The 230,686-nt window shown below is 51.0% G+C and carries 197 protein-coding genes and 1 tRNA gene (2 of these 198 cut by a window edge); 96 read left to right on the forward strand and 102 right to left on the reverse strand.

Annotated features, from left to right (window positions below):
- The 4 genes from PsAD13_RS01390 to ftsE all read right to left on the reverse strand — a co-directional run.
- A protein-coding gene (locus PsAD13_RS01390; protein WP_208980589.1) for a lysophospholipid acyltransferase family protein crosses the window boundary here: on the reverse strand, positions 1-483 show its 5' portion. The gene continues 225 nt to the left of window position 1, outside the view; only the first 483 of its 708 coding nucleotides appear in the window; it begins with the start codon at positions 481-483; its stop codon lies beyond the left edge, outside the window.
- Between the two features lie 137 nt (positions 484-620).
- Complete coding sequence (locus tag PsAD13_RS01395; protein WP_208986368.1) at positions 621-1,328, reverse strand: ElyC/SanA/YdcF family protein; 708 nt, start codon at positions 1,326-1,328, stop codon at positions 621-623.
- A 102-nt stretch (positions 1,329-1,430) separates the two neighbouring features.
- Positions 1,431-2,477: an ABC transporter permease gene (locus PsAD13_RS01400; RefSeq protein ID WP_063317088.1), complete on the reverse strand. Its 1,047-nt coding sequence runs from the start codon at positions 2,475-2,477 to the stop codon at positions 1,431-1,433.
- 25 nt (positions 2,478-2,502) lie between these two features.
- A complete protein-coding gene (gene ftsE, locus PsAD13_RS01405; RefSeq protein WP_057464653.1) occupies positions 2,503-3,162 on the reverse strand; it encodes a cell division ATP-binding protein FtsE in 660 nt (219 codons plus the stop codon).
- Positions 3,163-3,585: 423 nt separating this feature from the next.
- Here ftsE and PsAD13_RS01410 point away from each other — a divergent pair, with 423 nt between their 5' ends.
- From PsAD13_RS01410 to PsAD13_RS01425, 4 genes are all read left to right on the forward strand, one after another.
- Positions 3,586-4,551 carry a zinc-ribbon domain-containing protein gene (locus PsAD13_RS01410; RefSeq protein WP_063317089.1) on the forward strand — a complete coding sequence of 322 codons (966 nt, stop codon included), beginning with the start codon at positions 3,586-3,588 and terminating at the stop codon, positions 4,549-4,551.
- The gene (hpt, locus tag PsAD13_RS01415; RefSeq protein WP_057464651.1) at positions 4,548-5,093 is read left to right on the forward strand and encodes a hypoxanthine phosphoribosyltransferase; all 546 of its coding nucleotides are present in this window, start codon (positions 4,548-4,550) and stop codon (positions 5,091-5,093) included. The genes PsAD13_RS01410 and hpt overlap by 4 nt, the downstream gene beginning before the upstream one ends.
- A gap of 14 nt (positions 5,094-5,107) precedes the next feature.
- The gene (locus PsAD13_RS01420) at positions 5,108-5,503 is read left to right on the forward strand and encodes a response regulator (protein WP_063286186.1); all 396 of its coding nucleotides are present in this window, start codon (positions 5,108-5,110) and stop codon (positions 5,501-5,503) included.
- A gap of 166 nt (positions 5,504-5,669) precedes the next feature.
- A complete protein-coding gene (locus tag PsAD13_RS01425; RefSeq protein WP_063317090.1) occupies positions 5,670-6,971 on the forward strand; it encodes a S41 family peptidase in 1,302 nt (433 codons plus the stop codon).
- Between the two features lie 56 nt (positions 6,972-7,027).
- Here PsAD13_RS01425 and PsAD13_RS01430 read toward each other — a convergent pair whose 3' ends face one another.
- The 5 genes from PsAD13_RS01430 to argH form a co-directional block, all read right to left on the reverse strand.
- The gene (locus tag PsAD13_RS01430; protein ID WP_057464717.1) at positions 7,028-7,660 is read right to left on the reverse strand and encodes a TetR/AcrR family transcriptional regulator; all 633 of its coding nucleotides are present in this window, start codon (positions 7,658-7,660) and stop codon (positions 7,028-7,030) included.
- Positions 7,661-7,790: 130 nt separating this feature from the next.
- Complete coding sequence (locus tag PsAD13_RS01435) at positions 7,791-10,436, reverse strand: TIGR02302 family protein (RefSeq protein ID WP_063317091.1); 2,646 nt, start codon at positions 10,434-10,436, stop codon at positions 7,791-7,793.
- A 96-nt stretch (positions 10,437-10,532) separates the two neighbouring features.
- On the reverse strand, positions 10,533-11,804 hold the full coding sequence (gene lysA, locus PsAD13_RS01440) for a diaminopimelate decarboxylase (RefSeq protein WP_063305981.1): 1,272 nt from the start codon (positions 11,802-11,804) through the stop codon (positions 10,533-10,535).
- A 48-nt stretch (positions 11,805-11,852) separates the two neighbouring features.
- Positions 11,853-12,122, reverse strand: a complete 270-nt coding sequence (locus tag PsAD13_RS01445) for a lipoprotein (protein ID WP_057464646.1) — start codon at positions 12,120-12,122, stop codon at positions 11,853-11,855.
- Positions 12,123-12,261: 139 nt separating this feature from the next.
- Positions 12,262-13,662 (reverse strand): argininosuccinate lyase, encoded by a 1,401-nt coding sequence (argH, locus tag PsAD13_RS01450; protein ID WP_063286190.1) that lies wholly within the window; start codon positions 13,660-13,662, stop codon positions 12,262-12,264.
- Positions 13,663-13,691: 29 nt separating this feature from the next.
- Between argH and PsAD13_RS01455 the strand changes: the two genes are divergently transcribed.
- Positions 13,692-14,360 carry a TlpA disulfide reductase family protein gene (locus tag PsAD13_RS01455; protein ID WP_063317092.1) on the forward strand — a complete coding sequence of 223 codons (669 nt, stop codon included), beginning with the start codon at positions 13,692-13,694 and terminating at the stop codon, positions 14,358-14,360.
- A 67-nt stretch (positions 14,361-14,427) separates the two neighbouring features.
- Positions 14,428-14,892: a YccF family protein gene (locus tag PsAD13_RS01460; protein WP_057464643.1), complete on the forward strand. Its 465-nt coding sequence runs from the start codon at positions 14,428-14,430 to the stop codon at positions 14,890-14,892.
- Positions 14,893-14,912: 20 nt separating this feature from the next.
- Here PsAD13_RS01460 and PsAD13_RS01465 read toward each other — a convergent pair whose 3' ends face one another.
- On the reverse strand, positions 14,913-15,293 hold the full coding sequence (locus tag PsAD13_RS01465; protein WP_063286193.1) for a VOC family protein: 381 nt from the start codon (positions 15,291-15,293) through the stop codon (positions 14,913-14,915).
- A gap of 88 nt (positions 15,294-15,381) precedes the next feature.
- A complete protein-coding gene (gene tesB, locus PsAD13_RS01470; protein WP_057464641.1) occupies positions 15,382-16,263 on the reverse strand; it encodes an acyl-CoA thioesterase II in 882 nt (293 codons plus the stop codon).
- A gap of 127 nt (positions 16,264-16,390) precedes the next feature.
- On the opposite strand from tesB, the gene PsAD13_RS01475 reads away from it, so the two are divergent.
- From PsAD13_RS01475 to PsAD13_RS01495, 5 genes are all read left to right on the forward strand, one after another.
- A complete protein-coding gene (locus tag PsAD13_RS01475) occupies positions 16,391-17,632 on the forward strand; it encodes a ubiquinone biosynthesis hydroxylase (protein ID WP_063286194.1) in 1,242 nt (413 codons plus the stop codon).
- Between the two features lie 20 nt (positions 17,633-17,652).
- Positions 17,653-18,504, forward strand: a complete 852-nt coding sequence (locus tag PsAD13_RS01480) for an SDR family oxidoreductase (RefSeq protein WP_063317093.1) — start codon at positions 17,653-17,655, stop codon at positions 18,502-18,504.
- Between the two features lie 94 nt (positions 18,505-18,598).
- A complete protein-coding gene (locus PsAD13_RS01485; protein ID WP_063317094.1) occupies positions 18,599-18,910 on the forward strand; it encodes a YrhK family protein in 312 nt (103 codons plus the stop codon).
- Between the two features lie 63 nt (positions 18,911-18,973).
- The gene (gene cls / locus PsAD13_RS01490) at positions 18,974-20,404 is read left to right on the forward strand and encodes a cardiolipin synthase (RefSeq protein ID WP_063317095.1); all 1,431 of its coding nucleotides are present in this window, start codon (positions 18,974-18,976) and stop codon (positions 20,402-20,404) included.
- 149 nt (positions 20,405-20,553) lie between these two features.
- Positions 20,554-23,103, forward strand: a complete 2,550-nt coding sequence (locus PsAD13_RS01495; RefSeq protein ID WP_063317096.1) for a tetratricopeptide repeat protein — start codon at positions 20,554-20,556, stop codon at positions 23,101-23,103.
- Here the strand turns inward: PsAD13_RS01495 and PsAD13_RS01500 are convergent.
- Both PsAD13_RS01500 and PsAD13_RS01505 read right to left on the reverse strand, forming a co-directional pair.
- Positions 23,100-23,585 carry a GNAT family N-acetyltransferase gene (locus PsAD13_RS01500; RefSeq protein ID WP_063305985.1) on the reverse strand — a complete coding sequence of 162 codons (486 nt, stop codon included), beginning with the start codon at positions 23,583-23,585 and terminating at the stop codon, positions 23,100-23,102. The two genes, PsAD13_RS01495 and PsAD13_RS01500, sit on opposite strands and share 4 nt — an antisense overlap.
- Before the next feature lie 8 nt (positions 23,586-23,593).
- The gene (locus PsAD13_RS01505; protein ID WP_063286198.1) at positions 23,594-24,745 is read right to left on the reverse strand and encodes an MFS transporter; all 1,152 of its coding nucleotides are present in this window, start codon (positions 24,743-24,745) and stop codon (positions 23,594-23,596) included.
- A 134-nt stretch (positions 24,746-24,879) separates the two neighbouring features.
- Between PsAD13_RS01505 and PsAD13_RS01510 the strand changes: the two genes are divergently transcribed.
- The 6 genes from PsAD13_RS01510 to PsAD13_RS01535 all read left to right on the forward strand — a co-directional run bounded on the left by PsAD13_RS01510 (position 24,880) and on the right by PsAD13_RS01535 (position 29,313).
- Entirely contained in the window at positions 24,880-25,458 is a 579-nt protein-coding gene (locus PsAD13_RS01510; protein ID WP_208986369.1) for a TspO/MBR family protein, read from the forward strand.
- A 40-nt stretch (positions 25,459-25,498) separates the two neighbouring features.
- The gene (locus PsAD13_RS01515) at positions 25,499-25,693 is read left to right on the forward strand and encodes a twin transmembrane helix small protein (protein WP_063286199.1); all 195 of its coding nucleotides are present in this window, start codon (positions 25,499-25,501) and stop codon (positions 25,691-25,693) included.
- A gap of 23 nt (positions 25,694-25,716) precedes the next feature.
- Positions 25,717-26,292: a cob(I)yrinic acid a,c-diamide adenosyltransferase gene (locus PsAD13_RS01520; protein WP_063317097.1), complete on the forward strand. Its 576-nt coding sequence runs from the start codon at positions 25,717-25,719 to the stop codon at positions 26,290-26,292.
- A gap of 289 nt (positions 26,293-26,581) precedes the next feature.
- Positions 26,582-27,331 carry an electron transfer flavoprotein subunit beta/FixA family protein gene (locus PsAD13_RS01525; RefSeq protein WP_057464633.1) on the forward strand — a complete coding sequence of 250 codons (750 nt, stop codon included), beginning with the start codon at positions 26,582-26,584 and terminating at the stop codon, positions 27,329-27,331.
- Positions 27,332-27,355: 24 nt separating this feature from the next.
- Positions 27,356-28,285: an electron transfer flavoprotein subunit alpha/FixB family protein gene (locus PsAD13_RS01530; protein WP_063317098.1), complete on the forward strand. Its 930-nt coding sequence runs from the start codon at positions 27,356-27,358 to the stop codon at positions 28,283-28,285.
- A 146-nt stretch (positions 28,286-28,431) separates the two neighbouring features.
- A complete protein-coding gene (locus PsAD13_RS01535; RefSeq protein ID WP_057464631.1) occupies positions 28,432-29,313 on the forward strand; it encodes a 3-hydroxybutyryl-CoA dehydrogenase in 882 nt (293 codons plus the stop codon).
- Between the two features lie 66 nt (positions 29,314-29,379).
- Here the strand turns inward: PsAD13_RS01535 and PsAD13_RS01540 are convergent, their stop codons facing one another.
- On the reverse strand, positions 29,380-30,483 hold the full coding sequence (locus PsAD13_RS01540; protein ID WP_084404611.1) for a GTP-binding protein: 1,104 nt from the start codon (positions 30,481-30,483) through the stop codon (positions 29,380-29,382).
- A 70-nt stretch (positions 30,484-30,553) separates the two neighbouring features.
- Positions 30,554-31,891: a D-alanyl-D-alanine carboxypeptidase family protein gene (locus PsAD13_RS01545; protein ID WP_063317100.1), complete on the reverse strand. Its 1,338-nt coding sequence runs from the start codon at positions 31,889-31,891 to the stop codon at positions 30,554-30,556.
- 463 nt (positions 31,892-32,354) lie between these two features.
- Here PsAD13_RS01545 and PsAD13_RS01550 point away from each other — a divergent pair, with 463 nt between their 5' ends.
- The 3 genes from PsAD13_RS01550 (at position 32,355) to acs (ending at position 35,645) form a co-directional block, all read left to right on the forward strand.
- Positions 32,355-32,957 (forward strand): glutathione S-transferase family protein, encoded by a 603-nt coding sequence (locus PsAD13_RS01550; RefSeq protein WP_063317357.1) that lies wholly within the window; start codon positions 32,355-32,357, stop codon positions 32,955-32,957.
- A 163-nt stretch (positions 32,958-33,120) separates the two neighbouring features.
- A complete protein-coding gene (locus tag PsAD13_RS01555) occupies positions 33,121-33,519 on the forward strand; it encodes a DUF1761 domain-containing protein (RefSeq protein WP_084404612.1) in 399 nt (132 codons plus the stop codon).
- A 176-nt stretch (positions 33,520-33,695) separates the two neighbouring features.
- Positions 33,696-35,645 (forward strand): acetate--CoA ligase, encoded by a 1,950-nt coding sequence (gene acs, locus PsAD13_RS01560; protein WP_063317101.1) that lies wholly within the window; start codon positions 33,696-33,698, stop codon positions 35,643-35,645.
- Between the two features lie 71 nt (positions 35,646-35,716).
- Here the strand turns inward: acs and PsAD13_RS01565 are convergent, their stop codons facing one another.
- The 10 genes from PsAD13_RS01565 to ffh form a co-directional block, all read right to left on the reverse strand.
- The gene (locus PsAD13_RS01565; RefSeq protein WP_193777017.1) at positions 35,717-37,156 is read right to left on the reverse strand and encodes a pilus assembly protein TadG-related protein; all 1,440 of its coding nucleotides are present in this window, start codon (positions 37,154-37,156) and stop codon (positions 35,717-35,719) included.
- A 127-nt stretch (positions 37,157-37,283) separates the two neighbouring features.
- The gene (locus tag PsAD13_RS01570) at positions 37,284-37,841 is read right to left on the reverse strand and encodes an HNH endonuclease (RefSeq protein ID WP_063286206.1); all 558 of its coding nucleotides are present in this window, start codon (positions 37,839-37,841) and stop codon (positions 37,284-37,286) included.
- A gap of 274 nt (positions 37,842-38,115) precedes the next feature.
- Positions 38,116-39,522: a 3-isopropylmalate dehydratase large subunit gene (gene leuC, locus PsAD13_RS01575; RefSeq protein ID WP_063317359.1), complete on the reverse strand. Its 1,407-nt coding sequence runs from the start codon at positions 39,520-39,522 to the stop codon at positions 38,116-38,118.
- 305 nt (positions 39,523-39,827) lie between these two features.
- Entirely contained in the window at positions 39,828-40,688 is an 861-nt protein-coding gene (locus PsAD13_RS01580; RefSeq protein WP_063317103.1) for a metallophosphoesterase, read from the reverse strand.
- 1,061 nt (positions 40,689-41,749) lie between these two features.
- Complete coding sequence (gene rplS, locus PsAD13_RS01590; RefSeq protein WP_057463274.1) at positions 41,750-42,211, reverse strand: 50S ribosomal protein L19; 462 nt, start codon at positions 42,209-42,211, stop codon at positions 41,750-41,752.
- 203 nt (positions 42,212-42,414) lie between these two features.
- Complete coding sequence (trmD, locus tag PsAD13_RS01595; protein ID WP_063317105.1) at positions 42,415-43,119, reverse strand: tRNA (guanosine(37)-N1)-methyltransferase TrmD; 705 nt, start codon at positions 43,117-43,119, stop codon at positions 42,415-42,417.
- Positions 43,120-43,229: 110 nt separating this feature from the next.
- Positions 43,230-43,793, reverse strand: a complete 564-nt coding sequence (gene rimM, locus PsAD13_RS01600) for a ribosome maturation factor RimM (RefSeq protein ID WP_063317106.1) — start codon at positions 43,791-43,793, stop codon at positions 43,230-43,232.
- A gap of 36 nt (positions 43,794-43,829) precedes the next feature.
- Complete coding sequence (gene rpsP, locus PsAD13_RS01605) at positions 43,830-44,222, reverse strand: 30S ribosomal protein S16 (protein ID WP_063286212.1); 393 nt, start codon at positions 44,220-44,222, stop codon at positions 43,830-43,832.
- A 21-nt stretch (positions 44,223-44,243) separates the two neighbouring features.
- Positions 44,244-44,561, reverse strand: a complete 318-nt coding sequence (locus PsAD13_RS01610; RefSeq protein WP_063303867.1) for a chorismate mutase — start codon at positions 44,559-44,561, stop codon at positions 44,244-44,246.
- On the reverse strand, positions 44,562-46,118 hold the full coding sequence (gene ffh, locus PsAD13_RS01615; protein WP_063294623.1) for a signal recognition particle protein: 1,557 nt from the start codon (positions 46,116-46,118) through the stop codon (positions 44,562-44,564). It lies immediately after the preceding gene.
- 386 nt (positions 46,119-46,504) lie between these two features.
- On the opposite strand from ffh, the gene PsAD13_RS01620 reads away from it, so the two are divergent.
- The 3 genes from PsAD13_RS01620 (at position 46,505) to PsAD13_RS01630 (ending at position 49,507) form a co-directional block, all read left to right on the forward strand.
- Positions 46,505-47,503 carry an alpha/beta fold hydrolase gene (locus tag PsAD13_RS01620; protein WP_063317107.1) on the forward strand — a complete coding sequence of 333 codons (999 nt, stop codon included), beginning with the start codon at positions 46,505-46,507 and terminating at the stop codon, positions 47,501-47,503.
- A gap of 141 nt (positions 47,504-47,644) precedes the next feature.
- A complete protein-coding gene (locus PsAD13_RS01625; RefSeq protein ID WP_208986370.1) occupies positions 47,645-48,565 on the forward strand; it encodes an alpha/beta fold hydrolase in 921 nt (306 codons plus the stop codon).
- Positions 48,566-48,706: 141 nt separating this feature from the next.
- The gene (locus tag PsAD13_RS01630) at positions 48,707-49,507 is read left to right on the forward strand and encodes a DUF1629 domain-containing protein (protein ID WP_063317109.1); all 801 of its coding nucleotides are present in this window, start codon (positions 48,707-48,709) and stop codon (positions 49,505-49,507) included.
- A 21-nt stretch (positions 49,508-49,528) separates the two neighbouring features.
- Here the strand turns inward: PsAD13_RS01630 and PsAD13_RS01635 are convergent, their stop codons facing one another.
- Complete coding sequence (locus PsAD13_RS01635; protein ID WP_063291227.1) at positions 49,529-50,206, reverse strand: YggS family pyridoxal phosphate-dependent enzyme; 678 nt, start codon at positions 50,204-50,206, stop codon at positions 49,529-49,531.
- 212 nt (positions 50,207-50,418) lie between these two features.
- On the opposite strand from PsAD13_RS01635, the gene leuS reads away from it, so the two are divergent.
- The 4 genes from leuS to PsAD13_RS01655 all read left to right on the forward strand — a co-directional run bounded on the left by leuS (position 50,419) and on the right by PsAD13_RS01655 (position 55,116).
- Complete coding sequence (gene leuS, locus PsAD13_RS01640) at positions 50,419-53,031, forward strand: leucine--tRNA ligase (RefSeq protein ID WP_063317110.1); 2,613 nt, start codon at positions 50,419-50,421, stop codon at positions 53,029-53,031.
- Positions 53,018-53,629 carry an LPS assembly lipoprotein LptE gene (lptE, locus tag PsAD13_RS01645; RefSeq protein WP_063317111.1) on the forward strand — a complete coding sequence of 204 codons (612 nt, stop codon included), beginning with the start codon at positions 53,018-53,020 and terminating at the stop codon, positions 53,627-53,629. Before leuS ends, lptE begins: the two co-directional genes overlap by 14 nt.
- Before the next feature lie 7 nt (positions 53,630-53,636).
- Positions 53,637-54,677: a DNA polymerase III subunit delta gene (gene holA, locus PsAD13_RS01650; RefSeq protein ID WP_063286218.1), complete on the forward strand. Its 1,041-nt coding sequence runs from the start codon at positions 53,637-53,639 to the stop codon at positions 54,675-54,677.
- Positions 54,678-54,753: 76 nt separating this feature from the next.
- A complete protein-coding gene (locus PsAD13_RS01655; protein WP_063286219.1) occupies positions 54,754-55,116 on the forward strand; it encodes a hypothetical protein in 363 nt (120 codons plus the stop codon).
- Between the two features lie 98 nt (positions 55,117-55,214).
- Here PsAD13_RS01655 and PsAD13_RS01660 read toward each other — a convergent pair whose 3' ends face one another.
- The 5 genes from PsAD13_RS01660 to mnmE all read right to left on the reverse strand — a co-directional run bounded on the left by PsAD13_RS01660 (position 55,215) and on the right by mnmE (position 61,247).
- Positions 55,215-56,114 carry a ParB/RepB/Spo0J family partition protein gene (locus tag PsAD13_RS01660; RefSeq protein ID WP_057463221.1) on the reverse strand — a complete coding sequence of 300 codons (900 nt, stop codon included), beginning with the start codon at positions 56,112-56,114 and terminating at the stop codon, positions 55,215-55,217.
- Positions 56,115-56,221: 107 nt separating this feature from the next.
- Positions 56,222-57,049 (reverse strand): ParA family protein, encoded by an 828-nt coding sequence (locus PsAD13_RS01665; protein ID WP_063286220.1) that lies wholly within the window; start codon positions 57,047-57,049, stop codon positions 56,222-56,224.
- Between the two features lie 11 nt (positions 57,050-57,060).
- Positions 57,061-57,681 (reverse strand): 16S rRNA (guanine(527)-N(7))-methyltransferase RsmG, encoded by a 621-nt coding sequence (rsmG, locus tag PsAD13_RS01670; RefSeq protein WP_063317360.1) that lies wholly within the window; start codon positions 57,679-57,681, stop codon positions 57,061-57,063.
- Between the two features lie 46 nt (positions 57,682-57,727).
- Positions 57,728-59,611, reverse strand: a complete 1,884-nt coding sequence (gene mnmG, locus PsAD13_RS01675) for a tRNA uridine-5-carboxymethylaminomethyl(34) synthesis enzyme MnmG (protein WP_063305995.1) — start codon at positions 59,609-59,611, stop codon at positions 57,728-57,730.
- 286 nt (positions 59,612-59,897) lie between these two features.
- Positions 59,898-61,247 (reverse strand): tRNA uridine-5-carboxymethylaminomethyl(34) synthesis GTPase MnmE, encoded by a 1,350-nt coding sequence (gene mnmE, locus PsAD13_RS01680; RefSeq protein ID WP_063317112.1) that lies wholly within the window; start codon positions 61,245-61,247, stop codon positions 59,898-59,900.
- A 95-nt stretch (positions 61,248-61,342) separates the two neighbouring features.
- Between mnmE and PsAD13_RS01685 the strand changes: the two genes are divergently transcribed.
- On the forward strand, positions 61,343-63,349 hold the full coding sequence (locus PsAD13_RS01685) for a thioredoxin domain-containing protein (RefSeq protein WP_063317113.1): 2,007 nt from the start codon (positions 61,343-61,345) through the stop codon (positions 63,347-63,349).
- A 135-nt stretch (positions 63,350-63,484) separates the two neighbouring features.
- Here PsAD13_RS01685 and PsAD13_RS01690 read toward each other — a convergent pair whose 3' ends face one another.
- The 8 genes from PsAD13_RS01690 to hemE form a co-directional block, all read right to left on the reverse strand.
- Positions 63,485-64,075: a GNAT family N-acetyltransferase gene (locus PsAD13_RS01690; protein ID WP_063317114.1), complete on the reverse strand. Its 591-nt coding sequence runs from the start codon at positions 64,073-64,075 to the stop codon at positions 63,485-63,487.
- Entirely contained in the window at positions 64,068-64,661 is a 594-nt protein-coding gene (locus tag PsAD13_RS01695; protein ID WP_063317115.1) for a GNAT family N-acetyltransferase, read from the reverse strand. Before PsAD13_RS01695 ends, PsAD13_RS01690 begins: the two co-directional genes overlap by 8 nt.
- A 13-nt stretch (positions 64,662-64,674) precedes the next feature.
- Positions 64,675-65,238, reverse strand: a complete 564-nt coding sequence (locus PsAD13_RS01700; RefSeq protein ID WP_208986371.1) for a GNAT family N-acetyltransferase — start codon at positions 65,236-65,238, stop codon at positions 64,675-64,677.
- Entirely contained in the window at positions 65,231-65,821 is a 591-nt protein-coding gene (locus PsAD13_RS01705; RefSeq protein ID WP_063317116.1) for a GNAT family N-acetyltransferase, read from the reverse strand. Before PsAD13_RS01705 ends, PsAD13_RS01700 begins: the two co-directional genes overlap by 8 nt.
- Positions 65,799-66,404, reverse strand: a complete 606-nt coding sequence (locus PsAD13_RS01710; RefSeq protein WP_063317362.1) for a GNAT family N-acetyltransferase — start codon at positions 66,402-66,404, stop codon at positions 65,799-65,801. The genes PsAD13_RS01705 and PsAD13_RS01710 overlap by 23 nt, the downstream gene beginning before the upstream one ends.
- A 222-nt stretch (positions 66,405-66,626) precedes the next feature.
- A complete protein-coding gene (rho, locus tag PsAD13_RS01715) occupies positions 66,627-67,892 on the reverse strand; it encodes a transcription termination factor Rho (protein ID WP_057463213.1) in 1,266 nt (421 codons plus the stop codon).
- A gap of 267 nt (positions 67,893-68,159) precedes the next feature.
- Positions 68,160-68,588 (reverse strand): protoporphyrinogen oxidase HemJ, encoded by a 429-nt coding sequence (gene hemJ / locus PsAD13_RS01720; protein WP_057463212.1) that lies wholly within the window; start codon positions 68,586-68,588, stop codon positions 68,160-68,162.
- A 32-nt stretch (positions 68,589-68,620) separates the two neighbouring features.
- Positions 68,621-69,649, reverse strand: coding sequence for a uroporphyrinogen decarboxylase (gene hemE / locus PsAD13_RS01725; protein ID WP_057463211.1), 1,029 nt, complete (start codon positions 69,647-69,649; stop codon positions 68,621-68,623).
- 427 nt (positions 69,650-70,076) lie between these two features.
- On the opposite strand from hemE, the gene PsAD13_RS01730 reads away from it, so the two are divergent.
- From PsAD13_RS01730 to dnaQ, 5 genes are all read left to right on the forward strand, one after another.
- A complete protein-coding gene (locus tag PsAD13_RS01730) occupies positions 70,077-70,925 on the forward strand; it encodes a pyruvate, water dikinase regulatory protein (protein WP_082596851.1) in 849 nt (282 codons plus the stop codon).
- Between the two features lie 61 nt (positions 70,926-70,986).
- Entirely contained in the window at positions 70,987-71,583 is a 597-nt protein-coding gene (locus PsAD13_RS01735) for a Maf family protein (RefSeq protein WP_057463210.1), read from the forward strand.
- Positions 71,580-72,413: a shikimate dehydrogenase gene (locus PsAD13_RS01740; RefSeq protein ID WP_063317117.1), complete on the forward strand. Its 834-nt coding sequence runs from the start codon at positions 71,580-71,582 to the stop codon at positions 72,411-72,413. The genes PsAD13_RS01735 and PsAD13_RS01740 overlap by 4 nt, the downstream gene beginning before the upstream one ends.
- Positions 72,414-73,013: a dephospho-CoA kinase gene (coaE, locus tag PsAD13_RS01745; protein ID WP_063317118.1), complete on the forward strand. Its 600-nt coding sequence runs from the start codon at positions 72,414-72,416 to the stop codon at positions 73,011-73,013.
- Between the two features lie 2 nt (positions 73,014-73,015).
- Positions 73,016-73,723 (forward strand): DNA polymerase III subunit epsilon, encoded by a 708-nt coding sequence (gene dnaQ, locus PsAD13_RS01750; RefSeq protein ID WP_057463207.1) that lies wholly within the window; start codon positions 73,016-73,018, stop codon positions 73,721-73,723.
- A 48-nt stretch (positions 73,724-73,771) separates the two neighbouring features.
- On the opposite strand, the gene PsAD13_RS01755 is transcribed toward dnaQ, so the two are convergent.
- A complete protein-coding gene (locus tag PsAD13_RS01755) occupies positions 73,772-74,758 on the reverse strand; it encodes a D-glycerate dehydrogenase (protein WP_057463206.1) in 987 nt (328 codons plus the stop codon).
- Between the two features lie 249 nt (positions 74,759-75,007).
- On the opposite strand from PsAD13_RS01755, the gene PsAD13_RS01760 reads away from it, so the two are divergent.
- Positions 75,008-75,556, forward strand: coding sequence for an SH3 domain-containing protein (locus PsAD13_RS01760; protein ID WP_063286232.1), 549 nt, complete (start codon positions 75,008-75,010; stop codon positions 75,554-75,556).
- 84 nt (positions 75,557-75,640) lie between these two features.
- On the opposite strand, the gene fabI is transcribed toward PsAD13_RS01760, so the two are convergent.
- From fabI to fabA, 3 genes are all read right to left on the reverse strand, one after another.
- Positions 75,641-76,468 carry an enoyl-ACP reductase FabI gene (gene fabI / locus PsAD13_RS01765; protein ID WP_063291216.1) on the reverse strand — a complete coding sequence of 276 codons (828 nt, stop codon included), beginning with the start codon at positions 76,466-76,468 and terminating at the stop codon, positions 75,641-75,643.
- A gap of 55 nt (positions 76,469-76,523) precedes the next feature.
- A complete protein-coding gene (fabB, locus tag PsAD13_RS01770) occupies positions 76,524-77,741 on the reverse strand; it encodes a beta-ketoacyl-ACP synthase I (protein WP_063286233.1) in 1,218 nt (405 codons plus the stop codon).
- Positions 77,742-77,835: 94 nt separating this feature from the next.
- Positions 77,836-78,351, reverse strand: coding sequence for a 3-hydroxyacyl-[acyl-carrier-protein] dehydratase FabA (gene fabA / locus PsAD13_RS01775; RefSeq protein WP_057463202.1), 516 nt, complete (start codon positions 78,349-78,351; stop codon positions 77,836-77,838).
- Between the two features lie 373 nt (positions 78,352-78,724).
- On the opposite strand from fabA, the gene irrA reads away from it, so the two are divergent.
- On the forward strand, positions 78,725-79,156 hold the full coding sequence (gene irrA / locus PsAD13_RS01780; protein ID WP_057463201.1) for an iron response transcriptional regulator IrrA: 432 nt from the start codon (positions 78,725-78,727) through the stop codon (positions 79,154-79,156).
- Positions 79,157-79,172: 16 nt separating this feature from the next.
- Here irrA and nth read toward each other — a convergent pair whose 3' ends face one another.
- Positions 79,173-79,892, reverse strand: coding sequence for an endonuclease III (gene nth / locus PsAD13_RS01785; RefSeq protein WP_063300548.1), 720 nt, complete (start codon positions 79,890-79,892; stop codon positions 79,173-79,175).
- 100 nt (positions 79,893-79,992) lie between these two features.
- On the opposite strand from nth, the gene PsAD13_RS01790 reads away from it, so the two are divergent.
- Together PsAD13_RS01790 and PsAD13_RS01795 are read left to right on the forward strand one after the other, a co-directional pair.
- Positions 79,993-80,502 (forward strand): DUF2244 domain-containing protein, encoded by a 510-nt coding sequence (locus PsAD13_RS01790; protein ID WP_208985905.1) that lies wholly within the window; start codon positions 79,993-79,995, stop codon positions 80,500-80,502.
- Between the two features lie 107 nt (positions 80,503-80,609).
- A complete protein-coding gene (locus tag PsAD13_RS01795) occupies positions 80,610-81,521 on the forward strand; it encodes a bifunctional helix-turn-helix domain-containing protein/methylated-DNA--[protein]-cysteine S-methyltransferase (protein WP_063312971.1) in 912 nt (303 codons plus the stop codon).
- An 81-nt stretch (positions 81,522-81,602) separates the two neighbouring features.
- On the opposite strand, the gene trpB is transcribed toward PsAD13_RS01795, so the two are convergent.
- Complete coding sequence (gene trpB / locus PsAD13_RS01800) at positions 81,603-82,817, reverse strand: tryptophan synthase subunit beta (protein WP_057463198.1); 1,215 nt, start codon at positions 82,815-82,817, stop codon at positions 81,603-81,605.
- Between the two features lie 15 nt (positions 82,818-82,832).
- Entirely contained in the window at positions 82,833-83,549 is a 717-nt protein-coding gene (locus PsAD13_RS01805; RefSeq protein WP_063317119.1) for a phosphoribosylanthranilate isomerase, read from the reverse strand.
- Between the two features lie 41 nt (positions 83,550-83,590).
- On the opposite strand from PsAD13_RS01805, the gene PsAD13_RS28010 reads away from it, so the two are divergent.
- Positions 83,591-83,938 (forward strand): SH3 domain-containing protein, encoded by a 348-nt coding sequence (locus PsAD13_RS28010; RefSeq protein WP_208986373.1) that lies wholly within the window; start codon positions 83,591-83,593, stop codon positions 83,936-83,938.
- A 35-nt stretch (positions 83,939-83,973) separates the two neighbouring features.
- Here the strand turns inward: PsAD13_RS28010 and PsAD13_RS01815 are convergent, their stop codons facing one another.
- Entirely contained in the window at positions 83,974-87,270 is a 3,297-nt protein-coding gene (locus PsAD13_RS01815) for a hypothetical protein (protein ID WP_063317120.1), read from the reverse strand.
- 251 nt (positions 87,271-87,521) lie between these two features.
- Positions 87,522-89,804 (reverse strand): NADP-dependent malic enzyme, encoded by a 2,283-nt coding sequence (locus PsAD13_RS01820; protein ID WP_063303885.1) that lies wholly within the window; start codon positions 89,802-89,804, stop codon positions 87,522-87,524.
- Positions 89,805-89,944: 140 nt separating this feature from the next.
- On the opposite strand from PsAD13_RS01820, the gene mutS reads away from it, so the two are divergent.
- Entirely contained in the window at positions 89,945-92,683 is a 2,739-nt protein-coding gene (gene mutS, locus PsAD13_RS01825; RefSeq protein WP_063317121.1) for a DNA mismatch repair protein MutS, read from the forward strand.
- A gap of 540 nt (positions 92,684-93,223) precedes the next feature.
- Here mutS and PsAD13_RS01830 read toward each other — a convergent pair.
- Positions 93,224-94,003: a class III extradiol ring-cleavage dioxygenase gene (locus PsAD13_RS01830; RefSeq protein ID WP_063317122.1), complete on the reverse strand. Its 780-nt coding sequence runs from the start codon at positions 94,001-94,003 to the stop codon at positions 93,224-93,226.
- 203 nt (positions 94,004-94,206) lie between these two features.
- Here PsAD13_RS01830 and dut point away from each other — a divergent pair, with 203 nt between their 5' ends.
- From dut to cysK, 3 genes are all read left to right on the forward strand, one after another.
- Complete coding sequence (gene dut, locus PsAD13_RS01835) at positions 94,207-94,665, forward strand: dUTP diphosphatase (protein WP_063317123.1); 459 nt, start codon at positions 94,207-94,209, stop codon at positions 94,663-94,665.
- A gap of 93 nt (positions 94,666-94,758) precedes the next feature.
- Positions 94,759-95,436: an HAD family phosphatase gene (locus tag PsAD13_RS01840; RefSeq protein WP_063317124.1), complete on the forward strand. Its 678-nt coding sequence runs from the start codon at positions 94,759-94,761 to the stop codon at positions 95,434-95,436.
- Positions 95,437-95,692: 256 nt separating this feature from the next.
- Positions 95,693-96,658, forward strand: a complete 966-nt coding sequence (gene cysK / locus PsAD13_RS01845; protein ID WP_063317125.1) for a cysteine synthase A — start codon at positions 95,693-95,695, stop codon at positions 96,656-96,658.
- Between the two features lie 89 nt (positions 96,659-96,747).
- Here the strand turns inward: cysK and PsAD13_RS01850 are convergent, their stop codons facing one another.
- From PsAD13_RS01850 to trpA, 4 genes are all read right to left on the reverse strand, one after another.
- Entirely contained in the window at positions 96,748-97,299 is a 552-nt protein-coding gene (locus PsAD13_RS01850) for a hypothetical protein (protein WP_063317126.1), read from the reverse strand.
- Between the two features lie 107 nt (positions 97,300-97,406).
- Entirely contained in the window at positions 97,407-98,732 is a 1,326-nt protein-coding gene (locus tag PsAD13_RS01855; protein ID WP_063317127.1) for a folylpolyglutamate synthase/dihydrofolate synthase family protein, read from the reverse strand.
- Positions 98,733-98,836: 104 nt separating this feature from the next.
- Positions 98,837-99,757, reverse strand: a complete 921-nt coding sequence (accD, locus tag PsAD13_RS01860) for an acetyl-CoA carboxylase, carboxyltransferase subunit beta (RefSeq protein ID WP_063286245.1) — start codon at positions 99,755-99,757, stop codon at positions 98,837-98,839.
- 72 nt (positions 99,758-99,829) lie between these two features.
- On the reverse strand, positions 99,830-100,660 hold the full coding sequence (gene trpA / locus PsAD13_RS01865) for a tryptophan synthase subunit alpha (protein WP_063292545.1): 831 nt from the start codon (positions 100,658-100,660) through the stop codon (positions 99,830-99,832).
- Positions 100,661-101,201: 541 nt separating this feature from the next.
- On the opposite strand from trpA, the gene PsAD13_RS01870 reads away from it, so the two are divergent.
- The gene (locus PsAD13_RS01870; RefSeq protein WP_153040831.1) at positions 101,202-102,176 is read left to right on the forward strand and encodes a hypothetical protein; all 975 of its coding nucleotides are present in this window, start codon (positions 101,202-101,204) and stop codon (positions 102,174-102,176) included.
- 89 nt (positions 102,177-102,265) lie between these two features.
- Here the strand turns inward: PsAD13_RS01870 and trpS are convergent, their stop codons facing one another.
- From trpS to PsAD13_RS01905, 7 genes are all read right to left on the reverse strand, one after another.
- The gene (gene trpS, locus PsAD13_RS01875) at positions 102,266-103,348 is read right to left on the reverse strand and encodes a tryptophan--tRNA ligase (RefSeq protein WP_063317129.1); all 1,083 of its coding nucleotides are present in this window, start codon (positions 103,346-103,348) and stop codon (positions 102,266-102,268) included.
- A gap of 162 nt (positions 103,349-103,510) precedes the next feature.
- Positions 103,511-105,064, reverse strand: a complete 1,554-nt coding sequence (gene murJ, locus PsAD13_RS01880) for a murein biosynthesis integral membrane protein MurJ (RefSeq protein ID WP_063317130.1) — start codon at positions 105,062-105,064, stop codon at positions 103,511-103,513.
- A 6-nt stretch (positions 105,065-105,070) separates the two neighbouring features.
- The gene (locus tag PsAD13_RS01885; protein WP_063317131.1) at positions 105,071-107,899 is read right to left on the reverse strand and encodes a [protein-PII] uridylyltransferase; all 2,829 of its coding nucleotides are present in this window, start codon (positions 107,897-107,899) and stop codon (positions 105,071-105,073) included.
- A gap of 58 nt (positions 107,900-107,957) precedes the next feature.
- Positions 107,958-108,329, reverse strand: a complete 372-nt coding sequence (locus PsAD13_RS01890; protein WP_057463182.1) for a helix-turn-helix domain-containing protein — start codon at positions 108,327-108,329, stop codon at positions 107,958-107,960.
- Between the two features lie 18 nt (positions 108,330-108,347).
- Complete coding sequence (locus tag PsAD13_RS01895) at positions 108,348-109,019, reverse strand: Smr/MutS family protein (protein ID WP_063286250.1); 672 nt, start codon at positions 109,017-109,019, stop codon at positions 108,348-108,350.
- Positions 109,020-109,045: 26 nt separating this feature from the next.
- Positions 109,046-110,116, reverse strand: a complete 1,071-nt coding sequence (locus PsAD13_RS01900; RefSeq protein ID WP_208986375.1) for an MltA domain-containing protein — start codon at positions 110,114-110,116, stop codon at positions 109,046-109,048.
- Positions 110,117-110,151: 35 nt separating this feature from the next.
- Positions 110,152-110,898 (reverse strand): Tim44/TimA family putative adaptor protein, encoded by a 747-nt coding sequence (locus tag PsAD13_RS01905; protein WP_057463180.1) that lies wholly within the window; start codon positions 110,896-110,898, stop codon positions 110,152-110,154.
- Positions 110,899-111,192: 294 nt separating this feature from the next.
- Between PsAD13_RS01905 and PsAD13_RS01910 the strand changes: the two genes are divergently transcribed.
- Positions 111,193-111,726 (forward strand): FxsA family protein, encoded by a 534-nt coding sequence (locus PsAD13_RS01910; protein WP_063292551.1) that lies wholly within the window; start codon positions 111,193-111,195, stop codon positions 111,724-111,726.
- A gap of 12 nt (positions 111,727-111,738) precedes the next feature.
- Here PsAD13_RS01910 and PsAD13_RS01915 read toward each other — a convergent pair whose 3' ends face one another.
- Positions 111,739-112,932 (reverse strand): serine hydrolase, encoded by a 1,194-nt coding sequence (locus tag PsAD13_RS01915; protein ID WP_208986376.1) that lies wholly within the window; start codon positions 112,930-112,932, stop codon positions 111,739-111,741.
- 237 nt (positions 112,933-113,169) lie between these two features.
- Here PsAD13_RS01915 and PsAD13_RS01920 point away from each other — a divergent pair, with 237 nt between their 5' ends.
- The 3 genes from PsAD13_RS01920 to PsAD13_RS01930 all read left to right on the forward strand — a co-directional run bounded on the left by PsAD13_RS01920 (position 113,170) and on the right by PsAD13_RS01930 (position 115,646).
- The gene (locus PsAD13_RS01920) at positions 113,170-114,216 is read left to right on the forward strand and encodes an acyltransferase family protein (protein WP_063292552.1); all 1,047 of its coding nucleotides are present in this window, start codon (positions 113,170-113,172) and stop codon (positions 114,214-114,216) included.
- Positions 114,217-114,390: 174 nt separating this feature from the next.
- Positions 114,391-115,167 carry a DUF2092 domain-containing protein gene (locus tag PsAD13_RS01925; RefSeq protein ID WP_063317132.1) on the forward strand — a complete coding sequence of 259 codons (777 nt, stop codon included), beginning with the start codon at positions 114,391-114,393 and terminating at the stop codon, positions 115,165-115,167.
- Entirely contained in the window at positions 115,164-115,646 is a 483-nt protein-coding gene (locus PsAD13_RS01930) for a hypothetical protein (RefSeq protein ID WP_063303353.1), read from the forward strand. Before PsAD13_RS01925 ends, PsAD13_RS01930 begins: the two co-directional genes overlap by 4 nt.
- Positions 115,647-115,795: 149 nt before the next feature.
- Here the strand turns inward: PsAD13_RS01930 and PsAD13_RS01935 are convergent, their stop codons facing one another.
- Complete coding sequence (locus PsAD13_RS01935; protein WP_208986377.1) at positions 115,796-116,566, reverse strand: SDR family NAD(P)-dependent oxidoreductase; 771 nt, start codon at positions 116,564-116,566, stop codon at positions 115,796-115,798.
- Between the two features lie 77 nt (positions 116,567-116,643).
- Between PsAD13_RS01935 and PsAD13_RS01940 the strand changes: the two genes are divergently transcribed.
- Both PsAD13_RS01940 and polA read left to right on the forward strand, forming a co-directional pair.
- Positions 116,644-117,252, forward strand: coding sequence for a TetR/AcrR family transcriptional regulator (locus PsAD13_RS01940; protein ID WP_208986378.1), 609 nt, complete (start codon positions 116,644-116,646; stop codon positions 117,250-117,252).
- 130 nt (positions 117,253-117,382) lie between these two features.
- A complete protein-coding gene (polA, locus tag PsAD13_RS01945) occupies positions 117,383-120,325 on the forward strand; it encodes a DNA polymerase I (protein ID WP_084404615.1) in 2,943 nt (980 codons plus the stop codon).
- 62 nt (positions 120,326-120,387) lie between these two features.
- Here the strand turns inward: polA and PsAD13_RS01950 are convergent, their stop codons facing one another.
- Positions 120,388-120,699 carry a hypothetical protein gene (locus tag PsAD13_RS01950; protein WP_063317135.1) on the reverse strand — a complete coding sequence of 104 codons (312 nt, stop codon included), beginning with the start codon at positions 120,697-120,699 and terminating at the stop codon, positions 120,388-120,390.
- Between the two features lie 602 nt (positions 120,700-121,301).
- Here PsAD13_RS01950 and PsAD13_RS01955 point away from each other — a divergent pair.
- Together PsAD13_RS01955 and PsAD13_RS01960 are read left to right on the forward strand one after the other, a co-directional pair.
- Positions 121,302-122,672, forward strand: coding sequence for a hypothetical protein (locus PsAD13_RS01955; RefSeq protein WP_063317136.1), 1,371 nt, complete (start codon positions 121,302-121,304; stop codon positions 122,670-122,672).
- A 340-nt stretch (positions 122,673-123,012) separates the two neighbouring features.
- Entirely contained in the window at positions 123,013-123,285 is a 273-nt protein-coding gene (locus PsAD13_RS01960; RefSeq protein ID WP_063317137.1) for a hypothetical protein, read from the forward strand.
- 320 nt (positions 123,286-123,605) lie between these two features.
- Here the strand turns inward: PsAD13_RS01960 and PsAD13_RS01965 are convergent, their stop codons facing one another.
- The 3 genes from PsAD13_RS01965 to PsAD13_RS01975 form a co-directional block, all read right to left on the reverse strand.
- A complete protein-coding gene (locus PsAD13_RS01965) occupies positions 123,606-125,960 on the reverse strand; it encodes an amidohydrolase family protein (protein ID WP_193777018.1) in 2,355 nt (784 codons plus the stop codon).
- A gap of 237 nt (positions 125,961-126,197) precedes the next feature.
- On the reverse strand, positions 126,198-127,028 hold the full coding sequence (locus tag PsAD13_RS01970) for a DUF3883 domain-containing protein (protein ID WP_063317139.1): 831 nt from the start codon (positions 127,026-127,028) through the stop codon (positions 126,198-126,200).
- Between the two features lie 761 nt (positions 127,029-127,789).
- Complete coding sequence (locus tag PsAD13_RS01975; protein ID WP_206599757.1) at positions 127,790-129,598, reverse strand: M2 family metallopeptidase; 1,809 nt, start codon at positions 129,596-129,598, stop codon at positions 127,790-127,792.
- A 716-nt stretch (positions 129,599-130,314) separates the two neighbouring features.
- Here PsAD13_RS01975 and aqpZ point away from each other — a divergent pair.
- Together aqpZ and PsAD13_RS01985 are read left to right on the forward strand one after the other, a co-directional pair.
- Positions 130,315-131,019, forward strand: a complete 705-nt coding sequence (gene aqpZ, locus PsAD13_RS01980; RefSeq protein ID WP_057463164.1) for an aquaporin Z — start codon at positions 130,315-130,317, stop codon at positions 131,017-131,019.
- 235 nt (positions 131,020-131,254) lie between these two features.
- Complete coding sequence (locus PsAD13_RS01985; protein ID WP_063317141.1) at positions 131,255-133,330, forward strand: TonB-dependent receptor; 2,076 nt, start codon at positions 131,255-131,257, stop codon at positions 133,328-133,330.
- Between the two features lie 152 nt (positions 133,331-133,482).
- On the opposite strand, the gene moeB is transcribed toward PsAD13_RS01985, so the two are convergent.
- On the reverse strand, positions 133,483-134,301 hold the full coding sequence (moeB, locus tag PsAD13_RS01990) for a molybdopterin-synthase adenylyltransferase MoeB (RefSeq protein ID WP_063317142.1): 819 nt from the start codon (positions 134,299-134,301) through the stop codon (positions 133,483-133,485).
- 16 nt (positions 134,302-134,317) lie between these two features.
- Entirely contained in the window at positions 134,318-135,403 is a 1,086-nt protein-coding gene (gene hrcA / locus PsAD13_RS01995; RefSeq protein ID WP_057463266.1) for a heat-inducible transcriptional repressor HrcA, read from the reverse strand.
- A 191-nt stretch (positions 135,404-135,594) separates the two neighbouring features.
- Between hrcA and rph the strand changes: the two genes are divergently transcribed.
- The 6 genes from rph (at position 135,595) to PsAD13_RS02025 (ending at position 141,533) form a co-directional block, all read left to right on the forward strand.
- A complete protein-coding gene (rph, locus tag PsAD13_RS02000) occupies positions 135,595-136,314 on the forward strand; it encodes a ribonuclease PH (protein WP_084404617.1) in 720 nt (239 codons plus the stop codon).
- Positions 136,314-136,955: an RdgB/HAM1 family non-canonical purine NTP pyrophosphatase gene (gene rdgB, locus PsAD13_RS02005; RefSeq protein WP_063317143.1), complete on the forward strand. Its 642-nt coding sequence runs from the start codon at positions 136,314-136,316 to the stop codon at positions 136,953-136,955. Before rph ends, rdgB begins: the two co-directional genes overlap by 1 nt.
- Before the next feature lie 79 nt (positions 136,956-137,034).
- Positions 137,035-138,198 carry a radical SAM family heme chaperone HemW gene (gene hemW / locus PsAD13_RS02010; protein ID WP_063317144.1) on the forward strand — a complete coding sequence of 388 codons (1,164 nt, stop codon included), beginning with the start codon at positions 137,035-137,037 and terminating at the stop codon, positions 138,196-138,198.
- A 333-nt stretch (positions 138,199-138,531) separates the two neighbouring features.
- Positions 138,532-140,091, forward strand: a complete 1,560-nt coding sequence (gene phaZ, locus PsAD13_RS02015; RefSeq protein WP_084404618.1) for a polyhydroxyalkanoate depolymerase — start codon at positions 138,532-138,534, stop codon at positions 140,089-140,091.
- A 108-nt stretch (positions 140,092-140,199) separates the two neighbouring features.
- On the forward strand, positions 140,200-140,613 hold the full coding sequence (locus PsAD13_RS02020) for a DUF2852 domain-containing protein (RefSeq protein ID WP_063317145.1): 414 nt from the start codon (positions 140,200-140,202) through the stop codon (positions 140,611-140,613).
- Between the two features lie 176 nt (positions 140,614-140,789).
- Positions 140,790-141,533: a SprT family zinc-dependent metalloprotease gene (locus PsAD13_RS02025; protein ID WP_063317146.1), complete on the forward strand. Its 744-nt coding sequence runs from the start codon at positions 140,790-140,792 to the stop codon at positions 141,531-141,533.
- Here PsAD13_RS02025 and PsAD13_RS02030 read toward each other — a convergent pair whose 3' ends face one another.
- The 7 genes from PsAD13_RS02030 to rsmI all read right to left on the reverse strand — a co-directional run bounded on the left by PsAD13_RS02030 (position 141,534) and on the right by rsmI (position 151,828).
- Complete coding sequence (locus PsAD13_RS02030; RefSeq protein WP_244275086.1) at positions 141,534-143,936, reverse strand: PBP1A family penicillin-binding protein; 2,403 nt, start codon at positions 143,934-143,936, stop codon at positions 141,534-141,536.
- Between the two features lie 294 nt (positions 143,937-144,230).
- A complete protein-coding gene (locus tag PsAD13_RS02040; protein WP_153040832.1) occupies positions 144,231-145,073 on the reverse strand; it encodes a GNAT family N-acyltransferase in 843 nt (280 codons plus the stop codon).
- Between the two features lie 360 nt (positions 145,074-145,433).
- Entirely contained in the window at positions 145,434-147,671 is a 2,238-nt protein-coding gene (locus PsAD13_RS02045; RefSeq protein WP_208986380.1) for a PAS domain-containing hybrid sensor histidine kinase/response regulator, read from the reverse strand.
- Between the two features lie 64 nt (positions 147,672-147,735).
- Positions 147,736-149,262: a YifB family Mg chelatase-like AAA ATPase gene (locus PsAD13_RS02050; RefSeq protein WP_063317148.1), complete on the reverse strand. Its 1,527-nt coding sequence runs from the start codon at positions 149,260-149,262 to the stop codon at positions 147,736-147,738.
- Positions 149,263-149,441: 179 nt separating this feature from the next.
- A complete protein-coding gene (gene gshB, locus PsAD13_RS02055; protein WP_084404619.1) occupies positions 149,442-150,416 on the reverse strand; it encodes a glutathione synthase in 975 nt (324 codons plus the stop codon).
- 118 nt (positions 150,417-150,534) lie between these two features.
- A complete protein-coding gene (locus PsAD13_RS02060; protein ID WP_153040833.1) occupies positions 150,535-150,942 on the reverse strand; it encodes a YraN family protein in 408 nt (135 codons plus the stop codon).
- Complete coding sequence (gene rsmI, locus PsAD13_RS02065) at positions 150,908-151,828, reverse strand: 16S rRNA (cytidine(1402)-2'-O)-methyltransferase (protein ID WP_063317149.1); 921 nt, start codon at positions 151,826-151,828, stop codon at positions 150,908-150,910. The genes PsAD13_RS02060 and rsmI overlap by 35 nt, the downstream gene beginning before the upstream one ends.
- A 357-nt stretch (positions 151,829-152,185) precedes the next feature.
- Here rsmI and PsAD13_RS02070 point away from each other — a divergent pair, with 357 nt between their 5' ends.
- The 3 genes from PsAD13_RS02070 to coaBC all read left to right on the forward strand — a co-directional run bounded on the left by PsAD13_RS02070 (position 152,186) and on the right by coaBC (position 155,295).
- Entirely contained in the window at positions 152,186-153,418 is a 1,233-nt protein-coding gene (locus PsAD13_RS02070) for a penicillin-binding protein activator (RefSeq protein ID WP_063317150.1), read from the forward strand.
- 159 nt (positions 153,419-153,577) lie between these two features.
- A complete protein-coding gene (locus PsAD13_RS02075; protein ID WP_057463154.1) occupies positions 153,578-153,943 on the forward strand; it encodes a hypothetical protein in 366 nt (121 codons plus the stop codon).
- A 149-nt stretch (positions 153,944-154,092) separates the two neighbouring features.
- Positions 154,093-155,295 carry a bifunctional phosphopantothenoylcysteine decarboxylase/phosphopantothenate--cysteine ligase CoaBC gene (gene coaBC / locus PsAD13_RS02080; protein WP_063317151.1) on the forward strand — a complete coding sequence of 401 codons (1,203 nt, stop codon included), beginning with the start codon at positions 154,093-154,095 and terminating at the stop codon, positions 155,293-155,295.
- 58 nt (positions 155,296-155,353) lie between these two features.
- Here the strand turns inward: coaBC and PsAD13_RS02085 are convergent, their stop codons facing one another.
- From PsAD13_RS02085 to PsAD13_RS02100, 4 genes are all read right to left on the reverse strand, one after another.
- Complete coding sequence (locus PsAD13_RS02085; RefSeq protein WP_063317152.1) at positions 155,354-157,000, reverse strand: GMC family oxidoreductase N-terminal domain-containing protein; 1,647 nt, start codon at positions 156,998-157,000, stop codon at positions 155,354-155,356.
- A gap of 252 nt (positions 157,001-157,252) precedes the next feature.
- On the reverse strand, positions 157,253-157,753 hold the full coding sequence (locus PsAD13_RS02090) for an MmcB family DNA repair protein (protein ID WP_063317153.1): 501 nt from the start codon (positions 157,751-157,753) through the stop codon (positions 157,253-157,255).
- Between the two features lie 75 nt (positions 157,754-157,828).
- A complete protein-coding gene (locus tag PsAD13_RS02095; RefSeq protein WP_208986381.1) occupies positions 157,829-158,854 on the reverse strand; it encodes a hypothetical protein in 1,026 nt (341 codons plus the stop codon).
- A gap of 56 nt (positions 158,855-158,910) precedes the next feature.
- On the reverse strand, positions 158,911-160,281 hold the full coding sequence (locus PsAD13_RS02100; protein WP_063317155.1) for a DEAD/DEAH box helicase: 1,371 nt from the start codon (positions 160,279-160,281) through the stop codon (positions 158,911-158,913).
- A 438-nt stretch (positions 160,282-160,719) separates the two neighbouring features.
- On the opposite strand from PsAD13_RS02100, the gene PsAD13_RS02105 reads away from it, so the two are divergent.
- Complete coding sequence (locus PsAD13_RS02105) at positions 160,720-161,037, forward strand: metalloregulator ArsR/SmtB family transcription factor (RefSeq protein ID WP_057463148.1); 318 nt, start codon at positions 160,720-160,722, stop codon at positions 161,035-161,037.
- An 11-nt stretch (positions 161,038-161,048) separates the two neighbouring features.
- On the opposite strand, the gene PsAD13_RS02110 is transcribed toward PsAD13_RS02105, so the two are convergent.
- Positions 161,049-163,052: a bifunctional DedA family/phosphatase PAP2 family protein gene (locus PsAD13_RS02110; protein WP_063317156.1), complete on the reverse strand. Its 2,004-nt coding sequence runs from the start codon at positions 163,050-163,052 to the stop codon at positions 161,049-161,051.
- Positions 163,053-163,376: 324 nt separating this feature from the next.
- Here PsAD13_RS02110 and pap point away from each other — a divergent pair, with 324 nt between their 5' ends.
- Complete coding sequence (pap, locus tag PsAD13_RS02115; RefSeq protein WP_057463258.1) at positions 163,377-164,870, forward strand: polyphosphate:AMP phosphotransferase; 1,494 nt, start codon at positions 163,377-163,379, stop codon at positions 164,868-164,870.
- Positions 164,871-164,910: 40 nt separating this feature from the next.
- Here pap and PsAD13_RS02120 read toward each other — a convergent pair whose 3' ends face one another.
- Both PsAD13_RS02120 and PsAD13_RS02125 read right to left on the reverse strand, forming a co-directional pair.
- Entirely contained in the window at positions 164,911-165,759 is an 849-nt protein-coding gene (locus tag PsAD13_RS02120) for a hypothetical protein (protein ID WP_063317157.1), read from the reverse strand.
- Positions 165,760-166,409: 650 nt separating this feature from the next.
- Entirely contained in the window at positions 166,410-167,393 is a 984-nt protein-coding gene (locus PsAD13_RS02125; RefSeq protein ID WP_063317158.1) for an aldo/keto reductase, read from the reverse strand.
- A gap of 46 nt (positions 167,394-167,439) precedes the next feature.
- On the opposite strand from PsAD13_RS02125, the gene PsAD13_RS02130 reads away from it, so the two are divergent.
- A complete protein-coding gene (locus PsAD13_RS02130) occupies positions 167,440-168,390 on the forward strand; it encodes a LysR family transcriptional regulator (RefSeq protein WP_063317371.1) in 951 nt (316 codons plus the stop codon).
- 10 nt (positions 168,391-168,400) lie between these two features.
- Here the strand turns inward: PsAD13_RS02130 and PsAD13_RS02135 are convergent, their stop codons facing one another.
- From PsAD13_RS02135 to PsAD13_RS02145, 3 genes are all read right to left on the reverse strand, one after another.
- Entirely contained in the window at positions 168,401-169,585 is a 1,185-nt protein-coding gene (locus tag PsAD13_RS02135) for an FAD-binding oxidoreductase (protein WP_063317159.1), read from the reverse strand.
- Positions 169,586-169,759: 174 nt separating this feature from the next.
- Complete coding sequence (locus tag PsAD13_RS02140) at positions 169,760-170,959, reverse strand: acyl-CoA dehydrogenase (protein ID WP_057463143.1); 1,200 nt, start codon at positions 170,957-170,959, stop codon at positions 169,760-169,762.
- A 12-nt stretch (positions 170,960-170,971) separates the two neighbouring features.
- Positions 170,972-172,510 (reverse strand): aldehyde dehydrogenase family protein, encoded by a 1,539-nt coding sequence (locus PsAD13_RS02145; RefSeq protein WP_063294706.1) that lies wholly within the window; start codon positions 172,508-172,510, stop codon positions 170,972-170,974.
- Positions 172,511-172,820: 310 nt separating this feature from the next.
- On the opposite strand from PsAD13_RS02145, the gene PsAD13_RS02150 reads away from it, so the two are divergent.
- On the forward strand, positions 172,821-173,744 hold the full coding sequence (locus PsAD13_RS02150) for a LysR substrate-binding domain-containing protein (RefSeq protein ID WP_063300370.1): 924 nt from the start codon (positions 172,821-172,823) through the stop codon (positions 173,742-173,744).
- Positions 173,745-173,758: 14 nt separating this feature from the next.
- On the opposite strand, the gene PsAD13_RS02155 is transcribed toward PsAD13_RS02150, so the two are convergent.
- Together PsAD13_RS02155 and PsAD13_RS02160 are read right to left on the reverse strand one after the other, a co-directional pair.
- Positions 173,759-174,334, reverse strand: coding sequence for a hypothetical protein (locus PsAD13_RS02155; protein WP_063317160.1), 576 nt, complete (start codon positions 174,332-174,334; stop codon positions 173,759-173,761).
- A 168-nt stretch (positions 174,335-174,502) separates the two neighbouring features.
- Entirely contained in the window at positions 174,503-175,357 is an 855-nt protein-coding gene (locus PsAD13_RS02160; protein ID WP_063294346.1) for a GNAT family N-acetyltransferase, read from the reverse strand.
- Positions 175,358-175,594: 237 nt separating this feature from the next.
- Here PsAD13_RS02160 and mtnA point away from each other — a divergent pair, with 237 nt between their 5' ends.
- From mtnA to gyrB, 11 genes are all read left to right on the forward strand, one after another.
- Positions 175,595-176,701: an S-methyl-5-thioribose-1-phosphate isomerase gene (gene mtnA, locus PsAD13_RS02165; protein WP_063317161.1), complete on the forward strand. Its 1,107-nt coding sequence runs from the start codon at positions 175,595-175,597 to the stop codon at positions 176,699-176,701.
- 90 nt (positions 176,702-176,791) lie between these two features.
- The gene (locus tag PsAD13_RS02170; protein WP_057463137.1) at positions 176,792-177,565 is read left to right on the forward strand and encodes an enoyl-CoA hydratase; all 774 of its coding nucleotides are present in this window, start codon (positions 176,792-176,794) and stop codon (positions 177,563-177,565) included.
- A 178-nt stretch (positions 177,566-177,743) separates the two neighbouring features.
- Positions 177,744-178,010 (forward strand): 30S ribosomal protein S20, encoded by a 267-nt coding sequence (gene rpsT, locus PsAD13_RS02175; RefSeq protein ID WP_057463136.1) that lies wholly within the window; start codon positions 177,744-177,746, stop codon positions 178,008-178,010.
- Positions 178,011-178,689: 679 nt separating this feature from the next.
- Positions 178,690-179,124: a rhodanese-like domain-containing protein gene (locus PsAD13_RS02180; RefSeq protein ID WP_063317162.1), complete on the forward strand. Its 435-nt coding sequence runs from the start codon at positions 178,690-178,692 to the stop codon at positions 179,122-179,124.
- Positions 179,125-179,300: 176 nt separating this feature from the next.
- Positions 179,301-180,767, forward strand: a complete 1,467-nt coding sequence (dnaA, locus tag PsAD13_RS02185; RefSeq protein ID WP_057463134.1) for a chromosomal replication initiator protein DnaA — start codon at positions 179,301-179,303, stop codon at positions 180,765-180,767.
- 347 nt (positions 180,768-181,114) lie between these two features.
- Entirely contained in the window at positions 181,115-182,233 is a 1,119-nt protein-coding gene (dnaN, locus tag PsAD13_RS02190) for a DNA polymerase III subunit beta (RefSeq protein WP_063286480.1), read from the forward strand.
- 120 nt (positions 182,234-182,353) lie between these two features.
- The gene (gene recF / locus PsAD13_RS02195; protein ID WP_063317163.1) at positions 182,354-183,484 is read left to right on the forward strand and encodes a DNA replication/repair protein RecF; all 1,131 of its coding nucleotides are present in this window, start codon (positions 182,354-182,356) and stop codon (positions 183,482-183,484) included.
- 167 nt (positions 183,485-183,651) lie between these two features.
- The gene (locus PsAD13_RS02200) at positions 183,652-184,284 is read left to right on the forward strand and encodes a LysE family translocator (protein WP_063300364.1); all 633 of its coding nucleotides are present in this window, start codon (positions 183,652-183,654) and stop codon (positions 184,282-184,284) included.
- A gap of 13 nt (positions 184,285-184,297) precedes the next feature.
- Entirely contained in the window at positions 184,298-184,918 is a 621-nt protein-coding gene (locus tag PsAD13_RS02205) for a LysE family translocator (RefSeq protein WP_063317164.1), read from the forward strand.
- Positions 184,919-185,007: 89 nt separating this feature from the next.
- Entirely contained in the window at positions 185,008-185,631 is a 624-nt protein-coding gene (locus tag PsAD13_RS02210; protein ID WP_063317165.1) for a LysE family translocator, read from the forward strand.
- 244 nt (positions 185,632-185,875) lie between these two features.
- Positions 185,876-188,329 (forward strand): DNA topoisomerase (ATP-hydrolyzing) subunit B, encoded by a 2,454-nt coding sequence (gyrB, locus tag PsAD13_RS02215; protein WP_063286294.1) that lies wholly within the window; start codon positions 185,876-185,878, stop codon positions 188,327-188,329.
- Positions 188,330-188,420: 91 nt separating this feature from the next.
- On the opposite strand, the gene PsAD13_RS02220 is transcribed toward gyrB, so the two are convergent.
- The 4 genes from PsAD13_RS02220 to PsAD13_RS02235 form a co-directional block, all read right to left on the reverse strand.
- A complete protein-coding gene (locus PsAD13_RS02220; RefSeq protein ID WP_057463128.1) occupies positions 188,421-189,137 on the reverse strand; it encodes a GntR family transcriptional regulator in 717 nt (238 codons plus the stop codon).
- A 366-nt stretch (positions 189,138-189,503) separates the two neighbouring features.
- The gene (locus tag PsAD13_RS02225) at positions 189,504-189,941 is read right to left on the reverse strand and encodes a PaaI family thioesterase (RefSeq protein ID WP_063317166.1); all 438 of its coding nucleotides are present in this window, start codon (positions 189,939-189,941) and stop codon (positions 189,504-189,506) included.
- Between the two features lie 118 nt (positions 189,942-190,059).
- A complete protein-coding gene (locus PsAD13_RS02230; protein ID WP_063317167.1) occupies positions 190,060-190,464 on the reverse strand; it encodes a MarR family transcriptional regulator in 405 nt (134 codons plus the stop codon).
- Positions 190,465-190,586: 122 nt separating this feature from the next.
- The gene (locus PsAD13_RS02235) at positions 190,587-190,910 is read right to left on the reverse strand and encodes an antibiotic biosynthesis monooxygenase (protein WP_057463125.1); all 324 of its coding nucleotides are present in this window, start codon (positions 190,908-190,910) and stop codon (positions 190,587-190,589) included.
- A gap of 412 nt (positions 190,911-191,322) precedes the next feature.
- On the opposite strand from PsAD13_RS02235, the gene PsAD13_RS02240 reads away from it, so the two are divergent.
- The 3 genes from PsAD13_RS02240 to PsAD13_RS02250 are packed head-to-tail and all read left to right on the forward strand — an operon-like array spanning position 191,323 to position 194,175.
- The gene (locus PsAD13_RS02240; RefSeq protein WP_244275087.1) at positions 191,323-192,237 is read left to right on the forward strand and encodes an ABC transporter substrate-binding protein; all 915 of its coding nucleotides are present in this window, start codon (positions 191,323-191,325) and stop codon (positions 192,235-192,237) included.
- 12 nt (positions 192,238-192,249) lie between these two features.
- Entirely contained in the window at positions 192,250-193,353 is a 1,104-nt protein-coding gene (locus tag PsAD13_RS02245; protein WP_063309064.1) for an iron ABC transporter permease, read from the forward strand.
- A 9-nt stretch (positions 193,354-193,362) separates the two neighbouring features.
- Positions 193,363-194,175: a heme ABC transporter ATP-binding protein gene (locus tag PsAD13_RS02250; RefSeq protein ID WP_063309065.1), complete on the forward strand. Its 813-nt coding sequence runs from the start codon at positions 193,363-193,365 to the stop codon at positions 194,173-194,175.
- Positions 194,176-194,266: 91 nt separating this feature from the next.
- On the opposite strand, the gene PsAD13_RS02255 is transcribed toward PsAD13_RS02250, so the two are convergent.
- The gene (locus PsAD13_RS02255) at positions 194,267-194,482 is read right to left on the reverse strand and encodes a hypothetical protein (RefSeq protein ID WP_063309066.1); all 216 of its coding nucleotides are present in this window, start codon (positions 194,480-194,482) and stop codon (positions 194,267-194,269) included.
- A 626-nt stretch (positions 194,483-195,108) separates the two neighbouring features.
- On the opposite strand from PsAD13_RS02255, the gene PsAD13_RS02260 reads away from it, so the two are divergent.
- The 3 genes from PsAD13_RS02260 (at position 195,109) to PsAD13_RS02270 (ending at position 201,865) form a co-directional block, all read left to right on the forward strand.
- Entirely contained in the window at positions 195,109-198,705 is a 3,597-nt protein-coding gene (locus tag PsAD13_RS02260) for a hypothetical protein (protein ID WP_063317168.1), read from the forward strand.
- A gap of 92 nt (positions 198,706-198,797) precedes the next feature.
- On the forward strand, positions 198,798-200,552 hold the full coding sequence (locus tag PsAD13_RS02265; protein WP_063317169.1) for a type I secretion system permease/ATPase: 1,755 nt from the start codon (positions 198,798-198,800) through the stop codon (positions 200,550-200,552).
- A complete protein-coding gene (locus PsAD13_RS02270) occupies positions 200,552-201,865 on the forward strand; it encodes an HlyD family type I secretion periplasmic adaptor subunit (protein ID WP_063317170.1) in 1,314 nt (437 codons plus the stop codon). The genes PsAD13_RS02265 and PsAD13_RS02270 overlap by 1 nt, the downstream gene beginning before the upstream one ends.
- A gap of 99 nt (positions 201,866-201,964) precedes the next feature.
- Here PsAD13_RS02270 and betB read toward each other — a convergent pair whose 3' ends face one another.
- From betB to betI, 3 genes are read right to left on the reverse strand one after another with little or no spacing between them, the layout of a single operon-like run.
- Positions 201,965-203,428, reverse strand: coding sequence for a betaine-aldehyde dehydrogenase (betB, locus tag PsAD13_RS02275; protein WP_193777023.1), 1,464 nt, complete (start codon positions 203,426-203,428; stop codon positions 201,965-201,967).
- Positions 203,429-203,476: 48 nt separating this feature from the next.
- Positions 203,477-205,126 carry a choline dehydrogenase gene (gene betA / locus PsAD13_RS02280; protein ID WP_063317172.1) on the reverse strand — a complete coding sequence of 550 codons (1,650 nt, stop codon included), beginning with the start codon at positions 205,124-205,126 and terminating at the stop codon, positions 203,477-203,479.
- A gap of 35 nt (positions 205,127-205,161) precedes the next feature.
- A complete protein-coding gene (gene betI, locus PsAD13_RS02285) occupies positions 205,162-205,764 on the reverse strand; it encodes a transcriptional regulator BetI (RefSeq protein WP_063286301.1) in 603 nt (200 codons plus the stop codon).
- A gap of 272 nt (positions 205,765-206,036) precedes the next feature.
- On the opposite strand from betI, the gene PsAD13_RS02290 reads away from it, so the two are divergent.
- From PsAD13_RS02290 to PsAD13_RS02310, 5 genes are all read left to right on the forward strand, one after another.
- The gene (locus tag PsAD13_RS02290; RefSeq protein ID WP_063286302.1) at positions 206,037-206,993 is read left to right on the forward strand and encodes a choline ABC transporter substrate-binding protein; all 957 of its coding nucleotides are present in this window, start codon (positions 206,037-206,039) and stop codon (positions 206,991-206,993) included.
- A 207-nt stretch (positions 206,994-207,200) separates the two neighbouring features.
- Positions 207,201-208,049 carry a choline ABC transporter permease subunit gene (gene choW, locus PsAD13_RS02295; protein ID WP_057463116.1) on the forward strand — a complete coding sequence of 283 codons (849 nt, stop codon included), beginning with the start codon at positions 207,201-207,203 and terminating at the stop codon, positions 208,047-208,049.
- Entirely contained in the window at positions 208,046-209,089 is a 1,044-nt protein-coding gene (choV, locus tag PsAD13_RS02300; RefSeq protein WP_063317173.1) for a choline ABC transporter ATP-binding protein, read from the forward strand. The genes choW and choV overlap by 4 nt, the downstream gene beginning before the upstream one ends.
- A 200-nt stretch (positions 209,090-209,289) precedes the next feature.
- Positions 209,290-210,450: a DUF898 family protein gene (locus tag PsAD13_RS02305; protein WP_063317174.1), complete on the forward strand. Its 1,161-nt coding sequence runs from the start codon at positions 209,290-209,292 to the stop codon at positions 210,448-210,450.
- A gap of 2 nt (positions 210,451-210,452) precedes the next feature.
- Positions 210,453-211,571, forward strand: coding sequence for a M48 family metallopeptidase (locus PsAD13_RS02310; protein WP_063317175.1), 1,119 nt, complete (start codon positions 210,453-210,455; stop codon positions 211,569-211,571).
- Positions 211,572-211,613: 42 nt separating this feature from the next.
- On the opposite strand, the gene PsAD13_RS02315 is transcribed toward PsAD13_RS02310, so the two are convergent.
- Together PsAD13_RS02315 and PsAD13_RS02320 are read right to left on the reverse strand one after the other, a co-directional pair.
- Complete coding sequence (locus PsAD13_RS02315) at positions 211,614-212,576, reverse strand: M14 family metallopeptidase (protein ID WP_063317176.1); 963 nt, start codon at positions 212,574-212,576, stop codon at positions 211,614-211,616.
- Positions 212,577-212,624: 48 nt separating this feature from the next.
- Complete coding sequence (locus tag PsAD13_RS02320; RefSeq protein ID WP_063300348.1) at positions 212,625-213,551, reverse strand: LysR family transcriptional regulator; 927 nt, start codon at positions 213,549-213,551, stop codon at positions 212,625-212,627.
- Between the two features lie 198 nt (positions 213,552-213,749).
- Here PsAD13_RS02320 and PsAD13_RS02325 point away from each other — a divergent pair, with 198 nt between their 5' ends.
- The 7 genes from PsAD13_RS02325 to PsAD13_RS02355 all read left to right on the forward strand — a co-directional run bounded on the left by PsAD13_RS02325 (position 213,750) and on the right by PsAD13_RS02355 (position 220,583).
- Positions 213,750-215,333, forward strand: a complete 1,584-nt coding sequence (locus PsAD13_RS02325) for an ABC transporter substrate-binding protein (RefSeq protein ID WP_063317177.1) — start codon at positions 213,750-213,752, stop codon at positions 215,331-215,333.
- A gap of 115 nt (positions 215,334-215,448) precedes the next feature.
- A complete protein-coding gene (locus tag PsAD13_RS02330; protein ID WP_057463109.1) occupies positions 215,449-216,426 on the forward strand; it encodes an ABC transporter permease in 978 nt (325 codons plus the stop codon).
- A 10-nt stretch (positions 216,427-216,436) separates the two neighbouring features.
- Entirely contained in the window at positions 216,437-217,357 is a 921-nt protein-coding gene (locus PsAD13_RS02335) for an ABC transporter permease (protein ID WP_063317178.1), read from the forward strand.
- A gap of 7 nt (positions 217,358-217,364) precedes the next feature.
- Positions 217,365-218,351, forward strand: a complete 987-nt coding sequence (locus PsAD13_RS02340) for an ABC transporter ATP-binding protein (RefSeq protein ID WP_063303306.1) — start codon at positions 217,365-217,367, stop codon at positions 218,349-218,351.
- The gene (locus tag PsAD13_RS02345; protein WP_063300343.1) at positions 218,348-219,352 is read left to right on the forward strand and encodes an oligopeptide/dipeptide ABC transporter ATP-binding protein; all 1,005 of its coding nucleotides are present in this window, start codon (positions 218,348-218,350) and stop codon (positions 219,350-219,352) included. Before PsAD13_RS02340 ends, PsAD13_RS02345 begins: the two co-directional genes overlap by 4 nt.
- 29 nt (positions 219,353-219,381) lie before the next feature.
- Positions 219,382-220,251 carry an N-formylglutamate amidohydrolase gene (locus PsAD13_RS02350; protein WP_208986383.1) on the forward strand — a complete coding sequence of 290 codons (870 nt, stop codon included), beginning with the start codon at positions 219,382-219,384 and terminating at the stop codon, positions 220,249-220,251.
- Positions 220,252-220,286: 35 nt separating this feature from the next.
- Entirely contained in the window at positions 220,287-220,583 is a 297-nt protein-coding gene (locus PsAD13_RS02355) for a hypothetical protein (RefSeq protein WP_343228951.1), read from the forward strand.
- A gap of 170 nt (positions 220,584-220,753) precedes the next feature.
- Here PsAD13_RS02355 and PsAD13_RS02360 read toward each other — a convergent pair whose 3' ends face one another.
- Complete coding sequence (locus tag PsAD13_RS02360; RefSeq protein ID WP_063317180.1) at positions 220,754-226,693, reverse strand: DUF3320 domain-containing protein; 5,940 nt, start codon at positions 226,691-226,693, stop codon at positions 220,754-220,756.
- A gap of 288 nt (positions 226,694-226,981) precedes the next feature.
- Here PsAD13_RS02360 and PsAD13_RS27920 point away from each other — a divergent pair, with 288 nt between their 5' ends.
- The gene (locus PsAD13_RS27920; RefSeq protein ID WP_206599758.1) at positions 226,982-227,185 is read left to right on the forward strand and encodes a hypothetical protein; all 204 of its coding nucleotides are present in this window, start codon (positions 226,982-226,984) and stop codon (positions 227,183-227,185) included.
- Positions 227,186-227,422: 237 nt separating this feature from the next.
- Here PsAD13_RS27920 and PsAD13_RS02375 read toward each other — a convergent pair.
- From PsAD13_RS02375 to PsAD13_RS02390, 4 genes are all read right to left on the reverse strand, one after another.
- Positions 227,423-227,499: transfer RNA gene (locus PsAD13_RS02375), tRNA-Arg, on the reverse strand.
- Positions 227,500-227,612: 113 nt separating this feature from the next.
- Positions 227,613-228,776: a DUF1513 domain-containing protein gene (locus PsAD13_RS02380; RefSeq protein ID WP_063317374.1), complete on the reverse strand. Its 1,164-nt coding sequence runs from the start codon at positions 228,774-228,776 to the stop codon at positions 227,613-227,615.
- On the reverse strand, positions 228,766-229,863 hold the full coding sequence (locus PsAD13_RS02385; protein WP_063317183.1) for an imelysin family protein: 1,098 nt from the start codon (positions 229,861-229,863) through the stop codon (positions 228,766-228,768). The genes PsAD13_RS02380 and PsAD13_RS02385 overlap by 11 nt, the downstream gene beginning before the upstream one ends.
- On the reverse strand, positions 229,863-230,686 hold the 3' portion of the coding sequence (locus tag PsAD13_RS02390) for a di-heme oxidoredictase family protein (protein WP_343228949.1). Its footprint extends 337 nt past the window's final position; the window shows 824 of its 1,161 coding nt (coding positions 338-1,161); its start codon lies beyond the right edge, outside the window; it ends in the stop codon at positions 229,863-229,865. The genes PsAD13_RS02385 and PsAD13_RS02390 overlap by 1 nt, the downstream gene beginning before the upstream one ends.

Raw genomic sequence — 230,686 nt, forward strand, 5'->3', positions numbered from 1 at the left:
ACCTGAGTTAAGAGCAATCGGAACAATCGGACAATTCAGCGTCTTATAAAGGTGCACTATACCATATTTGTATTGTGGCTCAGCACCAGCAGGACGGCGTGTTCCTTCAGGGTAGATGATGATATTGCGATTTTCCGCAATTGCCTCAGCGGCCCGTCTACCCATGGCAGCAAGGGCCTTACCCTTTTTACCACGATCAACAGGGATCTGGCGGAACTTCATCAGATACCATCCGAAGAACGGCACCCAGCGCAGCTCACGCTTCAAAATAAACGTTGGCTGGCGATAATACTCAGCAAGCGCAAATGTTTCCCATGCAGACTGGTGCTTGGAAACAATGACACAGCCGGTATCTGGCAGGTTTTCGATGCCTGTGATCTCAGACTTTACACCACCAACCCAACGCAACAGAAACTTCTCTACACGGCCCCAGAATGGCAGCAGCCACCAGCAATACCGGACAGGAAGCACAAACAAAAACATACATGCGATCATAATGATCAGGGTGCTGATGTAAAAAAGCACGTTAAAAAGAACGGAACGCAGGACGAGCATAGGACCTTCACAACCATTTCCACCCGACACTATGCCAAGGTGAATTCAGATTTCATCTTACGAAATTAAGAGGAGTGTTTTACAGGGAATACAGCGTCCAGCTCAACTCGCAGCCGAACGAGGATATACTTCACATATTCGCGTAGGAGAAGCTTTGTTATCGAAGAACTTTCATACCAATGCTCTAAATCCAGCTCTTTATGGTAGACAGGACTTGGGTAAAGCTCAGCATCCGGCAGGCGAACTTGCAATTCGGCCAATGCTCTAGGCATGTGATAGGCACTGGTAACGACCAACAGTGAGCTGAACTGATTTTTTCGCACCCAGTTGGCAGTTTCCTCGGCATTCCCGATGGTATTGAGCGCTTTTCGGTCCAGATCAACGCAGCAATCAAACAACCACATGCGTTTGGAATTGAGCCGCGCAATCTGCTTTGCACTGGTTGATGGGTGAACGCCAGAGATCAAAAGACGCTTCGCGCTTCCCACTTCCAGAAGATCCAGACTTTGCGAAATCCGGTCTCGACCACCCGTCAAAACAACAATGCCATCAGCATGTTTGGGTACAACCGCCTGCACAGAGGGCTGCAAAACTTCCACAAACCACAAGAAGCCAGCTGCAAAAACGACAGAGCAAATCAGAAACAACAAAAAGAAAAAACGGACACTGCGCCGGACAAACGACTTCCGGCCAGGGCGTTTATCAACGCTGGCTGGTACCGACTCTTGCTCACCGGTTGCTTTAAATTTAGCCGCTGTGTCGCGCGTATTCAAAGAATGCTCCATGATGTCGCTACAATGCTTATAGCCACAAACCTGAACGAATATTTTCCTGACTACATATCAGAACTGGCGAAAATGGAAAGAAAACGACACTTAATCCATATTTGCCAAATGTCTGTGGACAGCCAGACGAGACGTCAGGGCGGTCAATACCGCAACAAGCACCACAACAGCAATAATTCCAACATACCCAATAGCACTCACCTGCACCGCCCCAAACAAGGCCTGCACCTGATTTCCACTGACGGAAGTGATGTCCGAGCTCCCAAAGAAGCCCATAACCAGAAAGCTCAGTGCGGCAATCGTACCGCCAATGAACCCGCCTTTAAGCCCTAACACCAGGAAGTGACGCTGAAACTCGGAGGCAATAAAACTAACTTCCGCGCCAACAAAGTGCAGCACCTCAACCACATCCTTGTTACCGGACATAGCAGCCTGCGTCGCAAAAATGACGGAGAGCACCATGGAAAACAGAACGAGCACCAAAATACCAAAACCCACAAGCACAGCTGTGTTCGCCATCGCTGAAAGCTGACGGTTCCAGACACGGTGATCATCCACCGATGCTGCACGAATATCCTGCTCAATCTGAGCCTTCATATCTGCCAGATTAAGCAGCTCAGGATCATCTATCTCCACCAGAACAAGACGCGGAACCGGAAGCTCTTCCAGTTCAAGCCCCTCCCCAAGCCAGGGCTGAAGCAATCCCTTGGTTTCTTCATCAGAAAGAGCGCGCGCGTCTCCAACACCGGGAAACTCGCGAACAAGAGCCAGCGTGCGATCAATCTCCTGCAGCATGTTCACGCCATCCGCAGGACGGATCTGCACAGTGACCTCGCGCACCAGATCATTGGTCCAGTCATTCGCCGCATCATTGACGATGGCCACAAATCCAACGGTCAGGCAGGCCAGAAAGCTCATGATCGCCACAACAAGCATCAGGGCCTGACCGGAGATCGCCTGCGGTGGAACAATCGGGGCAGGTCTTTCTTTGAGCTTAAACCGTAACCCGGAAGGTTTCGCACCCGCCGCTTTTTTGACCGGACGACCACCCTTGCCTTTTGGCGGTCCTTTCCGCGGCTTGCCAGGCCTTTTTTGTCCAGCTGGCACACGTTTTGGCCCGGACTTTGGGCCAGACATTGGCGGTTCTCTTCTTTGCTGAGTATCAGTCATGAACAGCCAACCGCCCGTCGTTGAGGATAAGATGCCGAGCTTCCACCTGCTCCAGCAAATGGAAATCGTGGGTTGCTATCACCACGGAAGTGCCAAGCCGGTTCAATTCAATGAACAAACGCAGCAAACGGCGGGCAAGCGGCGGGTCCACGTTACCTGTCGGCTCATCCGCGAGCAAAACTTCAGGCCGCGTGATCAACGCCCGTGCAATAGCAGCACGCTGCTTTTCACCACCGGAAAGAACAGGCGGCAGCACATGCATACGGTCACCAAGTCCCACCCACTTCAGCAAATCGATCACATCAGGACGGTACTCTGCCTCGGATTTCCCCGCAACACGGTGCGGCAGAGCCACATTCTCGTAGGTGGTCAGGTGATCCAGCAACCGGAAATCCTGAAACACCACACCAATCCGGCGGCGCATAGATGGCAGCTCAGCCTTTGCGATCTTGGTGGTGTCTTTGCCGAAAACAGAAATCAACCCGCGAGTGGGGCGCATAGAAAGGAATAACAGGCGCAGCAAACTGGTTTTGCCCGCACCTGAAGGACCAGTGAGAAACTGAAAAGATTGCGGCTCAATGGAAAAGGTCAAATCCCGAAGTACTTCAGTGCCCATGCCATACCGAAGTCCCACATTCTCAAAGCGTATCACCGAAAATTCCCCTAGCAGACGTAAGGTTTCGCCTTATCAGAAAAATGAGGCCAAACTCGTGCAAATCACTCTAAAAAATAATTTTCTCGCGTTCAATTTTTGACTGAACTTACCCCTGCAAATTTATGCGAGCCTGTTCCTTTGGATATCCCTCGAATAAATTAACACTTCATTAAGGATATAGAGGTCCTCATACTTCAGATAGTATAAATTCTAGTCACTCAACCTGACGTGAAGCACCAGTATTTAGGCTAGTCAAAGCCTACGCAGTTGAGTACTTGTGAGTATATTGCATATTTGGTGGCTCTGAGACGTGTTCCCGACAGCCTCCTTCGGCTCTCGAAGACGAATACGCTAGAAAATGAAGGATTTAAGCGGCTTGTCCATTCCTTTTAAAGGCCGACCGCTTTTGGACCACGCTCGATGAAAATTATCTGCCCTCAATGTAATACTGCCTACGAGATCCCAACGGACAAAATTGGAGAGACTGGCCGCAAAGTAAAATGCGCCAGCTGCAATCATATCTGGCAGGTTACACCAGAGGTAGAGGACGATTGGGCTGCTGCACTCGATGCTGAGCCCGAAGTACACAACAATTCAACACCCGATGACGACCGCAAAGAGCCCTCGTTCTCCGAAAGCTTGGATGAAAGCGATTGGGCTGGTCTCGGCGATAAAGCAGATCGTCACGAAGCATTTTCAGAAGAAGACCTTGTAGGAAAACCCAAGGAAGAACCTTCAGATTCAAGCGGTTCTATGGGCAAGGACACCGGCACTCAGTCCAGTGACAAGGCCGGCAACTCTTATGAGGCATCAGAAGAACCAATGGGTTCTGAAGAGGATAAACCCGACGATAAAAAGAAATCTGAAGGCACCTCTCAAAAGTCCAACCGAAGATCTAGAAAAAAAACCAAGTCATCCCGCAAATCAGGTGTTATAAGCGCGAAAGGCCTGCTGGGCGCAAGTCTTCTTGCTGCTTCACTCGCACTCTGTTTTTCAGCTGTGCACTACCGTGAATCAATAGTAAGAACCTTCCCCGATTTGGCTGGTCTTTACCAGTTGGCTGGTATGACCGTAAATCTGCGTGGTCTTGTATTTAAGGATCTGAGAACATTCCGTGAGGTGGACGACGGTTCCGTCGTGCTTGTTGTGGAAGGCTCTGTAGAAAATGTTACAAGAAGCGAGACGTATATTCCGGCGATTAAGCTGGCGTTGCGCTCACTGGACACGCAAGAGATACACTCCTGGATTGTTGAGCCAAGAGAAGACTGGCTTGCACCAGGTGATAAAACCCGGTTCAGAGCTCGGCTAAACAATCCGCCAGAGCGAGCCGCCGACATTCAATTGCGCTTTGTTGAGCGCCAAAAGAAAAGAGCGAGCATTAGATGACCGGTAACCCGGAAATCCGCGTGCTGTTTGATGAAGAAGCAATCGCGGCACGCGTAAAAGCCGTCGCAGAAGCTATCTCACAGGACAAGCCTCACAATCTCCTCGTAGTAGCGGTCTTGAAAGGAAGCTTCATTTTTGCAGCTGACCTTGCCCGTGCTTTGCACAGGGCAGGTTCCGTTCCGGAAATGGAATTTTTACACCTTTCAAGTTATGGAAGTGGAACGGTGTCGTCAGGAGAGGTAAAAGTCCTCCGCGATATCGAAAGCGACGTGACCGGAAGAGACGTCATCTTGGTTGATGATATTCTTGAATCCGGCCGCACTCTGAAGTTTGCACGCGACATGATCGCCGAACGTGGAGCCAAGTCTGTCCGGATTGCTGCACTCCTGGACAAACCGAACCACAGAAAAGCCGATGTTAAATCGGATTATACGGGCTTTGATTGTCCGGATAAATTCGTCGTCGGCTACGGCATGGACATGGGGCATGCATGGAGACAGTTACCATTCATCGGCTATGTGCCGCAGGAAGGTGACGACTAACTAGGGGGGCTATAATGGCTCACATACTTCTGACGGAAGACGATGATGCGGTCCGCGCCTTTGTAAAACGTGCATTGGAGCTGGACGGGCACAAAGTGACCGCCGTAGAAGATGGCGCCGAAGCCGCTCTTGTACTGCTGCAACAGCAGGGCAGGTTTGACCTTCTGCTCTCCGACATCAGAATGCCGGAGATGGACGGTATCGAACTTGCTATGCAAAGTAGCGCTCGCTATCCGGGCCTGCCAATCCTTTTGATGACCGGTTACGCAGACCAGCGTGAACGCTCTGAAGAAGTCGGTAAATGCGTGAAGGACGTACTGACAAAACCATTTTCACTGGTGGAAGTCAGAAAAGCCGTCACCACTGCCTTGGCAGAAGAAGAAGGCTCTCAGCAAACCGCGTTTGCTTAAAGCCCTTCCCCAATAAAGTTTCAAGAAACGCGATCCCTCTTCCGAGCGGTCGCGTTTTGTTTTTTCAGTCTCAAGCTCCAAACCTAAACCCAACACGCTGTACAAAATCAGGGTTTCCTGATCTTCTATGTGCATATTTCATTGTTGGTTTTGAGTGAGCTTTCCCATGGAACAAGAGACTTCTGCCCTTCAACAAGCAATGATGCGCTTGGAAGACCCGGCAGCGCCCCTTCCTCCTGTAGCAAAATACTATGCAGCCAGCCGAATATATTCAGCGGTAGAAAGCTGTTTCGCGCATTGGGAAAACATCCCGGAAACCAGCAACGCAGATCTCTACTTTCGCTATCTAGGTGCATTGGAAGACGTCGAAGATCGCCGTGGCTTCCTGCTCGCAACACAGAGCTATCTGGCTCGCCTTAAGAACGCACATACCCACTTCATTGATTTCACGCTCTTGCAAAACTCAGGCTTCGGGTTCTGGGCACGCCCGCTACCCGTATCAGCCTCAAAGCACGCATGGACTGTTTGTGGCTCAACCCGCACAGACATCAAAACCGGAGACATCATAGAGCAGGTCAACAACCTTCCTGCTGATGTGTTCTTTGCAGGGTACACAAAGCTTGTCAGCGCCTCAAAGCCAGAAGCGGCAGAACGCAACCTGCTGCTATTCAATAGCTTTCTTTTGCCAAACCAACTCAACATCACACTTTACGACGGGCAAAGCCTGCAGATCACCCGCGCAGGACACAAGCATCCGCTTTCATATCTCAAAGCATTTGAACTCGACACGTCGGGAAAGCATCCACGCCTGATCATCCGCAGCTTCTCAAAACCAGAGTACGAGGAACAAGCTCTCGCCTTCCTAAGCCAGATCGACAATCAGTCCCCACTCATCCTTGACTTACGTGGCAATGGCGGCGGCAACACACCCATGAAGCTCATGAAAAAACTCTGCCTGGAGCCAATCTCAATCTGGATGGAACGAACACCTCAGTTCACTGGACTGGAGAAGGCTGAACAAGGCGTGGCTGCATGGCAAAACGGAGAACTCTCCGCACATCACACCCAGCCCAACGCTGAAACAACGCCCATGCATCTCCTCACAAACGGCGAGACCTTCCCGGCCAGTGCCACACCGTTTCGAGGAAAGCTGATTATTCTGATTGATATTGGCAGCGGCTCAGCAACCGAAGATCTCTTGATACCTCTAAAACATTCCGGACGCGCAACAATCGTTGGAGAAGCGTCCGCGGGCTCAACTGGACAACCCTATTTTGAGGCACCTCTGCCAAAAACACAGCTCACAATCTCGGCAAAGCGTACTGATTTTCCAGATGGGACAAGGTTCGAAGGAGTTGGGATACATCCGGATTATCCGGTTATGCCAACACCAGAAGACATCCGCCAAGGCAACGACCCCGCCCTCACACTTGCACAGCAACTGCTCAGACAAGCCGTGACCAGCTAAGCCAATCTCTAACGCCCTCATCCAGCTTCAGTTTCGCAGCCGGTGCCTGCGGACCTTTAATCAGCTGCCTTATCAGACGGGCGCTTTTCATAAAATTCCAGCGTGTGCAGGCTCATATCAGCATATTCAAAAAGCATGTTACGGGAGAACCCACGCCGGATCAGAACATAAAGCCCCTCAAGGATCATCACATAGAAGATCAGAAGCTTCTCAATGTCATCAGGGTCTTTAAGCTCACTCTTCAGATCCATGAACTTCAGGCGAAAATGCTTCACACCCTCCTGATAATACATCGCAAACTTCGCCAGCAGCTCCTCATCAAACAACGCCATATTGTCGAGCACACAAAACTTATCGCCGTGCTTGCTTTCACGATGACCGACACAGATATCGATGAACTCATATAGCACCGCTTCGATAGCCGAATGCAGATTGGAGTGCAGTGAAATGGTGCTTTTCAGCTCTGCAAAAATGCTGTTGAGCCACCACAGCAAAACCGCAGCGCAGAAGTCTTGCTTAGTCGTGAAATGCTCTTCCACATACGCCCGATGTGGTCCACAGGCCTCATAGAAGTCCTCCATGGAACAGGCTTGCAGCCCTTTAAGCACAAACACCCTGATGCAGTCATCCATCACCTCTTCGATGATGTGTGACAGAACTTCAGGTTTGTTTGGGTCTGTCTGGCTCATGGCGAAAGTATAGGAGCTAAAGCAGGCACGACAATGAAGGAGCCGCCAAATGGCAAAGAAAACTGGAAGGACCGACATCGCGATCAATCTAGTTTTCTAACTCTTCATTAAAGCATCCTGAAACCGCTGATCAGTAGCGCTTCATCAACCGTTCCAGATACTCCAGCTCAAGCTGCGGGCGGTCAGGATCGGAAAGCCGGCGGCGCAGCTCTTCCAGAATACGCCGCGCCCGCTGAACCTCAATCTCATCAGGCACTTTCACCTGACTGCCAAACTCCGGCCCCTCAACACGGCGCATACGGCCAAGCGGGTCCTCGTTCAGCGGAGAGTTGGTTGCTTGCCCTTGCCCACCAGCTTGACCAGCCAGTTGCTCTGCAAGCTGCTGAGCGCCTTTGCGCAAGGATTCCAGGGCCTGGCTCTGCTCAGACACAGCCTCATCCGCCTGCTGCGCACCAAGCGCATCACCAGCATCCTCCATGGAGTTACCAGCACTATCCAGATCCTTGCTCGGCTTGGCGCCGTTGTTTGCCATGCTGTCGAGCAGCTTCTGCAGGTCGTCAGAGAGATTGCGCTGCTGCTTCTGTAACTCGCGGAAGGCCTGCTGCGCCTCCTCATTGCTCATCTCACCACCCGGACCACGCTTATTCTGCTGGTCATTGCGCTGGCCGGGACGGCGCTGCTGGCTGTCCGGATCAAACTGGTGCGTTTCATCCATCAGGTTGCGCTGCTTCTGGATCATCTCGCCAAGGTCTTCCAGAGCCTGCAACATCTCTTGCTGTTGCTGGCTTGGCGCTTGCTGTTGTTGCTGCGCGTTCTGCATGTTCTCCAGCATCTGCTGCATCTGCGCCAACAGCTCACGCGCCGCCTCTAAAGAACCGGTTTTCGCCAGCTCTTCCATGCGACGCAGCATGTCATCCAGATCCCGAGGGGTAATCTGCTGAGAATTCTCATCCATCGGCATCTGACCAAGCTGCTGAGGGTTCTCGCGCATCTGCTGGGCCATGGATTTCAGGTAATCATCCAGTGCCTTACGCAGATCGCTCATCAGCTCAGCAATCTCTTGCTCTGATGCGCCCTGCTCCAACGCTCGCCGCAAAGCCTCCTGTGCCTCACGTAAAGCTCGCTCAGCGGCAGATAAGCCACCATCCTCAATCGTCAGCGCCACGTTCCACAACACGTCCAACATGTCTGTCAGCTGCTCATCCGTATTGGCTGCAACCAACTCGGCATAAGCAAAGCGCAACGGCAGGTAGGACCCGGCATCATCGATGAACCGCTCCGGCGCAATCATCAGCATATCCAGCGCATCCACCACCTGCGGATAGCTCTCAACGTTCATTGCCAGATTACGACGTTGCTCAACAACAGCCCGCGCCAACGGCTTATTAAAGCGGCGCTCTGGAAGCTTGATATAAACGGGCTGCGAGCGCCCCTCTTGCTCAGCCTCATCACGAGCCACAAGCACAAGAGCCACCTCAGAACCTGCCCATGGATGAGCCGTCAAATCCTGAAAGGTCTGCCCGACAGCCATCTTGGAATCTTTGGGCGGCAAGCTCAGGTTAAACCGTGGCGCCTCTACCAGAGATCGGCCTTGCTTCTCCTCATCTCCGCGCTGAACCTGCTCCATAATAGCCTCAGCAGAAACCACGCGGTAATCATCCTGCACCAGATAAGTCAGCTTGAGACTGCCGGAAAGCTGCTCTTCGGGATCATCAAACAAACGAATACGCGGCGGCAAGTCAGGGCGAATAGCAATCTTCCAGGAATATTTCGGAGAGTCATTTTGAAGGATCTGCAAGCGTCCGCTTGAGTTCAACGGAAACCGCCATTCGGTGGTTTTCAGCTCTGCAGAGCTTTCACCAGCTCCCGGCTGAACACGTTCCGGTTCCAAAACTTCTTGTCCACGGCGCGAAAAATAAACAACGGAGAATTCACCAGTGCCCTGTGCCCGCACCAGCACCTCACTGCCACTGGCAATCGAGAGCGCATCTCGAGAATCCCGCAGTTGATTGGCATCCCCGCTGAGGAAAACAGGAGCCTCACCCGTGTAAGCTGGCGGAGTAACCCACGCATCAATGCGAGCAGGTAAAACACTTCCCACACCCTGAGACTGGAACGGTGCCAAAAGGCTGGACCACCGGTTCGCATCCGAAACGGAATACCCCACCACAAGCAACATAACGGCGAAAACACGCAGGGCATAAGGATCTTTGGCAAACCCGCGCGGATTAACGCCCCCAACACGCAGGTTTTTAAGCCGCTCTCGCAACCGCTTTTGATGCGCAGACCAAAGCGCAAGCGCCTCTTCATCATCCATCCCGGTCGCCTGCTCATCCTTGTAGGAGAGCAAAGGTCGGTGCGGCAGATCACTGGCAAGCTCAACCTTGCGCAGCCCCTCCGCTTCATCGGGAAGCTTCAGACGTAAAAGCGGGTAGCAACTCCAAATGAAAACAGCGAGAAACAGGATTGATCCCACCGCAGAGCCATAAAACCCAAGCAGCTGCCACAGCCCTAAAAAGCTAACGGCAACATACAGGCACGCCACAATAAGCGGCACCTGAATGGCGGGCCAAAATCGCTCCCAAAACAAATAAAGCTGCGCTTTAAAAGCCAGCCTTTTCAATCGGTAGGATAATCTTTGAGAAAACAGGGACTGCCACAGGCCAAATAGCCCGGACCCTTCGCCATAACGCGTCTTATGCTCTCGCAATTCACTTGCAGAAGCTATGGCATTCTTTAGGTTTTTATTGCCGCCATTCTCATTCTGATGGGTCACAAAGGCCTCGCTAATCGCCGCCTGCTTTTTCTTTTGAGCATACGGCGATTAACGTAGATCAGCAATCTGGCAAACCTAAGGGGCTTTCAAACAGAGTTAAGCCTTTTCAACCCAGTTCGGCACAACGTCTTGATTTAGTAACTCATCGTAACTTGGACGCTGACGGATGATCGCAAACTTGTCGCCATCAACCAAAACTTCAGGCACCAGAAGACGCGTGTTGTAGGTGCCGGACTGGGTCGCGCCATAAGCACCAGCAGAGTAAACGGCCAGCAGGTCGCCTTCCTCAAACTTCGGCATTTCGCGGTCACGAGCCAGATAATCACCGGTCTCACAAACAGGGCCAACAATGTCTGCCATCATCTGCTCACCGTTCTGACGCTCTTCGCTCACCGCACCAATGTCATGGTGTGCCTCATAAAGAGTTGGGCGGATCAGATCATTCATCGCAGCATCCACGATGACGAAGTTCTTCGCTTCACCTTCTTTACGATAAATCGTTTCGGTAACGAGAATACCTGCATTTCCGGCAATCAAGCGGCCCGGTTCGGTAATCAGCGTCACGCCAAGGCGCTCAATGTGTTTACGAACAACCTTCGCATACTCAGTCGGCAGCGGTGCTTCAATTCCGCTTCCGTAAGGAATGCCAAGACCGCCACCCACATCAAGGTGGTCAATCTCAATACCGTCTTCCTTCAGCATGCCAATCAGCACACCAAGGCGTTCCAAAGCATCATCAAAAGGCCCAAGCTCAGTGATCTGAGAGCCGATATGCATGTCCATACCGGTCACTTTCAGGCCCGGCAGCTGCGCAGCTTCGTTGTAAACAGCGCGCGCCCGGTCCCAGGCAATGCCAAACTTGTTCGCAGCCAGACCAGTAGAGATCTTAGCGTGGGTCTTCGCATCCACATCTGGGTTGATGCGCAGAGAAATCGGCGCAGTCTTACCCATCTCGGAAGCAACGGCAGAAAGCCGCTTCAGCTCAGGCTCGGATTCCACATTGAAGCACAGGATGCCAGCATCCAGCGCAAAACGCATTTCCTGACGGGTCTTGCCAACACCAGAAAACACAATCTTGTTTGCAGGAATGCCCGCTTTCAGTGCACGGCGCAGTTCCCCTTCAGAAACAACATCCGCACCAGCGCCAAGTTTCGCCAACACCGTCAAAATAGCGATGTTGGAGTTCGCCTTCATTGCATAACAGGTCAGATGATCTATTCCATCAAAAGCCCCGTCAAAAACCTTGAAGTGACGTTCAAATGTCGCGCGGGAATAGCAGTAAAATGGTGTTCCAACTTCCGCTGCAATTTCGCTCAGCGCAACATCTTCAGCGTGAAGCACGCCATCCTTAAACTCAAAGTAATGCAATGTAGGTCCTCTACGCTGGCTCTACCCCGGCGGGCTTAGCGAACCAGTCTAAAAATTGAAGTCGGGATCATCCTCATCCGCACCAATCAACGGATCCAGAAACAGACTTTCGTCCTTATCTCCAGGGATCTCTGGTACAGGAGCATCGTTCAGGGGTGGCGGTGCACCATCTGCAGTCGCCCGAGCTTGGCTTGGCGTTTCCAAACTGCCTTTACGCCCACAAGCGGAAACACTCAGTCCGAGTGCAACAATTGTGAGGCCAATCAAAAGCTTGGAACTACGGCTTTTTGTAATGTCTTTCATGCCTTGCGAGCTCATGTTTTCTCTGCTCCAATCTGGATGATCTTACCAAACCAGAAATTCGACCTAAGGACTGACTCGGGCGAACCCGAGCCTACTCTCAGTTTTATTTCTGCACCGTAACAACGATGACTGCAAGATCATCCGAAGAACAGACTTACTTTTCCGTCTTCTGCTCACGCTCAAGCTGCTTAAGCCAACGGCGGGATTGCTTACGCACATTCACCGGGCTTGTGCCACCATAAGAGACACGGCTGCGAACAGATTTATCAACGGAAAGAACGCTGTAGACATCATCCGTGATCTTCGGTTCAACGCTCTGCATCTCTTCCAATGTCAGGCGATGCAGGTCTACACCTTTATCGACAGCCATCTTAACAAGTGCACCAGTCACATGGTGAGCATCACGGAATGGCATGCCAACCACACGCACACACCAGTCAGCCAGATCAGTCGCGGTAGAATAGCCGGAACCGGCAGCTTTCTTCAACGTTTTCACATTCGGCTCAAGGTCACGCATCATTCCAGTCATGGCTGCCAGAGCCAGAGACAGGTTCGGCAGAGCGTCAAACGCCTGCTCTTTGTCTTCCTGCATGTCCTTGGAATAGGTCAGCGGCAAACCCTTCATCATCACGAGAAGAGAGTTCAGCGCGCCATAAATACGGCCAGTCTTCGCACGGATCAGCTCAGCTGCATCTGGGTTCTTCTTCTGCGGCATGATGGAAGAACCGGTCGAAAACTTGTCAGAAAGCTTGATGAAACCAAACTGAGCAGAACACCAGATCACAATCTCTTCTGCCAGACGAGACAAGTGCATCGCACAAATAGACGCATCCGCCAGCGCTTCAATGGCAAAGTCACGGTCAGAAACACCATCCAAAGAGTTCGCTGTCGGACGGTCAAACCCAAGCGAAGCCGCAGTCATCTCACGGTCAATCGGGAAAGATGTCCCAGCAAGCGCAGCACAGCCAAGAGGGCTCTCATTCATACGCGCACGCGCATCTTGCAGACGGGAGCGGTCACGAGAGAACATCTCGACATAAGCCATCAGGTGGTGGCCGAAAGTCACTGGTTGAGCGGACTGCAAGTGTGTAAAGCCCGGCATCACAACCGCTGCATGCTCTTCTGCTTTTTCAGCAAGCGCCTGCATCAGGTCTGTCACCTGTGCCTCAAGATCGTCCAAAGAGTCGCGTACCCAAAGACGGAAATCTGTGGCAACCTGATCGTTACGTGAACGAGCTGTGTGAAGACGGCCAGCGGTCGGGCCAATCAATTCAGCCAGACGCGCTTCGATATTCATGTGAATGTCTTCAAGCGCACGAGAGAAGGTAAAGGTGCCCTCTTCGATCTCTGACAGAATTGTGTCTAGACCCTGAGCTATCTTTTCGGCATCTTCTGCGCTAACGATGCCCTGTGCAGCCAACATGCTAACATGAGCCTTGGACCCGGCTATGTCTTGTCGGTAGAGCTTGCGATCAAAATCAATGGAAGCATTGATCTCTTCCATGATTGCATCTGGCCCTTCCGCAAAACGGCCCCCCCACATGCGGTTGCTCATGTCTAGCCTCATTATGATTTGGGTTTAATATGAAGAAACTGACAGTTACCGGAAAGTTCGGCCTCGGAAAAGGGCTTATTGCAGCATTAGCTGGATTTGTCGTCGTAGGCGGAGCTGTATGGGCGCTTAATCAGCAAAAAAGTGAGGATCCACAAGCCCTCGCCTGCTCTTCTTCAATGAATACCGCAAAAAATCTCAAGGGTTTGACCACAGGCGAAGTGGCCGCTTTCCTGCCTGCCGAGAAGCCTTTGAATCTCTCACAGCTGAAATTCAACGATGCTGACGGCAACTTCATCACCATGGCAGACCTGAAAGGCACCAAACTACTCAACCTTTGGGCCACATGGTGCGCCCCATGCCGCAAAGAAATGCCGCATCTGGACAAACTGCAGCGTGAAGCAGGCAGCGAAGACTTCAACGTCATCGCCGTTAACATGGACCGTGGTGAAAACAATCCAAAGCCGCTGAAGTTCCTGAGCGATATCGGCGTGAAGGATCTGGCGTACTTCTCAGACCACACCATGGACACCTTCAACAACCTGCGCACCAAAGGCAAAGCCCCCGGCCTGCCAAGCACAATCATGATTGGTGAAGACGGCTGCGAAATCGGCACCATGTTCGGCCCCGCCGACTGGGCAGCCCCGGAAGCCTTCGCACTGGTCAACGCCGCGCTGGCTGGACAGAAAAAGGTTCAGTGAATTGAAATTCACGTAGCGGCTACTTAGATACATCTCAAAATCCATTTATCAATTTGAGATATTTATTATGCGCTACGCTGGAAATGTAATCTGGTTTGTCCTTGGAGGCTGGTACCTGGCCCTGATGTGGCTTGTGTACGGCCTCCTGTTCGCACTCACAATCATTGGCCTCCCTTACACACGAGCAGCCTGGGAAATGGCCAAATTATCGGCATGGCCCTTTGGCAAGGATATTGTGCATATAAGAGATCTGGATAACAAAGGTGCAACGCCAACCACTGTCTTAACGGGGGTCCTGGGTTTCATCTTCAACATCCTATGGCTGCCGTTTGGCCTCTCGCTGTTCCTCGGCTATGTGATATCCGGCATTCTCACCTGCCTGACAATCATAGGCATTCCCTTTGGCCTTCAGTCCTTCAAACTCGCAGCAATTTCCTTCTGGCCCGTCGGACGCCGTGTTGTAACGACCCAAACAGCGGACTTGGCACGCCAATACAAAGCCAGAGAAACCCTAAACAGCTACAGATATTAGAGAAACCGGCACAGCGTGCTCTAACTCACATTGGTCGTATCAGTCGCGCACACCCGCAACCGATGCCCGTCAGGATCGGTCGCAACAAACGTGTAGCCAAAGTCCAGATCAGTGGGCTCCAGAACGATCGAAATGCCCTTCTCTTTCCAGAGACTGTAAACCTGATCAACCTCTTCCCGGCTCACATCACTCAGTGACAGCTCAAAGCCGCCAAAGGATGGTTGCGGTTTCGGGTCGATCCCCTGCGCAGACTGCAAGCCAAGTGTGACGTCGTCTCCCAAAGAAAACAGCGAAAATTCCTGAAAACGCTCAATCGGGCTGCTTTGCAGAACATCAGTATAAAACTTGGTGCTTTTCTCCACGTCTTCGACATAGAGAATAACGCTATTGGGCTTAAACATGCTCACACCCCGTCATCTTAAAAATCAAAGAAACAAACAGATTGCTACAGACAAAGTATAGCTCTTGCACCAAGCAATATCTTTGATCTTACCCCTTACCCGGTACAGGACGCTCCCTCATCCGCATCAGGCCTTCCTGAACAGCGGAAGCCACCAACACACCATCCCGCGTGTAAAGGCTGCCACGACTGAAACCACGGCCACCCGCTGAACGCGGGCTGTCCTGCGTGTAAAGCAACCACTCATCAAAGCGGAAATCGCTGTGGAACCACATGGCGTGGTCCAGACTTGCCACCTGCAGATTTGGCACAAACACGTTGATGCCATGCGGGAATAGCGCCGTATCCAAAAGCGTCATGTCAGAGGCATAAGCCAGCACGCACTGGTGAATACGCGGATCATCTGGCAGCCTTGAAGCCGCCCGCACCCACACATGCTGCACCGGCTCTTGCTTCTTGCGAGAGAAATATTGCCCCAAATCCAATGGACGCAACTCAATCGGACGCTCCCGCTTCCAGTACTTCTGCACGGGCTCCGGTGCCTTTGAGATCAGTTCATCGGAGATTTCAGAGATCGGCATCAAATCTTCCGGCATCGGCACATCCGGCATCTCAATCTGATGCTCCATACCACTTTCAACACGTTGGTAAGAGGCGGACATAGAGAAGATTGCATGACCATGCTGGATCGCCACAACACGCCGTGTTGTAAAGCTGCCACCATCACGAATACGGTCAACCTCATAGATGATTGGCACCTTCGGATCGCCCGGACGCAGAAAATACCCATGCAGCGAATTGACCTGACGTTCTGCGCCAACCGTTCGGGAGGCAGCAACAAGGGCCTGACCAATCACCTGCCCACCAAAAACACGCTGCCACCCGCTTTGTGGGCTTGTGCCACGAAACAGATTTTCCTCTAATTTCTCCAGATCCAAAAGGTCCAGCAGATTTTCAACAGCCTTCGTCATTACAGACAAACCTATTTTTGTAGTGATTTCGATTGCATGTGAGTAGTGTGGCGCTATATCGATAGTGTCAACGATCAATTGGGCTAACCTAATGGTTATAGGGCAAACGATTACAGGAAAGAGTTCTATGAGCAAGAAACAGACCGCCACCGAAGACCTTTATGACGTCACCATTGGCGGCGGCGGGTATGTTGGCCTATCGCTCGCGCTTGCTTTGAAGCAGTCAGAACCTTCCATGAAAATCGCGCTTGTAGACCTGCGCCCACGCTCAGCCATCGAGAACGATCCGCGTTCCTCGGCCATCGCGGCAGGCGCCGTGCGCATGCTCGATCAACTCGGCATCTGGTACAAGCTTGAAGATGAATCCCAGCCTATCACCGAAATGATTGTCACAGACAGCAAGCTGCACGACAGCGTGCGCCCAATCTTCCTGACATTTGCAGGCGATGTTGATGACGGCGAACCATTTGCCCACATGGTTCAGAACAATCATATGGTCGGCGCATTGCATGATGCAGCCACAGATGCAGGCGTTCACATCTTCGCGCCCGACAGTGTCAAAGACTTTGCAGTAGAGCCAGCCCACGTCAACATCACACTCGGCAGCGGCAAAACCATCCAGTCACGCTTGATCGTGGCAGCTGATGGCGTGCGCTCCAAACTCCGCGATCTCGCAGGCATCCAATGCAATCGCTGGAGCTACAATCAAAGCGGCATTGTCACCACAATCGCACATGAACGCCCACACAATGGCCGCGCAGAAGAGCACTTCCTGCCCTCCGGTCCGTTCGCGATACTGCCACTGAAAGGCAACCGCTCCTCCATCGTCTGGACTGAAAAGACGGCAGAAGCCAACCGCTTGGTCAATGGCGATGAGTTCACCTTTGAAATCGAACTGGAACGCCGCTTCGGTCATCATCTGGGCGAGCTCAAACTGGACGGACCCCGCGCTGCGTTTCCTCTAAACCTCGTGCTGGCGCGCTCTTTCGTCTCCAACCGCTTTGCACTGGCAGGCGATGCTGCACACGGCATCCACCCAATTGCTGGCCAGGGCCTCAACTTCGGCTTCAAGGATGTTGCAGCCCTTTCAGAGGTGCTTGTAGACGCCCACCGTCTCGGCCTCGATATCGGTGCAGCACACATTCTGGAGCGCTACCAGAGCTGGCGCCGTTTCGACACATGGCAGATGGGCATGACCACCGATGTGCTGAACCGCCTGTTCTCCAACAACATCGACCCAGTCCGTGCTGTCCGCGATCTCGGCCTCGGTCTTGTTGAGCGCATGCCATTCCTGAAAAAACACTTCATCGGCGAAGCAGCAGGCCTGGCCGGCCCTTCCCCAAAACTCCTCCTCGGCAATCCGCTTTAACTCAGATTTAGGCCGCATACGTGAAAGACAAACGCTCCATCCTCATCACCGGATGTTCCACCGGCATTGGTTACTCTGCTGCACACATTTTGAGAGAAAGAGGATGGCAGGTCTTTCCCACCTGTCGCAAGCCAGAGGATGCAGAACGTCTGCGCTCAGAAGGCTTTCACGCCTTTCATTTAGATTATTGCGAAACCGAATCTATTCAGTCCGCCGTTGAGTCAGTTCTGGCAATCACAGGCGGACGTCTTGATGCGCTCTTCAACAACGGCGCCTATGGCCTTCCTGGCGCCATAGAAGATCTTCCCACGGATGCCTTGCGCCGTCAGTTCGAAACCAACTTCTTCGGCTGGCACGAACTCACCCGCCTTGTCATTCCGGTGATGCGCGAGCAAGGTCATGGCCGTATCGTGCAATGCTCCTCAATCCTTGGCCTCGTCGCCATGGATTATCGCGGCGCCTACAACGCCACCAAGTTTGCATTAGAAGGCTACACCGACACCCTGCGGCTGGAATTGCATGGCTCAGGCATACAGGTGAGCTTAATCGAACCGGGTCCGATTCAATCCGAGTTCTCCAAAACAGCTGTCCAAATGTTCTATGAGGAAATCGGCGAGGAGACCAAGAACGCCTCCCACTTCCGCGAAAGCTACAACCGCCGTCTCTCCATGCTCGCCAAAGGTGGCACCACAAAATTCAAACTCCCACCCGACGCAGTCGTCCAAAAACTCACCCACGCCATTGAAGCCCCCAAGGCCAAGGCACGTTATTACGTAACCGTTCCAACCCACATCATGGGCACCCTACGGCGCATCCTGCCAACCTCAATGATCGATATGATCCTGAGAAAGTCTGCAAAGTCGGAAGAGTAAGAGAACGAGACGCCTCGGTTTTCTTCAAAGCAAACTCCCAGTGCCCCGTATTGCGCGCACTCAGGATTTATACCCCCAATAAAAGAGATTCCCCATGGCACTATTTCATCCTGACAATTGCACAATGAGTGAGCGACATAAGCAAATTTATGCGTATTGCGAGCTCGCTTACACTGCTGTTGATTTCTCTGCAGCAGCCTTGTTCGTCGTTGGCAGCATTCTCTTTTTTAAAGAGGCAACCACCTATTTAGGAACATGGCTATTTCTGGTTGGATCAATTTTATTCGGACTCCGCCCAACAATTAAGCTCTTTCGGGAAATTGCATATATCCGCCTTGGGAAATATGAGGATCTGCCTGAAGGCACTGAGAATAATACGGGTTGGCTAAACCCCAATATGAAGTGAACCTAACCAACACGTTTGCCAACGACCAACCACGGGACTAAATTTCAACGCAGCCGAGTTCAAATGACCTTCATACTAGTTTTCCATGTTCTATTAGTTTTGACGTTTACAATCCGAATTCTGCTGCGAGATGATTTGTCACCACCGGTTCGCCTCGCCTGGTTCATCGTTTTGAACGTGCTGCCCTATGTCGGCATCGCCATTTATTTCCTCTTTGGAGAAACGGATCTTGGCCATCGCGCAGACAAACGCCACAAAGAGATTTTTGATGAGATCCATGAAAACGCTAAGCAATTCATGGGCACGCCAGCTGATGTCGATCAGCTGATCAACCCGGAATACCGCAACAGCTTCCATTATGCTGGTTCAATAAACGGCTTTTATCCAGTTGCTGGAAACAACGCCACACTCATGGAAGATGCCACAGCGACCCGCGACAGCTTGATAGCAGACATCGATGCCGCGCAGGATTATGTGCATGTTCTCTATTACATCTGGCTAAATGACCACACGGGCACAGCACTCGCCAACGCTTTGATCAGAGCAACGCAGCGAGGGGTCGTATGCCGCGCGATGGCAGATGGTCTCGGCTCACACCAGCTCATAAAATCACAGCTGTGGGAGAAGATGAAGGAGGCAGGCGTTCAACTGGCAGTCGCCCTGCCGCTGGACAAACCAGTGCGAACGCTCCTGACCAGCAGATTGGACCTGCGCAACCACCGTAAAATCACGATTATCGACGGAAAAGTCACTTACTGCGGCAGTAGAAACTCAGCTGATCCGGAATTTCTGGTCAAAGCAAAATACGCTCCCTGGGTCGACATCATGCTACGCCTGACCGGGCCCATTGTGACGCAAAACCAGCTTCTGTTCATAAGCGATTGGATGCAAGCAACAGGCGAAAAGCTAAATGACTTTGAATTGAAGTCAGAACCGGCACAAGAAGGGTTCCCGGCACAGGTGATGGGCGATGGCCCAACGGAACGCAAAGGAGCAACACCTCAGCTCTTTGCCTGCCTGATTGCAACCGCCCGCTTCGAACTCACACTATCGACCCCCTACTTTGTCCCCGATGAAACTGTTCTGGAAGCCTTGCGCGCAGCGGCTTATCGAGGCGTAAAGGTCACCTTGATTTTCCCGAAGGTCAACGACAGCTGGATCGTGGCCGCTGCAAGTCGCAGCCACTATTTCAAACTTCTGGAGGCTGGTTGTGATCTCTTTGAATTCAAAGGCGGTCTGTTGCACGCCAAGACACTCACAATGGATAACAAGATCACTTTGATCGGCTCTTCCAACCTTGATCTGCGAAGCTTTGACCTAAACTACGAAAACAACATTCTGTTGCAAGACAAGGCAATAACGAACGCTGTTCTGGAACGGCAACAGCAATACCTCGACAGTTCAGATCAGGTCTTTTTTGAAACTGTTTCCAGTTGGTCATACCTCAAACGAATAAAAAACAACATCATCGCAACAGTCAGCCCGATCTTGTAGTCCTGCAGCTAATCTGTAGAAAGCTAAATGCAATCGCGATTTGGACTCTCACCTTTTCAATAAGGTTGTTTGAGACGGAACTACGACTGTCCAATCCTAAAATTGTAATCTCTGCTATTGTTTGAAGCGTTGCAGATTCGGGGGAAAATATGCAGTTGCGGCATTTGAAGTTAGCTCTGGCAGCTCTGGTCATTTCACTGTCCAGCCAAGCAATCCTTCCAGTGTACGCCGAGGATTTCAAAACCATCTCGGCATCCGCTGAGCAAGGTGACTTTCATTCTCAATACAAACTTGGAATTCTCTACGAAGAGGCACAAGGTGTCCCTCAGAACTATACCAAGGCTGCAAAATGGTTTCGCTTAGCCGCTGAGCAAGGTCACGTCGCCGCTCAATACCGCCTTGCCAACTTGTATCACAAAGGACGAGGCGTCCCGCAAAGCTTCAAAGAGGCCGAAAAATGGTATCTGCTCGCAGCTGACAAAGGGCATCCGGAAGCAGAACGCGAACTTAATTACTTTTACGCCCAAGGGCTTGCGGGGCCGAAACGTTATAGTAACGCAGCGATGAAGGTTTGGCGTAAGGCTAAGCAAGGTGATGCAAAGGCACAGTTTAGCCTGGCAATTGATCTCGAAGATGGCACTGGCGTCCCACAAGACTACGTTGAAGCAGCAAAATGGTATCGTCTTGCCGCTGATCAGGGCCATGCAGGCGCTCAACATAACCTAGGGCTATTATACCATTATGGTAACGGCGTGCGGAAGGATTATGAAGAAGCCGTAAAATGGTACCGCCTCGCCACAGAGAAAGATCATGCCGGTGCTCAACTTGAACTTGGCTATATGTACTCCAGAGGAATGGGAGTGCGGAAAGATAACAGGGAAGCGCTCAAATGGTACCGACTTTCTGCCGACCAAGGCAATGCAATAGCTCAATCCAATGTCGGCTATTTTTACAAAGAAGGGCGAGGTGTTCCTAGGGACTACAAAGAAGCCATCAAATGGTACCACCTCTCAATAAAGCAAGGGTATTCAGGCGCCAGACTTAAGCTAGGGTACATGTACGAGAAGGGGTTAGGCGTACCAAGAGACTACAAGGAAGCAGCAAAATGGTACCGGCTTGCTGCTCGGCAAGGAAATGACCAAGCTCAATACAACCTTGCTGTGCTTTATGAGGATGGGCTTGGCGTACCTCAAGACAATCAACAAGCCGAAAAGTGGTTCCGCCTTGCTGCTGAGCAAAACCATGACCGAGCACAGATTGCAATAAAAGGCCTTCAGGCCCGGCTTCAGGATTACGACAAAGCTGCAAAATCACTTATGCAAGCCGCAAAACAAGGCGATGCGACAGCACAACGAGAACTTGGCCAAATGTACGCCAATGGCCAAGGCAGACCACGAGACTACAGTGAGGCTGCAAAGTGGTACGAAGTTGCTACCGATCAAGGTGACAAAGCAGCACAATACTATCTCGCACTCTTTTATCAAAATGGGCAGGGCGTTCAGCAGGACTATGCTGAAGCTGCAAAGCTTTACCGTCTCGCAGCAGAGCAAAACCACGCGAAAGCACAGCTTGAACTCGGGTATCTTTACACCGTCGGCCTAGGTGTAAAACTGGACTACGCCGAAGCAGAAAAGTTTTATCGCCTTGCAGCCGATAACGGGAATGCGATCGCAAAAAACCGTCTCACAGACATGCGTTACATTGGCGAAGACTTAAAGCAGCACTATGCCGGTATTGCAAAGGAATATCATCAGGCTGCCGAGCAACATCTTGCCGGGTTCCATTATAATCTCGGTCGTGCCTTCACCAACGGAAAAGGCGCACCACAGGACTACCCCAAAGCTGCAGAAAAGTTCCGTCTGGCTGCAGAACAAGGGCATGCCAACGCTCAGTTTAATCTTGGACGTATCTACGAAATCGGTCTGGGTGTAGATCAGGACTACAGTAAAGCTCTGAAGTGGTACATCCGCGCTGCTGAACAAGGTGTTGCTGATGCGCAGTACAACCTCGCTGTTATGTACGCCAATGGTACAGGCCTACCGCAAGACCTGATAGAAGCCTCGGCTTGGTACCATTTCGCTGCTAAACAAGGCCACCCGGATGCTCAGTATAACCTTGGGTTTCTTTATGCCACAGGACAAGGGGTAGAGCAGGACGAAACCACAGCTGCAAGATGGGTTCGCCTCGCTGCTGAGAAGGGTCATGCCGAAGCGCAGTACCGTATCGGAAGAGCCTACGAAGACGGAGTGGGTGTAGAACAAAACAACACTGAAGCAGCAAACTGGTACTACCTCGCTGCAACGCAAAATCATGCTGAGGCACAATTCAATTTTGGACGTATGAATGCCACAGGCCAAGGCATTGCAAAGAATGAATCTGATGCTGCAAAATGGGTTCTCCGCGCCGCAAAGCAAAGCCATGTAGAAGCCCAATATCGCATCGGTCTTGCCTTTTACAAAGGCAGCGGAGTTCAGCAGGACATAGAAAGCGCTTATGTCTGGTTTTACATCGCAGCAGAGAACGGCAGCAAACCTGCGCTAAAAGCACAAGAAGACATAGCAGATCACCTGAATACCAAAGAGTTGGATCAAGCCGTCGGCAAAGCCAAAACCCTCATGAAGAAGCTCAAAACCAACAGGCAATCAGACCCAACCAAAGCACCGATAAGGTTCAAGTTCCTACCCGTAGTCCCCACTTAATGAGTGACCAGAGGTCCAGCATCTAAGAACTCGTCAATCACCAGCTGTTGCTGTGAAAGCTGAGCAAGCTCAACTCGTGCGCGCAGGTAGGAAACGCCAAATTTTTGGAAGGCATCCCCTTCAAACTTGAAACCCAAACGCTGATAGAATGAAACAGCATCTGCTCTTGCATCGCACCAGATGTTGTCTACCTTTTGTAGGTCAGGCTGGTTTGCAGCAAAACGGATGAGGCTACTTCCGATGCCGCGCCCTTGCTTCTCTGGCAACACCGCCAGTTTTCGCAATCTCACAGAGGGCAGATCGAAGAAGAAAGATCCAACACCAATCAGGTTTTCTTCTTCAAAGGCTCCAATATGAAGGGCTTGGTGATCTTCTGGAACCATGACCCGTTCTATCGGCGAGTCTGGCCAGAGCACTTGCTGGCGAAGCTTATAGGTCAGCGTTGCAGGAATGCTCCGAAAACTAATCTCTAGTTCTCTCATACTTCCCCTCACCGCTTGATCAGAGACCGGCTCATCAGCAAGCTCAGCACAAGTGCCGGTAACATCAGCATAAAGCCGCCCTGGATGCCGAGGTGATCAGCGGCATAGCCGATGACGAGAGGACCCACGAGGAAACCGCCGAGAGCAATCTGCGTCATCAAGCCCACATTGACCGCAGCAGAGCGGCCCGGTTTTTCAGCAGCAGCCGTAACAGCCAGCGGAAAGCCCCCGGAAACGCCCAGCCCAACCAGCCCGAAACCAAGCAATGACACCGCATAGTTCGGCGAAATCACCAGAATTCCGACGCCAATGAGAGCAAGGATAACAATCCCGGCAGCTGCGATCTGAACGTCAACACGAGATCGCAACCAGTCTCCGGTTAAGCGCCCGAATGTCACCATCAGAGCAAAAGCACTATAAGCGATACCCGCGTAACCAGCTGATAGATCAAACAGATCAGTCACATAAATCGCAGACCAGTCCGCAATCGCCCCTTCTGTCATGGTGATGCCAAACGCAAAGAAGCACACCGCAATCAGCGCGCCGCTCGGCATTTGAAAACCACTTTCAGACTTCTCAGCGACATCCGGCTCCCGGCCTTCTGTCAAGCTGTAGGAGGTAAACAGCGCTGGCAATAACGCCATACCACTTGCCATGAGAATGCTTTCAGATGGCCCATAGCCAACCCAGGAAAAGCCGGAGCTGATCAGACTTCCCACCAGCACACCAAGGCTCCACAGGCCATGACAGCCCGACATAATGAGCTGCCCGCTCTTCCGCTCGGTTTTATCCGCAATCACGTTCATGCACAGTTCCACAAACGCCAATGCGCTGCCAACAACTGCCAAATAAACAAACAGCTGCAGAATGGATTCGGCATACGTCGGCAATGGCATCAGACAAATAAACGCAAACAGACCCGCGATCAAAAGCTGGCGCGCACCAAATTTCTCCGTCAGCCGCCCGGCAAACATCAGCATGAACAGCAGCCCAACCGGCATTCCGACAAGAGCAAGGGCAAACTCCCCTTCACTCACCTGAAGTCTTTGCTGAATTTCTGCGATGCGTGGAAACCAGGCGCCAAGCGCGATGGGTTGAAGAAAGAAGACGCCGCGAATAAGATTCACATCGCGCGCGCCAAGGACTGCTTGTTGTGTCATGGAAAAAGCTTTGAAGAGAGAAAAACGACCTATTAAATATCTAGCGTGATATTTTAGAAAAATGCAAGCTGTGTAGAGCACCTAATACAGCACAACCTCGTTTGCTGACGTAACAACGCAAACCAACGCGGAATATGCGCAAAAAACGCAATTCTGCACAAAACCTTTCAAAAGGAATTTCCGTGCCCCTTAGCGACACCACAAAAGCCAAATTAAAGAACAGAGTTGTCTGGAGTCGTCTCGTTGGATGGGGACTTTTGTGTTATGCAACAGCAGCTTACGGCGGCATCGTTACTGCGCCGGCCATCCCCGAATGGTACGTCTCTCTCAACAAACCATCCTTCAATCCCCCTGATTGGATTTTCGCACCGGTTTGGTCTGTTCTTTACGCACTTCTTGGCATCAGCATCTGGCTGGCCACTGAATTTCAACAGACTGGCACCAACGAGGCAGCCAAGCCACCTTCGAAAACCAGCATTCAGCTAACTTTCGTTATAGTGTTGTTTTTAAATGGCATTTGGTCCTGGGCATTCTTCGGACAGCAAAACCCTGCACTTGGCCTTATTGTCCTTATCATCTTGCTCGCGCTAAGTTTTTTCACTTTCCGCCTATTTTATAGAGCGCAAATCTTTGCAGCATGGCTATATCTGCCCTATCTCCTTTGGGTTAGCTTTGCAGCCGTCCTGAATGCCTCTATTGTGGTTCTGAATTAATCCAACACCTCAATCGAGACTTTTATTATTGGAGATTTTGATGAGCGGTATTGTTGCCACTCTAGTTCCTATTGCTCTATTCGCCGTCGCTCTGGTCCTCGCCCTCGGCCTTTGGAACATGATGCGCGGTGGAGATCCAAACCGTTCGCAAAAGCTTATGAGATATCGTGTTCTGTTGCAGTTCGCAGCTATCATATTGATTATGCTTTCCGTTTACTTTGCAAGCACATCCTGATTTTGGTTTGAAACTGGTAGAAAATGGTCACTCTCAATAAGATCTATACAAAAACTGGCGACGACGGCACCACGGCACTTGGCAGCGGAGAGCGCAGGCAAAAGGATGATCTGCGCATTGAGGCCTACGGAACCGTTGATGAAACCAACTCAGTCGTTGGCATAGTTCGCCTGCACGCATCCAAAGAAATGCCAGTATTGGATGAACTGCTTGCCCGTATTCAGAATGACTTGTTTGATCTCGGCGCCGATCTGGCAACACCAGACACCGGCGAAGACCTCGGATATGAACCTCTGCGCATCACAGATAATCAGGTCAGCGCTCTGGAAGACGCAATCGACCAGATGAACGTTGAGCTTACGCCGTTGAAATCATTTGTATTACCGGGCGGCACACCGCTGGCAACACACTTGCATCAAGCCAGAACCGTCTCTCGCCGCGCTGAGCGTCTCGTTGCTGCGCTCTCTCAAAAAGAGAAAGTTAACAAGCAAGCTCTGCAGTACCTCAACCGCCTCTCCGACCTCTTCTTTGTTGCATCCCGCTATGCAAATCTGAAAGGCGAAGGCGACGTTTTGTGGGTAGCGGGCAAAAACAGATAGCAATTTTTGATGAAGAAATCGACCAAAGGTGCTTGACGAATAGGTAAACTATCAACACTTATGGACAACTATCTTCACCATAAGGCCACTTGGCCTTATACATTGGTTGAAACCCAATACCTATTTACCCTAGGCGATCGTTGACAGCCCCAAAATTGCTCAGTACGGTCGCCGCAAATGTAATGCAATTTGCATTCCCTTTTGGCTCTGGTAGCCCGGCGGAAGCTGTGTCTTATCAACTTGGTGGCGACGCATACTCCCCTGCATTTCTAGTGGAGGTTCTAGGAACATGAAAATTCTCGTGCCCGTAAAACGGGTCGTTGACTATAACGTAAAAGTTCGCGTGAAAGCGGATGGCTCCGGCGTTGAACTCGCAAACGTCAAAATGTCCATGAACCCTTTCGACGAAATCGCCGTTGAAGAGGCTCTTCGCCTGAAAGAAGCTGGTAAAGCAACAGAAATCATTGTTGTTTCCATCGGCCCTAAGCAGGCGACTGAAACGATCCGCACCGGCCTCGCAATGGGCGCTGACCGCGGTATCCTCGTTCAGACCGACGACATTGCTGAGCCTCTCGCAGTAGCTAAGGTTCTCAAAGGCATCGTTGACGAAGAAGAGCCAGGTCTCGTTATCCTCGGCAAACAGGCGATCGATGACGACTGCAACCAGACTGGTCAGATGCTTGCTGCACTTCTGGGCTGGGCACAGGGCACATTCGCTTCTAAGGTTGACCTTGGCGATAACACAGTAGACGTCACCCGCGAAATCGATGGTGGTCTGCAGACTGTTAAGCTGAACATGCCAGCGATTGTCACCACTGACCTGCGTTTGAACGAGCCTCGCTACGCTTCTCTGCCAAACATCATGAAGGCAAAGAAAAAGCCGATTGCTGAGAAAACACTGGCGGACTATGGCGTAGACGCTACACCTCGCCTCAAGGTTCTCAACACTGCTGAGCCTGATGCACGCAAGGCAGGCGTTAAGGTCGCTTCCGTTGATGAGCTGGTAGACAAGCTCAAAAACGAAGCTGGCGTTCTTTAAGATAGGTCAAGAGGAGTTAGCATTATGACCACGCTTCTTGTGGCTGAACATTCCAATTCTGCTTTGAACGAAGCAACGGCTAAGGCACTGACAGCAGCTGTAGAAATGGGCGGCGACGTTCATATTCTCGTTGCTGGTAAAGACTGTGGCGCAGCAGCTGAAGCTGCTTCCAAACTGTCTGGCGTTGCTAAAGTTCTTGTTGCTGACGACGCAGCATATGAGCACCAGCTTGCTGAACCAGTTGGCGATCTGATTGTTGCACTTGCTGCTGATTATGATGCTGTTGTTGCTGCTGCGACAACCAATGGCAAAAACACTCTGCCACGCGTTGCTGCTAAGCTCGACGTGATGCAGATCTCTGAAATCATTGCCGTTGAATCTGCAGACACGTTCAAGCGTCCAATCTACGCAGGTAACGCAATCCAAACTGTACAGTCTGCTGATGCAAAGAAGGTTCTGACTGTTCGTACAGCATCCTTCGCTGCAACTGCTGAAGGTGGCTCTGCTCCGGTTGAAGCTGCTGAAGCTTCTGCTGATCCGGCAATTTCCTCCTTCGTGGGTGAAGAAATCGCAGCTTCTGATCGTCCAGAACTCGCAGGCGCTAAGATCATCATCTCCGGTGGTCGTGCTCTCGGTTCCGAAGAGAAGTTCAACGAAGTCATCACCCCTGTTGCTGATAAGCTCGGCGCAGCAATCGGTGCATCCCGTGCAGCTGTTGATGCAGGTTACGCACCAAATGATTGGCAGGTTGGCCAGACCGGTAAGGTTGTTGCACCTGATCTTTACATCGCTTGCGGCATTTCCGGTGCAATTCAGCACCTTGCAGGCATGAAAGATTCCAAGATCATCGTCGCAATTAACAAAGACGAAGAAGCACCAATCTTCCAGGTTGCTGATTACGGACTTGTCGCAGACCTGTTCGAGGCTCTTCCTGAACTGGAAAAAGCCCTCTAATCATATTTGATTAGCTTTTCAGGAACCCCGGGATGTTAATATTTCATTCTGGGGTTCTTGCTGTTTGAGGCAAGACTTGCGATGTATGTTGTTACGAGAACGTCAAAGCACGTTTAACCGATGCTTGTAAGAATTTGGATCTGACAATGGTGGTCGAAGTAAAGAAAGTCGGTGTTATTGGCGCCGGTCAAATGGGCAATGGCATCGCACACGTAAGTGCTTTGGCAGGATACGATGTCGTGCTTCACGATATCGATCAGGATCGTATCGACAGAGGCCTGGCCAGCATCAATGGCAATATGGCACGTCAGATCTCAAAGGGCACGATCACTGAAGAAGATCGCGACCTGGCTCTTACCCGTATCAAAACATCTGACGATGTTAAATCCCTAAGCGATGCAGACCTCGTTGTTGAAGCTGTGAGTGAAAACGAGCAGGTCAAACGCAAGGTTTATCAAAGTGTTTGTCCGATTTTGAAGCCTGATGCCATCCTTGGCACAAACACTTCGTCTATTTCCATCACGCGTCTGGCATCCGCTACAGACCGTCCGGAAAAATTCATCGGCATCCACTTCATGAATCCGGTTCCGCTTATGGAACTCGTTGAGCTTGTTCGTGGCATTGCAACCAGCGATGAAACCTTTGAACTTTCCAAGGGCTACACCCTCGGTTTGCATAAAACGATTGCAGTTTCAGAAGACTTCCCAGCCTTTATGGTGAACCGTATTCTGCTGCCAATGATCAACGAAGCAATCTACACTCTTTATGAAGGTGTTGGCTCCGTTGAAGCAATCGACACAGCAATGCGCCTGGGTGCAAATCACCCGATGGGCCCGCTGCAACTGGCTGACTTTATCGGTCTGGATATTTGCCTGTCCATCATGCAGGTGCTCTATGAAGGCCTTGCAGACAGCAAATACCGCCCATGCCCACTACTCGTGAAGTACGTTGAGGCTGGCTGGCTTGGACGCAAAACTCAGCGTGGTTTCTATGACTACCGCGGTGAGGTTCCAGTCCCTACGCGCTAAAGCGTTTATAAGACACACAAAAGCCCGCCACTTGAGCGGGCTTTTTTATTGCTGCGGTTCAGCTGGTTACTTAAACGTACCGCTGAATCCACCAATGGAAAGTGGATTATCCATCATCGCAGTGCGGTCAGGCGTGTCAGCAGCGACACCGCCGGTGAATGCATCAAACATCTTCTTCACAAAGCCCTCAGAAAGGCCTTTGGTAATGAAGACGAGCCGCGTTCTCTGATCCGCATCAGGCCATTCTACAAGCCGTGCAGGTGGATGGAAGACATGCTGCACCCCATGGATCACCAAAGGCTGATCCGGGTGTTCTACGGTCTTTATAATCCCCTTAACGCGCAAAAGCTTAGGGCCATGTGCAGAGCGCAGTAGATCTAGGAACATCTCCAGTGCAGCATTGGGGATCGCGCTGTCGGTCTCAAGCGTAAAGGCGCGAACATCTTTACCATGCCGGTTTGGGTCGTGATGATGATCACCATGATGATGGTGTCCGTGGTGATCATGCGAAGCGTGCCCGTCTTTGTACGCCTCTTCTCTCAGCCATTTCTGAACATCTGGGATTTTGCTCTCAGGATTGTACAGTCCGCAGTTGATGAGTGCAGCAGCCGTTGCAGAGCCATCTTGAGCATTAAGCACAGTTGCGCCAGGGTTCAGATGCTTCAGCTCAGCCAGCAAATCATCAGAAGGCTCCTGCAAATCCGTCTTCGTCATCACGATACGATCAGCAACAGCAACTTGTTTGACTGCTTCCTCATGAGAATGGATCGTATCCAAACCGTTGACGGAATCGACCAATGTCACCACGCCATCAAGTCGATATCGCATGACTAAGTACGGATGCAGCATCACAGTGTGCAACACTGGAGCTGGATCAGCCAAACCAGTTGTTTCAATAATCACACGGTCGATCTTCTTCATGCGGCCATTGTCGATACGGCGCAGAATATCTTCGAGCGTGTTGATGAGATCACCACGAATAGTGCAGCACAAACAACCAGATGAGAGCTCTATAATTCCATCATCAATGGTATCTACGAGCAAATGATCCAGACCGATCTTACCAAATTCATTGATGATGACCGCTGTATTTTCCAACACTGGTTCTTTGAGAATTCGATTAAGAAGCGTTGTTTTACCCGCCCCCAGAAAGCCAGTAATGACGCTCATTGGAATCGGTGTTGGCGGACTCCGCCTCTCTTGGGTACTAGCCATAATTCTGCACTGCCTGTAGCTACGGTTACTGCGTTTTACCGAAGGCAGACGTATTAGCATAGAGCCCACCCGGGCTGCCAAACAAATCTCGTTTAGGAGTTGATTTCAGCGGCTGTAAAGAAGCCCCCTTGCCCACTGGTACGTTAAGCTGCTGAATGCCTCCAATAGGCGCGGGCTCCAAGCCCTTTTGCGACCCAGGCTTAGGAGTTGGCAAAGGCACTGCATTTCCAAGCTTTTTTAGCGCGACAACAGGGTGCTCATTGCCAATACGCACAGTCACTGGTGCATATGACTTCAACTGTGGGCCCAGAATTTCTTCATAGACCAAACCCCAGTTCACTTTCTTCTTGGAAAGACGAATAGATTTACCGCGTGGGCTCGGACTGGCCGCATCAGCATAAGCCATCATGCTGGCAGAGCCACGTTTTGTCCCAAAGCGATCAACGAGCTGTTGAGCCGTTGGCTTAGCATTGCGCTTACAGTAGTGGTCTTTTGGTGGGTTGATATTCCCACTTCCGCGGAACGCAGTAATCTTCGTTCCTGCTGTCTTCTTGAAACCGTTATCAATGAGTTTCTTTGCAAACGCTGAACGCTCCAGGCTGGAAGCAGCCCCCAGAACAACAGCGATAACTGTTCTTCCATTGCGTGTTGCAGAAGTCGCTACATTGAAACCGGAATTACAAATATATCCAGTTTTCAATCCATTAGCGCCAGCAGTACGCAGAAGAAAGTCTCTGTTTCCAGACCGAAATGTCCTTCGGCCAAATCGAATTCCCGGGTGACTCATATAAGAACGATACTGCGGAAACTGTTTCCACAGAGCACTTGCAAGCAGCGCCATATCACGTGCGGATGAAACCTGACGATTATCTGGTAGCCCGTGAGGATTGACAAAATTAGTATGCGTCATCCCCAGCCGACGCGCAGTCGCATTCATCTGACTGATAAAGCTTTCTTCAGTGCCACCTACCCGTTCAGCAACAGCTACTGCAATATCATTGGCTGACTTTACGAGGATCATTTTCAAGGCATTGTCGAGCGTGATTGTTGTCCCGACTTTGAAGCCCATCTTACTAGGTGGTTGATTGAGTGCGTTTTGAGAGACCATCACCATATCGCTCATGGCCATCTCACCCTGAGAGATACTCTTAAAGGCGATATAGGCGGTCATCATCTTTGTTAGGGAAGCTGGGTACCAACGGTCGAAAGCGCCGTTCTGCTCCAAAACGCGACCATTGTCGGCATCCATCAACAGCCATGCAGCAACATCTGCACGAGCATTTGTCAGCACGGAGGCCAAAGCTATTGCAAAAACAGCAAAAAATCGAAGCTTCTGGGCAATCCAATTAACCGAAAAATTCACGATCTTACCGCTCCACGCCTACCAGTTTATGCAGCAAACAACCATTGCATAGCTGTCTTCGATAGCTCAGTTGCCAGTTTAGTTTCATGAACAGCCCAAGCTACCCTTAGGAAATACAGTAGGGGGAAACAATAAAAACTATGTCACCAGACACCGGGAATAAATATTGATGTCTCTCCTGAAATATTGGGGTCACAATATCAGTAAAAGCCCGCCATTTCCAAACATTTCAGGACATTCTCTTCCAATGGTTATTTTGTGAAATCAAACTAACAAAGAGACACTGTCGCAATCACCCCTTCAGTTGTAAGGGGCTCTTCTTTTTACTCACCTCAGCGTCGATCAACTTTGCCTATTTAAAGCTGCGCACCTTGTAATCTGAAAGCTTATCCTCAAGTCGCAGTCATTCTTGCTTTTCTTTTTCACCATCAACGCAGATGATCAGATCCAAAAGGAGGATCTTATGTACAAAGTTATTGGCCACCCGCAATCAAGAACCATGCGGGTACTCTGGTTACTGGAAGAACTGAATTTGCCTTACAAGGTTGTGCCCAGCAAACCTCATCAGGAAGATGTTTATGCCGTAAATCCATCAGGCAAGATCCCTGCCCTGATCGTTGATGGAGAAACCATCTACGATTCAACGGCAATCTGTACTTATTTAGCAGACAAACATTTCAGCCTGTCATTCCCATCAGGAACTTTAGATCGTGCCCGGCAGGATAGTTTTACCAACTTTGCGCTCGATGAAATGGACTCCATTCTCTGGATGGCTGCAAAACACTCATTTATTCACCCGGAAGACCAACGCGTACCAGACATCAAACCTGCCTGCCGATTTGAGTGGAACAGATCGATGCAGCACCTTGAAAAACGCCTTGGCGAAAACACTTGGGCAATGGGCGACACCTTCACAATTGCTGATGTCATCATCGGGCATTGTGCAATCTGGGCCAAAGTCTCCAAGTTCGAATGGCCAGAAGGACCCGTTAGCGATTATTTTTCAAGAATTTTAAGTCGCCCAGCTCTTGCAAAGGCCAATGAAAAAGCTGCGGCAATGCAATAACCTACTTGAATTTTGAGGGTGGCCTTGTCCACCCTCTCTTATTGTTTCGACTACCAGCCACAAATCCGATGGCACTTGAAGCTACCAAATATTTTCAATACATTTTTCGAATAATAAATACTCAAGTCATGTGCGCACCATATCTTTTACAAGGTGTATTGATATGATTGAAGGAATTTACTTACCGGGTGTGCTTGCTGCGGGAATCGCTTCATATATTTTCGGGTCTATTTGGTACTATGTGCTTTCATATTCTTGGATGAAAGCTGTCGGCATCTCAGAAGAAGACGTTCAAATGTCTCCTTCCACTTACGTCATAACTTTTCTCTGCGAAATGATCATGGCCTTCGTCCTTGCCGGGATCCTCGTTTACTCAGGCTCAGTCACCATTGCCAGTGGCGTGACTGCAGCAATCGTAATCTGGGGTGGCTTTATACTCACAGGCCTGATCGTCAATCACAAATTCCAACGAGCCTCATGGATGCTTACATTCATCGACGCTGGTCATTGGCTCGGCGTTTTGATGGTTCAAGGCGCAGTCTATGCACTGATTTCTGGCTAAATCCGGATAGCTTGATATCTCGTATTGCTGAATTTTCGTAGGCCAAACGAACCTAGAGACAATGGGACCTACGAAAGTTCGAAGCATATTCGCTAGACGCCCCAACGGCAGCTGCCCATAATACGCCACAGGAGTTGGGTATGTGATTACCCGTGGAGAAAATGGGGAGATTGACCATGACTGGTGATGTATATCCAGTACCGGCTGAGATTGCCGAAAACGCCCTGCTCAACAACGAGCAGTACTTGGAAATGTACAAGAAGTCCGTTGAGGATCCAGACGGGTTCTGGGGAGAGCACGGAAAACGGATTGACTGGATTAAGCCTTATTCCAAGGTCAAAAACACGTCCTACGACTACCACAATGTTTCCATCAAATGGTTTGAAGACGGCACGCTGAACGTAGCAGCCAACTGCATTGACCGTCATCTGGCAGAGCGCGGCGATCAGCCAGCAATCATCTGGGAGGGTGATGAGCCGGATCAAAGCAAGACAATCACCTACAAGCAGCTGTCTGAAGAAGTGAACCGTTTCGCAAACGCCATGCTTGCCAATGGCGTGCAAAAAGGCGATCGCGTCACTGTCTACATGCCAATGATCCCTGAAGCAGCTTACGCAATGCTTGCGTGTGCCCGGATCGGCGCAGTGCACTCTGTTGTGTTTGGCGGTTTCTCACCTGACAGTTTGGCCGGACGTATTGAAGACTGTAAATCACGCTTTGTCATCACAGCTGACGAAGGCGTCCGCGGTGGCCGAACTGTACCTTTGAAAGAAAACACTGACCGCGCAATCGAAAAATGCGGCAATGTCGACAAGGTCTTCGTGGTGAAACGCACCGGTGGCAACGTCAACATGATGGACGGCCGCGACCTCTGGTATCATGAAGAAACCGAGAAAGTTTCTGCAGATTGCCCGCCAGCAGAAATGAATGCTGAAGACCCGCTCTTCATCCTCTACACGTCAGGCTCAACAGGTCAGCCAAAAGGCGTGATGCATACCTCTGGTGGTTACCTCGTTTATGCCTCCATGACGCATCAATACGTTTTCGACTACCACCCAGGCGAGGTCTATTGGTGTACTGCTGATGTTGGTTGGGTCACAGGCCACAGCTACATCCTCTACGGTCCGCTTGCAAACGGCGCGACAACACTCATGTTTGAGGGTGTACCTACCTATCCGACAGCAGGCCGTTTCTGGGAAGTTTGTGACAAACACAACGTCAACATCTTCTACACCGCCCCGACCGCAATCCGTGCATTGATGGGCGCTGGTGATGAATATGTAACCAATACATCCCGCAAATCATTGCGCGTTCTTGGGTCAGTCGGCGAGCCAATTAATCCAGAAGCATGGCTATGGTACAACAACGTGGTCGGCGAGCAGCGCTGCCCAATCGTTGATACATGGTGGCAAACCGAAACTGGCGGTATCTTGATCACGCCTCTACCAGGGGCAACCGATCTTAAACCAGGCTCAGCGACACGCCCGTTCTTCGGCATTCAGCCAGCAATTGTTGATGCTGAAGGCAACTTCCAGGAAGGTGCAACTGAGGGCAACCTCGTCATAACAGACAGCTGGCCAGGCCAGATGCGGACTGTTTACGGAGACCATGAGCGCTTCGTCCAAACATACTTCGCCACCTACAAAGGCTTCTACTTCACTGGCGATGGCTGCCGTCGTGACGAAGATGGCTACTACTGGATCACGGGCCGTGTTGACGATGTGATCAACGTATCTGGTCACCGCATGGGGACTGCTGAAGTTGAAAGCGCCCTCGTCGCCCACCCAGAGGTCTCAGAAGCTGCTGTAGTCGGCTATCCGCATGATGTGAAGGGACAAGGCATCTACGCCTATGTCACCCTCATGGAAGGCTTGGAACCATCTGAAGAACTGAAGAAGAAACTGGTAAAGCACGTTCGCGCCGAAATCGGCCCAATTGCATCCCCAGACCTCATCCAGTTCGCCCCAGGCCTACCCAAGACCCGCAGCGGCAAAATCATGCGCCGCATCCTCCGCAAAATCGCAGAGGACAGCTTCGACAACCTGGGCGACACCTCAACCCTAGCCGACCCAACCGTCGTAGGCGACCTAATCGACAACCGCCAAAACAAAGCTGAAACCGTGTAGGCGACGCCTATTGAATTCAGCCCAGAAAACAAAACCCCGCTGATTTGGCGGGGTTTTTTATTACGCTAAAACTACTGAGATAAATATATATTCTTGATATCATTAGCGATTTTTTCAAAGGCTTGAATCAGTTCACTTTCATTATCAGCTTTATAAAAGGTGCTGTTACTTGTTGCGCAAGACTGCATCACTCTTTTAGCAGCATAAGAACTCCCGAAATGAACAGAATACACCGTAATGTTCTTTTCCTTCATATTCTTACATATTTCTTTAGCACGAACAGATGAAGTACCGTACTCGCCATATGAAGACGCGTACCTCCATTCAATTAAGTTAGCGAACTCTTCATGTTCATCTGAGGTAAACTTGTTAGACCCATCAGGATTCGGTCCCTCAGTCCAAGTGTTATTTCGTTTTTTTTCTCTGATTTTCTCTTCGCGCGCCTGTTCTACGCGACTATAATTATAGTCATCTCGATAGTGTACGTTAAAGTCACCATCAGTCATAAACACCGCGTACTTTCGAATATTGTCTGTTTCATAAGGCAGTGGCTCACTATCAGAAGGCCAAAAATTCGACCATCTCGGAGATATTGTATACCACCCCCAAGCTATCCCGATTTGACCTGCTGTCCCGCCACCTGCAGATAATCTACTAATTGAGTTTTTAATCTTATTTCGATCTGCAGTCAGCGGAACTACTTTTGCATTCCGTGGGCAATAACTATAACCAGATCCGATATAATCTGTGTTGCCCTCATCATCTTCAAAGTCATATGGAACTTCACTTGTGGACTGATCCATAATCCGCTCATGTACGCAGCCATAGTAGCTGACATCAAAAGTCGCTTTTTCAGCAAGTGCCGTGTCTAGTTTCACCCCGTTGCTATATGGTATGAAAGATACACGAATACGGCTCTTCGCTATATCGGTGTCTTCAGGCAACAGTGCATCAAGCAAACTGGTTGAAGCCCTTTTTAGAGCACCAATGTGGGAGCTCATTGACCCAGTAACATCTACAATCACCGAGACTTCAACATTACTCCGTGGAAATCTTGCAGTTGAACTACTACCAACAGCAAGTTCACTAGCTTCATCGCCATTACCACCAGTGAGCAGGCCAATCATTGGAGAAAAGCTGTTATTGAGTTTTGCAGATGCACTCGCGGAGATCGTATCGCCACCAATCTCATACTTAACGACCGGCTTAGTTACTTCAACATCTTCACCGATTGAATCTTTAATATTAGCCTCGAAGTACTCTTCGGTCATCTCCTGCACTTCTGCTTTACTCATCTCCGTAATAGTGAGTTTGTTAGCAACAGCTAGCACTGCTGCATCCAATGCCTGATTTACTGCGCGGCGAGTGTTGAAGCCCATGCCGAAATCAATCGCCATTCCAGCGAACACAATCATCAAAACCATGAGCACTGCGACAAGAACCGCCACCATCCCGTCTTCGGAGCGGTTGAACCTTTTGAATAGTGTAGAGAATTGTCTGAAATAACCCATCGAGATGCCCACCATCGACGCCCATGTAATTATGCCTAGCATAATATAAGGGTAGTATCTCGGGTATTAATCACTCAACTTTACTGAAAGTTTTCAGGCTAATGGCTAACAAAACATTAACCGCGTTTCACGGCTCGAGCTCGCTGTCCCAATAGAGGAAATCTAACCAGCTCTCGTGCAGGTAGTTGGGTGGGAACAGGCGGCCGTTGTTATGTAGGTCATGCACACGTGGAATAAATGGCATTTGCATGGGCCGCATGTTCATTTCTTGCCAGGATTTGTTTGCCTTGCGTAAATTGCAGGGAGAGCAAGCTGTGATGACATTGTCCCAAGTGGTCAGGCCCCCTTTACTTCGAGGGATGAGGTGATCAAAAGTCAGATCCTTCAGGGATCCGCAATACTGGCATTGAAATCTATCCCGCAAAAACACATTAAACCGCGTAAAAGCTGGGTTTCGCTCTGTCTCTACAAAGGACTTCAGCGCAACAACGCTGGGAAGTTGAAACTCAAGACTTGGGCTTCTCACAACCTGATCGTATTCAGAGACGATACTAACTCGATCCAAAAACACAGCCTTCACCGCATCTTGCCACCCCCACAGAGACAAGGGGTAGTAAGACAGAGGCCGATAATCTGCATTCAACACAAGCGCCGGGAATGCGCCTTCTGAAACGACTGCGTTCACAACATGCTCCCGAGTCTCGCTCAGAACACAAGCGCCCGAGCGGAAATCATCTTGAGATGTTTTGATATTGTAGTCAGCAAATGACAGCTATGTGAAGTCTGACAATCTTCCTTACCCCAAGGAATTCGAAATACCGACAAAGCACATCAGCAGAAATCCGCTATAGATCAGACAATTAGCTTGTCACGACACACTTTGTCGCAATGTCGGTCCCAAAATAAAAAAAGCGGGAATAGTCACCTACTCCCGCTCATTTGCAAAATTTTATCTGCGATTACTTCCAGTGACGCACATCAACAAAGTGTCCGGCAATCGCAGCCGCTGCCGCCATTCCTGGAGAAACAAGGTGCGTACGGCCCTTGAAGCCCTGACGGCCCTCAAAGTTACGGTTGGAAGTTGAAGCACAACGCTCACCCGGCTTCAATTTGTCAGCATTCATCGCCAGACACATGGAGCACCCAGGCTCACGCCATTCGAAACCAGCGTCTTTGAAGATCTCATCCAGACCTTCTGCTTCCGCCTGTGCTTTCACCAGACCAGAACCCGGAACAATCATCGCGTTAACGGTGTCTGCAACCTTCTTGCCTTTAACAACGGCAGCAGCTTCGCGCAGATCTTCGATACGTCCGTTGGTGCAAGAACCAACAAACACACGGTCAACCTTGATGTCAGTGATCTTCTGACCCGCTTCAACGCCCATGTACTCAAGCGCACGTTCTTTAGAAGCACGGCGGTTGTCGTCTTCAATCTCAGCCGGATTAGGCACAACACCGGTAACGGAAACAACATCCTCAGGAGAAGAACCCCAGGTCACGATTGGAGGCAGGTTCGCTGCATCCAGAACGATTTCTGTATCAAACTCTGCATTGTCATCGGTAAACAGAGTTTCCCAATAAGCCTGTGCCTGTTCCCACGCAGCGCCCTTTGGTGATTTAGGACGGCCCTTCAGGTACTCAAAGGTTTTCTCATCCGGAGCAATCAGACCAGCACGTGCACCAGCTTCAATAGACATGTTACAGACGGTCATACGACCTTCCATAGACAGATTACGGATCGCTTCACCAGCGTATTCAATGACGTAACCGGTACCGCCAGCAGTACCCAGCTCTCCGATGATCGCCAGTACGATATCTTTCGCGGTCACACCTTCCGGCAGCTGACCATTCACAGTCACACGCAGGTTTTTCGCTTTCTTCTGAATCAGCGTCTGGGTCGCCAGAACGTGCTCAACTTCAGAAGTACCGATACCGTGTGCAAGAGAACCAAAAGCACCATGAGTGGATGTATGGCTGTCACCACAAACGATGGTCATGCCCGGCAGTGTAAAGCCCTGCTCTGGTCCCACGATGTGCACCACGCCCTGACGCTGATCGAGCTCTGAGTAGTACTCAACACCAAACTCAGCAGCATTTTTCGCAAGTGTATCAACCTGCAACGCGCTTTCAGGATCATCAATACCCTTAGAGCGATCAGTGGTCGGCACATTATGGTCAACAACAGCTAGTGTACGCTTTGGGTGACGAACCTGACGGCCAGCCATACGCAGGCCTTCAAATGCCTGCGGGCTCGTAACTTCGTGTACCAGGTGGCGGTCAATGTAAAGCAGGCAAGTGCCGTCTTCTTGCGTGCTGACCACGTGGTGGTCCCAGATCTTATCGTAAAGAGTTTTGGCCTGCGACATTGCGCTTGTCTCCTGGAAACGAATGATCCTTGTTTCAAATTCGGCTCTGATCGCACCTACCAAGCGCTCAAGATCCGAGAAAACAGGACCACTCACTTATTACCTGCAGCTCTCTGCGGCCGCATAAATCTTGAAAATACGGAAACAACTATAAACGAAGCTTCCGCTATACTGGCTCTATTAATCGGCCCAGATCACCAAAATATCAAGCTTCTTTGCCTTGAGATTCTCTCAAGACGGAAAGGTAATGAAAGCAAGTTAGACGCAATCAAACAATCCCTTTGATGCGATCAATACCCTGTAGCCTAAGCATATATTTCTATGAGCAAAAGTTCTGGCGGACAAAGAAAACGGATTGGAAGTCCCGAGCATCCAAGCCCGCTGCCAACGATGAGAGTGCTTCCATTTTCCTCAAAAGCGCCCTTCGCATACTTCCGGTCAAGCCGCGATGGTATTGTCAGTGCACCAATAAACGGCAAGCGAACTTGCCCTCCATGCGTATGCCCGCTCACTGTCAAATCTACGGATTTATTGGCCTCAAGAAAGATGTCCGGCTCATGGGCAAGCAAAATCCGCGGGGCGCTGTCATCTTCAACCTGACTTAAGGCCACCTCAAGATCATCCCTGCGTCCCGTCCCGTGCAACTGGCAGGCCTCACCATACTGATCATCCAGTCCCAAGAGCCAGACATGAGAGTTGCCTCGCGTAGATACCCGCTGAGCTCTATTCTCAAGAACAGTCACTCCAGAAGCTTCCAATGCCTCTCTGGCGTCCTCACCACCTTCAAGCCAATCATGGTTGCCCAGCACACCAAAAACGCCCAGAGGCGCCTTCAAATGCTGCATAGGTTGCGCCCAAGCGGCGGCAGAAGCTAACGGCTTTGCAAACGGCGGGTGCATGGCTGTGTGGTAGTCGCCTAAAAGCGCAATAAGATCAGGCTCCAGACTGTTCACGCGCTCTACGATGCGGGCTATCCGCTCAGGGCGCATCCACGGCCAGCACGCATGCAGATCAGTCATAACAACAATCTGCAAAGGTTTCTGACCAAGAGCTTCCGGAGAAACAACAACTTTATGCCGGGTAATTTTAGGAGGCAGCCAAGGCTCTACAAACACGGCATAGATACCGAGTAACACGATGAAAATGATGATGAATGCGATCACCATTTGCCTTCAAGCTCCCTACTCAATGCATCTTTCAGTACTAACCTAACCCACTTGGATTAATTGTATTCTGACAGCTCCCCGGAATATCCCCCTGAAAACTTGCGCAAAGGATGCGCACCAGAGCCTGTCACATTTATACTGCAAACACCAACATCACCACATGACCTCTCATGCAGTGTTGAACCAGAGTTCCCGGAAGTCGGGATGAGCAAGGCGGCAGGCAATACCTGCGCTGTTTGTTAAGTTAGTTTCTTCGGCATTGGCTACACGCCTTGCCCGGGCTTTTTATAATGAACAACGTCGCCTCTTTTGCCTATAAGGCACGATAGCCGGTTTCCCGGAAAGACAGTGGCTTATCCAGACACGTTTCCATGCCCAAACAGTTCCTCCGTCTTTGACAAACACATCTGCAAAAGTGGATTTCTCCAACCGATACATCTGCACCTGTCACCGCGTGATACCCTATAGTCCTGGGCCCTTCCCCTCAAACCATGCGGTCACGTTTGAAGTTCGGTTCACCGGACCACTGAAAGGTGCGTTACGTCTTCCAATAGCCCCGCCCAACCTACGACAAACTGACGGTCGCTCCGCCAGCAGCCCGCTACGTAGGCATAGGTTCAGAATATGGGAGGATTTCAGAAGGGGAATAAGTTTTTTGAGACAGCCTTTGCCCCACCCACCGGTGTCATCCCGGGCACAGCAAAGCGAAGACCCGGGACCCATGCCCCAAGTGTCAGAAGTTGACCGAACGCCTTCGTGAAAGAGCAATGGGTTATGGATCCCAGCTCAAAAGCTAGGACGGCACCAAGGGAAGCCGACTGGCTGAGGAGCAAGAAGCCCGCCCGCCACTATCTTCCCGACCCCCGAGCCGGGACCTATACGATAATTGCTGCATATCGCGAGCCTAGCGTTTGCCGTCAAGCACTCATGGGTCCCGAGAGAGCTGCTATGCCCAAATCCAACCAAACCGCAGAACCTGCAGAAAACCCGACCATGAACACAAAAAACCCCGCTGATTTCTCAGCGGGGTTTTAGAAACCATAGAGGCCGAAGAGTAAATCTTACTCTGCAGAACCTTTAGCTTCAGCAGCCTTTTCAGCAGCTTTTGCAGCTTTCGCAGCATTAGCAGCCGCACGAGCTTCTTCGTTAAGGCGCTTTGCGCGTACGTTGGTAGCTTCAACGATACGTGCGGACTTACCGCGACGCTCACGCAGGTAGTAAAGTTTCGCACGACGGACTTTACCGCGGCGAATGATTTCCAGACCTTCGAGCATTGGGCTGAATACTGGGAATACACGCTCTACACCTTCGCCGTAAGAAATCTTACGAACGGTGAAGCTTTCGTTGATGCCGCCGCCGGAGCGTGCGATGCATACGCCTTCGTAGGCCTGCACACGAGTACGAGTACCTTCGGTAACGCGTACGAGAACACGTACGGTATCACCTGGGGAGAACTCAGGAAGCGTACGCTTCTCTTCGATGCGAGCCATTTCTTCGGCGTCGAGCTGCTCAATGATATTCATGGCAGTTTCTTCCATTTTAAATATTGGTCAGAGCGTCCCTCAGTGGTCGAGCCACCGGGACGTGTTCACCAAACCTTGGCATTATGCCGGGAAGTGAAGTGGAACTAGGACCCTAGCGGCAAACGCCAGACAGAATCCACTCCAGTCGGCGCGGGTTTAGCCGATTTTTGTAGGTTTGTCATGAAAAAAGTGTAGAAAACCCGCTATCCACGGCTATTTTCTAGGTAATCCTTCCAAAGATCTGGTCGTCTTTCTTGAGTAATCTTTTCAGACATCTCAAGGCGCCACTGATCAATCAGTTTATGATTACCACTTTTAAGAATAGATGGAACTTCCTGCCCTTCAAACTCTACAGGTCGCGTATAATGCGGGTGCTCAAGTAAGCCATTCTCAAAGCTTTCAGATTCACCGCTCTCTTTATTTCCCATAACACCGGGAAGAAGCCGAACAATGCTATCCAAAACCACATGAGCAGCAACTTCTCCTCCTGAGAGAATGTAGTCGCCAATAGACACTTCCTCGAGCTGGCGCCCTTCTATGACGCGCTCATCAACACCTTCAAAACGACCACAAACGATAATCACACCCGGTCCATCAGCCAGTTCACGAGCCTTTGCCTGCGTAAATGGCTTACCGCGTGGACTCATGAGCAACCGTGGACGTGTATCTTCATCCTCAGTCACATCATCAATTGCTTTGCCAAGAATATCAGGACGCAGAACCATACCAGCGCCACCGCCAGCAGGTGTATCATCAACAGAGCGATGCTTATCAGTCGCGTAATCGCGAATGTTGTTCGCTGTAAGAGACCAATCCCCGCGCTCCATCGCCCGCCCAGACATGCTCATTGCCAAATTTCCCGGAAACATCTCAGGATACAGCGTCAAGATGGATGCACGAAAGGCCATAGGATACCCGTTGCTTAAGTAAGGTCAGTCTCTGGAATGTATTTTGATGCACAAACTGCAAAAATCACGCTGATGATCTCAGTAATGTCTGCATCTGGTCATGTGAAAAATCAGTCTGCATCCGGCTTGGAGCCGTCTTCAGGTTCTTTTTCACCTTCATCATAAAAGCCTTCTGGAGCATGAACCTCCACATATCCCTCTTTGAGATCAATGGTAGGAACAACAGCTTTTGTGAATGGGAACATAAGAGAATTGCCGCTCTTCGGGGCAACTTCAATCAAATCACCTGCGCCAAAGTTCAAAAGAGCCAACACAGTTCCAATTGCCTCACCGTTCTCATCAATGGCTTTCAGGCCAATGAGATCAGTGTGATAGAACTCGTCTTCGTCTTCTGTTTCAGGCAGTTTTTCGCGAGCAATATAAAGCTTCATCCCATTGAGGACTTCTGCTTCATTGCGGGTATTCACGCCTTCAAACTTGGTAACCACAACAGTTTTTTGAATGCGAGCCTTCTTAACTTTAAATTTGCGGCTACCGTCAGCACTTTCGAGCTTACCGTAATCGCCAAAAGAAAGCGGGTCATCACCAAATGGTTTGACCCGCACTTCTCCACGTATGCCGTGAGCAGCCCCGATCTGAGCCATTAGAATGCGGTCTTCAGGCTTGTTTGCCATTGCCGGCGTCTCCTTCTCAGATCGGGTATGCTTATATTATTCGGAAGCTGCTGGTGCTTCTGCAGCTGCTTCTTCAGCAGCAGCTTTTGCTTCAGCTTCTGCAGCCAGCTTCTCGTCAAGACGCTCTTGAGCTTTCTTGCCGAGTTTAGCTTTATTTGGGTTGTTGCGTGGCTCACGCTTCATCAGGCCAGCAGCGTCCAGGAAGCGGAGAACGCGGTCAGTAGGCTGTGCGCCATGACCAAGCCAATGCTTGACGCGCTCTTCGTTCAGCTCAACGCGGTTGTCAGCATCTTTAGGAAGCATTGGGTTGTAACGACCAACGATTTCGATGAAACGACCGTCGCGTGGGGAGCGAACGTCTGCAATTACGATACGGTAGAAAGGACGCTTTTTAGTGCCACCGCGTGCGAGGCGAATTTTAGTAGCCATTGTTTATTTACTCCTAGGTATTCAGTCTGTGCTGTGTTCAGCAGCAATAGCTTCATGATGCCGAATGACTTCCTTCACGATGAAGTTCAGGAACTTTTCAGCAAAGTCAGGATCAAGATTGGCCTCGGCCGCGAGGCGGCGCAGACGCTCAATCTGAAGTTTTTCACGGGCCGGGTCAGCCGGTGGAAGACCATGGGTAGCTTTCAGCTCCCCAACAGCCTGTGTGCAACGAAATCGTTCAGCCAACATATGCACCAGAGCAGCGTCAATGTTGTCGATGCTGGAGCGAAGTCCACCAAGGATCGCCTTGGCTTCTTCAGTTTTGTCGATCTCGCTCAATTACTTTTTCCCCTTGCCGAGCCCTGGCAAACCAGATGCTCCACCAAGACCGGGCAATTTAGGGCCGCCAGCTCCTGGCAATCCCCCGGGAAGCCCACCACCCGGTAATCCTTTAGGCATTTCCATGCCGCCCGGCAGCTGACCGGATTTGGCCATCTGCTCAAGCGCTTTAGGGTCGATGTTCGGCATTCCGCCGCCCATGCCTGGCATACCGCCACCCATAGCGCCCATCATCTTGCCGAGCATGCCCTTGCCTTTGCCCTTACCCATGGCCTTCATCATATCGGCCATCTGGCGGTGCATTTTCAAAAGCTTATTAACTTCAGCGACCTGCACACCAGAACCTGCAGCAATACGCTTCTTACGGCTTGCTTTAAGCAGTTCAGGCTTGGCACGCTCTTTCTTGGTCATAGAGGAGATGATCGCCATCTGGCGTTTGAACATGTTCTCATCAAGGTTGGCGGAAGCAAGCTGCTTCTTCATTTTGCCAACACCTGGAAGCATGCCCATCATGCCGGACATTCCGCCCATCTTTTCCATCTGCTTCAGCTGTTCAGAAAGATCGTTCAGGTCAAAGTGACCCTTCTGCATCTTCCGAGCCATCTCTGCGGCTTTTTCCGCATCAATCGCTTCAGCAGCCTTTTCAACGAGCGAAACAATGTCGCCCATTCCAAGGATGCGATCAGCAATACGCTTTGGATGGAAATCTTCGAGCTCATCAGATTTTTCACCGGTACCAATCAGCTTGATCGGCTTGCCGGTAACAGCACGCATGGAAAGCGCCGCACCACCGCGACCGTCACCATCCATACGGGTGAGCATGATACCTGTGATCGCGCAACGCTCATCAAAGCTCTTCGCCAGATTAACGGCGTCCTGACCGGTCAGTGCATCGGCAACAAGCAGAACTTCATGCGGGTTGGACGCAGCTTTAATCTGCTCCATCTCAATCATGAGAGGCTCGTCAATGTGACCACGACCCGCTGTATCGAGCATGACCACGTCATAACCGCCAAGCTTCGCTGCATTCAGCGCACGCTTTGCAATATCAACCGGCTGCTGCCCTTCAATGATAGGAAGCGTGTCAATCTCATTCTGTTCACCCAGAACTTTCAGCTGCTCCTGCGCTGCCGGACGGCGCGTATCAAGAGAAGCCATCAAAACTTTGCGCTTATCGCGCTGTGTCAGGCGACGTGCAATCTTGCCGGTTGCAGTGGTTTTACCCGCCCCCTGCAGACCAACCATCATGATGCAAACCGGAGCCGGAGCATTCAGGTCGATCGGATGAGATTCCTCACCGAGCATCTCAATAAGCTGGTCATGCACGATCTTAACGACCATCTGACCCGGCTTAATGGACTTAACAACCTCTGCGCCAACAGCGCGGTGTTTCACCTTGTCGACAAAAGAACGCACGATCGGCAGCGCCACATCAGCCTCAATGAGCGCGCGGCGAACTTCGCGCAGCGCTTCATTAACATCGGATTCAGAAAGCGCACCGCGTTTTGTGAGCTTATCTAGAATGCCGCCTAGGCGATCTGACAGATTATCGAACATGTCGTTCCTTTAAAATCTCGTTTCTGCACAAACACCTGAAGAAAACCAACTGGTGCCGTACACTCGTTCCTAGTGAATTTGGTGTCACCAAGCCAAAATTGCCACGGCAAATCGATTGCACATAGCAAAAAATCACCCGAGGGCGCAACGCGCTGTCGGGTGTTGACTTCTGGGATCTCTTTACACCTTTTCGGGTCCCAGTCAGTGGCTCCGGTCTTCACATAGAAGGAGTTAGGTCGGGTATCTACGAGAATACAGGTGCCGAGTCAAGCAAAACCGCCATTTGTTGGAGATTGTATAAGCTTGGATAAAAAGGAAAACTCACAGATGCACCAGGTTTCCTGCCAAGCTGGCTCACTATCAGCAAAAAAAGAGGCGATTTAACGATGCTCTTCCGAAAGAACTATCTGTTTTTGCTGTCTCTTATTGTGCTGATCATCGGCTTCCTGCTCTACTGGACCAACACCTATGTGTCTCCCTCTATCACATTCAACCCAAGTGACATTGGCGAAGACCCTGAAGAATACATCGCACGGGTAGAAAGCCGCTTTACAGACATTAAGCCCGGTCTCGAAAAGCAAATCATCTGGCAAAACCCCGACACCAAAGCCAAAACCGAATTTTCCGTCGTCTACATGCACGGCTTTTCTGCCAGTAAAGATGAAATCAGACCCGTTCCCGATCTCGTCGCCAGCTCCATTCAGGCCAACCTCTATTACACACGGCTTCCCGGTCACGCCCGTACACCTGCTGCTATGGGAGAACCGAATGTCGATGACTACTTCAATGCTTTGGCAGAAGCGCTCACAATCGGGAAAGCCATCGGCAACAAAGTCATCATTATCAGCACCTCATTCGGAGGTTCTCTAACAGCATGGATGGATCTGACTGATCATTCTCTAAAGGAGGACATAGAAGCAATCGTCCTCATCTCTCCCGTTTTTGAACTGGCAGCAGCAGGAACCTCCCTGCTCACATATCCGCTTGCAGAGTACTATACCCCAATCATCGTAGGCCGTTATCGGGTCGCTGATCCGAATGCCAACTTTGAGGAGATCTACGCATGGACCAACGCCTATCCGGCAACCGCCCTGCTTCCTCTTGCTGAAACCGTCAAACTCGTTGGCAGTCTGGATGCAGCAAACGCAACCATCCCAACCATGTTCATCTACGATATCCGCGACGAAACCTCAGATGAGCACACCACAGCGAAGTTCTTCGAAAACTGGGGCGCACCAAAGCACCGCCTCCTCATAACCGAGTCCGCAGGCAACCATCACGTCATCGCAGGCGACATCATCAATCCGGAAAATAACCTCCTCGTCTCCAACGGTATCATAGAGTGGCTTGGGTCCAGAGGCGTACCCACTGTCTACTCTCAATAAAACTTCCTGATGCTCTGATTTGATATTTCAACCCAAGCTGGAATAAGCTGGTGCCGCTAAGGAACAAAGGCACCCCATATGCTCTTTCGATATTTTATTTTTGTAGTACTGATTTTACTCGTAGGAGGCACAATTGCCTTCATGACAGGCCCAAGAGAACCGCGCGATACAGAGATCACCTTCAAACCCGAAATTATGGGTGATGATCTCGAAGTGTATCTTTCAGAGAGTGAGGCCAGGTTTCAGGATATTCGTTCTGACACGGCCAAAGAGATCATCTGGTTCAATGGTGAGAAGAACAGCAAAACACCTCTTTCAATCATTTACGTTCACGGCTTTTCCGCCAGCAAACATGAAATCCGCCCTGTACCGGACCGCGTTGCAAATGAGATGGGCGCCAATCTTTTCTTCACCCGCCTGACTGGCCATGGCCGCTCGGGTGAAGCGATGGCAGAAGCCTCATTGAACGACTGGGTCAATGATCTCGCTGAAGCAGTCGAAATTGGCCGGCGTATTGGTGAGAAGACAATCATCATGTCCACCTCAACCGGTGGCTCACTTGCAGCCTGGCTCGCCATGCAGGACCATCCGCTGAAAGATGATGTGGCCGCGATGGTGTTTGTCTCGCCAAACTTCGGAGTCAAAGCTGCGGGCGGCTTCCTGCTCGATATGCCGTTCGCAAGACACTATGTCCCTCTGATCATTGGCAAAACCCGCTCATCTTCCAAGGCGCCATCTAAAGAAGAACAGATGGGCTGGACCATCAGCTACCCAAGTGTAGCCCTCCTCCCAATGGCAACCACAATCTCAGTTTTGCAGGAACAAGACCCGGCAAAAGCAAGCGTACCTGCCCTCTTCATCTACAGCAAAAAAGATGAAACCATCGACGCAGCACTCACCAATATCGCCTATGACAAATGGGGCGCACCAAAACAGCGGCTGCTTATCGAAAGCTCAGGTGACGACAACAACCACGTCATCGCAGGCGACATCATCAGCCCACAAAACAACGACCTCGTAGTCTCCACCACAATCCAATGGCTGAGCGATCAACTACTTTAATACAAACACAAAACGGGCGAGAAATCCCTCGCCCGTTCAAAACTCAAACATCCCATGAGTTTATGTAGTTTCGCATAAACCTACCTGATCTAATATTGCCAGCTGCAACCTGATGACCGCTGTTTATATTGGATATCAGAAATGCCTTTTATTGTTGATTTTGGTTTTGCGCATGGCCCTCAAATTTATGCCGTTTGTGATGGATTTGAGCCGCCTTTAACGCCTGATGTTGAGTTAACTACGATGTTAATGCGGGGACGCAACCGGTTTGACAAGCCGGGTGAACAAAGTCCCATGAATGCTGCCCGGATTGCCGAAATACCTCATACTTTGTATCTTAAAGAAGCTGATAAGCGTGGATTGCCGGATGTAATTTGCGGTACCTGGAATACGATTGTAGTAAGTGCTCGGCTGAAAGATAAGCTTGAGGAGCTGGAACCGGAGCGGCATGGTTTTTATCCGGTGACTATCAAGCACAAAGGTACTGGGAAAATCTGTAGCGCGGGGCATTTGCTCTACCTGCATCAAAAACCCGACATTATTGACCATGACAACACCCTCTACGCTGGTGCCCGTAATTTCGGCGAACAACGTTACGGTGGCGGTTACGAACGTGCAGCATCCAACGACTTCTGTCTTCGAAGGGTCACCTCTTCGGGGAAACAACCCCATAGCAATGACGCATACCTGATACATTTTAAGGAAGGCGGGCTAAAAGACCGCCATCTTTGGCGTGGTACCGTCGGTAAACCAGAGTATTTCAAAAGTGCACCGTTTCATCCGGATTCAAAACGAACAACATATGTTGATCCACTATGTCAGACAATATTTATCAGTGACGAACTAGCTGAGTGGATCCGGGCTGAGAAGATTATGGGCTGGGATCTATTCCCGATTCTGGACAAGCCCGTTGACTGGGGCGCCGCACAGTTCAATAAGTAGCGCCCAATCGAACACCCGTGCTTACTGCGAATAGTCGCGCGCACCAAATACCGCAGAACCGACACGCACATGTGTTGCGCCATGTTGAACAGCAATCGGATAATCAGAGGACATTCCCATGGAGAGCTTCTCAAGGCCGTTCCGCTTTGCGATTTTCTCAAGCAACGCGAAATGCATGCCCGGTGCTTCGTCAACTGGCGGAATGCACATCAGGCCTTCAATCTCCAGCCCGTATTCATCACGACACTTCGCGATAAACGCATCCGCTTCCTTTGGAGGAATACCAGCCTTCTGGTCTTCTTCCCCGGTATTAACCTGAATGAACAGCTTTGGCGCCTTGCCTTGCTTATCCATCTCAACTTTCAGCGCTTTAGCAATCTTATCCCGGTCCACAGTGTGGATCACGTCAAAGGTCTGAATAGCTTCTTTCGCCTTGTTGGACTGAAGCGGGCCGATCAGATGTAACTCAACACCCTCAAACTCCTCACGAAGCCCAGGCCATTTGCCCATTGCTTCCTGAACCCGGTTTTCACCAAACACACGCTGTCCAGCTTCTAAAACTCTCTTAATTGCTGAAGCTTCGAAGGTTTTTGAGACTGCAATCAACGTTACAGAACCGCTCGGACGTTCAACATCCGTCTCAGCTTTTCCGATGTTTTCCTTAACCTCTTTAAGGCGAAGTGCAGCAGCGTCACTCATTCCTAACTCCAGCGAAAAATCCATATTGGAGACATGAAATGCGCTCCCTAAGGTCTAAATGCAAGAGTAGTTGCACTTCATTGAGAAATTTCTGACAAATCTTCTTGGTTTTTCCTCTGTCTACCGCTTGACCAAGCTGGCAATTTCTGGTGACAGTCCGAGCAAACCTAATTTGCTTGATCAGGGCAAAAATCAAACACACGGCGGAATAAATGGCTACGGATAGGTATAATGCACGCGCAACGGAAGCGCGCTGGCAAAAAGTATGGGACGAAAAGAACGTCTTCGAGACGGACAACGATGATCCGCGCGAAAAATACTACGTACTAGAGATGTTCCCTTACCCATCCGGTCGTCTACACATGGGGCACGTGCGCAACTACTCCATGGGTGACGTGGTTGCACGCTTCAAACGTGCACGCGGCTACAATGTTTTGCACCCGATGGGTTGGGATGCATTCGGCATGCCTGCGGAAAACGCGGCAGCTGAAAAGAAGGTACACCCAAAGGGTTGGACCTACGACAACATTGCAGCAATGCGCGGTCAGCTGAAAACAATCGGCCTGTCGTTTGACTGGAGCCGTGAATTCGCAACCTGCGATGAAAGTTATTACGCACAGCAGCAGGCCCTGTTCCTGGACTTTCTTGAAGCTGGCTTGGTTTACCGCAAAAACGCGAAGGTAAACTGGGATCCGGTCGACATGACCGTTCTGGCAAACGAACAGGTGATCGACGGCAAAGGCTGGCGCTCTGGCGCAGTTGTTGAGCAGAAAGACCTGACCCAGTGGTTCTTCAAGATCTCTGATCATTCCGAAGAGCTGTTGGAAGCAATCGACACTCTGACCGAATGGCCTGAAAAAGTTCGTCTCATGCAGAAGAACTGGATCGGCAAATCTGTTGGTCTGAAGGTCAATTTCGAGTTCACCGAAACCGCTCCAACCGGTGATGAGACTCTGGAAATCTTCACGACCCGTCCAGACACGCTGTACGGCGCGTCCTTCATGGGCCTGTCACCAGATCATCCGATCACGCAGAAACTGGCTGAAGACAATGCAGAACTGCAGGAGTTCATTGCTGAATGTCGCCGTATCGGCACGACAGCTGAAGCAATTGAAACCGCAGAAAAGCTTGGCTTCGACACTGGCCTGCGAGTCAAACACCCGCTGAACCCATCCTGGGAACTGCCAGTCTATGTGGCAAACTTCATCCTGATGGATTACGGCACGGGCGCTATTTTCGCATGTCCTGCGCACGACCAGCGCGACCTGGACTTCGCTCACAAGTACAAACTGCCAGTCAAAGCAGTTGTGCTGCCAGAAGGTGAAGACCCGGCCACATTCGACGTTGGCACCGAAGCTTACACCGGCGAAGGCTCCATCTTTAATTCCGAGTTCATGGACGGCATGTCCATCGAGGATGCGAAGAATGCTGTTTCTGACAAGCTGGAAGCGCAAGAAGCCAAAGGCAAGCAACAGGCGCACCGCGAAACCAACTACCGTCTGCGCGACTGGGGTATCTCCCGTCAGCGCTACTGGGGGTGTCCGATCCCAGTCATCCACTGTGATGACTGTGGTGTTCAGCCAGCGCCAAAAGAAAGCCTGCCAATCGTTCTGCCGGAAGATGTCACATTCGACCGTCCGGGCAACCCGCTGGATCGTCATCCAACGTGGCGCAACGTGAAATGCCCATGCTGTGGCAAGGATGCTCAGCGTGAAACCGATACCATGGACACCTTCGTGGATTCCTCCTGGTACTTCGCGCGCTTCACTGATCCGAAGAACAGCAATCCGACCGATCCAAAGGTTGCTTCTGAGTGGCTGCCTGTTGATCAGTACATCGGTGGCATCGAGCACGCGATCCTGCACCTGCTCTACTCCCGCTTCTTTGCACGCGCCATGCAGATCACCAAGCATCTGGATGTGAAAGAGCCATTCAAAGGCCTCTTCACACAGGGCATGGTGAACCATGAGACCTACAAAGACCCTGATGGGAAATGGGTAACACCAGCTGAGATCAATATCATCAGCACCGAAGGCGACAGAAAAGCGGTTCACGCAGAAACCGGCGCTCCAGTCACCATTGGTTCCATCGAGAAGATGTCCAAGTCGAAGAAGAACGTTGTTGACCCAACCGACATCATCGACACCTACGGCGCTGATACAGCACGTCTCTTCGTTCTGTCTGACAGCCCGCCAGAGCGTGACATCATCTGGACTGAAGATGGCGTAATCGGTGCATGGCGCCACGTACAGCGCGTATGGCGTATCATTGGTGAAGTCTCAGAAAAGACCGGAGCCAACATCGCAAAACCTGCTGAATTCAGTGATGAAGCAACAGCCCTGCGCCGTGCTTCTCATAAAACTCTGGCTGCCATCACAAAAGACTTTGACGGCCTTGGCTTCAACCGTGCTGTTGCCCGTCTTTATGAGTTCACCAACGCAATCAGCAAGGCGCTTCAATCAGACCTGTCCAAACCGGACATGGCATATGCTCTGCGCGAAGCAACTGGCTTCCTCCTGCAGCTCATGGAACCAATCACACCTCACCTTTCTGAGGAATGCTGGTCCATGCTCGGCAATGAAGGACTGGTATCCACATCAAACTGGCCAGTTGTCCAAGAGGATCTGCTGGTAGAAAACACCATTACGCTTCCGATTCAAATCAATGGGAAGAAAAAAGGTGAGCTTTCTGTAGCAAGAGACTCTTCCAAAGAGCAGGTAGAAGAAGCTACTCTGGCACATGAGGCTGTTCAGAAAGCTCTGGATGGCAAGGCCCCACGTAAAATCATCGTGGTACCTCAGAGGATTGTAAATGTCGTTGTTTGATCGCCCTGCTAAATCAGGTCGCCCTTCCCGCCGGGTTCTACTCGGCGGGGCAACAGTTGTTGCGGGTGCCCTTCTTCTTTCTGGCTGCCAGTTCCGTCCGCTCTATGGCGTTAGTCCAACGCTGTTAGGCGATGGTTCAGAGCAGACCCAGACCGTCCAGGCTCAAATGGCGGCAATTTCCATGAAGTTCCCAAGCTATGGGGATTCAGGGTCTATCAAGCGTATCAATCAGGTCCTGCGCAATCAGCTGATTTTCGCGTTCACACGTGGTGGTGATGCTCTGCCGCCAAAGTATCGTTTGGAAATCCTGACAGACAAGCGCCGTGCTGAAGTGGGCGTTGAGCAGCTGGCCGACGTGCCAACCGCTTACAACATCACCGTCAACACCAGCTTCGTTCTGGCAGATATCCAGACAGATCGTACGCTCTACACTGGCCGCTCCTTTGCCTCTGCATCCTTTGACTTTTCCAGTCAGCGCTTTGCAAACCTGAGAGCAGAACGAGATGCAGAAGACCGTGCTACCAAGGTTGTCGCTGCTGACATCAACACCCGCATAGCAAGCTTCTTTGCAACTCATCCTGTAGAGCCTGTAGAATAGGACCACTATGGTAGCCCTCAAAGCTGCTGAAATTGACCGGTACATCGCCAACCCGCCAGACTCCGTAAACCTCATTCTTGTTTATGGGCCAGACACCGGGTTGGTGAATGAGCGAGCGCAAGCACTCATCTCCAAAGCAGCCTCCGAGAATGATGATCCGTTCTCCCAGGTCAAACTGGACGCTGCTGATATCGCAGCAGACCCGAGCAGGTTGATCGATGAGGCTCTGACCATTCCCCTCTTTGGTGGCCGCCGCACTATCTGGGTCCGCGAAAACGGCACCAAGAGCGTGCTGCCAGCCGTCGAACCACTCCTCAAAAACAACGACTTTTCTGCCTTCATCGTGATTGAAGCCGGAGACCTGAAGAAGACAGCAGGCCTGCGCAAAAAGATCGAAGCCAGCAAAACCGCTGTCGCCATCCCCTGCTTTGCAGACACAGCACGCGATGTAGATCGTCTGATTGATGAAGAAACCCAGTCAGCAAATCTGCAAATCAGCAAAGAAGCCCGTATGGCGCTTCACACTCTGCTTGGCGCTGACCGCATTGCAAGCCGCGGAGAACTCAAGAAGCTGTGCCTCTACGCGATGAATGACAATCGCATCGAGGTCCATCATGTCGAAGAGATCATCGGCGATGCTTCTGCCTTCGCCATGGATGAACTAATCGATGCTGCAGCTTTGGGTGATACGATCACATTGGACCATGGCCTGGAGCGCCTCTCAGCCTCAGGGACGGACGTTGGCGTGATAGCCTCTCAAGCCCTCAGACATTTCCAAATGCTCCACCTGTGCCGCTTAAAAGCCAATCAACGCATTGCTGTAGAAGATGTTATTGGCGGCGTGCGTCCTCCAATCTTCTGGAAGCGTCGCTCGAAGATTGTCAGACAAGTTGAGATCTGGAATGAAGACTTTCTGGAACGCGCTCTGACCCGTCTCAACGATGCTGTCAAAGAGGCCCGCTTCAACGCCAATCTCTCAACTGCGATTGTGTCTCATACCCTTTTGGCAATTGCTCAGGTAGCAAAAGCCTCAAACAGACGACGATAAACACGCGGAAGGTGGGTCGCCACCTTCCTCACAAACAACAACAATATTCGCGCAAAGCGAAGTCACAGGCACTCCTATGTCTCACTCACTCATCCACTGGATCAGGCTGAAGTTCGCTCAACACGAACTTTGGGCAATCAACTTCGCACTCCTACGCCCTCAATTGTCGCTTTTTGGAGCAGCATCATTGTGGGCCTGGATTTTCCCGCCATTGCTCAGCTTTGGTGTCTTAATCGGCTACCTCATGCAGAACTACGCGGTACTGGGATCAGTCATAAATCTGATCATAGGCCTGCCCGCACTAATCCTCTTGGCTTATTGGGTTTTCCGTTGGTACTTCATTTGCCTGGGTTTGATGTTCGGCCGTCGCAATATGGCTGAGAAAAAGAGAGCAGAAGTCAGTGCACGCATCGAAAAACTGCTTCCAGTCGTAGGCTAAGTCTGCTGGTCAAAAAAATCATTTCTTTTCCGAATCTAAAAAGGCCGCGCCTCAGTTAAGAGACGCGGCCTTTTCTAAATTTCCGAAAACAGAAACAATCAGTTCTGAATGCCCAGCAAGCGGCAGACTTCGTCCAATTGCTCTACATTCTTGTACTTGATCTTAAGCTCACCAGTGCCCTTATCAGTCTTGTGAGCAATAGCCACCTTAAGACCCAGACCATCGGCCAGACGCTTCTCTAAAGCGCGTGTATCCGCATCCTTTTCAGGCTTCGGAGCAGCTTCTTTCTTCTGGAACAAATCCGGGTTCTGAGCCAGACGCTCTGCATCACGAACTGTGAGCCCCTTCTCCACGATCAGCTCAGCCAAAGCCGCAGGATCTTCTGCAGTGATCAATGCACGTGCATGACCAGCAGTGAGAAGCCCTTCTGCAAGATAGTCCTTCACAGAGTTTGGCAGTTTCAGCAAACGCAGTGTGTTGGCCACATGGCTCCGGCTCTTACCGATAACCTTGGAGAGTTCAACCTGGCTGTAAGAAAACTCTTCGATCAGCTGATCATAACCCAACGCTTCTTCGATAGGATTCAGGTCTGCACGCTGAACATTTTCGATGATCGCAAGTTCCAGCGCTTCCTGATCAGTCACCTCACGGATGACAACAGGCGCATCATGCAAACCAGCCTTCTGAGCTGCGCGCCAACGACGCTCACCAGCAATGATCTCGAAATGACCCGGCTTATTCGGACGAGGACGCACCAGAATTGGCTGTACAATCCCCTTCTGACGAACGGATTCGGTCAGGTTGTTCAGATCATCTTCTACAAATGATTTGCGTGGGTTACGTGGGTTCGGCTGAAGGTACTCAATCGGCACCTTCCGTACATCACGGTTACGTTCTGGAGTGGAGACAGCTGGCTCTGAGTTTACGTCACCCAACAGCGTTGCAAGGCCGCGCCCTAGTCGCTTATTGGTACGCCCTGCTTCCTCAGTTTTCGCCATTTCAATTCCACCTATCTACATTCTAGGAGCTCGGGAGTCGGTAGCCCCTTCCCGCACGCTCTGCGGGTCAAATAACAAATCTCTTTAAAGTAGAAGCGGCAGCCAGATCAGGCAGCCGCCATCCGCATGTCACGCTCTCGCTGAATAATTTCGGAAGCGAGTCGTAAATAAGCCTGCGAACCGGAACACTTCAAATCATAAAGCAAAGCAGGCTTGCCATAAGATGGAGCCTCGGAAACACGTACGTTCCGTGGAATCACAGTCTCATAGACTGCATCACCCATCGTCTCACGCACATCCTGTACAACCTGACTGGAGAGATTGTTACGGCTGTCATACATGGTCAACACAATGCCATGGATGCTCAGCTCTGAATTGAGAGACTGCTTCACCTGCTCAACGGTGCTAAGCAGCTGGCTTAGACCTTCCAGAGCAAAAAACTCGCACTGCAACGGTACAAGAATGCTGTGAGATGCCGATAAGGCATTGATAGTCAAGAGGTTTAACGACGGCGGACAGTCCACTAGAATATATGAATACCCTTGTGCCCTACCCATCTCAGCTGCCTGCGCCATACCTGAAATTGCATTCCGTAATCGGAATGTCCGGTCAGGTGCAGAAGAAATCTCCAACTCAACACCCAGCAAATCCATAGTTGATGGAGCAATCCATAAACGCGGAACAGCGGTTTCCAGAACAGTTTGCTCTAGCGTCGAATCTCCGCTCAAAACATCATAGGTAGAATATTCACGATCGACGCGATCAATCCCTAACCCTGTCGACGCATTGCCTTGCGGATCCAGGTCAATAATCAGGACGCGTTCGCCAATTGCAGCAAGCGCTGTGCCAAGATTAATGGCTGTTGTCGTCTTGCCTACGCCACCCTTCTGGTTGGCGATAGTCAATACACGTGGAGATTGCGGCAGTAAGCTCATCCGACAGCACCCTAGTTAGCGGTTTTCGGGTCAATTTTAGATAGAACCAAAACGCGACTTAGCGGATCTACTAGACTTACTTTTTCTACCAGATCAATTGACCAATCGGCAGATGCTTCTTCAATTTCGCGGCGAAAATCTTGACCTTTGTGGAAAACAGCAGTCGCGCCACGCTGTACAAATTGCGAAGAAAACCCGCAGAGAACCTGTAAAGAAGCTAGTGCACGCGCCGAAACACCCTCAATCGGAGCCTGCCAGTCTTTCGTAACGGCTTCGATTCTACCCGCATGAACTTTGACGTTACAGCCAGTCTCACGTGCCACAGTCCGAAGGAAAGCTGCTTTGCGCTGGTTGCTCTCAACCATATGCACAATGCCTTCTCCCTCTTCCTGCCTCAGCAACATCGCAGTCACCAATCCAGGGAAACCTGCACCGCTTCCGAAATCAATCCAGGAACGTGCATCCGGCAAACTACGCTGAATCTGAATAGAATCGGCCACATGCCGCATCCAGATATCATTCATCGTAGATGGTGCGATCAGATTCTGTGCAGGTTGCCACTTGAGAACGAGGTCCACATAGATACTTAGACGCTCAAACGTTTCACGTGAAACATCCTCATACATACGCATGACAGGTGTAATCTGGCTGTAATCAGCCCTTTTTTCGAATGACATACTAAACAGCACCAGCAATGTTTTTGCCTGAGCGGCGAATATACGCAAGCAGCAAAGTCAGCGCCGCTGGGGTAATCCCATCCATGCGCGATGCCTGCCCGATGGTTGAAGGGCGCAAAGCTTCAAGCTTCTGGCGCACCTCGTTGGAAAGTCCGGTCAATGAGGCATAATCAATCCGCTCAGGAATAACCAAGTCCTCATCCCGTTTCAAAGCGGCAATATCAGCTGCCTGACGTTCCAGATAGACGGCATACATCGCATCTATAGAAACTTGCTCGGCACATTTGATATCGACATCCTTCATCTCATCAAAGATCTCAATGAGGTCTTCAAGAGTGATATTTGGATAGGCCAACAAATCAAAGACAGAGCGTTTCACACCATCCTGATTGATCGGCAAGCCATGCTTGCGCCCTTCGTTGGGTGTAATTTTGACGGACTGCATCAAATCCTTGGTTTTCCGCAGTTTTTCCATCTTCGTTTCGAAAGCGACTCGACGCGTATCACCAATACATCCCCACTCAAGACCAAGTGGTGTGAGGCGCTGGTCCGCATTGTCTGCACGTAGTGTGAGACGATACTCAGCGCGGGATGTGAACATGCGATACGGCTCAGAAACGCCCCGTGTAATGAGATCATCCACCATCACACCAATGTACCCGTCAGCACGTCCAACAGTCACTGCAGCGCCGTCTTGAGACGTTCTGGCAGCATTTAAACCAGCCAACAATCCCTGAGCTCCAGCCTCTTCATAGCCGGTCGTGCCATTGATCTGACCCGCGAGGTAAAGGCCCTTCTGCTTCTTCACCTCAAGCGTGTTTGTCAGTTCAGTCGGGTCGATGTGATCGTACTCAATCGCATAAGCCGGTTTGAAGTACTCAACCTTCTCCAAACCCGGAATGGTGCGCAGAAACTGGATCTGAACATCCTCAGGCAGCGAGGTCGAAATACCATTCGGATAGACCGTTGGATCATCCAATCCTTCTGGCTCAAGGAAGATCTGATGACCGTCACGATCACCAAAGCGAACGATCTTATCTTCAATAGACGGACAGTACCGAGGACCCCTGCCCTGGATCTCGCCCGAATACATCGCTGAACGTTTAATGTTGTCGCGAATGATCTGATGCGTCTCTGGGGTCGTGCGTGTGATGTAACACGGCACCTGACGGATCTGGATTTTGTCAGTCAGTGTTGAAAATGGAATAGGCTCTTCATCACCTGGCTGCTGCTGAAGGATATCCCAATTGATCGTGCGCCCATCCAGACGTGCCGGAGTGCCTGTCTTCAAACGACCAAGACGCAGACCAATCTCTTCCAGAGATACAGACAAACCAAGCGCTGGCGCTTCACCATCACGACCCGCAGGAATTTGCTTATCGCCGATATGGATCAGACCACGCAGGAACGTGCCGGTCGTGATCACGACTGCCTTGGCCGAAACCCGACGACCATCACCAAGCACGACGCCTTTGAGGATATCACCCTCACGGATCAGCGTGTCAGCTTCGCCTTCCACCACATCGAGATTATCAATCGCTTTAATCTCAGCCTGCATCGCTTCGCGATAGAGCTTTCGGTCAGCCTGAGAGCGCGGCCCTTGCACAGCTGGCCCTTTGCGACGATTGAGCATACGGAATTGAATACCGGAAGCATCAGCCACCCGGCCCATCAATCCATCCAGTGCATCGATTTCTCGAACCAGATGCCCCTTCCCCAAACCGCCAATAGCTGGGTTACACGACATCACACCAATGGTGTCAAAGCGATGAGTTATAAGCGCTGTATGGGCACCCATGCGCGCAGCTGCAGCCGCGGCTTCACAGCCTGCATGGCCGCCGCCAATCACGACAACATCAAACTCAAGATCAAAATTATCAGACATTTCGGTCCTGCATTTCGCCCATCTAAAAACAGAGAAAGGACAAGCCACACTCTCTGCGAGCCTCTGGACCATATGAAGGCCGCAGATAAAACTTGGGGGAACTAGAAGGGCAACTACCTATTTTCTTGAAGACTTGATACAACAGGTCACGCGCTGGGTCAAAGAAAACAGCGCAGTGAGTCGCCAATGCCGCAGCATTAGTTATCCACGAGACTCACCAGTTTTTCCCCACTGACTCACGATTCCCAATAAATGTTTCACGTGAAACATGGCACTTCTACATCTTTTATTTACCAACGCAGAAGTCACGGAAGATGACATCGAGCAAATCTTCAACGTCGATTTGACCTGTGATACGCCCCAGTTGATCAGCTGCTCGTCTCAAATCCTCACCTCTCAATTCAATCGGAAAGCCCTCCGCTTGAATACCGTGGTTCAGATCTTCCACACATTGGGTCAGATGAGAACGATGACGTTCACGAGTGATAAGCGGGTTTTCGATCAATCCGATATTTCGTTCCGCAAACGACTCGAGGCTTGATAGCAGCGCGTTCATACCGCCCTCTTCACGAACGGAGACATTGATCTCTTCTGTCGTTTCGAAGGAGTCATGATCAGCATCAGAATCCAAATCACTCTTAGTATTGAGACGCCAGATCTCCGCACCATTCTTCAGCAAGCTCTCCGGTAACTCCTCAGCAGTCACATTCGGCGCATGTGTCCAGAGAATGAGATCAGCTTTTTCAGCATGAACGAGAGCACGGCGAATGCCCTCTTTCTCAATCATGCCAGCACTCTCACGAATGCCTGCTGTGTCAATCAGCGTGACCGGATAACCGCCAAGGTCCAGATGCACCTCGAGCACATCTCGGGTCGTTCCAGCTTCCGGCGTCACGATCGCCACATCACGCTGAGCCAGTTTATTCATCAAGCTGGACTTACCCGCATTCGGTGGGCCAAGCAGAACAACCTGCAGACCAGAGCGCAGACGCTCCCCTCTTCGCGCATCAGAAAGGTGGGCGACAATCTGGTCCCGAAGCTTCGACAGCTCCACCCAGATTTCATCAGCCACAGAATCTGGAATGTCATCTTCATCGGAGAAGTCGAGCTCGGCCTCAATCATCGCACGGCTGCGGATCAGTGTTTCGCGCCACTGCGAATAGAGGTCACCAAGCGCCCCATCCATCTGACGCTGAGCTTGCCGACGCTGCGCATCGGTCTCTGCATCAATGAGATCAGCAAGGCCCTCAACCTCAGTCAGGTCGAGTTTGTTGTTGTGAAATGCCCGGCGCGTAAACTCACCCTGCTCAGCTGGTCGTGTCTTTTCAAAAGTAGAAAGTGCGCGCAGCACCGCCGCAACAACAGCTCGCCCGCCATGGCAATGTAGCTCGACTGTGTCTTCGCCAGTGAAACTTCCAGGGCCTTCGAACCACAAAATCAGCGCATGATCCAAAATAGAACCATCTACAGGGTCCCATAATTTCTTAAGGCATGATTCACGTGAAACGGGGAATTTACCTTTAATCAGCTTTCTCAGGATTGGCCCGGACTGTAGACCTGATAAACGGATAACAGCAACGCCTGAAGGAAGTGCGCCGCTAGAAACTGCGTAGATGGTTTCCTGTTGTGTATTCATTCCACGTCCGGTTCTTTAACTGTATGATCTCGTATGAACTGCGTTAAACCTAGCCTTTACGCCAAGCAATACCTTGAACTCAGGATCACCTCTTTATGAGCAGAAATCGCTTAACGAACGCTTCAAGTCCTTACCTTCTTCAACACCAAAATAACCCTGTCCACTGGTGGGAATGGAGCAAGGAAGCACTGGAAGAAGCGCAAAAAACAAACAAGCCAATTCTGCTGTCTGTTGGCTACTCCGCTTGCCATTGGTGCCACGTCATGGCCCATGAAAGTTTTGAGGATGAAGCAACAGCCGCTCTCATGAATGAGCATTTCGTCAACATCAAGGTAGACCGCGAAGAGCGCCCGGACATTGATCAGATCTATATGCAGGCACTCCATATGCTTGGTCAACAGGGTGGCTGGCCGCTGACCATGTTCCTCACGCCGGAGGGTGATCCATTCTGGGGTGGTACTTATTTCCCGAATGAAGCACGACACGGCTCTCCTGCCTTCAAGGATATTCTGACCACAATTTCACAAAGCTTCATTGCTAATCGCGACACCATTGAAGAGAACCGGCAAGCCATCAGCCAGGCTCTCAACAAGCCACCATCAGAGGCCTCCCCTCTTTCTGGCTTCCTGATCACTGCTGCCGGCAAGCAACTCTTCAACATGCAGGATGAAGAAGAAGGCGGCATGAAGGGTGCACCAAAGTTCCCTCAGGCCTCCGTTCAGGAGCTCATTTTCAGAACTGCCAAGGCGCAAAAAAACACCTTCATGCGTGAGCAGTTTTTGAAAACCACGCGAGCAATTTCACAAGGTGGTATCTACGATCATGTGGGAGGTGGCCTGGCTCGTTACGCAGTCGACTCTATTTGGCTGGTCCCTCATTTCGAAAAGATGCTCTACGACAACGCACAGTTTATCGAACACCTGTGCTGGGCCTATCAGGAAACGGGTGATGAACTGTTTCACATCCGAATCCAGGAAGTCGTCGATTGGGTTGAGCGCGACATGAAGCTTCCTGAAGGTGGTTTTGCATCTTCCATGGATGCAGACAGTGAAGGTGTCGAAGGCAAGTTCTATGTCTGGACCTATGATGAGTTGAAGAGCCTCATCCCAGCAGAACACTTCGAGCTGTTCTCTAATGTCTACGACGTCACCTCGGATGGAAACTGGGAAGGCAACATCATCCTCAACCGGCGTCACTCCCCTGCTCTTTTGGAAGCTGCTGAAGAAGAAGCTCTGGCAACCTGCAGAGCAATCCTGCTGGATCACAGAAGCAAACGCATACCGCCTCACAAAGACGACAAAGTGCTGGCTGATTGGAACAGCATGCTCATCTGTGCGCTGGTGAAAGCAAGTGCTCTTACCTCACGTGAAACTATGCGCACTTCCGCTAAGGCCGCTTTCGCCTTCATCACAGAGCATATGTTTGTTGATGGAAAGCTCAGTCATTCCTGGCGTCAGGGCCAGCGACTGGAAGTCGGATTTGCCGCTGACTATGCATGGGCCGCTAGAGCAGCTCTTGCCTTGTACAGATCGGAACCGAATCCATCCGAGAAGCAGAGCTACCTGCAACAGGCAGAAGAGTTCCTAAATATTCTGAAAGAGCGCTTCACCCATTCCAACGGTGCGTTCTACATGACAGATAAGGACGCCGACGATCTCATCCTCCGCCCCTACCACGCCTATGATGAAGCAACACCAAACTACAACGCCGTAGCCGCTCTCGCCTTCTCAGAACATTGGATCCTGACAGGTGACACATCTTCTCGTGATGTCGCCGATGGAACTTTGAATGCATTTGCAGCCGATGTTCCAAACAACATCTTCGGCACAGCATCACTGCTTACAGCACTTGATGCACGTACCCGATTCAAGAAAGCGCTTGTGGTTCTGGGAACTGGTTCGGACGCGAATCCAATAATGCAGGCTCTACATTCTCGAGCTGATCCTGCCCTCTATATGGATGTTATTCCTGCTGGTGAAGCTAAGCCGATGGAGTTGGAAAACTCATCCTGGAACACGGATGAAACCACTGTCTTCATCTGCTCCGAAAAAGGATGCTCTCTGCCAGCGACAACACCTGAACAGGTGAAAGAGCAGATCTGATCCGCGAATAAGTTAAACGCTGACTCACAGTTTCACGTGAGTCAGCGCTCATAAATATACTTTTGAAAACATGGGTGATTCACGTGAAACATCACAGAATTCACAGATCACCCATACACGAGCATTCAATTACGTTCAGCTCTTAGATACGCTTTCAAAACGATCCTTCGTCAATCGGTAAAGCACATGACGCACCAACGGGTGGTCATCCTCCAACATTTGATGATTAAAATCATCAGCTGGATTCCTCGTCATACCCAGCCGTTGCATCAGCTTTTGCGAACGCAAGTTTGTCTCCGTCGTGAAGCTGACGATCTCATCAACCTCAAGAGTTTCGAAACCGAATCCAAGCCAGATACGAGCTGCTTCCTGCGCTATCCCCTTCCCCCAGGCATCAGGGATAAGCCGCCAACCAATCTCCACACACGGATCAAACGGGAGTGGTTTTGGATAGGTCGGAATGTTCAAACCACAAAAACCAAGAAACCTACCAGAAGCCCGATCCTCAATAACAGGACATGCAAAACCCAGATCAGCCTGCTTAACCATCATACGCTCAAGCATATGGGCACTCTCATCGCGAGACATCACATCTGGGAAAAACTCCATGACGCCCGGATCTGAGTTCATCTCATCCATACCGTCCAGATCTCGCTCTTCCCACTTCCGCAACACAAGACGCTCGGTCTCAATACGTGGGCACTTATCAATTAATGTCTCAACCATTTTTCCGTTCCAAATATTTCTCTTTAAAAAGGCGGTACAAAACATGTCGGCATAAAAGATGGTTCGCAGCCACACCGGGGAAATTAAAGTCTTCAGCGGGGTTATGAACCATATCAAGTTTCTCCATCACCCGTCGCGACCTATGGTTTTGAACAACAGTGTAAGCCACCACTTCATCAAGCTTGAGAGTTTCAAACCCAAATCTGAGCCACCGCTGTGAGGCTTCTACCGTTATCCCTTTCCCCCAAGCTTCAGGAAGAAGCCGCCAACCAATTTCAACGCATGGCTCACACGGCAATGGACCAACATCATAGGAAGGAATTTCGAGCCCGCAAAAACCAAGGAATGAACCAGATTCACGGTCTTCCATCACAGCAAATCCAAAGCCATCCTTCCGCTGCTTTTGCATCCCTAACTGGAATCCATTCTCACAGTCCTCTATGGACGGCTGTGAACGGAAGAACTCATGAGTCTTTTGATCGGTATTCAGTCTGATAAACCCATCCAGGTCTCGCGGCTCACACTTTCTCAACACAAGTCGTTCTGTCTCTAACCGCGGACATTTGTCGATGACGTCTTCAATCATAGCCCTGCCCCAATTACTGTTGTCGCGTCATTTTATAGAGCACCTGGCGTTTAAGCCTGTGCCCATCCTCAAGCATGGGATGCTCAAACTCTTCAACACGAACCATACCAAGACGCTGCATCACCTTCTCAGAGCGAGAGTTTTGCACGGGTGTAAAGCTGACAATCTCATTGAGCTTAAGAGTTTCGAGTCCAAATCTAAGCCACGTTTGTGCGGCTACCGTGGCAACCCCTTTTCCCCACTCACTGTGTAAGAGCCGCCAACCTATCTCAACGCAGGGCCCAAATGAAAGATGCTCCTGATACCCCGGAACCTTCAGCCCACAATATCCAAGAAACCGCCCACTCCGTTTTTCAGCGATAACCGAAAAGCAAAAACCTTCCCGCAGCTGCGCCTCCATGTAACGCACCAACATCTTCTCGCTCTCAGCACGAGATAGCACCGATGGATAGAACTCCATCACCCGCGGATCAGCATTCATTTCGGCAAGACCATCCAGATCAGTAAGCTCCCACTTCCGCAGCACCAATCGCTCAGTCTCAATACGCGGACACCGATCAATCGCGATATCAACCATTAGCTTGCTCACGGAACTGAGCTGCAGAGAGCCTGTACAAAACATGCCGGCATAAAGGGTGGTCAACCGAAACATTCGGAAAATCAAAGTCCTCAGCAGGATCATGTGTCATGCCAAGCTTCTCCATCACTCTCCGGGACTTGTGATTTTGCACGACCGTGATGGCAACAATTTCATCAAGCTGAAGCGTTTCGAATCCGAATCCAAGCCAGAACCTAGCCGCTTCAACAGCAATGCCCTTTCCCCATGTCTCAGGGGTAAGCCGCCAACCAATCTCAACACAGGGCTCACATGGCAAAGGCCCACTGTACGCAGGAACATTGAGCCCACAAAAACCGAGAAAGGCACCAGTCTTTTTGTCTTCCACCACGGGAAAACAGAAACCATGCTTTTCTTCCTGCCCCACCATAAAATCAAGGAACTGCCGCGCTTCATCTGGCGTATTCAGAGATCGGAAAAACTCCATCACTCTCGGGTCACCATTCATGCGAATGACACCATCCAGATCCTGGTCTTCCCACCGACGAAGAACAAGCCTTTCGGTTTCAACGCGCGGGCATTTATCGATTAAAGTTTCCATCATTCAATTGCCTAAAATAATGCTCTTTGGAAAGCCGGTATAAAGCATGCCGACATAACGGATCATCAGTTTCAACACCAGGAAAGTTAAAATCTTCGGCAGGGTCATGAACCATACCAAGCTTATCCATTACACGTCGCGATCGATGATTTTGAACAACAGTAAAAGATACAATCTCTTCTAACTGAAGAGTTTCAAATCCGAATTTAAGCCAGATGTTAGCTGCCTCGACTGCAATCCCCTTCCCCCAGGCTTCAGGGATAAGACACCAACCCATTTCAATGCACGGCTCAAAAAACATCGGCTCTTGGTAAAGAGGGACGTTAAACCCGCAGAACCCGAGAAAAGCTCCTGTGGCTCTATCTTCGATCACAGGAAAGCAGAAGCCATCTTTCTGTTGTTTGAGCAAATGTACTTCCAGCAGCAAAGGTGTTTCTTCCGGAGAGTTTAGTGTGCGGAAAAACTCTCCCACCTTGGGATCGGTATTTAGGCGATAGAGACCATCTAAATCCCGTGGCTCCCATTTCCGCAAAACAAGTCGATCAGTTTCAATCCGCGGACATTTATCCAAAGCTACTACTTTCATGAGTGTCTCATCTAATCTTGCTGCCAAGGTCCTCAGATAAAAAACCGCATCTCTCTGAGAACACAACCACATTTGCAAAATATATTAAGCATTGTACCCTTCCCAGAAGTTGCAGATGCTTCATCAGTAGACATTTTTATTCAAATACATTGGCTTAAAAAATAAAAAAGCCCCGCTCACCGAATTGGCGAGCGGGGCTGAAAAATTCGGTAGGCAGTAAACCTAGGTATTCATAGAGTCGAAGAAGTCATCATTGGACTTGGTCTGACGCAGCTTGTCGAGCAGGAACTCAACAGCATCAACAGTACCCATCTGGCTGAGAATACGGCGCAGAACGAAAGTCTTCTTGAGCTTATCAGCAGGAACAAGAAGTTCTTCCTTACGAGTACCAGAGCGTTGAATATCAACTGCTGGGAAGACGCGCTTATCAGAGATCTTACGATCAAGGATGATTTCAGAGTTACCAGTACCCTTGAATTCTTCGAAGATAACTTCATCCATACGGCTACCGGTATCAATCAGTGCCGTTGCGATGATGGTCAAAGAACCACCCTCTTCAATGTTACGCGCAGCACCAAAGAAGCGCTTAGGGCGCTGCAGGGCGTTCGCATCAACACCACCGGTCAGAACCTTACCGGAGGAAGGAACAACGGTGTTGTAGGCACGGCCAAGGCGAGTAATGGAATCCAGAAGAATAACAACGTCGCGACCATGTTCGGTCAAACGCTTTGCCTTCTCAATAACCATCTCAGCAACCTGAACGTGACGAGTAGCTGGCTCATCAAAGGTTGAAGATACAACTTCACCATCAACTGTACGTTGCATGTCCGTTACTTCTTCCGGACGTTCATCGATCAACAGAACGATGAGGTAACATTCAGGATGATTGGTGGTAATAGATTTCGCAATATTCTGAAGGAATACTGTTTTACCTGTCCGAGGAGGCGCAGTGATCAAAGCACGCTGGCCTTTACCGAGCGGAGCTACAAGATCAATAATGCGAGAAGAAATATCCTTGGAGGTAGAATTCTCGATTTCAAGATTGAAGCGCTCATCTGGATAAAGCGGTGTCAGGTTATCAAAGTGAACCTTATGTCTCGCTTTTTCAGGGTCTTCAAAGTTGATTTTGTTGACTTTCAGAAGAGCGAAATAACGCTCACCTTCTTTAGGACTACGGATCTGGCCTTCAACAGTATCACCGGTGCGCAGAGAAAAGCGACGGATCTGTGAAGGTGAAACGTAAATATCGTCTGGGCCTGGCAAGTAGTTCGCATCAGGAGAGCGGAGGAATCCAAATCCATCTTGGAGGACCTCTACGACACCTTCGCCGATGATCTCAATATCTTGCTCTGCAAGTCTCTTCAAAATCGCAAACATAAGTTCCTGTTTGCGCATGGTGCTTGCATTTTCAACGTCATGTTCCTCAGCAAAAGCAAGGAGTTCAGTTGCGCTCTTAGTTTTCAGGTCTCTGAGTTTCATTTCCCGCATCAATAGGGATCGTCTTTACTATGGGTTCTGGACTTGATTTAGCTTTAGAAGGATCAAGAACTTTCGAACACAAAACGTTAGGGGGGAATAGCAGCTCATCTAGATACGATATTTATCGACCTTCGAAAATCGCTAGGAGATCAGCGATCACATAAGCTACATCGTGAAGTTGCGGGGACAATAACTAATCGAATTGAATTCGGCAAGTGCTTATTGCCCACTAATTCTCCTAATTTTCCAATATTAAAATTCGAATGTTCGGATCACCTAGGGTTTAAAGATCACCAGGAACACAATTGCAACCATTAATAGTGTCGGTAGTTCATTAATAATTCTAAAGTAGCGCTCACTATTCTTATTTTGATCCTGCGCAAACTTGGTGACATGACGTGAAAGCATCACGTGATATATCGTCATCAGTATAACCAGTGAAAACTTCAGCATAAACCAAAGATCAAAATAGGCATCAAGCAGATAAACCAGCCACAAGCCAAAAATCCAGGTGGCCATCATGGATGGAGCCATAATCGCCTTAAGCAATCGGCGCTCCATGATCTTGAAGGTCTCGCTCTTATCAGAACCGATTTCAGCGTTCGTGTGATAAACGAAAAGGCGCGGCAAGTAGAACAATCCCGCCATCCAGGCAATCACAGAGATTATGTGGAGGGACTTCGCCCAGGAATATGCATCATCCATGATCCGCGCCTTATCTAATTCGCAGTGTCTGCTTACAGGCCTTTAACCCGCTTCACCATCTCAGCAACATGTTCTGGCGGAGTTTGCGGAACAACGCCATGACCAAGGTTAAAGATGTGCGGACCATTACCCAAAACTTCGAGAGCGTGATCTATTCCAGTTTCCAGCGCACGTCCACCGGCAACAAGGCGCATTGGATCCATATTGCCCTGTACAGGAACAATTTTCTGAATTTCCTGCGCCACTTCTGCCGGAACAGTCCAGTCCAGACCAACTGCATCAACGCCAGTGGCTTCAACATAGCGCTTCAAGCGAGCAGCTGATGCTTTCGGGAAACCAATGATCTTTGCGTTTGGACGCTGAGCTTTCACCCCATCAACGATCTTGCGGGTCGGACCAACAGACCACTGCTCAAAACCGATGTCATCCAGAACACCTGCCCAGGTGTCAAAGATCTGCAATGCATCTGCACCACCATCAAACTGAGCCACCAAGTACGTGATCGAAGCTTCAACCAGCTGATCAATGAATGCAGTCAGAAGCTCAGGATCCTGATAGGAGCCGATACGAGCGGCAAACTGGTCCTGGGTGGTATGACCAGCCACAGAATAGCAAGCGACCGTCCACGGGGCTCCGCAGAAGCCCAGAAGGGTGGTTTCAGTCGGTAACTCCGCTCTCAAACGCTCGACTGTGGCAATAACAGGAGCCAAATGCTCCATCGTCCTGGCTTGATCAAGTTTATCAACGAGTTCTGTCGAAAGTGGTTCGAGAACTGGTCCTCGACCCTCCTCAAAATTTACAGGGTAGCCAAGCGCATCTGGAACAACGAAGATGTCAGAAAATAGGATGGCAGCATCAAAGCCATACCGGCGAATGGGTTGGAGAGTAACTTCTGTCGCAAGATCGGTATTGTAGCAGAAGTCGAGAAAATTCGGTGCTTGAGCTCGTACAGCTCTGTACTCAGGCAAATACCGTCCTGCCTGGCGCATCATCCAGATTGGTGGGCGCTCTAGTTTCTCGCCTGCCAAAACGCGCATTACCGCTCTTTCATGAGATTCCATAAATCGCCTCTTTTTCCCAAGCCTGCTTAAAAAGAATCTTCTTATTTGGAAGTTTCTATTTCTATTAGTGAGTGAATAGCAGGGATCAATTTAATTCCACAATTCCTAACTGAGAAAATCCTAATAGGAAAAGTCACAGATCAAAAACAAGCAAGACTCTCAACAGGAGTCGAAAACAAATTGTTTTTTCTAAAGATTCAATAGGTTACAATCTGGAAAATAACCACAGATCACAGTTTATCCCGTATGCTGTGCTGTGAATATTTTGCGTGGGCAATGTGCAATCCCGTTTATCCAAGTCGTTTCGAAATCAGTATTCTCAAAATATGGAATTGTTGACGGATTAGGGTCAGCGGGCATTAATTTGAAAGCACAGTGAGATTTGGCTAGTTTTTCCAAGTCTCTTAGGAATGTTGAGGATGATACCTTGGGTAACCACTCTAACTACTTCCATTTACACATGGTTTCGGACTCAACGGGCGAAACTTTGATGACAATTGTGCGTGCTGCAACCGCGCAATATGAGAATATTCAGCCCATCGAGCATGTTTACCCGCTGATCCGGCATGACAAGCAGTTGAGTAGAGTCCTGGAAGAGATTGAATCTGCACCAGGAATTGTTCTCTACACCCTTGTGGAACAATCCTATGCCCGCCGTCTGGAGCGCAAATGTCAGGATTTAGGCCTGCCATGCGTCAATGTTCTTAAGCCCGTCTATCAGGTCTTCCATAGCTATCTGAACGTCACAGAAACGTGGCGTGTGGGCGGACAGCACGTGATGGATGAGGAATACTTCCAGCGCATGGAAGCGATGAACTACACCATGTTGCATGATGATGGCCAAATCGCAGGGGCTTTGGATGAAGCAGATGTTATTCTCGTCGGTATCAGCCGAACCTCTAAGACACCAACCTCTATCTATCTGGCAAATAGAGGTATTAAGGCGGCTAACATCCCGCTTATTCCAAATATGCGCCCTCCCCGTCAGCTCCTGAAAGCCAAAAGACCTCTCGTGGTCGGTCTGATGGCCACGGCCGAACGTATTCGAGATATCCGCCAGAACCGCATATTGTCGCTGGATGCCAAAACAGACAACGACACTTACGTTGATCGCAAATCAATTGCTCAGGAGATTGCGATGTCGAAACGGTTGTGTGCTGAAAATGGCTGGCCGCTCATCGATGTAACGCGCCGTTCAATCGAAGAAACGGCAGCTGAGATCATGGATTTGCTCCGAAAACATAAAAATGAGCAAAAAGAGACAGAAGAATATTGAGAAGCATCGCGCTTTATCCCAATAAACAGCACAAGAAATCCTCAGATTGAGAAAGCAGAGTATGACTCGACTGATTTTAGCGAGCGGAAGTAAAATTCGCGCGACTCTCTTAGAAAATGCAGGCTTAATTTTTGATCGTATTCCAGCAAATGTTGATGAACGACAGATAGAAGAGCCATTGCTTTCCACTGGTGTGGACCCAGAAGTGATTGCAGCCAAATTATCCGTTGCGAAAGCGAAAGAAGTTTCCGCCCGAAATCATGGTGCTTATGTCGTTGGCGCTGATCAGATCCTGGCATTCGAAGGAAAGCGTCTCGTTAAGCCAGAAGATCTGAACGCAGCCCGCAAGCAACTCATGAGCTTTTCCGGCAAAAGCCACGCGCTTCATTCTGCAGCATGTGTTGTTAAAGATGGTGAAGTTGTCTGGGAAGGTATTTCGACGGCAATTCTGAATGTGCGTGAGTTATCTGAAGATTTTCTGGATTGGTACATTGAGCGAACCGGATCCGAAATTCTCTCCAGCGTTGGTGCGTATCAGCTGGAAGCTGAAGGCGTGCAGCTCTTTGATAAGATTGAGGGCGATTACTTCACAGTGTTGGGCCTACCTCTCCTGAGCCTCCTCTCTTTCTTGCGCGAGATTGAGGTTTTGAAGAAATGAGGAACGCAGCTGTCACAGGACATCCGATTGGTCATTCAAAATCCCCTCTGATACATGGTTATTGGCTCAAACAGCACGGCATAGAAGGCAGCTACATCGCACAGGATGTACCTCCTGAGACTGCCGAAAGCTTTTACAGCGCATTGGCTGAGCATGGGCTTGTTGGCTGTAACGTGACAATTCCAAACAAAGAGCATGCGTATAAATCTGCTGAGAAGTTGGATGATGCAGCCAAAATGATTGGGGCTGTAAACACGCTTTGGTTGGATGATGAAGGTGTTTTGAATGGCTCAAACACCGACGGTCTTGGCTTTCTGGGAAATCTCGACCAGATGTTGCCAAACTGGGATAACAACGGGAATAAAGCCGTTGTTCTGGGGGCTGGCGGCGCCTCCCGGGCGATTATCTGGGCGTTGCTGTCCAGAGGATACACAGAAGTGTATATCGCCAACAGAACACTAGAAAAAGCGCAGAAACTTGCAGATCAATTTGGCCCAAATACTATCGCAATTGAATGGGATAGTCTGGGGGAAAAGCTTGGAGAAGCGGATTTTCTGGTCAACACGACCTCTCTTGGTATGTCTGGACAACCAGAATTAAACATTGATCTTGATAACCTGTCGAAATCAGCAGTTGTGACGGATATAGTTTACTCTCCGTTACAAACCAAACTGCTTCGTGATGCTGCTCAGCGTGGCAATTCGACGGTTGATGGTCTGGGAATGCTACTTCACCAAGCTGTACCGGGTTTTGAAAAATGGTTTGGAGTTCGTCCGGAAGTCACCGACGAGCTTCGTGAGATGATCCTGAGAGAAATGGGACTTACCTGAATGGTTATTCTCGGTCTGACTGGCTCGATTGGAATGGGGAAATCAACTACCTCAAAGCTCTTCGCAGAGGCTGGAGCCGCTGTTTATGACGCAGATGCTGCCGTCCATGCGCTTTACACTGGCAAAGCTGTTGAACCTGTTGGCAGCGCCTTTCCCGGCACTGCCAAAGATGGACGGATTGACCGCGAAGCCCTCGGTAAAATCGTCCTTCACGACAAAGCAAAGATGATGCTTCTGGAAAGCCTCATCCACCCGCTCGTTCAGGAAGTTGAAACTGAGTTTCTGAATCAAGCAAAACTAGACCGTCGTAAGGTCGTCGTTCTCGATGTCCCTCTCCTCTTCGAGGTCGGCAAACACAAGGCCGTTGATGCAGTCGTCGTGGTTTCTGCACCATATGATGTGCAGCGTCAGCGTGTTCTTGAAAGACCAGGCATGACAGAAGAGAAATTTGAGGCTATCTACGCAAAACAATTAAACGACGCAGAAAAACGCAAAAAAGCGCATTTTATTGTCGACACTGGCCGAGGCGTTGAGCCGGCCCGTCGTGCAGTGGGTGCCATTATGCGCGCTGTGTCTTCGATCGCTTCTAGAACGGTGTAATTATGCGCGAAATCTCCTTCGATACTGAAACCACAGGCCTGAATCCGCTTGATGGGGATAGGCTGGTTGAAATCGGCGGAGTGGAACTCATAAATTTCATTCCAACGGGCCGGACCTGCCATCTTTACGTCAACCCGCAACGAGATATGCCAGAAGAAGCGTTCCGTATTCACGGCCTCTCTGCTGAGTTCCTCTCCGATAAACCGCTGTTTGTCGATGTAGCTGACGAATTTCTTGATTTTGTTGGAGATTCACGCCTGGTTATTCACAACGCTCCATTCGATATGGGCTTCATCAATATGGAGCTTGGACGTTGTAATAAACCGAAAATCCCAAATACGCAGGTGCTGGATACTCTAAAGCTCGCCCGCAGAAAGTTCCCGACCGGATCGGTGTCTCTGGATGCTTTGTGTTCGCGCTACGGCGTGGATAACACAAAGCGCGTATACCACGGCGCGTTGCTCGATGCGGAACTGCTGGCTGAAGTTTATCTGGAGATGAACGGCGGTAAGCAGAAAAATCTTGGTCTGATGCCAGACGATGAAGCGATCGATCTGGATAAACTCAATGATGAGCCCAAAAAGCGCGTCGCAGCCAAACAACGCCCAAACCCTCTCTCCCCTTCCCTGTCAGAGGAAGAAATTGAGGCACACGCCAAGTTCCTTGCTGGAATGAAATCTGACCCTGCCTGGAACAAGTATCTGAAGTAGGTTCCAAATAAAAAGCGCTCCAGATTTCTGAAGCGCTTCAAACTGTTATCAGAGCATAGATGGCAAAACGCGATCCGGTGGACGATGTCCGTCCATAAAGGCTTTGATATTGATGATGACCTTCTCACCCATATCAATACGCCCTTCGATTGTTGCTGAACCCATGTGAGGCAACACAACCACCTTGTCGGATGCCACCAGCTTCGGGTTGATCGCAGGCTCGTGCTCAAACACGTCCAGCGCCGCTCCTGCAAGTTCACCTGACTCAATCTGACGGATCAGCGCGTTTTCATCCACGATCTCACCGCGAGCGGTGTTCACGATGTACGCATCAGGCTTCATCAGCTTCAAACGGCGTGCGGAAAGCAAGTGGTAGGTACCCGGTGTATGCGGACAATGGATGGAGACGACATCCATGCGCGCAAGCATCTGATCCAGGCTCTCCCAGAAAGTAGCCTCCAGCTGCTCTTCAAGCTCCAGAGGCTCGCGAATTCGATTGTGGTAATGGATAGACATGCCAAACGCTTTTGCGCGTCTGGCGACCGCCTGACCGATCCTGCCCATGCCGATGATACCGAGACGTTTGCCCCAGATACGGCGACCAAGCATCCAGGTTGGAGACCAACCGTCCCATTCTTTATTCTCGATCTTCTTCATGCCTTCAGAAAGGCGACGTGGAACAGCGAGAATAAGCGCCATGGTCATGTCTGCGGTGTCTTCGGTCATCACACCAGCAGTATTGGTAACTGCAATACCGCGATTGTTGGCAGAGATAACGTCGATATTGTCGACGCCGTTACCAAAGTTGGCAATCATTTTCAGATTAGGGCCAGCCTGAGCCAAAACCGAAGCGTCAATGCGGTCTGTAACAGTGGGGACAAGAACATCAGCAATTTTGACGGCTTCCACAAGCTCTGCCTGTGTGAACGGCTTATCTTGCTCATTCAAGCGTGTGTCGAAAAGCTCGCGCATGCGTGTTTCAACAACATCCGGCAGTTTCCGCGTCACAACCACAATAGGCTTCTTTTTTGGCATCGTCCCCGCCTTCTGTCAAAAATTCGAAGTTTTTTAACCCTGCCCTAATCACCATATGAGTCAATGACTCAAAGGTCTTACAGGCTGTCAAAGTTTCATTACCAAATGTTCCGGTGAAAACAAGACTTGTCAAACACGTCTACATCTAATAGCAGCCACTATCGGAAATCGCGAGATCTAAGGTATGATACTTGTGTCTCGATTTTAGTGAAAATTACGGATTAGCCTACGGGAAGTTTTGGTATCACTATGAAAAATAAAAGCTTTCGTACTCTTAGTGCCCTTGCAGCTACTTTTCTATTATTCCTTTTTGTTTCCCCATTCGTAATCACCGCTCAGGCCCAGTCTGCAGGTTCTGGTGTATCTGGTCTTCCAGTTCCGCGTTTTGTCAGTCTTAAATCTGATAGAGTGAACGTTCGCAAAGGCCCAAGCAGAAACCACGACATTGGTTGGACTTTCGTTCGCAGCAGGCTGCCGGTTGAAGTCATTCAGGAATATGACGACTGGCGCCGCATTCGCGATTGGGAAGGCAAAGACGGTTGGGTTTTCAAAACCTTGCTGACTGGCTACCGCTCTGCACTGGTGACGCCTTGGCTGGAAAATACCGTTGAAACCACCCCTCTTCGTAAGCGGCCTGGCCCGAATGAAGAGATCATCGCGTTTCTTGAGCCTTTGGTTCTTGCTGGTGTTGTCGAATGCACGGATGGTTACTGCCGCGTTTCCGGCAAAGATTTTGAAGGTTGGATTGATCAGAGCAGACTGTTTGGTGTTTATAAAAACGAGACAATCAATAATTGATCTCAGTTCCAACAACAGTTTAACGAAAAGCCTCTGAGGAAACTTGGAGGCTTTTTGCTATTCACCTGAGCAATCAAAAGAAATCTAGACAGTTTCCTTTTCTCGCATCAGCTTGTCGGCGGTCTTCAACTCTTTCATGCGTGGCATGGAAACGATGTTGTAACCAGAATCCACAAAGTGAACCTCACCAGTCACTCCGCCAGATAACTCTGAGAGAAGATAAAGACCAGAACCACCAAGCTGTTCGGTTGTAACAGTCTGCTTCAGCGGAGAGTTTGCCTGCTGGAAGTTGAACATCAAACGAGCGTCAGAGATACCTGCGCCAGCCAGCGTGCGAACAGGCCCTGCAGATATAGCATTCACGCGGATGCCTTGCTCTCCAAAGTCCATAGCCAGATAGCGCACAGATGCTTCCAGTGCGGCCTTGGCAACGCCCATGACGTTATAGTTTGGCATAACGCTTGTCGCGCCGCCATACGTTAGTGTCAGGATGGAACCGCCATTCGGCATCAAATCAGCCGCTCGCTTTGCAATCTCTGTGAATGAGAAGCAGGAGATCTGCATGGTGCGGGCAAAATTATCGCGGGTAGTGTCTGCATAACGGCCACGCAGTTCAGACTTGTCTGAAAACGCGATCGCGTGCACGAGGAAATCAATGCTCCCCCATTTTTCTTGGAGCTGAGCGAAAACCTTGTCCACGCTATCAATGTCTTCCACATCACATGGAAGAAGCATATCGCATCCAACACTGTCTGTCAGTGGTTTTACGCGTCGGGCGAAGGCGTCACCTTGATAGGTAAACGCCATTTCTGCGCCCTGTTCTGCAAGAGTTTTGGCTATGCTCCAGGCAATGCTGTGGTCATTGGCAACGCCCATAATCAGACCACGCTTGCCTTGCATAAGCTTGCTCATAGAAAACTCCTTTAATCAAAAGTTAAAGGAGCTGAGCAAGCTCAGAACCTCAAACTCAGTCTTTGTATCGCTTAAACACGACGGTCGCGTTGGTGCCGCCAAATCCAAAGCCGTTTGAAAGAACGCAATTCAATTCTGCATTATCTACGCGTTCTCTTACGATTGGCATATCCTCAAAATCCGGATCCAATTCTTCAATATGAGCAGAAGCCGCAATGAAGTTGCCTTCCATCATAAGCAAAGAGTAGATCGCTTCATGAACGCCAGCAGCACCCAAAGAGTGACCAGAAAGCGCTTTAGTCGCAGAAATTGGCGGAACCTTGTCACCGAACACGGCGCGGATCGCTTCAATCTCTTTGATGTCACCAACAGGTGTAGAGGTTGCATGTGGATTGATGTAGTCAATGTCACAATCAACGTCTTTAAGCGCAATCTTCATGCAGCGAGCAGCGCCTTCACCACTTGGTGCAACCATGTCGTGACCATCAGAAGTCTGACCGTAACCCACGATTTCCGCATAGATTTTTGCACCGCGTGCTTTTGCATGCTCAAGTTCTTCAAGAACCAGCACACCGCCACCACCAGCAATAACAAAGCCATCACGGTTCTTGTCATATGGACGGGAAGCCGTAGACGGAGTGTCGTTGTACTTGGATGACATTGCGCCCATAGCATCAAACAGGTTGGAGAGTGTCCAGTCCAGTTCTTCGCCACCGCCAGCAAATACCACGTCTTGTTTACCCCATTGGATCAGCTCATAGGCATTACCAATACAGATATTGGTTGTCGCACAAGCTGCGGAAATGGAGTAGTTGACGCCGTGAATTTTAAATGGCGTTGCAAGCGTAGCAGAGTTCGTAGAGCTCATTGCCTTCGGAACAGCGGTCGGCCCGATACGGCGTGGGCCTTTTTCACGGGTGATATCCGCAGCTTCAACGATCGCTTTGGTGGACGGGCCACCAGAACCCATGATCAGGCCAGTGCGGTCATTGGTAACCAGATCTTCGGAAAGACCAGCATCTTCGATGGCCTGCTCCATGGCAATGTAGTTCCATGCAGCGCCTTCACCCATAAAGCGAGAGGTACGACGGCCAAGTTTTTCCAATGGATCCAAGGTAGGTGCGCCATGAACCTGACAACGGAAGCCGAGCTTCTCGTAGTCTTCAGCTGCAACAATACCGGACTTACCTTCGTAAAGGCTTGCTTTCACTTCTTCAGCATTGTTGCCAAGAGGAGAAACAATACCCATACCAGTAACAACCACACGCCTCATCTAAGGTCTCCCGTGGGTTAAGCGGTCCAATCGGACCCAATTCCAAAAAAGGGTTCGTCATTCCACATGACAAACCCTCGCATAATTTGATTACTTATTTTGCTTCGTCTTGAAACAGACCAACACGTAGGTCTTTCGCAACAAAAATAGTCTCGCCGTCAGCTTTTACCCAGCCATCAGCAATTGCCAGTTTCAGGCGGGAGCGCATAACGCGCTTCATATCAACACCGAATTCCAGCATTTTTACGTCAGGAGTAACCTGACCTGTGAATTTAACTTCACCGGTAGAAAGTGCACGACCACGACCTGGCTCGCCGAGCCAGCCAAGATAGAAGCCAGTCATCTGCCACAGAGCGTCCAAACCAAGACAGCCAGGCATAACAGGATCGCCCTGGAAGTGACATTCGAAGAACCAGAGATCTGGATTAATGTCGAATTCAGAACGAATTACGCCTTTGCCGTACTCGCCGCCTTCCTCAGAAATTTCGGTGACGCGATCAAACATCAGCATAGGAGGAAGTGGCAGCTGTGCATTGCCTTGGCCAAACAGCTCACCGCGACCACAGGCCAGCAGAGCTTCTTTATCGTAGCTTGAACGCTTCTCGTGCATTCTATTCCCGCATAATTTGTCGTTTGTTTGAGGCCAGAAAAACGTAGGGTTCACCTTACCTAAACGTAACGATGGTTCTAAGTATTAACTGTTCGGGCCTTCCTAGCACACGAGCCCGAATATCGAAAGAGCGATGTATGTGAGTTTGCGTGTGCTCAATGTACGCAGTTGTGTTAAACTTATACTATTCTTATTATTGTTATAAGCAGTCCGATTAATCCTGCTTGGTTTTAGCTTGATGTATCAAGGGTTATGCTCCCTTATATTGAGAGTGCTTGGGTGCAGGTCAATAGGTTGCTTTTAATCTAATGCTGGTAGAATTGGTGCGTAGGTGTTAAAACATCAGCACCCTAAAGAACTAAAGTAGGAAAAAATGAGCTCGCAGATTGCTAACGAACATCAAGATGTAACAGGGATGCTAAGAGACGCAGGTCTGCGCCCTACACGTCAGCGCGTGGCACTGGCTGAGCTTCTTTATTCTCAGGGTAATCGCCACATCTCGGCGGAAGTCCTTCACGAAGAAGCTATCCTAGCGAATGTGCCCGTCTCTCTGGCGACAGTTTACAACACACTTCATCAGTTCACTGAGGTTGGTTTGCTGCGTGAAGTTGCTGTTGAAGGAACAAAGACTTACTTCGACACCAACACTTCTGAGCATCACCATTTCTTCCTGGAAGATGAGAACCGTGTAATCGATATTCCAGACAGTGGCCTGACACTAGACAACTTGCCAGTCCCACCTGAAGGAATGGAAATTTCCCGCGTGGAAGTGGTTGTTCGTCTCCGTAAAAAGCAGATGCATTAAGAGCCTCTGCTTTTACTTAGGCAACTTCCTTCAAGATTTTCTCTTTGCTTTTGCAAAGATCATAGATGATGCAGCGATCGCACGCCGGCTTGCGCGCCTTACAGATGTAACGGCCATGTAGGATCAGCCAGTGGTGTGCGTGCTGCATAAAGTCTTGCGGAATTATCTTTTCCAGTTTCAACTCTACATCCAGCGGTGTTTTGCCGGGGGCAAGCCCTAACCTGTTTGCAATCCTGAAGAGATGCGTGTCTACCGCAATCGTAGGCTGCCCAAAAGCAATATTCAGCACCACATTAGCTGTTTTACGGCCAACACCCGGCAAAGCTTCCAGCTCCTCACGGGTTTGCGGAACCTGCCCACCATGATGCTCAATCAGCATTTGAGAGAGCAAAAACGTGTTCTTTGCTTTGTTTTTATAGAGCCCGATTGTGCGGATCTCTTCACGGATCTTATCTTCTCCAAGAGCAACCATTTTCTCTGGCATATCTGCAATCTGGAAGAGATGTTTTGTCGCTTTGTTCACTCCGGCATCTGTTGCTTGAGCGGAAAGCACAACAGCAACCAGCAGTGTGAACTCGTTGGAATGATTAAGTTCCCCTTCCGGTTCAGGATTGTCTTTTTCAAATGCCGCAAAGATTTCGTAGATCTCGGCTTTAGAATACCTTGATCTGGAAACTGGCTTTTTGCGTGTACTGGAAGAAGATGCAACCTTCTTTGTTTTGGTAGCGTCAACCATAGGACTCTCGAAGGAAATAAGTGACTTTGCGTAGGCTATGAAAGCTCTATACTCTTAAACGATAAAGAGTAGCAATGAAACAGAGTGCGAAATAGCACCAATGCCCCATGATCTTCAAAAGCGGGAGCCTTATCCCCCTTTCTTTCAGGCTGTTCTAACCCCGCACCGCTCACTGTCCCGCCGGGGCGTGAACATCGTTCTTTGGTGCGCTGGCTTGATTGCTGGCTTTTATTCGCTCGTGCTTGTTCTGATGGGATTATGGCCCGCACCTATCCTGCTATCATTACCTGTTCTCTTTCTCTGGCTCGCGTTCAGGCACAACTTTGCGACGGCCGAAACCTATGAGGAAATCAGCGTTTCCCCGCTTGAGGTTAGATTGAAACACGTCACGTACAAAGGCGACGTGCAGGAGTATGTGCTCAATCCGTTTCACATGAAACTCCAAATCGAACGGGATGATGATGTTGGAGTTACGCGCATTTTGGTGCGTTCTGATCAACTTTTCCTCATTGTTGGTGCGTTTTTGAACCCGGATGACCGGACAAGTTTCGCCTCTGCGTTTTCTCAGGCAATCCACTCCGCACGCAATCGTGGGTTTGATCACGCCTGAGCCTGAAATACTCTGTTCCCATGTACTCGCGTTTCGGGTGGCTCTTAGGCTGAGGATCATCTAGATTTCACCTAATGAGAAACGAAATCTAAGAGCCGTGAATCAAGATGTTTAATGCAGCCAATCTCGCAAATGGCACGTTTGTAGAAGACAGTTCTGCTCTTGAGGACTATCGTGTCGTCCAGAAAACTCTTCAAGGCATCTCCGAGAATTGGAGGGAACAACCCTCCCTTGAAGAGCTTGCCTACAGCGTCGGCCTTCAGCCAATTCAGCTTCAACGGGTGTTTTCAAGATGGGCAGGCATTACTCCTAAACAGTTCCTGCAAGCCATCACCATCGATCACGCACGCGCTCTTTTACAAGATTCCGCTAGCATTCTGGAAGCCTCGCTCGAAGTTGGCCTCTCAGGCCCTGCCCGTTTGCATGACTTGTTTGTAACCCATGAGGCGATGACGCCCGGCGACTACAAACGGCGTGGTGCAGGCGTGAAAATCAGTTGGGGCTTCCATCCCTGCCCGTTTGGGATCGTCCTGTTGATGGTAACAGATCGCGGCTTGGCAGGTCTTGCCTTTGCTGATGCTGGCGAAGAGGCAAAAGCTCTTGCTGACATGAGCGAACGTTGGCCAGCGGCTGAATTTGAAGAGAACCAGCAGCTCACCGCTCCTTACGTCTCCCGCATCTTTGAGCCGAACAAGTGGAAGGAAGACCAACCACTTCGTGTTGTCTTCATCGGAACGGACTTTGAAATCCGTGTTTGGCAAACACTTCTGAAAATTCCTTTAGGCAAGGCTACCACATATTCGGAGATTGCGAATAACCTCGGTAATCCCAAAGCCTCTCGTGCTGTTGGAACAGCCGTGGGAAAGAATCCGCTGTCTTTCGTCGTTCCGTGTCACCGTGTCCTCGGGGCCAAGGGCAACATGTGTGGTTACCATTGGGGCATCACTCGTAAGCGTGCCATTTTAGGCTGGGAAGCTGGTGTTTCCGGTGTTTTGGATGGCATTGCTGCTACAGGGTAATCGTTTCAGTTCCGATTCAATGCCGAGCAACGAAAAAAGGCGAGCGCGAGGCTCGCCTTTTTCATTTGAAAATCAAATGACTTACAGGTCAAATCCAAGGATCTTGCCAACGGTAAAGACGTCCTTGTCACCACGACCGCAAAGGTTCATGACGATCACTTTGTCTTTGTCCATCTTCGGCGCCATCTTGATCACCTGAGCAAGCGCATGGCTTGGCTCCAGAGCTGGAATGATACCTTCAACGCGGGTCAACATCTGGAATGCATCCAGAGCTTCCTCATCAGTCGCAGGCACGTAGTTCACACGGCCTGTATCCTTCAGCCAGGAGTGCTCAGGGCCGATACCAGGATAATCCAGACCTGCTGACACGGAATGTCCTTCAAGGATCTGTCCGTCATCATCCTGCAGCAGATAGGTGCGGTTACCATGCAGTACACCCGGCTTACCTGCGTTCAGCGAGGCACAGTGTTCTTCACCCTGAAGGCCTTTACCACCAGCTTCAACGCCGTAAATCTCAACGGATGGATCATCAAGGAACGGGTGGAATAGACCAATCGCATTAGAGCCACCACCAACTGCAGCAACGAGAGCATCTGGCAATTTGCCTTCTGCTTTCATCAGCTGTTCTTTGGTCTCTTCCCCAATCACAGACTGGAAATCACGAACCATCTCCGGATAAGGATGCGGGCCAGCAGCTGTGCCGATCAGGTAATACGTGTCATCTACGTTGGTTACCCAATCACGCAGCGCTTCGTTCATCGCGTCCTTGAGCGTACCAGCACCCGCAGTAACGGGAACAATTTCAGCCCCCAGAAGCTTCATGCGGAACACGTTTGGTTTCTGACGCTCAACGTCAGTTGCACCCATGTAAACAACGCATGGCAAACCAAAGCGCGCACAAACTGTTGCGGTCGCAACACCATGTTGACCAGCGCCGGTTTCTGCGATGATGCGGGTTTTACCCATACGTTTAGCCAGCAGGATCTGACCAATACAGTTGTTGATCTTGTGGGACCCTGTGTGGTTCAGCTCATCGCGCTTAAAGTAAATCTTCGCGCCGCCCAGCTCTTCTGTCAGGCGTTCAGCGAAATAAAGCGCAGATGGGCGACCAGTATAGTGGGTGTTCAGGTTTTCCAGCTCTGCCGCATATGCTGGGTCAGCCTTCGCGTCACTGTAAGCCTTTTCCAGATCCAGGATCAAAGGCATGAGCGTTTCAGCTACGAAACGACCCCCAAAATCACCAAAGTGGCCGCGATCATCCGGACCGGAACGCAATGTGTTGGCTTGCTGGTTCATTAATTCTTCCCAAATTCACTCGGCAACGCTGCGCGCTTCACGCACAAAAGCCTCAATCAACTCGATGTCTTTAACGCCCTTCTCGCGTTCGACGCCGGATGAAACATCGACATCACTCACTCCGGAGATTGCCAAAGCTTCGCGGACGTTTTCAGGGCTTAAGCCGCCAGAAAGCATGATAGGCTTTCCAAGTTCTAGGCCTTGTAGCAGTTTCCAGTCAAAGCTGACACCATTTCCTCCCGGAATATCGGAATTTTTTGGTGGTTTTGCATCTAGAAGAAATCTGTCTACGTGCGGAATATAGGGCGTAAGTGCCTCCACGTCTTCTGCAGAAGAAATCCCGCAGGCTTTCATCACAGGAACGCCAAAACTCTCGCGAATTTCAGAGCAGCGCTCAGGGGTTTCACTCCCGTGCAGCTGCAAAACATCTGGTGAGATAGTGTCGACAATTTCCTTCAGGCCTGCATCATCCATATTCACAGTAAGTGCAACAATTTGCGTCTTACCGCGCACGTGGTCTGCCAGCTCTTTGGCTTTAGCCATGGAAACATAGCGCGGACTTTTCGGAAAAAAGACAAATCCGATCATATCGACTTGTTCTTTCGTAACCGCGTCCGCAGTTTCCTTCGTAGAGATGCCGCAGATTTTTATCATAGCGGAAGAGACCATATTTGCACCGTGTTCAAGCAATACCAGAATGACCGTTAGACCAAAAATATCGGGGTTTGTCACCCTGTTCTGGTCATTTATGGAACCTGAACTGGACGGGACCAATGAGAAAATCTGGAGTTTATTGCGGTCATCTGATGACCCTTGGTATATGTGGAGCACTCGTTGCTTTTGCAAGCAGCTCCCCAGCACAGACAGTCTACCAGCACCAACCAAAAGTGCCCATCGGGTTTGATCAGGCATGTGCAGGCACTTATGCAGTTAAGCCATTGAAGTCAGGCGTGCTTAACCTTCGTACCGGCCCCGGAACCAATTACAACGTCATTGGCCGCCTTATCCCAAATCAAGCAATCAACATCGCCGATTGCAAAGGCAACTGGCTAGGCATCCGCGACGCCCAAACCTCCGAGCAAATCGGTTGGGTCTACAAAGGTTACATGCGGCGCGTCTGACCGACGCACTCACTCCTCCTTGTCAGCTTCTCAACTCATCTCCTTGGTTGAGAAGCTCCCTTGGTGGCATCAGCGTTCACATCCCCATCAAAGTGCATAATTGTGATTGCTTCATCCTTGTGTTGCTTAGCTTTCAGTCTAACATATTCTTCTAGTTCAACTTTTCTCGCCGTGGGGGATTTACTATCCACTTCAAACCACTCACCTTCAGTATTCCTTCGAAGAGCAATAAAATGAGCTCCTGCTCCTACAATCAATCGATCTACGGCGCCGTCTTTCGTAAGGTCTGTGACTTTCTTCACATTAGCTTGAAGGTCTGCTTCTGAGTTAGGCTTATCAAGATGGGTATCCTTTAGGTTAGGCACTCCGAGTTGTTGTTGTTTTGATTTTATTATGGCCATACCAGTATGAGGATCTGCTCCACGTTCTCGAATATAGTCTTCAGGTGTCATTCCCTCGTAGAGCAACTCGAATTGCTTTTTTGCGGATTTAAGGAAAAAGCCATCAGCGTCTTCTGAAATCTGACGGCGCATCTCTTCGATTGTTAAGCCAGGATAATACTCGCGTACTTCCCCAAAAGTTATGATATCGGACTGGTTTTTGTAACCTTCACAGGTATTTTGTAAAAGAGCATCTTCCATGTCTTGCGGAGATACTGCTCCAAAACCCAAACACGCATTAAGAGCATGCTTCAGACAAAACTTACCGTCTTGTTCCTCGCAGTAGAGTTCTGGATTAGGGCCGCTAGGCGTTTTGCGAGAGTCGACGTTGTTCAGAATGCCCGGGGCTGCATGCTTGTAAGGTACAAGAATATACTTCTTTTCCGACATTATTTCTTGAACTTCACGCATTAAGCCAGCAACTTGCTCAAGGAGAGCCTCTGCTTCTGCCATGTTACCTGATCTAATTGAACGTTCAATCATCGGTATCAATTCTGAACTCAACAGTTGGCAATTCTCAAAAACTGGGATTTTGTCTTCATTAGGTATGCTTGCTTTCAACCCCTTCAAGGATTTTGCCCATTTTTTGGCCTCAGCGATATTTGGAGTAGTGATGGGTTCTGGTTCAGCGCGCTTTTCTTCTTGTGCCGGTCCCAGCTGCTGCTTTACACAGGCCTGAAGGTTTTTGCTGACATCTTGAAGTTGCTGCAGAGTATCTCGGGCAGCTTTTGTGTCATTGTTTTCCAGGTACAATTCAATCTGACTAACCATCTGATCAGAAAGCATTTTATAGGTTGCAATTTCATCCAGGATTTTTGGATCTGAAATCGTGGATTCATTCGCTACCGAGACTGCAATCACATTTTTTAACTGTTTCAGTTGATCAGTTAAGGCCTGTTTTGCTCCATCATCACTAGTTTTTTGAGCACCCTGCGTTTTGGGGTGTTGTTGAGGAGTATTATTCAGATCAAGGATTTCCTGGGCTCTTTGATAGAGCTGATCAATCAAGGGTAAGCGTTGCTCAGAGTATTCGATACGACCGTCACGTCTTGAAGAAAGCATAACGCCTACATCTCGGATTGTTTTGTCTGCTTGCTCAATCATCGAGACAAATTGTGCCATTAGCTGCTGGTCAGTGATCGATGCCTGTTGCTGCTTCAGACGCTTTTCCCTCTTTCTTGCTTCTTTCAATGCGTTGCGAATAGAGCTAGCTCTTTGCCTTGTTTCTTCTAAAAGACGTTCTTCATTAAGCTGAGCTTCTTGGTGCGAAGCTATGGGATCTGATTGACTAGGTGAGGCAGTTTGATCGTGAGGCGATGGTTGCTGCTCTGACGCCTGCAAATCGGGAGAACCTTGAGCGGATTCTAAGAAGAACCGCATTGAGTTGATTGCATCCTCACAAGTAGCAAGTTTGCCTCGTGCTTCCTGAAGTTTCCGATCCGCTACATACTGCTTGCCTTCGGTGATATAGGTCTGCGCCGCACTGTTATACTGAGCAAAGCTGCTGGCAAGAGCAGCATCTTTGATCTCGGACCCAGACCTCAAAAGCTCGTTGAGATTTTCTTGAGCCACATCCAAAGATCCTGTGCAATCGGAAAGAGCTTTATTTAGCGCATTTTGAGCTGCATTCTTCGAAGCTGAGTTTGGCCGCGACCGTCTTCCTGTCGGTTGATTAGTTGCTTGTTTTTTTGCAGCTTCTTTTGTGCTGACCACGCAATCTATCAATGCTTCAGTTAAGGTCTTAAGTGTAGCTAAATTGGCTGCAATATCTTCCTCAGAGGAACGTCCATGCCCTTCAATCAGATCCTCTGTCTCTGCAAGTAAGTTGATCGCGACTTGATAGTTCTTTTCAAAATCCCGTTTGAGAGTTTTATCAGGAACTTCATTTACCTGCTGATAGCAAGATTGGATTTCAATCCGTGTCGTTTTCAATTGTTTGCTAAGACTCGGATCAACGGGAACAAATTTGACGTAACTCTCTGCTTTTTCAACTAGGTTATTAAGGACTTTCAACTCAGCCTGACAGGCATCAAATTCATGTCGTTTAAGTAAGCCCTCAACCTGCTTAATTTGCCCTTTTGCTTGCTTTGAAGAATCCGTGAACGCTTTCTGCTCCTGAGGGGATTTAATGGTTTTGCGAAGCCCATTGACTCCTGAAAGCCGAGCATTTGCATCCTTTAGAGCGGCTTTGATACTTTCCGAATCGCGAACAGTTTGCTTCTGTATTTCAAGTACTTGCTGCACACCTTGCAATTGCGCTTCAGCATCAAAAAGTCGCTGATCAGCACCATCTGCATCTCTATTTTTTACCAAACTGGTGACGAATGTCATTGTTGAAGCAGCTTGTTTGAAGAGTTGATCGAACAAGGTTTTCTGATCTTTAGAGACCAGTATATTCCTCTCAGCTTTGTAGCCTTTCAACTTTGCAGAAAACTCCGCTACTCGTTGTTGTACAGCGAGTAGAGGATCAACGCGTGTAGCTGCTTTATCAGCAGTTTGCTTGCCATCTACACCGTTTTTCTGCTGCTCTGAAGCCCTGCTCTTCCCTACTAAAATTCCAACACCATCAACAAGTGCTGCTATGTCATCCAGTGTGCTATCCGCATCAAGAAAATTGCCAGTTTGCGATAGATAGTCTGCATTCTTCATGCGACTTTGAGTTTGCTCGCAAAGACTATCAAATGTTTGCATTTGAGCGTCTGTTTGGAGAGTGGGTTTTAGCGCCTTGTAGCTCTTAAGTTCTGCTTTGTATTGAGCAGAACGACTTTTGCAGTGAGTCTCAATCGAAGCAGGAGTGGGGTCGCCGTCATATGCATCGAACGGCCATGAGTTTTGCTTGTAAACCTTCTGCGCCCATTGGTACTCAGTAACTTCGAGCGTACCCTTAACCATAGATCGACTCCCAACTTTCCCAGGCCCTTAAGGCTATCAATGTTGAGGCCAACAATATCTATAAATACGGACCCAATTCGCATGCATTTAGATAGCAAGGTGAAGAGAGGTTTGAGACTGTTTGGCCATTTTTGAGAGATCTGTAATTAATATAATTTCTTTCAGATAGAAGTGTAGTTTCATCAGAGGCTTAGGGAATAAAAAAGCACCGCAGAAGCGACGCTTTTCCTGATCTCACAATTCCGTCAGACCTAAGTGATGTTGTAGGCCGCAATAGCTGCCATATTGAAGATCTCGCTATCCTTGGCACCCATCGGTACAATCTGAACCGGCTTGTCCATGCCAACCAGCAATGGGCCAATAAGCGTTGATCCGCCAAGCTCTTCCAACAATTTCGTCGCGATGGAAGCGGAGTGGAACGCAGGCATAATGAGCACGTTTGCAGGTCCATTCAGACGGCAGAACGGATAAGCCGCCATCTTCTCCATGTTAAGTGCAATATCTGCACCCATCTCACCATCATACTCAAAGTCCACACGGCGACGATCAAGGATCTTAACGGCTTCCTGAAGACGCTCAGTCCGTTCACCTTTCGGGTGACCAAATGTAGAGTACGCCAGCATAGCAACGCGAGGCTCGGACCCAAGACGGCGGGCAACATGCGCTGCTTCTTCCGCAATATCCGCCAGTTCCTCTGAGGTCGGCATGTCATGAACAGCCGTATCGGCCACAAGAACGGTTTTGCCCGGTGTCACAACAAGTGAAACACCAATCACGCGGTGCCCCGGTTTGGTATCAATACAGCGGCTGACGGTTTCCAGCGCAACGGAATAGTTTCGTGTTGTTCCCGTTACAACGCCATCAGCATCGCCACGCGCAACCATAATGGACGCCCAGTAGTTACGGTCATTGTTGACGAGACGCTGACAATCACGTTGCAGGTAGCCTTTACGTTGCAGGCGAGAGTACAGATATTCCGCGTAATCCGCATTGCGGGTGGAGGATCGCGCACTTTCAAGGCGAATGCCCGGGCGGTTTACATCAATACCGGCAGATGTCGCATTGGCGCGGATCTCATCTTCACGGCCAACAAGAATCGCTTCACCCAGCCCTTGCGCAACAAAGGCGGAAGCTGCGCGAATAACCGCTGGCTCTTCCCCTTCCGCAAACACAATGCGCTTCGGATTTTGACGCACTTTGGAGATGATCCGCTGCAAAGTACCGGCAATCGGATCTCGGCGACCCTGTAGCTGCGCACCATAAGCATCCATGTCCACGATCGGGCGACGTGCCACGCCGCTATCCATCGCAGCCTGTGCAACTGCTTGAGGAATACGGGAAATCAGGCGCGGATCGAACGGAACCGGAATGATGTATTCGGGACCGAAACGAGGACGGCTGCCACGATAAGCTGCTGCCACTTCATCAGGAACATCTTCGCGAGCCAGCTCAGCAAGAGCCTGAGCGCAGGCAACTTTCATCTCATCATTAATGGTTGTTGCATGAACGTCCAACGCACCGCGGAAGATATACGGGAACCCGAGAACATTGTTCACCTGGTTCGGATAATCAGAACGACCTGTTGCAACAATAGCATCCGGACGAACTTCCTTGGCTTCCTCTGGTGTAATCTCAGGATCAGGGTTCGCCATTGCAAAGATAATTGGGTCCGGCGCCATGGTCTTCACCATGTCAGGCGTCAAAGCGCCCTTCACTGAAACTCCAAAGAACACATCTGCACCATCCAGCGCATCTTCAAGGGTGCGCTTGTCTGTCTTCACAGCATGGGCGCTCTTCCACTGGTTCATTCCAGCTTCACGGCCCTGATAAATCACGCCTTTTGTATCGCAGAGAAGAACGTTCTCATGCGGAACACCCATCGCTTTAACAAGCTCGATACAAGCAATGCCAGCCGCGCCCGCGCCATTACAGACCACTTTCACATCTTTGATGTCGCGATCTGTCATATGAACTGCGTTGATCAAGCCTGCAGCAGCGATAATAGCTGTGCCGTGTTGATCATCGTGGAACACCGGAATATCCATGATCTCACGAAGACGCTGCTCGATGATAAAGCAATCCGGCGCTTTAATGTCTTCAAGGTTGATGCCACCGAAGGAAGGGCCGAGATGCTTTACAGAGTCGATGAACTCCTCAACGTCGGAAGTGTCCACTTCAAGGTCAATGGAATCCACATCAGCAAAGCGCTTGAAGAGAACTGATTTGCCTTCCATCACCGGCTTGGAAGCCAATGCGCCAAGGTTTCCGAGGCCAAGAATGGCAGTGCCGTTGGAGATAACCGCAACCATGTTGCCTTTGGTGGTGTAGTCGTAAGCCTTGCTTGCGTCTTCTGCAATTGCCAGCACAGGAACAGCAACGCCAGGAGAATAGGCCAGGCTCAGGTCGCGCTGAGTGGCCATTGGCTTGGTTGGCGAGATTTCAAGCTTGCCCGGTTTGCCTTCGTTATGGAAGGCTAACGCGTCTTGGTCAGTAAAGCTGACCTGCGAGCTTGCTGTTTTATCAGTGGTTGGCATGCGAAAAATTCCTCACCCTCAAGCGCAGTGTTCTTTTCAAATATCACTGGACGACATTATCCCCGTAAAATCTCGTTCTCAAGCTGTGAACTAAACTGACACGGGTGAAACACATAGAACCATTTGCTAGTGTCTGCGCCATGACTACAGCAGATATTGAAAAGCCTTCCCCAGCAAAAGGCCGCGTCACACCCATGATGGCGCAATATATTGAGATTAAGACGGCCAATCCGGACAGTCTCCTGTTCTACCGAATGGGTGATTTCTACGAGCTGTTTTTTGAAGATGCAGAAGTTGCATCCCAATCTCTCGGAATTACGCTTACCAAGCGCGGCAAGCATAATGGTGATGATATTCCCATGTGCGGTGTTCCTGTGCATGCCGCAGATGATTATCTGCAAAAACTGATCGGTCTTGGCCACCGCGTTTCTGTCTGTGAGCAGACGGAAAACCCGGCAGAAGCCAAAAAGCGTGGCTCCAAATCTGTCGTTCGCCGCGATGTGGTGCGTTTGGTGACACCGGGCACGATCACAGAAGACCGCCTTCTGGATGCCAGACGAAACAACTTCCTTGCCTCGTTAGCGCGGGTCAAAGGCAGAAGCACGGCTGACGGAAACCTCTATGGCCTCGCCTGGATTGATATGTCCACGGGCATGTTCCGCGTGGCTGAAAGTGACGATGTGCGCCTTGCTGCTGATCTGGCGCGCATTGATCCATCAGAATTAGTGCTTGCTGACGCACTTCTTCAGGAAACCGAGCTGCGAGCGACAGTCGAAGGACTTGGCGCTGCCCTCTCTCCTGTTCCTCGCACGTTCTTTGATGGCGCAAACGCTCAGGATCGCCTCTCCACTTACTTCTCCGTCGGTACGCTGGACGGGTTCGCCAACTACACCCGTGCTGAACTGATCGCAGCCAGTGGCATTCTGGCTTACATCGACAAAACCCAGCTCGGCGAGCGCCCTCCTCTCGACCCACCAGTCAAAGAAGTCGCTGCAGGCCAGTTGCTGATTGATCCGGCAACCCGCGCCAACCTTGAGTTGACCCGTACCCTGTCCGGCGAGCGTCGAGGCAGCTTGCTGTCTGCAATCGACAAAACCGTGACCGGAGCGGGTTCTCGCCTGCTCGCCAGTCGCCTGTCCGGTCCCCTTACGGATCCGGAACAAATCCGTCATCGTCAGGACACCATTGCGTTTTTTGCATCCGACACCATGCAGCGCGAGGATATCCGCAGCTTGCTGAAATCCGCGCCGGATATGTCTCGTGCACTTTCCCGTCTTGCTGTGGACCGTGGTGGTCCTCGTGATTTGCAGTCCATCGCGTCTGCAATGAAATCTGCGCGGGAAATTGCAGGCCTGCTGGCCTCTGGCGGCGTCTTCCCTCAGGAAGTTGGCTTTGCCGTGCAAAAGCTGGAGCAAGCACCGCATGCGCTGGGTGAAAAGCTTAGCGTCGCGATTGCAGAAGAACCGCCACTTCTTAAGCGAGATGGCGGTTTCATTGCGCATAACTATCATCCAGACCTTGATGAGCTCAAAGCCCTTCGCGATCAGAGCCGAAAAGTCATCGCACAGATGCAGGCGGATCTGGCTGAGGAGTTTGGAATCCGCTCACTGAAGATCAAGCACAACAACGTTCTTGGCTGGTTTATGGAAGCGCCGACCGCGCAGTGTGATCCAATGAAGGATGACCCTGCCCGCTTCATTCACCGTCAGTCTATGGCTGGCGCCATGCGCTTCACGACCACCGATCTTGCTGATCTGGAAAGCAAAATCGCAAGCGCTGGAGAGCGTGCCCTTGCGATTGAACTGGAAATATTCAACGAGCTGACCAAGGCTGTTGTTGAGGCTGGTGGCCTGATTAAAGCTGCGGCTGAAGCTCTTGCTGTCCTTGATGTTTCAACCTCTCTCGCGGTTTTGGCGGAAGCAGAAAACTACATCCGACCAATCGTTGATGGCTCGCTTGCCTTCACAATTGAAGGTGGCCGCCACCCGGTGGTGGAGCAAGCACTTCGCAAATCTGGCGAACCGTTTGTGGCAAACAACGCTAACCTCGGCCCGCAGGAAAGCTATGAAAACGGCCAGATTTGGCTGATCACCGGCCCTAACATGGCTGGTAAGTCAACCTTCCTGCGCCAGAATGCATTGATCGCAGTGCTGGCTCAAATGGGTAGTTTCGTTCCTGCAACGACTGCTCACATTGGCATTGTGGATCGCTTGTTCTCCCGTGTCGGCGCGGCTGATGATCTCGCCAGAGGCCGTTCAACCTTTATGGTTGAGATGGTGGAAACGGCTGCCATTCTCAATCAGGCCACGGACCGCTCGCTGGTCATTTTGGATGAAATCGGACGCGGAACGGCGACCTTTGACGGTCTTTCCATTGCATGGGCTGCCATTGAGCATCTGCATGAAACCAATCGCTCGCGCTCGCTTTTCGCGACGCACTACCATGAAATCACAGCACTCTCAAAGCGTTTGGAGCGTCTCAACAACGCGACCGTGCGTGTGAAAGAGTGGAAAGGCGATGTTGTCTTCCTTCACGAAATCGTCGAAGGCGCTGCTGATCGTTCCTATGGTATTCAGGTCGCAAAACTGGCAGGTCTGCCGAAGACTGTTGTCAGCCGCGCGCAAAAGATCCTGACGCAGCTGGAAGAGCAAGACACCAACAAGCCTGCTGAGACACTTTTGGATGATCTGCCGCTCTTTGCATCCTTCTCGCAACCTCTGGAAACCATTCCGGAGCCGGAAGAGCAAGAGGAAGCCTCTGTTTCCAGTGAGCTTGTTGAACTGTTGGAGACCTTTGATCCTGATGATATGACACCGCGCCAGGCTCAGGAAGCGCTCTACGCTCTCAAGCAAAAGCACAAACAGCTCTGCTCAAACTGAGCTGAGTACTGGAAGCACAAACAGTTTTAGCACCGCTGGAGATTTCCGGCGGTGTTTTCATGTGAAACCCGATAGTCGGGATGAGCAAGGCGGCAGGCAATGCCTGCGCTATTTGTTAGTAATGAGTCTTCGGCATCAGCTACACGCCTTGCCCGGGCTTTCTTTAAATGAACTACGTCGCCTCTTTTGCCTATAAGGCACGATAGTCAGTTTCCTGAAAAGAAGGTGGCTTATCCAGTCACGTTTCCATGCCCAAACAGTTCCTCCGTCTTTGACAAACACATCTGCAAAAGCAGGTTTTACTGCCGGTACGTCTGCATCCGTCGCCGCGTGATACCCTATAGTCCTGGGCCCTTCCCCTCAAACCATGCGGTCACGTTTGAAGTTCGGTTCACCGGACCACTGAAAGGTGCGTTACGTCTTCCAATAGCCCCGCCCAACCTACGACAAACTGACGGTCGCTCCGCCAGCAGCCCGCTACGTAGGCATATGAAGAGAATAGACGCTGTTCGGCATAGGGGGATAAGTTTTTAGCTATGCTCACGACCTGTTACGAAACCGAAACGCACTCATGCTGATAGAGCGGTAAGTGAAGCTCTCATGCAGCTTTTCACCATAGGCATGCTCACCCGCAGCTCCATATGCCACAAGAAGCGGAAGGAAGTGTTCATCAGTCGGAAGTGCTTTTTTGTAGTACTTATGATTGCTGGAAGAGAGCAGTGCGCAGGTCTCCCCTTGTTCCGCAAGCTCGGTAATCCAGTGGTCAAACTCCAATGCCCAGTCCGGCGTGACACCATTGCCGCTGACTTCAGAAAAATTATGCGTCAACGCACCACTGCCAATAACAAGGATGCCCTCTTCCGCCAGTGGAGCTAAAGCACGTCCTAGGTTAAAGCTCTCTTCGCTTCCATAGGCATAGGGCAAAGACACCTGAACCACTGGAATATCCGCATCAGGAAAAGCCAGGGACAAAGGAACCCAGGCACCGTGGTCCAAACCCCATGAATTATCTTCGCAAACGGTCAGGCCATAGCGCGTAATGGCGTCGTGTGTGCGAGTAACCAGCCAGCTTGGTGCATCCGCAGCGTATTGCATGTCATAAAGTTTCGGCGAGAAGCCACGAAAATCATGGATGGTCTTCAACGGACCTGCTGACGTGATGACAAGCCGCTCCGTTTGCCAGTGAGGCGAAATGATCACAATGGCATTGGGCTTAACCCCTGAAACACAAAGGTTTTTGAGAAACTGATGAGCTTCCAGCTCAGGTCTTATTGCGAGATCTGGTGCTCCATGGGGCAAAAAGAGAGGTGATTGTTTCATGTGAAACGCTTTTTTGTTTCGGTTTGTTGATGAATTTCTTATTCTCAACAGTGTATTGCATTAGTGAATTGCGACCAATCTCAGTAAAGTTGATAGGACTGTTCACTGAAAGTGACCTTATCCTGAGATAAGGTCCTTGATCGAATTTCATGCGCCTACTGGAAGAAATTGCAAACTCCTGCTAGAAAAGACGCCTCTTATCAATGGGCCTCTTCATGACACCAAAACTAAAAGTTACGCGCCTTCCTCACAGCGAAGGATTAGAGCTTCCTGCTTATCAAAGTGCGGAGGCTGCTGGTCTGGATTTGCAGGCAGCAAATACAGATGCGATCGAGTTGAAGCCCGGACAGCGGGCGATGGTGCCAACGGGCCTTTCACTTGCTCTGCCATCTGGTCATGAGGGGCAGGTTCGTCCACGTTCAGGTCTGGCCGCTAAACACGGTGTGACGGTCCTCAACACACCAGGTACGGTTGATGCTGATTATCGCGGCGAAGTGAAGGTCATCCTGATCAATCTGGGGGGAGACTCCTTTGTGATTGAGCGCGGAATGCGCATCGCTCAAATGGTGGTGGCCCCTGTCACGCAAGTGCAGATCGAAGAAGTCAAAGAGCTTGAAACCACCGAACGTGGTGAAGGCGGGTTTGGCTCCTCTGGCGTTTAAGCGCATCTTCAAAGGATACGCTGGAAGAAAACTGGAGCATCTCGCGTCAACTCCCATGAAGGCGAGAGGCTCTGCGGAATACAAGGAAGAATTATGAAGCCGGAATTGGTGATTTTCGATTGTGATGGCATTCTTGTCGACACCGAAACCATAGCGAATGAAGTCCTTTCTGACTTCATGAAGAAAATCGGCCTCGATTTTTCGCCTTTGGAATGTCACCACCGCTTCACCGGCATCGCAATGGACACCATTAAGGAAGAAGCCGAGCGCCTCAGCGGCAAAAAGCTTCCTGATGACTGGGCTGCACAGGTTCGCCAGGCTGATCTGGTCGCGTTTGAAGCTGGTATTGAGCCAATTCCGGGTATTCTGGATGTTGTTGCTCATCTGAAAGCAGAAGGCATTCCATTCTGCGTTGGCTCCTCAGGTCGCTATGAAAAGATGCAGATGACACTTGGCTCCTCTGGCCTCTGGGAAACCTTCAAGGACGTGCTCTATTCTGCGCAGGATTGCAAAATGGGCAAACCAGCGCCGGATATCTTCCTCTACGCAGCCAAAGGCATGGGCTTTAAGCCAGAGCAATGCGTTGTAATTGAAGACAGTATCGCAGGCATCAAAGCCGCAAAAGCCGCAGGAATGCGCGTCTTCAACTACACAGGCGATGTAAACGCAGACATCGAGCAGGCCAAATCTCTGGGCGCAACCACCTTCGGTCACATGTCTGAATTACCTGCCCTGTTGGGTCTCGAAGCGCTGGATCAAACCACCGCATAACTCATCTATTTCTGAGGAAACGGTCTTTTCTGCAAAAGACCATACTAAATCATCCCTCAGATAGAATGTAATTCTATAGTTCTGCTGTATTTTGCATCACGTTTCTACGTCTTGTAGTTTTCGGGGTTTTTGAAACCTCGAAAACCCTCGTTACACTTCCTACATTTCATTAAGAAATTTAATGAGGCTGCAGCTCGGGATTCTTCCGCCGAGACAGGGCTCAAACTCACAAGCAAATTGCATAAAGGGGATTTCGATGAGCACTTCCAAGCCGGGTCGTGGAAAAATTTACTCTTCCATCACTGAGACTATCGGAAACACACCAATCGTACGTCTGGACCGTTTGGCAAAGGCTCACGGCGTAAAAGGCAACCTGCTTGCCAAACTCGAGTTCTTCAACCCGATTTCCAGCGTGAAAGACCGTATCGGTGTCGCAATGGTTGAGGCAATGGAAGCAACAGGTAAGATCATTCCGGGCAAAACCACTCTGATCGAGCCAACCTCCGGCAACACAGGCATCGCCCTGGCCTTCGTCGCAGCTGCAAAAGGTTACCGCCTGATCCTCGTGATGCCGGAGACCATGTCCATCGAACGCCGTAAGATGTTGAAGCTTCTGGGCGCTGAGATTGACCTGACTGAAGGTCCAAAGGGCATGAAGGGTGCTGTCGCACGTGCGGAAGAACTTCTGGCGGAGATTCCAGACGCAGTAATCCCGCAGCAGTTCGAAAACCCTGCCAACCCTGAGATTCACCGCAAAACCACTGCTGAAGAAATCTGGAACGACACCGACGGAAACGTTGATGTATTCGTATCCGGCATCGGCACCGGCGGCACCATCACGGGTACTTCTCAGGTGCTGAAAGAGCGCAATCCAGCCCTTCACGTGGTCGCTGTTGAGCCAGCTGACAGCCCGCTTCTGTCCGGCGGCCAGCCTGGTCCGCACAAAATTCAGGGCATCGGTGCTGGTTTCGTACCGGGCGTTCTGGATACAGCTGTTTATGATGAAGTGGTCACCGTTTCCAATGAGGACTCGTTTGCTCTGTCTCGTGAAGTGGCGAAAACAGAAGGTGTTCCGGTCGGCATCTCTTCCGGTGCTGTTTTGAAGGCAGCAATCGAAGTTGGCCAGCGGGACGAGATGGCAGGCAAAAACATCGTCATTATCATCCCAAGCTTCGCAGAGCGCTATCTCTCAACCGCTCTCTTTGAAGGTCTGGATGTATAACAGATTGCCGCTGCGCGATAATTTAAGCAGAAAGAAAACCGGCTTCCAAAAGCCGGTTTTTATATGTGAGACGCTAGTAGTATCGATAGTTATGCCTGCACAGTAGGTCTATTTTCTTCGAGCTTCGCATGGTTATCAAAAATTATCTTTAGCTTTGATCGTAAATGCTGCTGCTTTGAATTAAATTCACCTTGAGTCCCGTCCCTCGTTGAGTGCAAGACGTTGTCAAGAACTGGCCAGAATGAGTCATTAAATGGGTAGAGGTATTTAAGTTGCTTTGCCATATGCTCTACGTCATCGCCGCTTTGAGCAATAATCCATTCTGCCACGTTGTGAAGGTCACCTATGTCGTAAGGCAAGGTATATTGGGTCTTGAAATGTGCATGTAGTGAATTGATTTGGCGATGAACGTCTTCCTCACTTAACTTCGCGAATATTAAGCCGATTACAGCAAGTAGAATTGAGGGATCGTCGACGCTATCAATAACATGAACGCCTTTCTTTTTTCGATATTTTGTTTTCCGCATGCTTAGGCGTATGTTTTCGGGGACGCCACTAAGAGTGTCCGTAGATTTATGCCGTAGTATGAACGGAAGCAATCCGAGCGCGGCAGCGCCCAGCACGATAAGAATGATTTTCATTTTAAACTCCAAATTAAAAATAATGCCTATTTTAACTAATTAGAATTTAAGGATTGAGGTGTGTCAATACCGCGCATTTATCATTTCGAGTCTGAATCGAACCATATTTACTCAGGCGGAGTGCCATTTCGCTCAAGAATTTCGCCAGCTAAGTAAAGTGAGCCACCAAACAGAATGCGCGGCGCTTCGTCTTCATCCTGCGCACGCCGTCTGATCTCTGCGATTGCTCTGTCCATGGTGCCATGAGCCGATGCTGAAAGGCCCGCAGCCTGTGCAATCTCCGCAAGTTCAATTGGAGAACGTCCTGCGCTCGTGGTGGTCAAAGGCACGCAGATGACATGCTTTGCCAGTCCTTCAAACTGCTCAAAGAACCCTTCTGGATCTTTGGTGCTCATCATGCCCATGACCAGATAGGTCGGACGGGATGCCTTATCCGTCAAATCCGCGAGAAATGAAGCAATCACCTTTGCGGCGCCGGGATTATGCCCGCCATCAACCCAGATCTCACTGCTTTCTGGCAGCTCGTCAAAGAGCTTACCTTCGTAAAGAGGCTGCATCCGTGCTGGCCAGTTGATGGAGCGCAGCGCTTTATCGCAAGCAACCCGCGCCTCTTCGCTCTCAAGCAGTCCCGCCGCCCGCAACGCAGCCAATGCAAGACCGGAGTTGGACATCTGATGGAAACCGGCAAGCTTTGGCGGTGAAAGGTCCAGCAAGCCAAACTCATCCTGATAAACAAGCCGCCCGCCCTCTTCCCAGGCAGAAAACTCTTGTCCCTGAAACCAGATCGGCGCGCGCTCCCGCCCGGCTTTGTTCTCAATCATATCCCACACGGCATCTGCTTGCGGACCCACAACAACAGGGCAACCCGGCTTGATGATCCCAGCCTTCTCCAGCGCAATGCCTTCAAGGCTATCACCCAGGAAATTCTCGTGATCCTTTGAGATCGGAGTGATCACGCTCACCAGCGGCTTCTCAACAACGTTGGTGGCATCCAGAACACCACCAAGCCCAACTTCCAGAACAAGATAATCAGCAGGATTGTTGGCAAACAGGTAGAATGCAACGGCCGTTGTCGCTTCAAAAAACGTCAGCTCATGACCATCATTGGCTTTTTCAACCTGCTCAATCGCTTCAAGCAATGCATCATCTTCAACAAAGCGACCTGTACCACCCAGCCGAATGCGCTCATTGAAGCGAACCAGATGCGGTGAGGAATACACATGAACAGTTTCCCCCTGGGCCTCCAGAAGCGCCCTGACGGAAGCTCCAGTAGAGCCTTTGCCATTGGTCCCCGCTATATGGAAGACTGGCGGAATGCGTGTCTCAGGGCTCCCCAGCGCCTTCATGACCCGATGCATACGGTCTAAGGACAGATCAATCTCATCGGGATGAAGTTTCATCAAACGATCAAGGGCGGCTTTGATCTTGTTCATTGGCTATCCACCTTCAAATCTGCTGGGCAACTGAATAAAGAAAAAGCCCGGCACGGTATGCCGGACTTTTAAAAGCAAATCGCAACTCCGTGAGCCGTAAAGGCTTATTGGGTTGCAGCAACCTCAGTGCTCGCCTCTGGTTCTGCAGGCTTTTCTTCAAGCACTGGCAGCTGAGCTTCACGCTTCATCAGCAGGTTACACAGGTTGGAAATGGTTTCTTTCAGCTCGTGACGATGCACAACCATGTCGACCATACCGTGATCGCGCAGATACTCAGAACGCTGGAAGCCTTCAGGAAGCTTCTCGCGAATAGTCTGCTCAATCACACGCTGGCCAGCAAAGCCGATCAAAGCGTTAGGCTCAGCAATGTGAACATCGCCCAGCATCGCGTAGGAGGCCGTTACACCACCGGTCGTCGGGTTGGTCAGCACCACAATGTAAGGCAGGCCTGCTTCACGCAGCATCTGCACGGTTACAGTAGTCCGTGGCAGCTGCATCAGCGAGAGGATGCCTTCCTGCATGCGTGCACCGCCGGAAGCGGCAAACATGACGAAAGGTGTTTTGTGCTCAACGGCATGTTCCATACCGCGAATGATCGCTTCGCCAGCTGCCATGCCAAGAGAACCGCCCATGAAGGCGAAATCCTGAACAGCAGTGGTCATGTCGTAGCCATTCACCTTACCGCTGGCGACAACGACAGAGTCGGTCATCTCGGTTTTGGCTTTGGCATCTTTCAGGCGATCAACATACTTGCGCTGGTCGCGGAATTTAAGTGGGTCGACAGCAACTTCTGGAGTCTCGATGCTGGTGTATTCACCCTGGTCAAAGAAATACTCCAAACGCTTCTTGCTGGAGAGGCGCATATGAAAGTTGGAGTTTGGTACAACCCACTGGTTTGCCTCCAAATCGCGATGGAAGACCATCTCGCCAGTTTCAGGGCACTTGATCCAAAGGTTTTCCGGAATTTCGCGCTTTTCGAGAAAGCTGCGGATTTTCGGCCGTACGACGTTGTTAATCCAGTTCACGGGCTGCCGCCTGTCTTTAATTTCGTTTTCAATTTTTAATGGCCATTAAACGGACCATTCGTAAAGCAATACTTATTTCCGAGCTTTTTCTACACCCACACGTAGTGAGCGTACAACTTCGGTAACAGCAGCTTGTGTCTGATTTGTGGCTTTGCCGTTGTCGTCAAGGCTTGTTCTAATCGCCTCAACAAGAATGGAGCCAACCACCACACCGTCGGCATGCTTGCCAATTTCCTCTGCTTGTTCAGCGGTTTTAATGCCAAAGCCAACAGCAACAGGAAGCTCAGTGTGGGATTTAATTCGTGTAACTGCCTTAGCAACAGCAGTGGTGTCTGCAGCGGCAGATCCGGTTACACCAGTTACAGATACGTAGTAAACAAAACCTGATGTATTCGCCAGAACAGTTGGAAGGCGTTTGTCATCAGTTGTTGGTGTTGTTAGGCGGATAAAGTTTACACCGCCCTCAATCGCCGGAATGCAGAGTTCATCATCTGCTTCGGCAGGCACATCAACAACAATCAGACCATCAACGCCAGCCTCACGTGCTTCTTTCACAAAAGCAGCGCTGCCACGTACAAAGATTGGATTGTAGTAACCCATCAGAACGATTGGGGTGTCATTGTCCTTTTTACGGAACTCACGCACCATCTGAAGCGTTTTGTCCATCGTGTGACCATGCGCCAAAGAGCGCTGAGTCGCCAGCTGGATTGGAACACCTTCAGCCATTGGGTCAGAAAACGGCATGCCAAGCTCAATAACATCACTACCCGCTTCTGGAAGTGCTTCCAGAATAGCTTGTGAAGTGGCGAGGTCCGGGTCTCCGGCCGTAATAAAAGTTACGAGCGCAGGACGTCCTTCAGCCTTCAGCTTAGCAAAGCGTCGATCAATACGAGTTTCAATCATTCATCCGACCATCTGATGTATTGGGGCAAGCCCCACCAATCAATCAGCAAGGATGTAGGGGTGCAACTAGCCCTCTGTCAATAAACACAGCGCAAATTGAATGCGTTTCTGGCGAATTTTATAAGAAATAGACAACAGCTCCAGAGAATATCCAGCGATAAAGACTCTCAAGGTCTCAGATTGACCATTACGTCAAATATAATATTGCCTGCTCTGATCGTGAGCATATGGTGAACTCGACCCACTAAGCGGCAATAAGCACTGTATTTTTAGATCTGTAGTAGAACCAGTTTTAAGCATCGAAACGCGATAAACAGCCATATCAATAATCAATTCAATCCCCCCTTAGACCATAGTTGTGTGGCTCATATGACAACCCTCTGCTTTGGTTCCGGCGTATTTTTTTATGAGATTAGTTTTGGGGTAAGAGATGCGAGGATGGAAGGCGATAGTTTTTATGTGTTTGGCGGTGGTTCTTTCCGCCTGCGTAGATATTGAGTTGCACTATGATTTTGCTGAGGATGGTTCTGTCACACAGCGCATGACCTACAAGATGACAGAGGCTACCTATGCCCGTATGCAGGAAAAAAAGAAGCAAAACTCAGGTCCGGTTCCTGTGGTGGCCTTTTGTGATAACGGCGAGGTAAAGCGGGAAAACGGGTTTGTGTTCTGCAGCAATACCGTTGAACAGAGTTTATCTGATTTGCTCTTACCAGAGCAGGAAACCCCTTCGCCCCCTACATCCATGGGGCCATCCGTTCTCCAGTTAACTCGGGTGGATGATACGAGCTTACAAGTGGTCTTGAAGGTGTCGGATTTCAATAATGCCGATTCTGGAACTACAGTCCTGACCAAAGCCACTTTTCTTGAGAAAGCTGTGCTGTCTCAAGCTCTTGCTGAGCGCAATCTGACCGTAATCCTTAGCGGCCCTGCGCTTATCAATGCTTCTGGAAACAAGATTGCAGACACAACGCAATCAGTAACATCGGTTCCACTCACTGATCTCATCACCGGCCAACTTGATGCAAAAGATCCCTCCGCCACTTTCCGATTTGCTCACCCTTTGCCTCCTGACAGAGAGAAGCAGGTAAAAATGATGTCTCAATTTTTCGAGGGCTATCAGTTCGACAATTGGGAAGACATGCACGGTCCAATATCGGATTACCTTCAACAGCAACCGCGTATGATGACTTGTGGAGTCCGCATGACAGAGCAGGCCTGTAAAGTTACGCGGGCAGAACTGGCTCAGCGCATCACGGCCGATAACACTGGCTTCAAAGAGCAGTTTATAAAGGTTCTTCACGCGCGTTATAGTATTCAGGATCTTCAGGACATGCTGGGGCTGGTTCAACAGAACCCTACTCTGTTCAAGTCACCCGTGTGCGATGACTTCCCACAAATGGACCGGCGCTGTGTGGTTATGGCACATACGGTGGATGCCTTGTTGCTCAAACACATCGTTGCGGCCAACGAGGCAGCGCAAGCGCACGTGTCGCCCTTTTTAAAGGATGAGTGAGTGCGCCAGTAAAAGCAGCCGCAATACTCCGGAAAACAAAAAAGCCGCAGATTATCTGCGGCTTTCTCAGTCTTGAAACTAAAAGCAAATTAGCCGCGACGGCTTTCCAAAAAGCCAATAATGCGGCGTACATCATGCAGCACTGGTTCTGCAATCTCAGCAGCACGTTCAGCACCATCACGCAGAACGGCATCAACACTTGCAGGATCATCCATGATCCGGCGCATTTCACCGTTCATTGGTGCCAGTTTCTCAACAGCCAGCTCAGAAAGAGCCGGTTTGAATGCAGAGAACTGCTGTCCGCCAAACTCGCCTAAAACGTCCGCTTTAGTACGCCCGGAAAGGGCAGCATAAATGCCAACAAGGTTGTCAGCTTCCGCACGACCTTCCAGTCCACCCACTTCACTTGGAAGCGCTTCAGGATCGGTCTTTGCCTTTCTGATTTTCTTCGCAATCGTGTCCTGATCATCAGTCAGGTTGATACGGGAAAGATCAGAAGGATCAGACTTGGACATCTTCTTGTTGCCGTCACGCAGGCTCATGATACGGGTCGCAGGACCAGTAATCATTGGCTCAGTGACCGGGAAGTAAAGCTCATCCGGCGCTTCATGAGATGGTTCAGGGTTTGGAACACCAAGACCCAGCTCTTTGATGCGATCAGCAAAGTCATTGTTGAACTTCTGCGCAATATCGCGTGTCAGCTCAAGGTGCTGCTTCTGGTCATCGCCAACCGGAACGTGGGTTGCGCGGTAAGCCAGAATGTCTGCTGCCATCAGGTTAGGATAAGCAAACAGACCAACAGAAGCGTTTTCTGCATTCTTCCCTGCTTTGTCCTTGAACTGAGTCATACGCTTCAGCCAGCCCATACGAGCGATACAGTTGAAGATCCATGCCAACTCAGCATGTTCTTTCACCTGGCTCTGGTTGAAGATGATCGACTTCTTCGGATCAACACCGGCTGCGAGGTAAGCTGCTGTTACTTCACGGGTCTGCTGCGTCAGCTCGGCAGGGTCCTGCCAGACTGTGATCGCATGCATGTCAACGATGGAGAAGATGGTCGGCATCTGGTCCTGAAGTGGAACAAAGCGGACAATAGCACCGAGGTAGTTACCAAGGTGAAGGTTTCCGGTTGGTTGAACACCGGAGAAAACGCGAGGCTGAAACGCCGTCATAACAAATATCCCTAGGCTTGGGCCTGTTGGAAGGGCCAGTGGGTTGCGCGAGCATAGATTGAATGGGTGACAAACAAACTAGAACAGCCCGCGCAGATTAAGCCCGGTGGTTATGACTGCGCTTTTTCGTATGTGCAAGTGATTTGCAGAGTGAGAAAGCCTTTATCGCCGCAATTTCTGCAGTTGTGCGCGAAAATCCACGGTCCCGGTGAGCTGAACCAAAATCCCAAAGGAAATCAGGCCAATGGTGACAAGAAGGACCAGCTCGCTGGCGCGTACAACAAACAGATTGGAGGTTGAAAGCGGCTCCAGAACAAGCGTGCCGCCGTAGACCACAACACCCATCAAAGCGCTGGCAAAGCCCAATAGCGGAATTCTTTTCAGTAATGCTGCGTCGACAACAAAATGACCACGCCGCCACAGCACAAAGGCCAGCAGCGCCGAGTTGACCCAACCCGCAGCAGTCGTCCCAATCGCGATGCCCACGTGTTTGAAGGTAGGGAACAACAAGATTGAGAGCGCCACGTTCACCACCATGGCAACGGCGGCAAAGTACATTGGGGTCTTGGTATCTTCCCGCGCAAAGAAGCCAGGGGACAGCACCTTATTCAGCACAAACGCAGGCAAACCAACGGCAAATGCCATCAAAGCCAAAGCAGTCTGCTCAACAGCAGCATCCGTAAACTGACCGCGTTGGAACAGCACAGAAATCACGGTATCTGGGATGATCACGAGCGCGACTGCAGCCGGAAGAGTAAGCGCAAGAGCGAACTCCATGGAACGGTTCTGTGTATGATGAACCAGCTCTTCCTGACCAGAGCGCAACTGCCGTGTCAGGCTTGGCAAAAGCACAACACCAATCGCAATTCCCACCACACCCAGTGGCAGCTGGTAGATCCTGTCAGCATAGTAAAGGTATGAATTCGCACTGCTTTCCAGCGAGGCGATGATAGTGCCAACCGTGATGTTGATCTGCGTAATCCCCCCGGCAATCACACCGGGAACACCCAAAACCAGCAAGCGCTTTACGCCCGGCGTCCATCGTGGGCGCATGATAGGGACGCGAAACCCAAGCCGCTTCATGCCAATGGCAACAACAGCCAGCTGAACAACACCAGCAACAGCAACACCAGCAACCAACAGCACTCCGGTCGTCTGATCAGGCTCCATCCCATAAGAACCAATGGCTGCGAGCACGGCCATCATCACTACATTGAGCATGACGGGGGCCATCGCCGCAGCTAGAAATCTTTGAAATGTATTGAGAATTCCACTCAAGAACGCGAGCAGAGACATAAACAGCAAATACGGAAATGCTATGCGTGACATGAGGACGGTGAGGTCGAATTTCGCTGGATCAGAGAAATAACCCGGCGCCAGCAAATGCACGAGCAAAGGCATGAAAACCTCTGCCAGAGCGAGGATAACCACCAGCGTCCAGAACAAAGCTGCCGCAATCTCACCAGCAAATTTTCGCGCGCCCTGCTCTCCGTCTTCCTCAACAGAGCGGGCAAACAGCGGTACGAAAGCTGAGTTAAATGCACCTTCTGCGAACAATCTGCGGAACAGGTTTGGTAAGCGGAAAGCCACAACAAAAGCATCTGCAACAGGACCAGTGCCTACAAAGGCAGCCAGCATCACATCTCGCCCAAACCCGCAGAGACGGCTTAGCATTGTTGCACCACCAACCGTGGCGAAGCTCTTGAAAAGGCTCATATAAAATTACTTACCTGTATGTTTTTGAGGTTTACGGCGTGAGCTCGTAGGCGCTTTTTGTGGCTTTTTACCGTCAAAGGCATTTTTGAGTCTATCGCGAATAGATTCCTGACGCCCCACATTGTGAACTTTCTGGCCAGTCAGATCGGTCACGTAAAATACATCGACCGCTTTCTCCCCAAAAGTCCCAACATGAGCACTCGCAATATTCAGGTTGAGAGCCGAGATCTCGGTGGTTAAATCAGACAGCAAACCCGGTCGGTCAAGTCCGGTCACTTCAAGAACCGTATAGTTTTCTGACCACGAATTGCTAACTAAAACAGTTGTCTGCAGCGTAAACGCCTTGTTACGAGCATTCGGCTTTGTCGCTGCACCCTTCACTTCAGGGACAGGTGCCGTGCCGCGCAGAGCTTCTTTAATCAGACAGCAAATCCGCTCCCCGCGTCGATACTCGTCATCGTCCTCAGGTAACTCACGGCTGATGTAGATTGTATCCAACGCGAGGCCATCTTTTGTGGTGTCGATGTGTGCGTCCACAATGTTTCCACCTGCCGCAAAACAAGCCCGAGCAATTGTAGAAAGCAACCGCGGATGATCTGGTGCCAGAACGGTGATTTCTGTAACACCTTCAAAGGCATGAGGCTCCACAGAGGTCGCCAGATGCTCTTCTTCCTTGTCCGTTTTGCGGATTAAGTTCGCATGGTTGATCTTGCTCTTCAGATCAACGCGCAGCCAATAGGCCGGATAGTGGCGATTGAGGTAATTATCCAGCTCCTCATCAGTCCAGCCTACCAGCTCTTCGGCCAGCTCTTGCTTCGCATGGTCAACACGCTGCTGCTGGCTCATACGGCCATGACCTCCACTGAGGATCGTCTCGCTCTCATAATAGAGCGTGCGCAGCAATTGCCCTTTCCAGCCATTAAATACATTGGGACCCACTGCCCGAATGTCCGCAACCGTCAAAATCAACAGGAGCTGCAAACGCTCCAGACTCTGCACTTTACGGCAGAAATCCTTGATGGTTTTCGGATCGCTCAAGTCGCGAGACTGTGCAACGGTGCTCATTTCCAGATGCTGCTCGATAAGCCAGGCGACCGTATCAGTCTCTGCTGGAGAAAGGCCAAGACGTGGGCAAATCTTCCGCGCAATCTTGGCGCCTGCAATGGAATGATCCTCTGGCCGTCCCTTCGCCACATCATGCAAAAGCATTGCAACATAAAGAACTTTCCGGCTGTGAACTGATTTGATCAGATCCGTTGCTAATGGATGGCTATCACCACCCATCCCGCGCTCAATTTCAGAAAGAACGCCAACTGATCGGATGAGGTGTTCGTCGACAGTGTAGTGGTGATACATGTTGAATTGCATCATGGCGACGACCTTCCGGAACTCCGGCAGGAACTGGCCAAGGATGGACGACTCGTTCATCGCACGCAAAACGGTTTCCGGATCACTACGGCTTGTCAGAACCTTCAGGAACAGCCGATTCGCTTGTTCATTCTTGCGGAATTCCGCATTGATCAGACGTCTGGATCGACGAACCAGTTTCAGCAATTCTGGGTGCATATCTAAATTGGTTTTGTCGATCAGATAAAACACACGGATCACATTGACCGGATCTTTCTCAAAGACATCCGGCTTCGCCGCAATAATGCGCCCGTTCTCGACAAGGAAGTCCTTGGTTCCTTTGATAGATCGCCGCTTGTGCTTGCTTCCCGGAACAAAACTGCCAAGGAACCGCGAAATGCTTGGGGCGGACTTCACATGCTGCTCTTCAAGAGCCGCCGCAAAAATGCGTGTCAGATCACCAACATCCTTCGCAACAAGGAAGTAGTGCTTCATGAACCGCTCAACAGCCCGCATGCCGGGATGGTCCATGTAACCGAGACGGTCAGCAATTTCCCGTTGAACATCAAAGCTCAAGCGTTCTTCAGGACGGTTCGTCAAAAAATGCAGATGACAACGGACAGCCCAAAGAAAATCCTGACTCTTTCGGAACCGATTCAATACACGCCGCGAGAAAACGCCCTTTTCAACCAGCCCTAAGCCACTGGGAACGCGATAAAAATACTTTGCGATCCAGAACAGTGTGTTCAGATCCCGCATACCGCCCTTACCTTCTTTGACATTGGGTTCAACAAGGTAGCGGGACGCGCCATGGCGTTCATGACGATCATCTCGTTCAGCAAGTTTGGCAGCGATGAAATCCGGCCCTGTACCGGAAACAATTTCCTTGTCGAAGCGCTTAGTAAGCTCTTGGAAAAGATCAAGATCACCCCAAACATAACGCGCTTCCAAAACAGCTGTGCGAACGGTCATATCTTCGCGGCACTGCTTGATCGTCTCATCAAGATTGCGCGTGGAATGACCGACCTTCAGGCCCATGTCCCAAAGCATGTAGAGGATGAACTCAACAACCTGATCACCCCAGGGCGTTTGCTTGTACGGCCAGAGAAACAGCAAATCCACGTCAGAGTGCGGCGCCATCGTTCCGCGCCCATAACCACCAACAGCTATGATGCTGATGCGCTCGGATTTTGTTGGATTTTCAACGGGATAAACATAGGTAACCGCAAACTCATAGATCACCTGAATGAGCATATCCTGCACGCAAGACAAACGCTCGGAACATCGCCGGCCCTGCCCGTCTTCCATCAGGAGCTTTTCAATCTCTTTAAAGGCTGCTTTGTGCGTGGCTTTCAGCTTTGTCAAAACATCGCTGCGCAGCTTAAAGCTGTTGCCGTCGCCATCATGCTTCTCAACCAGCTCTTTGAGTTCGTTGAGAAGGGATTGGGGATCAACCAGTTGATCTACTTTGAGTTCTTCAGGCGTCATATCAGCAGTCCACTTCAAAAGTCAGCAGACTGACTTTACAGAGCTTTGTCAGCTTAGACTAGATATTGTCGCGAGAGCTAACCACTCTTAGTTGATGAATGAGGTGCTCCAGGGATTCCTCTGAGAGTCCATTGATCTTCGAGGCAAGCATATTCGTCAGCTCAGTCGCCCGGGGTGTCAGGCCGCCGGTATCGATGGTGATTTTCGGGTTGGAAAGTTCCGCAAGTCTTTGAAGTTCTTCAGCTTCGTCCCAGATCACATTGAAATAGGTGATCATGCGCTGAACCATGTACCAGGTTGGAGTACCGCGCTTGCCATGTTCAAGCGCACTCAGGTAGGCAGAGGAAACCGAAAGCGCCTCCGCCATTTCCTTCAGGGTAATCTTCTGCTTAGCCCGCAGCTCTCTAACCTTGGCTCCAAAAGGCGTCATCTTACTGAAATTCCTGCCTTATTTTTTGCGCTTACGAATGCGAACGTAAATCGCACCGCTGCCCCCATGAGAAACATGAGCTTGGTCGAAGCCTACCACACAGCTGCGCATATCAGGAAGAGAAAGCCACTGCGGTACCATTCTGCGCAACACACCACGATCATCGCCATAGGGGCTGCTTGAATAGTCGAGCCCCTTACCGGTGATCACAAGCACGAGGGAGTAGCCCATGGCCTGCGCTTGATAGATGAACGAGGTTAAGCGTTGATGCGCTTGATACTGCGTCAAACCATGAAGATCGATGCGCGCATCAATATAGCCCTTGCCCCCGCGGACAACTTTTTTGCGCTCTTTCTTGTTGAGCGGTGAAAGCGGAGGCATCGCAGGAACAACAGGCTTGGGCGGGCTGTAGTCTGGCGCGGTCTTCCCTTTGGAACCGCGAGACTTTTTGGCCTGAGGCTTCGGTGGAGAGGTCAACTGCGGCTTAAGCTCAGGCTGAGACACCTCAGCGCTTTGAGCGTGCATAAGGGACTGATCCGGCTCGGAAAGCTGCGTCGTGTCTTCCAGCATATCAGAAAGGCGCTCTTGATGAATAGGCGTCAGAGTGGCTTTCACCCTGTCCCACAAGCGCTTGTCTGCTTCGCTCAGCTGCTTTGTCTTGGCTCGCTTTGCGCGATCACCATTCGTCATCTATCCGATCCGTCCACGATCATTTATTATTTTGGAACAAGGAGATAGAATTCCGCACGGTGACGGATATTCCCGGCAACGGCACCTGCCTCTGCACCACTTCCTACATAGATATCGCCACGCGCGGGGCCTTTGATGGCTGACCCGGTATCCTGAGCAACCATAAGTTTGGCGAAGCGATCACCTGATGTGTCGTAGGTCCTTAACTCACTAGAGACAAAAATTAAACTGCCATAAGTGTGCAGATCATCATCAATTGCCAGTGATCTCAGGTCCGTTAGGGCTGTTCCTGCCCCTCCAATGGCTGCAATCTCAGTGTCTTGCGCAGATTGTAACTCAAAGAAGATGTAGGATTTATTGTGCCGAAACACGTCTTTCTGCTGGGATGGGTTTTTGGATAACCAGGCACGAAGCGCATCCATGCCCATGTTATCTCTGGAGATTTCGCCCTGCTCAATGAGCACACGGCCAATCGCAGTGTACTCATGACCAGACTTGCCTGCAAAAGCCAGGCGCCGCAATTCGCCATTGGGCAGACGAACACGAGCGGAACCCTGAACAGCTGTAAAAAATGCATCTATCGGGTCTTTCACCCACAGCACTTCAAGGCCCATTCCATCCAGTGCACCGTCCATCACATCGCCGCGTGTTGGCATCACCTTCAGGTCTTTGGGATAAGCATGAAGGGGAACAACAAACTCGTCAGTGCGAACAAGTGAGCCTTCCAGCTCTGGCATGTAGTAGCCGGTCACAAACCCGTCGTCCTCTACGCGCTGAAGCGTAAAGTTCTGTTCTAAAAAGGTTTTTGCATCACTCGCGTTATTTACGTCGATTTTGCGCGATTTTGCGCAGATAGCGCGTAATTTTGCGTCGCTAATGCCAAATGCCTTTGTCGGCAGCGTTCGGCCCTCGCTCGCCTCGCAGTGAGCCACAAATGCGGAAAGGGCCGCAGAATGATCATCTGCAGCCCATCCGTCGATTTCGTTGGGATCAAGTGGCCCGGAGAGCTTCGCGCTTCGCATGGTCCTATGGTCTTTTGTAAGGGTGTTTCCAGCTACAGCAGCAGAACTTATCCCCGCCGCGACGCTGAGTGCCATAATGAAACTCATAGCGTCGCGAAAGAAAGAAAACGTCATGCAGATTCAGTTGCAACCAGCTTCCAGTTTGGATCGTTCTCACCAGTTACGCGAGCGAAGGTCCAGATGTCAGTCAGGTCACTCACTGCGGTTGGGTCACCATCCACAATGCGGTTTTCAGAATCCCGTGTCGCAGTGATCAGCTGACCCTTGAAGCGAACAGTCACTTCAGCAAGCTTGTCTTTGTCGTTGAAGACCGCTTCCACAATGTCAGCTTTGTCGATGCCCACAAAGGTGGACTCAACACGCTCATTGCGGCTTTCCCGGTCATCAATCGCAGCAGAGAAACCACTGAACACTTCAGGAGAAAGAAGCTCTTTGAGCGTGCGGCGATCACCCTGCGCAAACGACATCAAAATGATTTCGTAAGCGCCGCGTGCACCTTCCGCAAACTCTTTTGGATTGAAAGACGGCTCAGCTTTCCAGATTTCCCGCAGGCCGTGATTCAACTCACTGCCTTTTTTGGCAAGCTTGTCGATCTCAGCCTCAATCTGTTCGCGAGCTTCACGCTCTGCGCGCTCAGGGTCATGTTGAACATGCTCACTGCCTGGAAGAGGAATAACATTGTCCTCATTCTCAGGAGCCTGAGTCTTTTGAGAGTCTTGTTTTTGCTGAGCAGAATACGGGTCAAATGGTTGACGCTCGTTACCGGTGCGATTGCCCAAAACGGAGCGTAACCGCAGGAAAATAACAACTGCCGCAATAAGGAAGATTATGTTGTAGACGTCGAATATTTCGTTCATTCCGAGTACCGACCGGTCCTTTACTCGTGGGCTGCCAGGCGCCGATGATCAAATGCATTAGATATCTAGATAATGTGCTCTAGCGCATTTTTACAGGCTCTGTCACTAATTTAAGGTTTCTATCAGCAACATCCAGCTATTTCGTGTCCATCCCAACGCCTTTTTAAAGTCTTACCACGCAAGTATAAGCTAAAATCAGTCATTGCAATTCTGTGAAGATCACCCACTATAAGTAAGATCGCTTCAAAAAGAAGTGATCAAAAAGCAAAATAAACCTAAACCTACGCGGACGCTATGCCACTCGGACTTATCATTCTTGCCTGTTTCATTCTGCTGCCAACCATCGAGATCTATCTCTTTATTGAGGTTGGAAGTGTTATCGGGGCAATTCCAACAATCCTGTTGACTGTAGCTTCCGCAGCTGCCGGCACCTATATGCTGCGCCAGCAGGGGCTGTCTTTGCTCATGCGCATGCGTTCTGAAATGGACTCAGGACGCGTTCCAAGTCATGAGATGATGCATGGCGCGATGATCGTGTTTGCAGGCCTCATGCTGTTGATTCCAGGCTTCTTTACAGACGCAATTGGCCTTCTGCTCTTCATCCCGCCACTGCGTGAGGTGATTGGCAACTATCTGGCACGCCACGTGAAGGTACAAAACCTCAACGTCAATCCGGGTTACCGTCGCCGTGATGGCACTGTGGACCTGAATGAAGATGAGTGGAGCTCCTCCCGTCATACAGAGCAGGATGATGACCCTTCCCGTCCTCGTTCCAATGACCCGGACCAGATCAGCCCATGGTCCTCTGACGACGACAAGCGTCGCTAAATCCTGCCAAGTTTAACGGAGAGCCGCCTGAACTGCCTCAGGGCTCTCCAGCAACGTTGCGACCAGCGCGATCAGATAAGTGACGTCCAGCTCTTGCTTTGCATTCCAGGTGGTTGAGAAGCACCAGTTGTTTCCGTCGATGTCTTCCAGCGCATACGTCATGTTGAGCACGCCAATTTCACTACCACCCTTATAAGCATAAGACGCCCAGTTATCCGGTTCGGCCACACCCGGATTTACGAAAACTCCTTTGATGTCCTTCACTTTTGTCACAATCTTGCACAACTCGCGGTTCGAGATGTACCACTCAACACCCTCTGTCAAAGGCACGGAGACCTTGTCCATTGGCGGCAACTGGGCCGGTAAGGCCGCGAGAATCCGTGCCCGCTCCTCTGGCCCTGCTTGTCGATAAGCTTCTGCTGCTTGCTCATCCGCTTTCAGGTGAAACAGCTGCTGCGTTGTCAGAGCCGGCGAACTTTCTCCCGGCAACATCACACTTTCCTGCCCCACTAGATCCATCAGCAAGTCTGTAGCCGTGTTGTCGGAGATCTCGATCATGTTGCGGGCCACGTCCAGCAAAACAAACTTCTTGCCAACCGGCTCATTCTGCATCGTACCACCGGGATACGAGATATGCCGTTGCTCCAGCGTGACTTTGTCTTGCCAGCTCAGGTCTCCATCCCTGACCCGCTGCGCCACTTGGTCCAGCACATAAAGCTTGAAGGCAGAGCCGACAGCCAATTGCGCATCACTGTTGTTCTCTGCATGCACCTTCCCGTTCTGCATCAGTAAAAAGCTCTGCGTCGCGGTCTGCTGCTTCATGTGTTCCAACAGGTCTTCGTGTTTCACATCCTTCACAAGCGCAAAGCGAAACAGCAGTCCCGTCAGCTGACCGGTCTTATTCTGCTTCAAAAGCGTTGGAATCCTGTAGGATTTCGTCTCAACAAGAAACTTGTGCGGGTCCTTGGTCGCTTCAACATGAAGCGCAGGACCATAGATGGAACGTTGTTGTGAAAGAATGGAGACGAGAAGTTCTTTCGGGATCTTCTTGTAGACTTCGGGCGCAAAGTCATCGGCATCAAAGTCCGGCCCATTCCAGATTTTCTTGAGCAACTCCGGCGGGCTTGTGGCCTCCTGAGCGTTTAAGGGCTGTGGAGCGATGACTAAAACTGCAACAGCGCATAACGCCTTAAAATACCTAAGCAATTGCATCTCCAGAATATCTGGTGGAACTATATGTATCCTAGGCGCATAAAAACTAACATTACCTTAGGTCATAAAGATACAAGCCATAACATCAGGCCGTGTTGCAAAGTCTCAGCTAGCCCTTTGGCAATCGGGCGCGGTAACCAACAATTAAAGTTGAAGAGATGCCGCTAGTATTCGCATCCCTTAAAACTTATGATTGCACGAATTAATTAGTAAACTTATGGGCGGTATTACATGGCGGCGCACCAAACCTCCAGTCGTGTGGATTGGGTTGACTATGCGAAAGGCTTTTGCATCTTTCTCGTGGTGATGATGCATTCAACCCTTGGGGTTGGAAGCGCCATTGGCGAAATGGGGTTCATGGGCGACATTGTTGCCTTTGCTAAGCCCTTCCGTATGCCGGACTTTTTCATGATCTCCGGCTTATTCCTCGCCTTAACGCTGGATAGGGACTGGCGCCTGTATCTGGACCGTAAAGTCGTCCATTTCTTCTACTTCTACATTCTCTGGCTTACGATCCAGTTTGGAATGAAAGCACCATCCTTCGCAGCAGAGTTTGGCTGGGACGGCGTGTTGATGCACTACGCGCTCGCCTTCGTGCAGCCATTTGGAACTCTCTGGTTCATCTACGCCCTGCCCGTTTTCTTCGTCATCACCAAACTGCTGCACTCACTAAAAGTGCCATGGCAAGTGACCTTGCTGGTCGCTGCTGGCCTGCAAATCAGCGCGTTGCACACCGGCTCTGTGCTGATTGACGAAACAGCCGCTCGCTTCGTGTTCTTTTTCGCCGGTTACATCTTTGCGCAAAAGATCTTCGTCATTGCTGACTGGGTGCGCGAGAATGTGCTGAAAGGTCTGGCCTTTGTGTTTGTCTGGGCCGTCGTCAACGGCCTGTTCGTTGGCTACGGCTATGCAGACCTGCCATTTGCCTCGCTTGCTCTGGGCGGTTTGGGGGCATTGGCGGTGATCACCGTTTCCGCGCTGCTCTCCAAGGTCAAGGCGCTGGATCTGCTGCGCTATATGGGCAAAAACTCCATCGTGATCTACCTGTCCTTCTTCTTCCCGATGGCTGTCTCGCGCACAATCTTGCTCAAACTGGGCATCATTCAGGATGCGGGCGTGATCTCGCTAATCGTCACGTGCACCGCAACCATCGCACCGATGATCCTGTTCTGGCTGATCACCAAAGTTGGTTACGGCCAGTTCCTGTTCAAACGTCCGGCATGGGCCTACATCGCGGAAATGCCGCGCGCCAAGAGCCCTGCACCGTCACCAACCTGATATCTGCACAAAACCGCTGATCTGCCTAAGCCCTCGGAGCCGCTGCTTTTGGGGGCTTTTTGCATGCATGTTCAGCAAGCGCCAATTTTAGTGGTTGGGTTCAGAAGGTCTTTCCGGTCTTTGCTTAGGCTTTGCGGAAGCAAACGGTGTGACAAGGTCAAGGAACGTATCTCCATGAAACTCGGGGCTCTCAGGGTTCTGCCGCTTCTCTTCATTCTCGTGGCCATCGGCTGGCTGGAGCTATGCCCCCACCCCGCTGTTGCGCAAAAAGAAGATAAAGCACGTCAAATCCTCAATAAGACCATCGAGAAGTTCAGCGAAATCAAAGCCATGAGCTTTACCGTCTACGCGAGCGAGGAGCGCATCTTTAAAGACAGGGTGCCGCTAAACTTTGTGTTCGAATACACGGTCAACATTCTTGGGCATGGTGATCTGAAAATTGACCTCCCACGCCCCAACGGGATGAGCGAAATCTATCTTGATGATGGCATCATCACTTATTTCGACAAAACGCGGAACATCTACACTCAGGGGGATTTCACTGGAACTTCCTCGGAATTTATTGAGGTGCTACGCAGTGACTTTCAGCTCACATTGCCCGGCATTGATTTGGCCAACCCGGAACTGGGCCAGATGCTTGATGACCTGATAACGAAGTCCGTCTACGTCGGGCGTGAGGTTCTGCCAGAAGGGGTTGCCCATCATCTTGCCTTCTTTAACGATCAGGTAGATTGGCAATTGTGGGTCTACGAAGACAGCGGCCTGCCCGGTTATCTTATTATCACTTATAAGGACCTTGTTGGTTTGCCTCAAACACACCTGTCCTATCGAGGGTGGAACCTTGAACCTCTGCTCAATTCAGAAGACTTCCGCTTTAATCCTCCTGAGGGGGTTGAGCGCTTCAGCCTGCCCGCCCTTTCAGCAGTAGAAAACGGAGGGAGCTCAAGATGAGTTACTCCACCACAGCACAGCTTCTCAGCAACTCACTCAGATCACTGGCCATCCTGACCTTCATCACAGGCGCTGGCATACTCACAGCCCAGGCGCAGGAAACCCCGCCTCCCCCAAAACAAGCCACATCCGCCGAAGTTGCGGAGTGCGAGGAAGAGCACATGAAGCGTGAGGGCATAGCTGATCTGGGCGGCTCTCAATACCGCGATAAGATCCGCGATCTCTGCAACAAATCCGTACATGGCGCTGACAAAGCAGAGGCGGGAAAAGAGCCAGCTACCAACGATTACTACTTCAGCGGTGACAACAACGGCTTTGTCTATGAGCTCAATGAAGAATGCCAGCAAATCCGTATTCAGGATGAGTTGATTTTCATCTGTCCGGAAGGCAAATACAAACCAACCATCCGCAACAACCAATCCGGTTTCATGCCTTATTTAGAGCCCGTGGAACCCATTAGGCAGGGTGAGAAGCCGTAGGAAGGTCATAAGTAAACACATGGTGTACTCTGTGATTGTCAATCTGACTCATGACCCAACTGCGAGGTCGCGCTTTTCTCTGGTTTGGGCTTCGAAATAACGTCGGTGCGGGATGTTCATTTTGGGAGCGCCTAAATTACATTGGACTTTTACGCCCGACAGAATGCTCTTCGTGTAGCCCTTAGCATCATTCGTTGGGGCAAAATTGCTGATAAAACTAAAAGCATACGCTCTGTAAAAGTCGTAATTGTAAGGCGGTGTGGAGGCTTGTCTGACATGCAAGCACGAACAACTAAACTTGCAAATCGCTCCGGGTCATTTCCGCTTTCTTCGCTTTTCGCCATATTGTTAATTGCACGTGTTGTAGAAGGTTCGTAAGGGTCGTTGTCGGATGAACTTCGCCTTCTCGCTGCACCAAAGCCAGTTCGATGATCTCCCGGTTCCACTAGTATAACGTGGAGTCCAAAAGGAGCGACCTCCATTGATAAGGCCGCCGCATAGTTCGCAATCGCGGCTTTGGATGCACTGTAAAGTGCTTGAAAAGGGATTGGGAGCCGTGATGCAATAGAGCCAATAATCACAATCGTTCCTGCTCGCCTTTTTCGCATATCAGGAAGAAAGGCGCGTACCATTCTATCAACGCCGAGTAGGTTGGTATCGATCTGTCGATCGGCTTCTGAAGCAGCTGTCATTTCAATAGGGCCAGCGATGCCAGAACCCGCATTCAATATCAAACAGTCGGGGACAAGGTTAATGCGGTTGCGAAGTGCAATCACAGAATCTTCGTCGCACACATCAAGTTCTTCTAAAGTGCCTCCTTGGCGAGATGTACCAATCGCTTGCCATCCGTTTGTTGTAAAAGCTTTTAGCATTGCGGCACCCAGCCCTTTGGAGGCACCGGAAATTAAAACAGAATTCATGAGCAATTCTCCAGATTTCAAATATGTTATCAATGGTAACATCAGTTGAAACTATTTGGTCAAGTGGAAAGTTATCAATGGTAACATCGAGGCAAGAAAAACAAACTCCGGGCACATCAGAGTATCATCATGGAGGTTTGCGTGAGGCGCTTCTGGATGCTGTCGAAGCTCAGTTGCCCGAAAAAGGGCCTGAGGGGGTGAGCTTACGGGCTGCTGCCAAAAATGCAGGTGTTTCCTCTGCTGCGGCTTTCAGGCACTTTAAAGACAAGCGGGCTGTGATGACGGCAGTTGCTGTCCGCGCACATCGCGGAATGGCAGAGCATATGGAAACGGCAGCCACTGAAGCACGCAGTGCGGGGCTCTCGGTATTTTCCGCTAAGGGGCAGGCCTATCTGGACTTTGCTCTTTCTGAGCCTGCCAAATTCAAAACAATGTTCCGTACGGCATTGTTGGATGAGACAGATGTAGATTTAGTTGAAGCAGAGGCACGCATGACGCGCCTATTGCTTAACGATGCTGTTGAAGATGAAAAACACACTGAAATCCCAGCTAAGTCCCTGCTTGCGTGGGGGGCCGTACACGGCCTGGCCATGCTCTCGATTGAAGGTGGATTACCAAGCACATCCACGAAGGATACACGATCAGCAATTCTGGAGGCATTAGATTTGTTAGAACAACAGGATTAGTCAGAGTAACTTCATTTTTGTTAGGTGGAAGTTGAAAGCTAGGTAGCCAGAGGCCGTTCCAAACTCACCCTCCGCTAAAACATCATTGAAAAAGGGTTAATTCCTCTTTCTTTGTCGGCCCAAGGCGGGCATGATCCCGCTCATGTCGACACAATCCATTGCACCAGCTCTCACAGAGAACGATCACCTCATCCTGATCGATGGCTCTACCTTCATTTTCCGCGCATATCATGCGCTGCCGCCGCTTACTCGCAAGCCCGACGGACTGCCCGTTGGCGCGGTTTCCGGCTTCTGCAACATGCTTTGGAAGATGATGCAGGAAGGCCCCACCAAAGAAACCGGTGACGAGCCAACCCACTTCGCCGTAATTTTCGATAAGTCCGGCAAAACGTTCCGCAACGATTTCTACCCGGAATACAAAGCCCACCGCCCGCCACCGCCGGAGGATCTGCGCCCACAGTTTGGCCTGATCCGTCAGGCAACGCGCGCGTTTGGCGTGCCTGCCATTGAGCAGCAGGGCTATGAGGCGGATGACCTGATCGCCACCTACGCCCGTCAGGCAGCCGCACAAGGCGCCCGCGTTACCATCGTTTCCGGCGATAAAGACCTGATGCAGCTTGTCACCGACAAGATCGGCATGGTCGACACCATGAAAAACAAGGTGATCGGCAAGCCAGAGGTCTTCGAAAAATTTGGTGTTGGTCCGGAAAAGGTCGTCGAAGTGCAGTCGCTGGCGGGCGATAGCGTCGATAACGTGCCCGGCGTCCCAGGCATCGGCCTCAAAACCGCCGCTCTGCTCATCAACGAGTTTGGCGATCTGGATAGCCTTCTGGCACAGGCCGACACCATCAAGCAGAAGAAGCGCCGCGAGAACCTCATCGAGTTCGCCGAGCAAGCCCGCATTTCCAAGCGCCTCGTGCAGCTGGAAGAGGCCGTGCCGGTTGAAACTCCGGTCGAAGATTTCACCGTGTGTGATGTGGATGGCGCGCAAGCAGTTGGCTTCCTCAAAGCCATGGGCTTCACCAGCCTCACCAAAAAAGTGGCAGATAAAACCGGCGCTGTGTTGGAAAACATTGAGCCGATTGAGCCTGTGATTGAAGGCTGGGAAAGCACTGCAAAACCGGCAGAACAAGCTGAGGATTCAGCGGGAGAACTTGAGGGTAAAGCATGGACCGCCGCCCCTCTGGCAGAGAAAGTTGCAGCTGAAATATCTGCGCTGCCTATAGATAATTCCGCATACGAAACAGTTTCTACCACTGAGCGCCTCAAAGAGTGGATAGCGGAAGCCTATGAAGTGGGCTATGTGGCTGTGGACACTGAGACAGATGCCCTCAACGCCATGGAAGCTGGCCTTGTTGGCGTTTCCCTCTCCTGCACTCCGGGCAAAGCCTGTTACATCCCGCTGGCCCATGTGGATGGCGAAGGCGATCTCTTCAGCGGCGGTGCGCTGCTGGAAGGTCAGATCCCGCTAAACGAAGCGGTTGCCCTGCTCAAGCCAATGCTGGAAGACCCGGCTGTCCTCAAAATCGCGCAGAACATGAAGTACGACTGGCTCGTGCTCAAACGTTACGGCGTGGAAATGGCGCCGTTTGACGACACCATGCTGCTCTCCTATGCGCTCGACGCGGGTATGGGCGGCAATGGCATGGATGAGCTCTCCCAGCGCTGGCTCAACCACACACCAATCCCGTTCAAGGAAGTGTGCGGCTCCGGCAAATCGCAGATCTCATTCGACAAGGTGCCGCTGGACAAAGCCACCTCCTATGCGGCGGAAGATGCAGACGTCACCCTGCGCCTCTGGAAAATCCTCAAACCACGCCTCGCTGCTGAGGAAATGACCGTGGTTTATGAGCGTCTGGAACGCCCGATGGTGGCAACGCTGGCCAAAATGGAGCGCCGCGGCATCTCCATCGACCGTCAAATGCTCTCTTTGCTCTCCGGCGAGTTTGCGCAAGGCGCAGCCGCGCTGGAAGCGGAAATCCACGATAAGGCTGGCGAAATCTTCAACGTCGGCTCGCCAAAGCAGCTGGGTGAAATCCTGTTTGGCAAAATGGGTCTGCCCGGCGGCAAAAAAACCAAAACCGGTGCTTGGTCCACTTCGGCTTCCGTGCTGGATGATCTCGCCGCGCAAGGTCATGAACTGCCTAGCAAAATTGTAGAGTGGCGCCAGCTCAGCAAGCTGAAATCCACCTACACTGACGCCCTGCCAAGCTTCATCAATCAGGAGACGGGCCGCGTCCACACCTCGTTCTCGCTGGCGTCCACCTCCACGGGCCGTTTGTCCTCCTCTGAGCCAAACATCCAGAACATCCCGATCAGAACCTCTGAAGGCCGCAAAATCCGTCAGGCGTTTATCTCTGGGAAGGGCAAAAAGCTCATTTCTGCCGATTACAGCCAGATCGAACTGCGCGTGCTCGCCCACATGGCCGATATTCCGCAGCTCAAACAGGCGTTTGCGGACGGGCTCGACATTCACGCCATGACAGCAAGCGAGATGTTTGGTGTGCCGATTGAGGGCATGGACCCAAGCGTTCGCCGCCGTGCAAAAGCCATCAACTTCGGCATCATCTACGGCATTTCCGCGTTCGGCCTTGCAAACCAGCTGGGCATTGGTCGTGGTGAAGCGGGCGACTACATCAAAACGTATTTTGAGCGCTTCCCGGGCATCAAAGAGTACATGGAAGAAACCAAAAAGTTTGTCCATGCAAACGGTTACGTCGAAACTATCTTTGGCCGCCGCGCCCATTACCCGGATGTAAACACCAAAAACCCGAACATGCGCCAGTTCTACGAGCGCGCAGCCATCAACGCCCCAATTCAGGGCTCAGCGGCAGATATCATCCGCCGTGCCATGGTGCGTATGGACGAGGTTCTGGAAACGGCAAATCTGGACGCGCAAATGCTGTTGCAGGTGCACGATGAATTGATCTTTGAACTGCCTGAGGATCAGGTGGACGAGACCAAAAAACTCGTCATCACCACCATGGAAAAAGCAACAGAACCCGCCCTCCAGCTCTCGGTCCCCCTCAAAGTGGAAGCCGAAGCCGCCACCAACTGGGAAGAGGCGCACTAGCGCTTCTGCATCCTGTCAGATCAGCCAGTCTCGGATTTTCGAGGCTGGCGCCTATTAAGTAGCTATTGGCGTTGCTTTTGCTGAGCTCTTTCCTGTCGAGCTTGTTTACCGCCTCTCGGAATGTGCTCACGTGTCGCCAGAACGGCTTTCACGTCCGCAAAGGCGAGTTTCCAGTTCTCTTCCGACTTGAAAGCAATAAGTCCGCTGGAGCGCACGGCTAGTTTTTCCTCGTTAGTCCAGTCAGCCTGCTCCTCGCATTCATGCAAACTTCTCAAAGCTTTAAGGCGAGTAAGAAGTGTTCCAGTATGCAAGCTTTGTAGTTGGTCGAATTGCAACGCTGAGACAGTTTTGAGTTCTGAAATGCCTATTGCCATAAGTGCTTTCACGTAATCATATGATTGTCGTTTAGGAAATACATCAGTTAGTTATTGGCCAGCGTCCGTTTTGCTCACTGTTGATATCGTAGATGTATGATGTTTCAAAGTCATACGACACCACCCCCCGGTGTCTTCCCGGCCCCCGAGCCAGGATCTATGGGGCTCCACCTCACGCTCTTATCGCCCACACTCCCCAGCAGCCACCTCATCAGCACCCTCACCAATGCCTTCACAAGCAACTCTGGATCCCGGATCATCGCTCCGCTTGTCCGGGATGACGTCAAAGGGCAAAGCAATCCCACACCTCAACACCGTCATCCCGCACTTGATGCGGGACCCAGCAAACCTCACGTGTTCTAAACGTTCAAGAAAACACACCCGTAAACAAAAGCCTCTCGGCGGCTCCGCACCACACCCTCTGATGATCATCCTGGCCACTGAGCCGGGATCTATGGGACAGCAACTACACTTTCAGCCAGATTTATCGTACTCGAGCCTGCATTCTCGACGGATACTCATATCAAAATTGCATGTAGAATAAACTTAAAGTTGTATGATTCGCGCGATGTAACGCGATGCTGAGAGTGGGCAGTACTCTGATGGAAACCGTTAACCTAGACACAGCAGTCAAGAAAATTGAAAGACTCAGCGAGCAGAAATTTTCATTTAATTTGTCTCTACCATACCCATTATTTGAGAAGAGAGAAAACAAGACAACAAAGCTTGTTGCAAGCTCAGACTCAAATGCGCCGATGCAAGGTGCAAGCCGTTGGTTTAAATATTCTTTTTCTGAGCCTGTATTTTTAACAGAGATTAGTGTCCTCACCGAGAAATACCATGGCATCGATAAGTTTGAATTTCGTTGGGTGTCTATTGATGGAGTAAAAGAAGAGCGAACTATACAAAGGGGAGATGACTCTGATTTCACTGCCCCAATTAATCAGTTAGTTTCGAGCATTGAGTTTAAACCGCCAAAGAAGTGGTTCACAGATGTAAAGATCCTGGCTGTCGATCTCCAAGGTTTCCAACAACATGAACTAAAAAAGTTTACTGCGCTGGTTGGCAATCTTGAGAGACGCAAAGATGAAATCCAATCGATATGTGAGCAAGCGCTAGAGAATGCGGAGCAAGCGAATGTAAAGATTAATAAGTTAAAAGCTGAAGAGGATGAGTTCGATAAAAAAATTAGTAATAAGAGCTCGGAAATTACAGACCTAAATAACAATATTGGTCGATTGACCGAGGAACGGAATGCTCTTTACGCAGACATAACGGCAAGGAAAAAGGAAGTTTCAGAGCTACAAGATCGCTTGAACCGGATTGGAGACAATATCGGAGTAAAAGAAAAAGAGCGGTCTGGATTGGAAACGGATATCAGTTCCGCTCATTCTGAGCTACGGGAACTAAAGAGTAACATCGATCTTTTTCCGGCCGAGATCAGCGAATTTGTCAATCAGGGTAGTAAAAACATCCTAACTTACCTCAAGCTTGCAGCTGTTCCAATTATTTTGCTAGTGGTCGTTACTGTTTTACTAGTTTCAAACGCTGCTAATTTGACGACTGTTCTTGATGAAAATGAAAATGCAATAATTTGGTCAATTTTGGTGACAAGATTGCCTTATGTTATTCTGGCATCAGGAATATTAACGGTCGCATACAAACTCACCAGCATATTTATTGCTGAAATAATGCGCATCAATCGGCAGCGCCTAAATCTTTCAAAGATCAGTATTATAGCAACCGATGTATCTAACTCTTCAGCTCATGGTCTTAATGGTCTCTCAGATGAACGGCTTGTTGAGATACGTACACAGTTGAAAATGGAGATGTTAAGAGACCATCTAAAAGAGTATCTTTCAGATGATTTTTCTCCATTCAAGGAAACATCGCAAAAAGAAGAAGTTCAAGATGTTGCCAACTCTAAGAAGAGCGAAGTGGGCGAAGAAAAGGACCTAGAAGAAGAGCAATGATGGCCATCGCGTTATCAAGTTAACCACCTCCTTCCCCCACCTGCAACAACTCCCCATTGACACCGCATGCATCTGCGGCCATCCTGTTTTTCGAGGCTTCACAACCTCTCTAAGACAGCGGTTACCGCTCCCGTCACTGGCGGATTTTTTGTGCCTGCTTTATAGGTAGCGCGCAAACCCTTTGCTATGAGCGGGAGGGCGGTGAATACAACACCTCCTTCGGGGGGGAATAAACTCGCCTGTCTGTCTTACAGGTTGTGAACCTCCCGCTCGCCAGCGGGCCATCACAAGCTCGTTGTCGCTGCGGTCCTTCAACACCCTAAAGACAGAGGGATTGAGAATGGACGACACCGCATGCGCATGTAGCGCCACAAACACGCTTCAAAACGAAATTGACGAAGTCATCATAGCCGTCTCGGATTTGGAAAATCTGGCTTATATGCAGCAATTAGTGCTGAATGAGCGGATGCAGGAATGCCGGGAACGCGATGCTTTGTTCACTCTGCAACAAGCCTTACGCGACCGACTGGAAGCATTAAGAAAGACCTGCGGAATACTGGAGCGGGTCGCCCATCCGCAGCCAATAAAATCCAAAATATCGCTTCTTGAATAAGCCAGTCTTTGCCTGAAACTTAAACAGGCAAAACGGCTTAATCCCATCACGCGCGCAAAACCGGGTGTTCCAACCACCCGCCCGTGCGCACTCACGCACTGTGCCTTTCGATGCTCCGGCGATCTCACAACACCCCGTGTCATCGCCCGTGCACACAGCACAAAATGAGCATCCTGCTGGCCTGCGGCCGGGCAACTAAGCCCGCAGGTCAGCGCCTTGGTAAATATGACCCTAGCAGCACCAACAGGTGCGAACTATTCCCCGGATCTAAGGAGCCACAGCACCTGAGCTTGAGGCGAGCCATACTCTGCGCAAACCTATCAGTCGGTTATCTTGATCTTTCCGCAGGACTCACCAGAAAAACTCTTTGGCTTCCACTGCTTACCTGCCAGATACGTGTAGCAAACCTTGATCTTGTTGATGGCGACACTGCTGTTCACGTCGCTATCTGCATCAAGCGGGTTCCTGTCGAGTATGACCAGATCAGCCACTTTGCCCTGCTCCAGCGTGCCAACCTTGTCATCAATCAGCGTTTGCTCGGCTGCAACGGCGGTGATGCCCTTCAGGTTCTCATAGATGGACCGGCCATCCCGGTTTCCAGCCCACTTGCTGTCAGGCATATCTTTGACCTGACTGCCCTTGATATCTGGATAGACCCAGGTGTTGCGAGTGACCATCTGCTCAACATACCAAAGCGGATTCACCGGTGCGATTGGCGCATCACTGTGCAGCGTGAAGGGGATGTTATCGCGAACATCCAACGTGGTGGCATCCAACGTCGGCGCCCGCCCGTTAGGGTCTCCATCCGCACCTAAATTATTGAGATCCTTACCATCCAGCAGGCTAACAAACCCGCCACCCCAATACCCGACATGACCGGTAAGGTGTGACACGATGAAATTCAGAGGAAGGCCTCCCTCGTTTTTGCAATGCACCCGCCTTGCAACTTTGGTCAGCTCCCACAAATACTGCGCAACTGAACTGGGTGAAGTTGCAGGATCCCCTCCAACAGTCACGTGAATAAGCGTCACAGGATACTCGTTGCACCGCCCGGTACTCAGCCCCAATGTGGTGATCGCAACGGCCTTGATCGCCTTGTCGCCATTGGTGTGGATTTGAATAGGCCAGCCTTTGCTCCAGAAGGGCTGCAAAGCCGCCAGAAAGCTTCCATCCCCTCCGGCAATCTTGCTCAAATCCGGCTCTCCATCATTATCCGGCATAAAGAACTGGTAGTTCGCGCCATGCGAGCCGGTAACGGCAGTCTTCTTGCCATTCTCCTCATCCACGCATATGCCATTTATGTTGTAACCCTGAGTGAGATAAGCCGAGCACCCCTGCGTTGAACCATCCGCCCAGAACTTGATGCCCGTCGCACCGTAGCGGCCCTGCGTGTTCTTTATCAGCGTGGTTTTGCTCAAAACCTCGTCAGGCCACAAAGACGTCATCTCCGCCTCGGCAATCTCAACCGCTGTTTTACTATGCTCACTGGGATCAATCGCCGTAGCCGAAATAAGCGTACGAATACGGAACGGAGTGGTGAAATTGCCAGCCTCATCTTGATGCAGCGCAACGTCTTTGTTGAACTGAATGATAGGAACAGTGAAGCCACCACCATTCACAATGGTCGTGACGCCAGCCGCCGCAATCTTTTCAACCACCGGAGCAACGGCCTTGAGGCCTTCTGCGTAATCCATGAAGAAGAAGGGGCTACTGGCAGGCACTCCTGCCATCTCTTGAATTTTCGCAACAAACGGCCTGTAAGCCGCTTCCTCCTGCAATAAGCCGGAGTAATAGGCGTTCCCGTCCTGACCAGTATAAACCTCCCATTTGCCAAGAGGGTCTGGCGCAGGCATGTCCTTGTTCCTGTTTATCTCCGGCCCACAAGGCCAGGCAGTGCAAATGTTGGCAGCAACAAACGCATTCCCATTGACATAGGCAACGTGTTCGGACTGATCCAGAATAAGCACAGGATGTTCATCTGCGCCCTCAACACTCTCACTGATTTCCTCGGCGGGATGGGAGCGGAAAGCAACAACGCGCTGGATCTCATCTGGCGTGACACCAAACCGTGAAGGATCAATGCCATTTCCCACAATCCAGGCCTGCTTTGTGGGCGTCCCATCCGGCGCAAAAGGCACCCAGCGATTGGTTGCACTGTTCAGGACATTCCAGGTCCATTCAAAACCAGTCTCAATACTGCCATCATATTTGCAAACGGTTTTGTCTTTAAAACGCGGGTCAACCTGGTTGTCATAGGTGCGGTAGCTGTAAGGTTCTGGCAAACAAGGAGAAAGGTCAGCAACCGCAGCATAGTTCACCACAAGCGGCATATGCATATGTGGCTCAATAAAGCCGGGCATTAAGGTTGCTCCACCCAAATTGACCTTGGTGACAGCGCTGTCGGATAAATAGGTTTGGTAGTCTTTGTCCGACTTGAAGATCTCAGAGATTTCGCCATTTCGAACAATCAGCGCTTTGACTGTTTTGCGTCGATCCGCCTTCTCATCGGCCATTGTCAGAATATCGCCGCCATAAAAAAGCGTTTGCGGCTCAGCCTGCGCCTGAGAGAGTGTCATCATCAAAACTACTGGGGCACAGGCGACCAAAAACGATGCCCGCCGTTTGACCGTGCTGCCTCTATGCCTGGCAGTTGGAAAGCAGATGGATGCAAGCATGAAAACCAAATCTCCAATTGATGACAAACACATAATTGCCATTGGAGATTGTAATCTGATGTACGCTGATCCCTGATTTCAGCCAACCCGCCGCAAGTTCCAAGCTTGCCTTACAAAATCTAACCCAAGCCCTCCACAAATAAGCTTTTCTCTAAAGAAAGCCTTATGTTTTAGGTCTACTTACTTGCTCAGCCGACCAACCTATAACAAACGGAAAAAAGCATAGGAGCAGCCTCTTTATTCGGGAACTGCTTTGTAAACCGCAGGCTTCAGCGAGAGGTTTTGCTCCAGAGGCGATCGCAGCTCGAAACAAGCAGGTTCCTCAGAGAAATTGTAGACACGGACAAGCACAAACTTCTCCGGCTCATCCTCCGCAAATCTCAGTTCATTCTCGGAGATGTAAAATGGTGTTTGCCGCCCACCATTTGTGGTCTTCACCTCAATGAGCCGCTCAGTACCGTCGGTTTCATAAGAGCGGATGTCATACCCAAGCCCATCGCCTTCCTTTTCAGAAGCCCAAATGACTTTCTCGGTTAAGTCAGTTCTTCCAGCTTTCTTCAGCCGTTGTTGCTCAAGTTGAACAACATATGCCTCACCTAGCTTGCCAAGTTCCCGATTGCTCGCATCCCGCTCCGCATAATCCAGCTTTTGCGCCCGACGAACCATATTGCGAGGCTTGGTGAGCTCAATCGTCGAAGCTTGGGACGGTGGCGGAGCGATGTACTCCTCGGGTCCTTCATCAAGCTCCAGCCGTGTTTCTGGAACTTGCTGCAAGTCCTCCTGTTGTCGTGCATCTAAGTGCCGTTGAACTGCATCTTTGAGAGATTTTTGATAATGTTCGGCTGGACTGAGGCCAGTGATCCATAGTTGATTGCGGTCTTCCAGAATAGCACTTACATTCTGCTGTTTCCGTCCAATGGCTTTCACCGACCTTGGAATAGAGCGCGCAAGTTCTCTCTGCCGAGCAGCCTTATTGAAACTCTGACCTTGAAGCCCCAACTTCAGCATTTCAAAATACTCAGCGACAAGAAGATCATTCTCCTCGTCTGTCCAATCATCTGCGCCCATGAAAATCTCAAATCAAACATTGTTTGAATTGAAGTTAGCACGTTCATTCTACAACCTTAAGTAGGCTTATGAGCCTTATCTCTCATCCCTCATATAAAGCTCGTGGGGCAATCCATCCTCTGTGAAGACTTTGCAATAGCGAAAGCCTGCGCATTGAGAGCAGTGGAGTGCAGAGGTGTTTTCGGGTCGGTGACCAACGCAAAAGAACTGATCCTCAACGCAGACAAGCGGCTTCACATGCTCAACTGCAGCATTCAGCATGACTGTTCCTAGTTGTTGGCCTAGGGAAGCAGGATCGCCGATGTAGTAATCGAAGCTAACACCAGCTGTTATGCCAATTGTACCAATGCCGTACTCTGGAAAGTCGCGGTTCAGATACCATTGCAGATAACCGAAGGGCGCGCCGTTAAGCTCCGCGATCAGGCAGTTGGTTGGATGGTTGTTCGAAACGCGGCACGCATAGCGCTCTGTTACTTGCTCAAGCGTGCTGGGCTCACGCTCATAAAAGGGCCGCAGATGGGGTTGGTTGAGTCATTCATGCAATAAAGGCATGTCCGAGACGGTAAGGGCCCTCATTTGAACAGTGATGCTTTGCGCCTCGCTCATGACCAATGCCTCCGTTTTCCCTGCGTTCAAAACTCTAGCCCATCCAAACTTGCTCCAACAGGCCCCAGACAAAACAAACCCCGCCATAAAGACGGGGTTTGATAATATCCGGCGGACTTGTAGGGCATCAAGGCCGGCAGGATTACCTTGCTGGTCTACCAGCCGCAGGATTTGCCAGAATTTTGCTCGTCCAGATAAGCTTGGAGTGGAGCAAAATATTCTAAAATAGCTGTCGCGTCGGCTTCCCGGCTTCCGGTGAAGGCCTCCAGGCTGTCCTGCCATGGAAGCGCAGCGCCTGTTTCCAACATCGCGTTGAACTTCTCGCCAACTTCCTTGTTGCCATAGATGGAGCACGCCGCCAGCGGTCCTTCCCATCCGGCAAGGCGACAAGCCTCACGGTAAAACTGGAACTGGAAGATGTGCGCCAGGAAATAGCGAGTGTACGGCACGTTGTTTGGAATGTGGTACTTGGCACCCGGATCAAACGCATCCGCAGCACGGTCAACCGGAGCCGCAACACCTTGATACTTCTCGCGAAGGTCCCACCAGCCATCGTTATAGGTGTCTGGAGTCAGCTCACCGTTAAACACCTTCCAGCGCCACTGGTCCACCAGCAAGCCAAATGGCAGAAACGCGATCTTGTCCAGCGCCTGAGCCAACAGGATGTTGGTGTTGACCTCTTCTGAAGCATCAAGCGGCAGAAGGCCTATCTGCTTCAGGTACTTAGGCGTAATGGACAGGCTCACCATGTCGCCAATCGCTTCATGGAATCCGTCGTTCGGATCATCCTGATACATCGGCGATTGGTGATTATAGGCGCGCTGGTAGAAGTTGTGACCCAGCTCGTGGTGGACGGTATTGAAATCCTCACCCGTCACCTCGGTGCACATTTTGATGCGCAGGTCATCCTTGCCATCCACATTCCAGGCAGATGCATGACACTGCACATCACGATCACGCGGTTCGGTAATCAATGAGCGCTCATAAAACGTCTCAGGCAGCGGGTCAAAGCCAAGCGAGGTGAAGAACCCTTCCGCCGTTTTCACCATTCTGAGCGGAGTATAGTTCTGTTCTTCCAGCAACTTGGTCAGGTCGTAGCCTTGCTCGTCTCCATCAGCAGCGACAAGCGGATAGATGTTGCCCCAGGATTGAGCCCACATATTACCCAGCAAATGCGCAGGAATTGGCCCGTCGGCAGGCACTTTATCGGCTCCGTAATGATCCGCCAGCTTATCGCGAACATAACAATGCAAGCTGTCGTAAAGCGGCTTCACTTCACCCCAGAGGCGATCAACGTCCTGTCGAAAATCATCCGGATCCATGTCGTATTTGGAGCGCCACATGGAGCCTGTGTCTTTAAAGCCAAGCTCGCTTGAGCCCTGGTTGGCGATGCCGACCATCTCTGTGTACATGTCCTTCATCGGCGGAGAGACAGTGCGCCAGCCTTTCCAGACTTCCAACAGCTTATCGTAATCACGACTTGTTGCCATGATGCGGCTGAGCTTGGAAAGAGACAGCGCCTCGCCATCAATCTCATACTTGCCTGTGCCGTAAATGGTTTCCATCTCGGTATTGATCTGCGCAAGCTTCTTGATCTTGGCAGGGTCATTCTCAGGGGCAGGCAACGTTAGGTTCAGCTTCAAAAGCTTCATTTTCCGAGCAAGGTCTGGCGGAAGGTCAAGGCCGTCATACTGCTTGGTCTGATTGGCAAGAGAAACGTAGAGCTTCGTGGTGCGCTCCGACATCAGCGCATTCAGCCAGTTGGTGTCATAGGTGATGAAATTGGCATTCACCCAGGCAACGCGGCCCGCTTCCTCTCCGATCTCCTGAATGGCTTCTTCAGAGGTTTCAATAAACGTTCTCGCATCCTCAACGCTGACTTTCTTCTCGGCGTCAGCCTGTGCTGAACTCAGCGGAATGAGAGCGAGTGAAAGTGCGGGCAATACAGATAACAACCGCTTCAAGGCAGCCTCCCCAACCATGCATATTTTAGAGATTCCAGATGCATTTCTAATGCATAATCTCTCTGTTATGCCGTTACGGTAAGGGTTTTATCCTGTAAGTCTAGCCCGTTTCATCGCGATATTTCTCCTATTTTGGAGTGATCTAGCAAAATTATTGCATTAGCAATTTAGAAGAATCTTCAACACTGAGCCCGTTTCACGCACATAGCTGCAATGCCTGAAACGGTATAATGATTGCGTTTTAAAACGACATTTTGAGTAAGTGCCAGCCCTCCTTGCGAGTCGAGGCGAACTTCATGTCGTTCTATCTCCAGAAGCTGTTCGCTCTCCATTTGACACCAGATGATGACAAAGAAAACGAAGCTTCTGCTCTGGCAACGGTTCAAACATTCACCGTGGTGTTTAGTACCCGCTCTGGCTGGCCTCATTGCCAATTCAGCCTTTTGGCTCTTCTCCAGTTTCGCGGTCTTTGGCATTCTCGGCATATTCAGCACATGCAAAATCACCAATTGGCATGCATGTGCCGAGCTGAAAGAGGCTGAGGCACATTTCTAACCATATGAAGAAAAAAGAAGTTCCGCCTCCATTCATGCTAGTGCCCTCCTAAAGATCTAGCAATGCATGCTTAAGGCAATCGTTAGATTTCTGGTTACCCTAAACGTAAGTTAGAAATCTCACTGTGATACCTCCCTCAAATCAATATGAGGAGAAGTGTCATGTTGAGGAAACTAGGCGCAGAATTTGTAGGAACCTTTGCTCTGGTCTCCGCTGTGTGCGGCGGGGCATTGGTGTCCTATGCACCGGTTGAATGGTATGGCGGATCTGGCTTGCTGGGCGTTGCCTTTGCGGTTGGTCTTTCCGTTGTCTGTATGGCTTACGCGTTCGGCAATGTGTCAGGTGCTCATTTCAATCCATCGGTGACCATCGGCCTTTGGGCTGCAAAACGGTTCCCAACCTCAGATGTGGTCCCCTACATCATCGCGCAGGTGATTGGCGGCACAACAGCAGCCTTTGTATTCTGGATCATTCTCGCCCATGGCCCGGGCGACCCTCCGGGCTTTGCTTCCAACGGTTATGGAGAGCATTCCAACGGCGGCTTTTCTGAAATTGCGGTCGGCATTACCGAAATCACAGTCACAGCGCTGTTCCTGATTGTTATTATTGGTGCAACCTCCAAAAAAGCACCCGCAGCTCTCGCTCCGCTTGCCATCGGCCTGATGCTGACATGCATGCACATCATCGCGATCCCCATCTCGGGCGCATCTTTAAACCCGGCTCGGTCCACAGCAACAGCGATTGTCAACGGTGGTTGGGCACTGGACCAGCTTTGGTTGTTCTGGCTGGCGCCAATAGTTGGAGCGCTCATCGGAGCGGCAGTCTGCTGGATCATCGGCACCTGTGGTCGTGAGGAAACAGATTAACCAACGGAGATGCAATCGTTTTTTGGCCTCCTTCGCAATTAGGAACCTGCGAAGGAGGCTTTTCTGATGAATGCACTCAATCCCCAGCTAGGGAAAGACCCTCAATTTAAAACTTGACTATTATATTCATGTTTATAAAACACGGATAGAAACAACGTTTGCAGAACGCAAACACAAGCTAGCCAAAGCAGCGTCTCAGCCAGCCACTCCCAAAAAAATTCAGACTGAGGCGACCATGTCCATTTCGCGCTATTCCCGTGCGGCCCTCCTGGCCAGCACAACCCTCTCGCTCGCCCTGATTTCTGCGGCTGTTTCAGCGCAGGAAGCTACACAGCCTGTTGCAGCCGACAGCCCTGCGACCATGCTGGATGAAATCATTGTTTCAGCAGGTAAAGAGAAGGTGGCGATTGATACACCTCAGGCTGTGACTTCAGTCTCTCAGGAGCAAATTGAAGCAGCCCAAGCAAGCACATTGGGTGAGATCCTCGATGCGGTCCCGGGGATCACCACTATAAATGCTGACAATGCGCTGGGGCAGTCCATCAATATTCGCGGCATCGGCTCTGCTCTCGGTTCCGGTGAAAATCGTAATATCATTCAAGTGGATGGCGTCACCTCCTACTTCGAGATGTACCGTGCTGGCTCTTTCTTCTTCGATTCTGAATTGCTTAAGGAAGTCGAGGTTCTACGTGGACCGGCTGCCTCCACATTGTTCAGCGCAGGCGCGATTGGTGGCGTGGTCAGTGCGCGCACGAAAGATGCTAGCGATTTGTTGGAGGGAGATGACAAACTGGCCGTCCGCACCAAAGCCATGTGGGACTCGAACGGCAATGGTGCGCGAAGCACAGTTACAGTCGCCGCCCGACCACTGGAAAATCTGGAGCTATTGGTCAACCTGAACTATGGCCGTGATGGAGATTATGAGGGCGCTGATGGTGCAGACCTCGGCAACTCCCGCATGACAGATCTCTCGGGCCTCGCCAAGCTGAAATACAGCTTCGGTGTCGATAACGATCAATCTCTTACTGCAAGCTATTTCAACGTCAATAAGTCTGGGTATGGCCTATATGACCAGACAACCTTTAGTCCCGGATTTGGTTATGCGGACCAAACAACAAGCGAACAACAGGCATTGCTTGCTTATGAAACCGTTTTTTCTGGCAATGATTTGTTGGATGTAAAAGCGCAGGTATCCTGGAGCCAGACCAAGCGTGATTTGGATGATATTACGTTCCGCGCAGGTCCTGGTGCTCCTTTGGGAACTGAAGCTGAGTACGTCTACAACAACTGGCAGGCAAAACTGGAAAACACATCGGAATTTCGGCTTTCCGAAGGTGTACAGACATACTTCACCTATGGGGTGGAAGGGAAATATCAGGAGCGCCTCAACCCGCGTCTGAATCCGGATGGAAGTTCAACGCCGGGCTCCTCATCGCATCCAGAAGGTGAAACACACACTCTTGGTGTGTTCGGGCAGGCTGAGTTTGTAATTCATGACCGCCTTACACTCATTCCTGGAATGCGTGTTGACCATTCTCGCCTGAAGCCGGGGACTGGCGTGGCTCTGCGTAAAGATCTGGATGAGACGGCTTATTCTCCAAAACTTGCGGCAATTTATGAGCTGACAAACTGGCTGAATGTCTTTGGTTCTGTTGCACACACAGAACGCATGCCAGTTTTGGATGAAGTTTTCTCGGGTGATGGCTTTGCCGATCTCGGAAAAGAAAAATCTAACAATTTTGAAGCTGGCTTAGGCTTTAAATTCAATGACGTATTGTTGGAAAATGATAACCTTCGCTTCAAAGTAACGGGCTTTTACAACAGCATCGACAATTACCTCTATTCCTCTCGCGATCATGCAACGGGCAAGACAATCACAACTGCTATTGATGAGGCGCGGATCAAAGGCATCGAATTAGAAGCAGGTTATTCCTCTGACAGCTGGTACGGCAATCTGGGTGCTTCAGTCACACGGGGTGACAACCTTTCTGATGATGAATATCTGGATAGCGTAGCGGCAGATAATCTTTTCCTTTCAGTAGGATATAAGATTGCCGACTATAATCTGGATGTTTCCTGGCGCTCTGATTTATACGCAGAACAGGACCGCGTGAACGAATCTGACGATGCTTCGCCAGGTTATGCGCTGCACAGTGCGCGTTTAGCCTGGAAGCCTGAAGATGGATTCCTTGCAGGCTCAGAAGTGCGCGCTAGCGTGACTAATATCTTCGATCAGAAACACACAGCGCATCTGAGTGAAACCGAAGGCAAAGGTCGGTCCTTCAAGCTTAGCTTGGCGAAAACGTTCTAAGCCTCACGGTGGCGCGCTGTAATTGCAGCGCGTCTGGCAATGCTGGTGAGACAGGTTTGCCTGAATGAGGCTAGGCCTTCTGTGGCGGAAAGGCCGGGATCGGCGGGGAAGAAATTCTCCGCCGTTTTCTTTTGTAACTCAATTTCGCTGGATCAGCCGTGCTCAATTTCCAGCATTTCACTCCATGTTTTTGGGGTGTCGCCGTTGAGCGGGTTCTTTGCAGAGCGTTTGTACTTGATGGTTTCAAAATGCATGCTCAGTGTGTCTGCCAGCAACATGCGCCCAACCAGACCTTCACCAAACCCAACGATTTCCTTGATCACCTCAAGCGCCTGCAATGTGCCAACCAGGCCTGTCAAAGCACCCAAAACACCCGCCTCTGTGCAGGTCGGGATGGAGCCAGCCTCAGGGCGTTTGGGGAACAGGCAGCGATAAGTTGGGTTGATGTAGTTGCCCTCATCATCGCGCTCAAATGGTTTCAGTAGCGTAACAGAGCCGTCAAACTGGCCCACAGCAGCCGTAACCAAAGGGCGGCCAGCATAAAAGCACGCATCCGAAACGAGGTAACGGGTAGCAAAGTTATCAGAGCCATCAACCACGATATGGTAATCGTTGATCAACGCCATGGCATTTTGCCCACTAATGCGTGTCGGATGCGGAACAACGCGCACATTCGGGTTCAGTCGGGCAATTGCCTCTGCCGCACTGGCAACCTTAGGCTCGCCAAGTTTTTCCGTGTCATGGATGATCTGACGCTGAAGGTTAGACAGCGAAACAACGTCATCATCAACAATACCAATGGTGCCAACGCCAGCCGCCGCCAGGTATTGCAGAACCGGCGCACCAAGCCCCCCTGCTCCAATCACCAAAACACGCGCAGCTTTTAGTTTTTGTTGTCCCGGGCCACCAACATCCCGCAGGACGATGTGGCGGGCATAACGTTCCAGTTCAGAAGCTGTAAGGGAAAGCAATTGGGACTCCAGTAGTTTAGCCGAGCATGCGGCTCACCAGTCGGGCTGTGTAATCCACCATGGGAATGACACGCGCATAATTGAGGCGAGTCGGCCCGATAACACCAAGAACGCCCACAACGCGCTGTTCACTATCGCGGTATGGAGACACGATCAAGGAAGAACCGGAAAGCGAGAACAGCTTGTTTTCTGAGCCGATAAAAATACGTACGCCCTCACCGCCCTTGGCAAGATCAAGTAGGCGGATCAGCTCACTCTTGTTCTCCAAATCATCAAACAGCAGGCGAATGCGCTCCAGATCTTCCTTCGCACCCACATTTTCAAGCAGATTGGAACGACCACGCACGATAAGCGTACCCGGATCGTTTTTATCTCCCCCCCAAACGGCAACACCTGCATCCACCACTTTGGATGTCAACGTATCCAGCTCGGCCTGAAATTCGTTTCGCTGCCGAACAAGTTCAGATTGCGCATCAGCTAGCGTGCGGTTTCTGATGATGGAGTTGAGGTAATTCGAGGCCTCTGTCAGTGCAGAGGGTGGCAAACCAGCAGGTAGATCGACAACGCGATTTTCAACCGAACCGTCTTCACTCACCAGCACAACAAGCGCTTTAAGCGGTTCAATCTGCACAAACTCGATATGGCGAAGGGTGGTGTCCGTCTTGTTGGAAAGAACAACCCCCGCCCCGCGGCTCAAACCAGATAACATCTGACTGGCTTCGGTCAGGACCTGTTCTGGTGTTTTCTCGCCACCTTTAGCCTTCACCTGAACCGCAATCTGCTCGCGCTCTTCCTTGGTCAGATCGCCTACTTCCAAAAAACCGTCCACGAACAGACGAAGACCGGACTGCGTCGGCAATCGTCCAGCACTGGTGTGTGGAGAGTAGAGCAGCCCATGGTGCTCCAAATCCGCCATTACGTTGCGAATAGAGGCAGGAGACAGAGGCTGCGAAAGCCCACGTGCCAGGTTGCGAGACCCTAACGGTTCGCCGGTATCAAGGTAGTTCTCGACAATGCGCCGGAAGACCTCACGAGAACGCTCATCAAGATCCTCAAGAGGGACAGAAGGAGGAACGCTCGTCACGGTATCGGTACTCCACATCAACAGCAGGTTTGGGCCAAAGCCTGTATTCAATCCCTAACACAGGACAATTGAACAGCCAAAACTCATTTTTAGCAGAAAATAGCCTCTCAAACCAAAACCAGCCTTTGCGCTAACGGCAATCCGCAGCTAAAAGATCCGCAATACCATTTGTGAATTTGTAGCTATTAAGCAACCCGAGGGAGCTTGCCTTGAACCGTCCATCCAAACGTACACCAGAAGAAATGCGTCCAGTCAGCCTGGAGCGCGGTGTTGCCAAACATGCCGAAGGCTCCTGCCTGATCAAATTCGGCGATACCCATGTTCTGTGTACCGCAAGTTTGGAAGAGCGTGTTCCGCCGTGGCTCCGTGGTCAGAACCGTGGCTGGGTAACTGCAGAATACGGCATGCTGCCACGCGCAACCCACGACCGTATGCGCCGTGAATCCTCCGCAGGCAAGCAGTCTGGCCGTACTCAGGAAATCCAGCGCCTCATCGGCCGCTCTCTGCGTGCTGTTGTTGATCTGGGTGCACTGGGCGAGCGTCAGATCTCCGTTGACTGTGATGTTATTCAGGCAGATGGCGGCACCCGTACAGCATCCATCACCGGCGCATGGGTCGCTCTGCACGACTGTCTGAAATGGATGGAAGCGCGCGACATGGTCAAAACCGATAAGGTTCTCAAAGACCACATCGCAGCGATCTCCTGCGGCATCTATGAAGGTATTCCGGTTGCTGATCTGGATTACATCGAAGACTCCTCTGCTGACACTGACGCAAACTTCGTCATGACTGGCAAAGGCGGCATTGTTGAAATTCAGGGTACTGCTGAAGGTGAGCCATTCTCCGAAGAAGAACTCGGCCAGCTCATGGGTCTTGCAAAACAGTCCATTTCCAAACTGGTTGAATTGCAGAAGCTGACGGTGCTCTGATGCAGGCAGACACAACAGAAAACCGCCGCCTGGAACCTGGCAAGCTTGTGCTTGCCAGTCACAACAAGGGCAAGCTGCGCGAAATTCAGGACATGCTGGCACCGCATGGCTTTGAAGTTCTCTCTGCTGGTGATCTGGATCTGCCAGAGCCAGTGGAAGATGGCGACACGTTTGAAGCAAACGCTGCGATCAAAGCACTTGCTGCGGCAACAGCCACTGGCCTGCCTGCCCTTGCAGATGACAGCGGTTTTTGTGTAAACGGCCTCAACGGTGATCCGGGCATCTACTCCGCACGTTGGGCCGGGCCAGGTAAAGACTTCGGCGTGGCCATGCAGGCCGTGCAGGACAAGTTGACCGAAACGAACGCTACAGACCGGACCGCTTACTTCGTTGCTGTGCTGTGCATGGCATGGCCGGATGGGCACACTCAGTTCTACCGTGGTGAAATCCATGGCGATCTGGCATGGCCTCCGCGCGGTCTGGAAGGCTTCGGCTACGACCCAATGTTCGTTCCGGAAGGTTTCGACAGAACCTTCGGTGAGATGGACAAGCAAGAAAAACACAAAACAAAAGAAGGCGAAGCGCTGTCACATCGCGCCCGCGCCTTTGTTAAGTTTCAAAAAGAGTGTTTGCCAGCGTAATACGTGTTCCCGAAAAGTGAATACCGGTTTTCGGATAAGAACTCGTGCAAAATACGTTGGCAATCACAAAGGAAAAAGAATGACTGTGTCACCGGTTGGCGGCTTTGGGATTTACGTGCATTGGCCTTTTTGTTTGGCAAAATGCCCATATTGCGACTTTAACTCCCACGTGCGCCACCAGCCGGTTTCGCAGGAACATTACGCCAAAGCTCTGGCAACAGAGCTGGCACGCTATGCGCAGATGGTGCCGGGTCGCACGGTTGACTCCGTCTTCTTCGGCGGCGGCACGCCATCTTTGATGGAGCCGAAAACCGTTGAGACAATCCTCAATGAAGTTGCGCGCCTCTGGCATCTGCCGTCCACCGCTGAAATCTCCATGGAAGCCAACCCAACCAGCGTGGAAGCAACCCGCTTTGCAGGCTACAGATCTGCAGGCGTAAACCGCCTCTCCGTTGGTATTCAGGCATTGGATGACAAGGAGCTGAAGATCCTTGGTCGCCAGCACTCTGTTTCGGAGGCGATTCAAGCTGTTGAAATTGCGCGCAAAAATTTCCCTCGCATCTCGTTTGATCTGATCTACGCCCGCCCAAATCAAACCTTGACGGCATGGGAGCAAGAGCTCAACCGTGCTATCGATCTGGCCGCTGATCACCTCTCCATGTATCAGCTCACCATCGAAAGCGGCACCATGTTCCAGCGCTTGTATGCGGCTGGAAAGCTGGAGATGCTGGACCCTGATCTAGCCGCAGACATGTTTGACCTGACACAGAAGGTCACCGCAGCACGCGGTTTGCCATCCTATGAGGTCTCAAACCATGCGGCGCCTGACGCTCAGTGCCAGCACAACCTCATTTACTGGCGTTATGGTGATTACGTCGGTGTTGGACCGGGTGCACACGGCCGATTGACGCTGGAAGATGGCACCAAGCTGGCAACCTCGACTGAAAAACATCCGGAAACATGGCTAGGTTTGGTTGAAAGTCAGGGCCACGGCTCTATTTCTGAAGACATACTTGGTCATGGCGAGCAGGGTGACGAGTTGTTGTTGATGGGTATGCGATTGCATGAAGGCATTGACGTACCACGTTATGAACAGCTCTCTGGCCGTCAGTTCAATCCGCAGAGATTGTTAAATCTGCAGGAAAACGGCATGGTAGAATGGGTAAGCAACACTCGCCTGCGTGCAACGCAAGCTGGCTTTCCCCTACTGGATGCCGTAATTGCTGAGCTGGCTTCCGATTAGCATTCCCAAATAAAATTCATTAGCGATTTCAACTTAGTGAAATAATTGCAGTCGAACTACTCGATTCGATTGGGGTATTAATTTACATATTGTGCAATGCAACATAATTGATTACACTGACATGTACCTCAGCGATGGTGAAGAACCTATTGATCTTCAATGCAAGTTAAGGTTGGTTTGAATTTCTCCATGAGTCTATGTTGCTGAAAAGGTATAGAGCTGTCTATACTTTTGCGGTGCAGCACTTCGGGCTAAAGTGTATTCGTGTTGCGGAAATCAAGAATTACATGAACAAGAGTTGGCTGAAGCGAACGTCTTGGGAGGAAACATTCTGTGCTGTTCTACCACTTGTATGAAATGAACCATGCAGCGATGTCCCCTGTCCGGGCTGCAGCGGACATGACAAGATTGTGCTTTCAAAACCCGCTCAATCCCATGTCACACACGCAGGTTGGTCGCACGGTTGCTGCATCCTGTGAGATGCTTGAGCGCGTAACCCGTCGTTATGGCAAGCCGGAGTTTGAGCTCGACACTACTGTCGTGGATGGCAAAGAAGTAGACATCACGGAAGAAATCATCTGGGCGAAACCATTTTGCGGCCTGTTGCACTTCAAGCGTGATTTACCTCAAAGCAGAAAAGACGATCCTAAAATTCTGATCGTCTCGCCCATGTCTGGCCACTATGCAACTCTTCTGCGCGGCACTGTTGAAGCCTTACTGCCAAATCTGGATGTTTACATCACGGACTGGGAAGACGCGCGTCAGGTGCCCGTCGCTGATGGCCGTTTCGACCTTGACGATTACATCGAATACATCATGCAGATGTTGCATTATCTGGGGCCAAATACGCACGTTCTGGCGGTTTGCCAGCCATCCGTTCCAGTTTATGCAGCCGTTGCCTTGATGGAAGAGAACGGAGACAAATGCGCTCCGGCGACTATGACGCTGATGGGTGGCCCAATTGACACCCGCGAAGCGCCAACCGCCGTGAATGATCTGGCCGTCGAAAAAGGTATCGATTGGTTCAAGCGCAATGTTGTTATGGAAGTTCCTTTTCCGCACAAAGGCTTCACACGACAGGTTTATCCGGGCTTCCTCCAGCTCTCTGGCTTCATGAGCATGAATCTGGACCGGCACATGGTTGCCCATCGCGATTTCTTCCAGCATCTGATTGAGGGTGATGGTGACAGCGCTGAGAAGCATCGTGACTTCTATGATGAATATCTCGCTGTTATGGATCTGACCTCCGAATTCTATCTCCAGACCGTGGAGACCGTGTTCATCGAGCATTCGCTGCCAAAAGGCGAAATGATGCATCGTGGCAAGATGGTTGATCCGAAAAAGATCACCGGCACGGCGCTGTTTACTGTTGAAGGCGAAAACGACGACATTTCTGGTGTTGGCCAAACCCAAGCGGCTCAAAAACTGGCTGAAAACATCCCATCCAGCCGCCGGTTGCACTACATCCAGCCGGGTGTAGGCCATTACGGTGTGTTTAACGGTTCAAAGTATCGTTCTGAAATCGCGCCACGTATCGTCAAGTTCATTCAGGATAATCCAAGAAACGTGCGTGCGGAGCAAGTTTCCAAACGTGCAGCGAAAAAGACCCTGCGTGAAAACACCTCTGAGAAAATTGCGGGTGATCCACTACGCGAAATCCTGCTTGCTGAACCAAAAGGCGCTGCAGATGACCTGCAGTTGATCAGCGGTGTTGGACCTAAACTAGAGCGGGCCTTGAACGGCGCAGGTATCTTCCACTACTGGCAAATTGCAAATCTGACAGAACATCAGGCCGCGGCGCTGGACGATCGTTTGGATATTCGCGGACGCATGGTTCGGGATAATTGGGTTGAGCAGGCACGCCGTCTCAATGAAACAGTGCATTCCAACTGAACGTAAGTGAAGATAACCCGTCGTCTAATAAAATTTCATTCTATCTCTTGAAAGTAAAATAAAATCATCCCATCTCAAGCTTGTTGATTTGAGAAAGGGGTGATTTTAATGAATGTAAATGCAATAAAACCCTCCTGGAATCCTATAAGTATTGCACTTATGGTTCTTGGATTCGTAGTTTTCTGGCCTCTTGGCCTTGCTATGCTTGCCTACATCTTATGGGGCGACAACTTTAATGGCTGGAAGCGTGAAGCTAAATGCCAGTGGAATCGTAGCAACTTGAAAAATACGATGGACAATATGCAAAATGCGACCCGCAGCGGTAATGCTGCATTTGACGACTACCGTGAAAAAGAGCTGACCCGCTTGGAAGAAGAGCGCAGAAAGCTTGATAGCATGCGTCAGGAATTCGATGATTACATGAACGACCTGCGTCGGGCTAAAGATCAGGAAGAATTCGACCGCTTCATGAGAAACCGCCACAACCGTCCAGGTGAGCCATCTGCTGGTGAAGCAATCTAGTGGTTCTCAAAGGTTCATAATAAGTATCTGGTGCTCTGCTCTCGCAGGGCACCCTTTTGTGCGTTGAGGCTTACTCGCAAAGCAACACACTCGCTAAAGTAATTCGCACTAGTCGACTTTCAAATCGCCCCTTTCTCTGCAATAACGAGAGCGGCCAGTGCAATTTTTGAGGTGATATGGGGTTCTTTGCGACAAAGGTTTTGCCAGAGTTTATTGAGGTGGATCTGGGGAATAAGCCTCTGCAAGTTCGCCTGAAACGCAACTCCAGAGCAAAACGCTATATCCTTAGAATTCCCCCTGGAGACCCAACACCTGTCATCACCGTTCCTGCCCGCGGCAATCTGAAAACAGCTCAGGATTTCGCCAACCGACAAGTCGAGTGGTTGAAGCAAAGACTGGGTTCTCGTCCGGATACCATCAAGTTTGAAGAGGGTGCGCGCATCCCCATTAAAGGTGTCCTGCACACCTTACGGTCTTCTGGCAAACTGCGTGGGCTTGCGAAGCTTGATCTCGAAGAAGAGACGGATGAACCGCTGTTGTTGCTGCCGGGCGAAACCCAAAGCTTTCATCGAAAAACCAAAGATTTTCTGCGCAAATCAGCCAAAGAAAGTCTTGAGGAACACGTACAACATTTCACAAAGCAGCTTGGACGCAACTACCATAGCATCACATTGCGAGACACCAAGAGCCGATGGGGATCCTGCTCGTATGATGGGAAACTATCGTTCTCCTGGCGCCTTGTGATGGCACCACCCGACATTTTGGAGTACGTAGCCGCTCACGAAGTGGCTCACTTGGTGAAACTGGATCATTCACCAGAGTTCTGGCGTGTTTGTGAGCAGTTAGCACCCCACACAAAGCAAGCCCAACGCTGGCTCAAAGAGCACGGCTCTCAACTTCACCTTTACGGACAAGAATAGCTAGCCACCGCCAAACAACCTTCCAAGCAGGTCCAGAGGGCTTGTGCTGGTGTTGTTTTGCGGGCGCGGAGCTGTTGTTGCTTGAATTGCAGGCCTTGGTGGCTGTGGTTGCTGAGGAGCTGCCACAAATGTTGGTTGACGACGCTTAGGCGCAGTGCCCGGTTTCAATAATGGTGATGTTTCGGCAAGATTAATCGGCACACCCGGCAGTCTGGCAATCGGGATACCCTGATGCTCTGTCTCCATCACCCATGCCCAGATTTCAGCTGGCAGTGTACCCCCACTCACCTTCTTCATTGGCTTGTTATTATCATTCCCAAGCCAAACCGCAGTGGTGAGCGAGTTTGTATAACCAATGAACCACGCATCTTTATAGCCTTGCGTTGTACCGGTTTTGCCTCCCGCGGGTCGTCCAGCCAACAAAGCTCGCTTTCCTGTGCCACCATAAACTGTCTGCGCCATCATAGTGTTGATTTCACTCAGCTTATCTCCGCGAACGACGCGTCCTGTACCATCACCGGAACGGCGATAAAGCACTTTGCCATGTTCATTTCGAATTTGCCGTACCACATGAGGAACGACACCATATCCGCCATTGGAGAAAGGCACATACGCAGCTGCAATCTCAAGCGGAGTGACCTCAGAAGTTCCAAGAGCGATGGATGGATTGGACTTGAGCGCGGATGTAATGCCCAGACGGCGTGCTGTACGCGCCACATTGGCCGGGCCAACCTCATGCGCCAGCTTTGCTGCAACGGTGTTGATCGAAAATGCAAGCGCTTGCGTCAGTGTCACATCGCCATAGTATCGCTTGGTGTAGTTCTTCGGCGTCCAGCCCCTGTAGGTGACACGAGCATCCCTGCGGACAGTATTAGGGGTCATACCCCGTTCCAATGCCGCAAGATAAACAAACGGTTTGAAGGCAGATCCCGGCTGTCTGCGTGCATATACAGCGCGGTTGAACTGGCTTTTCCGATAATCAACACCGCCAACCAGAGCACGAATTGCACCACTGCGATTGAGCGTAACAACCGCGCCTTGAGTGACATTAAACTCTCGGCGAGACTCCGCAATTCGAGTGGTCAGTGCCGTTTCTGCTGCTTGCTGCATGTCCCAATCGATGGTGGTATCGACAATAATGTCCTCACCAATGGAACCCACGAAGCCGGGTAGCAACTCCATCACGTAATCAGCAACATAATTGCCACTGCTGCTGTTGTGGCTTGTAACCACGTGCGCTGGGTTGAACAATGCGTTCTTGGCGTCATCAGCGGTGATGAAGCCAGCCTTGTGCATTGATGCGATCACCACCTGCGCACGCCCCTCTGCAAGAGCGGCATTGCGTGTGGGGGCATACTTACTAGGTGCTTTCAGCAGTCCTGCTATGGTTGCCGCTTCAGCAAGGTTGATGAGATGAGCGGACTTTCCAAAATAAACCCGCGACGCGGCATCAACACCATAAGCCCCTGCGCCGAGATAAACCCGGTTAAGGTACATCTCCAGAATTTCGTCCTTGCTGTAATTCCACTCCAACCACAGCGCCATCACCACTTCCTGCATCTTACGTTGCATGGTGCGCTCAGGCTTTAGGAACAGGTTTTTCGCCAGCTGCTGTGTGAGTGTTGACCCGCCCTGCACAGTGCGCCCGCTGGTGTAATTGACAAATGCAGCGCGGGCAAGACCGATTGGATCGATGCCGAAATGATACCTGAACCGCCTGTCTTCGATAGCCATCACAGCTTCAGGCAGATACGTAGGTAACTGCTCCAGACGGACCGCCTCTCCACCGGTATCGCCACGATTGGCAATCAAGGTGCCGTTTGCTGAAACGATGCGCACGTTAGGTGGGCGTTGTGGAACAGCCCACTCCGAAGCTGGTGGCAAATGCGCAGCGTAATAGGTGAGAATTCCGCCAACAACGACAATCCCCCAAATGCCGAGAACGACACTCCAATACATGGAAAAGCGAAAGGACTTCCACAAGAACCGCCGAAACTTGCTTTGGCTCTTTGGCTTGCCAGAGGAGGTTGCTGCATCAAGAGCTGCCAGTGTTTGTTGACGTGCCTTGCGGCTAGGTTTTTTGGCAGGCTTCTTGACTGGCGCTCCTTGCACAGGTCTGGGACGTTGAGGTGCAGGTTTTCTGGCCTGTGCCGTTGGGTTTTGCGGTGAAGAGCGTTGCCCTGATGATGATTGCTTGCTTGGAGCGTTGGCTTTGCTCGGACGGCGAATATAATCTTCGACCTCGTCCGGACGCAATGCGACGCCTTGTAAGCGTGGGCGTTGAGGTTGTGCTGGGCGTTTGGGACGCTGTCCCTCAGGGTGTTGAGGCGGCTTGCCGGAAGGGCGTTGCCCGGGGCGCACTGGCCTCCGTTTTCTGCCATTTCCATTTTGGCCTGTCGCCATAACTCTAAAACACCCCAGTACCGATCACTCAAATTTTGGGCAAATATTGCCATGAAAGATTGAGCAAGCCTGAACAAATTCAGGCTGCTGACCGCTTGGGAGGGAGGTCGCAACCTGGATACAAAACACGAACGATTTTAGGGAAACACGCTTAATTGTGCGTTAAGCTATTGAGGTGAATTGCGTGCAGTTGGCTGGGAAATGCCACAAATATGCAGAGATTCTAGCGCTCCTACGCAAATAAAAAGGGCGGAAACCCGCCCTCTCCATTTTGAGATACTAGTAGCTCTGTGATCAGCTGGAATACCGGCTGGCATCTTGGCCATAGTAGTTCACATAGCGCGAGTTCAGCTTGGACACTGGCATGATGATCAAAACATCAGTGGTGCCGAACTGGTGATCAACAACGGCTCCGTTACCGATATAGGCGCCAAGGCGTAGATATCCTTTAATCAGCGGTGGCAGAGAACGCAGCGCAGCGCGTTGATCCACCTGATCTTTCGCAATGCGGTTCATCTCCACATACTGGTCCGGCAGCGCTGATACATGCCATTCTTCTGGCGCACTAGCAAAGTGATGCAGGAAGGAAAGCTGCTCAGCAAGAAGATCAGGATCAGTACCTTCGATAGAGGCACAGCCGATCATTACATCTACATTGTGCGTCAACACATAAGACCAGATGCCATGCCATAGCAATTCTACGGTCTTCTTGGTGCGATAAGGTTTCAAAACACAAGAACGACCGAGTTCCATGAAATTGAGATCACTGTGGCGATCCAGAATCCCTTGAATATCAAACTCGCCTGCTGTGTAGAAACCGCCATTGAGCTGTGCAAGTTCCTGACGGAGCAATCGGTAAGTGCCTACGATCTGCGGCTTGAGTTTGGAAAATGGTTTGTTGCGAACCTGACTATTGTGATCAACGACCAATAGATGATCACAAATCTCGTCATAACTGTCGCGATCAAGACGCGATAACTGAGTTTGTGCATCTGCAATAGCGGACATCTCTTCGTAAAACACTTCGTAGCGTAAACGCTGAGATTGCTTGAGTTCTTTGACTCCGTTGGAAAGACGAACCTCGAGTGGGCCGACCTTACCGAGGCTTTGTCCTGCCTCCGGCATTTTTCCAAGCATTGCCTGAGGGATCCACCGCGGCGCAGGTCGCCCTGACAACTTGCTCGGTGTAAACTTTTTTAGGACTTTCATCGGGGAGATATGTCCAGATCCAGCCATACTATTATTATCTCATATTGCTTAGGTGTTTATGAAACAATGCAATAATGAGAACGCCTTTCTGAATTTGCACCAATCGAGTCACCCATGTCAATTTTGGGTAGTCAATCTGTGATATAAGCCCATTTTAGGACAGTTGAGTGACATAACACCAACATTTACCCGCGTAACGACGCTCACATCTGCTAAACAATGCTGCGGTCGCGGTTAATCTGAGTATAACAACCGCCTCGTGATATTGAACAGGCTAAATATACCGAGCTATCCCTTAGCATAGCGTTTTAAAACAGCTTCGAGATCCTGCTTTTTTAGGGGTTTGCTTAAAAAACCGTCTGCTCCGGCATTAAGAGCCTCTTCTTTTGCGTCTGGCATAACGTCTGCTGAAACAACATAAATTGGCACTTGCGATGCAGATTTTTCTTCCCGGCCTCTAATTTTTGAGATGGCTTCAAGTCCATCCAGACCGGGCATGTGCAGATCCATGAGCACAATATCAAATGAGCCGCTGGCACAGAGCGAAACAGCCTTATGCCCATCCTCAGCAAGCGAGGATGTGTGGCCCAGTTTGCCCAGCAATGCTTCAACCAGCATCCAGTTAATTGGATTGTCTTCGGCCACTAACACATTGAGATTTGTACTCTGGCCTTGTGGTGTAGATGCCACCTCTTCTTCTGTGACATCGTTGTCTACCACGTCAGTTTGCAGCGAGCTGGGTGAGAGCACCCGAAGCAGTGAGCTGCGACGCACAGGACGGGTCAAGTAACCAGAAAACTCTCCGGTCTTGATATCGGCAATCCGCGCCCGTTCCTGAGGTTTAATGAGGACAAAGATCTCCGGTGCACTCTCAGATTGCTGCCCATAGAAATTGCGAATGCGTTCTACATATTCTTCACCAACAAGCAAACGGTCAAATTGTATCGTAAGAGGCAAATCTTCAAGTTCATCTGCTGCCAGAACCTTGGTGTGATTGTAACCGCTTGTGCTCAGCGTTTTATAGACGAGGTCGGCCTCAATCTGATTGCTGGTTATGATCGCGATACGATCATTATGGTCTTTTACAAAGTCCTCTGAAATCTCATCAACTGGCATCTCAAGAAGGAAAGTGGAGCCACAACCCAGCTGGCTTTGAACGGTGAGCGAACTTTCCATAAGCTCCGCGAGTCGTTTGGAGATTGCCAAGCCCAGGCCTGCTCCATCGAACTTGCGGTCTCGCCCATATTCACCCTGTTCAAATTCCCGGAAGATGCGAGCTGCTGTGACGTCATCCATGCCGGGGCCAGTATCTTGAACAGCGAACTCCAGCAAGTGGTGGCCTGTAGTATCCGTAGTGACTTGCAGGACTAAAGAAACACCGCCTTCTTCTGTAAATTTGATCGCGTTTCCAACCAGATTGTATAGGATTTGCTGCAACCGTGCCGGGTCACTCTGGATGGTTTTTGGTACGGCTGGATTGATAAATGAACCAATCTGCAACCCCTTTGCATGGGCTTTGGGAGAGAGCAGCTCCACAACGCGTTCCACTAACGGAGCAAGTTCAACATTGCCAGTCTCCAACTCCAGTTTTCCCGCTTCGATCTTGGAGTAATCAAGTACCTCATCAATGAGCATTAAAAGTGTGGAGCCTGATGCTTTGATCGCATTAATGTAATTTTGCTGCTCTGCAGTGGTTGTCGTGTCATGCAACAAATCTGCCATGCCCAAGACACCGTTTAAGGGCGTACGAATTTCGTGACTGACCATCGCGAGGAAGCGAGATTTTGCCTCGCTGGCATTTGCAGCATGATCGCGATCTTCCCGCAGTTTTTGCTCTGCTTGTCGCCTATCTGTGACATCCGTCAGGATCCACTGAATGATAGGAGCTCCACCGCTGCCATCACGAATGCTCAGGCGCAGGTGTGAATACCAGCGGGTGCCATGTTTTGTGCGCAAAGCAACGTCTTCGGTAGTCCCAGCAGCCCCTTCCTCAAGATCAGGAGTAAAGTCATCGGCATAAGGCAGATGAATAGCTCCTCCGATCTCAACTCCAAACCCAGCTGGAAAATTGCGTTTACCTGCATCATTGACTGACAGCACCACCCCATTGCTATCACAACGGATCACGATAGCGCCCAGCGCATCCAGAATGGAACGATGCCGATCATCCGCTTCACGTAATTGCCAGTCAGTATCGCTAGCTAATTCAGATGGGTCTTCAAGTTGCTCCACCTCACTCTGGATTTGAGCTGTCTTCCAACTTTGGGCGATAACATCACTTGCTGGAAACCGACGAAACAAGACAGCGCCAGCCCCAAAAGCAAGCAACACAACATAGAAACCTTGCAAGGACTGCCAATCGGTCAGCAACAACGCAATCAGCAAGCATATAACGCCCACGAAAATGGAGAGGCCCTTTAGAACAAAGGAGGATTTCTCGGTGATTTCGCTTTGCTTAATCAGAGACACGCGCGCCTGAGTAACAACATGGGTGCTCTCCTCAGTTTTCAGTCTCCGTTTCAACACAGCTTTTGCTCCACCCGAACTATTTCGGTAAATCAGTAAAATTAAATTGGTAGGATATAACAGATTATGCTGCTGCCAAATAGGCTGAAGAGCGTTTGAAGCTCAGGGCCTCGGCCAGGTGAATGCGCTGAACGGACTCTGACCCGTCCATATCTGCGATTGTCCGTGATAGTTTCAAAACACGATGGTATCCACGTGCAGAAAGACCAAATTGTATGGAGGCCTGTTCAATCAACTCTTTACTGCCTTGATCCAATGCAACAATCTGCTCGATGGTCCGTGCACTGGCATGTGCGTTGACAGTGATATCTAACCCAAGAGAGGCATAGCGAGCTTGCTGTATTGCACGAGCACGCGCAACACGTTGAGCAACCACCTGCGAACTCTCAGAAGTGCGCGGGCTGATCAGGTCTCTTGCAGAAACCGCGGGAACATGAAGTTGCAAATCCATCCGGTCCACGAAAGGCCCGGACACTCGCGACTGGTAAGAACTGGCGCATTTATCACCTCGCCTGCAAGTATGTCCCGGTTCTCCTGCATATCCGCAACGACAAGGGTTCATCGCAGCAACCACTTGCACTATGGATGGATAGCTCACCCGATAATTGGCGCGAACAATCGTCGCCACACCGTTCTCAATAGGCTGCCTCAAGCTGTCCAGAACGGAGCTATCGAACTCTGGCAGCTCATCCAAAAAAAGCACACCATTGTGAGCCATGGACACTTCACCGGGTCTGGCTTTTATGCCACCGCCAACCAATGAGGCCATGGATGCGGAGTGATGTGGTGCTCGGAAGGGACGTTGATTGCTCAATGCGCCATCTTCCAACTCTCCTGATATGGAAGCGATCATGGATACTTCCAGAAGTTCGCGAGCTGAAAGTGGTGGCAAAAGAGCGGGTAACCTGCTTGCGAGTAAAGTCTTTCCAGAACCTGGAGGACCAACCATCATCAGGTTATGAGAGCCTGCCGCAGCAATCTCTAGTGCCCGCTTCGCTGTTTCCTGACCTCGAATATCGGCAAGATCCAGTGAACTGGCAGCTTGTGGAGAGCTACGCGGTTCTGGGGCAGAAAGAGTAATATCACCTTTCAATGCGCGGTAGAGCTGAACCAGTGATCCTGCAGCCATAATCTTCAGGTTCTCATCCGCCCATGCCGCTTCAGAGCCGCAACTTTCCGGACAGATCAAACCTTTCCCGTTTGCAACAGCAGCGATTGCAGCTGGGAGGGCTCCGTTTACGTGTGAAATGCTGCCATCCAGTGAGAGCTCACCTAGAACGAGGAAACCTTCGACAGCTTCCGCAGGCAGTGCCCCCATCGCCACCAAGAGGCCAAGTGCAATAGGAAGGTCATAATGAGATCCTTCCTTTGGCAGGTCAGCCGGCGCAAGATTAACCGTCACGCGTTTGGCTGGTAGCGCCAGGCCCGAGGCAATGAGAGCTGAACGAACCCGCTCTTTGCTCTCTGCAATTGCCTTGTCGGGCAGACCAACAAGAGTGAAATAGACGGATCCGGGGCTAATCTGGACCTGCACGTCAACATTTGCAGCGTCGACACCCTGAAAGGAAACGGTAGAGATGCGAGCAAACACCTGACACTCCTGCGGCCACAATTAATCATCATTGTAGTAATTAAGCAGGAACGAATGAGAAACACACAAGCCTTGAATACTCAGAAATACGAAAGCTCCCATAAGAAGCTCTACCTGAATTCTCGGAGTTCATGATGAAAAAGAAAAGCCCTGCTGAAGAACAGGGCTTTTGCTACTTTTTAGGCTTCCAGCTTTTTCTCAAGCACATCCCAGACCATGCCGGCCACATCTGGCCCGCCCAGCTTCTGGATCGCTCGAATGCCAGTTGGGGCAGTCACGTTGATTTCAGTGAGGTTTCCGTCAATCACATCGATTCCAACGAGAATGAGCCCCTGCTCTTTCAGTGTCGGCCCAAGGCGTGCGCAAATCTCTCTTTCGCGCTCGGTCAGGTCACTGTCTTTTGGAGATCCGCCACGCACCATGTTGGAGCGTAAGTCACCTTCTGCAGGCACACGGTTCACTGCACCAGCAAACTCACCATCAACCAGGAGAATGCGCTTATCACCGTGCTTCACATTCGGCAGAAACTTCTGAATCACCCAAGGCTCGCGGAATGTGACGGAGAAGAAGTCGTAAAGAGACCCATAGTTCAGGTCATCCTTGGTCACGCGGAAAACAGCAGCTCCACCATGTCCAAACAGCGGTTTCATCACGATGTCGCTATGGATGTTGCGGAACTCATCAACCTCCTCGCGATCGTGAGTGATCAGCGTTGGCGGCATCAGGTCCGCAAACTGGGTCACAAACAGTTTCTCTGGTGCATTACGCACAGAGACTGGATTGTTCAGAACGAGCGTCGTCTCGGAAAGCTTTTCGAGAATGTGGGTCGCAGCGATGTAAGCCAGATCAAATGGAGGATCCTGTCGCATCAGAACGACGTCCATCTCAGACATGTCAACGCGCTGAGGCTCACCAAAACTGAAGTGATTGCCTGCTTCGTCGCGCACGGTTACCGGCTCAACGCGGCACATAACCTTTTCACCCCACAGCGCCAGACGCTCTGGTGTGTAGTGATACAGTTCATAACCACGATCCTGCGCTTCTAGCATCAGAGCAAAAGCACTGTCGCCCGCAATGTTGATGGTAGAGATATGGTCCATCTGTACGGCAACTTTAAGCGGCCGCTTGGCACCAGAAGAAGCTGCTTGGGACATGAGGCACTCCTGAAATAAGGCTGGGATAGAAATCCATGTAAATAAAAATGGATGTTAGCTGCAGATATGTGGGTCAGAAAGCAATTTGTCTACATTTTTGCGATAAAATATTTGTTTCCTAAAAAATTTCAGCTTCAAAAAGATTAGGGAAGTGCTGGGCTTCTCCGTGTTTGGGAAGAATAACCGCATCAAATCGCAAGGTTTTTCCAACCACATCGTTGTGGTGTGAAACCCATTCTCGGGCGGCATTTGCAATCCTTCGTTGAGAGCGTTGCGTGATTGCATATAAGCCATCATCCACACCCCGTCTGGCTTTCACCTCCACAAACACAATCGTTTGGTCTTGTTCGGCGATCAAATCGATCTCGCCCTGCTTGGTTTTGTAGCGTCTTTCAAGAATCTGCCAGCCAGCCTGGCGAAGCAGCATCTCTGCTTTCAACTCCGCCTGCAGGCCTTTTCGGTAAGCCGCCTGCTTCTTCAGAAGGCTGCTTTTAGTCGCTCTCGGGCTCTTCTGCCGTTCCTGCATTTTTAAGCTCCATCGCACGGGTATAAATCGTCTTTCGATCCAACCCGGTCGCTTTGGAGACTTTTTTGGCTGCTGCGCTCACTGGCATTTCTTTCAATGCCTCATGCAACAGCGCGTCTGCATCAACCTCGGTCAGTTCCTGCTCTTCAGGTGGTGAGACAAGAATAACAATTTCTCCCTTGGGGCGATCCCCCGAATAGAAATCACTCAGTTCTGCAAGAGAGCCACGCTGGAAAGTCTCAAACCGCTTGGTCAGCTCGCGGGCAACAGCTGCTTTACGCTTTCCAAGAACTTCAGTCATATCGACAAGAGAAGCCCCAACTCTGTGAGGGCTCTCATAAAACACCAGTGTCGCCGGAATATCTTTCAATTCTTCAAGGCGTTTCTTTCTGCCATGGGTCTTATTGGGCAAAAAGCCAGCAAACAAAATGGTATCAGAAGGCAAACCTGCACCTACCAGACCACTCAACATGGCTGAAGCACCTGGAATTGGCACAACCTTGTGCCCATGCTCCACCACATCACCTACAAGTCGAAAACCGGGATCAGAAATGAGCGGCGTACCTGCATCTGAGACCAGTGCAACGGCTCGACCTGCGCCCAATGCCTCTAAAATTTTGGGAAGTTGCCTGTGGGCATTGTGCTCATGATAGGTCATCATCTGCGTGCGAATGCCATAACGCTGTAACAAAACACCCGTCACACGAGTATCTTCGCAGGCAATAAGATCGCAAGCCGCCAAAGTTTCCAGCGCACGGATTGTGATGTCCTGCAGATTGCCGATTGGGGTTGAAACGATGTGCAGTCCCGGTTCAATCCGTTTAGCCGTTAGCGAATGCTCGCTAATGTAGTATTTCCGCTCAGATGCAGCTTCGGAATGATCCATGGTCGCCTCGTGAAAGCTCCAGAATGGAGCAAGTTTTGCACAGTAGAGAGTGCACATCTAACCAACAAACCGCAAAATGACTAATTACAACGGGGAGTTTTTGACAGAATCCTTAAAAAAATCGCGGATTTCCTTGGGTTGAGGCTGTATTAACTGCGTTGGATCTGTAGAAATAAACCAAACTAAGGCGTATCTCCGAGAAGTGGGGTCCGGTTTTCGGATAAGAGTATGCGTAAAATAATCGATTAGAGCATGGCGCGTGAGCAATCGCGACGAGTTCTAAATGTAAATTGCCGGATTTCATCCCTTGCAAAACGGGGGATTGATCGAACGGCCTTCGGAATAGATGGGGCATCCATGAGCTTAGGATCAGCCACACTGCGTGGAATGAGCTTCCGCAAACTTGTGACAGGGGCTGCACTTGGCGTCTCCTTCTTGTTGGCTGGCTGTGTTAATTCACCTAACTTCTCATCGGTGAACACTCCTTTTCAGCCTGATTTGAACCCGAACGGCCAGCCGCAACTGGTTTCAGGCCGTGCCATTGGCAATGGCTCCGTTCGTGTTGGCCTGCTGCTGCCATACTCTGGCGAAGGTCAATCCGCTGCTTCTGTTGCCACTCTTTTCGAAAACTCCGCCAAGCTTGCACTTGAGGATTTTCAGGGAGCTGACATCCAGCTGCTCGTAAAAGACACTGGCGGAACCTCTGAGGGCGCAAGCATTGCTGCCCAGCAGGCGATCAGTGAAGGCGCAGAACTCCTCATTGGTCCGGTTTTTGCCCCGGCTGTTCAGGGTGCTTCTGCCGTTGCTCGCCGGTCTGGTGTTCCAATCGTTGCATTCTCCTCTGATATCAATGCGGCAAAGCCGGGCACGTACCTGCTCAGCTACCTGCCAGTATCTGACGTGAACCGCATTGTGTCTTATGCAGCAGAACAAGAGCGTGGCTCCTATTCTGCACTGTTGCCAAACAATGCCTATGGTGCGGTGGCTGAAGCTGCATTCCGTCAGGCTGTTGGGCAGACAAATGGCCGTATCATCACCATCGAGCGCTACATCCCGGGCAATGCTGAAGACATCCGCGCTCGCGTTGCCAGCCTGAGCCGCTCTATTTCGCAGGTGGACACTCTGTTTGTTCCTGAAGGGGGCGGTGTTCCTCCATTTGTGATGCAGGTGATGACCGAAATGGGTGCAAGCCTTGGTGAAGTGAAGATGATCGGCAGTGGTCAATGGAACACACCGGACATCCTCCAGTCTCCTGTCATGGTTGGCAGTTGGTTCCCCGGGCCGGATAACCAGAGCTTCGAGCGTCTCGCGACCCGTTACCGAGAAACCTATGGCGCTCAACCACCGCGCAATGCGTCCTTGGCTTATGATGCAACCATTCTGGCCGCTGGGCTGGTCCGCTCCGCTGGACCTGATCGCTTCTCTGACCGTGTGTTGACCAATCGTGATGGTTTCCTCGGTATTGATGGTATCTTCCGCTTCCAGCAAGATGGCCTGAATGACCGTGGACTTGCGGTTTATGCTGTTTCTGGCAAGAGGACTGCAGAACCAATTGCACCAGCACCTCGCAGCTTCTCTGGCCAATTCTAGGCTCCGAAACTTCTGATGCTGAAAGCCTCGCTCGCAAGAGCGGGGCTTTTTTGTGTTTAGCTCTGATAAATCTCTCCAATTGCACTTGTTATCTTGGGGCTGTGGTGATCGAAAAAGCCTAATCTGCATTGGCAAAATCGCCATTAAAGGCAAGGAGCCATGCAGGAACTACGCTTTCATCATGTCGGTATTCCCACCAGCGAAAAGCTGCCGGAAACGCACCACAACAAAACCCTCAAACTCACTGCAACAGGTTATTTTGAGGGTCCTTATGCCATTGAGTGGATGAACTTTGATGATGACAACCCACTCCCCGAGATAATCAAGACAACCCCTCATGTTGCCTATGTGGTTGATGACCTTACCGAAGCTTTGCAAGGTAAGAATGTTATTTTGTCTCCGGAAAGTCCGGCCAAAGGCGTTTGGGTCGCCTTCATTCTGGAGGGTAGAAACCTCATCGAACTCATGCAATTTGACAAGCCCGAAGAAGAAATTTGGCCTCATCCCGGAAAATTCAGGATCTGAAGGCGCTGCACTGTTACCGCGATTTACCCAATGAGACGAAAGGCCTTTAGGAAACTAATGAAATCCGGAGTGAAAACGGATAGAAATACCTCAGGAAATGAGTTGGCGGGCCTGATGGTGATCAAGCCTGCGCAAAAGGTGGTTTTAAAATGCTTTCAGACAAGCGCATTCTCCTCATCATCACAGGCGGTATTGCAGCCTATAAATCGCTGGATCTGATCCGCCGCCTGCAAGAGCGAGGCGCGAAAGTTCGGGCAATTCTGACCAACGGTGGTTCCCAGTTCATCACACCGCTTGCTGTTGGTGCGTTGACGGGCGACACAGTCTTCACCGAGCTGTTTGATAGAGAAGCCGAGCACGATGTCGGCCACATCCGCTTGTCACGAGAGGCGGATCTCGTCGTCGTCGCCCCAGCCACCGCAAACATCATGGCAAAGATGGCGCACGGGCTGGCTGACGATCTGGCCTCCTGCGTATTGCTGGCCAATGACAAACCGGTCCTCGTTGCTCCTGCTATGAACTCCAAAATGTGGAGCCATCCGGCCACCCAACGCAATGTTGCTCAGTTGAAAGCGGGCGGCCTGAATTTTGTTGGCCCCAATGCGGGCGAGATGGCGGAAAAAGGCGAAGCAGGCTATGGCCGCGTGTCCGAGCCGCTGGAAATTGTCGCCGCGATTGAAGATCTCCTTTCTCCCAAAGAACAGCCTCTGAAGGGCAAACGCATTGTCATCACCGCTGGCCCAACCCATGAGCCAATTGATCCAGTGCGTTACATCGCCAATCGATCCTCCGGCAAACAGGGCTATGCCATTGCAGAAGCTGCGGCAAATGCTGGAGCGCAAGTGACGCTTGTCTCAGGCCCAACAGTTCTGTCAGACCCGAAAGGCGTTGAGACAATCCGCGTAGAGTCTGCAAGCGCTATGCTGGCCGCAGTTGAATGTGCCTTACCAGCTGACATCGCGATCATGGCTGCAGCCGTAGCAGACTGGCGGGTTGCTCACGATAGCAACCAGAAAATCAAGAAAGACGGAACAGGCTTGCCACCAGCTCTGAGCCTTGTCGAAAATCCGGATATTCTGAAGACAGTAGGACATTTGCAGGGCAAACGACCGAAGCTAGTGGTTGGTTTTGCTGCCGAAACAAATGATTTGATCAATAACGCCCGCGGAAAGCTGGAGCGTAAAGGCGCTGATTTGATTGTAGCAAACGATGTCAGCCCAGAGAATAACGTCATGGGCGGCGACAACAACACCGTCCGTCTCGTGACCCATAACGGCGTGGAAGACTGGCCGAAAATGGGTAAGGACGAAGTCGCTCGCCAGCTTGTCAAAAAGATTGCAGAGCTGGCTTAACCCGCTCACCTAACAGTCTCGTTAGAAGGCCGGTAAGTTCGTACCGGCCTTTTGCTGTTTAGGCCGAAACCTGCTCGCTTTCGTGTTCTGCACTCAAAAGCGGTTTACCGAGGATCATGTCTGAAGCCTTCTCGGCAATCATGATTGTCGGCGCATTCGTATTGCCTGAGATCAGCGAAGGCATCGTAGAAGCATCAATCACTCGCAGGCCTTCCAGTCCGTGCACTTTCAGGTCCGGCCCGACGACCGACATTTCATCTGTGCCCATTTTGCAAGTGCCAACAGGATGATAGATCGTCTCCGCCCTCTCCCGCACCGCTTGCTTGATACTGCGCTCATCACGGCCAAACTCGTAGAGCATGTCCTCCCTATAGTCTGAGAGCTCTGGCCCTTCCAGAATGTCCCGTGTCATGCGGATACCCTTCACCAACACATCCATGTCTTCCGGATCTGTCAGATATTTCGGGTCAATACGCGGAGCATCCATCGGGTTTGCTGAGTTGAGCCCAACTTCCCCGGTTGATTTTGGCCGCAAAACGCAAACGTGACAGCCAAACCCGTATCCGCCATAGAGCTTCCGACCATGGTCATCGATGATGGAGATGACGAAATGTAGTTGAACGTCAGGCCTGTCCAGTTCCGGGTTGGTCTTCAAAAAAGCCCCACCCTCTGCTGCCGGAGAAGCAATTATGCCAGACCCATCCTTCCGCCAGCGCAGTATCTCCTTGATCAGCTGAATGCCCGGCTTCAAGCCCAGTCCCAGCATATCCGTTTTATTAGAGCGGTAGCTGATGGTGTAATCCAGATGATCCTGCAGGTTCTTGCCCACACCTGGCAGGTCATGCAGGACCGGAATGTTGTGTTTCGCCAGCTCATCCGCTGGCCCAATGCCAGAAAGCATAAGCAACTGCGGAGACTGGAAAGCGCCAGCTGAGACAATAACCTCACGACTTGCTTTCACTATCGCAAGTTTGCCCTTCTGGTTGTATTCAACACCAACGGCTTTCTTGCCTTCAAACAACACCCGAGTGCTACGGGCATAGGTAATCACGGTCAGATTGGGGCGATCCATAACGGGATGAAGGTAGGCAGCAGCAGCTGAACAGCGTTCGCCCTTTTTGTCGTCCTCATGGAACTGCGTGACCTGATAAAGCCCAACGCCCTCCTGATCACCGCTGTTAAAGTCATTGTTGCGTTTAATCTGCCTGCCTTCAGCTGCAGCTAAAAAGGCGTGCGAGATTGGAAGAGGCGAACGTTGCTCGGAAACGTGTAAAGGCCCATCGGCCCCATGCATTCTGCTTTCACCGCGCTGATTGCATTCAGACTTTTTGAAGTAGGGCAGTACATCATCAAAGGACCACCCTTCAGCACCCTGCTCCACCCAACCATCATAATCCTGTTTTTGGCCGCGGATATAAAGTTGCGCGTTGATTGCGCTGGAGCCACCCAAAGCCTTGCCGCGTGGATGGAATGTGGTTCTGTCGTTCAGCTCCGTTTGCGGAACCGAGTTAAAAGCCCAGTTGTTGATGGCAAAGGGCTTTGCGGAAACCATCGCTGCAATGCCAAGAGGTGCCCGTACCAGAACGGACTTTCCTTCACCTCCAGCCTCAAGCAGGCAAACCGTTATTGAAGGGTCTTCTGTAAGTCGGGCTGCAAGCACACACCCTGCTGAGCCGCCTCCAACAATCACATAATCAAAATCCATTGCGCCCCTCCCCAGAAACACACCACACGCCCGAAAGCCCTCACTTCTTCCGGAAATGAAACAGCAAAAATGTCTAAAGCACTTTTCTCTCGCCCCAATACGGACAAGCTGTTTTATGTTTTAATGTTAGTGAGCCTTTCCCCAAACGGAAACCTGAACATTCTGGTGAGTATGTTATGCGCTAAACTTCTCTGAGGGCGTTCTTTGAAAATAACATTTGAACGCAGAGGCTTGCTGAGGTTCTTCCCCAGTTTATCCCCTGCGCAGGTTTCTCTGGTTCGGGTCAGTCAGATCGTGCAGTCTGTTCGCCGCAGCCTGCGCAAATCGCAAAATCACCGCTTTACGGGTTGCAGCAGAAAGCTTGTGTTCCGGTGCTTCGCGAATGATTTCTGCCATGTAGTCATCAGCCAGAATGAAGCCGGTTTGTTCTGGAAAAATCTCTTGCGGAACGTCTGCGCTGGTAGCGAAAAATAGCCGGTCGCAATAATCGCGATACTCATGCCATTTATTGTCTGCTTTGAAGTCCTCGATTGATGACTTGATCTCGATAATCCAAATCTCGGATTTCTTGCCAAGAACCACCAGATCAGCCCGACGGCCTGAGGCCAATGTGATTTCTGGCAGGCTCGTATGACCCAGCACTCGCAGATAGCGCTGCACCCCACGCTGGATTTTCAACGCACGCTCGGATTGACGACCATCGACCAGCGGATCATCCAGTTGAACGCGATTTGAGCCCTTCACAAATTCCATGAAACCGTTCCCACTTTGTTCTTAGTGATACTATCAAGCTGCCCTACAATTTCAATCCAAGATTAGATCAGGGCTTCACTGAGTTTCAGGTAAAACGAAATCCAGCTTTGCTGCCAACTGCAACATCCGTTCATCAATCGGAAACTGTGCTGCGCAGTTAGCAAGGGCTTCCCGAGCTTTTGTGTGCTCAAAGCAGCTTGAATACAACTCGGCTGCACCTATCAAAAAACTCTTGCGCCAACGCTTTGGTGTCGTCTTCAACACGGCATCACATTGCAAGGTACTATCCCACTCCTGAAGCAGTTCAGCGCCCTCTTGAGGCTTTCCTTGCAACGCAAGATGTTCGGCCTTTAGCAACCCATAGCCCGGATTTGCAGAGAGTGCTCTCGATACATCTGGCAGATGCATCACTCTGCCTTCTGCGAGCGCTTGCCCCAGACGAACGAAACCCGCGCAGTCAGCAAGGCTTGGCGTGATAAGGAGACCTCGCGCCCTAAGCAGCTCAGCAACATCGCGCTGAAACGTCTTGATCAGCTGGCGAATAATGTTGAGAGAGTAGAGCTGATCATGCAACGCATGCGGCCCTGCAACCCCATAATAAAACCGGTTTGCACAATGCGGCAATCGCTGCGCGGCAAGGTATCCGTTCGTGTCAACCCAATCGAATAGCCCGAAGAAGAGGTGAACGGGATACTTCATACTCTCTGATAGAAGCGCCAGTAGATCTACTTTTTCATGAGCAGAAGGTGCCAGGTATGCAGCGCTCTGTGAGCCAACCACACCCAGCTCCAGCTCCGTTGAAAATGCATAAATCTCACCGTCCTGACGCCGCAGGCCGGTCACCAACGCCCCATAAGCCCCCATGGATGCGCCGTAATAGATGATGCGCTCCGGGTTCTCTTGCGCAATCGCTTCGTCAATCGCACAGTCAATGCTCTGTTGAGCACTAAGGTACCACTGCGATTGGATATCATTCAGAAAAACACAGGAATGCTGTGTCTTTGCAAACAAGCGCTCCAGCCCGAATTTACCAGAGGGTATCCGGACCTGAGAGAAAACAACCAGTAACACACCGCTGCGACCACCGGATTGGAACTTCACTTCCAATCCGTGAGATACACTCGGTACTGTCGTAAGCCCCTGCATTGAGCGGAGGCTTAAGGCTTCTTGCGCTTGAGATAAACGCCACCACCGGAAGCAGGTGCTGAAGAACTGTCAGATGACTTGCTAGGCGACCGGCGTGGTGGTGCTTTTTTACCCGGCTTGGCAGAAGATTTGCCCTTTGGCTTTTGAGCGAATTTACCGCCGCCCGGGCCTTTCCGCTGCCCACCAAGTTTCTGTTTTTTGCCCGCCAATTGCGCACTGCTGCGTGCGCTTTTCGGCTCGCGATCTGATGGGAAGAAGGTGTATCCATCCATCTCGGGGATCTTCTTGCCGATCAACTTCTGAACAGCACGCAGCATACCGCGATCTTCTGGCAAACAGAACGTAATAGCGTTTCCGCTCTTACCCGCACGCGCCGTACGGCCAATGCGATGCACGTAGTTCTCGGTCGCGTTCGGCATGTCAAAGTTGATCACATGCGAAATGTCTGAAACGTCAATTCCGCGGGCTGCAACATCAGTCGCAACAAGGGTTTTCAGCTTACCGCCTTTGAACTTGTCCAGCGTCTTCTGGCGTTCTGCCTGAGACATGTCGCCATGAATAGCTTCTGCTGGCACACCGTCTGCGTTCAGCCGGGCAGCTAGTCGCGCACTGCCTTTTTTGGTGAGCGTAAACACAAGAGCGCGCTCGCACTCTTCCGTTTCAAGCAGCGTCTTCAGCAGCGGATACTTGGCGTTATCTTCCAGATGCGCGATCTTCTGAATTACAGCTTCTACTGTTGTTGCTGGTGGCGCAGTGCTCACCTCAACAGGATCGCTTAGGAAGCGACCAGCAAACTCACGAATTTCTGCAGGCATAGTTGCTGAGAACAGCAGTGTCTGCCGTTTTTCCGGCAGCAGATAAGCAATCTCTTCCAGTTCTGCGATAAAGCCGAGATCAAGCATCTGGTCCGCTTCATCGAGAACAAAAATCTCCAGCTCATCAAAGCTGACGCCGTTCTTGCGGTGCAAGTCGAGCAGTCGGCCAGGTGTTGCCACAAGCACATCCAGACCACGCTGCAAAGCACGGAACTGCGGAGGAAACGGCACACCGCCAACAACGCAGCTGGAGTACATTTTGGTACGACCTGAATAGGCCTTGATGTTCTTTGAAATCTGATCCGCCAGCTCGCGGGTTGGCGTCAGAATAAGGCTGCGCACGCTCTTTGGCGCTGCGCGATACCGGCTCTCAAGCAAGCGCTGAAGAAGCGGCACTGCGAAAGCTGCGGTTTTACCCGTTCCGGTCTGAGCAAGACCAAGCAGGTCCTTGCCATCCAGAATGTATGGAATAGCGTTTTCCTGAATAGGTGTTGGCTCGTCATAACCTTTAGATTTCAGGGCGATCTGAAATGGTTTTGCAACGCCAAGTTTGTCGAAGTCGGTCAAAAGTGATCTTTCGAATGAGCAGAGTGTCCGAAGCCGGTTCTGCTGATTTCATCATGTGTTTTTTGCGCGTCCCGGAAAAGTAGAAACCGTTTTTCGATTTAGGATGCGCACAAAACAAGCTTGAAGAAGTTTGCCTTCGAGAAATCCAGCACAAAAGCAGGCAGCTTCAATTAATTCTACTGGAATAGTCTCTGAGGCTCGGTTTGATCGGGCTATTAACATAGACCCGCCACATTATGCTAGAATTATTGCAGGAGAGCATAATATTCTGGTTGTCCCGACAAGAAAAGGACGACAAATTTGGTTAGAGTAGTCCAGCTACTTGCATGTTTCATGTTCTTCTTTATGTATGGGGACCAAGAATAATGACGCTGCTTTTATGGCCCACATCCTATAAATGGCCTGCTGCTAATAACATTAAAGATTAGGGTTCGAGCTTTGATTGATGCAAATTTTGAAGACTTAGAAGAAAACGCTGAGGAAGCTTCGCGGCTTCTTGCTAACATGGCGCATCCCAAGCGCTTGATGGTGTTGTGTCGACTGGTACAGAGCGAATGTACTGTAGGTGAACTTGCCGAAGCTGTTAATCTTAGTCAGTCCGCGCTGTCTCAACACCTTGCCAAGATGCGTGCCAGCAATCTGGTGTCCACCCGCCGTAGCGCCCAGACGATCTATTATTCTCTGGCAAGTGCCGAAGTGGAATCCGTTCTGCAAACTCTCTACGGCCTGTATTGCGCTCCTCAGGAAAAAGCCTAGCAGGGCCTGCTTTAAGGCCCCGCAATTACCACAGAGCTACCATCCCACCTGCGCTTCTCTTCTGCATTTGGTAGCTGGTTGAACATGTGAAGGTCCACTGGAATTTCATCTTCAGACTTCAGACCTGAAAACTCACCAAACAGACGGACGGTTTCTTCGTCCAGCGCACCGCCGATATACAGATTGGAAACCTCTCCGCTCACATCGGAGAGTTTGAACCGGGTTTCCCAGAGCCAAAACACCTGTCTGTGGTCCTGATCGCTTTCGTAAACCATCGTCAGCGCAGGCAGAAAGCCTGCATTGGTGTGTGGTACCGGAGGCAGTTCGCCAGCAGGTGTCTCGCCTTTCAGGTATCCAGTCGCCGTTGGAACAGACCATTCCGGAGCCTTGCGCCAGCCCAGGTCTGTCAGTTGTTTTTCCAACTGCTCCGGCGTGCCGGACCATTGCAGTGTTATCGGCTCTTCCAGTTCACCCGTAATGGATACACGCTTGGCAGGCAGCAAACGCCAGTCCTGCAAGCGCCAGCTGGATTTTTGGATCACAACGGATTCACTGCGCGGCTCATAAGCCTCAGCAGTTGTCTTATAATTGGTGCTGATGTGCCAGACGGAAGCAATCGCCAGTGCACTCAGCGAAATGATCGTCAGCGCTGTTCTGCCGACTTTCTCGTTGTGAATGTGCCCAAACACGAATGAGAAGAAGAAGACCGTACCGGAGCCAAACAAGAGACCTGCCAGAACGTCTGAAAGCCAATGCGCGCCAAGATAAACTCGTGAAAACCCGATCAGGATCGCAAAGGTTGCCGCCACAGAATAGATGATCGTCTTGCTCAGACGGGAACGATCATGAGCCACCAAAACCGCAATGACCCCGATTAAAACCGTATTGATCGTCGCATGCCCGGATGGAAATGAAAATGCGTCCGCTCCAGAGTACAGCTCAATCGGGCGATCGCGGCCAATCAATGCCTTGGTGATCACCACAAAGATTGAGGAGCTGACAATCGCGATGACAAAGCCTGTCGCTCTGCGCCATGCCTTCCGTCCAAACAAATAAAGCCCAACAGCCAGTGTCACGGTTGCAGTGACATGTCCATCGCCCATCATGGTGATCATAACCATGACCTTATCGATGATCGGTGTCCGGGCGATCTGGAAGAAGTTGCTGATCGCAAGATCAGCCCGCGCCATCGGCATTCCCGGCGCCACAGCACCTGTAAACCAAATGAAGCCGGGCAGCGTGACAAGCAGGAAGAACGCAGAAACCAGCATCCCCACACTACGTGGGTTTTCAGGGTCATACGTCCGTGCAACCCATTGGCTGAAGCGATCAGGACGGCGGGCAAACCAATTGACTGTTGCCTGATGAGAACCGCCAACGATTGGCAGAATAAACATGATCAGCCAGCGGATCAGGGCCACGGCAATCAAAAGAACCAGCAGCAAGCCACCAAGAATAATCGCCAGACGCGTATTGAACTCGCCAATCGCAAACAGAGCTGAGCCAGCCATCACACCTGGTATCAAATGGATTGCGGCCCATGCGAAGGCTGATGTTACGTTGAAGAACGTAAAGCGGCCAAAACTCATGTCCGCCATACCGGCAATTCCGGGTACCACAGACTTCACACCTGGCACAAAACGGCCAATGAAGATGCTCTTACCACCATGTTTGGCAAAATAGTCTTCACCGCGCTGCAACCAATCCGGATACCTGCTTAATGGCCAGATGGTGCGCACTTTGTCTTTGTAAAAGTAGCCAAACCAGTAGGAGAACGCGTCGCCCGTTACGGCGCCTGCGGTTGTCCATAAAAAGATGCTCAGAAAGGGCAGCTCGCCAAGGCCAATAAGCGTTCCGGCGCCCACAAGAACAACCGTGCTTGGAAACACCAGTCCAATCAGAAAGAGCGCTTCGCCCATTGCGACGATAAAACAGATAAGGCCAGCGAACGCTGGGTTTGCTGCAATGAAATCAACAATGTGGTTGAGGAATGTGGTGACGAAATCGACGTTCACTGAAAAGTCTCTAGCTCTTTCATAAATGACTTAGATCGCTGGGTGACTGCTTGAAATGTATACATAGTGCCAAGGTGACCAAAATAAGGTCTGCATTCTGTTACATTTATATGCAGGCATCTGGCGCTTTGAAAGGGAAATAACAAGCCCTAATCCCTTCAAAAAGCATAATAGTCCCACTAATCAGACCCATACGTTAATTCTGGTGACGAAAAACATCGTTTAGCTCTTTAAGCAATAATACAGAATGGCTATTCTTGGCAGCAAAGCCGAATGAGCAAAAATAACATTTTACGCCATGCCCCAGATGCGAAGGTCACTTGCATGTTTCAGTCTGCAAACATTCCTCAGACAGTCAGCAAAGAGCTGCTTCAAAAAAGACTGCCTGAACTCCGTGAGGAATTGTTGGAAGTTCAGCACAAGCTGAGAGAGAACAAAGCTTTTGCAACGATCATTTTGCTCGCTGGCGTAGACGGCTCGGGTAAAGGCGCGGCGATCTCCCGTTTGTATGAGTGGATGGACACACGTTATCTGTTCTGCAACGCCTACCATGAAGAGCGCAGCGAGTCTGAAAGCGCCCGACCAAACTACTGGCGCTACTGGCGTGATCTGCCTGCACGGGGCGAAACCTCCATTGTGTTTGGCTCCTGGTATCAGGAACCTTTGCGTGATGCCGTTATGGGCAAGATTGACGACGCAGAGCTGGAGCGCCAGCTGTCAGCCATCAACCGCTTTGAAAAAATGCTGGCTTACGAGAACATTCTCCTTCTCAAGTTCTGGTTCACTCTTCCAAAGGCAGAGCAGCAGGAACGCCTGCATGATATCGAAGCCAAAGGCAAAAAAGGCCGCAACTTCATTGAGGAATGGTCTGGCTCGGAGCACTATCGCGCCGCGCAGACGGCTGGCGAAAAGGCATCCCTGCAAACCAGCACCGGCTATGCTCCTTGGTTTGTGATCCCTTCTCAGGATCCGGATGTTCGCGATCTCGCACTGGCCGAAACCATCGCGCAATCCATGAAGAAGAAGCTGGAAAGCGGCAACGGCAATCCGGTTTCAGCTCCGGCTGTGGTCACGACCCTGTCGCAGGCCAACGCCGTGGATGCGATAGACCTGACAGCAACCATCTCCAAAGAAGACTACAAGGCAGAGCTTGAAGAGCTTCAGGACAAGATGGCGTACCTGACAGACCGCAAGCGCTTCAAAAAGTTCGGTTTAATCTCCGTCTTCCAGGGCAACGATGCAGCTGGCAAGGGTGGTTCAATTCGCCGTCTCACCCGCTCCATGGACCCGCGAAACTACAAGGTGCACCCAATCGCAGCCCCTTCCGTGGAAGAAAAGCTGCACCCGTATCTCTGGCGTTTCTGGCGCCGCCTGCCGAAAAAGGGCCACAGCGCCATCTTTGACCGCTCCTGGTACGAGCGGGTTCTTGTTGAGCGTGTCGAAGGCTTTTGCTCCGAAGCGGACTGGATGAGGGCCTACAACGAAATCAACGCCTTCGAAAAAGAGCTGACGGATTCCGGTTTCGTCCTCTGCAAGTTCTGGCTGGCGATCTCGGAAGAAGAGCAACTGCGCCGCTTCAAAGCCCGCGAAGAAACCGCCTACAAGAACTACAAAATCACCGAGGAAGACTGGCGCAATCGCCTCAAATGGAACGAATACGCCATCGCAGCTGGTGACATGGTGGACCGCACCTCCACCCGCTATGCGCCATGGACGTTGATCTCTTCCGAAGACAAGCGCTACGCCCGCATTCAGGTACTTAGAACCACCGTCAACGCTCTCGAAAAGGCGATGAAGAAGAAGGACAAGGAGAGCTAACTCGGCGTCCTTCGTCTACAACACTCCGCAACAGCTCCTGTCACACTTCGTTTTGTGACAGGACTTCTGCAGAAACCAGATCAACTTCCTGGCCACCTCGCCAGATATTGATCACGGCTTCAATCTTCAGCGACTTCTTAACGCCGTCATATTCAGCAACCTGCTGCTGTTGTTCCTCGAAGAATGGTCCATCGAAGTCCATTGAGATGTCCTTCTCCATGTAGGCCTCAATGCGCAGATCATCTGGTCCCGGCTTGCTGATATCAAACTGCATGTCCTGATTGTTGGACATACACATCACCGCGTCAGAGAGCTGCGGAAACAGCCCTTGATGGCAAACTGCAAAGATGGCGGCACGTTCCTGTGGCGAGAACTGATCAAAGAAGCTCATGTCTTCAATCGGTTTTGAATCGAACGTAAAAGTGCGCTCCTGCCTGCGGTCAAAGTCCTTTTGAAACTGTATGCCCTGCTGCTCGGGGATCTTGATCCCCTCCATCATGATGTCGTTTTTCAGGTTAGCTTCCACGCGGCCTTCGTCAGGACTGCGCACATCAAATTCCAGCTTAAAATCCAAAACGCTGTAGCTGCGATAATGGGAACTGTCATAGACTTTGAAATTGTCCTGATAGTTCGCACCAGCCAGTTCGCGCAGTTGCTCAAAGGCTTTGACCTTGCTTTGGTCCGTCACACCCGGAGAATACAGATCAAACGTCAGTTTCTTCGCTGTTACGCGGTCCGTCCCGCAAAACCAGTCAACAATCTTGTCCCAGAGCCGTGTTGCCGGATTCCCAACATGGTCTCTGTCCGAGGCTCTCTTGATGTTCTCAAGATCCCCCGCTGAGATGTGCGGATTAATTTGCGGTGTGCTCAAAGCAACTGAAGATGACATGTTCCACCCTCCTGAACGCGGTCAACTGGTCATGCAGGGCTTTATAAGCCTGACACCAAGATTGTGCAGGAAGTTGCAGAGTTGCGCTGTTCTGAATGGCACTGGAACGACAAAACCATGCACTAAAAGCACCGCATGGCAGCCCATGCAGTGTTGAAGCTAAGGTTCCCAAACTTGGGATGAGCAAGGCGAGCAGGCAGTGCCTGCGCTACTTGTTTAAATATGAGTCTTCGGCAGTGGCTGCTCGCCTCGCCCGGGCTTTCTTGTAATGAACAACGTCGCCTCTTTGCCTGTAAGGCACGATAGCCGGTTTCCCGGAAAGACAATGGCTTATCCAATCAGGTTTCCCTAACCGAACAGTTCCTCCGTCTTTGACAAACGTATCTGCAAAAGCAGGTTTTACTGCCGGTACATTTGCACTTGTCGCCGCGTGATACCCTACAAACTTGGGCCCTTCCCCTCAAACCATGCGGTCACGTTTGAAGTTCGGTTCACCGGACCACCAGAAAGATGCGTTACCTCTCCTGATAGCCCCACCCAACCCACGCCTCACTGACGGACGGTCCGCCAGCAGCCCGTTGCGTGGGCATGTCTCTCAGAATATGGGAGAAAACTGGGAGGGGAATAAGTTTTATAGATCACTCAGTTGCTTACGCATTAAGGCCTTTCATGCCCTCAGGCGTGTACCGCTCACCCACAACAGGAATGTGAGCAATCTCAGCGTCCAGTGCCAGCCCCTCTTCAGCGGTCAATTCAATCTCAGGTGCTGCAGCGTTTTCTTGCAGATACTTCAGCCTCTTAGTTCCCGGAATTGGCACGATATCGTTTCCCTTTGCCAACAACCAAGCGAGGGAGAGCTGTGCAGGTGTGCATTTCTTCTGGTGTGCAGTCGCTGTAATCACTTTCGCGATACCCTCGTTGATGAGCAGGGCCTCTTTGGAAAATCTAGGCAGATTGGCGCGAAAATCGCCCTCTTCAAACTCCGTTTTCGAGTTGAAACTGCCCGTCAAAAATCCTCGTCCCAGCGGGGAATAAGGGACAAATCCAATGCCGAGCTCACGGCATGCTGGCAGGATTGCGCTTTCGACATCACGGGACCACAGCGAGTATTCTGTCTGTACAGCTGCAATTGGATGAACCGCATGCGCCCGGCGCAGTGTTGTCTCGTTGATCTCACAAAGCCCGATATTGCCGATCTTTCCTTCATCAACCAGCTGTGAAAGCTCGCCCATCACATCCTCAACGGGTTGCTCCGGGTTAACACGATGAACGTAGTAAAGGTCAATGTAATCAACGCCCAAGCGCTTCAGAGAAGATTCACAGGCCTGCCGTGCGTATTGCCTGCTGTTATCGATTGTCCGCTTGTATTCGCCGGGTTTCCGATTGATGCCGAACTTCGTCGCGATTTTGAGAGGCGCTTTCGTTTCCTTCAAAAAACGACCAATCAACTCCTCATTGTGATGAGGGCCATACATGTCAGCTGTATCGAAGAAATCTATGCCCAGTTCAACGGCTCGTGCCATCACACCCAAGGACACGCTGTCATCGTGTGAGCCATAAAACTCACTCATCCCCATGCAGCCCAGACCAAGTGCTGAGACGTTAAGTTTAGATCCAAGTTGGCGCGTTTTCATCAGAAGCTTCCTTGTGTTGCTGCTGAATACTTGCCATGTTTCAAAAATGGAAAATACGAGTAGAAATGGAAAGCTGATTTCCGAATTTGGAAATGAAGTTCTGCGCGACCTTGTATGGGATGACACCAAAGCCTTTCTGGCTGTTGCGAGAACAGGAACACTCAGCGCGGCTGCTCAACACCTGCAGATCGGTGTGGCGACGCTGTCGAGAAAGATTGATCGTCTCGAAGAAACGCTGAAAATCCCTTTGTTCGTCAGGCACCAGTCCGGCTACCAGCTCACGGAGGATGGCCGTGAGCTGCTGGCAAAAGCAGAGGCGCTGGAAGCCGCAGCCGCAGCATTCTCCTCCGGCGCAAAGGCTCAGGCAGGCATTTCCGGAAAATTGCGCCTCGCCACAGCAGAAAATCTCGCCACTCACCTGATTTTGCCTGCACTGCCCGAGCTGCGCACCAACTATCCGGACCTGTATATCGAAATTTTGACCGACGTAAGCTCAGTCAACCTGCACCGCCGTGATGCAGACCTCGCCATACGGATGGTGAAACCGGAAAGCGGCAACGTAACACTGCGTCGCTTGGGAACACTCGGCTTCGGCCTTTATGCAAGCAAAGAATATCTGCTTAAGCGGACCGAACTCGAAAAGCCTGAGAGCTATGAGGACGATGACTGCATATCCTGGAGTGAAGCGCAGGCTCACCTTGCCGCAGCACAATGGATTCGACGTGCTTTAAAAGGCCGTGAGCCTGCAGTTTTAACCTCATCACTCGCCACGCAAGTGGTCGCTGCCAAAGCCGGGCTTGGTCTGGCAGTCCTCCCTCACTTCCTTGCAGCAGAAGCCGGGCTTGTCTGCGTGGAAGCCAACATCGGCGTTGATCAACAAATCTATCTGGTCATGCACTCTGATCTCGCCCATTCCCCCCGAATGCGCGTCATGGCAGACTTCCTCGCCGACCTGATCATCAAAAACCGAGCCAGATTAAGCGGCCCACCTCAGTAGGCCGCTCTTCTTAAACCACATTCCGCTCAATCAGCGGATTGTTTGCGGTCAGGCGCTCAACACCAAGCTCAGAAAGGTCCAGCGTTTCATAGCGGCCTGTTACGATATGTTCGGCAAGGCCGCGTCCCACCGCCGGGCTTTGCTGAAGGCCGTGACCGGAGAAGCCCAGCGCGATGTAAAAGTCTTCAATGCCGGGCACCGGACCGGTAAATGCGTTGTGATCAAACAGGTTCACATCATAATGTCCTGCCCACGCCGCACCGGGCTTGATGGCTTCAAATGCAGGAATACGATTGGCGAGTGTTGGCCAAAGGTGTTCCTCAAAGAAGGAATAATCGACATCATAGTCGAAGGAATCCGGGTCTTGCTCTTCATCTGGTGAGCTGCCGCAGATAAAGCCTGTCCCTTCAGGGCGTACATAGGTTCCATTTGGATCAACCAGCAACGGCAGACCCGAAACCTCATCGCGGCATTCAAAGGTGAAAATCATGCGCTTTTTGGAGTGCACAGGCGCTTCAAAACCTGCTTCCATGCAAATCTGAGTACCACCTGACGCGCCTGCAGCGTTCACCACAACACCAGCTTCCACCTGTTCTCCGTTGGAGAGTGTCAAAATCCAGCTGCCTCCCATGATCTTTTCAAGATGAACCACTTGATACGGCTCATAAGGCACGTTCAGGGAGCGCGCTTTGCGGCGGAAAGCCTGCATCAGGCCATAGCCGTCAAACCAGCCTTCGCCAGAAAGACCGTGACAGCCAGCAGAAAGATCAGAGACGTTGAGCCACGGAAATTTAGCTTTCAGCGCATCAGTATCCAAAAAACCAATATCCGCACCCATCTTTTGTTGAAGCGCGTGGTTCTCTTCCAAAATGCTGCGCTTGTCTGGCGTTGCGAGAAATAGATAACCGCCCTCAACCAAGTCAATGCGTGGCTGCTCGCCGTCAACTTCCAGAAGACTGCCAATATTGCGCAGGAAATCGATGCCGTAGAGCGAAATGTCGATGTTCACGGCAGAGGAGAACTGTTGGCGAATAGAAGCGGCAGAAAGCGCCGAAGCGCAATGTTGGTAAGACGGATCTTTCTCAAAGACCGCAATGCTACCCTTGAAGTCGTCGCGTTGTGCAAGATGGTACGCCACCGATGACCCGATGACAGCCCCCCCAATAATAGCAACATCCACTGAAGCTATCGCCATAGTCACACCTGAATACTGAGAAATGAAAAAGGTAAGAACCGACGCCCGAAACAATTAGGCGGGTATTTGCGAGCGCCGGTCTAAAAGGGAGGCGAAACGCCTCCCAAGAGCATCAAGCGTAATCTCAAAAAAGGCCTCCCAGCACTTTCACAAGATTACGATGCTAATCAGGGCTTAAAAGAAAGCCTGAAGGCCAGTCTGTGCACGACCCAGAATAAGGGCGTGAACGTCATGCGTACCTTCGTAAGTGTTGACGGTCTCAAGGTTCTGAGCATGGCGCATCACCATGAATTCCTCGGAGATGCCGTTACCACCGTGCATGTCACGAGCCTGACGCGCAATATCCAGCGCCTTGCCGCAGTTGTTGCGCTTCACAATGGAAATCATCTCAGGAGCAACGCGGCCTTCGTCAAACAGACGACCAACACGCAGAGAGGCCTGAAGGCCGAGAGTAATCTCAGTCTGCATGTCTGCCAGCTTCTTCTGGAACAGCTGTGTCTGTGCCAGAGGACGGTTGAACTGCTTGCGGTCCATGCCGTACTGGCGAGCACGCATCCAGCAATCTTCCGCAGCGCCCAGCGCACCCCAGGAGATGCCGTAGCGAGCGCGGTTCAGACAGCCAAACGGACCTTTCAGGCCAGAAACGTTAGGCAGCAGCGCATCTTCACCCACTTCAACGTTGTCCATCACAATTTCACCGGTGATGGAAGCACGCAGAGACAGCTTGCCCTCAATCTTAGGTGCGGAAAGACCTTCCATACCCTTTTCAAGAACGAAACCGCGGATCTGGTTGTCATGCGCTTCAGACTTCGCCCAAACCACAAACACGTCTGCGATTGGAGAGTTGGAAATCCACATCTTGGAACCAGTGATGCGGTATCCGCTCTCGGTCTTCACAGCGCGGGTGCGCATGCCAGCCGGGTCAGATCCTGCATCCGGCTCGGTCAGACCAAAACAGCCCACGTATTCACCGGAAGCAAGCTTCGGCAGATATTTCATGCGCTGCTCTTCAGAGCCGTACGCGTAGATTGGGTACATCACCAACGAGGACTGCACACTCATCATGGAGCGGTAGCCACTGTCCACACGCTCAACCTCGCGGGCAACGAGGCCGTAAGCCACATAAGACGCACCTGAACCACCGTATTGCTCTGGAAGTGTCACGCCAAGCAGGCCCTGTTCGCCCATCTCGTTAAAGATGGAGCGATCAGTCTTCTCTTCGCGGTAGGCTTCCATCACACGTGGCAGAAGCTTTTCTTGAGCGTATGCACGCGCGCTTTCCATGATGAGGACTTCGTCTTCATTCAACTGGTCGCGCATGAGGAACGGGTCTTCCCAATTGAAGACGCCTCCGCCGGTTGGATCACTACTCATGCTCAAAATTCCTTATTCAACGTCAAACTTCACACCCTGCGCCAATGGAAGAGCGCCAGAGTAGTTGATGGTATTGGTCGCGCGGCGCATGTATGCCTTCCAGGCATCAGAGCCAGCTTCACGGCCACCACCAGTTTCCTTTTCACCACCAAATGCGCCGCCAATCTCAGCGCCAGATGGGCCAATATTGACGTTTGCAATGCCGCAATCAGAGCCAACGACAGAAACGAAGGTTTCAGCTTCACCCATGTCTTTGGTGAAGACGGAAGAAGACAGACCAGCACCAACACCGTTCTGAATTTCAATCGCTTCATCAAAGTCGCTGTAGCGAACGACGTAGAGGATCGGAGCAAAAGTCTCTTCCAGTACAGGACCAACCTGACCTGGCATTTCAACAACAGCAGGCTGAACGTAATAGGCATCCGGATACTCATCCGCCATCACGCGCTGGCCACCATGCACGGTGCCGCCGGCAGCTTTCGCAGCTTCCAGAGATTTCTGCATGTTGTCATAAGCGTCTTTGTCGATGAGCGGACCGATCAGCGTACCTTCTTCAGTCGGAATGCCGATCTTCACAGAGGCATACGCCTTGATCAGACGTGGGATCAGCGCGTCATAAACGCTGTCATGCGTGATCAGACGGCGCAGAGTAGTACAGCGCTGACCGCAAGTACCCATTGCAGAGAAGGCCACGCCGCGCAGGGTCAGGTCCAGATCAGCAGATGGGGTCACGATCGCTGCGTTGTTGCCGCCCAGCTCAAGGATGGACTTGCCGAAGCGCTGTGCAACACGTGGACCAACCTGACGGCCCATGCGAGTGGAACCAGTCGCGGAGATAACAGGCACGCGCTTGTCATCGACCAGCGTCTCACCGATTTCACGGCCACCCACGATAACTTCCAGCAAGCCCTTCGGTGCATCATCACCAAACTTGGCAACCGCCCGCTCAAACAGCGCAGCACATGCCATTGCTGTCAGAGGGGATTTCTCAGATGGCTTCCAAACAACGGAGTCACCACAAACAAATGCCAGTGCTGCGTTCCAGGACCAGACCGCGACTGGGAAGTTGAACGCGGAGATCACACCAATAACACCGGATGAGTGCCAGGTTTCCATCATACGGTGACCCGGACGCTCGGTCGCGATGGTCAGGCCGTACAGCTGACGGGAAAGACCAACTGCGAAATCGCAGATGTCGATCATTTCCTGAACTTCCCCCAGACCTTCAGAGGTGATTTTGCCTGCTTCAAGGCTCACCAGCTTGCCAAGGTCATCTTTATAAGTGCGAAGCTCTTCACCCAGCAGGCGAACCAGCTCACCACGACGAGGTGCAGGCAGCTTGCGCCACTCTTTAAAAGCATCGTGAGCACGACCAATTGCAGCGGTGGTTTCCGCAGCGCTGTCTTCTTTGATCATCGCCAGTGTTTCACCGGAGTTTGGAGAAGTTGCAGCAAGTGTGCCACCTTCCAAAGCAGCGCGGGCAACACCCATACGCTCCATGAGTTCAATTGTTTCTTTTGCGAATTGCGCGGTATCCAGACCTACGGTCATTGAAGCCCCCAAAGAGTGAGAAACAGTCAGTTCGAAATTTGAGCAGAGTTTCTCTTGTCCTGTTCACGGGTAAAAGCTACGTCTTTTCCATTATTCATTCGCATATGGAATGACTGATAATTTCGCTTGGATCTTGCGCTGGTGAGAAAACTGCTTAAAATCAGTAAGATAATAATGGGTATCGGCCTATTTGAGATTCTGTTTTAAGAAGGAGATGATGCCAGATAGAACGAAATTTAATCGTGTTGGGTGTGCTTAACCTCGCGATTTCAGGAGTTTCGAGCTGTTCACGGCATCATGAGAGGTCAGGATGAAGCGTGGTTTTATCCCCCCGATAGACTGTTTGATTGCATTCGAAAGCGCAGCGCGGCACGGCAGTTTCACGCGTGCAGCTGAAGAATTGTTCCTGACGCAAGGCGCAGTCAGCAAACAGGTGCGCCTTTTGGAAGGTCGCTTGGGTGTTGAGCTGTTCAAACGGATTCGCCAGCGCATTGTTCTGACGGATGCCGGGCGTATCTACCTGCATGACATCCGCGGCACGCTGGAAAAGATGACCAGCGCGACCCGTCAGGTGATGTCCTTTGCAGGCAGTGAGGATGTGCTCAACGTCGCCGTGCTCCCAACCTTCGGCACCCGTTGGCTCGCTCGCCGCCTCCCCCGTTTCCACGAGCGCTACCCGGAAGCCAGCTTCAACCTCTCCGTCCGTCTGCGCCCCTTCGATTTCTCGGTAGAACCGTTTGATGGAGCGATCCATTACGGAGAACCTGTCTGGGCAGGAGCCATCGCAGAGCCACTGTTTCAGGAAGAAGTCATTCCAGTCGCCTCCAGAGCATTCCGCGACAGACACAGCCTGCGCACACCGGAAGACCTGATTGACGTTATGCGCCTGCACCAGTCAACACGGCCAGATGCATGGCAAAAATGGTTCTCTCTGGCAGGTGTAGAAACAGATGGCGCCTTTCAGGGCCCGCGTTTCGATCAGTTCACCATGATCTCACAAGCCGCCGCCTCCGGTTTGGGTGTGGCTCTGGTACCAAAGTTCTTTATTGAGGAAGAGCTCGCCGCAGGCACACTGGTCCGCTTGTTTGATATCAGCCTGAAACTCTCCTCCGCCTACCACTTCGTCTACCCCGAAAACCGCACCCTGCGCCCAGTCGTAAAATCCTTCAAAGCATGGCTCCAGGAAGAAGCCCACGAACAGCAACTGGATCGGGAGACGTTGTTGCCACAATAGGGAGGAGTTAAATTCTAGGCTGGATTTTCTAAGCTATCTAAGCGAGACATTAACTTGGTAGAAAGCTCCATGATTTGCTGATGCTTTTCAGGAGAATTTTCCAAAAGAGTGGTACTTAGCATTGCTGCATAAGCAGATTGGCTAGCCTGTAAACGATCATATAGGCGATTAACTTGGTTGGTCGTTTTTGTATAAAGTGTAAAGAAGAGAGCTGAGATCGCTTCTGTGATTAATCCAACTGCTGATCCTAAATATGCTGCCGAAAGCCCTTTAATTTCGGCGATTTGGAAATAGATAGCAAAGCCAATTGAAACACAGATAATAAGAAAACCGACTCCTGCGCAGAGCATGCAAATCTTAAAAGACTGCTGTGCATGAAGACGGGCTTCAGCAATAAACTCATCCATATTAGCGAATGAAATAAGGTTCATGAGTTTAAAGATTTCTTCGCCAGATGCGCCTTCTAACTTTGCTAAGTATTGTCTCTTTTCAGTGCGTGCTTCCTCGCGCTCGCGCCTATTTTGCCCGATTATCTCTGCGGTTAGTTCAACGATATCCAAACCTGGAATTAATGAGTTTAGGAATGACATAGATAGTCTCTAATTTGGATAATTGGGCAGTATGTTGTTGAAGTAAAATTTGATTTGGTCGGGATTCTGCTCCGAACTTGGCAGAGGTAAGATAGCTAGTTCGGCCAGTTGTCACAATAAGACCTTCTTAAGCCAAAATACACTATCTATGCTTCGTTTAATTCCGCCCTACCCCAGCTCATAACTCGCAAAGCTGTAGATCTTGTCGAGGGGGAGGTTGGGGTCTTGGCCCTTATACATTCTGGCGGTAGCGAACACGGGTGATAGGTCATAGCGTTCTGCCAGTTCCACGGCTTGTTCATTAGGCAAAGGCAGGTCAATGTTGATCATCTGCCCTTTGGCGCTGCCAGCAAGGGCGCGGAACAGCAGGTCAGCCCCTTCAGGAGTTTCAGCGGCCATTGGGCCAATGCGATATCCATCACGGGCCGCACGGATAACGCCGTAACCGCGAACAATTCCCTCTTCAACCAGATAAAGACCCCTGCGCATAGGGTTCATTGGCTCCATCCAACGTTCCAGAAAAGCGGAGCGTTCTGCGGGAAAGTAGTTGCGGTCATATTCTATAATGCTTGGCAAAATGCCCTTGCCAATGATGGAAATCCGCTGATCCATAGGCATGGTGACATCAGACAGACCGCTGTAACGCATATTCTGATGAACGAGCCTGAAACCGGATTTCGCGTAATTATCTTGCTCTTCCACCACGCCATCAAGGCCAATCGTCCGCCCTTCCAGCCGTTTCATGGCGGCATTCCATATAACGGCCCCGAGGCCTTGCCTGCGAAACTCCGGATGACAGATGTAAAAGCCGAGAAAGCCATAGGCCTCACCGTATTGAACGGCAGACACCATAGAAACCAGCTGATTGTTTAGGTAGCAGCCAAGAAAACCGCCGGGATCCGCCGCATAATAGGATGGTGCATCATCTTCACCTGGATTCCACCCTTCTTGGGCGGCCCAATCCAGCATGGTCAAAATGCCATCTTCATCCATAACGCGAATTTCAGTGTCCAGCGGAGCCATCGGAAGCCTCTTTCATCAACCCGGCAAAGTTATGTGTAAACTGACGTAAGAGAGTCAGCGTAGCGCAGTATGGTTAAAGAGGAGATGAAAGGCTTTCATCTAATTGGACCATGCGGAAACTGCGGACTGCAGAACTTTATGAGGAAAAGAAACCGGACGCGATAAAATGCAGATGGAGCCACGGAAAAATCCGATAATCTGACGCACAAACCGCATACATGGGTAGGAGACGTCGCGATGAAGGTTCATGGTAAAGCATACCGTTCCATTTGGCCGCTGGAAGCTGGAAAATCTGTCGGGATCATCGACCAGACGTGCCTACCTCATCGTTTTGTCGAGGTTGAACTGCGTAATCTGGAAGATGCAGCAGTTTCCATCAAGGATATGTGGGTTCGAGGCGCCCCACTGATTGGCGCAACAGCTGCCTTTGGTGTTGCACTGGAAATGGCGCGAGACCCAAGCGATGCAGCACTAAGCAATGCGTGGCAGGTGCTCCATGCAACCCGCCCCACCGCAATCAACCTGCGCTGGGCGTTGAATGACATGCAAAGCCTGCTCTCAGAGCTGCCATTGGAGCAAAGAGCGGCAGCTGCGTGGAAGCGGGCCGTCGAGATTTCTGATGAAGACGTGGCCTGCAACGAGTCCATCGGCAAGCACGGGCTCAAGCTGATTGAAGAGATCGCCGCGCAAAAGAGCCCGGGCGAGACCATCAATATCCTGACCCACTGCAATGCAGGCTGGCTGGCAACTGTGGACTGGGGGACAGCCGCCTCTCCGATCTATCAGGCCCACAACAAAGGCATCAAAGTCCATGTCTGGGTTGATGAAACCCGCCCGCGCAATCAGGGCGCTGGCCTGACCGCATGGGAGCTGGGAGAGCACGGCGTGCCTCATACGTTGCTTGTCGACAATGCAGGTGGCCACCTCATGCAACATGGCATGGTGGATCTTTGCATCGTGGGAACGGATAGAACCACTGCACACGGCGATGTTTGCAACAAAATCGGCACCTACCTCAAAGCGCTGGCAGCCCATGACAATGGCGTCCCATTCTACGTGGCTCTGCCCTCTTCAACCATCGACTGGACCGTTGCTGATGGCCTGAAGGAAATTCCGATTGAGGAACGCGGCGGCGAAGAGGTCGCGTGGATCTCGGGCGAAAACGCGGAGGGCAAGGTCGAGAAGGTGCGCATTTGCCCACCAGAGACCCCTTTGTCCAACTTCGCGTTTGATGTGACGCCATCAAAGTACGTCACCGCCCTGATCACCGAGCGTGGTGCCTGTGCAGCTAGCAAAGAAGGGCTCGCAGCGCTGTTTCCAGAGCGGGCAAACACAGACGCCTGATAGAACTAAGACAAACGGATACCTTGCCGCTAAGCCATCACTCTTCAATGTTAGGGCAGAAATCCAAGTTGATTTTATTGGGAGGGACATATGTCCTACGAGAATATTCTGGTTGAGACACGCGGCAAGATTGGCCTGATTACGCTAAATCGCCCGAAAGTATTGAATGCATTGAACAGCGACCTGATCGCTGAGCTTGATGAAGCACTGAACGTATTTGATCGTGACCCTGAAATTGGCGCGACAGTCATCACCGGCTCCGAGAAAGCCTTTGCGGCGGGCGCTGACATTAAAGTGATGGCAGAATACGACTATCCGCAGACCTATCTGATGGACTTCATCACCAGCTGGGATCAGATCGCGCAAAAGCGTAAACCAATCATCGCAGCGGTCGCAGGCTTCGCGCTGGGCGGCGGATGTGAGCTTGCCATGATGTGTGATTTCATTCTGGCAGCAGAATCTGCGCAATTTGGTCAGCCAGAGATCAAACTTGGCGTTATGCCGGGTGCAGGTGGTACACAGAGATTAACAAGGCTTGTTGGCAAGTCAAAAGCAATGGAAATGTGCTTGACAGGCCGTATGATGGATGCATCAGAGGCTGAGCGCGCTGGTCTGGTTTCTCGTGTTATCGCAAATGAGGATCTGGTTGCTGAAGCAATCAAAGCTGCTGAAAAGATTGCAAGTTTCTCGACTCCAATTGTTATGATGACGAAGGAAAGTGTAAACCGTTCTTACGAAGTAACACTTGCTGAAGGCATTCGTTTTGAGCGTCGTTTGTTCCATTCTATGTTTGCAACCAGCGATCAAAAAGAAGGTATGAAGGCATTCATAGAAAAGAGAAAACCTGAATTCGAAGACGGATAAGCCGTTTTTAGGCAGGTCTACACCTTTTTTCGTTGACGAGGCTCAGACTCCCAACTATAAGCGCTCCACAACCAGAGGCGGATTTTGTTCGTCACTGAATTCGTTTGATCGGGGCGGCTTTGGGCGGTCTCGTTCGCGATTTGAAAACAGTTCTTACTGACAGATCAGGACAGAGCCCATGGCCAACACTCCTTCGGCCAAGAAGGCGGCACGTAAAATTGCTCGCCAGACGGCCACTAATAAGGCTCGCCGTAGCCGCGTACGTACATACGTTCGTAAAGTGGAAGAAGCAATTGTCGCGGGTGACCAGACAGCTGCTAACGAAGCATTCAAAGTTGCACAGCCTGAAATCATGCGTGCATCTACTAAAGGCGTTATGCATGCGAACACTGCGTCTCGCAAAGTATCCCGCATGAATGCCCGCATTAAGGCACTCGGCGCCTAATCCAATTTTTTTGGACTAAAAAAGCCCGGTCGTATGGCCGGGCTTTTTTGTTAGCTGGATAAGCTTACCCTAGGATAAAACTGGGGCATTTTCACGGCGGATAGCCTGTGGACTAGTCTCGGAGCCTGTCAAGGAAAATCCTTAAAAAACAATGGATTGGCTCTAGGTTAAAATTGTCACAGTTGAAATGAGCAGATTCTTGGTGAGTCAAGAGATGGCCGGATAATTTTTTTTTATTCGCTTCCCGGGCCCACCATTAACCAAGCGCATATCGAGAAAGTTGTTGAGTTCACTGCTTTTTGCCGAACTTAGCCGTTGACGACATATGAGCTTGACCTTGCGTCACAGAAAGGGCATTTGCGTTTTGTAAACTTTCCGCTATTGCGGGACCAAAATCGGCTGTGTATGGTCAAGAAGAAGTCGGGTTGCTACCCGATCCCAGCATACAAGTTAGAAGAATCGAACCAGGGTCGGGCAAAGCTGGTCAGATGGCGTAAAGTCTAGGCGTTGCATTTTATAGTAATTGCAATTTAGACTACTAGAGTTGTTGCGTCATTTTGCTGCTATTGTTGCTTTTCCTTCTGATTTTTCTTGAATTTCGATTTTGAGTCTTTTTATAGTGGCTTACTCATTTGGGTGAGCAAACGTAATGCGTCTAGGTTAGTAAATGGAAGTATCTATGCATGAGTCCTATGCAGGTGATCGAAGCGTAACGGAAGTTTTCGAGAGCCTTAAAGCTGATGGTTCTGCAATTCTTGTAGATGTAAGAACCAAGGCTGAATGGACCTTCGTAGGCATTCCGGATCTTTCCAAATTGGAGAAGGAAGTCATCCTTGCTGAATGGCAGGGTTTCCCATCCAATGGCCCTCATGAGGGCTTTGCGAGTCAACTTTCTGACGCATTGACGCAAAAAGGACTTGACCAAAACGCTGCAATCTTCTTTTTGTGCCGCTCTGGAGTTCGGAGTAAGGCAGCAGCGATCGCGATGACAGCCCTTGGCTATAAAAACTGCTACAACGTGGCAGACGGCTTTGAAGGCGGTCATGATGCTGAAGGTCATCGAGGCTCGGTTTCTGGGTGGAAGGCTCAAGGTCTTCCGTGGAGCCAAGGATAGCTCCCAAGAAATATTAGAATTTAGCAACGGTGTGTGGGCGCCACACCGATGTGATGTTTTTGTCTAATGGCAACGAAATAAAAAAGCGTCTGGTTCAACAAAGCTCGAAATGAGCGCAATAGATTTGATGGTTGAGTATCTGTGGCGGAATACTCAACGGCTGCAAGGAGGCGAGCATGCACGTTCAGGAAGCTCCAGGGCCGGAGCAATGGGATCGCGTTAAGAAACGTCTACGTGTTGAGTTGGGTGAAGATGTATTCTCCAGCTGGTTTGCACGTGTAGACATGGAAGGGCACACCAACGGCACCGTTCGTTTGTCTGTTCCTACGCGGTTTTTGAAGCAATGGATTCAGTCTCATTATTCAGAGCGTCTGATGGGACTTTGGAAAAATGAATGTGATGACATTCATAAGATCGAGCTCACCGTTCGCGGTGCCGTTCGTCCCCGTCCTGCAGCGGCTAAGCCAGCTGCACGCCCAGCACTGGGTGGCAAGACTGATATGCGCCCAATTCAGGTAAATGATCCTGTTGGTCTGCGCGCAACGTCCCCAATGCCATCCATGATGGGCGGTCGAGGTGGTCGTTCCGACCTTTCCTCTAAAGACGTACTCGAGGGGGCATCCCTCGATCCGAAATACGTCTTCGAAAGTTTTGTTGAAGGTGAATCCAACGTTCTGGCTCTTGCAGCAGCAAAGCAAGTTGCAGGCGGCGGTGTCGTAACCTTTAACCCGCTTTACCTCCATGCTTCTGTAGGTCTTGGTAAGACCCACTTGATGCAGGCGATTGCAAATCAGGCCCGTATGGCTGGTCGCCGTGTTCTGTACCTCACCGCAGAGCATTTCATGTACCGCTTCGTTGCCGCGCTTCAGGCGCAGTCTGCAATGTCCTTCAAGGAAACTCTACGTTCTATCGATCTTCTTTTGATCGATGACATGCAGTTCCTTCACGGCAAGCAGGTGCAGCAGGAGTTCTGCCACACTCTTAATGCATTGATTGATGGTGCTCGTCAGGTTGTTGTTGCAGCTGACCGCGCTCCGGCTGAATTGGAAAGCCTGGATGATCGCGTTCGCTCCCGCCTGGCAGGTGGTTTGGTCGTAAATATCTCCGAACCAGATTTTCAGCTTCGTCGCGCTATCATTGAAGATCGTATGCGTGCTCAGCAGCGCTCATACCCGAACTTCACTGTGCCGGAGGCCGTTCTGGACTACGTTGCACGCAATGTAACCTCTTCAGGTCGTGATCTGGAAGGTGCTCTGAACCGTCTCGTTGCACATAACCAGCTGACAAACTCTCCGGTAACTCTGGAAATGGCTGAAATCACTCTGCGTGATCTCATCCGTGCAGCTGAACCACGCCGCGTTAAAATCGAAGACATTCAGCGCGTTGTGTCAAAACATTATAACGTCACAAAAGCAGATCTGCTTTCTGCACGCCGGACACGCACCATCGTGCGTCCTCGTCAAATCGCTATGTATCTCGCTAAGATGATGACCCCACGTTCTCTGCCAGAGATCGGTCGTCGCTTCGGCAATCGTGACCACACAACAGTACTTCATGCAGTTCGTAAAATCGAAGAGCTCTCCAAGGCAGATAACGGTCTTGCGCAGGAGCTGGAGCTGCTGAAGCGTATGCTGGACGCCTAGAGCGCATTCCATTTGATTGGCTTCAATCAAATGATCTGAATGAGCTCAAGGAAAGAACTTAGAGCACGATGCGTGAATGCAACGTGCTCTAATAAGCGTCCTCTACACGGAGCCATCTGGACTCCATGCAGGAATTTGGTGATTATTGGGGCGCTGCTTGCAGCGCCCCTCTTGCATTTTGCGAGCTAAACGTGCAGTTTGAACGACCCTGCACGAGGTTAAACTCGGCATAGTGGGCAAGTGTAGACCAAGTGGGCCTCTGCACTGAAACTGGGCAATTTGTATTAGTAATTCGCGGAGTTCGCTGCACCGGCGCGATGCTCCGCCCAGAAGAATGGACGTTTCGCATGAAAGTGACACTTGAGCGGACCGAGCTTTTGAAGTCTCTGACCCACGTACACCGTGTGGTGGAACGGCGGAACACCATTCCGATCCTCTCCAACGTGATGCTGCAGGCTGAAGGTGGCAACCTCAAGCTTAAGGCAACCGACTTGGATCTTGAGGTCGTGGAAAGCATCGCGGCAATGGTCGAAACGCCAGGTGGAACCACAGTGCCAGCTCACATGATCTACGAGATCGTGCGCAAGTTGCCAGATGGTTCTCAGGTTGTTTTGGAAACGTCTGGTGATGACAGCACTATGGAAATTCGCGCCGGGCGCTCCCGCTTCGCGCTGCAGATCCTGCCAGTCACTGACTTTCCTGACCTGACTGCTGGTGAGTTCACTCACAGCTTCACCATGACCGCCGGCGGCATCCGCAAGTTGATCAACAGCACTCAGTTTGCGATCTCTACGGAAGAAACCCGCTACTACCTCAATGGTATCTACATGCATTCTCTGGATATCGGAGAAGGCCTGCGTTTCCGCGCTGTCGCAACGGACGGACACCGCCTCGCTCAGGCTGAGCTTGAGGCGCCGGAAGGCTCCGAGGGTATGCCTGGTATCATTGTACCGCGTAAAACCGTTGGCGAAATTCAGAAGCTGTTGGATGATCCGGAAGTTGAGATCAAAGTTGAGATCTCTGAAACCAAGATCCGTTTCACTATTGGTGACATCATCCTGACCTCAAAACTCATCGACGGAACCTTCCCGGATTATGAGCGCGTCATTCCAAAAGGAAACGACAAGGAACTGCGCGTTGATCGTGATGCTTTCAAGGAAGCAGTTGATCGCGTATCCACCATCGCATCTGATCGTGGCCGTGCAGTCAAAATGTCCCTGAGCGAAGGCAAGATCGTTCTGACGGTCACCAACCCGGACTCTGGTTCTGCGACTGAAGAAGTTGCAGTTGAGTACGACAACGAAGAATTCGAGATCGGCTTTAACTCCAAGTACCTGTTGGATATCGCAGCTCAGTTGGAAGCAGATTCTGCTCTCTTTACGCTTGCAGATTCCGGTTCTCCGACCCTCGTTCGCGATGAAGGCAGTGATGAAGCGCTTTATGTGCTGATGCCAATGCGCGTTTAAATGTTTTGCCCTCGGTCCTAAGCCGGGGGCATTTTTTCTTCTGCTACATATTCCCGAAAAATAGCGGCCAATTTTCGGATGAGAATATGCTCAAAATTCATGTAACCAAAGAGAGCCTGAATGTCGGATCCAGTGCCTGTGGCGCTTACTCGCCTCGCGCTAACGGATTTTCGAAACTACAACGCGACAAGCGTTGAGTTGAACAGCCGAATGGTCGCTTTTGTTGGCGATAACGGCGCAGGCAAAACCAATATTCTCGAAGCAATCTCCTTTCTCTCCGCTGGTCGTGGTCTCCGCCGCGCAACACTGGGCGATATTGCCCGTGCCGATGGATCTGGCGGCTGGGCTGTCAGCGCGATCTTGGATGGAGAATTTGGTGAGACCCGCATCGGTACAGGTTTAACTGCCGGAGAACCGGGACGCCGCGTCCGCATTGACGGCGAGGAAGCTCGTTCTTCCGAAGCTCTTCTGGAATACCTTCGTGTGTTATGGTTGGTCCCGTCCATGGATGGCCTGTTTACGGGCTCAGCCTCTGATCGACGCAAATTTCTCGATCGTCTGGTCCTCTCCCTCAATCCGTCTCATGGCAGAATGGTTGCAAGCTTTGAAAAAGCTTTGCGCCAGCGAAACCGCCTGTTGTCTGAGGGCGGAACACCCGAATATCTGGATGCCATCGAAGCGCAGGTTGCTGAACTGGGCACCGCTGTCGCTCTGGCTCGTAGTGAAACCGTGAGTTTGCTGGCCAAAACACTGGAAGCACAAAAGCAGCTCGGCCTCCCCTTCCCGTCCGCAGAAATCCACCTGCAAGGCGCGTTTGAAACCGCGACCATCGGCATGAGCGCTTCAGATCGGGAAGATTGCTATCGGGATTTGCTGGTGGAAGGCCGCTTCCGCGACCGTGCCGCAGGGCGTACTCTGGATGGTCCGCACCGCTCTGACCTCTACGTGGTCCATAGCGAAAAGCAAATGCCCGCCGCGCAAGCTTCAACTGGAGAGCAAAAAGCGCTGTTGATTGGCTTGGTTTTGGCACATGCAGACCTCACCTCATCGATTTCCGGCATGACCCCGATCCTGCTGCTGGATGAAGTCGCCGCCCATCTGGATCCGGGCCGCCGCGAAGCTCTCTTTACACGGCTGGAAGTTCTGGGCGGTCAGGTTTTCATGACTGGCACCGACGAAAACCTCTTCAAAGACCTGCCAAGTGCCGCACAGATTTTTGAGGTTGCAAACGGTGGTATCACGCTAAGTTAAAAGTGCCATCATTGAGCTGGCTTGAAGGCAAGCCACTTTTATCTCGCTTGTCAGCGAAATATCCTTGTGATTAGTCTTGGGCGGTATTCTGGAAAAGCAGAGACAAGCTTTCCGATGAGAATACGCAAACTGCGTTAAGCGCTCTATCTCTGACCTAAGTGACCCCCATGGACTTGCAAATTCTCCTCGTATTTGGGGCAACTCTGTTTGTTGTTGCCATCACACCGGGCCCTGCGATTACGGCACTGGTTTCGCGTACACTCGGTTTTGGGTTGCAAGGTACACTCACATTCGTCTCTGGCATGCTGATTGGCAGCATGTGTCTGTTTATTCTGGCAATCCTGGGCCTCGCAAAACTGGCGAGTACTTATGTACTGGCGTTCACCATCGTTAAATACGCAGGCGCTGCTTACTTGCTGTTTCTGGCTTGGAAGCTCTGGCGTGCCAGTGGTCTCCAGACAGCGCAGGCAACTGAAGGCACCGCCGCCATAACGCAAAACACCAAAAGCAGTGCCAAAACACTTGTCTCCGGCATGCTGATCACGCTTTCCAATCCTAAAGGCTTGCTGTTTTATGCGGCTTTGATGCCAAGCGTGGTGCCTATGGAAACCATCACAACTATTGGCTTGGTTGAGTTGATGTTTGTTACGCTTGCCGTGTTGTCACTGGTCTTTGCAATCTATATTGGTGTGACCGTACGGGCACGAAGCCTCCTGACCTCAGAAAAAGCCGTGTCTCGATTGAATAAGAGCGCGAGTGTTGCAATGTTTGGCACCGCTGCCGCAATCGTGGCGCGATAAGAAGAGCAATAAAATGGAATTGGCAGTTCTTTTGTTTTTTGCAGGAACCTTGTTCGCTGCAGCCATCACACCGGGTCCCGGTATCGCCGCTTTGCTTGCCCGTATTTTCGGACAAGGCATGCGTGGCACACCTATGTTCGTTGTCGGTATGATCTGTGGTGATCTGTTTTGGTTTACGCTCGCAATCATGGGGCTGGCAGCCATCGCAACCAACTACGCGATTATTTTTATGGTGCTCAAATGGGTTGGAGCCGCTTATCTGCTATACGTCGCCTGGGGGATGTGGAACTCAAAAGGCGTATCCCCAACGCAAGATGGTGATGCAGCTGTAGAGGCGTCCTCACGTTTTACAGCCTTGCTTGCTGGTCTCTCAATGAACCTGTCCAACCCAAAGGTCGTGATCTTTTATATGGCGCTGATGCCGAACATTGTGCCCATGGATAAGATCAACCTGCTGGCTTATTGGGAGCTGGCAGCAACTATGGCCAGTGTGTTGTTCATCGTCTTCGGCATCTATGCCTATCTGGCGGTCTCTGCAAAGAAGCTGATTTCGTCGCAAAAAGCATTCCAGCGCCTGAACAGAAGTTCCAGCGTGGTGATGGTCGGCGTGGCAGCAACCATGGTGACCCGCTGAGCAATCAGCCTTTTAATACAGTGCTTGCTGAAGACTGCGGCGCCGTAAACTGAAAGTGCTCGTCACCACGAAAGAACTGCCGTAGTTTTATGGATGTAACCAGCCTTGCCCTGTTCGGTGGCACGCTTTTCACATTAGCGATCATTCCCGGCCCTGCTGTTTTTGCAATCATCGCCCGCGCTATGAGCTTTGGCAGCAGCGGTGCAGTGCTGTTCTGTTTGGGCTTATTGAGCGGTGATCTGCTCTGGTTTTCGATGGCTGCACTGGGGCTAGCAGCAATTGCCAGCAGTTTCTCCGAGGCATTCGTGGTGTTGCAGTGGTTAGGTGCTGCGTATCTAACCTATTTAGCCTGGGGCATCTGGAAGAGCGCAAATGCAGTTCCTTCCGAGGATGACAGCAACTCAATCCCACCACAATCTTCTGCGAAGACATCCTTGTTTGCTGGGCTATTGTTCAACCTGTCAAACCCCAAGGCAATCATGTTCTACCTCGCGCTCATGCCCAATTTGGTCAGCGTTGAGGAAATGAGCCTGCTGGGCTTTGTTGAACTCGCCGCTGTGCTGTCAGCCATCTTACTGATCATCAACGGTGCCTATTCATTTCTGGCAGTCAAATTTTGCCAGTTCTTGAGGTCGGAAAAGACGATGTACCTGATTAATCGACTGGCTTCTCTGGGACTTCTCGGCATCGCAGTACTGATGATTACACGGTAGCAATATCACCGATAAGTCGTTTCAATTTTCAGAAAATGCCAGGCACAAAAATGAAAACTTGGGGTGCTAATCGTGCAAGCAAATCCATGGGATGCACGCTAAGGAAATTATCCCCCCTTAAAAATAGTGTTTATGCAATATTTCCCTTGGTTTACGAGCGCTTAAACTCCCAGATTGCTTGAACCATTTGCCCAACCAATTATAACATGAACCCTAATGAAAACCGTTGTGTGAAGTGATTCGAATGAGCGAAACGTCGACCCCTGAAAATGGCGGACCTGAGCAGGAAAATGGCGCAGGTGAATACGGTGCAGATTCCATCAAAGTGCTGAAAGGCCTGGATGCTGTACGTAAACGCCCCGGCATGTATATCGGTGATACCGATGACGGCTCGGGCCTGCACCATATGGTCTATGAGGTTGTCGACAACTCCATCGATGAAGCGCTGGCCGGTCATGCTGATTATGTGACCGTTACGTTGAATGCTGATGGTTCTGTCTCGGTAACCGATAACGGACGCGGTATTCCTGTAGATATTCACTCGGAAGAGGGAATTTCTGCGGCTGAAGTTATTATGACTCAGCTCCACGCTGGTGGTAAGTTTGACAGCAACTCCTACAAGGTATCCGGCGGTCTGCACGGTGTGGGTGTTTCTGTGGTGAACGCACTGTCCACCACATTGGAGCTGCGTGTATTCCGCAATGACAAAGAGCACTTCCTTCGCTTCCATCACGGTGAGGCTGAAGCTCCTTTGAAAGTTGTCGGCGACGCTCCGGGTAAATCCGGTACGGAGGTGACCTTCACTCCATCTCCTCAAACCTTCACCAAAATTGAGTTTGATTACGACACCCTTGAGCACCGCCTGCGCGAGCTGGCCTTCCTCAACTCCGGTGCCCGTATCATCCTGACAGACAATCGTGGTGTTGAGCCTCGCGTTGAAGAGCTCTACTACGAAGGTGGTCTGGAAGCTTTCGTTCGTTATCTGGATCGTGCCAAGCACCCACTCATCGAAGAGCCTGTTACAATGATTGCCGAAAAAGACGGCATCACTGTAGAAGTGGCGATGTGGTGGAACTCCAGTTATCACGAAAACGTTCTGTGCTTCACAAATAACATCCCACAGCGTGATGGTGGTACGCACCTTGCTGGTTTCCGCGCCGCTCTGACACGTCAGTTGACCGGCTACGCAGATTCATCAGGGATCCTGAAGCGTGAGAAAGTAAACCCAACTGGCGAAGATTGCCGCGAAGGTCTGTCCTGCGTGCTTTCTGTAAAAGTGCCTGATCCAAAGTTCTCCTCCCAGACCAAAGACAAGCTGGTTTCCTCAGAAGTCCGTCCGGTGGTTGAGAACCTCGTTGGTGAAGCGCTGTCTACATGGCTGGAAGAAAACCCGGCCCCAGCAAAGTCCATTGTTTCCAAAGTGGTGGAAGCTGCGAGCGCTCGCGAAGCTGCTCGTAAAGCTCGCGAGCTCACACGCCGCAAAGGCGCGCTGGATATCGCGTCCCTACCCGGTAAGCTGGCCGATTGTCAGGAGCGCGATGCTTCTAAAGCTGAACTCTTCATAGTGGAGGGTGATTCCGCGGGTGGCTCTGCCAAACAGGGCCGTGACAGATCAAATCAGGCTGTGCTGCCGCTGAAGGGTAAGATCCTGAACGTCGAACGCGCACGTTTTGATAAAATGATCTCCTCGCAGGAAATCGGCACGCTGATCACTGCATTGGGAACAGGTATCGGCAACGAGGAATTCAACCTCGAAAAGCTCCGCTACCATAAGATCATCATCATGACCGATGCGGACGTCGACGGTGCGCACATTCGTACGCTTCTGTTGACCTTCCTCTTCCGTCAGATGCCTGATCTGATTGAAAACGGCTACGTCTACATCGCTCAGCCTCCGCTTTATAAGGTTACGCGCGGCAAGTCCGAGCAGTACCTGAAAGATGAAGCGGCCTTTGAAGAATACCTGATCGGCAGTGGTCTGGATGAGACGTCACTCAGCCTTGCAAGCGGTGAAGTGCGCATGGGTGAAGACCTGCGTAGCGTCGTTAATGAGGCTCGTGAAATCTCCGACGTTCTCAACGGCCTGCATTCCCGCTACAACAAAGCTGTTGTCGAGCAGGCTGCAATTGCCGGTGCGCTGAACTCCGACAACCTACACAACCACGAAAAAGCGCAGGAAGCTGCAGCTTACATTGCGCGTCGCCTGGACATTCTGGCTGACGAGTTTGAGCGTGGTTGGGAAGGTGAAGCAACAGAAGAGGGTGATCTCATCTTCAGCCGTGTTGTTCGCGGGGTGAAAGAAGTCACCACGATTGATGCTGCCCTACTGGCTTCTGCAGATGCGCGTCGCCTCGACAGCTACTTCAAGCATCTGGATGAGGTCTATCACAAGGCCGCATCTTTGGTGCGTAAAGACAAGTCTGTCGAAATTCGCGGCCCACAAGCTCTTCTGGAGGCTGTTTACGCGCAAGGGCGCCGTGGCATCTCCATGCAGCGCTATAAGGGACTGGGTGAGATGAACCCAGAACAGCTTTGGGAAACCACGCTGGACCCGAATGTACGCTCTTTGCTGCAGGTGAAGATCAAGGAAGCTGACGCAGCTGATGACATCTTTACCAAGCTGATGGGCGATGAAGTTGAGCCGCGCCGCGACTTCATTCAAACCAACGCTCTATCTGTTGCGAACCTCGACGTTTAAGCAACGCACAAGCGTAAGAAACAACAAAAGCCGGATGCTTCTGCACTCCGGCTTTTTTTATGCGCTGCTCCAGTAGAAAGCTGGCGACGGTCTAAATGGAAAGACTAAGGAAGGTGTGCTCTGACATCCAGCGGTCAAACAGGAAGCTCACATGCCCACGCGCAGCGTTTGCAGCTTCTTCAGGCGTGCCATTGCAATGCGTTTCGATGATCGCAATATGCTTTTCATGAATGTCAGCACCATTGAGTGGAATGTCTCGGTGAGACAGCGTCACACGATGCATATGGAGCGCACAACGTTCCAGAATTGGCTCTAGTCCGCGCAAGTTTGCCTGACGGAACAGGGTTGCATGGAAGAGGCGGTCATAAGCGCTGCAAAGAAACACCTCGTTGTCATCGGCTGCCTGACACATAGCATCTAGAATTTCAAAGAGCCGATCGCGTGTCTCGCCGGAAATATTGGAGGCAATCATTCGTCCGGCTTGCTCTTCCAGCTGCATGCGGATTTTGACGATCTCGACAGCTTCTGCGCGGCTGATACCCGCAACACGAGTGCCTTTGTAATCGTGCCGTACCACCAAACCGGACTGCTGAAGTTTAAGCAAGGCCTCACGTACAGTTCCCTGCGCGCAATCACACGCATCAGCTACCGTCTGTTCGGCAATTGCTTCGCCAGGCTTAAGAGCACCAACGATGATCTGTTCTTCCAGATAAAGATAGACAGCGTCACTTTTACGATTGCTGGTGGATGACCAGGGAGAAATTCCAAAGCGAGAAACGAGCGAGCGGTCCGAGATCGAGTGCAGCATGACAGAAAGCGCTTTTTTTTGGATAGAGACGAATCCGAGAGCACATTACACTAAATAGCTTCGGATTTCTCATCACAGGAACACCATAAGCACGTATAGCGTGTAAACTATGTTACGTGCAATTGTAAAATATAGTTCCTTAGGGGTAGGGCGTATTGTTGCGCCCTTCATTGTAACTATTATTTAATCGAATAAAAAGACACAATTTCAAGGCTATAAATTCTAATTAATTGGCAGTTTTGAAGAGTTTCAACCAACGGAACAGGAAATATAGCAGACAAAAATAAATTAATTTAGCCAGCTAATTTGTCCACAAAAGAAGGAGCACATAGAGGCGATTATGTGCTCCTATCCAAAACTATGCGATCAGGATTCTGGTTTGATCATCACAGTTCCAGAAGCGTAGGCGTAAATTTTGCCTTCTTCGTCGACGATTTCTCCGGCAGAGATCCCGGTCTGGCGCGTCATGCTGACCACGCGGCCTTCAGCGTAAAGAACCTGCCCTACCTTAATGGGACGTATGTACTTGACGTTGAGTTCTGAGGTGCCGCGAAAATTGAAGGCGTCTTTGAGCTTGGTCTGAACCGCAAGAGAAAGAACGGAATCCAGCGCTGTCGCAGCATAGCCGCCATGCACTGTGCCGCCCGGATTGAGATGATCATTCGTTGGCATGCATTTAAAACGAACCAGACCATCCTCGATGCGATCAAGGTCTACATTCATGGTTTCCGCCATTGGCGGACGATTGCCCGCTTTCTGCATGGCTTTCAGGAACTCCAGTCCTGACATCACTTTTACGTCCATCTTTTCAATCCGTCCTATTGAAAATCTTTGAGATAAAGGCGTAATCCCGCAAGTGACTGCTGGTGTTCAATCAGATTACGCAATGAAAACAATGCTCAAATGAACTTGAGCGCCCAGCTTAAAGCCGAGTGAGAAGCGCCTTGAGATCGTCTCTCTCACGATCACTCAGCTCCGCAAGAAATCTGGCGTTCGCGTCTTCGGTTAAACTGTCAAGAATTTCGGAAACTTCCTGACCTTGCTTGGTGAGGAAAATATGCTGGGTCCGTCGGTCTTCCGGGCTTGCTTTGCGCTCCAGATACCCGGCGGGGCAAAGCCGGTCCAGCACACCGGTAAGTGTTGCATTGTCCAGTTCGGCAGCCTTGCCCAATTGAGACGTTGTGCATCCGTCCTGAACAGCAAGGGCTTGCAACACAATGGATTGCACCGGTGTGAGCCCCAGTTCTTCCAGTTGCTTCTTATAAAACCGCGTACCACTTCTGGCGCTGCGGGAAAGCAGATAAAAAATGCAATTATCTAAGCGCATCACAGACACTCCATAAATTTTGCATACAAATAATTTGCACACAAAGTATAGCGGCGCAATTGATACTTTGGACGGGGGAGAAAGGAAGCTACAGCAAGTTGCAGCTTCCAGTCAGGAAGGCTTTAAGCGACTTCGCGGGTCTCGGTCAGGATGACTTCAAAGCCTTCAAAGTGTGGGCCGCCTAGATAGAAGTTCATGCGGGTGCCAGCGCCTTTATGAGCAGACGCAAACGCTTCAGACTTCGTCCAACCGACAAAATTCTCATAGGTATCCCAGGTGGTATGGGATGCATAAAGGGTATGGTCTTCAGCTGTCTCGCCTTTGAGCATACGAAATTCGATGTAGCCGGGAACGGAGCTCAGGTGACGCTCACGATTTTTCCAAACGGTTTCAAACTCTTCTTCTTTGCCCCGCACCACGCGGAAACGGTTCATTGCGATGTACACGCCGGAACTCCTTAGCCAATTAGTACATGAGCCTTTCCAGTCAAAAGCTCAGCAAAGTTTCAGGTCTTCAGAGCCACTCTCAAAACACATACCACAATAGGAATGGGAGGGGTATGCGGAGGCTGGCTAGCGATTTAAACCGCTTGGCTGGCAAAATGGTCTTAACGATACGCCTTTAAAAGGCTCTCGATCCGCGTATGTAGAAAAATATGAATTTAATAGTCAAGTATTATTTCTTATATTTGCCTGTCTTCCTTCCCAGCTCAATTTAGAGATTGACCCGATATATAAATATGAGTATTTCACTCATGTTATTTTGAAAGATAGCGTTTTACAAACTGGGCGAATTTGGGAAGCCAGAAGCCACTCATGCCCGAAGGAATGAAATACCTCCTCTCAAATGGGTGCTACCATGCGTGTTCTAACCAGAGCCCTCGATTCATTTTCTCTCATGCTTCCTTATGTGGCCGCAGCGCTCCTGAGCTTGTTCTTTGGAGTGTTTATCGGTCAGGTCCAGGCTGAGGGCACACAAAATGATCAGCGTATTATCTCGATTGGCTCATCTCTGACAGAAATTGTCTACGCACTGGAAGCTCAGGATCGGTTGGCCGCTGTCGACACCACTAGTCTCTATCCCGAGGAGGCAACAATGCTTCCCAACGTGGGTTACATGAGAGCTCTTAGTGCAGAAGGCGTGCTCGCAACCAATCCAGATCATATCCTCATGATGGAAGGTTCTGGCCCACCAACGGCGGTTGATGTCCTCAAAGCTGCTTCTATCAAGCTGACGGAAGTGAAAGAGGTTTATTCCCCGGAAGGCATTCTTGAGAAGATTGATGTGGTCGGAACCGCATTGCAGCTTCCAGAGGAAACAAAAGCGCTGAAAGCGAAGGTCAAAGCAGATCTTGATGAGGCAATAGCCTACGCACATCAGCAAGCAAAACCGCTCAAAGTTGTCTTTGTCATCTCTGAAGGAGGTGGAAAACCGCTGGTTGCAGGCCGCGAAACAGGGGCTCATGCCGTGATTGGACTAGCTGGCGCAACCAACGTGTTTGCAAACCTGCGCGGCTACAAACCAGTCTCTAAAGAAGCGTTGATTGCAGCGGCTCCTGATGTTGTGATGATGATGTCTCGTCCGGGCTCAAGCGACCAATCAGAAATTCTCAAAGAACCAGGTTTCAACCTCACCCCTGCAGGCCTAAACGGCAATCTCATCGTCATGGATGGCGTCTATCTCCTCGGCTTCGGCCCTCGCACAGCGCAAGCCCTTCGAGATCTGAGCGATCGCTTTGTGAAAATCGCAGCTAAATCTGACATAAAATCGTGAGGTCAGGCGGCAATGAGTGAGATGACACTGTCTGAGGCGTTCAAGTCACCAGTAACCCATGCAAGAACAAGCAGAGAAATCTGCCAGCAGTACGCCGTTAAGGCACTAACCCTGTTGCTTTTGGTTGTCTGCTTCGTCTCGTTGGCTGTTGGGCCAACAGAGGTTTCAGTCTCACACATATTCGGTGCAATTGATTACTGGCTCTTTGGTGATGAAACCGCACTCACTCTCCGAGACAAAGTCGTTCTGATGGATATTCGTATGCCAAGAACGGTACTTGGATGTCTTGTCGGCGCCTCTCTTGCTGCCTCCGGTGCGATGATGCAAGGCTTGTTCCGAAACCCCCTTGCTGATCCGGGTTTGGTGGGAGTTTCATCAGGTGCTGCCCTCGCCGCAGTCTGCGTGATCACTCTGTCTTCCGGTCTGCCTGCATGGATTTTGGATGACTATTCGGTCTACCTCCTCCCATGGGGGGCTTTTGTCGGCGGAGCTGCAACAACCGCCCTGCTCTACAAAGTCGCAACCTGTCGAGGTCAAACCTCCATCGCGACCATGTTGCTGGCAGGCATTGCGCTTGGCGCATTATCTGGTGCTGTCACAGGGTTTCTCGTTTTCGGTAGCACAGACGAAGAACTCAGAGACCTGACATTCTGGGGCATGGGCGGACTGGGAAGTTCCACGTGGCCAAGAGTCTGGTCCACACTTCCTTTTGCTCTGGCTGTGCTCGCTTCTCTCCCATTCATCGCAAAAGGTTTGAATGCATTTCTGTTGGGTGAAGCTGAAGCCTTTCATCTGGGGTTCAACACACAGCACCTCAAACGTTTGATTATTATTCTGGTTGCGGGTGCAACCGGAGCCTCTGTTGCGGCGGCTGGTGCAATTGGCTTTGTCGGGATTGTTGTGCCCCACGTCTTGAGACTGCTCATTGGACCAGACCACCGCTTCCTCCTGCCATCTTGCGCGTTGCTCGGTGCATCCTTACTGGTTGCCGCTGATGTTGTTGCCAGAACGGTGGTCGCGCCTGCTGAACTGCCAATCGGCATCATCACGGCAATTATTGGCGCACCTGTGTTCCTTTCCATCCTGCTTGGCCGCAAAAACCAAGTCCAATTGTGAGGATTCCAGATGCTTGAGGCAATAAACATCACGGTTAGCGTTGGCACAAAAAAACTTCTCCGAGACGTCTACTTCCGCAGTTGTCCGGGAGAACTGACAGTAATCATCGGCCCCAATGGCGCCGGCAAATCGACGCTTCTCAAGTGCCTGACGGGTGATTTGTCGCCATCTGAAGGCGACGTAATGCTGGATGGAACGTCTATCTGGTCAGTCCCGGCAGTTGAGCTTGCAAGCCGCCGTGCGGTGTTGCCTCAAAGCTCGCAGCTGTCCTTTCCGTTCTCGGTTGAAGAGGTTGTTATGCTGGGTCTGGTCTCCGGCAGTCATGGCCTAAGCGCAAAGCAATTACGTCCACGCGTTTTGGAAGCTCTGGATCGTGTCGGCCTCACGTCCTACCTGAACAGGTACTATCAGGAACTGTCTGGCGGCGAAAAACAGCGTGTTCATTTGGCTCGTGTGCTTTGTCAGGTTTGGGAACCAAGACAAAATGGCCGTGCCAACTATCTGTTTCTGGATGAACCGACCGCGAGTTTGGATCTAAAGCACCAGATCGACGTACTCGAAACAGGCCGTAACTACGCCAATGAAGGTGGCGGTGTTATCGCAGTCCTTCATGATATCGATCTGGCCTGCGTCTATGCCGACAAGATCTTTGTGTTGAACCACGGCAAGCTGGTTGCCCACGGAACGCCGCAGGATGTTGTAACAACCGACCTGCTCCGCTCGGTCTACCACCTTGATGACCGCATGCTGGAAACCAAGTGGGGTCATCTGGCAAAAGGCCAGAACCTCGGCAAATCCTGGTCAGAGCTACGTCCGTCCTAAGTACAGCATAATCATGCTTTGCGGCCTGTGTTCCCGGATGCGTGGCGCAGGCCGTTTATTCCGCTGTTTAAACAGCCCCGACGCAAGTACCCTAAAGATCGTCCCGCCGCTTAAGGCGCTTTTTCTCGATCTTCTCTTCTTCCTCATTGATGAGATTAAGCGGATGAAGCGAAAACTCGCCTTTGATCGGTGCTTTGCGCTTGAGCACTCTGGAGCGAGCCGCCCACCTGTTTTTCACGGCAAGAAACAAGAGTGCAATGGATGTAAAGCACAGAGCCAAAGCCATGCTCATAGCGATTGTGGCCATAGCTTCCTCCCAGAATAAGCTAGTCACCATTCTCATTCTGGGGGCAAATGCCGATCACTAAAATCAGCAATGTATGCGGGTAGAATTTTAGGGATTGTTTAGGCAGTCTGAGTCGGAAGCCTAATGGTGTGTGCGGTACATGTGATATCCGCATAATTCACAAGAATGTGTAGGTACATATCCTAAAGTAATACGAGCCAAATAAGGCAAATAAGGCAGCTTAAACGCCAATAAAATACCAAAGGTCTTTCTAAATCTATAGAATCGTTAAGCTGCGGAAATACTGAGAGAAAACAGAATCTTCAGATTCCAAAAACGGTATTCTGTGATGTAAAACATTGATTCGCAGAGATTTTTTTAAATTCGTCTGTAATAAATACTCCATTTTTCTTTCGAAATTTGGCCCCAATTTCCAGAAAAATCAGCCCCGTCGAACGCGGAAGCGATCAGATGCACTGCAAACAATGCGCTGTTGGAAACGCAAAGAACAAAATTGCAGTCAGATCGTATCAGCGTTCGTTTTTTAACGAGAGCGGCTCGGTGAGCCTTCCGGACCTTAGCAATTCGGCTTGCTCCATTAATTTCGGAGTTGTCTGGAACCTCTCAATAAAAACTGAGGGAATACAATGGACTATCGTGGCACATATGACGAATTCCGTGACGCATTGCGGGCTTTCGAATCCGGTTGGGATCGCGAAAGATACAACGACGGCAGAATTCAGGATTGGCAGCTCAACGAATGGGCAGGCGGTCCGGTGCAAGACTTCTTTCCAGAGTATGACAGTTGGGGGGATCTGAACGACGACCAATGGAGTGCGATGTCTTATCGCTCCACCAACTCACTTGGGTTCGTCGGCTACCAGTTTGGTGAAGCCCTGCTTATCGATCTGGGCTATTATGATGATGATGTCTTCTACGGCAACGGCGCAGCCACCAACACTTGGGATGGCACCTGGACCGGTAAGAATGGCGTCGATTCTCTAGAAGAATTCATGACTCCTGAAGCTCAGGAAGTCGCTATCCAGGAAGCGTTTGGCTTCAACCTCCAGATTATTGAAAATGGATTGTCCAACAGTGGTCAGTCATTGGATGACTTCATTGGACAGGAATTTACCTACGAGCAGAACGGTCAGGATGTCAGCGTAACCCTCACACTGACGGGTATCTTGGCTGCAGCCCACTTGCGCGGTGCTTACGGTACACTCGCTCTCCTGCAAGGCGGCAACGTTTCTCAGGATGAGTACGGTACTTCTATTCTGCAATATGTTGAGCAGTTTGGCGGCTTTGAAAGCCCAACTGTTGACGAAGCAATCGACTACTTCCAGGATCGTCTGACTGGAGAAGAAGGCCTGAACGGCCCTCTGCCAGGCGTTGGTGTTCCAAAAGAAGATGCCGATGTGGTTGTTACCTGGTCCTATGGTGAACAGGAAGTCGTTAGCGATTTTGACACTGAAGACGGTGTGATCTTCGTTGACTGGATCAGTGCTGACCAGCTTGAAGTGACCGAGACACCAGACGGCGTGCTCTTCTCTATTCCATCCAATGGTGGGCAGACGCTACTCCTGGCCGGAGTTGCCCTTGCTGACCTGACATTGGCTAACTTCTCCATTCAGGATGCGTCAGCTGCTGAGTTGATCAGAGACCTTGTTGGCGGAAACACTCAGCCAGAAGAACCAACCGATCCTGTTGATCCGGTAGACCCTGTGGATCCCGTTGACCCGGTAGACCCTGTAGATCCGGGTGATGGTGACGATGGTCACGGTCACCCAGGCGATGGTGATGACGGTCATGGTCATCCAGGTGACGGCGATGATGGTCATGGCGGTCATACTGGTGACATGTATATGCTCGGTCTGGACAGTGAGTCTCAGGTCATCGCAGACTTCGATCCATCCTCTGACATGATCCATATTCTGGAAGGTGTGACTGGCGAACAGTTCGAAATCTTCGAAGAAAGCGGTGATGCACTCGGACAAACAGTCCGCATCGTGATCACTGATCAGTTTGGTAACATCATGTCCACCACCATCTTCCAGGGTGTGACACTCTCCGATCTGTCTCTGGCAAACTTCTCTGTCGCAGAACAGTCTGCGTTCAACGAAGTCGTCTCTGCCATTGGTGAGACCGTTGAAGTGCCGGACCCAAGTCAGGGCGGCGGATACGAGCTTGTTTACGACAATGACGGTTCAAACCCACCAACAGTCACCGGCACGACCGATGAAGGTGGTTCTAAGTTCCGCGCTGACGTAAACGCAGACGATATCGTTGGCTTTGACCCTGATCGGGATGAGCTGGACTTCGGCGGAACTTCTGTGCACGGTCTCATCGTGACAAAGTCACCTGCCGGTGAAATTGTTCTCGACAGCCCATGGAGCTCTTCTGCACAGATCGTGCAGGGCGTCACCTACCAGGATGTCGATATCTCAGACTTCGGAGTGGTCGGCAATGAACACCTCCGTCAAGATCTTGGTGGCGTGGTCTCTTGGGAACAAGGCGTGGGCCCTCGCGAAGACGACACAGTCTACATCCGGTCCCACGAGTACGGCGTACACGAAGTTATCTCTGACTTTGACCCATCATCCATGAAGATCAGCTTCCTGTACTACGGTACACGTGAGCGTCTGAGCGTTGAAGACACTGATGACGGTTTGCTGATCTCTACTCTGCCAAGTGGTCAGAGCTTCCTGTTCGAAGGCATCTCCCTTGATGATCTGGTCCCAGGTCAGCTGGAGTTCCACTTCGATCAGGTCATGGAAGATAACCTTGAAGTCCCATTCGGCTTTGATCAGGATGACGTTACCCTCGTCAGCCGTGAAGGCCTGTTGACTCCGGAAGCGCCAGCTGGCGACACAACGGATGGCCACCAGACCAGACCGGGTGACTTCGGTCCAACCGATCCGGTTGATCCAGTCGACCCAACTGATCCAGATCCGGACCCAGTTGATCCAGTCGATCCGGTTGACCCAGTTGATCCGGGTACAGGCACTCCAGGTCAGGTTCCAGGTGATGGTGTGGTCGTGTTCACATGGGCTTGGGGTGAAAACAGCGTTATCACCGACTTCAACCCAGCGGAACATAAGATTAGCATTGGTTGGATCAGTGCAGACCAGATCAGCTTCACAGAATCTGAAGACGGTCTCGTGATCTCCCTGCCTTCAAATGGTGGACAAACCCTCCTGCTGGAAGGTGTGTTCCTTGAGGATCTGAATGCCGATAACTTCGACATCAAAGATCCATCTACATTGCAGGAAATCCTTGATCTGCTCAGCGGTGAAGATTCACAGCCACCTGTCGACCCAACTCCGGATCCAGATCCAACTCCGGACCCAGACCCAACCCCAGATCCTGACCCGGTCGATCCTGTAGATCCAGTGGATCCGGTTGACCCTGTTGATCCGGGCGATGGTTCACCTCGTGAGTTCACACTGGATTGGCAGTGGGGCAAGCAGGAAGAAGTCGCAAACTTCAATCCGGAACAGGATACCGTGAACATCGGTTGGATTGGCGGCGGCCAGTTCGAAGTGGAACAGACCGACAATGGTGTGTTGTTCACTCTGCCGGGTAACGGTGGTCGGTCACTTCTGCTGGTTGGCATTGTCGTAGCTGATCTGACAGCAAACAGCATCATCGCAAATGATGCAGCTGCTCAGGCTAAGATTGATGACTTCCTGTCAAATGCTGACAATCTGGCAGATGTGGGAACTCAGTCCGAAGCTGAAAGTGTAGACTCTACCTACATTCCAGAGGCTCCTGAAGCATCAACCACTGCACAGGAAGCAGCTGCTTCCGATGACAGAGATGATGATGCAGTAGCCGCTTCTGCTCAGGAAGCTGAACAGGAAACTGGACCTCGTGAGGCTCAGAATGCTCCTGAACCAGCTCTTGCAGCTGCGGCCAATGGCAATGGAGCAATCGGAGGCGATACCGTTCAGATCAATTGGGATTGGGCATCAGAAGAAGTCATCACAAACTTCGACCCTGCTACCGACACCATTGATTTCGGTAATCTGAATGCATCACAGGTTCAGATCACGGAAGAGAACAACAGTGTTGTGATCGAGGTTCTGGATAACGGTGGTCACACCTACACCTTGAACGGCATCAGCGTAGAAGACCTCTCTGCGGAGAACTTCGAAGCTGACGACTTCAACACCATCGTAACTGAAGAAGGCGGTGTTGTAGATCAGATGCATTCGGTCAATCAGGACGATAACTTGATCTGATCGATGAGCTAACGAAAAGAACTGCTCCCTCCCGGTCAATACCGGGAGGGGGTTTCTTGCTTTAATTCCCGAAGCAATTGAGAGAAAAGCTTATGCCCGGCAGCCAACGACAGAAAGAATCTGTAATCACCAGTGCATTCAGATCTCTAAGGTCCGCACTGGTTGGAATTGGTGGCGTCAGCATGCTGTTGAATATTTTGATGCTGACAGGACCACTCTTTATGCTGCAGGTCTATGACCGCGTGCTGGCGAGTGGGTCGGTCCCAACGCTTGTCGTTTTAGCAACCCTTGTAGGCGTCCTTTTCCTTTTCTATGGAATTCTGGAAACACTTCGCAGTCGTGTTTTGTCCCGTCTTGGGCAACGTGTAGATGCCCAGCTCTCTGGTGTTTCCTACGAAATCTCAACGAGCCTACCGCTTATTCTCGGCCCTAAAGGTGCAAAGATGCGCCCGGTTCAGGATTTGGATCAGGTGCGCAGTTTCCTTTCAGGCCCAGGCCCTGCTGCCATCTTCGACTTGCCGTGGATGCCACTCTATTTCGGTATCGTGTACCTCTTCCATCCCTATCTTGGCATGATGGCAATCGGTGGCGCATTGATCATCTGTGCGCTCGTTGGAGTGAATGAACTTACCTCCCGCAGACCTTCAAGCGAGGCTGCAGCCGAAACAAACCGCCGCTCTGCTATCGTTGAAGCCAGTCGCTCCAATGCTGAAGTCATTCAGGCTATGGGCATGATGGAGACGATGAAGAACAGATGGCACAAGGGCAATGATGCCTACTTGGTCAAGCAGCGCAAAGCGGGTGACCGAGCTGCCTTTTTCTCAACAGCCGTCAAAACCTTCCGCTTCATCTTGCAGTCCGCCATGCTTGGCATGGGCGCATGGCTGGTTATCCAGCAGGAGGTCACCTCTGGTGTCATGATTGCCTCTTCAATCATGTCTTCCCGTGCCTTGGCTCCTGTTGAGCAAGCCGTTTCCCAATGGAAAGGCTTTCTGGCTGCGCGACAAGGCCTCGCCCGTTTGCGCAAGGTAGTCGAAAATAAAGATGACACCAACAACGTGATGGAGTTGCCCCTTCCGCATCAGAAAGTTGATCTGGACAGTGTGGCATGCGGTCCGGTTGGTATCCGTCAACCAATCGTGCAAGGCATCTCGTTTAGTCTTGCAGCTGGCGAAGGCCTTGGCGTGATTGGTAAGTCCGGTTCTGGCAAGTCAACATTGTCCCGCTCGATTGTCGGCATCACCAATGCGCTGACAGGGTCAATCCGGTTTGATGGCTCAGAGCTTGATCAATGGACGTCGGAGCGCATCGGTGAATTTGTGGGCTTCTTGCCGCAGGACATTCAATTGTTTGATGGCACGGTTGCGGAGAACATTTCCCGCTTCAAGGAAGATGTAAATCCTGATGACGTCATCGAAGCTGCGAAAATTGCCAGTATCCATGAGTTCATCACAGGCCTGCCGGATGGTTACAACACGATTATCGGTAGTGGTGGTTATGCCTTATCTGGCGGCCAGCGTCAGCGCATCGCCCTCGCCCGTGCCATGTATGGTGAGCCTTTCCTCATCGTTCTGGATGAGCCTAACTCCAACCTGGATTCTGAAGGTGAAGCCTGCCTGACCCATGCGATCAAGCTGATGCGGGACCGAGGTAAGATCGTCATTGTCATTGCCCACCGCCCAAGTGCGATTGCGGCGGTTAATAAGGTACTCGTGCTCAATGATGGCCGACAAGCTGCCTTTGGTCCGCGAGATGAGGTTATGAAGCAACTTGTAACCCCGGTTCAAACTCAGCAAGTCCCGCAAAAAGCAGCAATTAAAGCTCCTGCCAAACGAGGAGCAGCATAATGTATAATCATTCTGAAAGTGACAAGCAGATCAAGAGTAGCATTAGATTCCATCTGATCTGCGCTGGTCTTCTGGTTGTTATCCTTGTTGGAGGCGTAGGCCTCTGGGGCGGCCTGATGGAAATCCGCGGCGCAATTATTGCTCCCGGTACCATTGTCGTTGAGACCAACACCAAGAATGTGCAGCACATGGAAGGCGGAATTGTCCGCTCCATCATGGTGACTGATGGGGATACCGTTGATGCGGGAGACACCCTGCTCCGCCTTGATGACACGGTGACCCGCGCCAACCTTGCTGTCGTGACCAAACAGCTCGACAATCTTTACTCGCAGGAAGCCCGTTTGATCGCAGAACGTGATGGAGAAGAAGAAATACTCTTCTCAACACGAGCCACAGATGATGCACATTCTCAGGTCCTGAACACCATTCAGGAAGGGCAACGCCGGATGATGGTTGCGAAGACCAAGAACCTGCGTGGCCGACAGGACCAGATGCGTGCTCAGATTCAGCAGTATAGAAAGCAAATTGATGGACTGTCTCAACAAAGAGATGCCAAAGAAATCGAGATCAGCCTGATCGATGGCGAACTGGAAGACCTCAACAAGCTGCTGGCCAAAAGACTGGTCACAGAGTCACGTGTCACAGCCCTCAAGCGCGAAAAAACCAAGCTTCAGGGTGAATATGGGGACTTCATAGCTCAGGTCGCTAAGACAGAAGAAGCCATCGCGGAACGCAATATTCAGATCATGCAGATCGAAGAAGATGTACTGACAAAGACACTGGAACAGCTTCAGCAAGTCCGGGCAGAGGTTGCTCAGCTTGAAGAAAAGAAGATTGCTGCACAGGACCAGCTGATGCGCATGGAAATCAAATCACCTCAGTCTGGCACAGTGCACGACCTGACCATTCACACCATCGGTGGTGTTATCGCTCCCGGTGAGGTGTTGATGCAAGTTGTGCCACGTGAAGACGTTCTGGTGATTGAAGCGCAGGTGCAGCCAATCGATGTGGATCAGTTGACACCCAATCAGGAAGCAACGATCCGCCTGCCAAGCTTTGATCAACGCACAACACCCGAGCTGACAGCTCAGGTGAAGACGATCTCACCTGATCTTTTGGAAGACCCCAAAACCGGTCTCAGCTTCTATATGGCTGAGCTGACAATCTCAGAAGATCAGCTGGACAAACTGGGTGGTAAAAATCTGGTGCCGGGTATGCCGGTTGAGGCGTTCATTCAGACAGAAAACCGCACGGTGGTCTCATACATCATGAAGCCAATGGTTGATCAGATCGCCCACGCAATGCGTGAGTAGGGACGCCGCGTATCGCCGAAAAGTGGAAACCGGTTTTCGGATAAAGATACGCGAACAAAAGCCCCTACTCTGCTCATTCAAAATGATGGTTGAGGCTGTTTACCAGCCAGCCTCAACATCACCCATCTCTACATAGATGCTCTTAACCTGAGAGTACTGATCCAGCGCCCACTGACCATTCTCACGTCCAATACCGGAGTTCTTGAAGCCACCAAATGGCATCTCGACCGGGGTCAGGTTGTAGTTGTTGATCCAGCAAGTGCCAGCTTCCAACTGATCAATTACACGGTAAGCACGCTGAATGTCTTTGGTGAACACAGCAGCAGCCAAACCAAACTCGGTGTTGTTGGCGCGGCGGATCACATCAGCTTCATCATCAAAGTCCAGCACACACATCACAGGACCAAAGATCTCTTCGCAAGCAATGCGCATGTCGTCTTTGACCTCTGTGAAGATGGTTGGCTCAACAAACAGTCCACGACCAAGGCCAGCCACCTGCGGACGTCCACCACCAGCATAGAGAACTGCACCTTCGCTCTGGCCAATCGCGATGTAGTCCATCACTTTCTCAAGCTGAGCTTTGGAGACGAGCGGGCCAAGCTGTGTGTCTTCATTCAGCGGATCACCAATAAGGATCTTCTCGGTCCGCTCTTTCAGACGCTTCAGGAACTCATCCTTGATGGAAGAATGCACGAACACGCGCGTGCCGTTAGAGCAGATCTGACCGGTGGAATAGAAGTTAGCGTTCATCGCTGCAGCAACGGCATTGTCGATGTCACTGTCTTCAAATATCACCACCGGAGATTTGCCACCTAGCTCAAGGCTCATGTGCTTCAGCTGAGAAGCTGCTTTTTCAGCAACCTTCATACCGGTTGGCACGGAACCCGTCAGGGAAACCTTGGCAACTTCAGGATGGGATACCAGAGAAGCAGCTGCTTCACGGTTTGCCTGCACCACGTTGAACACACCATCCGGTAAGCCAGCTTCACGGAAGATCTCGGCCAGCTTGAGCGCGGAAAGGCAAGTCACTTCAGATGGCTTGAAGATCATTGCATTACCAGCAGCCAGCGCCGGAGCAGCTTTCCATGCAGCAATCTGGATTGGGTAGTTCCAGGCGCCAATGCCAAGGCAAATGCCCAGTGGCTCGCGCTTGGTCAAGGCATAAGAGCCACCCAGATCGATGTGTTCGCCGTTAGAGGTAGCTGCAACGCTTGCAAAATATTCCAGTGCTTCAGCACCGGAAGCAGCATCAGCCACTAGAGTTTCCTGCAGCGGTTTACCCGTATCAAGCGTTTCCAGCTCGGAAAGCTCACGGTTACGCTCACGCATCAGGTCAGCAGCCTTACGCAGAACGCGGGAGCGCTCAGCAGGTGCCATGGAACGCCAGATCGCAAAGCCAGTCCGTGCGGATGCAACAGCTTTGGTGATGATTGCCGGCGTTGCGGAGTGAACCCGCGCAATCACCTCCTGCGTTGCTGGATAAAGGCTGAGGATCTCCTCACCCATCGTATCTTCAACGTAAGTGCCGCCAATAAAGTGAGAACCACCAGGCTGCGCACGCAGGGATGCATTTGTCAGGTTATCTGTTTTCGTCATTTCTTAATCCAACACTTACCGTTGTTCGTTCTGCCAGTTCGGGTGAACCCACGCCTGCTTATCACTGGCAGGAAGCATACCTTTTCCGAGAATATGGTCTGCAGCCTTCTCACCAACCATGATGGAAGGTGCATTGAGGTTTCCGTTCGTAATCTGCGGGAAGATGGAGCTATCCGCAACGCGCAAACCGTCAACACCAATCACACGACATTCGCTGTCAACCACAGCACTTTCGTCATTCGCGTCACCCATCTTACAGGTGCCACACGGATGGAATGCGCTCTCGACATGTTCTTTGATGAAAGCATTCAGTTGATCGTCGCTTTCAACGTCTTTGCCTGGCTGGATTTCCTTGCCGCGGAACGGATCAAACGCCTGCTGAGCAAAAAGCTCACGTGTCAGACGAATGCACTGGCGGAAATCTTCCCAATCGTCTTCATGGCTCATGTAGTTGAACAGCACGTTCGGCTTGTCCATAGGGTCCGCAGATTGCAGCGTCACCGCACCGCGAGACTTGGAGCGCATCGGGCCAACATGAACCTGATAGCCATGGCCTTCAGCAGCCGCCTGCCCGTCATAACGCACCGCAAACGGCAGGAAGTGGAACTGAATGTCAGGGTACATCACGCCCGCTTTGGAGCGAATAAAACCACAGGTCTCAAAGTGGTTGGTGGTGCCCAGACCAGATTTCGCCAGCTGCCACTGAGCTCCGATCACGCCTTTGGAGATCAGATTCCAGTGCTTGTAGAGCGTAATCGGCTGAGTACACGCCTGCTGAATATAGAGTTCTAGATGATCCTGAAGGTTCGCACCAACACCCTTGCGATCTGCAATCACATCAATGCCCAAAGCGGACAGAGCAGCTGCATCACCAATGCCGGAATGCATCAGAAGCTTTGGAGAGTTGATGGAAGACGCAGAAACGACCACTTCGCGGGAGCATTTGACTTGGTGTACCTGCCCGCCACGTACATACTCAACGCCAACAGCACGTTTGCCTTCCATGAGGATACGATTAACGTGCGCACCGGAGATAATCTCCAGATTTTCGCGGCCTTTGATGGGCCAGAGGTAGGCATTGGAGGCGGACCAGCGACGGCCATTGTGCACCGTCATCTCCATATCGCCAAAGCCTTCCTGACGATAACCGTTGTAGTCGTCAGTTTTGGCGTAACCAGCCTCTTCACCAGCCTGCACAAAGGCATCGTAAAGCGGGCTCCAGCGTGTACCGCGAGAGACGTAGAGCGGGCCGGACTTTCCGCGCCAGTCTCCGTCGACCTCGGTATTCTCAAGGCGCTGGAAGTAAGGCAAAACGTCTTGGTAACCCCAGCCTTTCGCTCCCATTTCCTCCCAGCTGTCAAAGTCGCAGGCATTGCCGCGCACATAGACCATGCCGTTGATGGAGGAAGAGCCGCCAATCACCTTACCACGTGGCAAAGCAAGCTTACGCCTATCCAGATGCGGCTCAGGCGCACTCTCATAGCCCCAATCGTAGCGGGACATGTTCATGGGATAGGACAAGGCAGCGGGCATCTGGATAAACGGACCGATATCCGTACCACCAAACTCCAGCAAAACCACCTTGTTTTGGGGATCTTCAGAAAGACGGTTTGCCAGGGCGCATCCAGCAGAGCCGGCGCCTACAATAATGAAATCTGCAGTCATTGTATTCTCTTGGGCTTGAAGCCGTATTCCAGTTATTATTGTGTAGTTTCTGTCGTTTCAAAGCTGTCGAAACATTTCTTCACGTAGTCCTGAACCAGCATTGTTGCCGGTGACCCGTCAGGTCGGTTTGTCGTTAGCACGCATTGCAGCCAGAGCCCGTCAATCATCGCAGCTGTGCCTTCTGCCGCTGTAATCGCCGTCTCACGATCTGTGACGCGGTGGTATTCCGCAGTGAGGTTCGAGATCAGCCGTCGATGGTAGATCTGAAGCAACCGGCGTGTTCCTGGTTCCGTTCGTGCCACCACATAAAACGCAAACCACGCCGAGATAACGGAGGGCTGAAACTGCTCATCGCTGAAGTTGGTATGGATGATCGCATCGATCCGCTCCATAGGGGTTTTCGTCTTCAGCAAGCGCTTGCGGGATTGCTTGCTCAAGTCCGTCAGCAAAAAGCTTATGGTCGCGTTGAAGACAGCTGCTTTCGAGCCAAAGTAGTGATGTGGCAGGCCCGTCGAAACGCCGGCATTCTTGGCAATATCTGCCATTGTTGTCGCTGCGTACCCCTTTTCATGGATCGCTTTGATCGTTGCCATAATTATCGAGGTTTTGCGTTCCTCTTCCATTCCGACCTTAGGCATTTGTGCCGAACTCACTCCAAGATTATTTTTATTGAACGTTCAATCAATAAAAATAGTTCTTAGAACATTTCGGAGCTTTTGAAAAGTATTGCACTCAGATTTATCGTAATTAATATCTGACGGAGAGGTTGCCTTTAGTCCATCGGGTGTTTATTAGCTTTAGTGAACGAAGGAATTTGAAAATTTAATTGTCGTCTAGGTAGTGTTTAGGACATGTTTTCTGCACAATTCTACGGCTCTATTAAATAAATATCGAAATTGGGGAGATTTACATGAGTGTTGCTAGTGGTCTGATAAAGAAACTTTCTACTTCTGCTTCAGTACTATTACTAATCACTGGGTCAGCTCTCGCCGCAGAAGCGGAAGCCTGTAAAACCGTACGCTTCTCTGACGTGGGCTGGACAGACATCACCGCAACCACCGCCACAGCAACGTCTGTGCTGGACGCGCTCGGTTACGAAACAGACGTAAAAGTACTTTCCGTTCCAGTCACTTATGCGTCTCTCGCAAACAACGATATTGATGTATTCCTTGGCAACTGGATGCCAACAATGGAAGCTGATATCGCGAAATATCGCGAAGCTGGCACCGTTGATACTGTTCAAACCAACCTGACTGGCGCCAAGTATACTTTGGCTGTTCCTAAGTATACCTATGACAAGGGTTTGAAGGACTTTGCGGACATCGCAAAATTCTCTGGAGACCTTGATGGCGAGATCTACGGCATTGAAGCAGGCAACGATGGTAACCGTCTGATCCTCGATATGATCGAGAAAAACGCGTTCGGCCTCAACAAAATCGACCTCGTCGAATCATCTGAAGCTGGCATGCTGTCCCAGGTCGCGCGTAAAACTCGCAAGAACCAGGACATCGTCTTCCTCGGTTGGGCTCCGCACCCAATGAACTCCAATTTTGAGCTGGAGTACCTCACCGGTGGTGACGAGTTCTTCGGTCCAAACTTCGGTGGCGCTGACGTTCTGACCAACACCCGCGCAGGTTACTCTGCTGAGTGTGCGAACATGGGCAAATTCCTTCAGAACCTCACCTTCTCCCTGCAGATGGAGAACGAGATCATGAACGGTATTCTGAACGATGGTGAAGAGCCAACAGACGCAGCAAAAGCATGGATCAAGAAGAACCCTGAGGCTCTTGATAAATGGCTTGCTGGCGTAACTACTTTTGACGGTAAAGACGGTCTTGCTGCTGCAAAGACTGCATTCGGCCTCTAAGGGTCATTACCGAGCATGAATTAAGAGGCGGATGCGATACACTCGCAGTCCGCCTCTTAGCGCATTATTCCAGAACACTCCGGCACCTGGAATAGCCATTGCGCAACTGGGGCAAGCTGCTTGTCGGTACCAATAAATTTGTATCCTGCCCTACAAATGAAATGACGTTAACGCGTTGACACACAATAACAAAATCTGAGGTTTCCCGTGGAGTGGCTAACAGAGCACAAACTACCCATCGGCAAATGGGCCAAGTGGGGAGTTGACTGGCTCACCGACAATGCAAGTGGCTTTTTCGATGCGATTTCCGTTGCAATCGAATGGCTCATCGACAGTGTACTATGGGTTTTACAAGCCCCTCACCCGCTCGGCATTGTGGTCATTGCCACAGCTTTGGCCTTTGTGGTCAGAAGATCCTTCGTCTTTTCAGCGTTTGTTGCGGTGAGCCTGCTGCTCATCATCAACCAGGGCTATTGGGATGAAACCACAGAAACGCTGGCGCTGATCCTCAGCTCCACCTTTATCTGTATGTTGATTGGTATTCCTGTCGGCGTTTACTCCGCGCATCACCCCAAGTTCTTCTCATGGGTACGGCCTGTGCTGGATTTGATGCAGACAATTCCAACGTTTGTGTACCTGATCCCCGCCTTGATCCTGTTCGGACTGGGTGTCGTTCCAGGTCTGATTTCAACTGTCGTCTTCGCCCTGCCCGCATCCATTCGCCTGACCCAGATTGGTGTTGCCTCCACGCCGCAACATCTGCTGGAAGCGGGTGAAGCTTTTGGCGCGACCTATTGGCAGAAGCTCTTTAAGATTGAGCTGCCATATGCGCTGCCAAACATCATGGCTGGCCTGACGCAAACCATCATGTTGTCACTGTCCATGGTTGTGATCGCTGCCCTTGTTGGTGCAGATGGCCTTGGTGTTCCAACACTTCGTGCGTTGAACACAGTGAACATCGCTAAAGGATTTGAGGTTGGTATTGCAATCGTGCTGATTGCTATTGTGCTTGACCGTTTCTTCAAGAGCTCAGAAGAAAAGGGCAGCAAAAAATGACCAATCCTGTTGTTTCCTTCAAAAACCTTTCCATTGTTTTCGGCGATCAGCCCGACGCTGCCCTGCCCTTAATTGATGCCGGTAAAAACCGCGCTGAAATTCAGGATCAAACCGGCCAGCTGGTTGGTGTTGCCAACGCGACCTTCGACATCCAGCAGGGCGAACTTCTCGTTCTCATGGGCCTGTCCGGTTCTGGCAAATCCACCCTGCTCCGCGCCATCAACGGCCTGAACAAGGTCTGCCGCGGCGAAGTGCTCGTTGCTGACGATGGCGAGCAGGTCAACCCAACCACCTGCTCTACCTCGCGCCTGCGTAAACTGCGCCGCGAACGTGTTGCCATGGTATTCCAGCAGTTCGGCCTGCTGCCTTGGCGCACTGTGCGAGACAATGTTGGCTTCGGCCTGGAACTCTCTGGCATTCCTAAGACCCAGCGTCTGGAACGTGTCGAAGAGCAGCTGGAACTTGTTGGTCTTGGCGGCTGGGGCGACAAATACGTGCATGAGCTTTCCGGTGGCATGCAGCAACGTGTTGGTCTGGCACGTGCCTTCGCAACAGATGCACCAATCCTGCTGATGGATGAGCCGTTCTCTGCGCTCGATCCTCTCATTCGCAGCCGTTTGCAGGATGAGTTGCTGGAGCTGCAGGAAAGACTACACAGAACCATCGTGTTCGTGAGCCACGATCTTGATGAGGCCGCCAAAATCGGCAACCGCATCGCCATCATGGAAGGTGGTCATGTGGTGCAGATCGGCACTCCGCAGGAAATCGTGAAGAAACCAGCGGATGAGTACGTTGAGTCCTTTGTCGCGCACATGAACCCACTCAACGTTCTGCACGCTGAAGACATCATGACGGACCTCTCTCAGATGAGCGCTGATGTGATCGTGAGCGTTGAAGAGATGCCTAAATGTGCAGCGAAGCAAATGATCCGCGAAGTGATTGAGATGAAGCGCCACAACGCTGGTCCAATCGCAGTTTATCGCGGAGACCGCCCGGTCGGTATCATTCGCGAACAGGAAATCATGGACTGCTTCGTTTAGGACGCAGAACATTCATCGATTCTACACAGGCGCATCTGCAAAGATGCGCCTGTTTTCGTTAACCTAAGAAATCCTCAGGCATTCACGGCCTAAGAGTTGCTATAGAAGAATAGTGCTCACTCAGCTTTCGAGTGTTTGCATAATTTGACGAGTGGAATTACAGAGAAAGACGTTTTTATTTAAAAATTTTGGATCGTGCCATGACTATTGACATTGCTCAGGAAAATCCGGGTTCACCAAAGCGGAGTTATATCCTCTTTTCTGGCGGTTCGTTCTTCGGACGCATTATGACATGGGTCACTTTGACGGTTGCTACATTGGGTATCTACCGTTTCTGGGCTATGACGGGCCTGCGTAGATCTCTTTGGTCCGCGACCCATCTGGAAGGCGATCATCTTCGCTACCATGGCACGGGCAAAGAGCTTTTCATTGGTTTCCTGATTGCTCTGGCGATCCTAATACCATTCTATGCGCTCGGTTTCGGTCTCCAGTTCATGGGGCCGATTGCAACAATCGTTGGTTTCGGCATCATGTTTGTTGTTGGTTTTCTGCTGACACCCTACGCCTTGTTCCGCCGCCGCAGATACCTGCTAACCCGCACAAGCTGGCGCGGAATTCGCTTCCACATGCAAGGCTCTGCCTGGCGTTATGTAGGCGCATGGCTCTTCTGGACCATCCTCTCAGTCCTCACCCTCGGCATTGCTCTGCCATGGCGCATGGCAAAACTAGACAGAATGCTTGCAGAAGCCAGCTACTTTGGGAACCAGCGGTTCAGTTATTCTGCGACAGCGAAGGATTACTTCCGGGCATTGGTACTTGTTTTTGTGATTTTGTTTTTCCCGGGCATCATTGCGTTGTTAGCAGCAATATTCACGCAAGGTAAATCACTTGCCCTGCTGCCTATTGTTCTAGTCCTCGCAGTATTCTTAATGCCTCTTGCTATGGCTAGTATTTTCCGCCTGCAGGTCAACTCTACAAAAATTGGTGACACTGGCTTTGAAAGCCACATCGGAGCTTCCAAGTTCTACGGCGCCTATATCATTCATGGTGTGATTGTTGGCGTGGGTATCTCAATTGTAGGCGCAGTTGGTACTCTTCTGGCTGTAACAGTTGGAGTCCAGCTAGAGCCACAGAGTGGCTTTTTCAGTCTGGCTTTCCTGCCAATTTTTGCTCTTTATTATGGAGTGCTTCTGTTCGCCAACATGATGGTCCTTCAAGTCATGTTGTTTGAGTGGAAGATGAGCAGCATGGTGGTCATCAACGCTCACAGCGTAAAGGATGCGATTGCTGCTGGTGATCTGGAAAATGCAGTTGGCATGGGGCTTGCTGATACGCTTGATGCAGGGTTTGAAGTTATCTGACCATGAAGTTACTGCTTGGAAACGCTGAGTTCTTTGATGGCACGTCTGCAGCTGTACGTAACTGTCAGATCTGGTTTGACTATGATGAGATGGTCCTGACAGATCTGGCAGGCGATCAGGAATATGCGCGCTGGTCCGCGGCAAAACTGCTCTGTGATTGGACATCTCAAACCGCCATGGTGGTAGAGCTGAACAAGCCAACAAGCACTGCTTACGTCAAAATTACGAATACAGAGACCGCGCAATCCGTTGAGCGCAAAATTCGTTTGGTAGCGGGCCTTCCAAAGCGCGAAAACACAAAGAAAATCGTGTTTGGCAGCTTGGCATCCATTGCCCTGATTGCACTTGCGCTGATTTACTTTTTACCTGCGTTCTCCAAATACGCGGTTCACAACGTGCCAAAGTCCTGGGAAGCAGAGCTTGGTAAGAGCGTTGAAGCAACACTGATCCCGGCTCTGAGTGAAGAGAAGATCTGTAAGGCATCAACGGGTCAGGCCGCTTTGGAGCAAATGGCAAAACGCCTCACAAAGGGCATGGATTTGCCGTTTGATCCGGTGTTGACGGTGGTTGAAAGCAAGATACCTAACGCCTTCGCCCTTCCCGGCGGCAGGATCACTATTCTCTCCAACACATTGGAAGTGGTTGATAGTCCTGATGAACTGGCAGCTGTGCTGGCGCATGAGCTTGGCCATGTCAAACACCGTCACTCCATGCAGCAGCTCATCAATGTGGCTGGTACGGGTATTGTCTTTTCCATGTTCATCGGAGACTTCACCGGCGGCAGCATCATCGCCAGTGTGGGTGAAGCTATGCTCGACAGTTCTTATTCCAGAGATATGGAGCGCGAAGCTGACTTGTTTGCGGTCCAGATGCTGGAAAATGCAGGTGTAGACCCAACCGGATTGGCCAGTTTCCTCGAGAAAATCTCGAAAGAGCATCACGATGAGAATGCCATCTCACAGGCTTTGGGCTTCCTCTCCAGCCATCCACCGACGAAAGAGCGCGTGGATACGCTGAACGAGATTGCTGATCCGGAAGCACCAAAAAATCCGGTCCTCAACAAGTGGCAGTGGGAAAGCTTGAAAAACATCTGCTCTGAAACAGCAGAGTTGAGCGCATAAGATTAAGTGGCTGGGAACCAAACCCCCAGCCATAAAGCGACATTAATCCAACAGCTTGCCCAACCTCACGGCAGTCTTGCCAACCAGCAGGCGACGACTTGGCATAATCAGCACGCAGTTGTCGTGTGGTGTTGTAACTGGCGTGTCCCCATCCATCGCGATCACTGTTCCTTTCTCGGCAATCACCTCCATCCCGAGGTAATCTTCGCTGAAACGGAAGCTCTCATTTTGAACCGTAACAGGGGCCACGATTTCTATCGTCTTTTGCGGAACCAGCGGTGGCTGCTCAGCAAGAAATGCCTCGCCAAAATCAGCTGACACGCATTCTGTTGCGCGCAGGAAACGAATAGACGCTGCAATCGCCCGCGGTCCAGCTGCAGCTTCCCAATGTTGCCCGGCTTCCAGCAAAAGAGCGGCCTTTGGACTGGCCGCCTCGCCAAACCCATCATAATCACGCAGTCGTTTACCTTCCGCATGGCCCGAGTCGCAAATAATCCATTCAGGATCAGCCACTTGCTTGGCTAAAGCTCGGCCTTTTTCTTGGTCTCCAGCCAGCATAAGCGGCGCATTTTTGTGCTGCATGCTGTGCAGGTCGAGCAAGTAATCAACGGTTTCAACAACAGGGCGAACCTCGCGTGCGCGCTCAAGTTCACGCGTGACTTCAGGGCCATTCAGCGAGCAATTTTGCCAGACACGATTGAAATCCTGATCCAGATAACGCGAAGCGGTTGGGTCATTCCGGTCAAACGAGTTGTAAGCCGCTACATTCATAAAAGCGAAGCTCAGCTTGCCGCGCACAGGCCGAACTTCCTGCTTGAACAACCAATCCAGAGCAACAGCGCCACACGGCTCATTGCCATGCACAAGCGCAGATATCATCACGTGCGGACCAGCAGTGCCGGAATCGAACGTAGTGATCCAATCCACTCCGGTATTGCCGACTTTGTAGGGCAGGATATCGGGAAAATCGATTTCGATAGGGTAAGCTGTACTTTCAATAATCATGGCAATGGTCCTTGAAAAGTATAGGTCACACCAGCCAAACAACCATATCTAGGCTGGTGTTGAATATGGGTCCTCAATCTCAAAGGCGCGCGTGAACTCAATGAATTTTCTGGCGATTGGAGTGCTTGGTGTCGTTGCAGGCAATATGAAGGCGTTGAGGTAGGAGATACGCGGCTTAAACGGCAGAAAAACCAGCGTTTCTGGATGGTTTCGCGCCACGGGAAACGGGTTGAGGACGCTGACACCAACACCTGCATGCACCAGCTCACTCACGGAGACGGCGGTAGAAGATTCGGCAACAATATTAGGCCGAATTCCCCGTTCCGCAAACATGCGCTCCAAAATCGCTCGCACAGGAAACCGGCGGGTGAGGGCGACGAAGTCCTGCCCGTCAAAATCCTCAGGCTCAATAAATGCTTTGCTGGCAAGAGGATGATCCCGATGCAAAACCGCATGTGCAATGGCAGAGCGCAGCGGTTCCAGAGTTAATCCAGCGTGCTTGGATAACCCGTCGGTAATCCCCAAATCGGCATGCCCTTCGGCCACATGATTGCGAACGTCAGAGGATGTACCAATCTCCAGTTCAACCTTTTGCCCCGGATAAGCTTTGATGAACGCCGCCATCACGCCCAGCAAAAAGCGGTGTGAGATCGTTGGCGGCGCTGCAAGGCGCAGCGGCTTGCTGCTGTGCTGAGAAACGAATGTCTCGTTCTCAATCCCCGCCAGCATCTCAAAAACTGGCTCAAGCTTCTCGTTCAGTGCCAAAGCATCAGAGGTTGGCACAAGCCGACCGCTCTCCCGATTAAACAGCGTTTTGCCGAGACGTTCCTCCAGATGCTTGATCGCGCGGCTCACTGCTGGCTGCGAAATACCAAGGCGAGCAGCAGCGGCAGTTGTTTTGCGAACGCTGATGACAGCGCGTAAAACTTCAAACTCTCGCAGGCTGAGACGGGGGCGTGTAGGGGTATCTGACATAGTTCTATGCGTTTTGATTATAAAATTTTGAATGACAATGTTGAAAACACATACTACGGTTTAAGTCAACCGCGAAGCTCTACCGGTGATTTGCCCGTTTTGGCAGAAGCACACTCATATAAAGAAGCAGCGGCATTGTTACTGGGCGAATGAATTTTAATCGCCAGAGGGAACGAAAATTTTGAGGGGGGAGCAGCAATGATTAAGCTGCACAAATGGCTTGCTGGAACAGCAAGTGCCATGTTGCTTATGGGTGGAATAGCGTCTGCTGAAGACCTGACAATCGGCTTGTCTTCAGAGCCGAGCGCGATTGACCCGCATTACCATAATCTGGGTCCGAACAATATGATCGCCTATCATATGTTTGACCGGCTTATTCACCAAAACGAAAAACAGCAGCTGCAGCCTGGCCTGGCAACCAGCTGGAAGCCAATTAACGCCACCACATGGGAACTGAAACTGCGTGAGGGCGTGGTGTTCCATGATGGCAATCCGTTTAATGCGGATGACGTGGTGTTCTCATTTGAGCGCGCACCAAATGTGCCAAACTCACCATCCAGCTTTGCCACATACACCAAAGGCAAAACGGTCAAAAAGATTGATGACTACACAATCCATATCGTGACTGAAAAGCCTTATCCGCTTGTTCCTAATGACATTTCAACCGTCAGCATCATCTCTGTAGAAGCCGGAACGGACGCGACAACCGAGATGTACAACTCCGGCAAGGCAACAGTTGGCTCCGGCCCATACAAATATGCTGAGTACGTGCCGGGTGATCGCATTGTTTTGGAGGCAAACCCTGATTACTGGGGCGCAAAGCCAAAATGGGACAAGGTAACCTTCAAGCCCATCAAATCCGGCCCATCTCGTGTGGCTGCTTTGTTGGCGGGTGATGTTGATCTGATCAACGGTGTCCCAACAACAGACATTGAAGTGCTAAGCAGCAATGACAAAGTCTCGTTGTGGCAGGGCCCATCCAACCGCGTCATCTACTTGCATCTGGATCATGACCGTGACGACAGCCCGTTCGTGAAAGCCATGGGCGGCGGGGCCATCAAAAACCCGCTGAAGGATCAGCGTGTTCGTGAAGCGATCTCCAAAGCCATCAGCCGTGATCTGATTGTTGAACGTGTGATGGAAGGTGTCGCTGTCAAAGCAGGCCAGCTTCTGCCGGATGGCTTCTTTGGTGTCAGCGAAAACCTGAAGCCGGTTGAGTATGATGCAAAGGGTGCGAAAGAATTGCTTGCAGCTGCCGGTGTTGGTGATGGCTTTGAGTTGCGCATCCACGGCCCCAATGACCGCTACATCAACGATGCCAAGATCGTGGAAGCTATCGCACAGATGCTCAACCGCGTTGGCATCAAAACCGATGTGGAGACCATGCCGCGGTCTGTCTACTTCAAGCGCGCATCTCGTGGTGGTCCAAACAACACGCCCGAGTTCTCAATGGTTCTCGTGGGGTGGGGCGCTGGTTCTGGCGAAGCATCCTCACCACTGCGCTCTCTCATCCATACCTACGATAAGAGCCAGGGCTTCGGCTCTTCCAACCGTGGCCGCTACTCCAATGCTGAAGTGGACGCCATGATTGAAGAAGCTCTGGCAACTGTCGATGATGAAAAGCGTCAGGATCTGCTCGCAAAAGCAACCGAGATCGCCATCAACGATCAGGCGATCATTCCGCTGCATTATCAGGTGAATACGTGGGCGACCCGCAAGGGCCTCGAGTACCTGCCTCGCACGGATGAATACACCCTGTCCTGGGGCGTATCCGCTGAGTAATCGCATGCAAACAAAAGACCGGCATAGCGCTTATGCCGGTCTTTTTCTTTTCTAAGGCCAAAACTCACCTCAATTATTTCAATGGGTTGGCTTTACCTGCGAAAGATTTAAAGACATGTCTGTCTTCGTTCTCAGACGCCTGATGCAAAGTGGCATAGTCATGATTGCTATGTCCGTCATTGTGTTCTTTGGCGTGAATGTGGTGGGGGACCCCATCGATATGCTGGTCGCACCGGATGCGGATCAGGCCGAGATTGAGCGCGTCATCCGCGACTTCGGCCTCGATAAGCCCGTGTGGCAGCAATATACGGTCTTCGTCAGCAACGCCTTCAAAGGAGATCTGGGCACCTCCTTTATCTTTGGTGAGTCAGCGCTCAAGCTTATTGTAGAGCGGATGCCTGCCACGCTGGAACTCGCCTTCATGGCGCTCCTCATGGCGGTTGTCATTGGCATTCCACTAGGTCTTTACGCGGGTCTACGCCCCAACGCCATCTCCTCACGCCTCATCATGAGCGGCTCAATTCTGGGCTTTTCACTGCCCACATTTTGGGTTGGCATCATGATGATCATGCTCTTCGCCGTGATGCTAGACTGGGTGCCCGCTACAGGGCGTGGAGACACCATCTCGGTGCTCGGCATGCAGGTCTCGTTCCTCACCGCAGATGGCTTGTCTCACATTGTTCTACCGGCACTCAATCTCGCGCTCTTAAAAATCTCGCTGGTGATCCGTCTGACAAGGGCAGGGGTGAGGGAGGTCATGCATATGGACTTCATCAAGTTCGCCCGCGCCAAAGGTCTCTCTGCCAACCGTATTGTTATGGTGCACCTGTTCAAGAACATCATGATCCCCGTGGTCACGGTCCTCGGCTTGGAGTTTGGTTCACTCATTGCCTTTTCAGTCGTAACGGAAACAATCTTCGCATGGCCCGGCATGGGCAAACTGCTCATTGATGCCATTCAGCAGCTCGATCGCCCGATCATCGTGGCCTACCTGATGATTATCGTGGTGCTCTTCGTCGTCATCAACCTGATTGTTGACATCCTCTATTCCATTTTGGACCCGCGCGTACGGCTTCAGGATGCGGCGAACTAAGGGGCATCTCATGACCATAGAAACAAGCCTCAAACCACCGCGAAAGCAGCTCTTTTCTGGCGATACTCCTATGAGCCGCTTTCTCTCGGAGTTTGTGGAGAGCAAAGTCGCTGTCGCCGCTGCGCTCCTGCTGTTCACAATCATCATGGCAGCACTGTTCGCCCCATGGATCACCCCGCAAAACCCTTACGACCTGGCGCAAGTCAGCGTGCTGGATGCCCGCATGGAGCCGGGGGAGCAAAGCTTTGACGGATACACCTTCTGGCTTGGCACAGATGGGGCAGGGCGCGATCTGTTCTCTGCAATCCTCTACGGCCTGCGCATCTCACTCTCCGTCGGGGTCACCAGCGGTGTCATCGCTCTCATCATCGGCATGTCCGTCGGCCTGATCGCAGCTTATGTTGGAGGCCGTACAGAAACCTTCATCATGCGCATTGTGGACCTGCAGCTCTCCTTTCCAGCCTCTCTGGTTGCCTTGATGTTGCTGGCATTGATGGGCAAAGGCGTCGACAAAATCATCCTCGCCCTCGTTGTCGCGCAATGGGCCTATTACGCCCGAACGGTGAGGGGAACAGCCCTTGTTGAGCGAGGCAAAGAGTACGTGGAAGCTGTCACGTGCCTTGGTCTCAGCCATGCCCGCGTGCTTTTCCTGCACATCATGCCCAACTGCCTGCCACCACTCATTGTGGTAGGAACGGTTCAGACCGCTCACGCCATTGCGCTGGAAGCAACTCTGTCGTTCCTCGGCGTTGGCCTGCCACAAACAGAGCCTTCCCTCGGCCTGCTCATTGCCAATGGCTTTGAGTATGTGATCAGCGGCAAATACTGGATCTCAATCTTCCCCGGCATAGCGCTGCTCATCACCGTGGTTTCAATCAATTTGGTGGGTGATCAGCTGCGTGATGTCCTCAACCCGCGCCTGAGGAAGTGAGGACAATATGAACACGCCAAACACACTCACAGTCAAAAACCTCAAAACCCACTTCTTCACCAAGGCAGGTGTGGTTAAAGCCGTTGATGATGTCAGCTTCTCCGTCAAACCCGGTGAAATCCTGGGCCTCGTTGGTGAAAGCGGCTCCGGCAAAACCGTCACGGGTTTCTCGCTCATCGGTCTGGTAGATGAGCCGGGCAGGGTGGTCGGCGGCTCAATTCTCCTCAATGGGGATGATCTGGCCAGAAAAAACGAAAAACAGTGGCGCGAGCTGCGGGGCAAGAAGATCGCCATGATCTTTCAGGACCCCATGATGACCCTCAACCCTGTCCTGCGCATCGATACGCAGATGATTGAGGCCATTCAGGCCCACGAGGACATCTCAAAACAAGCCGCACGACAGCGTTGCCGAGAGGCACTGGTTCGTGTCGGCATCGCTTCTCCGGATGAGCGCCTCGCGTCCTACCCGCACCAGTTCTCAGGCGGCATGCGCCAACGCGTTGCCATAGCCATCGCATTGCTGCACGAGCCGGACCTGATCATCGCAGATGAGCCAACAACAGCGTTGGACGTTACCATTCAGGCGCAAATCCTCTATGAGGTCCGCAAGCTGTGCTCAGAGACCGGCATGTCCCTCATCTGGATCACGCATGATCTGGCTGTCATCAGCGGTTTGGCAGACAGGATCGCCGTTATGTACGCTGGGCGGATTGTGGAGCAGGGCAGCATTGATGAAGTGCTGGACGCACCACTGCACCCCTACACCAAGGGCCTCATTGAATCCGTCCCAAGCCGCAATAAACGCGGCGCCAAGCTCTACCAGATCCCCGGTATGACACCATCTTTGCTCAACCTTCCTGCGGGCTGTGCCTTTTCCAGTCGTTGCTCGGCAAAACAGAGTGATTGTCTGGTCGCCACGCCAGAGATCACGCAGTTAGGAGAGGAAAGGCAAGTCCGTTGCTTCCATCCTGTAAAGCAGGAGGAAATGGCATGACGCTTCTGGAAACTCCGGTCATCGAGCTGCAAGGCGTCTCCAAGCGCTTCACCAAAAAGCTGGACCTTGCTGAGAAAACACTTCGTTTCTTCGGTTCCAGTCTTAAGGAGCAGGTGGTTCACGCGGTCGATGATGTCTCGCTCAGCATCGCACCGGGAGAGGTGGTTGGCCTTGTGGGCGAAAGCGGTTGCGGAAAATCCACGCTGGGCCGCGTGGTGGCTGGCATTCACGAGGCCAGCGACGGCACTGTTCAGTTCCACGGAGATAACGTGAAACAGCTTTCCGGAACAGATGCCAGAAACGCCCAGCTCAAGGTGCAGATGATCTTTCAGGACCCCATGTCCTCCCTCAATCCACGCAAACGGGTGAGTGATATCATCGGCGAAGCGCCCCGTGTCCATGGCCTAGTTTCAAAGGCAGACCTCTCAGACTACGTGGACCAGATGCTTCTCCGCGTCGGCTTGGATCCGGATTTCAAAACCCGTTATCCGCATCAATTCTCCGGCGGACAGCGCCAACGTATCGGCATCGCCCGCGCTTTAGCAGTTAACCCGGAATTTCTTGTCTGTGATGAGTCCATTGCAGCGCTTGATGTGTCCATTCAGGCGCAGGTCATCAATCTTTTCATGGACTTGCGGGCACAACTCGGCCTCACCTATCTGTTCATCAGTCATGACCTTGGCGTGGTGGAGCACCTCTCCGACCGTGTGGTGATCATGTATCTGGGCCGCGTAGTTGAGATCGCGAAAACTGATGAGTTATTTGCCAGACCAAACCACCCCTACACACAGGCCTTACTGCGCGAAGTCCCGCGTATTGATGCCCGCAAGCAGGTGTATGAGCCGATCAAAGGCGAAATCCCGTCACCACTGGCCCCACCAAGCGGATGTCATTTCCATCCGCGATGTCCATTTGCCACCAAACGGTGCACAGAGCAGCAGCCAACCCTGAGGGAAATTGCTCCCGGTCATGTCTCTGCCTGTCACCTCAATGATGCCTAGTTAAACCAAAAATATTTGAGAGAAACACATTGCCCCAATCCATCGAAAACGTGCTGAACATCCATCGACCCGCAGAACTGACCAACCCGCTGGTGGTGGACTCTCCTCATTCAGGAGAGATCTACCCGGCGGACTTCCGCCCTTGCGTACCCGCCAGCCGCTACAAATGTGCAGAGGACAGATACGTCCACGAACTCTTTGAAAAGGCGGCTGAAACTGGCGGAACCTACCTCGAGGCGCTCTTTCCTCGCATCTACATCGACCCAAACCGCCGCGCAGACAACATTGATCCGGCCACTATCAAAGGCTGGACACGAGCAGCAAAGCCCGATTTCCGCAGTAACCTCGGCAAAGGCCTCATCTGGACAGAAGCCCCACCCACCAGCGGTCCGCTTTATGACCGTGAACTGAGCGTTGCGGAGATCGAGAACCGCATAGATGCCTATTACACACCCTACTACGACGCACTCACGCGCCTGATGGAACAAGCCCATGCGCGTTTCGGTGTGGCCTATCACCTGGACTGCCACAGCATGCAGGCGGTCTCCACCGTCATGCACGAAACTGGAGCAGGCGAGAAGCGGCCAGACATCACCCTCAGTGATCGGGATGGTACCACCTGCGACCGCGAATACATCTACACAGCTTGGGAAATCCTCACGAACCTTGGCTATGAGGTGAAGATCAATGATCCCTACAAAGGCGCAGAACTGGTCATCCACACAGGCCGCCCACAACAGGGATGGCACTCCCTCCAGATCGAAGTCAGCCGCGGCCTCTACATGAGCGAAGTAACACTCGAAAAGTACCCGAACTTCAACAACCTCCAACAAGACCTGGGAATTTTCGTGAATCGCCTCTCCGAGTTCACAAAACAAAAAATCCAGCAGCCCGTTTGACTTAACAAACTTTGTAGAGCGGAATTAGGAGATATATTTGCCTTAAAACTCATCCTGATTTCCAGTTGGCGTATGAGGCAGCTCGCCGTTTTGCTGCTGACAGCCTTGTTGATGAGATGTTGGAGATTGCGGATGATGCTCGCAATGACTGGATGGAGCGCATCAATCGAAGTGAAACCACAGCGGTTTTCAATGCAGAAAACGTTCAACGTTCGTGCTTGCGCGTACAAACGCACCAGTGGATTGCAGAGAAGCGTTGCCCTTCTCGCTATGGTCAAAAGATAAAAAGCGAAGTCACTGGAAAGGACGGGGGGCTCTGCAAGCGGAAGTAACCGGGCTTGATATTCACGGAAAGCAGATGTCAGAGCGTGAAATTGCGCGTCGTGTTGCATTCCTTTTGCAAAAAAGCGCGCAAGCACATAATTGGCTATCAAATCAAACGCAGTTTGGTTTTCAATGGGCAGTAACAGGTCCGCCCATTGATTTTGTCTCTTGTGCCTAGTTACCCAGAGTGTGCTCGAAAGTACTCGATTGCTTCGGCTACTCTTGCCCTAATGGCTGCAGCGACGCGGTCATAACCCATTGTTCGGGCGATGGCATTAACTGGGTCCTCTTCGCTAAGCAAGTGCGGCTGCTCATCAATGAGACCGGCGATTTCTGCAATTGAAATATCCGTTACAGAGCGCCTGTAATCTTTGTTGATTGCAGGCCTGAAGCTAATGAGTTGCGTTTTGCTATCTTTTTCCCAAACGAAGGTGCCTGTCGTTTCCTCGTGAAGTTCGAAGTTTGCAAAGTGCTTCTCAATTTCACGCCTCAACACAGCTCCAGTCCGACTCCAGCCATGTGCTTTGGTAATACGCTGTGCCAATGCAGTATCTTTGATTGGCCCTTCATCCGAAACGATTTTTCTGATCATCTCTGACAGGGTCGGGGCGTAATCAGAGTCGTGGAACTTGTCTGGGTTCGGTGAAAGGCCAGAGAGGTCTGTCCACTCATACGGCTTTGATGTTGGCGATGGAACACTCGCTGCTGACATTGCAGAAGAGTTACCGCGTAAGGGAGTGCTCTGTTCAGGTTCACCTCTATCAGCTTCCACCGCTTCCTCGGGATCTTCAGGAGATGCCTCTAGGGTGTCTTCATCAATTTTAACAGCAAGATGCTCTTCTTCGCGTTTTTCAGCCTCTGCTGCTTGCTCTGCCTTCAATTTATCTGCGGGGCGGCTATCGACTAACAGATTTCGCAGTTTGTGGTGAATCTCGTCTGCTACATGTTGAGAGTCGTACCACCAATCAGGAGACCAAATACGAAGGATTTCCCAACCTAGATTGCGCAGTACCTGCTCGCGTACTTTATCGCGATCACGTGCCGTTGCTGAACTATGGTAGGTTGCTCCATCGCATTCTACGCCAGCAATAAACGCTCCGGGTTTATCTGGGTGTACAATGCCTAAGTCTACTCTGAAGCCTGACACCCCGACTTGCGGAACAATTGTCCAGCCTCGCATCTGGAGTGCTTCGGACACAGCTTCTTCGAATGGGCTATCATAGCCTCCCACAGAACCATCGTCTGAAGCTGCTAGCGCAATTGTGCCTTTTTCAGCAAAGCTCAGAAACTCCTTAAGATGCTTTACGCCAAGGGCTTTTGTCCGAGATGTATCAATAGCATCTGCCGTAACTGTACTGAAAATGAGTAGTTCTTCGCGTGCGCGGGTTACTGCAACGTTTAGTCTGCGTTCACCGCCATCTTTGTTGATCGCACCAAACGACATGGACATTTTGCCTGCAATGTCGGGGGCAAACGTAATCGAGAACATCATAACATCGCGTTCGTCACCCTGAACGTTTTCAAGGTTGCGAACGATGACAGGTTCAATGCGTTCGTCAGCAAAGAACCATTCCAAGTCAGGATGATTACGCAACTCAGCGTCAAACAAATCCTGAATCAAACTTTGTTGCTGTTGGTTGAAGGTTATTACACCAAGTGTAGGACGATCTTCTTCCGGCAGATCAATCCACTTGCGCAGGCGTTTAACAGCTTCTTTTACGATGTTTTGGGCTTCTAGCTTATTGGTTCTGCTCTTGCCTCGGTCATAGATTGCATCCGGCGTGTGAACGAGTTTTACAGCACGGTCTGCCACGACAGGTGATGGGAATGTAATCAACCTGTTATCGTAGTAGTGCCAGTTGGAGAATGCGATGAGAGACTCGTGACGACTGCGGTAGTGCCAATTCAGCTGTAAGTTAGGTAAACCAGAGGCTTTCGCCTCTTCAAGGATGCTTTCCAGATCCTTCTCGTAGGCTTCTAGCTCTTCATCATCATCTTGTTCTGAGCGGCCAAAGAAGTTGGTTGGAGGCAGCTGCTTAGGGTCACCCACAATGATAGTTTGCGTACCACGTGCGATTGCTCCAACAGCATCCCAAGTCGTGATCTGGGAAGCCTCATCGAAAATCACCACATCAAACTGTGATTGGCCCGCAGGAAGATACTGCGAAATTGACAGCGGAGACATTAAAAGGCAGGGAGCCAGCTTACTAAATGTTCCAGGCATTGCCGAAATAACGTCACGAATAGACTTGCTTGGCCGCTTCAAGTTCATTTGGTGGCGAAGCGTTCCAAGTTCGGAGCTTTTTGGAACGGTATGCTGTGAAGGCAGCTTATGGTTTAGGGCAGATTGTACTTTGTATGCCGCAGTAGCCCGCACTTGATCATCGAGCTTTCGGAATTGCTGTAACATTTCCTCATGCTTGAAGCGCTTGAAGCTGCGAAGAACAGGAGTGTTATCAATCGCTTCAGGAAGCCACCAGTTTGCAAAGGCGACAGTAAAACGCTTCCCTAAGTCCTCATGAGGGATGAGTTGGTTCTCAACAGCTTCAATGAATGGCGTAAGGTCTTGATTTTCAGCAGTTGTTTTGACTTTCTGCCATTCGGTCCAAATTTGAAGTTGTTTTGCATTTTCTTTTAAGACGCTGAGATCATCCTGCAGTTTTTGTAAGATACCAGCTCCTTCAAAGTGATCTTTGTTAGAGCCGGTGATATCGCAAAAGCGACCTAACTCGGCACGAAAGAGTTTTGCTGCTTCAATCAGCTTTGATGCCTGCAAGCGCAGTGGGTCATCAGCTCTTCCCTCAGATAGGCTAGAGCGGAGTTTTTCGTTTTTGAAGACCGTTGCGTTGCTAAGATGATTTATTTGTCGGAAGGCCGCATCAATTTTGCCTGCGAGGTCGAAGTACGACAGAAGCTCATTTGGATCGGTGCCAGTTCCATTCCAATCAGGGAAGAATTTCGTTTCTTCCTGATCTTCTAGCGAGGTTAATGCGTCTTGCATTTCTCGAAGGCATGCAATGTCAGTTTCAGGGTTGGCCTCCCCGGCGCGTGCATAAGTTTGCAGGAGCTTTTTCACTTTCCCTTTAGCAAATACTGAGAATGGCCACATTTTTGAACAGGCTTCTCGCCAGCTGTGATCGAGAGAATCTATGGGTAATCTCAAGATTGTTTTTTCGTCATAAGACGCGCTGAGTGATTGCTCTGCAGCTTTAAAAAGAACTAAATCTTCTTCAAGACTCCGTACCGTTTCCTTGATTTCGTCGAGGCGCTCTTCGAAGATTACCCCTAGCTCTGTTCCTTGTGTCGACAGCAGTAACTCAGCGAGAGAGCAGATATCTTCAATATCGGATAGCGCGAGATCAATACTTGCTTTGAAGTCTGTGTACTTATTGAAGGCATCAAGCTGACTTAATAGCTCATGAATCGCCCTAGATACATCACCAACCACGTTTATGAGGTCATGCTCCCAACGCACAGACCAATCTTGGTGCTTTACCAGATTCAGAGCTGGAATCGGCTGTACTTCACGGTGCACACTGGCGATGTTGCTTACAGTGTCCTGAAGCTGTGTCAGTGTTTCCTTCCCAATGCTTCTGTCGTTATCCCATGTGAGTTTTGGGATGTATTCATTGGCATGTTTTACAGCCAACCCCAGAGCATCAAATACAGTAAGTCCACATGCTGAAGGCGTGTGAAGGGCAGTAATATAATCGTTGAGGTGATCTCGGCGAACTTTGAGCTGCTCGTTGATGCGCACCCATTCGCCTGTATCTGGCTTTGAACCTTGCTCCCACGAAGTCTTAAGTTGCTCCAAAAACTGCTTTCGTTCAGCTTTGTTTGAATGCAGCTCTAAGCAGAACTCGCCTAACCCATGTTCTCGCAAGCGACGATAAACAACGTCCAGTGCAGCAGTCTTTTCAGCGACAAACAAAACACTTTTGTTGTTAGCCAAGCATTGAGCGATCATGTTTGTGATGGTTTGGCTTTTGCCAGTACCGGGAGGGCCGACAAGGATGAAATCCTGACCTTCCACCGCAGCCATGACAGCGCTTAGTTGAGATGAGTCCGCAGGGAGCGGAGTGATGATGTCTTTCGGATCGTATTTTACATCGATATCGCGCTCAGATGGAAAAGCCGTTGAAACACCCGGTTCAAATGCCTTGTCTGGGTTATCAATTAAGTGCCTTACGACCCGGTTCTTACGCAGATCATCAGTACGCTCAACGAGGTCTTTCCACATAAGGAACTTGGCAAAAGAGAAGGTTGAGAGGGCCGTCTCATCAACAACTTCAAAGCCCGGCACGTCACGTACCGCTTTTCGAACCATCTCAAATACGTAAGGAACGTCAATGCCACTCTCATCAGTTGGCAGTTTTGCGTCGAATGGTGGAAGAGAAAGATTGTAATCCTTCTTGAGAAACTCCATCAGAGTTGCGTTAAAACGCACTTCGTCTTCATGGTGCTCCAAATTGAAGCGAGATGCAGCGCTCTTACGTGTGAGCTTCACTGGGATAAGCAGCAGCGGAGCTTTGTAGGCCTTTTCGTCATCAGCTGACTTCTTCCAACGCAGGAAGCCGACTGCAAGGAACAAGGTGTTGGAGCCGCCCTCGTTCAGATCATTCTTTGCGCGCCTGAAAAGCTCTGTCAGGCGCTTATCCAGCTCTCGTTTCTCTAAAGTGGAAGGAAGCTCGTTTCTTGCAATTGCTTGAGCTGCAAACTCTTCATCCAGATCTTGCCCGGTCTTTTTGAGATGCAGATCTTCATCGCGCTCCCCATGAGGGTTCTCTTCTGGCAGCGAAATAACCCGAATTTTCTTCCGCTCAGCGAGGCGATCCTCCAGAAGTGGAACGTCCGTGCACAAAAATGGAACTGTTTGTTTGGTGGACTTAAAATTCAAAAGCCGGTTTCTCAACGACAGATCAAGCAGTTTATTCTGCCAGCGTGCGATTCGATCCTTTGGAGTACGTGGAGATTCTTCAGCTTCATCCGTAGGGAGCGCATCAAAGCTAGGTGCTTTAGGCAGAGGTAGAGTAGTCGCCTCAAACTCCGGCGCTTCAGCGTGGTTTTTTGAAGATGCAGCTTGGTGTGACGCCATAGGACGAATTTGAGAAGCTCTGGCGCGTGCTATATCAATCGCGCCAATAAAACCCGCTTCGTTTTCTTCGTTCGTGTAACTTTTAGCAATCGCAATCGCTTTATCAAACTGGTCTGCCGGACGGCGGGTAATACCTGTTGTTTCGAACACAATAAGTTCGCGTGCAGCAAGCGCTTTTCTGATCTCAGTCGGATCTTGTTCAATAAGGGACGGAAGTGTTGTCTCTCTCAGCCAGAAACCGCAATAACTATGCCCCTCGATGATGAGAACGACGGGATTTAAGCCAATGGCTTCTAAGGCAGATGCAAAGAAGAGTGTGCTGTCAAAGCAAGTGGCAAGCCCCTGTTCTCGAATAGTAGAAGGACGCCGAACTTTCTGTCCGTGAACTTCAAAACTTTTTGGCGGCTCTGCATACATTAAGCCCATACCAGCCACAGCAGACCAGAGCGCAGCACCCAGCATGTAAACTCTTTTCGGGTCTTTGCTTTGGTATCCGTCCAGGGCGGGCGAGTATCCATATTTTACGAGAACTTCCCCGGCATCTCGCTGAACCTGAGCGATAGCAGGATCGTTTGGCATGACAAACGCAGCTGCAATGCTTGCCATGCCTGCAAAGCCGCCCCATTCGTCGCGAGCTAATAACCGCAATTCTTTTCTGTGCTCGGCGACAAGTTCCCCTTCAGCATTGCGCAAATGGAAAACTGCGACACCTTTTTCCGCCTCATCCAGTCCTTGCAGGTAATCTGGGTCTAAAGTCACCTCAAGATTTGAAAGGCTGAGTGTCTCGTCTGCAGGTAAGCGATCAATCTTCCAGCTCTTGGCCTTTGCGAATGACGGAGTGAAGCTTAGCTCTAGCGTAAGATTGTTCTGAGCGTGTTCTGCTGAGTTATGCAGTTCAACCATGGAGAGGAGGGGAACCGAGTTCTGCCAACTCGCATAATTCACGACGCTGGAGATTGTCACTTGGAATGAAACGCCGCAATCTGTCTCTTCAGCGCGTGCCTCTTGAGTGATCTCCAGCATGTTTGCCCCCTAATAAACGAAATGACTTTAAATCAAGATTTAACTTTCCATTAACATATTAGACGCGCACTACAACATCCTGAGAAGCCTCTCAGGACAAGGGACATATGAATTCTGAATATAAATGAATTCCACTCAGCTTCGATTTAATTGTTACCGTCCAGACCAGAGTATAAATACGCAAATTTTGTGATTTGAGGCGCCGATAAGCCTCTGCTTTATTGAAACGGTTCATCGTAGAGAAATCTAGGCTTTAATTCGGATGAGTATTTTGCAGTTAGTTGCAAAATGAAACGTTATGATGCTCTGAGAATGAAATTTATCATTCTTTCAGAGTGTCCTATTCGTTTTCATCAATGGAATGTTGAGGCATTAGATATGGCTGATAAATCCAAGATCTTTAGCGCAATCCGGCAAGCCATTGATGCGGCTCCTGAAGGAGGCAGAGCTGCGGAGATACATCTTCAGTCACTTAATATGCTGAAGAGCTAGAACATGTGACGGGTAAGGAGTTTGCTCATAGCGTGGGCATAAAAAAGTCTTTTGGAACTGAGTTCAACAAGATGAAGAATATCGTAAACCGCCTGAAGGCGGCTGGTCTCAACCTGCCAAAAATTTAGAGGACGATTGATCCTATTTGGTGAGTTACCAAATCACATGAACTACCTGTGCGTGGTTCCTTTGCCGAGATCCACAACCCTACAAATCTATCTAAGTCATTGAAAAATATGGTGCACCCGATAGGATTCGAACCTATGGCCTCTGCCTTCGGAGGGCAGCGCTCTATCCAACTGAGCTACGGGTGCCTGTGTCGGGCGTAGGTGCCCTTGAGGTGTTGTAGTCTTTACCCGATCCTAAGCCGCGCTGCAATGCGCCAATTACAACAACCCTCGAAAATGTGGAAAGGCGCGGGGAGAGCCTAACCCTCCCGCAAGATACCCAGTGGTGTCAGGTGGTTATCCCAGCTGACGCCAGCGCTCTGGCTGATAATCTGGGCCACACCATCCTCGGTTCCGCCAAAGCTGATGGCGCCGTTTCCGTCAGTAATCGCAAAGCTTTCCTCGTCCAGCGGAGCCACACCACAGCCATCTGCAACCTGGTGGAAACCGATGAAGGACCGCTGCGCCACATCCCAGTACAGGATTTTACCGCCACGCGGACAGGAGGCTGCAATCACGTCGCCGGAGCGGTTCATCTCCACGCTGCCAACATAGTTCTGCAGGCCCTTGGTAAGCTCCAGTGGCATCTCCAGAGCTGTAGCGGCCTTATCAAGCCCCAGATGCACCATCAGCGGAGGCGTCGCATCCTTCGCACCCTGAAACTGCCCGCCAACCCACACATCACCATTGCCGTCAAAGCTCATGTGGCGCAGGGAGAGCTGGTGCAAATCAGAGCCAAGTGCCTGTTTGGCAAGCAGATCACCTGTTGCAGTGTCAATGAAAGCCACAGTGGGCTTCATCGTGTCCAGGTTCAGCTTCTCACGCCCCATGTCAGGGTGAGTTTCAATCCCGCCATTGGCAACAACAAGCTGCGAGCCATCGGGTGACATCAGCAAATCATGCGGACCAACACCATAGCTCTCGAACTCGCCGATCCGCTTTGGCTGGTCACCGGAAACATCATAGACGCCGATCACACCGCGCACGTTGGCAAAGTCATTTTCCGGCGCATAGGCCAAACGGCCATCAGGTGAGAACACCCCGTGTCCATAGAAATGACGATTTTCAGGTGACGTGAAAACAACCGGCTCTCGTGCACCTGTCAGGTCTGCAAGCACCGCAAAAGTCTCGGGCCGCCGCGCGAAAGACAGCAGGCGCATGGAGTTGCGGTCAAAGGATATGGCATGCCCGCGATCCGGCAACGCTGTCTGGTACAGCACCTCGCCATCTTCGCTAAACACAGCAAGAGCATAACTGCCCGTTGGTGTACGCAAAGCACTGGCGAACAGTTGCAGGTCTGCGGCCTCAGTAAAAGGCAGGCCATTGGCAAAAGCCAGAGAACTGCTGGCACTTAAGGCAACGCCAGATGCCGCAAGGCCGGTTAAAAACTGCCGTCTGCTCAGAGCAAGGGGCTTAGTCGCCATCAAGCGCATTAAAGCCTCCTGCAAGGCCAACATAGCCAGCAAGGTCTTCTGCCATCACCACTTTGATGCCATCGATAATGGTGATCAGATAACGCAGTTGCTCGCGCACCTCTGGCTCTTTGCCAGTGTCCTGAAGTGGTTTTGGCAGGTTAGCAAGCACACGCTGCGCATTGGAAAATTCAAAGTTCAGCGAGCTTTCCACCCAGTCCTGCTCGTCTTCCAGCACCTTTGCGTAGCCACCTGCATTCAAAGCGCCTTGCAAACCTGTAAGGCTGGCTGAAAGGTAGGTGACAGCATTACCGCTGCGGGCAAAGGGAGCCTTCTTTGGATTGGCTTTCTTCTCAGTCTTGCCAAGCACAACAAGCAGATACTGGTCTTTGTCGACAATCAGACCCGTGGTGATGGCATTGAACACCATCTCCGCAGCTTCTTTGTGGGTGTGCACCACACCGCCACCTTTGGTTGGCTCCAGAAGCACTTTGGAAAAACCGTCAGGGTCAGCCCATTCGGCTTCAAGTTCCAATCCGGCACCAACCAGATTGATGCTGATGCTCTCGGCATAATCGCAAAGGTAAACAGCGTCCTTGCCAGAACCAAGCGTCAAAGTGCCATCGCTGGCGTAAGAGATGCGCTCAAGAGCAGTCAGCCCTTGCAAGGCAACGCTTTTGACAGAAAGGGAAGCGGGATCGCGAACGGTAGGGTCCTGCTTGGCAACCACCTTATTGATCTGGCGCCGAACCACACCGCGACTGTCCGGCAAAAAGGCGAGGCGCTGAGCAAGGTTGTCCTGCGCCATCGGCCCATAGCGTAAAAAGTCAACGCCAGCGAGTGCGGCAACGGATTTACTGAAAGCCTCGTTAAAGGCAGTGGTGCTTTCAGTCGTGGAACTGGTGCACAAATCACCAGTCCGTTTTTCAAGGTCGCTTAGCGCGCTGACAAGCTGTTTGGTCGCCGGGCGAATATACTGCTCTACGCTGGAGCGCGGGAACTGAGCATAGTCAGTGGTATCTGCCGCAAAAGAGGGCGTAGAGACAACAATTGCCGAGGCAACGGCCAGGCTGAGAGTGACAGCACGCTTAAACTGCATCAAAGAGACTCCAGGAACCGGATCAGATTAGCTCGATCCTTAGCAGGCATTTCAACTACACGGGTTTTGGCAGCTTCTGCTTCACCGCCGTGCCACAGCACAGCTTCCAGCAGGCCACGTGCACGCCCATCGTGCAGGAAGAACCTGTGATTATTGACAGTTTCTGTCAGTCCAATACCCCAAAGCGGCGGTGTTTTCCATTCATTTCCGCTGGCAGAACCTGTTGGACGACCATCAGACAAACCTTCGCCCATATCGTGCAACAGCAGGTCTGTATAAGGCCAGATCAGCTGGAACTGATGCTCCGGGTTTTCAGCTGTGCGGCTGGTGACATATTTAGGCGTATGGCAGCTTGCACAACCTGTCTCGTAAAATACCTTTTTACCAGCAAGTACTTGGGTGTCATTCGCATCACGACGCGCTGGCACGGCAAGGTTTTGAGAATAGAACACCACAAGGTCCAGAACCGGGTCAGGCGCCTCAGAAACACCAAGATGCGCCTGCTCGCCATGCGCTTGCTCAAAGCACGCAGTCTGGGCTTCGGTGCAGTCTCCATAATTGCGCAGGTCATACGGTGTCGAAATGCCGATATCGCCTGCAAAAGCACCAGCAGATTGAGATTGCACGGTGGCGTTCAGCGCTTTCCAGCCAAAGCGGCCAACCTGCTTGGTGTCAGGGTCAGCAGGGTTCACCCAACTTACACGGCCAGAAATGCCATCACCGTCAGCATCCTCCGAATCAGCCTGAGAGGTGATGTCGGTGTCTGCAATCGCTTCCAGCAAGCCAAGGCCAATCATTGGCGGCGCAACACGAGCCGAAATCA

It is taken from the genome of Pseudovibrio sp. Ad13, from assembly GCF_001623225.1.
GTDB lineage: Bacteria > Pseudomonadota > Alphaproteobacteria > Rhizobiales > Stappiaceae > Pseudovibrio.

Excerpts from the sequence above, each read along its gene's own strand:
- PsAD13_RS01885 (WP_063317131.1), bottom strand. The coding sequence starts at position 107,899 with ATGACGCCTGAAGAACTCAAAGTAGATCAACTGGTTGATCCCCAATCC.
- rho (WP_057463213.1), bottom strand. The coding sequence starts at position 67,892 with ATGCGGGAAATGAAACTCAGAGACCTGAAAACTAAGAGCGCAACTGAA.
- PsAD13_RS01790 (WP_208985905.1), top strand. The coding sequence starts at position 79,993 with ATGCCCCATGATCTTCAAAAGCGGGAGCCTTATCCCCCTTTCTTTCAG.
- PsAD13_RS02040 (WP_153040832.1), bottom strand. The coding sequence starts at position 145,073 with ATGCTTGGAAAAATGCCGGAGGCAGGACAAAGCCTCGGTAAGGTCGGC.
- PsAD13_RS01850 (WP_063317126.1), bottom strand. The coding sequence starts at position 97,299 with ATGAAAATCATTCTTATCGTGCTGGGCGCTGCCGCGCTCGGATTGCTT.
- PsAD13_RS01970 (WP_063317139.1), bottom strand. The coding sequence starts at position 127,028 with ATGGGCGCAGATGATTGGACAGACGAGGAGAATGATCTTCTTGTCGCT.
- PsAD13_RS02240 (WP_244275087.1), top strand. The coding sequence starts at position 191,323 with ATGCGTGTTCTAACCAGAGCCCTCGATTCATTTTCTCTCATGCTTCCT.
- leuC (WP_063317359.1), bottom strand. The coding sequence starts at position 39,522 with ATGTCGCAGGCCAAAACTCTTTACGATAAGATCTGGGACCACCACGTG.
- hemE (WP_057463211.1), bottom strand. The coding sequence starts at position 69,649 with ATGGAATCTCATGAAAGAGCGGTAATGCGCGTTTTGGCAGGCGAGAAA.
- gyrB (WP_063286294.1), top strand. The coding sequence starts at position 185,876 with ATGAGCGAAACGTCGACCCCTGAAAATGGCGGACCTGAGCAGGAAAAT.
- PsAD13_RS02145 (WP_063294706.1), bottom strand. The coding sequence starts at position 172,510 with ATGACCGTAGGTCTGGATACCGCGCAATTCGCAAAAGAAACAATTGAA.
- cysK (WP_063317125.1), top strand. The coding sequence starts at position 95,693 with ATGAGCACTTCCAAGCCGGGTCGTGGAAAAATTTACTCTTCCATCACT.
- PsAD13_RS02305 (WP_063317174.1), top strand. The coding sequence starts at position 209,290 with ATGACTATTGACATTGCTCAGGAAAATCCGGGTTCACCAAAGCGGAGT.
- choV (WP_063317173.1), top strand. The coding sequence starts at position 208,046 with ATGACCAATCCTGTTGTTTCCTTCAAAAACCTTTCCATTGTTTTCGGC.
- PsAD13_RS01960 (WP_063317137.1), top strand. The coding sequence starts at position 123,013 with ATGGACGACACCGCATGCGCATGTAGCGCCACAAACACGCTTCAAAAC.
- PsAD13_RS02310 (WP_063317175.1), top strand. The coding sequence starts at position 210,453 with ATGAAGTTACTGCTTGGAAACGCTGAGTTCTTTGATGGCACGTCTGCA.
- PsAD13_RS01475 (WP_063286194.1), top strand. The coding sequence starts at position 16,391 with ATGAGCAAGAAACAGACCGCCACCGAAGACCTTTATGACGTCACCATT.
- PsAD13_RS02330 (WP_057463109.1), top strand. The coding sequence starts at position 215,449 with ATGTCTGTCTTCGTTCTCAGACGCCTGATGCAAAGTGGCATAGTCATG.
- argH (WP_063286190.1), bottom strand. The coding sequence starts at position 13,662 with ATGAGCAACCGCATGTGGGGGGGCCGTTTTGCGGAAGGGCCAGATGCA.
- PsAD13_RS02290 (WP_063286302.1), top strand. The coding sequence starts at position 206,037 with ATGAGTGTTGCTAGTGGTCTGATAAAGAAACTTTCTACTTCTGCTTCA.
- rplS (WP_057463274.1), bottom strand. The coding sequence starts at position 42,211 with ATGAATATCATTGAGCAGCTCGACGCCGAAGAAATGGCTCGCATCGAA.
- PsAD13_RS02315 (WP_063317176.1), bottom strand. The coding sequence starts at position 212,576 with ATGATTATTGAAAGTACAGCTTACCCTATCGAAATCGATTTTCCCGAT.
- PsAD13_RS01955 (WP_063317136.1), top strand. The coding sequence starts at position 121,302 with ATGGAAACCGTTAACCTAGACACAGCAGTCAAGAAAATTGAAAGACTC.
- PsAD13_RS01565 (WP_193777017.1), bottom strand. The coding sequence starts at position 37,156 with ATGGGTTATTTCAGACAATTCTCTACACTATTCAAAAGGTTCAACCGC.
- PsAD13_RS01555 (WP_084404612.1), top strand. The coding sequence starts at position 33,121 with ATGATTGAAGGAATTTACTTACCGGGTGTGCTTGCTGCGGGAATCGCT.
- gshB (WP_084404619.1), bottom strand. The coding sequence starts at position 150,416 with ATGTCCCAAGCAGCTTCTTCTGGTGCCAAGCGGCCGCTTAAAGTTGCC.
- PsAD13_RS02250 (WP_063309065.1), top strand. The coding sequence starts at position 193,363 with ATGCTTGAGGCAATAAACATCACGGTTAGCGTTGGCACAAAAAAACTT.
- PsAD13_RS01625 (WP_208986370.1), top strand. The coding sequence starts at position 47,645 with ATGACAGGCCCAAGAGAACCGCGCGATACAGAGATCACCTTCAAACCC.
- murJ (WP_063317130.1), bottom strand. The coding sequence starts at position 105,064 with ATGAGCCTTTTCAAGAGCTTCGCCACGGTTGGTGGTGCAACAATGCTA.
- PsAD13_RS01900 (WP_208986375.1), bottom strand. The coding sequence starts at position 110,116 with ATGGCACTCAGCGTCGCGGCGGGGATAAGTTCTGCTGCTGTAGCTGGA.
- PsAD13_RS01940 (WP_208986378.1), top strand. The coding sequence starts at position 116,644 with ATGGTAACATCGAGGCAAGAAAAACAAACTCCGGGCACATCAGAGTAT.
- trpS (WP_063317129.1), bottom strand. The coding sequence starts at position 103,348 with ATGACGGCGTTTCAGCCTCGCGTTTTCTCCGGTGTTCAACCAACCGGA.
- PsAD13_RS01695 (WP_063317115.1), bottom strand. The coding sequence starts at position 64,661 with ATGATTGAAGACGTCATCGACAAATGTCCGCGGTTAGAGACAGAACGA.
- ffh (WP_063294623.1), bottom strand. The coding sequence starts at position 46,118 with ATGTTCGATAATCTGTCAGATCGCCTAGGCGGCATTCTAGATAAGCTC.
- PsAD13_RS01420 (WP_063286186.1), top strand. The coding sequence starts at position 5,108 with ATGGCTCACATACTTCTGACGGAAGACGATGATGCGGTCCGCGCCTTT.
- PsAD13_RS02345 (WP_063300343.1), top strand. The coding sequence starts at position 218,348 with ATGACGCTTCTGGAAACTCCGGTCATCGAGCTGCAAGGCGTCTCCAAG.
- PsAD13_RS01700 (WP_208986371.1), bottom strand. The coding sequence starts at position 65,238 with ATGGTTGATATCGCGATTGATCGGTGTCCGCGTATTGAGACTGAGCGA.
- rsmG (WP_063317360.1), bottom strand. The coding sequence starts at position 57,681 with ATGCGTATGTATGAGGATGTTTCACGTGAAACGTTTGAGCGTCTAAGT.
- fabI (WP_063291216.1), bottom strand. The coding sequence starts at position 76,468 with ATGAGCAAGCTTATGCAAGGCAAGCGTGGTCTGATTATGGGCGTTGCC.
- pap (WP_057463258.1), top strand. The coding sequence starts at position 163,377 with ATGTTTCAGTCTGCAAACATTCCTCAGACAGTCAGCAAAGAGCTGCTT.
- PsAD13_RS02085 (WP_063317152.1), bottom strand. The coding sequence starts at position 157,000 with ATGGATTTTGATTATGTGATTGTTGGAGGCGGCTCAGCAGGGTGTGTG.
- PsAD13_RS02220 (WP_057463128.1), bottom strand. The coding sequence starts at position 189,137 with ATGCTGCACTCGATCTCGGACCGCTCGCTCGTTTCTCGCTTTGGAATT.
- PsAD13_RS01895 (WP_063286250.1), bottom strand. The coding sequence starts at position 109,019 with ATGACGAATGGTGATCGCGCAAAGCGAGCCAAGACAAAGCAGCTGAGC.
- PsAD13_RS01505 (WP_063286198.1), bottom strand. The coding sequence starts at position 24,745 with ATGACACAACAAGCAGTCCTTGGCGCGCGCGATGTGAATCTTATTCGC.
- mnmE (WP_063317112.1), bottom strand. The coding sequence starts at position 61,247 with ATGAATACACAACAGGAAACCATCTACGCAGTTTCTAGCGGCGCACTT.
- PsAD13_RS01515 (WP_063286199.1), top strand. The coding sequence starts at position 25,499 with ATGAGCGGTATTGTTGCCACTCTAGTTCCTATTGCTCTATTCGCCGTC.
- PsAD13_RS02320 (WP_063300348.1), bottom strand. The coding sequence starts at position 213,551 with ATGTCAGATACCCCTACACGCCCCCGTCTCAGCCTGCGAGAGTTTGAA.
- PsAD13_RS01950 (WP_063317135.1), bottom strand. The coding sequence starts at position 120,699 with ATGGCAATAGGCATTTCAGAACTCAAAACTGTCTCAGCGTTGCAATTC.
- hrcA (WP_057463266.1), bottom strand. The coding sequence starts at position 135,403 with ATGTGGAGTACCGATACCGTGACGAGCGTTCCTCCTTCTGTCCCTCTT.
- hemW (WP_063317144.1), top strand. The coding sequence starts at position 137,035 with ATGACTGTGTCACCGGTTGGCGGCTTTGGGATTTACGTGCATTGGCCT.
- PsAD13_RS01685 (WP_063317113.1), top strand. The coding sequence starts at position 61,343 with ATGAGCAGAAATCGCTTAACGAACGCTTCAAGTCCTTACCTTCTTCAA.
- leuS (WP_063317110.1), top strand. The coding sequence starts at position 50,419 with ATGGCTACGGATAGGTATAATGCACGCGCAACGGAAGCGCGCTGGCAA.
- mnmG (WP_063305995.1), bottom strand. The coding sequence starts at position 59,611 with ATGTCTGATAATTTTGATCTTGAGTTTGATGTTGTCGTGATTGGCGGC.
- rpsP (WP_063286212.1), bottom strand. The coding sequence starts at position 44,222 with ATGGCTACTAAAATTCGCCTCGCACGCGGTGGCACTAAAAAGCGTCCT.
- PsAD13_RS02225 (WP_063317166.1), bottom strand. The coding sequence starts at position 189,941 with ATGGACGTAAAAGTGATGTCAGGACTGGAGTTCCTGAAAGCCATGCAG.
- PsAD13_RS01840 (WP_063317124.1), top strand. The coding sequence starts at position 94,759 with ATGAAGCCGGAATTGGTGATTTTCGATTGTGATGGCATTCTTGTCGAC.
- PsAD13_RS02025 (WP_063317146.1), top strand. The coding sequence starts at position 140,790 with ATGGGGTTCTTTGCGACAAAGGTTTTGCCAGAGTTTATTGAGGTGGAT.
- PsAD13_RS01925 (WP_063317132.1), top strand. The coding sequence starts at position 114,391 with ATGAAACTCGGGGCTCTCAGGGTTCTGCCGCTTCTCTTCATTCTCGTG.
- PsAD13_RS01430 (WP_057464717.1), bottom strand. The coding sequence starts at position 7,660 with ATGAGCCAGACAGACCCAAACAAACCTGAAGTTCTGTCACACATCATC.
- PsAD13_RS02160 (WP_063294346.1), bottom strand. The coding sequence starts at position 175,357 with ATGGCTCCGCTGGACACTGAAATTCGCGTTATGGATGAAGATGGCATT.
- PsAD13_RS01500 (WP_063305985.1), bottom strand. The coding sequence starts at position 23,585 with ATGAGAGAACTAGAGATTAGTTTTCGGAGCATTCCTGCAACGCTGACC.
- PsAD13_RS01485 (WP_063317094.1), top strand. The coding sequence starts at position 18,599 with ATGGCACTATTTCATCCTGACAATTGCACAATGAGTGAGCGACATAAG.
- coaE (WP_063317118.1), top strand. The coding sequence starts at position 72,414 with ATGGTTATTCTCGGTCTGACTGGCTCGATTGGAATGGGGAAATCAACT.
- PsAD13_RS02075 (WP_057463154.1), top strand. The coding sequence starts at position 153,578 with ATGCAGGAACTACGCTTTCATCATGTCGGTATTCCCACCAGCGAAAAG.
- acs (WP_063317101.1), top strand. The coding sequence starts at position 33,696 with ATGACTGGTGATGTATATCCAGTACCGGCTGAGATTGCCGAAAACGCC.
- PsAD13_RS01755 (WP_057463206.1), bottom strand. The coding sequence starts at position 74,758 with ATGCCAAAAAAGAAGCCTATTGTGGTTGTGACGCGGAAACTGCCGGAT.
- PsAD13_RS02070 (WP_063317150.1), top strand. The coding sequence starts at position 152,186 with ATGAGCTTAGGATCAGCCACACTGCGTGGAATGAGCTTCCGCAAACTT.
- PsAD13_RS02230 (WP_063317167.1), bottom strand. The coding sequence starts at position 190,464 with ATGCGCTTAGATAATTGCATTTTTTATCTGCTTTCCCGCAGCGCCAGA.
- PsAD13_RS01465 (WP_063286193.1), bottom strand. The coding sequence starts at position 15,293 with ATGTTTAAGCCCAATAGCGTTATTCTCTATGTCGAAGACGTGGAGAAA.
- PsAD13_RS01510 (WP_208986369.1), top strand. The coding sequence starts at position 24,880 with ATGCGCAAAAAACGCAATTCTGCACAAAACCTTTCAAAAGGAATTTCC.
- irrA (WP_057463201.1), top strand. The coding sequence starts at position 78,725 with ATGAGCTCGCAGATTGCTAACGAACATCAAGATGTAACAGGGATGCTA.
- PsAD13_RS01965 (WP_193777018.1), bottom strand. The coding sequence starts at position 125,960 with ATGCTTGCATCCATCTGCTTTCCAACTGCCAGGCATAGAGGCAGCACG.
- rdgB (WP_063317143.1), top strand. The coding sequence starts at position 136,314 with ATGCAGGCAGACACAACAGAAAACCGCCGCCTGGAACCTGGCAAGCTT.
- PsAD13_RS01930 (WP_063303353.1), top strand. The coding sequence starts at position 115,164 with ATGAGTTACTCCACCACAGCACAGCTTCTCAGCAACTCACTCAGATCA.
- PsAD13_RS02090 (WP_063317153.1), bottom strand. The coding sequence starts at position 157,753 with ATGGAATTTGTGAAGGGCTCAAATCGCGTTCAACTGGATGATCCGCTG.
- PsAD13_RS02210 (WP_063317165.1), top strand. The coding sequence starts at position 185,008 with ATGGATGTAACCAGCCTTGCCCTGTTCGGTGGCACGCTTTTCACATTA.
- PsAD13_RS01760 (WP_063286232.1), top strand. The coding sequence starts at position 75,008 with ATGAAAAATAAAAGCTTTCGTACTCTTAGTGCCCTTGCAGCTACTTTT.
- PsAD13_RS02150 (WP_063300370.1), top strand. The coding sequence starts at position 172,821 with ATGAAGCGTGGTTTTATCCCCCCGATAGACTGTTTGATTGCATTCGAA.
- PsAD13_RS01740 (WP_063317117.1), top strand. The coding sequence starts at position 71,580 with ATGAGGAACGCAGCTGTCACAGGACATCCGATTGGTCATTCAAAATCC.
- PsAD13_RS01535 (WP_057464631.1), top strand. The coding sequence starts at position 28,432 with ATGGTGGTCGAAGTAAAGAAAGTCGGTGTTATTGGCGCCGGTCAAATG.
- recF (WP_063317163.1), top strand. The coding sequence starts at position 182,354 with ATGTCGGATCCAGTGCCTGTGGCGCTTACTCGCCTCGCGCTAACGGAT.
- PsAD13_RS01905 (WP_057463180.1), bottom strand. The coding sequence starts at position 110,898 with ATGAACGAAATATTCGACGTCTACAACATAATCTTCCTTATTGCGGCA.
- coaBC (WP_063317151.1), top strand. The coding sequence starts at position 154,093 with ATGCTTTCAGACAAGCGCATTCTCCTCATCATCACAGGCGGTATTGCA.
- mutS (WP_063317121.1), top strand. The coding sequence starts at position 89,945 with ATGACTACAGCAGATATTGAAAAGCCTTCCCCAGCAAAAGGCCGCGTC.
- PsAD13_RS02020 (WP_063317145.1), top strand. The coding sequence starts at position 140,200 with ATGAATGTAAATGCAATAAAACCCTCCTGGAATCCTATAAGTATTGCA.
- PsAD13_RS01540 (WP_084404611.1), bottom strand. The coding sequence starts at position 30,483 with ATGAGCGTCATTACTGGCTTTCTGGGGGCGGGTAAAACAACGCTTCTT.
- nth (WP_063300548.1), bottom strand. The coding sequence starts at position 79,892 with ATGGTTGACGCTACCAAAACAAAGAAGGTTGCATCTTCTTCCAGTACA.
- PsAD13_RS01935 (WP_208986377.1), bottom strand. The coding sequence starts at position 116,566 with ATGAATTCTGTTTTAATTTCCGGTGCCTCCAAAGGGCTGGGTGCCGCA.
- PsAD13_RS01620 (WP_063317107.1), top strand. The coding sequence starts at position 46,505 with ATGCTCTTCCGAAAGAACTATCTGTTTTTGCTGTCTCTTATTGTGCTG.
- PsAD13_RS02380 (WP_063317374.1), bottom strand. The coding sequence starts at position 228,776 with ATGGCGACTAAGCCCCTTGCTCTGAGCAGACGGCAGTTTTTAACCGGC.
- PsAD13_RS02270 (WP_063317170.1), top strand. The coding sequence starts at position 200,552 with ATGTATAATCATTCTGAAAGTGACAAGCAGATCAAGAGTAGCATTAGA.
- PsAD13_RS02205 (WP_063317164.1), top strand. The coding sequence starts at position 184,298 with ATGGAATTGGCAGTTCTTTTGTTTTTTGCAGGAACCTTGTTCGCTGCA.
- PsAD13_RS02260 (WP_063317168.1), top strand. The coding sequence starts at position 195,109 with ATGGACTATCGTGGCACATATGACGAATTCCGTGACGCATTGCGGGCT.
- PsAD13_RS01655 (WP_063286219.1), top strand. The coding sequence starts at position 54,754 with ATGTCTCACTCACTCATCCACTGGATCAGGCTGAAGTTCGCTCAACAC.
- PsAD13_RS01400 (WP_063317088.1), bottom strand. The coding sequence starts at position 2,477 with ATGTCTGGCCCAAAGTCCGGGCCAAAACGTGTGCCAGCTGGACAAAAA.
- PsAD13_RS01445 (WP_057464646.1), bottom strand. The coding sequence starts at position 12,122 with ATGAGCTCGCAAGGCATGAAAGACATTACAAAAAGCCGTAGTTCCAAG.
- PsAD13_RS02325 (WP_063317177.1), top strand. The coding sequence starts at position 213,750 with ATGATTAAGCTGCACAAATGGCTTGCTGGAACAGCAAGTGCCATGTTG.
- PsAD13_RS02255 (WP_063309066.1), bottom strand. The coding sequence starts at position 194,482 with ATGGCCACAATCGCTATGAGCATGGCTTTGGCTCTGTGCTTTACATCC.
- PsAD13_RS01410 (WP_063317089.1), top strand. The coding sequence starts at position 3,586 with ATGAAAATTATCTGCCCTCAATGTAATACTGCCTACGAGATCCCAACG.
- PsAD13_RS01525 (WP_057464633.1), top strand. The coding sequence starts at position 26,582 with ATGAAAATTCTCGTGCCCGTAAAACGGGTCGTTGACTATAACGTAAAA.
- trmD (WP_063317105.1), bottom strand. The coding sequence starts at position 43,119 with ATGGCCTTTCGTGCATCCATCTTGACGCTGTATCCTGAGATGTTTCCG.
- PsAD13_RS02170 (WP_057463137.1), top strand. The coding sequence starts at position 176,792 with ATGTCCTACGAGAATATTCTGGTTGAGACACGCGGCAAGATTGGCCTG.
- PsAD13_RS02180 (WP_063317162.1), top strand. The coding sequence starts at position 178,690 with ATGCATGAGTCCTATGCAGGTGATCGAAGCGTAACGGAAGTTTTCGAG.
- PsAD13_RS28010 (WP_208986373.1), top strand. The coding sequence starts at position 83,591 with ATGAGAAAATCTGGAGTTTATTGCGGTCATCTGATGACCCTTGGTATA.
- aqpZ (WP_057463164.1), top strand. The coding sequence starts at position 130,315 with ATGTTGAGGAAACTAGGCGCAGAATTTGTAGGAACCTTTGCTCTGGTC.
- PsAD13_RS01580 (WP_063317103.1), bottom strand. The coding sequence starts at position 40,688 with ATGGTGATCGCATTCATCATCATTTTCATCGTGTTACTCGGTATCTAT.
- PsAD13_RS01705 (WP_063317116.1), bottom strand. The coding sequence starts at position 65,821 with ATGATGGAAACTTTAATCGATAAATGCCCGCGCGTTGAAACCGAAAGG.
- PsAD13_RS02060 (WP_153040833.1), bottom strand. The coding sequence starts at position 150,942 with ATGCAGGAACGGCAGAAGAGCCCGAGAGCGACTAAAAGCAGCCTTCTG.
- dnaQ (WP_057463207.1), top strand. The coding sequence starts at position 73,016 with ATGCGCGAAATCTCCTTCGATACTGAAACCACAGGCCTGAATCCGCTT.
- PsAD13_RS01710 (WP_063317362.1), bottom strand. The coding sequence starts at position 66,404 with ATGAAAGTAGTAGCTTTGGATAAATGTCCGCGGATTGAAACTGATCGA.
- cls (WP_063317095.1), top strand. The coding sequence starts at position 18,974 with ATGACCTTCATACTAGTTTTCCATGTTCTATTAGTTTTGACGTTTACA.
- PsAD13_RS01635 (WP_063291227.1), bottom strand. The coding sequence starts at position 50,206 with ATGAGTGACGCTGCTGCACTTCGCCTTAAAGAGGTTAAGGAAAACATC.
- PsAD13_RS01870 (WP_153040831.1), top strand. The coding sequence starts at position 101,202 with ATGACCTACAAGATGACAGAGGCTACCTATGCCCGTATGCAGGAAAAA.
- betA (WP_063317172.1), bottom strand. The coding sequence starts at position 205,126 with ATGACTGCAGATTTCATTATTGTAGGCGCCGGCTCTGCTGGATGCGCC.
- betI (WP_063286301.1), bottom strand. The coding sequence starts at position 205,764 with ATGCCTAAGGTCGGAATGGAAGAGGAACGCAAAACCTCGATAATTATG.
- lptE (WP_063317111.1), top strand. The coding sequence starts at position 53,018 with ATGTCGTTGTTTGATCGCCCTGCTAAATCAGGTCGCCCTTCCCGCCGG.
- PsAD13_RS01455 (WP_063317092.1), top strand. The coding sequence starts at position 13,692 with ATGAAGAAACTGACAGTTACCGGAAAGTTCGGCCTCGGAAAAGGGCTT.
- PsAD13_RS01735 (WP_057463210.1), top strand. The coding sequence starts at position 70,987 with ATGACTCGACTGATTTTAGCGAGCGGAAGTAAAATTCGCGCGACTCTC.
- trpA (WP_063292545.1), bottom strand. The coding sequence starts at position 100,660 with ATGATTGAAACTCGTATTGATCGACGCTTTGCTAAGCTGAAGGCTGAA.
- PsAD13_RS01425 (WP_063317090.1), top strand. The coding sequence starts at position 5,670 with ATGGAACAAGAGACTTCTGCCCTTCAACAAGCAATGATGCGCTTGGAA.
- tesB (WP_057464641.1), bottom strand. The coding sequence starts at position 16,263 with ATGACGAAGGCTGTTGAAAATCTGCTGGACCTTTTGGATCTGGAGAAA.
- fabA (WP_057463202.1), bottom strand. The coding sequence starts at position 78,351 with ATGCACGAGAAGCGTTCAAGCTACGATAAAGAAGCTCTGCTGGCCTGT.
- PsAD13_RS02265 (WP_063317169.1), top strand. The coding sequence starts at position 198,798 with ATGCCCGGCAGCCAACGACAGAAAGAATCTGTAATCACCAGTGCATTC.
- PsAD13_RS01550 (WP_063317357.1), top strand. The coding sequence starts at position 32,355 with ATGTACAAAGTTATTGGCCACCCGCAATCAAGAACCATGCGGGTACTC.
- PsAD13_RS01795 (WP_063312971.1), top strand. The coding sequence starts at position 80,610 with ATGTTTAATGCAGCCAATCTCGCAAATGGCACGTTTGTAGAAGACAGT.
- polA (WP_084404615.1), top strand. The coding sequence starts at position 117,383 with ATGATCCCGCTCATGTCGACACAATCCATTGCACCAGCTCTCACAGAG.
- dnaN (WP_063286480.1), top strand. The coding sequence starts at position 181,115 with ATGAAAGTGACACTTGAGCGGACCGAGCTTTTGAAGTCTCTGACCCAC.
- PsAD13_RS01630 (WP_063317109.1), top strand. The coding sequence starts at position 48,707 with ATGCCTTTTATTGTTGATTTTGGTTTTGCGCATGGCCCTCAAATTTAT.
- PsAD13_RS01520 (WP_063317097.1), top strand. The coding sequence starts at position 25,717 with ATGGTCACTCTCAATAAGATCTATACAAAAACTGGCGACGACGGCACC.
- PsAD13_RS01530 (WP_063317098.1), top strand. The coding sequence starts at position 27,356 with ATGACCACGCTTCTTGTGGCTGAACATTCCAATTCTGCTTTGAACGAA.
- PsAD13_RS01815 (WP_063317120.1), bottom strand. The coding sequence starts at position 87,270 with ATGGTTAAGGGTACGCTCGAAGTTACTGAGTACCAATGGGCGCAGAAG.
- holA (WP_063286218.1), top strand. The coding sequence starts at position 53,637 with ATGGTAGCCCTCAAAGCTGCTGAAATTGACCGGTACATCGCCAACCCG.
- PsAD13_RS01910 (WP_063292551.1), top strand. The coding sequence starts at position 111,193 with ATGCCACTCGGACTTATCATTCTTGCCTGTTTCATTCTGCTGCCAACC.
- PsAD13_RS01920 (WP_063292552.1), top strand. The coding sequence starts at position 113,170 with ATGGCGGCGCACCAAACCTCCAGTCGTGTGGATTGGGTTGACTATGCG.
- PsAD13_RS01890 (WP_057463182.1), bottom strand. The coding sequence starts at position 108,329 with ATGACGCCTTTTGGAGCCAAGGTTAGAGAGCTGCGGGCTAAGCAGAAG.
- PsAD13_RS02385 (WP_063317183.1), bottom strand. The coding sequence starts at position 229,863 with ATGCAGTTTAAGCGTGCTGTCACTCTCAGCCTGGCCGTTGCCTCGGCA.
- PsAD13_RS02200 (WP_063300364.1), top strand. The coding sequence starts at position 183,652 with ATGGACTTGCAAATTCTCCTCGTATTTGGGGCAACTCTGTTTGTTGTT.
- rpsT (WP_057463136.1), top strand. The coding sequence starts at position 177,744 with ATGGCCAACACTCCTTCGGCCAAGAAGGCGGCACGTAAAATTGCTCGC.
- PsAD13_RS02125 (WP_063317158.1), bottom strand. The coding sequence starts at position 167,393 with ATGAAAACGCGCCAACTTGGATCTAAACTTAACGTCTCAGCACTTGGT.
- PsAD13_RS02135 (WP_063317159.1), bottom strand. The coding sequence starts at position 169,585 with ATGGCGATAGCTTCAGTGGATGTTGCTATTATTGGGGGGGCTGTCATC.
- trpB (WP_057463198.1), bottom strand. The coding sequence starts at position 82,817 with ATGAACCAGCAAGCCAACACATTGCGTTCCGGTCCGGATGATCGCGGC.
- rimM (WP_063317106.1), bottom strand. The coding sequence starts at position 43,793 with ATGGCAAACAAGCCTGAAGACCGCATTCTAATGGCTCAGATCGGGGCT.
- hemJ (WP_057463212.1), bottom strand. The coding sequence starts at position 68,588 with ATGGATGATGCATATTCCTGGGCGAAGTCCCTCCACATAATCTCTGTG.
- PsAD13_RS01855 (WP_063317127.1), bottom strand. The coding sequence starts at position 98,732 with ATGAACAAGATCAAAGCCGCCCTTGATCGTTTGATGAAACTTCATCCC.
- PsAD13_RS01665 (WP_063286220.1), bottom strand. The coding sequence starts at position 57,049 with ATGAGCTTACTGCCGCAATCTCCACGTGTATTGACTATCGCCAACCAG.
- dnaA (WP_057463134.1), top strand. The coding sequence starts at position 179,301 with ATGCACGTTCAGGAAGCTCCAGGGCCGGAGCAATGGGATCGCGTTAAG.
- PsAD13_RS02340 (WP_063303306.1), top strand. The coding sequence starts at position 217,365 with ATGAACACGCCAAACACACTCACAGTCAAAAACCTCAAAACCCACTTC.
- mtnA (WP_063317161.1), top strand. The coding sequence starts at position 175,595 with ATGAAGGTTCATGGTAAAGCATACCGTTCCATTTGGCCGCTGGAAGCT.
- rsmI (WP_063317149.1), bottom strand. The coding sequence starts at position 151,828 with ATGGATCATTCCGAAGCTGCATCTGAGCGGAAATACTACATTAGCGAG.
- PsAD13_RS01660 (WP_057463221.1), bottom strand. The coding sequence starts at position 56,114 with ATGGCGAAAACTGAGGAAGCAGGGCGTACCAATAAGCGACTAGGGCGC.
- PsAD13_RS01820 (WP_063303885.1), bottom strand. The coding sequence starts at position 89,804 with ATGCCAACCACTGATAAAACAGCAAGCTCGCAGGTCAGCTTTACTGAC.
- PsAD13_RS02335 (WP_063317178.1), top strand. The coding sequence starts at position 216,437 with ATGACCATAGAAACAAGCCTCAAACCACCGCGAAAGCAGCTCTTTTCT.
- dut (WP_063317123.1), top strand. The coding sequence starts at position 94,207 with ATGGGCCTCTTCATGACACCAAAACTAAAAGTTACGCGCCTTCCTCAC.
- hpt (WP_057464651.1), top strand. The coding sequence starts at position 4,548 with ATGACCGGTAACCCGGAAATCCGCGTGCTGTTTGATGAAGAAGCAATC.
- PsAD13_RS02360 (WP_063317180.1), bottom strand. The coding sequence starts at position 226,693 with ATGCTGGAGATCACTCAAGAGGCACGCGCTGAAGAGACAGATTGCGGC.
- PsAD13_RS01495 (WP_063317096.1), top strand. The coding sequence starts at position 20,554 with ATGCAGTTGCGGCATTTGAAGTTAGCTCTGGCAGCTCTGGTCATTTCA.
- PsAD13_RS27920 (WP_206599758.1), top strand. The coding sequence starts at position 226,982 with ATGAAACGTTATGATGCTCTGAGAATGAAATTTATCATTCTTTCAGAG.
- PsAD13_RS02140 (WP_057463143.1), bottom strand. The coding sequence starts at position 170,959 with ATGAGTAGTGATCCAACCGGCGGAGGCGTCTTCAATTGGGAAGACCCG.
- PsAD13_RS02120 (WP_063317157.1), bottom strand. The coding sequence starts at position 165,759 with ATGTCATCTTCAGTTGCTTTGAGCACACCGCAAATTAATCCGCACATC.
- PsAD13_RS02030 (WP_244275086.1), bottom strand. The coding sequence starts at position 143,936 with ATGGCGACAGGCCAAAATGGAAATGGCAGAAAACGGAGGCCAGTGCGC.
- PsAD13_RS02130 (WP_063317371.1), top strand. The coding sequence starts at position 167,440 with ATGGAAAATACGAGTAGAAATGGAAAGCTGATTTCCGAATTTGGAAAT.
- PsAD13_RS02155 (WP_063317160.1), bottom strand. The coding sequence starts at position 174,334 with ATGTCATTCCTAAACTCATTAATTCCAGGTTTGGATATCGTTGAACTA.
- PsAD13_RS01985 (WP_063317141.1), top strand. The coding sequence starts at position 131,255 with ATGTCCATTTCGCGCTATTCCCGTGCGGCCCTCCTGGCCAGCACAACC.
- PsAD13_RS01830 (WP_063317122.1), bottom strand. The coding sequence starts at position 94,003 with ATGAAACAATCACCTCTCTTTTTGCCCCATGGAGCACCAGATCTCGCA.
- PsAD13_RS02245 (WP_063309064.1), top strand. The coding sequence starts at position 192,250 with ATGAGTGAGATGACACTGTCTGAGGCGTTCAAGTCACCAGTAACCCAT.
- fabB (WP_063286233.1), bottom strand. The coding sequence starts at position 77,741 with ATGAGGCGTGTGGTTGTTACTGGTATGGGTATTGTTTCTCCTCTTGGC.
- PsAD13_RS01690 (WP_063317114.1), bottom strand. The coding sequence starts at position 64,075 with ATGGTTGAGACATTAATTGATAAGTGCCCACGTATTGAGACCGAGCGT.
- PsAD13_RS01460 (WP_057464643.1), top strand. The coding sequence starts at position 14,428 with ATGCGCTACGCTGGAAATGTAATCTGGTTTGTCCTTGGAGGCTGGTAC.